This is a genomic window from Henriciella algicola (assembly GCF_003576245.1).
Lineage (GTDB): Bacteria > Pseudomonadota > Alphaproteobacteria > Caulobacterales > Hyphomonadaceae > Henriciella > Henriciella algicola.
Map to the genome: position 1 here is coordinate 335,281 of NZ_QWGA01000007.1, position 224,659 is coordinate 559,939.

Consider the following 224,659-nt stretch of genomic DNA (forward strand, 5'->3'; position numbering starts at 1 on the left):
CCGCCTGCCGATTGATGCGTCGCTGGATATGCGAACGGCCGGTGGTGCGCGTCACTTCAGGCTGAAGGCTGCGCGCGATTCGACAGGCGGTCTTGTCCTGACCTTTGATGACGCAACCCGGCTCGTGACAGCCCAGCGCCAGCTTGCCTGGCGTGACGTGGCCCGCCGGATTGCGCATGAGATCAGAAACCCGCTGACGCCGATCCAGCTGTCCGCTGAGCGCATCCGGCGCCGCTATAGTCAGTACATCCCGCAAGATGACACGGTGTTCGACAAGTGCACCGATACGATCCTCCGGCAGGTCAGCGATATCGGCCGGATGGTCGAGGAGTTCTCTGGTTTTGCGAGAATGCCCAAACCCACTTTGGAGAGTTTTGATCTCGCCCAACTTATTGATGAAACCGGATTCTCGCAGCAGGTGGTCAGCCCGGACATCGCGGTCGAGATCAGTCATGTCCGCAAGCCTCTGATCATTTCTGCAGATGAAAGACTACTCGGTCAGGCCATTGGAAATATCATCAAGAACGCCGCCGAGGCGATCGAGCGCTTGTCAGCTGTTGATGAGACGCAGGGCGCCATCGAGATCACGACTGAAGACACCGAGGAATCGATTACAATCATCATCGAAGACAACGGGCCGGGTTTCCCCGAAGAGGCGCGCGAGCGCCTGCTCGAGCCCTATGTTACCACCCGCGAGAAAGGCACTGGCCTTGGTCTTGCTATCGTGAACCGCATCATCGTCGATCATGGCGGCGCAATCCAGTTGCAGGAGCGCGACGAGTCACGCCGCGGCGCCAAGGTGCGCATCACGCTGCCAAAGCAAGCCAATCTCGACGAATTCGCCGAACCAGAGACCATGGAGGCTCTCTCATGACCACGGACATTCTAGTAGTCGACGACGAGCCCGATATTCGGGACCTGATCTCCGGCGTCCTGGAAGATGAAGGCTATTCTGTTCGCAGCGCGGCGACAGCCAGCAAGGCGCTGGAAGAGGTTCGCATGCGTGCGCCTGGTCTGATCATCCTAGATGTCTGGCTGCAGGGCAGCGACATGGATGGCCTCTCCGTCCTGAAGTTCATCAAGTCCATCGACCCGCTCATCCCGGTCATCGTGATCAGTGGTCATGGCAATATCGAAACGGCAGTGGCCGCCATCCGGCGCGGCGCCTATGACTTCATCGAAAAGCCGTTCAAGTCTGACCGTCTGTTGCATCTGGTGGCCCGTGCGATCGAGTCGACCTCCCTCAAGCGCGAGAACGCCTCCTTGCGGAATATGGTCGTCAGTAGCGACGACTGGATCGGCTCAAGCCAGGCTGCGTCAACGCTTCGCGCTTCTATCGACAAGGTTGGGCCAACGAACTCGCGCGTCTTGGTCACAGGCCCGGCAGGAGCAGGTAAAGAACTTGCCGCTCGCCTGATTCATGCGCAATCCAACAGACAGAACGGTCCGTTTGTCGTTGTAAACGCAGCCAATATTGCGCCAGACCTCATGGAACAGGAACTGTTCGGTGAGGAGGACCATGATGGTCGCCCGAGGCGGATCGGTTTCTTTGAGAAGGCGCACACGGGCACGCTGCTGCTGGACGAAGTCGCAGACATGCCTCTCGGCACGCAAAACAAGATCCTCCGCGTCCTGACAGAGCAACGTTTTCAACGCGTTGGCGGCAAATCCGATGTTCACGTCGATGTCCGGGTCATGTCCGCGTCGACAAAGGACCTAAAGGAAGAGATTGCCGCACAGCGCTTCCGCGAAGATCTGTTCTATCGGCTGAGCGTCGTCCCGATCCGCGTGCCCTCGCTTGCTGAACGTCGCGACGACATCCCGGCACTGATTGACCATTTCACGGGGCGCATTGCAGACAGTTCGGGTCTCAATGCTCGAACATTCTCATCTGAAGCCATTGCAGTGCTGCAGTCCATGGATTGGCCGGGCAATGTCCGCCAGCTCAAGAACCTTGTGGAACGCATTCTCATCCTGTCGCCGCACGATGCGAAGAGGCCTGTGTCTGTTGACGAGCTGCCACAAGAGCGTAGTGGCCTTTCCAAAGGCGCGAACCCGACGGCTTCGGCCGATCTTGTCGGCCTGTCTCTTCGTGACGCACGTGAACAGTTCGAGCGCGAATACCTGTCGCTCCAGATCACCCGGTTTGATGGCAATATATCGCGAACAGCAGAGTTCATTGGCATGGAGCGCTCGGCACTTCACCGGAAGCTCAAAGCGCTTGGCGTGAATGCGTCTGCGTCCCGGTCGGACGTCTAGTCATGCGTGTGATTATCTGCGGAGCAGGGCGGGTTGGTCAGGGTATTGCCCGACGTCTGGCCATTGAGAACCATGACATTGTGATGATTGATCAGGACACCAAGCTGATCGACGTGGTTCAGACCGAACTCGATGTTCGAGGGGTCGTCGGCCATGCCGGACATCCTGAAGTCCTGGAAGCCGCCGGCGGTAATGACTGCGACATGATCATCGCGGTGACCTATTCCGATGAGATCAATATGGTCATCTGTCAGGTGGCCGATACGCTGTTCAACATTCCCAACAAGATCGCGCGCATCCGGGCCCAGCAATATCTGCAGGTTGGCTATCGCCAGCTCTTCTCGCGTGAGGGTCTCGGCATTGACCTCGTCATCTCGCCCGAAATCGAGGTTGGCGACGCGATCCTGCAGCGGTTCAGCACGCCCGGCGCGATCATGAGCGTTAATTTCGGGCGGGGTGACGTGCAACTCGTCGCCATTGAAGTGCTGGACGACAGCCCGGTGCTCGATACCGCGCTAGACCAGATCCAGGGGCTGTTCCCAAGCCTGAGCGCACGCATTGTGGGCATCAACAGGGCAGGGCACGTGTTTGCGCCGCGCGGCAACGACCAGCTCAAAACAGGCGACACAGCCTATGTGGCAGTTCTGAAGTCGCACAGCCACAGGCTGAACAGCATCTTCAACCGTCCTGAATCTGAAATGCGCCGGGTGGTGATCGTCGGCGGCGGCAATGTCGGCCTTTATGTTGCAAAAGGGCTGGAGAAGCAGACCGGCGTTCGGGTGCGCGTTATCGAAGCGGAGATAGAGCGTGCTGAGCGCGCTGCGGCTGAGCTGTCGCGCACCATCGTCATCCATGGTGACGGGCTTACACGCTATATCCTCGAGGAATCGGACGCTCCGACAGCTGACCTCGTCATTGCAACCACGCATGACGACAAGACGAACATCCTGATCTCCAAGCTCGCCAAACAGATGGGGGCAAAGCGTGCACTCGCCTTGGTGAATGCACCGGAGCTCGCCACACTGGCGCGTGAGATGAAGCTGGACGCCGTCCTGGACCCCCGCGCGCTTACGGTTTCGCGCGTGCTGATGAAGATGCGCCGGGGCCGAATTCTGGCGCTGCAGTCACTGGAGGATGGCGCTGCTGAGATCGCCGAAGGCGTGACGCTGGATACCTCGCCGCTTATCGGCAAGTCGCTTGGTTATGATGATCTCCCGAAAGGCATCACCGCTGCTGCGGTTCTACGCGATGGCGAAGTAATCTTCGCGTCGAGCGATGTCACGGTCCGTGCCAATGATCACGCGTTGCTGTTTTATGAAGGCGCGATGACCAGCAAGGTAGAACAGTTCTTCCGCGTTAGCGCAGACTTCTTCTAGAACGGTCGCCGAGCCCTCAGAGAGTACGGCCAGCATGAACTATCCTGCCATCATCAGAATGCTTGCATTCAGTGGCTTCGGCCTCGTTCTGGCGATGGGGCTATCGGCGCTTTTTGCCGTGCTGGCCGGAGAGTGGGCTCAATTCCGCGTCTTTCTGACCACGGGTACGCTGCTCGCAACAGTTTGCGCGGCGACCATCGTCATGATCGGTCAACCAGAACGCAGAGCTCAACCGTCGGACGGTCTGGCATTCATGGTGTTCTTCTGGGTCTTTGCAGGCATCGCCTGCGCTCCCACTTTCCTGATGGGACTTCCAAATGAAAGTGCGGTAGCAGCTCTACACGAGGCGGTCTCTTGTCTCACGACAACGGGGCATTCGGTTTTTGACCCTGCAACCACCGTGTTGCCAGACTCGATCCTCTTCTGGCGCGCGCTGCTTCACCTTGCTGGTGCGCTAGCTACCATTACGTTTGCGGCAACCGTTCTGGCCGCCCTTAGCCTGGATGGCCCCGGCATACACAGGACGCTACTTTTCAGTCATTCCGACGAGAGCTTTTTCGATTCGATGCCCCGCGTCATGCGGATCACCAGCGTCTATTTCGGCATCTGCCTTCTCATCGTATTTGCGCTCGAAGTCGTCGGGGGGATAGCTGTCGGCACCGCGTTCCTTGATGCGGTCAGTGCGCTGACAACGGGGCTAGCCGACCCGCGCAGCGCTTCGTCGGACATCGTCAATGGCACACGTTCTTTCGCGCTGGCACTTGGTCTGACCCTTGGCACGCTCGGCTTATTCTTCCTGATACAGATCGCTAATCGCGATTGGCGTGCGGCCATATTTGACGCAGAGACGCTTGCCTTCAGCCTATCCCTTCTTGTCTTTGCACTCATTGGGCTTGCCTGCGGTCTGACCGGTCTCAATGCGATTGGCTGGTCTCTCTCCAGCCTGTCGACCAGCGGCATCGCACTAGTCGCGCGTGAAACGACACGAGACCTGCCACTCCTGGTTCAGCTTGCGCCGTGCATGATTGGGGGCGCGGCTCTGTCCGCTGCAGGCGGCATGAAGCTCGCGAGACTCTATGTGCTTTTCAGGCGGGTGGGACAGGAATTCCTGCGAATGGGTTACCGCGAATCGCTGGTGCATTTTCAGTTCAGGGGACGCCTACAGTCTGATCGGACGCTAATGGGCATCTGGGTGTATCTCGTCGCCTACATTATCGCCGTCGTGATGGGCTTGCTACTATTCTCCTTCGTCGGCCTCGGTTTTGAGGATGCCTTGTCGACAACATTCGGTAGCCTGACGAATTCTGGACAGCTGATCCCGCAAGCGCAGCTCAAAGACGCAACGTTCTATCAAGTCCTCGCCATTTTTGGTATGATACTGGGCAGGTTGGAAGTTCTCGCATTGATTCCGCTCCTCACCATCTCATTTTGGCGTCGATAGGCAGCTGGGACTTGCAATGCGGGGGCAATCCGGATAGCGCCTGCGAAAACGCATAGCGAACAGCGCCAGCATACGGATAAAGACCATGTCGTCGGATAAAAAACAGAACCTGCAGGACACGTTCCTCAATGCTGTCAGGAAATCACGCACCCCTCTCACAATCTTTCTTGTGAACGGCGTAAAGCTTCAAGGCGTGGTGACCTGGTTTGATAATTTCTGCGTCCTCCTACGCGGGGATGGGCGTCCGCCTCAACTCGTTTACAAGCATGCCATCTCGACCATTGCGCCTGGTGCGCCGGTGCAGCTGTTCGATGAGGAAACCAGCGCGGACAAGGATTGAGCAGCGAGCTGATCGATAGAACGCCGGTACCGGATCGGGCCGGCGTCATCATTCCCTGGACCATGCCTGCTGACAGGCCCGACCGCGAACGGCTGTCGGAAACCTCGGGTCTGGTTGAAGCGCTTGGTTGTAACCTCGCCTTCCTGCGCCCGGAGAATGTGCGCAAGCCAAGCGCGTCCCACCTTCTCTCTGGCGGTATCCTTGAGCGTCTGCGCGAGGACATTGCGGCCTCCGCCTGCACACTCTGCGTGATTGATGCTGCGCTCACGCCTGTACAGCAGCGCAATCTTGAGCGCGCGCTGAGCTGCAAGGTCATCGACCGGACCGGTCTTATCCTCGAAATCTTCGGTCTTCGGGCGCGCACCAAGGAAGGCAAGCTGCAGGTCGAGTTGGCGCGCCTTTCCTATGAGCGGTCGCGCCTCGTACGCACCTGGACGCACCTTGAGCGCCAGCGTGGCGGTCAGGGCTTTCTGAGTGGCCCGGGCGAAACGCAGCTTGAGGCCGACCGCCGCATGCTCGACCGCCAACTTGCCTCCTTGAAGTCCGATCTCGAGGAAGTCCGCCGGACGCGCGGCCTGCAGCGCTCTGGTCGTCGCGATGCAGGCTTTCCAGTGATTGCGCTCGTTGGCTACACCAATGCTGGCAAGTCGACGCTGTTCAACCGGATGACCGGCGCCAATGTCTTTGCTCGTGACATGCCATTCGCCACGCTTGATCCAACCATAAGGCGGCTCGAATTGCCGGGTTTGGGTGACGCAGCACTCGTCGATACGGTTGGCTTCATCACAGACCTGCCCACACATCTGATCGACAGTTTCCGCGCCACCCTCGAAGAGACGCTGGAAGCCGACCTGCTCATTCATGTCCGCGACCGGTCCGAGGACTCCGATGAGGCCCGAAAGCAGGATGTCCTTTCGGTTCTTCGCCGACTGGAAGAAGAAAGCGGACAGCCGCTACCTCCAATCATCGAGGCATGGAACAAGATCGACCTGCTACCTGAGGACATTCAGGAAACGCTGCGCATGTCTGCGAGGGCAGGCCTGCAGGAGACGCCAGCCGTTATCACGTCTGCGCTCACCGGCGAGGGCATTGATGACCTGCTGGCGCTCGTGCAGCATTCCATCCAGGATGAGCTCAACTCATTTGCCGTGCAGCTAAGCCCAAGTCAGGGTGCCGCGCGGGCCTGGCTGTTTGAGTATGGCGCCGTCAGTGAAGAGACGGTGCAGCCGGATGGCCGCACCGATCTTCTAGTTGGCTTGAGCGAGAAACACGAAGGCCGTTTCCGGTCACAGTTTCCTGACGTCGAGCTGTTCGCTCAAACCGCTTCTTGAGAGATCATACCGCTTTAAGGAGCGCGTGACGCTTCTTGCCGGCGGATAGCTTCACGGCATCCCCATCGCCGAGATCTGCGAGCGTCAGCGTTGCGTTCTCATCGCTGACCAACTCGTCATTCACACGGACAGCGCCCTGTTTGATGAGACGGCGCGCCTCGCCATTGGATTTGGACAGACCCGCCAAAGCGAAAGCCGCTGCGACCAGAATGCCGCTTTCCAGCTCATTGCGCGCGATGTCAGTTGTCGGAAGAGCGTCATCCCGGCTTCCCGCGCCAAAGACCGCAGATGCCGCCCGTTCAGCGTCCTGCGCGGCATCCGCGCCGTGCAGAAGCGTCGTCGCAGCATTTGCGAGCGCGATCTTGGCTTGATTGATTTCAGCCCCCTCGAGGCTTTCCAGTTTCGCAATCTCGTCTAGCGACAGATCTGTGAACAGGCGCAGGAAGCGGCCAACATCGGCGTCTTCAGTATTACGCCAGAACTGCCAATACTCATAAGGCGATTTGCGGTCCGCATTCAGCCATACGGCCCCATCTGCCGTCTTGCCCATCTTCCCGCCGGACGCAGTTGTGATGAGGTGCGCCGTCAGGCCGTAGGCGTCGCCGCTTTCGGCTTTGTGCACGAGGTCGACACCACCAACGATATTGCCCCACTGATCCGAACCGCCGATTTGCAGGCGGCATCCATGCTGCCGGAACAGCTCCAGGAAGTCGTAGGACTGCATGATCAGGTAGTTGAACTCAAGGAAGGTGTAGGGCTGCTCGTTATTGAGCCGCCGCGCAACGGTTTCCTGCTTGGTCATCGTGTTGATGGTGAAATGGACGCCCACTTCGCGAAGAAGCTGCAGGTAGCCCAGCTTGCCGAGCCAATCATCATTATTGACCATCATGGCGTCAGTTGGTCCGTCCCCGAACTTCAGAAATGGCTGGAAGGCTTTTTTGATGCCTTCCATGTTTGCCGCGATCTGTGCGTCGGTGAGCAACGGACGTTGCTTCTCCTTGTCAGTCGGGTCGCCAACTTTAGTCGTGCCCCCGCCGATCAAGACAATGGGTTTGCCGCCGCAACGCTGAAGGTGCCGGAGCATCATGATCTGCACCAGATGGCCCACATGGAGACTGTCGGCGGTCGCATCATAGCCGATATACGCGACCGGGCTTCCACTCGCACAATAGTCATCCAGCTCCACTGGATGGGTGACCTGCTTGATAAAGCCGCGGGCTTCAAGCGTGCTCAGGAAGTCTGACCTGTATTGGCTCATGCCGGTTTCTCCATTATCGAAGGGCGCTGCTAGCACGGGTCACGTATTAATTGGAACAGCCTTCAGATCATTTTGAACCAGTGTGGGCTGCGGGCTTCATGTCCGGCACATCTATTGACGCGGTCGATGCAGCTCTGATCCTGACAGATGGCGAGCGGGTACTCGACTTCGGTCCGGCTGCTGAACGCAAATACACGCCTGAGGAGCGCGCTGTCCTGAAGGCGGCCGTTGATGCCGCTCGCAAATGGGCCTGGACCGGTCCGCAGCCAGAAGCCGCCTTCCGCAAAGCGAATGCCGTCCTGACGAAAACTCACTCTGATGCTTGGCAGCAGCTGATCAATGGCTGGAATGGACCAGTCCCAGCCATCGCAGGCGTGCACGGGCAAACGGTGCTTCACAAGCCGCCCGCCAATGGCGCACGCGGAAACACACTCCAGATACTCGATGCAGACAGCCTACACTCAGAGTTCGGCGTGTCGCTGGCATACGACTTTCGCAGCGCCGACGTTGAAGCAGGCGGGCAGGGCGCGCCGCTCGCACCAGCCTTTCATGCCGCCCTGCTACAGAACCTTGGCGATACGAGGTCAAACGCGGTCCTGAACCTCGGAGGCGTCGCGAACGTCACCTACCGTTCCGCTGACGGAAACCTCGTCGCTTTCGATACCGGGCCCGCCAACGGTCCTATCGATGAATGGATGGAGCAGCACGGCGCAGGCACCCATGACGAGGATGGCAAGACTGCCGCCGCGGGCCGTGTCGACGACATGTCCATCGACCTCTGGATGGACAAGCCATGGTTCGACCTTCCCGGACCGAAAAGCCTCGACCGCTTCGATTTCGACGCAACGCTGGCGCGCGGGATGAGCCTTGAAGACGGTGCTGCGACTTTGACGGCATTCTCAGCGGAAACAGTCGCGCACGCGGTCCGCAATTTTACAGAGCGCCCCGACCAGATCATCGTATGTGGGGGTGGGCGGCGTAACCCTCAGCTGATGCGCGAGCTTAGGCAACGCGTGCCATGCGGGGTGAAAAGTGCCGAAGATGTCGGCTGGCTCGGCGACTCCATTGAGGCGCAGGCTTTTGCATTTTTGGCAGTGCGTACGCTGCGAGGCCTGCCAATCAGCTGGCCCGGTACGACAAGTGCGCCCGCACCGATGGCGGGCGGGCGCCTTATCGATTAGTCGTCGTCGCCCTCGTCCTCGTCGTCTTCGACGTCGTCGGACTGGTTGGCAATCGCGGCAGCCCCGCGCTTCTTGGACGTATCCGCCTCAAGACGCATCTTCTGCTCGTCCTCGACGAGACGGCGGTCGACATAGGCTTCGCATTTGGCAATCAGTTCTTCGTGCTTGTCGACGAAGAAGTGATTGGCACCGGCGATCGTGTCGCGCTCGATGACTTCACCCTTTTGAACGCGAACCTTCGTCAGTGAACGCTCAACGTCTTTCGGGCCGGAAATCTTGTCGTTCTCACCCGAGATGATGAGACCCGAAGCCGGGCAGGGCGCGAGGAAGGAGAGGTCGTAATGGTTGCATGGCGGCGCGATCGCGAGGAAGCCGTCAATTTCAGGACGGCGCATCAGCAGCTGCAGCGTGATCCAGGCACCGAAAGAGTAGCCTGCGCACCAGACAAAGCGCGGATTCTCGGTCAGGTTCTCCATGTAATCAAGGACATAGGCGGCATCTTCGAGCTCGCCAACGCCCTGATCATAAACACCCTGCGAGCGGCCAACGCCGCGCGTGTTAAAGCGCAGAACGCCAAAGCCACGCTTCTCGAACATCTGGTAGAGACGGATCGTGATCGGATCCTGCATGGTGCCACCAGCACGCGGGTGCGGGTGAAGAACGAGAGCAATCGGCGCGCCTTCCTGTGCCGGTTCGGTGTAGCGGGCCTCGATACGGCCTGCCGGACCAGGAATAATGAGTTCTGCCATGCTGGGCGCCTCTTTCTTTCTGTCGCGTAGAGCTGGGAAGTGAAGAGGGCGCTTTAGGCGAAAGCAACCGCAGAATGCAAGTTTTTGTGTAAGGACGCGCCGTGTTATCGTATGTGCAGCACCATGATCTACGCAGATTACAACGCAACGGCACCGCTCCGTCCCGAAGCGCGAGACGCCATGATCGCCGCGCTCGAAGTCGGGGCAAATCCGTCCAGCGTTCACGGCCCCGGTCGCAAGGCACGTAAAATACTTGAGACAGCCCGGCGGCAGGTCGCTTCGGCCATATCCGCCATCCCGCAGGACCTCATCTTCACATCAGGTGGCACGGAAGCCATCGCGCTCGCCATCAATGGCGTCGTGCGACAGCTTGAAGGCAAGTGCACGCTGCTCGTCTCCGCCATCGAGCATGAAGCGGCAGCCAAGAACGCAGGCTATTCAGGCGCGGCCGTCCAGTCCGTCTATGTTACCCGCACCGGGGAAGCGGATCTTGAGGACCTGTCCTCTCGGCTCGCAAACTGGGACACGGACAGACACGGGACACCTGTGCTCGTCCTGATGCTCGCGAACAATGAGACCGGCGTGATCCAGCCCGTTGCCCAAGCTGCCGCGCTGGTGCGTGAAGCTGGCGGCCTGGCAATTTGTGACGGCGTTCAGGGGCTCGGCAAGATGCCGGTGAACGTTTCGCTTCTGGGTGTCGATTATCTCGCGCTGTCTGCGCACAAGGCAGGTGGGCCACAGGGAGCGGGTGCACTCTGGCTGAGAAGCGGCGCGCCGCTGAAGGCTGGATTGTATGGCGGCGGTCAGGAGCGATCCCTGCGCTCAGGAACTGAGAACCTTGCCGGCATTGCAGGCTTTGGCGCTGCAGCAGAAGCGAGCGTCGCAGACATCAGCAATTTCACGAAGCTGGCTCAGCACCGCGACCGAATGGAAGCGCGCCTGAAAGCTGAGGGCGGCGTGACCGTGTTCGGCGAGGAAGCGCCGCGACTCCCGAACACATCGAACTTTGCCTATGGCGGATTTCGGGCTGAAACGCAGGTCATGGCAATGGACCTCGCGGGCATTGCGGTCTCATCCGGCTCTGCCTGCTCGAGCGGCAAGGTGAAAAGATCACTTGTCCTCGCAGCCATGGGCGCAGATGACGCTCTTGCAGAAAGCGCAATCCGCACCAGCTTTGGGTGGAGGAGCAAGCCTGAAGACTTTGACCGCACTGCGGACGTCTGGCTGAAGGCTCTGCACCAGAGAAAGACGAAGGAGACGGCTTGAATGCCTGATGACGTAAGGGTCAAGGATAGTATCGACAAAGGCACCGTCGCAGCGGCGAAGGCGCTTGAGTCCGAGAACTACTCTGCTGGCTTCAAGACAGACATCGAGACCGAGTATGCGCCGAAAGGCCTGAACGAGGACGTCATCCGCTTCATCTCCGAGAAGAAGGGTGAGCCGTCCTGGATGCTCGACTGGCGCCTGCAGGCCTATGAGCGCTGGCAGACGATGGAAGAGCCAGACTGGGCAAAGGTCGACTACGAGAAGATCGATTACCAGGGCATCTACTATTACGCGGCGCCGAAACAGGGCGCGAAGTATGAGTCCATCGACGACGTCCCGAAAGAAATCCTCGAAACCTACGAAAAGCTCGGCATCCCACTTCGCGAAGCCGAAGTCCTTCTGGGTGTCGAAGGTGCAGCGAATACGGCAGCTGAAGCTCGCACTGACGATCAGAAACCCCGCGTCGCGGTTGATGCGGTCTTCGATAGCGTCTCGGTGGCAACGACCTTCCGCAAAGAGCTTGAGAAGGCCGGCGTGATCTTCATGTCGATTTCAGAAGCGCTTCGCGAACATCCTGACTTGGTTCGGAAATATCTCGGCTCTGTGGTGCCACAGTCTGACAATTTCTTTGCAACGCTGAACAGCGCTGTCTTCTCTGATGGTACGTTCGTTTACGTGCCTGAAGGCGTCCGCTGCCCGATGGAGCTCAGCACGTATTTTCGCATGAATGCGGAAAATACAGGCCAGTTCGAGCGCACCCTGATCGTGGCCGATAAGGGATCTTACGTCTCTTATCTCGAAGGCTGCACCGCGCCGATGCGCGATGAGAACCAGCTTCACGCCGCCGTTGTCGAGCTTGTTGCGCTCGAAGATGCCGAAATCAAATACTCGACCGTCCAGAACTGGTGGCCGGGTGATGAAAACGGCAAGGGCGGTATCTTCAATTTCGTGACAAAGCGCGGTGATTGCCGCGGCGCTCGTTCAAAAATCAGCTGGACGCAGGTCGAGACCGGTTCAGCCGTCACATGGAAGTACCCGTCCTGCATCCTGCGCGGAGATGAAAGCCAGGGCGAGTTCTACTCAATCGCGGTGACCAATGGCCGCCAGATGGCCGACACTGGCACGAAGATGATCCATCTCGGCAAGAATACCCGCTCGCGCATCATCTCGAAGGGTATCTCAGCTGGCCGGTCGGACAACACGTATCGCGGCCTCGTCTCGATCCACAAGAAGGCAGAGAAGGCGCGTAACTTCACGCAATGTGATTCGCTGCTGATCGGCGGCGACTGCGGCGCGCACACGGTGCCGTATGTCGAGAATCGCCGTGCCGACGCGCAGCTGGAGCACGAAGCGACGACGACCAAGCTCTCTGAAGACCAGCTCTTCTATGCCCGCCAACGCGGCCTGGGCGAAGAAGAGGCTGTCGCTCTTCTCGTGAACGGGTTCGTGCGCGAAGTGATGCAGCACCTGCCTATGGAATTTGCCGTCGAAGCCCAGAGCCTGCTCAAGGTCAGCCTTGAAGGGTCTGTGGGCTAGCGAGCATCTATGGCGCTGACTGAAACGACGTTTGCAAACTGGCTCCAATCGTTTGGACAGGCTTTGTCAGCGCTCAACAGCAAGCGTATCGTCGAACTCTTCTCAGAGGACGTCAGCTTCCACTGGACGCCGTTTGACGCGCCGAGCGAAGGGCGCAAAGCGCTGCTGGCGGCGATGCAGGAAAGACTGAGCCGGCAAAAAGACCCGGTCCTCGATTTCGATATCATCGCAATCAGCGAAGACGCGGGCTGGGCCCACTGGACGGCCTCATTCACGCGCGATGGCACGGATGATCCGGTTCGTGTGGACGGCATCCTAAAGGCAACCTTTCGGGGCAGTGAATGCTGCGAATATCGACAGTGGCAGCATGTGCTGGAGCCGGGCCAGGGCGACCTCATGCGAGACTTCGACGCCTGAACTTACTTTCGTCTATTGGTTGATACCCATTAACGGTCGGCACACGGATTGCTGTTATGGAACGGAGAGTATCTTCAGGCTGACTTGATTGGACCTTCATGGCCCGCCTTTGTTTCATTTTGGGATGTCTCGCGCTTGCTTCCTGCGCGTCACCGGCCAAGCCGACCCCATATTATATCCCCTACGATGGCTATGGCGCGTCTGCGTCCTTCTCCGGTTTTTCCCGCGGCGAAGTCATCGGCCGCGATGATGGGCGCTATGCCGCCAGCCTTTCCGTTGCCGACATTGGCCCCGGCCTCGACCGTTTCATGTCGCCTCAGGCTGACGGCCTTATCCTTCTTCCGAACCGTCTGGACCGCTCGAAGCTCGACTATTCAATCGAGAGCCTGAAAACCATCGATGAGTGGCTGAAAGACGTTCACACCGTAAACCGTCTGCAGGCTGCGGAAGGCAGGGCAGGGGAATCGCTCATCGCTGACGGTCGCGGCGACAATACTGTGACCTTTGCAGGTCTCTATCTCGGCGAAGTGATCCGCGCCAATTCGCATCTCGATTGGCGCTGGGAGCGTTTCGACCGCTTCATGGCCGCCAATCCGTATTTCACCGAGCACTATGGGTTTGACCCAGGCCTCGACAGTTTCGTGCTGGTTGGCCCTCAGGGCGTCGCCACACCGATCAATACCGCGCTGAAGCGGATCCTGAACGGCCAGGAAGAAAGCCTGCATTACATCGGCACGCTTCTGCTTGATCCGATCGACCTTGATGCTGCTGTTTCCGGCCATGATTTCTACGGTCTGACCGATATAAGCTGACATTTGCTTGCGGGTGCGGCGAAACGGGCTTTGAAAACAGGGCCGACATCTCTACATCGGCAGCATGTTGAAGCTTGATAATCTGACCGCCGATGTTGGCGAAGGTGATGGCCGCAAGACCATCCTCAATGGCCTGTCGCTGGAAGTCCCTGCAGGCGAAGTCCATGCGATCATGGGGCCCAATGGCGCTGGCAAGTCGACGTTGTCCTACGTGCTGACTGGCCGCGAGGGCTATGAGGCCACAAGCGGCACCGCGACCCTCAATGGCGAGGACCTCCTTGAGATGGAGCCCGATGAGCGCGCAGCCGCCGGTATCTTCCTGTCATTCCAGTACCCCGTCGAAATTCCCGGCGTGCCTGTCATGACGTTCGTTCGCGCCGCGATCAACGCCCAGCGCAAGACGCGCGGCGAAGAAGAAATCTCAGCGCCCGACTTCATCAAGAAGGCACGCGAGATCGGCCAGAAGCTGAACATCGACGCCGAGATGCTGAAACGCCCGGTCAATGTCGGCTTTTCCGGCGGCGAGAAAAAGCGGCTCGAAATCTTCCAGATGATGATGATGGAGCCCCGCTTCGCCATTCTCGACGAGACAGACTCTGGTCTCGATATCGATGCGCTGAAGACAGTAGCAGATGGCGTGAATGCACTTCGCAGCGAAGATCGCGGCATGCTCGTCATTACGCACTATCAGCGTCTCCTCGACCATATTCAGCCAGACCGCGTGCACGTGCTCGCCAAGGGCCGGATCGTGAAATCCGGCGGACCCGAGCTCGCCCTGCAGCTCGAAAAGGAAGGCTATGACGGGATCCTCGGGGAGGTCGCTTGACTACGACCGCCCTCAAGAACCCAAGCGAAGCCGAGCGCCAACTCGCAGAGCTGTTCTCGCGCCACACGCCTGAAGCTGCGCAGAAGGCAGCGTTTGAGGCCTTCGCACGGACCGGCCTGCCGCACCGGCGCATGGAGCAGTGGAAGTGGACTGATGTCCGCCAGGCTGTCTCTGAGCTGGCACCGGTAAAGGCTGAAGCCGACACGTCGATTGAACTTCCGTCCAATGCGGTGAAGTTGAGCTTCGACGGCTCAGGCTGGACCATTCCTGATGAGCTGCCTGCTGGGATCAATATTTTCCTGAAGTCAGGCGGCCACGACTTCGCGCAAGCGGATGCGTTGCCCGTCGGGGCGCTTGCAGCCTCGATGACCGGTTATTCCAGTAAAGACATGCTGATGATTGAGGTTTCGGCCAAAGTCGATCGCCCGCTGGTTCTGGCCTATCAAGGCGGCGGCGACGCAGCTTTCTCGCGGGTCGTCTTCGTCGTTCGTGAGAACTGCCATGTCGACATATTCGAACACTATAGCGGCGGGGCAGGGTTCTCATCCTTCCTGACCGAATTTGGTCTTGCCGAAGGCGCGAGCGTCAAACGGACGCTGCTGCAGGAAGCCAGCCAGCAAGAGGTGACGGCGATCACCACCACGGCGCATCTAGATACCAAGGCCGTGTTCACCCAGAGCGCGCTATCCTTCGGCGGCAAACTTTGCCGAATCGAGACGCATTTGGAGCATAAGGGGGAGGGCGCCGAGGCCACGCTCAACGGCGCCTATCTTGCTGCTTCTGGCTACCACACCGATTTCACGACCCATGTCACGCACGGCGCTGAATCCTGCGTGACGTCGCAGCTGACCAAAGGCGCAGTTGCAGACGGCGGCCGCGGCGTTTTCCAGGGCAAGTTTCTGGTGCCGCGCACGGTTGGCCAGTTCACGGACGCAGAGATGCAGCACCAGGCGCTTCTCCTAGAAAACGGCGCCGAGATCTTTGCCAAGCCTGAGCTTGAAATCTATGCCGACGACGTCGAGTGCGAACACGGCAACACATCCGGCCAGCTAGACGAAGATGCCCTTTTCTACATGCAGCAGCGCGGCATTCCAAAGCCGGAAGCGCGCGCACTGCTCACCGAAGCGTTTATCGCAGAAGCACTTGAAGAAGCGCATGACGACGTTCGCGCCCAGCTCGTAGATGCCACCCGCCGCTTTCTTCGGAACCAGCGGGGCGGCTGATGGCACGTGCTCTCGACCTCAATGCCGTTCGTGCGGAATTTCCGATTCTGAGCCGCGAAGTGAATGGACGCCCGCTCGTCTATCTCGACAATGCGGCGAGCGCGCAGACCCCAGACGCCGTTCTGGACAGCATGTCGAACCAGGCACGGACTGCCTATGCCAATGTGCACCGCGGCCTCCATACGCTGGCGAATGAAACAACAGAGGCTTATGAGGGCGCCCGCGAGAAAGTACGCCGCTTCCTGAACGCCCCGAGCGAAGAGAACATCATCTTCACCAAGGGCGGCACCGAGGCGATGAACCTCGTCGCCAACGGCATCACAGACATGATCGAGCCGGGCGATGAAATCGTCCTGTCAGTAATGGAGCATCACTCCAACATCGTCCCTTGGCATTTTCTGAGAGAGCGCCATGGCGCCGTCCTGAAATGGGTGCCTGTATCAAAGGATGGCTCGCTCGACATGCAGGCGCTGGAGGCAGCCGTCGGGCCAAAGACGAAGCTCGTTTCGCTAACACATATGTCCAACGTGCTCGGCACGAAGGTTGATGCGAAGCGCGCGACAGAGATCGCGCACGCTGCCGGCGCTTATATCCTGATTGATGGCTGCCAGGCCGGCGTTCACCTGAACCTCGACGTTCAGGACATTGGTTGCGACTTCTATGTGCTGACAGGTCACAAGATCTACGGCCCGAGCGGCATCGGCGCGCTCTATGGCACGGCAGAGGCACTCGATGCGCTGCGCCCGTACCAAGGCGGCGGCGAGATGATTGAAATCGTCGAGCAGGACCGGGTCACTTACAACGTCGCCCCTCACAAGTTTGAGGCGGGCACGCCGCCAATCCTGCAGGCAATCGGCTTTGGCGCCGCCATCGACTGGTTGTCAGCCTTCGATATGGAAGCTGTGCGGGCGCATGAAACTGCACTTCTGCAGAAGGCAACAGCCGAGCTTTCTGCGATCAATGGCATCCGCATTCACGGCACATCTGAAGGCAAGGGCCCTGTGCTGTCGTTCAGTGTTGAGGGCGTGCACCCGCATGACATTGCGCAGCTCCTTGATCGCTACGGTGTCGCCATACGTGCAGGTCACCATTGCGCTCAGCCTTTGATGAACCACCTAGGTGTTAGTGCAACCGCACGGGCGAGCTTTGCGCTCTATAACACAGAGCAAGAAGTCGATGAGTTCATCGAAGCGCTAAACAAAGCGCGCGGAATGCTGTTATAAGGTCCTGCAATGCCAGATGATATGAGCCTCTCAGAAACGCCGGAAACGAGCGAAGACACCAGCGGATCGAAGATTCCGCAGGAAGAACTCGATCGGCTGACCGATGAGCTGATCATGGCGTTCAAATCGGTGTTCGATCCGGAAATCCCCGTCGACATCTACGAACTGGGTCTGATCTACAAGGTCGACATCGACGACGATCGCAAGGTCGATATCGACATGACGCTGACGGCGCCTGGTTGCCCGGTTGCAGGCGATATGCCTGGTTGGGTCGAGAATGCGGCCCGCACCGTGGAAGGTGTCAACGATGTCGAAGTCCGTCTGACCTTCGATCCACCATGGGATCCGTCGCGTATGTCCGACGAAGCGCGTCTCGCGCTGAACATGCTCTAGTTGAAACACGCCTCAAGCGATCACACCTGTTAGATATGGCCAGAAGACCACGTCCCCAACTCATCAAGCTCACCGATGAAGCGGCTCGCCGCGTCGAGGAGATCATGAGCGAAAAAGGTGCCGGCTATCTCAGGGTCGGCGTCAAGAATGGCGGCTGTGCCGGCATGGAATACGTCATGGACTACGTCGATGCGCCCGCCGAACTTGATGAGGTCGTCGAAGACAATGGTGTGAAGATCGTTGTCGATTCGAAGGCCGTGCTCTTTCTTCTCGGCTCGATCGTCGACTATGAAACGACGCTGCTCCACGAGAAATTCGTGTTTCGGAACCCGAACCAGACGGATGCGTGTGGCTGCGGCGAAAGCGTGACAATCAATCCGGCCGCTGCCGAATAGAACTCGCTTCGAACGCAACCAGTTGCTTCGAATATAATTGCTGGCGGCAGAACCTTCACAAGAGGATCTGGTTTTGAAGCCGCCAGCGCTGAATTTATTCAATTGCGATTGGTCCTGCAGACCTACTCAGCCGCAGGCGGCGAGCACGTTGCGGCGAAAGCACGAAAAACGTCATCGACTTCGGGCAGTACGAGCGCAACTTCGCCCTCTCGCTGAATATTCATCGTGACATCCTCGCCGAGAATGGTCGCGTTATAGATTTTTCCCGCATCACCGTGTGACTTCGAGTGTACCAGATCGACAGCCGGAATCATGGTCCAGAGCGATTTGCCGTCATCAACTCCGTCCCGGATTACATTGACATCGACAGTGCGGCGGAACGGTGCGTTCGCTTTCATCTTGCGAGACAGGTCGCCCCCTTCGAAGGAGATCATGGCCGTCAGCTGTCCATCCGCGTTGCATGAGAGGAGCGTCGCCACGCCGTCATTTTCTTGCGCAAAGATGGATCGTGGAGCCTCAGCACTGTGCTGACCGTAGGGCTGCCAGTTTGCAGCGAATGCCGCTGGGATGGTTGCTGAGCAGATAATTGCGAGTGTTGCTACCTTATTCTTATTCATGATGATGTTCCTAAATGGCTTGCCCTGCCTGAACACCACATCGTTTATCATGAATGTATTATCGAATAAAGATATATTCGGTGGCTTTGAACCCGATCCTAGAGGAAACGGCCAATCCCCTGTCTGCTCAGGGTGTCAAATTGAGCCTTTCGACCGGCCCAATGCTATTTGCCAGATTCGGATTTCCTGACAGTCTCCGCCAGTTCAGCGGCCTTTTGACAGACATCTATAAAACGGCCCACTTCTTCATCCAGCGGCGGCAGATCCAGCGTTTCATCGAAGTAGTTGGTCGCCTTGATCCGTATAGGCAGATCCTGCAACAGCGCGCCCATCGCAACGGCGGCTTGAGATGCTTTCTGGTTCGCCAGAACTCTGTCGCGGCGCCGCACATTGTAGAAGGCGAGGTCGAAGGCGTAATCGCCAACCCAGAGATAGACCGGAATGGAACGCAGGCGGCTGGCGCGCTTTCCATGGAGCAGCTCAATGAAGTCGACGCCCTCGAAGCTGTAGAGGACGTTCAAACCGTATTCGTCGCTGCACGAGAACATCACGCCCGGCCTTTCCGTGGCGGTCGTGTGGAGCGTGTACATGGTGTAGTTGATGTCATCGCGGCCTGAACCGCGAAAGGTGACGGACCGCTCCCACCCATTCATTTCCCACCCACCTTCAGATGGGGGATCAGCCGGGGGTTGCTGAGCAGTCGCGCCCATACAGACACCGACAAGCGCGGCAATAGAAACCAGAAAACGATGATACATCAGACAGCCCTCACTCTACCTTGAAATGAGAAAAGGTCAGAGTTTGAGCGCGTGGTCAACCTGCACGAACCGGCTCGGGCAAGAGCTCGCTTTTGCCCTCTCGTCCCGCTTCTCTCGCAAGCGCCGAACATCCGTCTTCCACTCGGCTCTCAAGCAGGGCGAGAAACTCGGACTTTGAAAGGCCGGGCTGGATCGGCTGGAGGAATTCGATCACTGCCTTACCCGGCTTCTTCATAACTTCCTGTTGCTGCCAGAACAGGCCAAGATTGGTTGCAACTGGCACAACTGGCACGTCCATCGCTTGCTGCATATGCCAGACGCCGGGTTTGTAGGGAAAATGGAAGCCGGGAGGTGCGAGATGGCCCTCTGGATAGATCAACACGCGTCGGCCCTCATTTTTTGCCTGTTGAACACCCTCGGCGAGCGACTCGGCGCGCCGGTGACTGCCACCGCACGTGTCGATGACGATGGCACCAAGCTTGTTCAGGATGCGGCCAACCAGTGGAAACTTCTCCAGATGGTCGCCGGTGACGAAAACAAGGTTGTTCACTTCCGGATAGATCAGGAAACCATCGCCCCAGCTCTGGTGTTTGGCCGCTAGAATGAACGGCCCTTTGGGCAGGTTCTGCTTGCCGCGAACGTTGGTGCGGATGCCCGCGATCCATCGAAGGGCGAACCGCGTCGACATTGTGTACAGGCGTACAAGGCCACGGACGGCTGCCTGGCCGGGGAGCAACATGGCGGGCAGGGCGAGCATCACGCAGATGAAGGACAGGACGTCATAAACGCCCGTGAAGAGATAGCCTCTGATCATGGGACGATCCTTTCGACGACTACTTCTGATGGAGGATGGCAAGAATGGTCCGGGTAAACGTCGGCGCATGCGCAGCGAACGGCCCGGGCAGTCGGTTATAGACCTTGTTGAGGCCGGACTGCATGACGACGCCGAGGCACATCGCCGTCGTCAGTGCCGGGTCCCCATGGGGAATTTCACCAGCTTTCATCATTGCCGCGATCAACGTCTCAAGGATGGTGACCGGATCATCGCTGCGCCGCTCATCATGGGGGAGAAACTTGTTCAGCGAGACAAGGTGGAACGAGAAGAGCAGCCAGTCATCATCTGCAATCGCGCAATAGGCCTCAACGGCGCGCGCAACCCGATCTTCTGGCGAGCCTGGCGCAGACAACGCCTCACGCAGCATTTCCCCGAGCCGGTTGTGAGTCGCCATGAAGAGGGAGAGCGCCAGCTCGTCCTTGCCCTTATAGTGCCGGTAAAGCGCGCCCTCAGACACACCCGCCGCATTCGCGATCTCACGGGTTGTCGCCGCATTGATCCCTTCATCGATAAACAGCTTCAGCGCCGCGCGTTCGATCTTTGGACGGGCATTGCGGGTCCGTGGCTTGTTTTGTGATGGATCAGGCATCGAAAGCAGGGCGCTCCAAGTAGTGAGTATTCGCTCACTAACATATGTGTCCTGTTTGGCAAGTCTCTGATGTGGTGAGCCCGACTGCGGCGTATGGGCCGTACTGCAATCGCGCATTGATTGGTCTTGTTTGCAATGTAAGCCCTCCACAGATATAGCGACGAGCCTGAAATCCGCGGAGAAAAAGAGATGAATTCAAGACTGGTCCTGGCTGGCCTGACAGCAGCAAGCCTCGCACCACTGGCCTCAGCACAGGAAGCTGGCGGCGCAACCGGCGGAATCATCGGTCAGCTCATCTTCTTCGTGCCGCTGATCCTCATCTTCTACTTCCTGCTCATTCGCCCGGCGAACCAGCGTCAGAAGAAGCACCGCCAGATGATCGAGGCCGTCGTACGCGGTGATACGGTCATCACGTCCGGTGGCCTTATCGGCAAGGTCGTCAAGGTCACCGAGCAAGAGCTCAGCGTCGAGCTCGCCGATGGCGTTCGCGTGCGCGTCGTGCGCTCAATGATTGCTGACGTTCGCAGCAAGAACGATCCGGCACCGGCCGCGAACGACACCAAAGCGTCCTGATCGCTCTGAGGGGAGTGGGCCATGCTGAATTTTCCGGCCTGGAAAGTAATCCTGATCCTGATCGTGCTCGTCTGGGGCGCGCTCATGGCAATTCCAAACGCATTTACGGATGGCTTCCTCGGCGTTGAGCCGCGCGAACCGCAATCCGATGCGCCGCAGGACATTGCAGCCTATGAAGCGCAAATGGATGCGGCCGAGGAATCATGGTGGCCCGGCTTTCTCCCAACCAACAAGGTCAATCTCGGTCTCGACCTTCAGGGCGGCGTCTACCTGCTGACACAGATCGATCCTGCAGAAGTCGCTGCAAACCGCCTCGAGACACTTCAGACCGATATCGTACAGGCCCTCAACCGCGATCCGCTGATCCAGCGGGACGTCCCAGAACAACAGGGCACCACGCTCCCCATCCAGCTTCGCAATCCGGAAGACATGGAAGAGGCGCTTCGTCGCCTACGCCGCATCAATCCAACCATTGGCGCAACGGGTAGCGACCGCGTCCTGTCCATCGAACGAGTAGGCCCTCAGCGCATAATGGTCAGCGTGAGCGAAGACGCGCAGCAGGCCCTCGCCGCTGATGCGCAGGGCACGATGATCACCATCATCCGCCGCCGTCTTGATCCAGATGGCGTCAGCGAGGTCTCCATCACGCCGCAGGGCGATACGCGTATCGTCATCGAGGCGCCAGGTGAAGCCGATCCGCGCCGCATCAAGAACATCCTCGGCCAGGCAGGCCGCCTGACCTTCAACATGGCGAATATGGACCAGTCAGCCGTCAACGCTGCGCAGGCCACACGTCCCCCGCCAGGCTTTGAGCTTCTCGTTGATGAGTTCGGTCGCCCGATGCTGGTCAATCGCACACCGGTGGTGACCGGTAGTGATATCGCGAGTGCTAGCCAAGGCAGGAACCCTGATGACAACTCGCCGGCCGTGGACTTCCGCCTGAATGGCACCGGCGCCGAACGCTTCGGTCAGACAACGGCAAACAATCGCGGCCAGATCTTCGCAATCGTTCTCGACGGCACGATCATGTCCGCGCCGCGCATCAATGAGCCAATCTGGGGCGGCAACGTACAGATCACGGGCCAGTTCACGCTCGACGAAGCCCAGGATCTTGCAGACATTATTGAAGCTGGTGAGCTTCCGGCAAAACTGAACTTTATTGAAGAGCGCACGGTCGGTCCGGGCCTCGGCGCTGACTCCATTGCGGCTGGTACGAATGCAAGCCTTATCGGCCTCGCGCTCGTCGGCGTCTTCATGATCATCGCGTATGGTCTGATCGGAAGCTTCGCTGTCGGCTCGCTGCTCGCGAATATCGTGCTGATCCTTGGCGCGCTGTCTGGCCTCGGCGCAACGCTGACCCTGCCGGGTATCGCAGGTATCGTCCTCACGATCGGTATGGCTGTGGACGCGAACGTCATCGTGTTTGAGCGGATCCGTGAAGAACAACGCAATGGCCGCTCTCCAACAACTGCCGTCATCGCGGGTTATGAGCGTGCGCTGTCGACGATTCTCGACGCCAACATCACGACCTTCATCGCCGCTGCGATCCTTTACCTGCTCGGCTCAGGCCCGGTGAAAGGTTTCGCTGTAACGCTGGCCATCGGTATCGTAACATCGGTGTTCACGGCCTTCGTCGTGACCCGCTGGTTTACCGCAATGTGGCTGCGCCTCGCGCGCCCTCGCAAGCTTTCGATTTAGGGGGCCGCTATGCTTCTCCAGTACTGGCCGAACAATACCAATGTCCGCTTCATGTCGTTCAGACTGCCGGCGCTGCTATTCTCGGCAATCCTGATCGCCGCATCCTTCGCCCTCATCTTCACCAAGGGCATGAATTTTGGCATCGACTTCGCTGGCGGCTCGGTCATCGAGATTGAACAGCCTGAGGGCGTTCAGGAAGAGGATGTCCGTGAGGTGATGGGCGGCCTCGGTCTTGGCGAGGTCGGCGTCAATGCCGCTCGTGGCACCGGTGTCGAAGCGATCGAAGTAATCGTCATCCGCTTTGCGACCCAGCCTGCAGAACCCGGCATGGACCAGGACACGGCCCAGCAGCAAGCCAATGACCGCGTGCGCGCAGCGCTCGCAGAAGCGTTTCCAGGGCTGAATGTACGAAGCAGTGCTGCTGTCGGCCCGAAAGTTTCTGGTGAGCTTCTCAGAAGCGGCCTGATGGCGCTTGCCGTCGCGCTGGCGCTGATGATGGCCTACATCTCCGTCCGCTTTCAATGGAAGTACGCGCTCGGCGCCGTTGCTGCGCTGTTCCACGATGTCATTATCACCATGGGCATGTTCTCGCTCACCCAGTTCGAGTTCAACCTGTCCACCATCGCAGCACTTCTGACGATTGTCGGTTACTCGATGAACGACACCGTCATCGTGTTTGACCGCGTCCGCGAAGAGGCCCGCAAGTACAAGAAGATGGAGCCGGACAAGGTTATCGATCTTGCCGTCAACCAGACGCTGTCGCGTACTTTGCTGACATCCGGCACCACACTTCTGGCGCTGTTCAGCATCTACCTTTTCGGTGGCACCGTGCTTAGCGGCATGAGTTTCGCGCTCATCTTCGGCGTGATCATCGGTACGTATTCGTCGGTGTTCGTCGCATCCTCAGTGTTGCTCCTGCTTGGCCTCGACCAGGGTGAGAAGCAGCGCCGCGAGGTTGAAGGCTTCCAGGGCGTCTGACGCTAGAAGGAAAACTGTTCGCGAAGGATACGCTCATCCAGGGCGTGCCCGGGATCGAATAGCATGGTGAGCGGCTTGCTGCGGTCTTCAGTGACAGAGACCTTCGCAATGTCGCGCACTTCCTGGTTGTCCGCTGCAGCAGAGACAGGACGCCGGTTTGGTTCGACGATCTCGAATTCCACACGCGCATCGTGACGCAGGAGAGCGCCGCGCCAGCGGCGTGGCCGGAACGCGCTGACCGGGGTCAACGCCAACAGATTAGCGCCGATTGGCAGGATAGGGCCGTGCGCCGAGAGGTTGTAGGCGGTTGAGCCTGCAGGCGTCGCGACCATGATGCCGTCACAGGTCAGCTCACTCATCCGCTCATTGCCATCGACTCGAATGCGCAGCTTCGCGCTCTGGGCCGTTTCGCGGAACAGCGAGACTTCATTGATCGCAAGGCGTTCGAAATGCTCACCATGCACATCAGTCGCAACCATGCGGAGCGGCACGAGCATGGCTTTCTCAGCCCGGTTCAGCCGATCAATCAGGTTCTCCTCGACATAATCGTTCATAAGGAAGCCGACCGTGCCGCGGTTCATGCCATAGACGGGCTTGCGATCATCAAAGCGCCGCCGCATCGCATTCAGCATCGACCCATCGCCGCCAAGCGCCACGATGACCTCAGCTTCCTCTTCGGAATACTGGCCATACTGACGGGTCAGGCGCTGCAGGGCTTCCTGCGCTTCCGGTCGCCGCGATGCGGTGAAAGAGATCTTGATGCTCATTTGCGTGGTGTCGCTGTGCTTGGAGCGAAGGTCAAGCTTGCGTGGGGGGATAGTGCAAAAGGGGGCAATTGCTGTATGTTCCCGGAAAGACTTGGAGGAAGATCATGCCGGACGATATGAAATCAATTGATGTGAAGAGCGCTGTTTCCGCAGAGGAATGGCAAGCGCGCGTGGATTGCGCGATGCTCTACCGCCTCACAGCCCTACACGGCTGGGACGATATGATCTTCACGCACATCTCGCACCGCGTCCCGGGTCCAGAGCACCACTTCCTGATCAATCCATACGGTATGCTCTTCGACGAAATCACCGCGAGCTCGCTGGTCAAGGTGGACCTTGAGGGCAATATTGTGATGGACACGCCATACTTCATCAATCCAGCAGGTTTCACCATCCACTCGGCGATCCACGCGAATCGCGAAGATGCGAACGTCGTCATGCACCTGCACACCGATCAGGGCGTTGCTGTTTCCTCGCAGAAGGAAGGCCTGCTTCCGATTTCGCAGACAGCGATGATCGTGCGCGCGGACGTTGCCTATCATGACTATGAGGGCGTGGCGCTCGACCTGGATGAGCGTGAGCGCCTTGTTGCTGACCTTGGCCCTCAGAAGCATTCCATGCTGCTGCGCAACCACGGCACGCTGACCTGCGGCGAGACCGCAGCCATGACCTTCACACGCATGTTCTTCCTCGAACGCGCCTGCTCCATGCAGGTGATGGCGCTGTCAGCAGGGCGCGATGGCGTGCTCGAATGCGATGATGATCTGCAAGGCAAAGTTGCCGGGCAGGGCGGCATGACAGGCCATAGCTCCGGCATGGGCTCTCTTACCGAAAAGCTCGTCTGGCCTGCGATGAAGCGCAAGCTCGACCGCCAGTCGCCGGGCTACGACACCTGACTTTCAGCTGCTGCGACAAAAGCGGTATAGCGGAAAACACCTATGGATACCGGCTTGTGGCTTTGCCATATAGCCGGGAACCCATTCACGAGCCCTAAATACGGGAAAGGTGAAAAGCCGATGAAACATCTCAAGGCGTTCGAAGATGCGCTGACTGATATTCGCGATGAGGGCCGCTACCGCGTCTTCGTCGACCTTCAGCGTCATCGCGGCAATTTCCCGAAAGCGACCGCCAAGTTCGAAGATGGCGAGCGCGAGATCACTGTCTGGTGCTCGAACGACTATCTCGGCATGGGCCAGGACGATGACGTCCTGAACTCCATGCATGAGGCAATCGACAGCTTTGGCGCCGGTTCCGGTGGTACCCGCAACATTTCGGGCACGACGCGCTACCACGTCGAGCTGGAGCGTGAGCTGGCAGACCTTCACGGCAAGACCGGCGCGCTCCTGTTCACGTCTGGCTACGTTGCCAATGACGCGACCCTGTCTACGCTCGGCAAGATCCTGCCAGGCCTCATCATTTATTCCGACGCGCTGAACCACGCGTCGATGATTGAAGGCATTCGCCGCTCAGGCGCTGACCGCCGCATCTTCCGCCACAATGACGTCGAACACCTTCGCGCCTTGATGGAAAATGACGATCCGTCGCGTCCAAAGCTTATCGCTTTTGAGAGCGTCTACTCGATGGACGGTGATGTTGGACCGCTGAAAGAACTCTGCGATCTCGCCGATGAATTCGATGCGCTCACCTATCTCGACGAAGTCCACGCTGTTGGCATGTACGGCGAGGAAGGCGCAGGCGTTGCCCAGCGCGAGCAGCTGATGGACCGGATCGACATTATCGAAGGCACGCTCGGCAAGGCTTACGGCGTCATGGGCGGGTATATCGCTGCGCACGACACTATCATCGATGCGATCCGCTCGATGGCTTCGGGCTTCATCTTCACCACCTCGACCTGTCCGGTCATGGCAGCTGGCGCACTTGCTAGTGTCCGCAAGCTTCGTACCGAAGACGGGCGCTCGCTTCGCGCCGACCATCAGGCAAAGGCGGCGCTCCTGAAAGAGAAGTTCCGCAATGCTGGTCTTCCGGTCATGGACAGCGTGACTCACATCGTCCCGCTACTGGTTGGCGACCCTGAAAAGTGCAAGGCGCTCTCCGACACGCTGCTCTTCGACTTTGGCATCTATGTCCAGCCCATCAACTATCCGACAGTGCCACGTGGTACGGAGCGTCTTCGTTTCACGCCGGGTCCTGTCCATGACGAGGTCATGATGGATGAGCTGGTTGCCGCCATCCTGGCTGTCTGGAAACAGCTAGGACTTGAGGAAGCTGCCTGATCAGAAGCCTGCTCTGAAGGTATTATGAGCACAACAAATGCCCGTCCGCCTCCTGAGGGAAGCTGGCGGGCATTGTCGCATTCGTCGCACACGCTCGCGTCTTGCTCCCGGACGCGAGCACTCTTAGAGAGATCAAAACGCAGAATGAGGATCTGACCATGCCCGATACGTCTTCTTCGGCAAGCTTTGACCGCACGCGCTTCTTTTCCGCCGGTGTGAACGACACCGACAAGGAATTGGCAGATGCAATCGCCAAGGAGCTTGATCGTCAGCAGCACGAGATCGAGCTGATCGCCTCTGAAAACATTGTCTCAAAGGCGGTTCTTGAGGCGCAAGGTTCGGTCCTTACGAACAAGTATGCAGAGGGCTATCCGGGCAAGCGCTACTATGGTGGCTGCCAGTTCGTCGACCTTGCTGAAAACCTCGCCATTGAACGGGCGAAAAAGCTGTTCAACTGCGAATACGCCAACGTCCAGCCTAATTCCGGCAGCCAGGCAAACCAGTCTGTCTTTCAGGCGCTGATCAAGCCGGGCGACACTATCCTTGGCATGAGCCTCGATGCTGGCGGCCACCTCACGCATGGCGCAAAACCGAACCAGTCGGGCAAATGGTTCAACGCCGTCCAGTATGGTGTGCGCGAAGACACCCATCTCATCGACTTTGACGAGGTCCGCGCGCTTGCGAAAGAGCACCAGCCAAAGCTTATCATCGCAGGTGGCTCTGCCTATCCGCGCCAGATCGACTTTGCGAAGTTCCGTGAGATCGCTGACGAGGTCGGTGCCTCGTTCATGGTGGACATGGCGCACTTCGCAGGCCTCGTCGCGGGCGGCGCGCACCCGAACCCGCTCGATCATTGTCACGTCGCAACGACGACGACCCACAAGACGCTTCGCGGCCCTCGCGGCGGCATGGTGGTTACCAATGACGAGACCATCGCCAAGAAAGTAAACTCGGCTGTCTTCCCGGGCATCCAGGGCGGCCCGCTCATGCACGTGATTGCTGCAAAGGCGGTTGCTTTCGGCGAAGCCCTCACCGACGACTTCCGTGCCTATGCCGCGCAGGTCGTGAAGAATGCGCGCGCCATGTCAGAGGCCGCAAAGGCTTCTGGTCTCGATCTCGTTTCCGGCGGCACCGACACGCATGTTGCCCTGATTGACCTTCGTCCGAAGAAAGTCACTGGCAAGGATGCTGAGGCCGCTTTGGGTCGCGCCTACATCACCTGCAACAAGAACGGCGTGCCGTTTGACCCTGAAAAGCCAGCGATCACCAGCGGTATCCGCGTCGGCTCGCCAGCAGGTACGACGCGCGGCTTTGGCGAGGCAGAGTTTAGTCAGATCGGCGAATGGATCGGTGAAATCGTCGATGCCGTCGCAAGCGGCGATCCGTCCTCAACCGAGGCGCGCATTGCCGAGGACGTAAAAGCGCTGACTGCCCGTTTCCCCATCTACGAAACGCTGGGGTAGGCCTGAGGTGAAGTGCCCGTTCTGCACCGCTGAAAACACTGCCGTGAAGGATTCGCGCCCGGCTGAGGATAACACCGCTGTCCGGCGCCGGCGGGCTTGCGAAGTCTGCGGCGGCCGGTTCACGACCTTTGAACGGGTGCAGCTGCGCGAGATCATCGTCGTCAAACGCGATGGCAAGCGCGCCTTGTTCGACCGTGAGAAAGTCGCAAAATCGGTGACGATCGCGCTCAGAAAGCGCGCTGTGGGCGATGAAGGCGTCGAACAGCTCGTTTCCGGCATCGTCCGCAAGCTGGAAAGCAGCGGCGAGACGGAAGTCACCTCCGAAGACATCGGCGAACTCGTCATGGACGCGCTGAAAACCGTCGATCCTGTCGGCTATGTCCGGTATGCGAGCGTCTACAAGGACTTTCGTGATCCAACGGATTTCGCGAAATTCATCGACTCCTCCGCGCTGGACGAACCCGGTTCAGACGAGTGAGCGGTAAGGTCTCCGTCACACTGAAGCTCGCAACCTCGCTAGATGGCCGCATTGCGCTGTCTAACGGTGTCAGCCAGTGGATCACCAACAGCAAGTCTCGCGCCCGTGTCCATGAGATGCGGGCGCGTCATGACGCCGTGCTGGTCGGTGTCGGCACGGTGCTGGCCGATGACCCGCTTCTGACGGCGCGAACAGTTCCAGCGCCAGCCATTCAGCCTGCTCGCATCGTCGCCGACAGCCACCTGCGCACACCGCCTCATTCCCGGCTGGTGGAGTCCGTAGGCCTCGGCCGCGTCATCCTCGCTCATGATGACCACGCAGACAGCAAGGCCTTTGCGAAGACCGGCGCCGAAACCTGGCCCGTAGGCACCTCAAACGGACGGCTAGACCTCAATCAGCTCCTTAGGCGTTGCGAAGCTGAAGGGCTACAGCGCATCTTCCTCGAAGGGGGCGGCACACTCGCGGCAAGTTTTCTGGCGGCGGGCCTTGTCGACGTGCTTGCCTGGTTCCGCGCGCCCATCCTCATCGGCGGCGATGGTGTCCCGGCAGTCGGCGCGCTGGGGCATGAACAGATGGACCAAACCACGCGGTGGGAGCTACAATCGCGCGAGTCGTTCGATGCAGACTGCCTCGAAATCTGGACACCCGCATCCTAGCACTGCAACGCGCGGGTCAAATTGACCCGAGGAAAGTGATTGGTACGCCTCAATCGCATGCCTATATGCCGGGTGAGGAAGAGGAATTACCATGTTTACTGGGCTCGTCACCGATATCGGCCGCGTCGACAGCGTCGAGGACACCAATGGTCTGCGGCGCATGCGTGTCGTGTCGCATTATCCTGTCGACAGCATCACAATGGGCGCTTCCATCATGCATGAAGGCGTTTGCCTGACCGTCGTCGATTTCGGCGAGGAAGGAGAGGGGAGCTGGTTTGAAGTCGAAGCAGTACCGGAGACACTGTCGCTGACGACGCTCGGCGCGCTGACGACGGGCTCCGGCGTCAATCTGGAGCTGTCTCTCAAACTGGGTGAAGAGCTCGGCGGTCACCTCGTTTACGGTCACGTCGATGGGCTCGGCGAAATCGTGTCGGTGAAACCCGAAGGCGACAGCTTCCGCGTCACGATACGCCCACCTTCAGAAATCGCGCGCTATTTCGCGACGAAAGGCTCCGTCACAGTCAGTGGCGTGTCCCTGACCGTCGCGAAGGCGCACGACAATGGCGACTTTGATGTCGCCATCATTCCTCACACTTGGGAAGTCACAACGCTCAGCGCATTACAGCCGGGCAGCAAAGTAAATCTTGAGGTCGACATGCTCGCGCGGTACGTCGCCCGGATGATCGGTGCCGACGCACCAGAGACCAAGGGCACAGCATGAGCGGCGATCTCCACCACGCTATTTCCTCCATCGATGAGATTATCGAGGACGCGCGCAATGGGCGCATGTTCATTCTCGTCGACGCTGAAGACCGCGAGAATGAAGGCGACCTCGTCATCCCGGCGAGCTTTGCGACCCCGGAAGCGGTAAACTTCATGGCGAAGTATGGCCGCGGTCTGATCTGCCTCTCCATGACGAAGGAGCGCGCCCGCACGCTCAATCTTGACATGATGGCGCGCGACAACCGCGAAAGCATGCAAACGGCCTTCACCGTATCCATCGAAGCCAAGGATGGCGTGACCACCGGTATTTCCGCTGCAGACCGCGCAAAGACGGTTGCGGTCGCCATTGACCCGACAAAGGACCATCACGACATCGTATCACCGGGCCACGTCTTTCCACTGATCGCGCGCGATGGCGGCACGCTGGTTCGCGCAGGCCATACCGAAGCAGCCGTCGATATTTCCCGCATGGCCGGTCTTTATCCGGCCGGCGTCATCTGCGAAATCATGAATGATGACGGGACAATGGCCCGTCTTCCTGAACTTGTTTCCTTTGCGCAGCTGCACGGCCTCAAGATCGGCACGATTGCAGACCTGATCGCCTGGCGCCGCAAGAATGACCGCTATCTGGAACGCCGCGTCGAAGCCCCTCTCGACAGCGAATATGGCGACGGCTTCAAGACGGTCGTCTTCCGCAACACGCTCGACAATTGCGAACACATCGCCGTCGTTCACGGCAAGATCACCCCGGACGAGACTGTACTGGTCCGCGTTCATCGCACGGACGTACTCTCTGACATTCTGGGTCAGAAGGGGCCACGTGCGAACCTCGTCGAGCGCGCGATGAAGATCATCGCGAATGCCGAAGAGCCGGGCGTCGTCATTTTCGTGAACACGATGCGTCCGAACTCAATTGCCTCGCGCCTTGGCCTGAAGACCTCCGAGGGCGACGATGGACATATGCCGCTGCGCGAATACGGCGTCGGCGCGCAGATCCTGCGTGAGCTTGGCGTACGCAAGATGATCTTCCTTTCAGACACCAAGCCGACACGCGTGGCAGGCCTTGAGGGCTATGGCATGCAGATCGAAGGCTGGCGAACCCTCAACGACGGAAACAGCTGATGGCCCACCGCATCCTGATCGCGACCTCGCGCTACTACGAACACATCTCCCTCGAGCTTGAAGCAGGCGTTGCCGAGGCGCTGGCAGACGAAGACGTGACGCTCGAAACTATCGAAGTGCCAGGTGCCTTCGAGGTCCCGGGCATCATCGCCATGGCTGCAGACAGCGGTCGCTATGATGGCTTCATCGCCCTTGGCTGCGTCATTCGCGGTGAGACGAGCCATTACGACTATGTCTGCGGCGAGAGCGCACGTGGGCTGATGACCCTCGCCGTCGAGCGCCGTCTTGCAATCGGCTATGGCATTCTCACCGTCGAGAACGAAGAGCAGGCCCTCGCGCGCGCTGATCGCAAGCGCAAGAACAAGGGCCGTGACGCAGCTATCGCCTGTCTCGAAATGCTGAAACTTCGCAAGAAGTTCGTCGGATGAGCAATACCCAGAAGCTCCCATTTGAAGTGATCCGTGCCCGCCGGGCAGGGGCGCGACTTGCTGCCGTGCAGGCTCTCTATCAGATGGAGCAGACGGGCCGGGGTGCCCGCGCAGTCATCCGCGAATTCATGGAAGACCGTCTTGGCTTTGGCCCGGACGAGGAACCGGTTGAAGAGGCCGACCCGGACCTGTTCAAGGCGGTACTGCGCGCGACGGTGGAGCATCAGGCGGAAATCGACAAGGCGATCCTGAAGCGCCTCAACAAGGGCTGGAAGCTTTCACGCCTCGATTCCACGACACGCGCGATCCTTCGCGCAGCCACAGCCGAATTCATTGCGCATCCTGAGCTTTCACGGCCTGTCATCATCGACGAATATGTCTCGCTCGCACATGACTTCTTTGAAAAGACAGAGGCGAATTTCGTGAACGCCGTACTCGACAATATCGGCAAGGATATCCGCCCCGGAGAATAGGGCCGCATGAGCGAGTTCGACTGGATTGACCGTTACCTGCGCCCTCTTGCGAAATCGCCGGGCGCTGACGGGCTAAGAAACGATGTCGGGGTCCTCCGTCCAGCCGGTTCACCGCTTATCGCGACGCTCGATACGCTCGTCGAAAGCATCCACTTCCTGAGCAGCGATCCGCTTGATACCGTCGGACAGAAGCTCCTGCGGGTGAACATCTCCGACATTCTCTGCAAGGGCGCTGTGCCGAGAGACGCCTTGCTTTCAATCGCAATGCCGGAAGCCTTCACTGAAGACCAATTCGCAGCCCTCTGCGAGGGGCTCAGCCGAGACCTCGACACCTGGAACATCGCCCTGATCGGCGGCGACACGGTGCGCACGACAGGCCCCCTCTCGCTCAGCCTGACACTCACTGGCACTTGCCTGACCGAAAGCGTTATCCAGCGAAGCGGAGCACGCGAAGGCGACACTCTCTATGTGACCGGCAAGATCGGCCGCGGCGGCCTGGGCCTCCGCGATGCCCAGAGCGGCATTGAGAGCGATCATGCCGCTCATTACCGCGTTCCAGACATCCCCCCTCTGAACATCGCAGATCTGATCGCCGCATTTGCGACTGCCTCAATCGATGTTTCCGATGGATTGATCTCCGATGCCGGGCACATCGCGCAGGAGAGCGAAGCCTCTATCCAGATCGACCTTGGACAAATCCCCTTCGCGGAGACCGTTCGCGATGCGGAACATGCTCTGGAGATGGCGACCTCAGGCGACGACTACCAGACGCTTTTCACCGCGCCAGCCTACGATCAGCATCGTCTTCATGCGACCGCGAAAACACTTGGCCTCGACGTCACCGCAATTGGCTCCGTATGCGCAGGTGAGTGCATCAAGCTAAGCCTGAACGGCGCTGATGTACCCGTGCCGGCCCGTACGGGTTACCGTCACTAGGCCCTCCGACGCCTCCATTCGGCCCATTCGAAGTTTCTTGCTAATCGTCCCGCGGTTTGGCAGTCCTGAATCCACACAACGAGTAGAGTTGATTCACTTTGAATACAGCTCCGCCACAAAAGGGAGGAAGGGCACTAATGACCCTATGGTACTGGATCGCACTGGCGGCGGGTTTCGCCGCTGTGCTGTATGGCTGGCTACAGTCGCGCTCGATTATGAGCGCCGATGCCGGCACTGAGAGAATGAAGGAAATTGCAGGCGCAATTCAGGAAGGGGCGAACGCCTATCTGAAGCGCCAGTACACCACAATCGGCATCGTCGGTGTTGGCGTCGTCGTCGTGCTCTTTATCGCTTTCAGGAACTGGGAAGTTCCCGTCGGCTTTATTATCGGCGCGGTTCTGTCCGGCGCCGCCGGCTTCATCGGCATGAAAGTGTCCGTTCAGGCAAATGTCAGAACAACGCAAGCCGCAAGCAAGAGCCTCGCAGGCGGCTTGAACATTGCGTTCAAGTCCGGCGCTGTGACTGGCCTGCTCGTGGTCGGCCTCGCGCTGCTCGGTGTGGTTGCCTATTACGGCCTCCTGACCGGTGTCGTGGGCTATGGCGAAAGCGACCGCGCCGTTGTCGATGGCCTGGTCGCTCTTGGTTTTGGCGCGTCGCTCATCTCGATCTTTGCCCGTCTTGGCGGCGGTATCTTCACCAAGGGGGCTGACGTTGGCGGCGACATGGTCGGTAAGGTCGAGGCTGGCATCCCCGAAGATGACCCTCGCAACGCTGCCACCATCGCAGACAATGTTGGCGACAATGTCGGTGACTGCGCCGGTATGGCGGCTGACCTTTTCGAGACATTCGCCGTGACCATCGTCGCGACCATGGTTCTCGGCGCGATCTACTTCAGCGGCCTTGGCTATCTCGGGTCCATCATGTTGCTGCCGCTCGCCATCTGTGCGGTCTGTATCGTGGCCTCGATTGCAGGCACCTGGTTCGTGAAGCTCGGTAAGGGCTCCACCAATATCATGGGCGCTCTCTATAAGGGCCTCATCGCGACTGGCGTATTCTCGCTCGTTGGTCTCGCCATTGCGGTCAATTATGGCCTGCCAAACGGCTTCGGTGAACTTGAAGGCGCTGGCGCAGCGCTTCGCCTTCTTAACAGTGACGGCGGTGAAGCGGCCACGGTCACCGGTCTCGACATCTTCTTCTGCGGTGTCGCGGGTCTCGTCGTGACAGCGCTGATCGTCGTCATCACGGAATACTATACCGGCACGGCTTACCGTCCGGTCCGCTCCGTGGCGAAGTCATCAGAGTCTGGGCACGGCACAAACGTGATCCAGGGTCTCGCTGTCTCGCTCGAATCGACCGCGCTTCCAGCGATCGTCATCATTGCGGGCATCATCCTGACCTTCAATCTGGCAGGCCTCTACGGCATCGCCATCGCTACGACGACGATGCTGGCGCTTGCAGGCATGATTGTCGCACTCGACGCTTTCGGCCCGGTGACGGACAATGCTGGCGGTATCGCTGAAATGTCCGACCTGCCGAGCGAAGTACGTGACACGACCGATGCGCTCGACGCCGTCGGCAACACGACCAAGGCTGTGACCAAGGGCTATGCCATCGGTTCTGCCGGTCTCGGCGCGCTCGTGCTCTTCGCGGCCTATTCGGAGGATCTCAGTTACTTTGCCACCAATGCGGCAGAGGGCAGCGTTCTTCTTGGGGCAACGGTCAACTTCTCCATCGCCAACCCGTACGTCGTGGTCGGCCTTCTGTTCGGTGGCCTCCTGCCATTCCTCTTCGGCGGCATGTCGATGATGGCTGTCGGCCGCGCCGCTCAGGCTGTCGTGGAAGAGGTTCGTCGCCAGTTCCGCGAAATGCCAGGCATCATGAAGGGTGAGGTCAAACCGGACTATAGCCGCGCCGTCGATATTCTGACGCGCGCAGCCATCAAGGAGATGATCGTTCCATCACTCCTGCCGGTGCTGTCACCAATCGTCCTGCTTCTGGTCATCTGGCCAATCGGCGGTATCTCCGCAGCGCTCGCCGCTGTCGGCGCCATGCTCCTCGGCGTCATCGTGACGGGTCTCTTCGTCGCGATCTCCATGACGTCCGGTGGCGGCGCTTGGGACAACGCCAAGAAGTACATCGAAGATGGCAATCATGGCGGCAAGGGCTCTGAGGCCCACAAGGCTGCCGTGACCGGCGACACTGTCGGTGACCCTTACAAGGACACTGCAGGCCCAGCCGTGAACCCGATGATCAAGATCACGAACATCGTGGCGCTGCTGATGCTGGCCGTTCTCGCCCACTAGGCCGAACGCCATACCCTAAAAAGAAAGCCCCGGTCCAAACTGGCCGGGGCTTTTTCATATCTGGATTGTAGAGGCGATGTGGAAACCGCCTCAAAATCTGAAGAGAGCCTAGTTGCGGCGACCGGTCGGGTTGCCTGGGGTCGCTTCGTTGGTTGGCGGCAGCACAGAACGGCCGACATTGCCGAAGATCTGCTCCCAGAGGCCAAGCTCGCGGCCACGGGTTGGCGTTTCGCGCGACGCATAGTTCAGCACGCGGCCATCATTCTGATCGTATTCGAGCACTTCCTCGACCACGTCCTCGTCGCTGAAACGGATAGCGGTGACGGTACGCGTGGAGATGTCAGGACGATAGAACGCGAAACGCTCCTGGATCGTCGTGATATACATCCATGTATTGTCGTCAAAGATGCTGCGGGTCGATGGTGACCCAAGCTGGGCCAGAACGCTCGACCGCGTATCGATGCCCGGCGTGATCTGGTTGGGCGCAACCTCGTCGGGCGCGTAACCATGATATTCCTGCATGGGCGAAATGCAGCCAGCCGTCAGACAGGCCAGTGCCAGGCTAGCGAGAATGGTCCGATGTGCCATGAACAATTCCTTTCACTCCCAAATCGCTTACATGGCGGCAGAGGCGATTGGCAAGTTATAGAGCGCAGATATGGAATGGCTCCGCAAAATTCTTCCCGGCAATTCAAGACGAACGGAGAAAGAGGCCGTATCGAGCCTGTATAAATCCATTCTTGGCCGGGCCCGGAATCCGGGCGTTTTCGGTGATCTGGGCTTTGCCGACACGATGGACGGGCGCACCGGCGCACTCGCCATATATGCCGGGCTCGTAACCACGCGCCTCTCAGGCATTTCAGCTGAGGGCAGGGCGGTCTCATCGCGGCTTACCGACCGGATATTCGATGACATCGATGCCGGCCTTCGCGAGACAGGCGTTGGCGACGCCTCGATTGCCCGGAAGGTCAGGACCATTGGTGAGCGTTTTGTTGGCTTGGGAATCGCGGTGAACGAGGCCTTTCTGACTTCAGACCCGAAGACCACTATCCAGGACATCCTCAAAAGAAACGACCTCACGGGCGGTACCGGCACAGAAAACGCCGCGAGCGATATCGTTGAAGCGAGACGAATTCTAGACGCCCAGCCTGATGAGGCGCTGCTGTCAGGCCATCTTGACTGGTAGTCCTTATGAAGACATCGCCAGTTGCGTTCAGTGAGTTGCACTGATCTAGCCGCGTGCGTACTGTCCCGCCAATTCAAGATTGGACCCGTTTTCTCCAATGAGCGACCTCACTCTCTCAATCGACGCCATGGGCGGCGATGCGGCACCGGAAGTTGTGCTGGATGGAATCAAGCTGTTCAGCGCCAGGTCGAAGGACATCCGCTTTCTTCTCCACGGCCGCCATAGCGAGATCGAGCCCGGCATTGCCTCGCGTGGTCTGGAAGGCATCTGCGAGATTTGCGACCAGCCTGAAGTCGTCAGCATGAACGCCAAGCCATCCTCGGCCCTGCGCAAGGCCAAGGGGACGAGCATGTGGAGCACGGTTGAGGCCGTGAAAGACGGGCGCGCTGCCGCGGGCGTCTCGGCGGGCAATACGGGCGCGCTGATGGCGATGTCGATGCTTGCCCTTCGCAAGATGGAAGGTGTCCACCGCCCCGCCATGACGGCTATCTGGCCAACGCTTAAAGGGCGGACCGTCGTGCTCGATGTTGGCGCCAACCTGGATGCAGACGCAGAGCAATTGGTGGAGTTCGCCGTGATGGGCGAATCCTATGCGCGCGCCGTGTTTGGTATCGAGAAACCAGCGGTTGGCCTGCTCAATATCGGCTCCGAAGAAGAGAAGGGCCGCGACGCGATCAAGCTCGCCAGCGAAATTCTGCGGACCCGGGACCTCGGAATTGATTTCAAAGGTTTCGTTGAAGGCAATGATATCTCCATGGGTGTCGTCGACGTCGTGGTAACCGACGGCTTTACCGGCAACGTCGCCCTGAAGACCGCTGAGGGCACGGCACGGCTTGTCTCTACTTATGTGCGTCAGGCCCTCACATCGAGCCCGCTCTCAAAGGCAGGCGCTCTGCTTGCCCGGCGCGGTCTCATGGATCTGCGCACCAAGATGAACCCATCCAGCGTCAATGGCGGCGTGTTGCTCGGTCTCAATGGCGTCGTGGTCAAAAGCCATGGCGGCACCGATGCCGAGGGCTTTGCAACAGCCGTTGGGCTTGCGGCGAATCTCGCACGCAGCAATTACATGCAGGAAGTCGCGACGGGGCTGACCCGTGTGGGGCGCCAGGACATTGCAGCAGAATCGGTCAGTAAATGAGTATGCAGCGTAGCTTTATTCGCGGGTCGGGCGCCTATCTTCCCGAGCGCATTCTCACCAATAGCGACCTCTCCAAAATGGTCGATACGTCCGACGAATGGATTCGTGAGCGGACAGGTATCGAAGAACGCCACATTGCCGCTGACGGTGAACTCACCTCAGACCTTGCGACCGGCGCAGCCAGGCAGGCGCTTGCCAATGCCGGCATAGACGCAAGCGAGGTCGACCTCATCGTGCTGGCAACCACGACGCCAGACCAGACTTTCCCGGCCACGGCGACGACCGTTCAGGACAAGCTCGGGATAAAGCAGGGCGCAGCCTTTGACGTTCAGGCCGTCTGCTCAGGCTTTCTTTTCGCGCTTGCGACCGCTGACTCCATGCTGCGTCAGAACCTGTTCTCGACGGCGCTTGTCATCGGCGCAGAGACGTTCACGCGCATTCTGGACTGGTCTGACCGGTCTACCTGCGTCCTTTTTGGCGATGGGGCAGGGGCTGTTGTCCTGCAAACCGGAACTGGCGCGAAAGATGAGGGCGTGATTGCCCACCATGTACGCACGGACGGATCCAAGAAAGAGCTTCTCTATGTCGATGGCGGTGTCTCTTCGACCGGCACCATTGGCCATGTTCGCATGCAGGGGAACCAGGTGTTCCGTCATGCCATCGCTAACATCTCCAGCGCGGTAGAGGCGGTCCTCAGCGACACGGGCTATACGATTGACGACATTGACTGGTTTGTGCCTCACCAGGCCAACCAGCGAATTCTCAACGGTGTCGCCAAGAAGCTTGGCCTCGACGAGGAAAAGGTCATATCTACTGTGGCGAAGCACGGGAACACGTCCGCCGCTTCCATCCCGCTCGCCCTTCACACGGCGATTTCGGATGGTCGCATCAAAAAAGGCGATCTTGTGCTAAGTGAGGCTATGGGCGGCGGCTTTTCCTGGGGCGCTTCCCTCTTCCGGCTGTAATCTTTTCGTTAAGAAATCAGCCATATCTGTTAACCAGAGGAGCTGAGTTCGTGAGCAACAAGACCGTTACCCGAGTAGAGATTTCCGACGCCATTGTGCGTGAGGTGGGTCTCACCCGTCAGGAATCAGGCGATATTCTCGACCGAGTGCTCGATCTTATCGGCAAGAGCCTCGAGCATGAGAATGAAGTAAAGCTGTCGCGGTTCGGTAACTTTGTGGTTCGCAAGAAAGCAGCCCGCGCCGGACGCAACCCGAAGACCGGTGTTGAAGCCAAGATTTCGGCGCGCCGCGTGGTGACTTTCAAACCTTCTCCGCTTCTCAAGACTGCCGTGGAAACAGACGACGACTAAGAGGGGAAATTCATGGGAAATGCCGCAAAGCGGGTCAAGAAATCCGCAGCTGCCTATCGTTCGATTGGTGAAGCCGCTGAAGAGCTCGATCTTCAGCCTCACGTGCTCCGCTACTGGGAAGGCAAGTTTACGCGGCATCTGAAACCCATGAAGCGGCCCGATGGTCGCCGGATGTACCGGCCAGACGATCTACGCGCCCTCCAGGCAATCAAGCTTCTGGTTCACGAGAAGGGGTTCACCCTCAAAGGAGCAGGACAGCTGCTCAACGAACAGGGCCTCGATGCCGTTCTCGATGGCGCGGCCATTCTCGGTTCGAAAGTGAACGCCCAGCAGCCTGATCAGACTTCAACCGCCGAAGGCCCAGCGCGAAAGCTGCAGGATTCGGTGCGTGCGGCTTTCTCATATGAGGACACACCTCAACAGACCGGCCTCAAGGGCGCCGAACGCCTCGAAACCATGCTGAGTGACCTCATGGACATCAAGGCACGTCTTGACGCTGCACGCCTTAGAAAAGCGGCCTGAGAGAGCTGCAGCAACAGTGATTGCATTACATAAGCGCCGCGATTAAGCAGGCGCCTAGTCGGAGCGTAGCGCAGCCCGGTAGCGCACTTGTCTGGGGGACAAGGGGTCGTGGGTTCGAATCCCGCCGCTCCGACCATCCTATTCGCGGTCGAGCTGAGCCCTATAGAGCGTTGTCTTTACGGCTTTCTCCCAGCCTGTGACGAGCACTTTGCGTTCAGCAGCGTCCATTGAAGGCCTGAAGACCGTCTCGCTCTGCCAGAGCGCCTCCAGCGCCTCCACGCTATCGAATACGCCTGACTGCAGCCCGGAGAGGAAGGCCGCGCCGCGGGCTGTACTTTCGATCATGTCTGGGCGGTCAATTGTCGTCGCCGTGACGTCTGCCAGAAACCGCAGGAACCAGCTATTGGCCACCATGCCGCCATCGACACGGATACGGCCAGTGTCGAATCCGTCCGCATTCAGGGCCGTCAGCAGGTCAAGCGTCTGATAGGCAACCGATTCAAGGGCTGCGCGGGCAATGTCAGCCTTGTCGGTGCCCCGCGTCAGACCGAACATCGCCCCGCGGGCATCTGCGTCCCAGTGCGGTGCCCCGAGCCCGGTGAATGCCGGCACAAAATAGACGCCCTCATTTCCCCCGGCCTGCTGGGCTAGAAGCTCGGTCTCGCTCGCGCTCTTGATGATCTGCAGGCTGTCGCGAAGCCACTGGGAGACGGCGCCCGCAATGAAGATAGACCCCTCAACCGCAAATTGCGGAGCGGCCCCAGTACGACACGCCACCGTCGACAGGAGACGGTTCGTCGAGGTCAGGCACTCCTCACCGCTATTGGCAAGCAGGAAGCAGCCTGTGCCATATGTGCTCTTCACCATGCCTGGATGAAAGCAGGCCTGACCAAATGCGGCCGCTTGCTGGTCGCCTGCGACGCCGGTGACGGGCAGGGCGCGGCCAAACCATTCCGGCACTGTTTCGCAAAAGGCAGCAGCGCTTGTCTTCACCTCGGGAAGCACAGACCGCGGCACCTTCAGAAGCTTGAGCAGCTCATCATCCCAACATCCTTCACGGATATTGTAGAGCAGGGTCCGGCTCGCATTCGTTTCATCTGTGACGTGCGTCTTGCCGCCACTCAGCTGGAACATCAGGAAGCTGTCGACCGTACCGAAGGCGAGTTTACCAGCCTCGGCCAGGCTTGCCGCTTCGGGGACATTTTCGAGAATCCAGCGCAGCTTTGTGCCAGAAAAGTAGGGGTCGATGGTCAGGCCACTGCGCGAATTGACCATATCTTCGTGGCCGCCCGCCTTCAGTGCGTCGCACATTGATGCGGTTCGCCGGTCTTGCCACACGATCGCGCGATGCACCGCCTTGCCAGTTTCCCGGTTCCAGACAAGGACTGTCTCTCGTTGATTGGCGATGCCGATAGATACGACTTTGCCGCCCGTTTCTGCCTCGCCGGCCTTCATGGCGCGGCGCGCAGTTTCCAGCGTCGTTGTCCAGATATCTTCGGGCTCGTGCTCGACCCAGCCCGGCTTGGGGAAGTGTTGTGTAAACTCCTCTTGGGCAACCGCGACGACGTCACCTTTTGCGTCAAACACCATAGCCCGGCTGGACGTTGTTCCCTGGTCGAGCGTCATGATGAGCGCATCTGATGGCATCGGGTTTCCTCCTGTTTCCCCGGAACAGTCTCACCCAATCGGTCAAATTTCAAAGACCTGTCTTGAGAGGATGTTCACACCTTTTCTCTATGGGACGTCCAGTAATTGCGCAAAGAGGAATGGTGATGGGCGATGCATCGCACCCGGCGGAGCCACCAAAACTGAAGTCAGCCAACATCCTTGGCTCGATCGATATTCCCGACGAACAGCTCGGCGCGATTCGCGAGAAGCAGATCGACGCAGTCGGCTCACTGCTGCCTGTCATTGGCCTGGCGAACCTCATCAACGCGGCTGTGGTCATGGTGTCATTCGCCAACACTGCGGCCAACCGCCTGCTTGGTGTCTGGACGATGACCATGGTCATCGCGACGTCAATCATGCTCATCGGCTTCTTCGTGATGCGGCGACGGGCCAACAGCCCTGGCGAGCAGATGTCCGCCGATTCCGGCAAGAACAGCATTGACCGTTTCGCGCGTTTTGCATCCGTTCTCGGCATTCTGTGGGGGATCCTGCCGCTACTCATCCTTCCACTGACCGATCACACGAACCAACTTGCCGTGAGCTCGATCGTCGCTGGCGTCATGTTCGCTGGCGTCCTCCTTGTCGGTCGCATTCCAGAGGCTGCCATGGGCTTTCTGGTGCCAACAGTCATTGGCTACATTGTGGGCTTGCAGCTCGGTCAGGATCCACGGAACGACTTTCTGTCGGTCCTTGCTTTTGTTTACGCGGTCGTTCTCTGGACCTCGTCAAAATGGTCCTTCAACCAGTTCGTCGAACAGCACCTGAATGGATCGGCCGTAAAGCATCAGGCACAGCTTATTGGCCTGCTGCTGCGCGACTTCGAAGAAAGCACGTCTGATTGGCTGTGGCAGACAGATCAAAGCAACTCGCTGATCGACATTCCGCTTCCTACGGTTTCGGAGCAGAACAATTTCGAACTGATGGCTGTGGGTGTGAGCCTGCGCTCGCTGTTCAAGGAGAATGAGGCCGCAAAGACACTGGCACGCTGTCTCGACCGCCAACAGAGCTTTCGTGACCTTATTCTGGAGGTCGACGGCGAAGACGAGACTTGGTGGTCGCTGACAGGTAAGCCGATCTTTGACGGATCGGGCAAGTTTCAGGGCTTCCGGGGCGTCGCTTCAGACATCACCCAGTCGAAGGCGATCGAAGACCGTATCGCCTTCATGGCGCATTTCGACCCGCTGACCTCTCTTCCAAACCGGGCCAACCTGCACGAGTGTCTGGAAAAGGCATCGAGCCGCCCGGTGGCTGAGGGCCGCAGCCGCGCTTTGCTGTGGCTCGATCTCGATAATTTCAAATGGGTCAATGATACGCTTGGTCATCCGGCCGGCGACGAGCTTCTTTGCCAGGTTGCCATACGCCTGAAAGACGCAGCACCTGATGCAGATGTTATCGCACGCCTTGGCGGCGATGAATTTGCGATGCTTCTGGAATGCGAGTCGCAGGACGAATTGATCGAGACCGTCAAATCCATGAGCGAGCGCCTTAACCGGCCCTACGACATCTGGAGCTCGATCGTACATTGCGGTGCCAGTATCGGCGTGCGCATCATTGAGCAGCACAATATGGAAATCCAGACGCTGCTCAAACATGCAGACCTCGCCCTTTATCAGGCCAAGGAAGCGGGCAAGCGCACCTGGTGCGTCTTCAGCCAGAACCTCGAAGACCGTGCGAGGGCACGTCAGAGCATTGAGCTCGACCTAAACAAGGCGCTTGAGAACAACGAACTTCGCCTCTTCTTCCAGCCACAGCTGAATGCGCAGACGAATGAAATCATTGGCGCTGAAACCCTCATTCGCTGGCAACACCCGACGCGGGGGCTTATCGGCCCGGATCACTTCATCCAGCACGCCGAAGATAGCGGAATCATCACCCGGTTGGGCGACTGGGCACTTCGTGAGGCGCTGAAGGCTGCTCGCCGCATGCCAGAGAATATGCGCGTCGCGGTAAACATCTCGCCGCTCCAGATCCACAGCTCCAGTCTTGTGACGACAATCATCAACGCGATCGCGGTCAATCAGATCGACCCGGCACGCCTGGAACTGGAAATCACCGAATCGGTGCTGATGACAGACACCGAATTCACGCTGAAACGACTGAACCAGCTCAAGGAAATCGGCTTGCGTATTTCGCTCGACGATTTCGGGACCGGCTTCTCTTCGCTGAGCTATCTGCGCCGTTTCCCGTTCGACAAGCTCAAGATCGACAAGAGCTTCGTCGAAGATATCGACCACAATCATGAGAGCCGCGCCATCACCAAGGCGACGCTTCAGATCGCCAAGGCGCTCAACATGAGTTGCACAGCCGAGGGCGTCGAAACCGAAACGCAAAAGCAGTATCTCACAGAGATCGGCTGTGACGAGCTGCAAGGCTACCTGATCAGCCGGCCACAGCCGCTCGACAAGCTTGGCCATCTCTTCCCTGTGCTTACTGAAGAAGAGGCGGCCAAATCGCTCGCTCAATCTACGGCAGGTATTTCGATGTCGGGAGATGTGATCCGTCTCGAGGGTCAGCCGCGCGACCGTCAAAAGGCGACGGGTTAAGCCGTACTCATCGAGGAATGGGCTGGCTCAAAGCGAGCAGCTGCAAGTCGTCTGCATACGAGCGCGTTTCATGCTTGACCGGTGCGCGTGGCTTGTCTAATCAGGCGCCTCACCGCCAAACGCGGTGGACGATCTGCGCGGGTGTAGCTCAGTTGGTTAGAGTGCCGGCCTGTCACGCCGGAGGTCGCGGGTTCGAGCCCCGTCACTCGCGCCATTTCGTTCGAAATGGCAAAACAGATCAAGAAAAAGGCGACCGCCTCAAACGGTCGCCTTTCTTTTTGGCTGCAATAGGCGAGCCTTCAGCTATCTGCAAAAGCAGCCGGGCGCTTCTGCAGTTCTGCCATCACCGCCTCGATCTGGTTCTTGCTGCCGATCAGCTTGTCCTGCAGCACTGATTCCTGGAGCAGGGCCTCTGCAGCGGTCATGTCCGGCAGATTGTTGAAGATCTCCTTGTTCGCGCGGATGGCGTCCGGGTTCTTGCCTGCAATCTGCGTCGCAAGCTCCATGGCGCGCTCATATGGTGTCTCGCTGATCTCTGTCGCAAAGCCGTACTCAGCCGCGTCAGCACCAGAGAAGATACGTCCCGTATAGGTGAGCTCGCGCAGGCGGTCATCGCGGCAGAGCGAGCCCATGATTGCCGTGCCCGCCATGTCCGGAACGAGGCCCCATTTGATCTCCATGATGGAGAGTTTCGTCTCCGGGTGGATGATCCGCATATCTGCGCCCAGCATCACCTGGAAGCCGCCACCGAAGGCGACGCCATGCACAGCGGCGATGACAGGGATGGGCAGGGCACGCCAGCCCCACACGGCCTGCTGTGCCCGGTTGGTGATGCCATGCGTGCGTGGGGTGAGCCCCTGACGGCCACCCGGCGACCCGCCGCCGCTATTGCCTTCAGCCATCTTGCCGAAATTGCCCATATCGAGACCCGCACAGAACGCGCGGCCATCGCCAGAGAGCACGACGCAACGCACAGACTTGTCCTTGGACAGCTCCTCGGTTGTCGAGAGCAGCGCCTCGAACATCGCATCGTCCAGCGCATTCATCTTGTCTGTGCGAACGAGTTTGACGTCAGCGACGCCATCTTTCTTCGTGACCTGAATCCGGTCGGACATGTGCGGTCTCCTCATGCTTGGAAATCTCGCTTCAATCTGCCCAACGAAAAACGCCGGGACAAGTAATGTCCCGGCGTCATGGTCTTTCGTGTCGCGGCGCGCCCTAGAGGAAGAGCTTGGCGAACTCACGCTTGCGACGGTTCTTCCAGGCGCCCTTGTGCCAGGCAGCAGATGCCAGAAGCGGAACAACAGAGCCCGCCTCAGCAAACACCATCTGCTCATGCACGGTCTGCACCTTGCCCCAGCTCGCAGCCTCTTTCAGCGTCGAGGAGGAGCAGGCGCCGTCACGCGTGTCGGCAACAGTGATCTGCACGGCGTATTTGTGCATCTCGCATTCCTTGCCGAGGATTTCAGCGCAAACCACTGTATCCTGGACAAAATTCTTCGGCACACCACCGCCCACCATGAGGAGACCCGTCGTACCGGCAGCGATCTTGACGTCCGTCAGCTCGCGGAAATCAGCCACGCTGTCGATCGACATGTAGTTACCCGGATTTTCGACCTGGTGCTTCACGAGGCCAAAGCCTGCCGAGCAGTCAGAGAAGGCCGGCACGAAGATCGGCACATTGTGATCATAGCAGGTCTCGATCAGCGAGCCCTTCTTGACCGCGTTCTCCTTCAGCCACTTACCCATCTCCCAGATGAACTCACGCGAGGAATAGGGGCGCGGCTCAAGCTTGTTGGCGATGTCATAGATGACGTGGTCGCAGGCCTGCAGCTCTTCTTCATCGATGAACGTGTCATAGATACGGTCGATGTAGAGGTCGCGCAGGATGTTGTCGTCGACCGACTCCGGCGCCTGATAGTGCTTGTAGCCAAGCGCCTCGAAGAAATCCATGTCGATGATCGACGCGCCGGTTGCGACGATACAGTCGATCAGGCCGTCCTTCACGAGGTCACGGTATACGTGCATACAGCCACCCGCCGAGGTGGAGCCTGCGAGCGTCAGGATGGTCGAGCAGTCCTCGTCCTCAAGCGCCATGTTGAAGATATCTGTCGCCCGCGCGAGGTCGCGCGAGGTGAAGGACATCTTGCCCATCGACTCGACGATAGGACGGGCGTCGAACTTGGTGATGTCGATATGCTCTACCGGCTTGCTCAGCAGCTCGGCCTTACGATTGGAATTGTCAGACATATAGGTCTCCGATGACTTGGGAGGCGTTGTAACGGTGTGGGGTGATTGGGTCCAGAAGGCAGGCGGCCCTCACCCTTTCAGGCGAAGGCCGCTCTCAGACTAGATTGAAGGGATGACTACGCCATGACGGCGACGGTCGTCTCGCTGTAGAAGCCATTGAAGCGCGAGGAGAGGGCCTGACCATAGGCACCGAGATGGCAAATCTCGACCCAGTCGCCTTCCTGCACATCAGCAGGCAGCTCGAATGGACCATTCATGACATCAAGGCTGTCGCAGGTTGGGCCGAAGAAGCGGAAAGCTTCAGTTTCGCCCTGGTCGCGTGGCTCGACGGTGTGAAGCTTCACTGGGAACTTCCAGGCACACTGGGCCGCGTCGAAGAGCGAGCCATAGCTGCCATCATTGAGGTACAGGTCACCGCCCTTGCGAAGCTCAACACGAGCCAGCGTCGAGCCGCCTTGCGCACAAAGCGCACGGCCAGGCTCGCCCAGCACCTGAAGGCCTGCAAAACCATGAGCTGACAGCGACGAACGGATCGCGCTGAAATACTCACCCATCGGGCGCGGCGACATGCCTGGATACGGAACCGGGAAGCCACCACCGCAATCGATCGAATCGATCTCAACGCCCGATGCGTCCACGATGGAGCGGACATAGGCCAGCGCCATGTCGTAGTCGCTGATCTCAAGGCACTGCGAGCCGACATGGAAGGTCACGCCTAGCTTGAAGGCGTGGCGGCGTGCTTCGCCGAGCAGCTCGACGGCCTGGTCGCGGTCTGCGCCAAACTTGCCAGAAAGCGGCATCGCTGCGCCGCCCTTTGGCAGCGCGACACGCAGGTGAAGCGTCAGGTCACTGGCATAGCCCGTGACTTCAAGCATCTTCTGAAGCTCGTCAGCAGAGTCGAACGAGAAATCACGCACGCCACACTCATACGCGTGACGGATCGCTGCGCGCGACTTCACAGGGTGCATGAAGAAAAGCTTCGCGCCGGGTACGACACTCTGGACGAGGTCGACTTCGCGGGTCGAGGCAACGTCAAAGTTGCGCACGCCGCTGGTCCACAGCGTTTTCAGGACGGCCGGATGCGGGTTTGCCTTCACGGCATAGAGAACCTTGCCGGGGAAACCGTTCAGGAAGGTGCGCGCAGCTGCCGCAATCTTCTTCGGGTAGAGAACGAAGATCGCGTCATCGCCTTCATAGGCGCGCAGGACATCGCCAACGCTGGCAAAGGCCGGAAGGCCAGAGCGGTTGGAGGTATCAGGAAGAATAGCAGGGCGCGCCAGCGGCGCAGAACCAGATTTAAACATGGCAAAGATTCGGATTTTGGCTGGCACGAAGCCAGTGAACTTATTGACTGCACCAGTACAAACGCCTGATGCGCACGACAGTTCGGCGGGCGAACCCGCTACGGCCTTATAAGTTCAGCGACCGCAGCCGCATAATCTCCGAATTTCTTGTCGTAATAGTTGTAGAGCCCGGTGTCCCAAGCCACATCCAAACGGCTGTAGGCTGCCGCCAAAGCGATCATGTTCGGTGCCATCCAAGTATCCTCGTCCAGCATTACCGGGCTCAGCACCCGATGATGAAAGTGAAGACATCTGGGCTCACCCGTACTGACGCCCTTTCGGGACCGTCGTAGCTCGCTTGCGTGTCGGCGCTCGAAATATTGAATCGCGATTCAAAGATCAAGTATTTTTTACGTCATGTAAGACGGCAAATGCGTGGGCCAGATCCGCGACAAGATCGGCAGGGTCTTCTAGGCCTGCATGGAGCCTCACAAGCCGCCCCTGACGGGCCTGTGTCCAGTCTTCCGGCAGCCGTGTGAGTTGCTCATCGCAGGGGATGATCAGGCTTTCAAAACCGCCCCAGGAAAAGCCCATCTTGAAGAGTTTCAGCGCCGACAGAAAAGCATCGACATGGCCGTCTTCCGGCGCATCCAGAAGAAAGCCAAACAGGCCGCAACTTCCTGAAAAGTCCCGCTTCCAGATTTCGTGATCGGGATGGTTGGGCAGGGCAGGGTGGATGACAAGGCTGACATCGTCGTGCTTCTCCAGCCAGTTCGCGATCTCGAGCGCACTTGCTTCATGCGCTTTCAACCGAGTGCCCAGCGTGCGTGTGCCCCTCAGCGCCGCATAGGCATCATCTGGCCCTAGCGAGATGCCCCAATCTTCGGTCAGTGCTTCAATCGCCGCGGCATGCTTCTTGTCATTCGTCACGACCGCGCCGCCAAACGCATCCGCATGGCCCACTACATATTTGGTGAGCGCCTGAAGCGAGATGTCGACGCCAAGGTCGAGCGGGCGATGAAACACGCCAGCGCCCCAGGTATTGTCCATCACCGTCGTGATACCGGCCTTTCGCGCAATCTCGACAATGGCCGGCGTGTCCGAAATCTCAAAGGTGAGAGACCCCGGCGATTCGAGCACGATCAATCTGGTCTCTGGCGTAAGGGCCGCCATCAACGCCTCAGGGTCGCGTGGGTTAAAGCGCGCGGCGCTGACTCCCATCGTGGGCAGTCGCTTTTCACAGAATCGCCTCGTGGGCCCATATACTGAATCGGAAAGCAGAACGTGGTCGCCAGCTTCTACGACAGCCGCAATCGCCACAGCGCAGGCACTGAGGCCCGAGGGCGTCAGCCGCGCATACTCGCCGCCTTCCAGCTCACACAAAGCCGCTTCCAGCTCCCGGTGCACCGACAGCCCCATCCGGCCATATCCGGTCCCGCCACCGTAAAGCGATTGCCGGTCCGGCAGGAGCACGGTCGATGCACGCTCGACAGGTGGGTTTACGGTGCGCCGCTCGGGATTGCCCTTGCGGTTATGGATGAGCCGGGTCGGAAGTTTCATGCCGATGCGGTCGCAATCTCGCTCTCTGGGTGGGAGGCCCATTCTGACCAGGAGCCGTCATAGACAGCGACGTCCCAGTTACCGATCTCGGCCAGAGCGAGCGCGATGACTGCGGCCGAAACGCCGGAGCCGCAGCTTGCAACAACCGGCCGATCTGCATGGTCGCCCAGCAGCGCGTTGATCTGCTCTTTCGACACAAGCTTGCCGTCAGCGCCAACCAGCTTGCCGGACGGGACATTCCCGCTGCCGGGAATGTGACCGGAGGGCAGATCCGGGCGTGGCTCTTTCTCAGTTCCGGCAAAGCGTCCCGCAGGGCGGGCATCGAGAATCGGTGTGTCGCCAGACGCTGAGGCTGCAGCAACCTGCTCGCGCGACTTTATGAGGTCTGAGCGTACGCGCGGCGTAAAGTGGCGCCCGCCAGTGATAACAGGCGGCAGGTCTTCAAGTTCGCCGCCCTCAGCCTCCCAGGCGCGCAAACCGCCGTTCAGCACGTACACATCCTTGTGGCCCATGACGCGGAACATCCACCAGACGCGCGCGGACGCGAAAAAGTCATTCGCATCATAAACGACGACCCGGTTTCCGTCACCGATGCCGAGCTTGCGCACACGCGATGAGAACTTCACCGAGTCGGGCATCATGTGTGGCAGATTGCTTTCCGTGTCGCTGATCTCGTCAATGTCGAAATAGACCGCGCCCGGAATGTGCCCCCGGTCATAAGACTGGCGCCCCGCACCGGCACTTGCCGTCCAGCTTGGGAACCAGCTTGCATCGACTACGCGAAGGTCGGGCGCCTTCAGATTATCTTTCAGCCAGGCCGCTGAAACGAGAGGTGATCCATCAGCCATCAGGCTTCCTCCATCCAAGGCGGAACGGGCAGATCCTTACTGCGCAGGAATTCAGGATTGTAGAGCTTCGACTGGTAGCGATTGCCGTAGTCGCAGAGGATCGTCACGATCGTGTGGCCCGGGCCAAGGTCCTTCGCGAGGCGGACGGCGCCCGCAATGTTGATGCCGGCGGACCCGCCAAGACACAGACCCTCATGCAGGATCAGATCATAGAGGATGTTCAGCGCCTCATCATCCTGACACCGATAGGCATAGTCGACCTTCAGGTCTTCGATGTTCTTGGTGATACGGCCCTGACCGATACCTTCGGTAATCGACGTGCCTTCTGATTTCAGCTCGCCATTCTTGAAATACTCATAGAGCGCCGCGCCGCCGGGATCAGCGATCCCGATCTTCACGTCCTTGCTCTGCTCCTGAAGGTACTTCGCAACGCCAGCGAGCGTGCCGCCTGAGCCGACCGCGCAGATAAACCCGTCCACCTTGCCGTCGGTCTGCTGCCAGATTTCAGGACCCGTCGTCGCATAGTGCGCTTCAAGGTTTGCAGTATTGTCGAACTGGTTCGCCCAGATCGCACCATTCGGCTCTGTCTTTGCGAGTTCTTCGGCGAGCTTGCCGGAATAGCGCGCATAGTGATTGGGGTTGGAGTAGGGGACAGCATCCACCTCGATCAGTTCTGCGCCAAGCAGCTTCACGGCCAGCTTCTTTTCCTGGCTTTGCGTGCGCGGCATCACGATGACCACGCGGTAGCCAAGCGCACTACCCACCAGCGCGAGGCCAATGCCGGTATTGCCGGCTGTACCTTCGACAATCGTGCCGCCCGGCTTCAGCGCGCCAGAGCGCTCTGCGTCGCGAACAATGCCCAGCGCCGCGCGGTCCTTCACGGACTGGCCCGGATTGAGGAATTCGGCCTTGCCGAGAATGGTGCATCCGGTTTCCTCTGAAACCCGCTGCAGCTTGATAAGTGGTGTATTCCCGATCGCATCGAGAACCGAATTGAGGATCATTCTGACTACTCCGTTTGCAAGACCGATGTAGCTATCAGCCATGTCAGTGACAACACCACGCAGGGCTGATCCGGTCTTGCCTCGCGCGCGTACTAAGTTCGAAGTCTATCTGTTCGAGCGCAAGTAAATGTCCAACACCGACACCTATCACGCCTTCATGCTGGATTATGCGACCGGCAACCTCTCTGCCAGTATGAGCCTGGCGGCCACCCTGCATCGCCTCATGTCAGAGGAGGGCGATGAGATTGCGCGCGTCTGGGAAGCGGTGCGCGCCAATATCAATCCGACCGGTGAAGATCATCAGGAAGCCATCTACCGGATGGAGGATATTGCCACCGAGATCATCCATACCGACTATGACGCGGTCATGTGGCGCAAGGGCATCTCCGGTGCACGCTTCTGCAAGCTTCCTGAAAATAGCGGATCACTGATGCGGCTGGAGCCAGGCGACCGGGTGTTCGCCCACGGACACAGCACGTTGGAAGCGATGATCGTTCTGGAAGGCTGCCTAAAGGATGGCCGCGACACGTTCGAGGCTGGAGAGCTGGTTCTCGCGACGCCCGGAGAGCGCCATCGCCCCGCCGCATCCGGGAACAAGGCATGTACCTGCTTCGTTGCTCGTGCAGATACGCCATTCTGGAGATTCACGTGAAAACCACGATCAGCACCCTCGCGCTGGCAGCAGCGCTGACCGCCGCACCAGCCTTTGCCGATAGCGCTGAGACCGACAGCATCAGCGCGCCGGTTTCAGACGAAGCCCCAGCGGCCTGGCAGCCCCAAGACGGCGATAAGATCGTTTTCAACGTCCTGCGCAAGGGCAATGAGTTCGGCACGCACACCATCTCCTTCGACGTCGAGTCGGAAGATAGCTTCACGGCGCGCTCTGATGTCGAGCTGAAAGCGGGCCTCGGCCCGATCACCGTGTTTCGCTACGAACTCGACGCGACTGAAACCTGGAAGGACGGCAAGCTGGTCGGCCTTGAAGGCAAGACGAATGATGATGGCGACGACGAATTCGTAGAGGCGAGTCTCGACGGCGACAGCCTTAACGTTAATGGCTCTGCCTATTCGGGCAATGCACCGCTCGGAATCATCCCGTCCAGCCACTGGAATATCCAGCAGGCATTCAGCAGCCAGATCCTGTCCACGGAGACGGGCGAACTTCTGGATACCAATGTCGAGAAAATCGGCCGCGAGACCCTGACGATTGGCGGTGAGGAAGTCGAAACCACCCACTATCGCCTGAAATCAGATCTGACTGTCGATCTCTGGTATGACGACCAGTCTCGTTGGGTGAAGCTCGGCTTTGAAGCCCGCGGTCAGCAGATCGATTACGTGCTGACTGAGCTCTACTAGGCAGCACTCACACCAAAACGACAAAAGGCGGGCCGCAAAGCCCGCCTTTTCTTATGCCCGCGAAAGCTGGAATTGACCGACATTGATCCGGCCGTTCCCGAAACCAGCCTCGCAATAGCTGAGATAGAAGCGCCACAACCGGCGGAAGCGCTCGTCGAATCCGAAAGTCTGGATCTTGTCCCAGGCCTCTTCGAAGCGATCGGCCCATAGCTTCAGCGTGCGGGCATAGTCTTGACCGAAATAATGCACGGCATCAAAACGAAGCCCCGCATTGCTCAGCGACTCGCGAAGCGCCACTTCACTTGGCAACATGCCACCCGGGAAAATGTAGCGCTGGATGAAGTCGGTCCGCTTGCGGTAGCGACGGAACAGGCGGTCCTCGATCGTGATAATCTGGAGCGCAGCTTTCGCATCATCCTTCAAGCTCTCACGCACTTTCTCGAAATAGCTCGGCCAGTAAGCCTCACCGACAGCCTCAAACATTTCGATAGAGGCAACGCCATCATATTTCCCCTGATGGTCGCGGTAATCCTCCAGACGGATCTCCACGCGGTCCGACAGTCCCTCTCTCTGCATACGGGCAGCTGCATAGTCGCGCTGCGCCTCAGAGATGGTGAGACAGGTGACCTTCGACCCGCGCGCCTTCGCCGCATATTCGGCAAACCCGCCCCAGCCGCAGCCAATCTCGAGAAGCTCGCTATCAGGCCCGGCAGAAAGCTGGTCCGCAATGCCTTTATACTTGGCCGTCTGGGCCTGCTCGAGTGACAGGTTCGGCTTGTCGAACAGGGCAGACGAATAGGTCATCGTCTCATCCAGCCAAGCCGAATAGAAGTCATTGCCAAGATCATAGTGGGCCATGATGTTGCGGCGGGCACCGGCGCGGCTGTTGCGGTTGAACATATGGCGTAGCTTGTTGATCCCCCTCACAAGAGAGCCACCAACCGCTAGCTTTCCAGCCGCCTCGAAATTCTCCGAGAAGTATTCCAGCACCGCTGTGAGGTCCGGCGTGGACCATTCGCCATCCATATAGCTTTCGGCAAAGCCGATATCGCCGCCAGCCAGCGCACGTTTGGCAAAGCCGAACTCGTGAACATCGACCACAGCATGCGGGCCCGGATTTCCCTGATCGAACAGGACCGAACGCCCATCCGGCAAATTGAAGCGAAGCGAGCCGTTTTCGGTTCGAAGCAGGAAAAGCCCTGCAAGCCGGAAGCCCGCTGGAACACCGGACAATTGCCTCAGCGACGAGACCGTTGCGCGAATTTCGCCTGACTGCTGGTTCATTGGTGTTTCTCCTTCAAGACGCGGCCTGATGGTGTCGCAACAGACACTCTTTGCTGCGCCTGATGCGGTTTGGAATGATAGTTTGCGCCTTTTAGCCAAAGCTTCAAAGCCTCCCAGTGGATCGCCAGGGTGACCCCAAGCGTGGAGAGCGGCATGAAGATGGCCTTGCGGATGAGGGCGTGGTCGGTGGCCGGGGCCGCTTTGGTCGACAAGGTCGCCATATGTTTGACGCCGCCGTCTGAGACCGTGCTCACGCCAAGGCGCAGCGCGGTCTCATCGCGCTGAAGCGAGAACTCATACTTTCCCGAGACGTCGAAGAATGGCGAGACATGGAAGATCTTGTCTGCGGCATGCTTGCTCCATGCACCATCAGCGGCGGCGACATAGACGTGGCGCTCACCGAACGTGTTGCGCACTTCGTAGATAACGCCGGCAGGGCGGGCGTCCGCGTCCTCCGCAATCCAAACGGAGATGGGCGCAAACTTGTAAAACAGGTGCCGGGGGAAGGTGATGAGCTTCAGTTTGAGCGCAGACGCGTCCACGTCCGCCTCGAGCAGCCGCTCCTCTGCCCAACCCCGCAATGACTGCCCGCCCTGGGCGCCATGCTCATCGCTCCGAAAGCCAAACAAGGCACCTTCATCGACACCAAATAAGCGGCACTGACGACGCGCATCTTCCAGCCGGTCAACATCAACCTCGACCATGAAGACGCGATAGCTAAAGTCCGACACGAACGGCGTGAACCGCCGGTGCACCGTTTCACCCTGGTGCAGCTTCAGTGCAGGGGCAGCGTCGCTCACTGCGCCGCAGCCCCTGCGGCCTTGGCATCCACCGGCACGGCACGCTCCGCTGACGGTACGAAGAGTTCCACGTTCTCAGCGACCCAACGAACCTGTCCGCCAAGCGAGAGCGCCGCGCGAAGACCGCTCTTCAGCCCATCTTCATGGAAGCCAGACCCCAGCCACGCGCCCGCAAGCCAGAGTCCCCGGTCGCCCTGAATCCGTTCCAGAGACCGGCAGGCTGCAGCGGCCGGTGCGTCGAATTGCGGGTGATCGAAACTCACCTCGTGGAAAACCTTGTCCGCCGCAGGCGGCACTGAAGGGTTCAGTGTCACAAACAATGGGCGCTCATTTGGCAGATTCTGCAGTCGGTTCATCCAGTAGGTCAGGCAGATATTTTCGCCGTCAGAATACTTCTGGATAACGTTCCAGCTTGCCCAGGCCGCTTTTCTGTCGGGCATGTAGGCCGGGTCGCGGTGCAGGTAGATGCGATTTGGGCGGTACCCGACCGAGTTCAGCAGGAAGCGTTGGTCCTCATAGGCAGGGGCCAGCATCTGCCGCGCCGTATCGGAATGGACAGCAAGAATGACATCGTCAAACAAGTGTTCACGTCGATCCTCGGTGGTGACGCGTACATGCTGGCCGAAGGGGCTGACCTGTTTTACTGGCGCGCTGAGACGCAAGCGCGATCCGAGAACCTCCGCCGCCTTGTCGACATATTGCTTGGACCCACCGGTTACCGTGCGCCATTTCGGGCGCTCGGCATGCATCAGACGGTGGTTCTCAAAGAAGCGAAAGAAGCTGAGCGCCGGATAATCCATCATCTCCGAAGGGGGCGTCGACCAGATCGCGCCGCCCATCGGAAGGATATAATTCTGCTTGAAGTCCTCGCTGAATCCTTTCTGGTTTAGCCAGACTCCCAGCGTCTCATTGCCGATCCGTCCGGCCGCTAGGTCCTCGCGGGCAATGTCGTTGAATTTGAGGATCGTGCGCCAGAATTTATGAAACCGAGGTCGCAGCAGGTTTCGCTTACGCGCAAACATGCCCTTGATGGTCGAGGCCCACTCGAACCCGTCCTCATTGGACACGGCAAAGCTCATATCGCTTTGCTCTGTCTCGACGTCCAGCGCATCGAAGAAACCGGTGAGGTTGGGATAGTTGCGGCCATTATAGACGATGAAGCCGACATCGACGTTCAGCTCTTGCCCATCATAGTCGATGGTCCGCGTGTGAGCATGACCACCGGCGCGCTCTCGCGCTTCGAACACGGTGACGTCAGCGGTGTCCTTCAGCGCATAGGCAGCGCCAAGACCGGTAATTCCTGAGCCGATGACAGCAATTTTCTTCATTCTCAGTCCTGCTTTTCCTTCAGCGTTTCCCAGGCATCGAGCGCACGCTGGCGCCCTTCCTTGTGAGCGATAATCGGCTTGGGATAGGTGCTTCCAAGCTCAACGCCCGCCTTCTTCAGTACGTCGCGGCCCGCTTCCCAGGGTGCATGGAGATGTTTGTTGGGAAGCTTCTTCAGCTCTGGGCACCAGTGACGGACATAGGCGCCGGTCTGGTCGAACTTCTGGCCCTGCGTGATTGGGTTGAAGACCCGGAAATAGGGCGATGCATCCGCGCCAGACCCTGCCGTCCACTGCCAACCGGCTGCATTCGATGCAGGATCCGCATCGACAAGCGTATCCCAGAACCAGTCTTCGCCCTCGGTCCAGTTCAGCAACAGGTGCTTGGTCAGCAGAGACGCTACGATCATGCGAACGCGGTTGTGCATCCAGCCTGTCGCCCAAAGCTGGCGCATGCCAGCATCGACGATCGGATAGCCGGTCTCGCCCTTCTGCCAGCGCTCGAGATCCTTCTTACTGGATCTCCACTCCATCACATTGAATTTGCTGTCGTAATTCTCACGCCCCATCTTCGGGTTATGATAGATCAGAACGTAGGAAAATTCACGCCAGACGATTTCGGAAAGGAAAGACCAGGCGCTTTCCTCTTCTTTCAGTCCGCGATTGATACGCCCCATAACCGCCCGCCAGATCGTCGCCGGGCTGATCTCGCCATGTCGCAGGTGAGGGGAGAGGCCTGACGTGCCGTCCTCATCGGGCCGGTTGCGCATTTCCTCATAGTCGCGGATCGGACCGTCGAGAAAGTCCTGCAATCTCTCCCGCGCACCATCCTCGCCCGGGGTCCACATCTCGTCGAAGCCTTTGGACCAATCGGGCTTGCTTGGATGCAGGCCCCAGCTCTCAATCTCGTCCCCATCAATGCCGATGCCATCGAACTTCTCAGGCGCTGGAAGTGGGTCCGGCGCCTCATAGTTTCCGCGCACGGCGCGCCAATAGGGCGTGAATACCTTGTAGTAGCCGCCAGACGTCGTCTTGTACGCCCACGGCTCGGTCAGAAGCGTGGTGTTGAAGCTCTTTGCTTCGATGCCGTCATCCTTCAGCGCCTTCTTGATGTCGGCGTCACGGTCGATCTCGGGCTGCGTATATCTGCGTCCCCAGAAAACCGCTTCGGCGCCGGTTTCCTTGATAAGGTCACGCAGGATTTTCTCAGCATCGCCCTTCCGGCAGATCAGCTTTCCGCCGCGCTGCGAAATGGCTGAGCGGAGCGACTTCAGCGATTTATCCAGCCACCATTTCGATGCGCCGCCAAGCTCGCGGCCGCCAGCAACCGTATCTTCGAGAATATAGACGGGGAATATCTTCGCGTTCGCTTTGACAGCGGCTGCAAGGGCCGCATGGTCTGCTAGCCGAAGATCGTTCCGAAACCAGACGATCACAGAATCCGGATTGTCCTGTCCCAGCGTTTTTCTCCTGCTTGCCCAATGTTGTAGTCGTTTACGTGGCAAACTGTGGCGTGGATCATTCTTGTCCACATCCCATGTGTCTGGCGCCAAAGGAAAACTTTGTTTAGTCAGACAGGACGCGACCGAAAATTAGAAGCTGGCACGGGGTAATGCGGCTTGAGACAGCAGATATCCGAGATTCTGGAAAAAGCTCGCGACAAGCAGATCATCTGCGTCGGGGACCTGATGCTCGACCGGTACGTCTATGGCGGCGTCGGCAGGGTGTCGCCCGAAGCCCCCGTTCCAGTCCTTCGGAAGACCAGTTCAACTGAAGTGCCGGGCGGTGCAGGCAACGTCGCCCGAAACCTCAGCGCGCTTGGTCTGCGCACAGTCATGATCGGCTGCGTCGGCGACGATGACGCTGGAACGCAGCTTACTGACCTTCTTGAAGCCGATCCGCTGATCAGCTGCCAGCTTGTGCGCACCACACACATGGCCACCGTAATCAAGACCCGTTTCATTGCAGGGACGCAGCAACTCCTCCGCGTCGACACCGAAGACGACGGGCCGGACCTCGTGGATGCCTCACTTGAGATCGGCAAACTGGTTGGAGCGGCGACGAAGACAGCCTCGCTGATTATCGTGTCTGATTACGCAAAAGGCGTGATCAATCCGGTCGTCTTTGACGCTTGCATCAAGGCTGCGAAGGCCAATGACATTCCGGTTCTGGTCGATCCGAAATCGAAGGATTTCAGCATCTATGCGGGCGCCAGCCTGATCAAGCCGAATGCGAGCGAACTCGCCGCCGCAAGCGGGCTCCCCACTGCAAGCGACAGCGACGTCGATGCCGCCCTCAGTGCGATGGCAAACCTGCTACCGGACACCCGGCTTGTGGTTACCCGCGCAGGCAAGGGCATGTCCTGGCATGAAAGCAACAGAACCTTCCACATGAAGGGCGAAGCCCGGCAGGTGTTCGACGTGTCCGGCGCGGGTGACACCAGCATGGCCGCGTTGGCCGCCGCGATTGCTGCAGGCGCAGACCTAAAGGACGCCGTCGCCCTCGCCATCGCTGCATCCGGCATCGTGGTTGGCAAGGTCGGTACGGCCACTGTCAGCGCAGAAGAGCTTCACCGCGCACTTTCAGCGGGTGAAGCGCCTGTCTCTGCAGGTCTTCTAGGCCGTTCGGACATTGCTGAACTGGCCGTACGGTGGCGGGCATCCGGCCTGCGTGTCGGCTTCACCAATGGCTGTTTCGATATCCTGCACCCCGGCCACCTCCGGGTCCTGCGCCAGGCCCGCGCACAATGTGACCGCCTGATCGTCGCGATCAATACCGACGCGTCGGTCAAACGCCTCAAAGGCGAGAGCCGGCCTGTAAACACCGAGCAGGACCGCGCTGAGCTTCTCGCAGGCATCGCCTGCGTGGACGCCGTCACCAGCTTCGACGAGGATACGCCCGCCGAACTGATCGATGCAATCCAGCCAGACGTTCTGGTCAAGGGCGGCGACTACAAGCCGGACGAGATCGTCGGCGCCGATACGGTCAAGGCGCGGGGCGGTGAGGTGGTCGTCGTGCCGCTTCTTGAAGGGCGATCGACCACCAGCATCATCGAGCGCTCGCGCAGCTAGTTTCCGCGCTCGCCTGAAATATCACGTTCGGAGTTTGGGCGACGGATCGGGGCGACATCCACGACTTCCTCTGCCGCCCAGGTGTCGAACGGCTCTGCTGGCTTTGGCAGAGTCTCTTCCAGCCAGACCGACAGCGTCTCGGCGCGTGCCTCGACACTCTGCGCCAACGTGCCGTCATAGCTATAGACCAGCCGCGGGCGCGGCAGGCTCGGCAGGAAAAAGCGCCTGACAGGCTTGCTGGCAGTAAGGCTCGTCGAAACCACACACGCTTCAACGGCGCCGCTGCATGCGCCTACCGCCTCAGTCCACTCAGCCACGTCCATATCCGCTGGAAGCATGACACCCCCAAAGCGCTGGCGGAAATCTTCATCAGAGGGCAGGGCGCCAAGCGCGCCTTCCAGTAGAGCTTCGGTCCCGGGCGCAGCCACGATCAGAACGCCGCGCTTGCGGTTATCAGCGGACACGTAACGGGACACGGCTGCTGCAACGTCTCGGGAGGCCAATGCGCTGGCTTCCGTTCGCATCCGCTTCCCTGACGCAGGCGACGGCGCGCGGTAGGACGGCGCGTAAATGACCGCGCTCTCATCAGATGAGAGCCCGGCTTCATCCATGAAGTCGGCATAATCGCCCTTGCTGACAACGCTCGACGCCGGAAGCAGGCCAGCTGGCTGCGGCGTGGTCGGGTAGGGCGCCAGTACGATGATATCGACGCCCCAAGGGCTCGCCCATCCGCCCGGCGGCGTTTCCGCTGGACGCTGAAGCCAGTCTTCTTCAAACGAGTAATCCGGCTCCGCAGCCTCGCGCTCACCCTGACCAAGCCAGGACGCGTAGACTCTATCCTTGAAAGCGACCCAACCGACAGCCAGCGCAGCGATAATGCCAAGCGCGATCAGGATAGGGCGCATATTCAGTCCTCTAGAGCGGTTGCCAGTCCCGAGTATTTCGGTTGATCGACCTTCAACTGCGCAATTGCGGTCTTTTTGAGGTGATCCATCAGCGCCGCCGACGCAACCGTCAGCTCGCCCGAGCGGATCTTGTCGCGAAGTTCCTCATTCAGCGCCTCGCGGGATTTCCCGTCACTGCCGGGCAGCAAGGCTTTGAGACGCTCATACTCTGCCGCGTCATTGCCTTCGCGCGCTTCGAGGTCCCGAAGGATCGTCGCCAGCACGTTGGACGCAACGCGCGCATGGAATGCAGCGCGGCCTTTTAGCTCCGGCATTGCCGAATGATCGACGAAATTCTTTACCGCCTGGACGAGTTCACTGACACTTGGCTGATCATGCATGACGCTGGCCCTCCAGAAGGTTCACAAGGTCCATTTCTGTCTCGGAGACGCGCCGGCCAATGGCGGCACGCTCAACACTGGCATCGGCGCCAGAGCGGAACGTCTCGTACATGCCCATACACATGATGCCCCACTTCATGCTGCCCAGCATGTCCCACCAGTCGATATCGCGCGGCGTGAACTCTGCGCCGCCCGCAGCGGCATAGGCCTCTAGCAGAGGCTCGACATCGCCAAAGCCGCCAAGCCGTTTGTCAGACTGCCCGAAGCGCCAGGAATTGGTGCACATCCAGCCAATGTCCTCACGCGGGTCGCCATAATGGGCGAGTTCCCAGTCCAGAACGGCCGCCAGACCCTGCTCATCCACCATGATATTGCCGAGGCGGAAATCGCCATGCACCAGCATCGGTTCCAGCGGCTTGGGCGCATTTTCTTTCAACCAGACAATCGCAAGGTCGAAGATGGGCCTGCAGACACCGATCTCCTGATAGGTCTGCTCATACTGCTCGACCTGCGCGAGGCCGGTGCTCTCGCGAATACGCGGCACATCAGAGCCATCAATGCGATGAATACCAGCCAGTGCACGGCCACATTGTGCCGGCAGGTTTTCCCGTGCCTTGGCATACTCATCATCGCGCAGGATGCGACGCGCGATCGTCTCCCCTTCGACGCGGGACATGATGAAGCCTTCGCCGACGCCTTCATCCGGCTCCAGCACATGGACGACTTCAGGCACGGCCACGCCGGCATGCTGAGCCTTACGGATCAGCTTTGCTTCGTTCGGCAGGCCAATCGCTCGCGAATCATCGGTCGCTTCCATGCCTTCCGGCGCGCGGCGCAGGATCAGCGTCTCCGGGGCTCCGGTACCATTGAGGGTAAGCAGCCAGGTTTCCTGGCTTGCGCCACCTGACAGCCGGTTGGCAGAGGCCAGCGCTGTCTGCTCGCCATACACGCGTCTAAGGACCGCCTGCAGCCTGCTATCGAATTCTTGTTTCTCACTCATCTTCGCCACAATTAACGGAAATCATATGATCTCCAAGCCATACTCAACGTAAACCCAGACCACTTTTCAGGAGCGCTTTTATGGCGGATAAATCCGGTCACTCTGACAACGGATTGATGGCACCCGAGCCAAAACGGCCCAGTCTGTGGGCATGGCTGCGGGGTAGATTCCTCGCAGGCATGGTCATCGCCGCCCCGATTGCGATCACCTTTTTCGTCCTGCAATTCCTGATCAATTTCATCGACAACAGGGTCAAACCCCTGCTGCCGCCGATCATTCAGCCAGAGACCTATACGAACATAGCGATTCCCGGCTTTGGCGTGATCGTGATGATCGTCGCGCTGACGATACTGGGCGCCATTACCACGAACCTTCTCGGTCGTTCGGTCGTGCGGGGCGCAGACCGGCTTCTCTCCAGCGTGCCAATTGTCCGCAACGTCTATGCCGCCTTCAAACAGCTGATCGAGGTGCTCACCAACAACCAGCAGGCCTCCTATGACCGCGTAGTGATGGTCGAATACCCGAAGGTCGGCTCATGGTGCATCGGCTTCGTATCGTCCAACGCCAAGGGTGAGATCGCGCACCGTCTCGGCGCCGACTTTATCGGTGTCTTCGTTCCAACGACCCCGAACCCGACCTCGGGCTTCCTCATCTATGTGCGAGAATCCGAGTGCATCGAGATGGACATGTCGATCGAGGACGGCGCCAAGATGATTCTGTCGGCTGGTCTCGTCGTGCCCGAGCACGGCGAAGAGACACCAGAGCAGCGCTCACTCCCGCTGGCGGACGATCGGACTGAGAAGCTCCCTGAGGATGCTTAGCGCCTGACCCCGCTCGCTCACCAGGCCGGGGTCGGTTTCAATCGCATAGCGTGCATCCTTGCGGGCAATCTCGATAAGGTCGGCGTCGGTCTGTAGGTCGGCAATCCTGTAATCAACGGCGCCGGACTGGCGTACGCCGAGCACATCGCCGGGGCCGCGCAGCTTGAAGTCCGCCTCGGCAATCGCGAACCCGTCCTCCGTCTCGCGCAGCGTCTCAAGCCGCTTGTGCGCGAGCTCACCGAGGGGAGGGCGGTAGAGCAGGATGCAATAGGATTTGCGCTCACCGCGTCCCACCCGCCCGCGCAGCTGATGCAGCTGTGCAAGGCCAAAGCCTTCGGCCCGCTCGATCACCATAACCGTGGCATCGGGCACATCAACGCCAACCTCAATCACCGTCGTCGCGACAAGCACTTTCGTATCGCCGCGTCTGAACGCTTCCAGAGCTTCATCCTTCTGGTCGCCGCGCAGCCGGCCATGCACGAGGCCGACCTTCTGCCCGAGCCAGTCCTCCAGCGCAGCGGCGCGGGCGACGGCTGAGCTGTCATCTTCATCTGCATCGACGCGCGGACAGACCCAGAAGACACGCTCACCCCGGTCAATCGCCCGTCCGATCGCTTCGACGACGTCCTCGATGCGTGTGTCGGGAATCGCACGCGTCTCGATCGGCTGGCGGCCTGCAGGTTTCTCATCAAGGATCGAAATATCGAGGTCGCCATGCACCGCCTGCGCCAGCGTTCTCGGAATAGGTGTCGCACTCATCACCAGCATATGCGGTGCTGACGCCTTCTCGATGAGGCGCATCCGGTCGGCAACGCCAAAGCGATGCTGTTCATCCACCACGATGAGGCCAAGCTTCCGGAAAGAAACGCTCTCCTGAAACAGAGCCTGCGTCCCGACAGCCACATGGATGCTGCCATCGGCAAGACCCATCAGCGTTGATTCGCGCTTTGGACCTTTCTCACGGCCTGTCAGGATCGCGACCTCATGGCCGAGGGGCGCGAGCAACCCTGCTACTGTCTCATATTGCTGACGCGCCAGCACTTCGGTGGGCGCCATGAAGGTGGCCTGGTAGCCAGCTGACACCGCTTTCAACGCGGCCATGACCGCGACCAGCGTCTTACCCGCGCCGACATCCCCCTGCAGCATCCGCCTCATCGGGTGCGGCCTTGCAACATCATCTGCGATCTCGCGGATCGCCCGCCTCTGCGCGGATGTCAGCTTGTAGGGCAGACGCGCCGACAGCGCATTCAACGCATCATTCGGCCCCTCAAGCGGCGGCGCAGTCCTGCGGGCGCGGCTTTCGCGTGCAAAGGCAAAGATGATCTCACGTGCCAGGGCTTCGTCATAGGACAGGCGCCGGCGTGCCAGTTCGAACGCGTCAGGGTCGAAAGCGTCAGGCGTATGCAGACCGGCCAGCGCCGCCTTGAAACCCGGCCAGTGCTGCGCGGCGACGAGATCACTGCCCAGCCATTCCGGCAAATCGTCCGGAACGAGGTCCAGCGCCGCGATCATCGCTGAATGCACACGTTTGTTCGTCAGTCCGGCCGTCAGCCGATAGATTGGCTCTACGGGCGGCGGCGGCTCACCCCGCGCCGGGTCCACGACATGGTCTGGATGCGACATCTGCCGTTCACGCTGAAACTCACTGACGAGGCCAGACACGATCCGCTCCTTGCCAACCGGGAACTGTCCCTGAAGCCAGCGCGGGTCAGCACGAAAATAGGTCAGCGTCAGAAAACCGCTGCCATCGAAGAGCTGGATGCGGTGCGGTGCCCGGTCAGAATAGGGTGCCTTGTACGACATGACTTCGCCGCGAACCGTTGAGACTTCGCCAGCAACCAATTCTTGAAAGCTGTCGCGCACCCGGCGGTCCAGCCATTTTTCCGGCAGGTGCAGCAGAAGATCCCAGACCGTATCGCCGTCTATAAGCCGTTCGAAGACCGGCTTCAGCTTGGGACCAATCCCCGGAAGCTTGTCGACGGGCTGGAACAGGGGAAAGAGTCGTTCATCACGCATGGGTCAGCTGACAATATCGAAAGCGTCGCAGGCTTCAATTGAAGAGGTCGGTGGGCAATCGCTCAAGCTTCACCTATGTGACGGTTTCACGCTCAAACAGAGGTATCTCTCGTGGAAGAACGTAAACGCAAACTCCAGTTCCGCGCGTCGCGCCGCGGCTTCCGGGAAATGGACCTGATCATGGGCCAGTTCGCCCAGCAAAAGATCGACGCCATGTCCGAGACCGAACTTGATGAGTTCGAACGCCTGCTCGCCACGCCAGACTGGGAAGTCTACGCCTGGATTATTGGCAACAAACCTGTGCCGCCAAATTATGCAGGGCCTGTGCTGGACCAGTTGCTCGGCTTTAGATACGACGCGCGCGCTCTCTAAAAACACGGCGAACGCGCTGAAGGCGCGCTCCTGTCTGTCCCGCCAGGTGATCGACCAATGCCCAGCCCTTCGCGCCTCACCAGCCTGTCTGCGCCGACGAACGTCTCAGGCGCGCCCTTCGGGCTGGACATCAAAGCCTTTCAGGACACCCTTCTGAACAAGGGCGGCATCGCGCTCTATGTCGCGCGGGACGACAAGACTGCGGCGACTGCCCTTAAGCTCGCCGAATTCTTCCACCCGACGATGGACCGCGTCCTTCTGCCAGGCTGGGACATGCTTCCTTATGACCGGGTCAGCCCGAGCGCCGCTGTGGCATCCCAGCGCTGCGCCGCGCTCGCGCGCATTGCGCAGCAACGCGAAGGCAGCAAGCCGCTTCTGGTCATCACGACGGGCTCATCCCTGATCCAGCGCCTGCCACCGCGCGAAACAATGCGCGCGGCCAGCTTTTCCATGAGTGTCGGCGAAGAGCTCGCAGAGGACGCGCTCACTGACTACCTGTCCGTCAACGGCTACATCCGCTCCTCTACGGTGAGTGAGCGGGGCGAGTACGCCATTCGCGGCGGCATCATCGATATCTATCCGCCGACCAGCGATGAACCGATCCGGCTCGACCTGTTCGGTGATACGCTGGACCAGCTGAAAGCCTTCAATCCGGAAACCCAGATTTCGACGCGCGAGCTGCCATCAATCACGCTTGCACCCGTCTCGGAGATTCTCTTCTCCAGCGACACGCTCAGCCTGTTTCGTGAGAAATATCTCGATGCCTTCGGCGCGCCAGGCGGCGACACGATGTATGAGGCCGCGCGGGCCCAGATCAGGCGGCAGGGTCTCGAAAACTGGCTCCCGCTCTTCCACGACCATCTCGACAGCCTGTTCGATTATATCGGCAACGACGCCCTGATCGGCTTTGGCTATCTGGCGGGCGAGGCCTCAAGTGAGCGCCGCTCACAGGCCGAGGACTATCACGCCGCCCGGCTCGAAGCGGCCACCGAGGACCGCCCATCGCGCGTCCTTCCGCCAGACGCACTCTATCTGAGCAATCGAGAGCTCGACGAAGAGCTTTCCGCACGTGGCATCGCCCGCTTCTCTGCCGCAGGCGCCGAAACTGGCATCGACCTCGGCGGTAAGCACGGCCGCGACTTCGCACCGGAACGCGCACAGCCAGAGACGAACGTCTTCAAATCGGCCGCCGCCCATGCGCGGGCGCTGCGCGAGAAAGGCCTGACCGTTATCTTCGGGGCGTGGACGTCCGGCTCTGCCGATCGGCTCGTCAATGTCATGGACGATCACGGGCTCGGCGCACTGCCGCGAGTCTATTCGATGGAAGCGGCGGTCACGGCTGGCCTCAGCATCTGCGAACTGCCGCTGGAGCAGGGGATCGAGACCGATTCCCTCGCCATCATCTCAGAGCCCGACGTGCTCGGTGACCGGCTCGCAGCCCCTCGTCGCAAACGCAAGGCCGCGAACTTCATTTCCGAAGCCGCATCCCTCAATACAGGCGACCTCGTCGTGCACGTCGATCATGGTGTCGGTCGCTATGCCGGCCTCAAGACGCTGGAACTGACCGGCGCGCCGCATGACTGTCTGGAGCTCGAATATTCCGGCGGCGACAAGATCTACCTGCCGGTCGAGAACGTCGACCTCATCAGTCGCTATGGCAGCGATGACGCCGAAAGCGCCGTTGATAAACTCGGCGGCGTCGGCTGGCAGACCCGCAAGGCGAAAGCCAAGAAGCGCATCCTCGAAATGGCAGCAGAGCTGCTGGAGATCGCCGCCGCGCGCGAACTCAAGAAGGCCGAACCAACGACGACAGGGCAGGGGCTCTATGAAGAGTTCGCCGCCCGCTTCCCTTACGAAGAGACAGACGACCAGCTCAACGCCATCGAGGACACACTCGAAGACCTCGCCAGCGGCAAGCCGATGGACCGCCTGGTCTGCGGCGATGTCGGCTTCGGCAAGACGGAAGTTGCCCTTCGCGCCGCCTTCGTGGCCGCAATGAGCGGTATGCAGGTCGCCGTCATCGCCCCGACCACGCTGCTCGCGCGCCAGCACTTCAAATCCTTCGCCGAACGCTTCGCCAACTGGCCGGTCAAAGTCCGCCACCTGTCGCGCATGGTGACACAGAAGGAAGCGAACGACGCCCGCGACGGCCTAACCAGCGGCGATGTCGATATCGTCGTCGGTACCCACGCACTCCTGTCAAAGTCGATCGAGTTCAAGCGCCTCGGCCTGCTCATCGTCGACGAGGAGCAACGCTTTGGCGTGAAGCACAAGGAACGCCTGAAAGAGCTGAAATCGGACGTCCACGTCCTGACGCTGTCGGCAACGCCGATTCCGCGCACCCTGCAGATGGCGCTCACCGGCATTCGCGACCTTTCCATCATCGCGACCCCGCCCGTCGACCGCCTGTCAGTGCGGACCTATGTCGCCGAGTTCGATACTGTCACGATCCGGGAGGCGCTGCTGCGCGAGAAGTATCGCGGCGGTCAGGCCTTCTTCGTCGCCCCACGCATCTCTGACCTCGATTTCCTCGAAACCTTCATGCGCGACAACGTGCCTGAGGTGAGCTTCATCGTCGCCCACGGGCAGATGCCACCGACAGAGCTCGAAGACATAATGACCGCCTTTTATGAGGGCGAGTATGACGTGCTCCTCTCGACCACAATCGTGGAAAGCGGGCTCGACATTCCGCGCGCCAACACGCTTGTCATCTATCGCTCCGACATGTTCGGCCTGGCGCAGCTCTACCAGCTTCGTGGACGCGTCGGTCGCTCCAAGCTTCGTGCCTATGCCTACCTCACCACGCCGCGTGAGCATGTGATGACGCCGGGCGCTGAGCGCCGCCTTCGCATCCTGCAATCGCTCGACAGCCTTGGCGCAGGCTTCCAGCTTGCGAGCCACGACCTCGACATGCGCGGCTCCGGCAACCTCCTCGGCGACCAGCAGTCCGGCCACGTCAAGGAAGTCGGCGTCGAGCTTTACCAGTCCATGCTGGAAGACGCGGTCAACGCCCTCAAATCCGGCAGCGACCTCGAAGAAGAAGTCGCAGATGACTGGTCGCCGCAGATCAATCTCGGCGTCGCGGTTCTCATCCCGGAAGACTATGTCGAGGACCTTGGCGTCCGCCTCGGCCTCTACCGCCGCTTGGCTGAGATCGACACCGATGAAGGCCGCGAGCGTTTCGCCGCCGAGCTTATCGACCGGTTCGGCCCACTCCCCGAAGAGACCAAACAGCTTCTCGACATCACCGCCATCAAGGCAGCCTGTAAGAAGCTTGGCATCGGCAAACTCGATTCCGGCCCGAAAGGCATCGTCATGGCCTTCCGCGAAGACACGCCCGTGGAGCCGCGCGAGCTGATGACCATCGTCCAGTCGCGCCCGAATTCCATGAAGCTTCGCCCGGATGGCAAGCTGGTCGTCACCCGCGCGCCGGACGAGAAGGAAAAGCGCATCCAGCTCATCCGCAATCTGCTTCGTGAACTCAGCGCCCTGACACCCGCCTGACCGCCCCTTCGCCGCTGCAGACCAGCGACCGGTGCGACGCGACGGCAAGTCTTGGCAGCCAGACCCGCTCTTATATGGTCTCGCCATTGCGAAATCAGGGAGGAGCGAGGCGATGGCCAGCGGACCACTTACAGGCATCAGGATTGTTGAATTTCAGGGCATTGGGCCGGGGCCGTTCTGCGGCATGCTCCTGTCAGACCTTGGCGCAGACGTCGTGCGCATCGACAGGGCAGGCAAGGGCGGGCGCGCTGCCACGCCAGCCAATGTCGAATCACGTGGTCGCCGCTCCATCGCGCTCGACCTCAAGAACCCGGACGATGTCGAAACCGCGCTCAAGCTGATCGAAAAGGCTGATGGCCTGATCGAAGGCTTCCGCCCGGGCGTCATGGAACGCCTTGGCCTTGGCCCGGATGTCGTCCTCGCGCGCAACCCGAAGCTTGCCTATGGCCGGATGACCGGCTGGGGTCAGTTCGGCCCGCTGTCACAGGCTGCCGGCCACGACCTCAACTATATCGCGCTCACCGGCGCACTCGGCGCCATGGGCCGCAAGGGTGAGCGTCCATACCCGCCGCTCAACCTCATTGGCGACTATGGCGGCGGCGCGCTCTATCTCGCCTTCGGTCTTCTGGCGGCAATCCTCAACGCCCGCGGCGGCGGTGAGGGGCAGGTGATCGACGTTGCCATGACAGACGGCGCGGCATCCCTGACCTCCATGTTCTTCGGCATGCGCGCCATGGGTGTCTGGAGCGATGAGCGTGAGGACAACATGCTCGATGGCGGTGCGCACTTCTACGACACCTATGAGACCAAGGATGGCGGCTATGTCGCCATCGGGTCGATCGAGCCGCAATTCTATGCGCTCCTGCTGGAGAAAGCCGGCCTCACCGACCCAGACTTCCAGCGCCAGATGGACCGGTCCAAATGGCCAGAGCTCAAAGCCAAGATCATCGACGTCTTCAAGACCAAGACCCGTGATGAGTGGTGCGAGATCATGGAAGGCACCGATGTCTGCTTCGCCCCGGTCCTCTCCATGACCGAAGCGCCAGAGCATCCGCACAACAAGGAACGCCAGACCTTCGTCAACTATGAAGGCGTGACCCAGCCGGCCCCAGCGCCGCGCTTCTCCAAGACGCCAGGCGAAATCCAGCGGCCTCCCGCCAGCCCGGGTGCCCACACAGACGAGATTCTGAGTGACTGGAAGATCGGCTGATCACTGAAAGCGGCAGCTGAACGCCGCACAACAAACCGTGCGTGAAGGTGTTCAGCCAGGCTTTGCTATCCATAGGTCGTCGGCCGCAGAGATGGGAGAAACAATCTCCTGACGCTTTGCCCGCCGGCGTCCTTCTTGCTTGAACTGGGCTGCCACTCGGCAGCCCTTTTTTTTGCAATTCTATATTATTGAAAACTTTCTCTAAACTCTCAGCTATATTTGTGTTTCATATTTTTTATGAACGTCCCGATTGATGTAACGGATAAAGCTAGGCGATAACCTATATCAATAACTGCCAGCTAGAGTTGCAATTCACGAGGGGTTCCGATGAGCACAGTTTTGACCGCTTCGCCGCGCAAGGTGAGTGATGCCGATCGCGGTATTGGGCAACTCGTACGTCAGGCGCGTCGCCGCGTCGGCATGACGCTAGACGATCTCGCCAAGCAGCTTGGCCTGTCATATCAACAGGTTCACAAGTATGAGAACGGCACCAACCGTATCAGCGCTGGCACACTCGCAGCGATTGCCAACCTGCTCGCAGTGCCGATCGACCATCTGTTCCCGGACGAGGTCCTGCTTGGAAATGCTGATGGCGGCGACAGTGAAATCGACCGGATGCGCGCTGAGGTCAGCCGCGTCACACGAACGATTGATGACCCCAAAAAGCTTGAGGCGATTATCACAATTCTCAAGACGTTCTGAAGTATAGAGACCTATCGGTCTCGCCTTGCATACTTGTCGAACTGGTTGGGATGCACAAACGTGTCCTGAAACCAGGGCGATTTCTCATTTGAGAACTGTTTTCGCGTCCAGTCGATGAACTGGCGTCCATGCGACAGGCGCTGCATGCGCGGCGTATAAGTCAGCCAGAACTGGATCGGTGCGACCTCCTGAAGGTCCAGCGCTACCAGTCGCGGGTCGAGTTCGACGACATATGAGGGCATCACCGCGATTCCCCCGCCAGCTGCGCATATCTCGCGCAGGACCGTGCCCGAATTCGTCTGTAGCTTGAACCGAATCGCCTTCTTCAGGTCCACCGCCCGGCTGGACCAGTTTTCGATCTGGTAGGAGTAGGCGTCGTGGATCAGCACGTCATGCCCCTGCAGGTCATAAAGACTGGCCGGTGCCGTGCGACCGTCAAGGTAATCCATCGTCGCAAAGAACATATAGTGCAGCACACCAAGCCGGATGGAGAGGATATCTCTCTGACGCGGCTCGCTGAATGTTATGCTGAGATCGGCGTCACCGGCGGCGAGATCTGCATCGCGATCGGCAATCTGGAAATCGAGGTCGACGCCCGGCCGTTCGTCCTGAAATTGCGGGATAAGACGCGCAAGCCAGTGCGAGGCAACGCCGTCCTGCCCTGAAAACCGAAGGCTGCCGGTTCCTTCGAGATCGAGGTCACTCACCGTATTGATGATATCATTGGCGCTATCGCTCATGGCGCGTGTGCGCCTCTGAACCTCTCGTCCCGCCTCGGTCAGCTCCACGCCCTTCGTCGTGCGGTTGAACAGCCCGCAGCCGAGCATTTTCTCGAGCTCGTCGATTTTCCGGCTGACGGTAGGGGTCGATTCGCCGAGACGTTTGCCTGCTGCAGTCAGGCTTTTCAGCTCAGCGACAACTCCAAAAACGCGCAGCTTGTCCCAATCGAGGGATGTCTTCTTCATTCAAATGCCTTCCGGACCAAGGGCGACGCCCATGCCCTGACCCCGAATTGGAAAAAAGTAAATTGCACAACTTGACAACCCTTGCGCGAAAAACGAAGAATCTCGCGTAAAGGGAGTTTTTTATGACCATTCACCGCACAGTTGTATCACAAGCCGCCCGACCTTACTGCAATTCCTCACCCGATCTGGTGGCACACATCATGGGAAAGTACGCGCTACGGCGTGCAAGACCAACCGAAGTCGTTGAGACCCTGAAGCTTGGCGAAACGCTGGTCGGCGGCGCATTGGCCCGCCCGGAAGTCGTCGCCACCGTCGATGCGATCACGCAGATGACGATCTGGAACACCGGCGATCCGATCGCTGGTATCTTTCTGGTGGTGCCCGTCACAGAAGAGGGCAGGGCGGCTGTCGAGAATGGCAGTTTCAACCCGGCAGACCCGGCCATCCGCCACATTGCACCGGCCAATACGCCAATCTTCGGCGTCTATTGCGGCATCTATGCTGGGGCCACGCGCGAGGCGCGAAAATCGGTCCTCATGGCCGCAGGTGATTTGCGGCTCAATGCCTTCGCCCCCGTACCAACCTATGCCCGCGGCGCCACCGAAGATGGGGCCCGATCGATGCTGACACTCGGCTATCGGCCGCTGCAGGGCGGCCTGAAAGACCTTTTCGTTTCTGATCCCGTGAGCGCCGACCAATGACGACGCCCCTCGCTTATCCGGCGACAGGCTGCAAGGCCCTGCGCCGTCCGCCCACACCTGACAGTTTTCGCGCCCTGCGTGTGCGCCCGGTCCAGTCGCTCGACGACCTCCAGCGCGTTTTCGCGATCCGCGCCGCCGTCTTCATGGCTGAACAGCGCTGCCCCTATGATGAGGAGTATGACGGCAATGACCTTGCCGCACTCCACCTCATCGCCTTCATCGGCCGCGAACCCGTTGGCACACTGCGCCTCAGATGGTTTGCTGACTTCGGCAAGATCGAGCGCGTCTGCATCCTGCCCTCCATGCGGGGAAGGCACATTGAACGCATCCTGCTGGCCCACGCGATCGAAATTGCCGCCCGCAAGGGTTACCGCCTGATGATCGGCCAGATCCAGGCACGTCTCTGGCCTCTCTGGTCGCGCGTTCTCCATTGCGAATTGCAGGAAGGACGCGAGAGCTTCAGCTTTTCGGACTTCGACTATCTCGAGATTGACATCCCGGTCCCACGCCACCCAACCCCGCTCACCGCCGGAAGCGACCCGTTCATTCTCATCCGCCCGGAAGGAGACTGGGACCAGCGCGGCATCCTCGAAGAATCCGCAGAACGCTCGACCGGTGAGGATCGAGAGGAGGCGGCCTGATCCCAAGCCGCCTGCACTCCCCGAACACCGTCACTGCACCGTCAGAAACACCCTGCCTGCACCAGAGATTCCGACAGCTGAGGGGCACAGGGTAGATTAGTCCCATGATCGCCCGTGACTGGATCCTCGACGTTTTGGCAGAGCTGGAGCTCTGGTACTGGCCCGTCTTCCTCTGGGAGCTGTACTGGCTCAACCGTTACCTCATAGCGAGACGCGCAGAACACCGCTCTGGCCTTGTTGGCTACTCGGTCTGCAAGAAAGGCCGCATCTATATCACGCTACAAGCCTTCGCGGACAAACCAGCCCCGAATGACTGGACAGCGGTCGCGTCGCGCGAGCCTTGGAAACGGCTGCCTCTTAATACCTCTGAGTTCTGGCAGGACCTGAATGGCGCTAAAATTCAAAGACCCGCCCGTCTGACAGCACGCAGATTAGCTGAAGTTTTAAGCACCACCGCGCATTCACCCCTTCAAATCATCCCACCCTAGCCACAACCATCAACCCAAGCTCCGCATGGTTAGCGAAGTCGAACCACGCGGCCACGATCAGCCCCACCAACCCAAAAACCCACCTCCCGAAGATACCTGCGAAGGCAGGTATCCAGAGTGCAGCCTCCAATCAGACGCGCTGCCTCATCGTGTCCCTCATGGACACCTGCCTGCGCAGGTGTCTGCGGATGCTAGTACCGCAGCCCGACAGGGCCTGCGGCCGCACGCGCTTCCTCATCCTGAGCCTGTCGAAGGATGGAGAAGAAAATCACTGAAAGAAGACCCGAAGCCTCCCGAGACCCCGGCCTGCGCCGGGATGAGCGGAATGAGTGAAAAGCAGCCCTGAGCCCGATCCATCGCGAAGCGGGGATCAAACCGAAGCGCGCCACTCATGTGACGAGCGAAGCGAGGAAGCGGAGTGAAAAAAAAGAAGGCTAGTCTGGCGGAGGGACGGGGATTCGAACCCCGGGAACGCTTGCACGCTCGCTAGTTTTCAAGACTAGTGCATTCAACCACTCTGCCATCCCTCCGCGTGGGGCGCTGTCTCTGACATTATGCGCGCAAATGCAATAGCAGTGCTGAACCTCATTTCCGCCTTAATCTGAGGCGACCTCACTGCTCAGGATCCCAATCAAAGAAACCCTTTGTTTGGAATTTGCACCGTAATTTGAACCACTGGGGAGGCTAGGTTGGCTGTTGCTTGCGCAGGCAGGTTTCGGCCAGAGCTCAACCCGCGCATCAAACGAGGTCCCAGAGTGACATCGATTCCTGTGTCAGCCCGCTTCCTGACGAGTGCTATCGCGCTGTGCCTAATATCACTGCCGGCGTCAGCAGACACCGTAGATTTTGATATTTCGCGGCCGGGCAGTGGACTGAACTATTCAGCGCCGCTCCTCAATCCGGCAAATGCCAGAACGTCATTCGTCGCCGCCAAGGAAAGTGGAAAAGCGTCCTGGTATGGCCGCGCGTTCAATGGCCGCCCGACGGCGAGCGGTGAGATATTTGATGCCGCGCAGCTGACAGCCGCTCATCCAAGCCTGCCACTGCCGAGCCTCGTAAAGGTCACGAACCAGTCAAACGGCCGGGAGATCGTCGTCCGCGTCAATGATCGCGGGCCCTTCACGGGCGGCCGCATCATCGATCTTTCGCGCCGGGCCGCTGAAACACTCGGCATGCTGGAGCAGGGGGTTGCCACAGTAACGCTGGACTATCTGGGCCCAGCGCCTTCAAAGCAAAACGTCCAGTACGACACGACCAATCAGTACGCCGTAAACGCTCAGGCCGAATCCTGGCCTGAGCCGGAGAGCAGGGGGCCACAACCGACCCTTTATGACGACACGCTTCTCGGCGGTGTAGAGCCTTCGCTCGGCGTGCCTGACCCGGGCAAGTCCGTTCCGACGCCAGCGCAGCTCGGCAATCCGGCACCGGTTGCACAGCCAGTCGCACCGCCAGTCGCCGCGCCAGTTGCCTCTCACGCGACGCCGCCGGTCAGCGCCGCGCCTGATCAATTTGCCAGCTATCAGCCAGGCCCGGATGATCTGCGCCCGGTTGCGGCAAGTGATCTTGCTCCCATCCCCGCGGCTCCTGAATCACCTCCTGCGCAACCAGTTGTTCCAGCTGCCGCGAGCGGTCCGCAGCTTTACGTGCAGGTTGGCTCATTTACGCGCATCAATAATGCCCAGGACGTCTCCCAACTTCTCGCATCCAGCTTCCAGATCGACATCGAAGCGGTCCGGATCAACAATGCCGACTATTTCCGCGTTTTTGCAGGCCCTTTCGCCACACGTGAAGCGGGCGAGCGGGCGCGCCAGAATTTGAAATCGCTGGGGCTCGGCGAAGGCTTCATCGTCAGCCGATAGAGCAGGGCGATTTCGTAATCAAAACCCTACCGCAAAAGGCCAGAAGTTTCAGTTAGCCTTCAAGAGATCTGTACCTTGTTGGGCTAGCGTCCCCTTATGACCGAATAAATCGGTCCGTGCGTCGGCAGAAAGTCGGACACGAAAACATGACTTCAGAATGAGGTTGCCATGGCTTTCAACGCCCATGCTGGGCTGCGCGCGCTCGCAGCGACGACACTGCTAGCTTCCATGTTACCGCTATCGGCTCATGCCGGTCCGAGAGATGCCGCGCCGATCGACTTCGTTCGCCTCACTTCGATTGAGCAGGCGAGGCCCGTGCCGATAACAGCCAGAGCCGGAACAGCGAGGCCGCGACTGAACCCGAAAGCTGTTCAGGACACATGGCGCGGACCGGTGACTCATACCGGCTCAGGCACATTGCCCCAGGTGCGCCGCAAGATCGAATTCGCCTATCCCGGAAGCGTTCGAACCCCGGTATCCCTAAGCCCGCCGATCAGTGCGCCTTCACCTGACCTTGGCGGCGCGACCATGAACGAGGTCGCGATTTCCTCCGCGCTTTCCCGCTCTGGAGAGCGGATGGTCGCCGGCCATCCAAGCTTGCCGCTTAACAGCCTCGCTCATGTCCGCAATCCACAGAACAACGCCGAACTCGTTGTCTATATTACGAGCCGCACATCAGCGCGGCGTGAAGAGACACTGACGCTTTCCCCCGATGCCGCCGAACTCCTTGGTATATCGAGGCCCTTTGGCGCTCAGGTCATGGTCGAGAACCTCGGCCCCGGCGCTCCAGTTCGCGCAGAATCCGACCGAGAGCCTCAAGTCCTGCAAGCCAGCTTCGAACCTGAAGCCCCAGTTGAACGCCAGGCCGCTCCGCCTCCCACATCAGGCTCGCTTTTCGTTCAGGTTGGCTCGTTCACAGAGCGCAGCAAGGCCAGTGACGTTGCAGGCCGCATCGGCGGCGGACTATCGAGCGAGTTGCAGGCGGCGAATGTGAGAGGCCAGACCTATCACAGGGTCATGGTCGGCCCGTTCCAGTCGCGCGATGCGGCGGACAGAGCCCGCGCCAGCCTGCGCCAGCTTGGCTTCCGGGACGGCTTCGTCACGTCTGGCTGATACAGCCTCCTGCATTGACCCGGGTTCCAAAACGCCGTCTGTGGTCTAGGTTATCGCTTCACCGCGTTACCTATTCCCGGAGACCCGAAAATGCTTCGCCCGAACCTGCTTGCCGCCCTCTCTGTCCTCGCAGCCGCGGCGCTGCCGGCATCTGCCCAGTATATCGACACTGAAGCAGAATACGCCGTCATCATGGACTATGAGACCGGCGACATCCTGTTCTCCAAGCGCGGCTCTGAGGCCATGATCCCGGCCTCGATGACCAAGATCATGACGGCGCACGTGGTCTATGACGCCATTGAGCGCGGCGAGATCTCGCTCGACGACGAACTGGTGGTCAGCGAGCGGGCATGGCGCGAAGGTGGCTGGGCCACGGGCGGTTCGACCATGGGCCTCAAGATCGGCGAAACGCCAACGGTCGAGGAACTCCTGCGCGGCGTGATCGTGCTATCGGGCAATGATGCGTGCATTGTTCTCGCCGAAGGGCTCGCGGGCTCTGAAGAGGCATTCGCGGACCGGATGACCGACCTTGCGCATGAGCTTGGACTGGATTCGGCCAATTTCGAGAATGCCAGCGGCCTCCCGGCAGACGGACACGTCATCTCTGCTGCAGACCTCGCCAAACTGGCAGCCCTCGAAATCCGGAAATACCCGCAATACTACAAATACTATTCCGAGCTGGAGATGAGCTGGAACGGCATCACCCAGGGCAACCGCAATCCGCTCCTCTATTCGATGGACGGCGCCGACGGCCTCAAGACCGGCCACCTCGAAGTCTCGGGCTATGGCCTCACCGCCTCTGCTGAACGAGACGGCCAGAGAATGATCATGGTGCTGAACGGTCTTCCAAGCTCGCAGGCCCGCGCTGAAGAGTCAGAGCGCCTCATGCGTCTTGCCTTCACCGCTTTTGATACGCGCACTGTCGAACCTTCAGAAGAGGCCTTTGCCGAACTTCCAGTCTGGAACGGCGAAGCCAGCACTGTCGGCGTCCGCCTGGAGCAGCCACTTCGCGTTGCGGGCCATAAGCGCGCCTTTGACGAAGCGTCGACGGAGATCGTCTATGATGGTCCGCTCTCAGCACCGATCGAAGAGGGCCAGCAGGTCGCCACGCTGGTTATCACCATGGAAGGGCGCGACGAACCTGTCACGGCGCCCTTGATTGCGACGTCGTCTGTTGAGAAGCTCGGCTTCATGGGCAAGGCAGTTGCCGGGCTCAGCCTCAAAATGGGAGCAGGCGGTGACCAATGAGCCGTCGCGGGCGGTTCATAACGATTGAGGGCGGCGAAGGAACCGGCAAGTCTACGCTGATCGCAGGCCTGGAAACGCATTTCCTAGAAAGCGGCCAGCCGGTCACTGTCACACGGGAGCCGGGCGGCACTCCGCTTGCGGAGACATTGCGCGGCCTTGTTCTGTCACCCCCATCCGACACGCGCTGGAGCGCTATGAGCGAAGCCTTGCTGGTTTATGCCGCGCGGCGCGACCATCTCGAAAAGCTGATCCAACCGGCGCTCGCAGGAGGTCAGAACGTCATCTGCGACCGGTTCGCTGACTCTACGCGTGTCTACCAACGGCTCGGCGGTCTGGCACCGGCGGTCATCGAAATGCTGGACGACCTTGTCGTGGGAGAGCTGCAGCCTGACCTGACACTCGTCCTGGATGGCCCCGTTGAAGAGCTGATGGCCCGGCGCAAGGCGCGCGGCGGGTCAGACGTCTTCGAGGCCATGCCGCTCGATTTCCACAAGGACGTCCGGCAGGGCTTTCTCGATCTAGCCGCAGCTCATCCAGACCGCTGCAAGGTCATCGACGCCACACAGCCGGAAGCCGCAGTTCTCTCCGACGCGCTCAAAGCGATTGAAGACGCCTCATGAGCGGAGAGATCGCGCTCCCAATGTTCGGCCACAAGGCCGCGCAGGACAAATTCCTGAAGGCCATGGATGGTGGACGCCTTCACCACGCCTGGATCATTGAAGGGCCGTCAGGTATCGGCAAGGCACGTTTTGCGCTTCGTCTGGCTGCGATGCTTCTTGGCGCCAAACCGGCTGATGAAGGTGACAGGGCCGGTGCGGCGACATCTGACCCCGTCATGCAGAAAGTGCTCTCATCCGGACATCCGGACTTGAAGCACGTCCAGCGTGCGGTCGGCGACAATGGCAAGCTGAAGCAGGACATCGCGGTCGACCAGATCCGCGAGCTCAACCAGTTCTTTTCCCTGAAGCCGGCGCTCGGGGGCTGGCGCATCGGCATTCTCGATTCCCTCGATGAGATGAATGCCAATGGCCGCAATGCGCTGCTGAAGACACTGGAAGAGCCACCGCCACGCGCGATGCTGTTCCTGATCTCTCACGCGACAGTGCCCGTGCTTGCGACGATCCGGTCACGCTGTCAGTCGCTTCGGCTGACCAGTCTTTCCAAGGAGGAGACGCTGCAGGCTTTGCAGGCTCAGGAAGTTGAATCGCCGCAGCAGGTCGCGGACCTCGTGGCCGGCCGGCCGGGGCGCGCAGAGGCGTTGACCGGCCCCAAAGTGCTGGCAGCCTCACACGCCGCACGAAGCTTTCTCAAAGCCCTGCCAAAGCCTGCCGACGCCGTCCTCTCGACGACGATACAGGCAGCAGCCGAGGACGAGGCCGCTTTCGGCGTGTTTGCTGAAGAGCTGATGAGCTGGGTCAGCGAAAAGGCTGAGGCATCGCCAGCCTGGGCGGATATCTGGTTCCAGCTCCACAATATTGTCGCCTCACAGCGCAATCTGCACATGACACCCGTTCAGGCCGCATCAAAGCTCGTCTCGACCCTTCAAACCGGCACCGGGAAGGTCTAAGTCGCAGCCTATGTTCGACACGCATGTAAACCTGCACGCCGAGGCGTTTAAGGCGGACCGCGAAGAGGTACTCGCACGCGCCCGGGAAACTGGCATTCGCCGTTTCCTCGCGATTTGCGATCGGTTCGACAACTATCCGGCCGTGAAGGCGATCGCAGACGCGAATGACGACATCTGGAACACGGTTGGCGTCCATCCGCATCACGCCAAGGACTTTCAGGATCTCACCGTCGAAGACCTGATCCGCGCGGCAGGGGACCCGTTCACGGTCGCCATCGGTGAGACGGGCCTCGATTTCCACTATGGCTATTCGGCAAAGGCTGAGCAGATCGCGAACTTCCGGCGCCACATCGCAGCAGCACGCGAAACCGGACTGCCCCTGGTAGTCCATACGCGCGAGGCAGACAGCCTGACGGCCGATATTCTGGAAGACGAATACAAGAACGGACCGTTCGGCATCCTTCTTCATTGCTATACGGGCGGCCAGGAGCTCGCGGACCGCGGTCTGGCGCTCGGTGCCTATTTTTCAGTGTCCGGCATCCTGTCCTTTAAGAATGCGAAGGATGTTCGCGCCGTCATCTCCACCATTCCGCTAGAGCGCATTATTCTTGAGACGGACTGTCCGTATCTCGCGCCTGTGCCTTATCGCGGGCGCCGCAATGAACCTGCCTATCTGCCATATGTTGCTGACGCTCTGGCGGCACTTCACGACAAGTCGCGCGAAGAAATAACTTCAATATGCGAAGATAACGCATTGACTTTATTCAATAAAGTAGATATATGAACAGAACCGGGCGCTTCACATTTCTCGGAACAGGTTCCTCCGGCGGCGTACCGCGCGTCGGGAATGACTGGGGCGCATGTGACCCGAATGAGCCGCGCAACAGACGCAGACGTTGCTGCGTTCTCGTCGATGCAGGTCCGTTGGATACACCTGACAAGTGCACACGCATCCTGATCGACTCATCTCCAGAGCTACGCGACCAATTGCTTGATGCGGAGGTCCGTCACCTGGATGCTCTGGTCTACACGCATGACCATGCAGACCAATCCCATGGCATTGACGACGTTCGGGCGCTGGCACTGCGTATGCGCAAGCGCGTGCCGACCTATCTCGATGCGCGCACCGCTGAGACGCTGACAAAGCGCTTCGGCTATTGTTTCGAGGGGCATGGCGGCTATCCGCCCATTCTCGACCGCCAGGACGATATCGTTCCGCTAGAGCCGTTCAGTATCGACGGAGAAGGGGGGCCGGTAACGCTCCTGCCAGTTGAACAGATGCACGGACGGATCATGAGCCTCGGCTTCCGCATCGGGAACCTCGCTTACTGCAACGACCTGCACGATTTCCCGCCTGAGAGCCTCGAAGCGATCGCTGGCGTCGATATTCTGATCCTCGACGCGTTACGCTACACCGAACATCCGAGCCACGCACATCTGGACCGCGCGCTCGGCTGGATTGACGAGCTTGCGCCGAAGAAAGCCTGGCTCACAAACCTGCATATCGATCTTGATTATCAGACGCTCTGTAATGAGCTGCCCGCGCACGTGCGGCCTGCCTATGACGGCCTCTCCGTCGATTTCGAGCTCTGACCGCATCTCATTATTTCCCATAATATTGATTATGCGATTTTTGTTATGAGCGGCGCGGCCACATCCCCGGCCAGTTTTATCTCCGGCTCAAGCGATGTATTTAGCGACGCTCACACTAGCGCCACCAGCGTCTCACGCAGCTACGATTGACGCGTGCGGCGCAGCGCCGTCTCATACAGAAACCGCCCTATCGGGCTTTGAACCGACTGGTACGACTGGGCCAGTTAACGTCTCGGATGTTCGTACGAACCGCCAATCATCAAACCGGAGCGCCAGCTTTTCATGACAAAACCCTCCGATAGCGAGTTTGAACGCCTCAAATCCATCATGCAGCAATTGCGCAATCCTGATGGCGGCTGCCCCTGGGATCTGGAGCAAACTTTTGAGACAATCGCGCCTTATACGATCGAGGAAGCTTATGAAGTCGCCGATGCGATCGAGCGTGAGGATTTCACTGATCTGAAAGACGAACTCGGCGACCTTCTTCTACAGGTCGTTTTCCACAGCCAGATCGCTCAGGATTCCGGTCTTTTTGACGTCGAGGACGTCGCCCGTAGCATCAATGACAAGATGGTCCGGCGCCACCCGCATGTCTTCGGAGATGCCGAGGAACGCGACGCCGATACGCAGACCGAAGCCTGGGAAGCCATCAAGGCGCGCGAACGCGCCGCCAAGGGCGCCGTCACCGAAGACACGTCCGCACTTGCTGGCGTCGCGAAGGCACTTCCTGCGCTCATGCGCGCCGAGAAGATCCAGAAGCGCGCCGCCCGCACGGGTTTTGACTGGACCGAGCCGCGCGACATCCTGATGAAGCTTGATGAGGAATGCGACGAAGTTCGCGAAGCTATTGATAGCGGCGACCTGGACGCTATCGAGGACGAAATCGGCGACCTTCTCTTCGTGGCAGCCAATCTCGCGCGGCGCTTCAAGCTTGACCCGGAAATTGCGCTTCGCCGCTCCAACGCCAAGTTCGAGCGCCGGTTTCGCGCGATGGAGCAGCTGGCGTCCGATCAGGGCAAGACATTCAGCGAGCTGTCGCTCGATGATCAGGGTGCGCTCTGGGACGACGTCAAACGCCTTGAGAAAGGCTGAGCCGAGGCGGGTCTAATTTGTCTCTGAACCAGGTGCCGGCGCGATGAATTCGGCATCCGGCATAGGCGGCGCAGGCGGTGTCTTGTCTGGATCGACAGGAATCCCCTCCGGGATCGACGTGTCAGCCGGATTCTCGAAGATACGGCGCAGGATACCTGGCGTCACGGCTGATAGCGGGTTCACAGCGACCTGCGCGCGATCCGTCGTACCGCGCACCGAATAGGTCAGCGAGAAGATCCCCTCGCCTTCGCGGCCCACAAACAGATCACCGATGACTGGCACGCCGCCCAACATGGAATTCATGCCAAAGCTTGGCACCAGAACGCCGCTGAGGCGAATTTCATCGCTCTCCTGCTCGAACCAGCCATTGAGGGTCAGACCAAGCGCCGGACCGTTGGCACGCGCGCCTTCGATCACAAATCGGCCGGACTGGACGGCAACAGGCACGCTGATATCAGTGAACAGCACCCCTTCCCCGCTCAGCGTATCGGCAAGGCCGCGCAAGGATGCCAGCGAGAGCACCTGCGTCAGGAACGGCGCATCGCGCATTCGAACATCGGAGAGCTCCAGCCGAAGCCGCGCCGGGTCTGTCCCGCGCGCAAGATCGCCGTTCAGGCTCAGCGAACCACCAGTCAGGAAGTCCTGGCGCAGCAAGGCCCGCATGAAGAAGCCCGCATCATCGCTGTCGAGGCTGATGCGCGCAGGCTCTTCGGCGGTCGGACCTATGTAAACGGCGCTCATCTGGCCGCCCGACTCGATCGTGCCGTCAGCGCGCACTTCGCGCACGCCTGTCTCTGCGCTCACAAAGCTCAAGGAAGCGTCCTCTAAGTCGAGTCCGCTACGAAGGCGCAGCGTGTCGAGGTTCGCGGTCAGCGTGACCGGCAGGCTAATGCCAGACGCATTGCCGCCCATGGATGCAAAGTCCCCGAACAGCGAACTCACATCAAGGAACGCGCCGTTCAGTTCGCTGACGAGCTTGCCATTCGGCTCTACCCGGACACTGCCGCTCACATCCATGAAGCCGTCATGATAGGCCTCGCGCACCTCCAGAGACTGGAGCCGCCCCGTCTTGGACAGGACAACATCGCCATCGAAACGGGCTTTCTCGCTCAGAAAGCGGAAGGTCGAGGCGTTCGTTTCCGATTTCGCGTCATAGGAGAGTGTCGCGCGCGCCGGCTCACCTACGGGCTTGATATAACCAATTTCGGAGATATCGACGCGCGACTGCTGGAGCTCGAAACCGACCTCCACGCCGGCGATACCGTCTGCGGCCACCTGGGCCTGAAGCTCCACCGGGATGTCCTCAGACACATAGGCCCTGCCGACTACACCAAACCGGTTCAGGAAATCAGGCGAGACAAACGCACTTGCCGACAGGTCCGCCGTGTCGCCGCCATCATTGAATTCATCGCGCCATGTAAACTGGACCGGCGCCGGGCCGAGATCACCAAAGCCGGTCATGACAAGGCGCATATTCTCAAGCGAGACATCTACGCGCATATTTGTCAGGTCGAGCCCCGGTAGCGCTTCAGCGAGCGTGCCGTCAGTCACTTCGGCCTCGACGGAAATCTGCATGTCTTCAACCGGGACATCATCCAGCGCGGGACGGAGCAATTCGATACTCGCCGTGGCATCTCCGGAGAACCTCTCCGGGTCGAGCGCGTCCGGATTGTCCCGCATGAGGCGAGATTCCGCGATGTTGCGCATCACATTGACGAGCGGCCCCTGCCCTCTGGCTGAAACACGGAACAGCTCGCCCTTCGGGTTGAAGCGCGGGAAGTGAACGCTGCCTTCGCTGAGCACCCAGCCGTCATAGTTCCCTTCGCTCAGCTGTACCTGCAGGCCGTTGCCGGTCAGGCGCCCGCTGCCCGTTGCATCGGTGACAGGCGGTAGGTCATCAAGGAACTTCACGGCTGCGTCTTCGACGAAGAAGCGCACGGCGAGGTCCTCATCGCGCAGGAAGCCTTCGGCAAAGCTGTCGCGCTGCAGCTCGAGCTGATAGCTCGCCGCAGTTACACGCCCGTCCAGCACGCGGTCGCGCGCGAAGTCCCGTGCCCCCGTGCCGAGCGTCTCAGGCCAGAAGGCCAGAACCTGGTCCTTGGTGATCGTTCCGAGCGCTTCGCCTTGAGACGTGATCTCGAAGGGCAGCTCGCCCTCTTCCGGTTCACTCACCGGCGCGATGTCAGCGGTGCCGACGAACTGGATGCCGCGTGTCTCAACTTCATAGGCCGACAGTGACACCGCCGTCGTTTCCATGTCGAGCGTGCCCTGCAAGGCAACGCGGTCCAGCTGCCAGACGTCAGGAAAATATGGCGTGAAATCCAGAGACGTACTTTCGGAAGCAAGATCGAACGCGATCGTGCCGTTCTGACGCACCAGACCGTCGATCCAGCCGCTGAAGACGCCGCCAGCACGCTCAGTCTCAATGGCGAGGTCGCTGAAGGCCAGCCGGTCGTCTGCAGGCGCATAGGCAGCGTCGAAACGCAGCGCCTCGAAATCGAGATCGCGCCCAGCGAGCGTCACCCTGCCCTCTTCGGCGTCGGCTGCAAGGCTGAGCCCCGCAATGCCTTCTTCCTCGATATAGGTCAGACCAATCGTGATATCGGCCGGAAAGCCAGTCACCAGCGCCTCGCCAGCCCCGAACCGGCTCGCGAGGTCACCAATGCTCCAATTCGTGATGCCAACCTTGAAATCCAGTTCAGTGTATCCGTCAGGCACACTCAGCGACGTAGTGAGGTCACCCGGAAGTCCGATCCCCTCCCCGCTGCCGGAAAGAGCCGCCTCAAGCCCGGTCCCGGTCTGGTCGAAACGGCCATTCGCCTCATCCATGACAGCAATAACGCCGCCCTCCTGGTCGAAAAAGCGAAGCTCCATGTTCTCGAATGCGGCAACCTCGAGCGACGTCGACGTCCTGCTGGCTTTCAGGCCGTCGAGAAGGTTCGCGAGCGTTGTGTTGGAGAGCGCCAGCCACCCTTCCGGCGTTGTTGGCAGCTCACGCGCTTCGAATTCCGGCAAAGGCTCGCCAGCGAAAGTCCATTCAGTTGGTGAGATATTGCGCACATCTGCCCAGCCATTGCGCAATTGTGTTTCTGTAACTTCGACGCGGCCGAAGATGAGCGAGCCTGCATCGAGCGTAATGACCGCCTGTTCGGCTTCGCCTGCGAGTTGCCCGTCATTATCCGCAAGCTTGAGCCCACTGGCTGCGAAGATCATCCGCCGGTCAGCAGGCGACCATTGAAGCGCCAGACGCTCAATATCGACGTCTCGTCCGTCGCGGGCGGCAATGAGCGCTTTTTCGACTTCATCCTTGAAAAGACTGAGCTCTACCGGCCCACGTGACAGCATATATGCAAGCGCCACAGCCCCCGCGATCGCCAGCAACAGAATGCCGCCAATGATCTCGAGTGTAACTACAGCTGCAGTCTGTCGCACCAAGGCCCGATTGTCTCCTTTACGTCAGCCGGTAGGCTCGACTTAATCTTTCAATACAGCAGAAATAGGACAATCCACCGATGTCATCAGTAATATCTGCAGGCGATGCAGCTCCGAAAGTCCACCTTGAAACCACGGGCGGCAAGGTTTCAATTCCATCTGACAGCGGGCGCGGACTGATCCTCTTCTTCTATCCGAAAGACAACACGCCCGGATGCACGAATGAGGCCAAGGATTTCACGGCACTTAAAGACGAGTTCGACAAGAAGGGCTTCGACATTATCGGCATCTCTCGCGACAGCCTTGCCTCTCATGAAAAGTTCATTGCGAAACAGGAGATTGGATTTCCTCTCGCCACTGATGAAGACGGATCCGCATGTGAAGCCTTCGGCGTCTGGAAGGAAAAGAACATGTATGGCCGCAAGTTCATGGGCATCGAGCGCTCTACTTTCGCCATCGGCGCTGATGGCATGATTATTGAAAGCTGGCGTAAGGTGCGAGTGAAAGGACACGCAGAACAGGTGCTGTCTGTACTTTAACCATTTGTGCATCGACACAGTCAAAGCTCAGGCGAACTTAGTAAAAATTTTTATCAATTGTGAGAAAAATGCGGCACTTTCCTGGATTCACCCTTTTCCGGCGGGAACAAATTGCGTTAAACATTTCCGTGAGGGTGAGCTGTGGATAAATTCGCAGCCAGTGTAAAAGTACCAACAGAGGCGGGGCCGTCTATGAAGCGCAAGACGATGAAAATCGGAGAGCTTTTCAGTCGCCTGTTTCCGGAACGGCAAATTTACCATCGCAGCGGCGGCACCGTCCGCTACTTCACCGTCTCTCCTCTTCAGCAGTCTGTCCTTTCCATAGCGATCGCCGCCGTCGTCGGCTGGACGCTCTACGCAACGGCCAGCCTCGTCTTTATCCCGAACAGCACGCTTTCAGCCCAAGGCCAGCAGCAGATCGACAAATATGAGCGCTGGGTGCAGGAACTTCGCGCCCGTGACGCGCTCTCCCGCTCGCAGCTTGTTGAGCGCACCGAAGCCTTCCAGGAAGCCACGGTCAGCTTTGAGCAACGCCACCGCACGCTCGAAGTGATGCTGGATTCCCTTCGCAATGGCGGTGAGCTTGAAGTCGCTGCCCTTCGCGGCGATGGCAGCGCGCTTCTCGTGAATGCATCAATTGAAGAAGCAGACCGCCGCCAGGCCCGCACCAGCGGGGAGTTTCAAGAAGCAAGCGCGTCCAATTCCGGTGTTCGCGGCCAGATCGCAGAGCTCCAGCGTGAACAGCAGGCCTTCCTCGATGAAGTCGAGGATATCGCCATTGAACGCGCCGAGGCAGCCCGCGGCGTTCTTCGCCTGACCGCTGTCGGCACCAACCGCATCGCCGAAACCCGCGAAATGGGCGGCCCGCTCGTGCCATTCGCCAATCTTGCTTCAGGCAACTTCGACACGCCGGAAGAAGCTATGTTCGCTGAGCGCGTCTCACAGGTCGCCGCTCGCATGGAAGAAGCGCGTTTCTATCAGTCCGTCGTCTCCACACTGCCGCTGGCCGATCCGGTCGGCGTGCCATCGCGTCTGACGTCTGATTACGGCCTTCGCGTCGATCCATTCAATCAACGTCCAGGCTGGCACAACGGCGTGGATGTCGGCGCTTACTGGAATGCGCCGATCACGGCGACCGGCCCTGGCACCGTCAGCTTTGCGGGCACGAAGTCGGGTTATGGCCGCATCGTCGAGATCGATCACGGTCACGGCTTCAAGTCACGTTACGCACACTTAAGACGCATCAATGTTGATAAAGGTGATACAGTCGCGATTGGCGACGTCGTGGGTGCCATGGGCTCCACAGGCCGGAGCACCGGTCCGCACCTTCACTACGAAGTCTGGTTTAACAACAAGCCATACGATCCAGTTGAGTTTCTGAGGGCAGGTAAACATGTTTACGAAGAATAAGGACGGCGCATCGGCGCAAAGCTACACGCCGCCGGTTGATACGAGCAAATCAGCTCCAAGCCGGACCGGAACCCGCTCTACAGGCGTCGCTTCCATCATCTGCAACGATATGGAAATCAAAGGCTCCATCAATTCCGAAGGCGCCCTGCACATTGACGGTGTTGTCGATGGCGACGTGACCGCTGGGGACATCACGATTGGCGCGACCGGCAAGGTCATCGGCGAAGTCAAGGGGGAGGCCGTAAAGGTCAAAGGCGAAGTGCTAGGCTCCATCCGCGGCCGCCGCGTTGAGCTTGAGACCGGCGCCCGTGTCGAAGGCGATATCCTTCATGCCTCTCTCAGCATCCAGCCGAACGCCATTTTCGAAGGTCAGGTCAAGCACGCTGAGGACCCGCTGAAGACGTCCGCTCCGAAGGCAGCACGTCCGGCTGGCAGCGACACGTCATCGTCGGCAGCGAAGCCTGCTTCGACGGACAGCAAGCCAGCCAGCACCACCAGCGCACACGGCTCTGCCCTGTCCTGATCTGGAAATGAATTGAGAAGTTTGGACGGCCGCGCGAATTGCGCGGCCGTTTTTTTATGCGTCTTCGCTGCTTCCGGCAGACACATTGTGAGCTAGCGACGCGCTCAGGAAGCCATCGAGATCACCGTCCAGCACACCGCCCGTATCGGACGTTTCATGACCGGTGCGCAGATCCTTGATCAGCTGATAAGGCTGCAGGACGTAGGACCGGATCTGGTGCCCCCAGCCGATTTCCGACTTGGAGTCGTGGCTATCCTGCGCAGCTTCGCGGCGCTTCTGGAGCTCCAGCTCATAGAGTTTGGAGCGCAGCATCTCCCAGGCTTTCGCGCGGTTCTGGTGCTGCGAGCGGCCTGCCTGACAGGCGACGACAATCCCGGTCGGCTCGTGCGTCAGGCGGACAGCCGAGTCCGTCTTGTTGACGTGCTGGCCGCCAGCGCCAGAGGAGCGATAAGTGTCGGTCCGCACATCTGACGGATCAATATCGACCTCGATAGTCTCGTCGATGACAGGTGACACCGTGACAGAGGCAAAAGACGTGTGACGGCGCGCCGAAGAATCGTAGGGTGAGATCCGCACGAGGCGGTGAACCCCGGACTCCGACTTCAGCCAGCCATAGGCGTTGAGGCCGGAGATGAGTAGCGTCGCCGACTTGATGCCGGCTTCTTCGCCGTCATGCGCGTCGACTTCCTCAACCCTGTAGCCGCTGCCCTCTGACCACCGCACATACATGCGCCGCAGCATGGATGCCCAGTCCTGGCTTTCCGTTCCCCCTGCCCCGGCATTGATCTGCAGGTAGCAATCATTGGAATCGGCTTCACCCGACAGCAGCGCCTGAAGCTCAGCTTTCGCTGCACGCTCGCGCGCCCGCTTCATATTGGCGGAGATGTCGTTGATGAGATCGTCGTCGCCATCGGCGAGCTCGAGCAGCTCGCGGCCATCGGCGGCTTCCTGCTCCAGCTCCTGAACCGTATTGATCCCGGTCTCCAGCTGCTGGCGTTCAGCCATCAGCTTTCGGGCCTTTTCAGGATCGTTCCAGAAGTCTGGTTGTTCTGAGAGCGCGTTGAGCTCGTCTAGGCGTTTCTGGGCGACGTCCCAGTCAAAGACGCCTCCTCAGCAGCGCGGAGGACTGCTCAATTTCGTCAATAAGCGAGAGAATTTCTGTCGACATAAGATTTTCTATGTTTTCAGTTCGTTACAGGGTGGCCGGAATGCACAAATCTGTCGCCCCGGTCAATAAATCCCACCCAGATTTTCATCGGCGATGTCATCGCGGTCCTGCGCATCCGAAATCCCGTTCTGGCCAAAGCCTTCCGATGACGGGTCGGCAAGATCGCCGAACACCCCGCTGGTCGCACCCTGATTGCCAGAGATGGAGAAGCCGTCTTCCTCATCGAAGACCGCGCCCGGTTCTGTGCCTGGACGGAACGCTTCGACAATGATCTCACCCGAACCGGAGGTTGGCAGACCGCCCGTGTCGTGATCGACCGAAACGAGGCGCACGCCCGGCGGAATACGGAACGGCATGGCTGGAGCATCTTCCAGCACCTCTTCCATGAAGCTGACGAACACCGGCAGCGCCACAGAGCCACCTGCCTCACCATTGCCCAGCGTTTGTGGCTGGTCGAAGCCGACCCATACGCCGACCACGAGGTCTGGCGAGAAGCCATAGAAGAGCGCATCGAAATAGTCGTTCGTCGTGCCAGTTTTGCCAGCGAGAGGCTTGTTCAAGCGTGCGGCCCGGCGCGCGGTACCCCGCTCCACGACGCCTTCAAGCATGTGAACGACCTGATAGGCGATGACCGGATCAATCAGCTGTTCACGATTGTCTTCCAGCTGCGGCGGTTGTTGCCCGTCCCAGCTTTCAGCAAGACAGTTTTCACAGGCCCGCTGATCGTGGCGATACAGGGTCTCGCCATAGCGATCCTGAACACGGTCAAGCATGGTCGGCGTGACTTCCTTGCCGCCATTCACGAAGGCGGCATAGCCGGTCGCCATCCGCCACGGTGTGGTTTCGCCAGAGCCAAGAGACATGGCCGGAAAACGCGGAAGATTGTCATAGAGGCCAAAGCGCTCTGCGAGGCCCGAAACGTCATTCATGCCGATATCGACGGCGATACGCGCGGTCACCTGGTTGAACGAGCGCTCAAGCGCCGTGCGCATTGTCACTTCGCCATAACTGCGGCCCGCTGAGTAGTTTTGCGGCTTCCACGTCGTGTTCGAGCCTTCATCGTAATAGACGAAAGGCGAATCGAGCATCCGCGTCGATGGTGTGTAGCCATTCTCGAGCGCGGCGGCATAGACGAACGGTTTGAAGGCCGAACCTGGCTGGCGCATACCCTGGGTCACCCGATTGAACGGGCTCTTGAAGAAGGAATAGCCACCAACCATAGCCATCACACGGCCCGTATGCGGGTCGAGTGCGATGATTGCACCTTCCACTTCTGGCACCTGCTTCAGGCGGGCCGATTCAGACGGGACGGAAATCCAGTCTTCCTCATTGCGGCGCTCACCTTCTTCGGTCGGCTCGGCGCCATCGCGAAGGGTTTCGGTGCGCTCGACGTCGACGAGGATAACGTCGCCCCGGGCAAGGCCTTCGCCGCCATCCGGTCGGTCCCAGCCACGGGCCCAACGGACATCTTCTTCAGGGATGCGCGTAGTGCGACCGTCATTGAGGATAATGGTTGCCGCATCGCTTGCGACTTCGCGCACCATGCCGGCTTCCCAGTCGCCATAGCCTGCAGGACGTTCGACCTCCTGCAGCTGCGCTGGCACATCGCCAGACGCATCTATCGAGGTGAACGGCCCACGATAGGAGTGGCGACGGTCATACGCCTCAAGGCCGGATTGAAGCGCGTTCTGGGCTGCGAGCTGCATCTGCGTGTCCAGCGTCGTGCGGATAGAGAGACCACCGCGCTCCAGCGCCTCTTCGCCATACTCATCGATGAGCTCACGGCGCAGCTCCTGAACGAAATAGGTCGCGGCCGCATATTCGGGCCCGCGCAGCCGTTCCACCACTTCAAGCGGCTCAGCCTTGGCTTCGTCAGCCTGCTCTTCGGTGATGTAACCATCCTCGAGCATTCGGTTGAGCACATAGTCGCGGCGCGCCAAAAGGCGTTGTGGGCGGCGATATGGGTTCACCGTCGATGGTGCTTTCGCCAGCGAGGCGAGGATCGCCGCTTCCGACAGGTTCAGCTCAGGCAGCGACTTGTTGAAATAAATGAGCGCGGCAGAACCAACGCCATATGCGCGCACACCGAGATAGATCTCATTGAGATAAAGCTCGAGGATCTCGTCCTTGGTGAACGTGTTCTCCATCCGGCGAGCAATGATTGCCTCTTTCACCTTGCGCTCAATGCGCTGATCGCGCGTCAGCAGCATGTTCTTGGCGACCTGCTGGGTGATTGTCGAGCCGCCCTGAAGGTTGCCATCGCTTCCCGACAGCTTGATCTGCGCGGAATTGATCGCGCCGCGCATGATACCGACATAGTCGAGGCCGCCATGCTCGAAGAACTTCTTGTCTTCGGCAGCGACAAAGGCCTGTTTCACATGGTCAGGAATGGATTCGATCGGGACGAAGACGCGGTGCTCTTCGGCAAATTCAGCGATGAGCGTGCCGTCACCCGCATGGACGCGGGAGGTGATTGGCGGCTCATAATCGGCAAGGCGCTCATGCGATGGCAGGTCACGCGCCAGCGACGCTACCCAGATCATCACAGCGATAAATATAAGCGCGCCAATAATGACCAGGCCAATCGCGACACGGCGCGCCAGCTTCCAGGTCAGATAGCGTCTCCAGACCGGCTGTTCACTCATTCAGATGTTCCGTCCCTGCCCAGTATTGGATTTGCGATAGCGTCGCTTCGCACCATTAATTGTCCAGAGTAAGGCGTGCTGACGGCAGACGGAAGCCGAAAGACGCTAATTTACTGCAGTGTGGGCGGCAGACCGGTCGAAATACGCGTCGATGGCGCGTGCTATCGCCTTGGCCGAGCGTTCGCGCCCCTCGGCTGAGGCCAGCCTTGCCGCGTCCGTGCGATTCGTCAGGAAGCCCACTTCGATCAGCACCGCAGGCACATCCGGTGCAAGCAGCACGAAAAAATTCTCCTGCCTGTGGCTATTGCGGACGATCGGTCCGGCAGAGGCCAGCTCCGGGATAAGGATCTCGGCGAAGATCGACGAATTGGTCTTTGTCTCGCGCTTGGTGAGGTCGGTGAGAATGCTGGCCACCTCATTCGACGTGCCATCTTCTACAGGAAGGTGCCAGCCATACTTGTTCGCCATCGGATCAACGCGGTTCTGGCCGCGGGAATTAAGCGTATAGACCGTCGCGCCAGATACAGAGCGATTGGCTGCCGCATCTGCATGGATCGAGATGAATAGATCGGCGCCCCAGTTGCGGGCCATCGTCACCCGGTCTTCGTGCTCGATATAGGTGTCGCCCTCGCGGGTCAGGTGCACCGTGTACCGCCCGCTCGTTTCAAGCGCCGCCTTGAGAGAAAGCGCGGTCTTGAGGACTACATCTTTCTCGCGCGTTTTGTCTGCGGCCAGGGCGCCCGGGTCGTGGCCGCCATGGCCGGGATCGATGACGATGACCTGCCTGGCTGGCGGCAGCGAGGCCACGGCCGTCTCGCCCGCCTCTGGCACCTGCCCTCCCCCGAAAGCGGCGCGGCGGTCAACGTCAATCGCTGCGTCCCGGTCGAAACGGTCCGGCGAGACACGAACAAGATCAATGACAAGCCTATGGCGTGGATCGGACACGGTCGGCCCTATATTCAGCGCACGCGACACGGTGACGGCATGAGAGAGATGAAACGCGATCCCTCTCGAGGAGCTCTCATAGGTTGTGACCGCTCCGGCAGGCGGCGGCGTGCTCGCCGTCTCATCAAGGCGAAAATCGACAAGATCGACAGCAATCGATCTCATGCCTTTATCACTGAGCGAAAAAATGCCGTGCGCCAGCTCACCATCGGCGGCCAGCGTGATTCTGGTATATTCGCCCGCGCCCTCGACGCGGATCTCGTTGATCTCGGTCGCAAAGGCGTGGCCGACCACGCCTGCAAGGAAGCCGATGATGAGAAAAAGTGTTCGAAACATCTCGCCCGCAGCCTGCTGGAAATTGGATTAATCGCGTGACCCAGAGTCTGCACTGCCTTCATTAATCAAGCGTTTACTGTCGCTGCTTGCGCTGCCTATTTTGATATTCTCTGATTTTATAGCTTTTCTTTAGCGTCGGCTTTCGGCATGGTCAGACGGACCTCTATTTGGAGGCCAAGACCATTTCCCAGATGGTATGCGAACGGAACCACTCCGCGCATGGCCTGATCGGACACGGAACAACTTGTAATGTATCTTTCGCCACTGAAAGCAACGTCGAGACTAGCGCCTACTGGCGCGCAGACGCGCTGGCGCAGGATATCCCGTCACAACTTAACTGGCGTTCGCTGCAGCACGGTCCATTACCGCGCCGCGCCGCCAGATCACAAGGCGATAAGCTATGAGCAAATTGATGCTGATCGATGCGGTCCACCCGGAAGAGACCCGGGTGGCGCTCGTTTCGGACGGACGCGTAGACGACTTTGACTTCGAAACCGCAGGTAAGGAACAGCTAAGGGGCAACATCTATCTCGCGAAAGTCACGCGCGTAGAGCCATCCCTTCAGGCCTGTTTTGTCGAATATGGCGGCAACCGCCACGGCTTCCTGGCCTTCAGCGAAATCCATCCAGACTATTATCAGCTTCCCCAGGAAGACCGCGAAGCGCTGCTGCAGGATGCCGCCCGCGCCGCCGCTGAGGAAGACGAAGATGATGTCGATGATGAGCGCGACACCGACGAAGATGATGACGACAATGGCGAAGGCGACTCAGACGCCGATGAAGCCGCAGCCGAAGCCGCTGCTGCCAAGCCAAAGCCACAGTCGAGCTCAAAGCGCTACAAGATCCAGGAAGTGATCCGCCGCCGGCAGGTCATGCTGGTACAGGTCGTCAAGGAAGAGCGCGGCAATAAAGGCGCAGCGCTGACCACTTTCCTGTCGCTGGCTGGCCGCTACAGCGTTCTCATGCCGAACACGCCGCGCGGCGGCGGCATCTCCCGCAAGATCACCAATGGCGCTGACCGCAAGCGCCTGAAAGAAATCATGTCCAGCCTCGATGTGCCGAACGGCATGGGGCTGATCGTGCGTACAGCCGGCGCTAAGCGTACCAAGACCGACATTCGCCGGGACTATGAATACCTCCAGAAGCTCTGGGACAATATCCGTCACCGGACCATGGAATCGATTGCGCCTTGCATCATCCATGAAGAAGGCGGCCTCGTGCACCGCGCGATGCGCGACATGTTCGATAAGGACATTGAGGAAGTCGTCATCCAGGGCCCGTCCGCCTATCGCGAGGCGAAAGACCTCTCGAAGATGATCATGCCGACGCAGGCCCGCAAAGTGAAACAGTGGAAGTCCGCTGCGCCGCTTTTCGTTTCTGAATCGGTCGAGGACCAGCTCGACTCCATCTTCTCCCCGACGGTGCAGATGAAGTCCGGTGGCTATCTCGTCATCAACCAGACTGAAGCGCTGGTCGCCATCGACGTGAACTCGGGCAAGGCGACCAAGGAACGCAATATCGAGCAGACGGCTCTGCGCACCAATCTGGAAGCAGCCGAAGAAGCCTGCCGCCAGATGCGCCTGCGCGACCTTGCTGGCCTGATTGTCATCGACTTCATCGATATGGAGGAGAACAAGAACAACCGGGCGGTCGAGAAGAAGCTCAAGGATTGCCTCAAGATTGACCGCGCCCGTGTTCAGTGCGGAAAGATCTCGCAGTTCGGCCTGATGGAAATCTCGCGCCAGCGCCGCCGCGCGGGTGTGCTCCAGGCAACGTCGGACCCGTGCGAAGCCTGTAACGGCACCGGCCGTCGCCGCTCCGTGCCGTCTGCGGCGCTGCAGCTGCTGCGCGCCCTCGAAGCCCGTGCGGCTGGCGGTGGCCTTTCCTCCATCACCGTGCACGCACCGACAGAAGTTGCGCTCTACCTGCTCAACAATAAGCGCGAAGCCGTTACCGATATCGAGGATGTCGCCGGTTTCGCCATCTCGATCAGCTCGTCTGACGAGCTTCTGCCGGGCGATTTCCGCATTGATGCGGAGAAAGACCCGAACCAGAAGTCGCGCCGCAATCGCAAGCAGGATCGCAGCCGCCATATCATTGGCGATGAGGATGACGATCAACTGCCAGACGAGGCAGATGACGAGGCCGCCGAGGACGAAGCCGATGAGGCTGACGAGTCCGAGAGCGAGAACGATAGCGACAATGAAGCCGCCTCTGACGACCAGTCGGACAATGACGACCAGTCTGGCGGATCGCGCAAGCGCCGTCGCCGTGGCCGCCGCGGCGGTCGCCGCAGACGCCGTGAGCCAAACCCGATCGTGCCACTCGATGGCGGCGCGCTCCTTGATGGTCTCGCCCACAGCGCCCCGGCCATGCTGGACGAAACCCCGCCTGCCCTGCCCGATCCGGACGAGGCAAGCCGCGCCACGGCATCCCAGCCGCAGCTCGCCAAGACTGTCGCCCTCGACGCCGTCAAACAGGACGCAAGCGACAGCGACGGCTCGTCAGACAATGACGGCAATGACGCAGAAGCCTCTGACAGCAAGCAGGACGAGAAACCTCGGTCGCGCCGGTCACGCTCACGCCGCAGAGGCGGCAAGCGCAACGGGAAGCCAAAGAACACTGAGGCCGAGGTCGACACGTCCGCCGAAGCGTCTGGTAGTGACGAACAGGCAGGCGAGCCTGAAGCCGCGCCAGAAGCGACACCAGTTCCGGCTGAGGTAAAGGCAGAAACGCCTGAGCCTGTCGCCGAAGCGCCTGCTCCCGAAGAAAAAGCTGAAGAGCCAGCGCCCGCGAAAACCTCGGCCGTGTTCGAGGAAGACAAGCCGATCGCAAGCGAGCCTGTCCTGGTCACCAATGACAAGTCGGACGACCAGAAGGAAGAGGCGTCCAAGAAGGACGAGAAGCCAAAGCGGCGCGGCTGGTGGTCCCTTCGCCGTTAGGGCGAAACCGGCCCGGCCAAGATCACCACTCAATAAAAAAGCGTCAGTCCCCGGACTGACGCTTTTCTTTCTAGATTGAGCTGTTTGATCAGGCAGGCTTTGCGTTCGCAATCCTCGTGCGCGCAATCTGCTCAGCCACTTCGTTTGTCGGCGCATTCTGCTTCAGCGCTTCATCCAGCACTTCTTCGAGCGTCTCGATCAACACGTTCAGCTTGCCCATCACCCAGTTGCGCGAATAGGCGCCGGAGATTTCGGCTGCGACGTTGATGATGCCGCCGCCATTGATCACATAGTCAGGTGCGTAAAGAATGCCGCGGTCACGCAGCGCCACGTCCATTTCAGCGATCGAAAGCTGGTTGTTGGCGCCGCCGGCAACGACACGGGCCTTCAGGCGCGGCAGCGTTTCCGGATTGATGACGGCGCCCAGCGCATTCGGGGAGAAAATATCGACATGCTGGTCATAGATCTCGTCCGTCGAGACGATCTTTGCGCCAGTGCGTGCGCTTACCTCTTTCAGGAGCGCCTCATCGATGTCGGTGATGATCAGTTCCGCGCCTTCCTTGGCGAGGTGGTCACAGAGATACCCGCCGACATGGCCGACACCCTGCACCGCGATACGGCGGCCAGAGAGGTCATCGCTGCCGAAGGCGCGCTTTGCGCTGGCCTTGATGCCGCGATAGACGCCAAGCGCGGTGATCGGCGACGGGTCGCCGCTTGCAGCCTCGCCCTGGTCCAGACCGGCGACGTATTTCGTCTGCGTCGCGACGATTTCCATGTCCTTGGTGCTGATACCGACATCTTCAGCGGTATAGTACGTTCCGTTCAGGGACTGGATCGCGCGCCCAAAGGCCTCGAAAAGCTCGGGTGACTTGTCGGTTTTGGAGTTGCCCCAGATCACGGCCTTGCCGCCGCCGAGCGGGAGGCCCGCCATCGCATTCTTGAAGCTCATCCCCTTGGAGAGGCGCAGCGCATCGCGCAGCGCTTCCTCGCCGGTCGCATAGTTCCACATCCGGCAACCACCTGCGGCAGGGCCAAGCGCCGTCGAGTGGACGGCGATAATGGCCTTCAGACCGCTCGCCTTGTCCTCGAACATGTGGACACTCTCATGGCCGTCGAAGGAAGGATGGTCGAACATGGATACTCTCCTGACTGTCTCGTCCCGGCCTTAGCGTGCTGGCATGCACGGTCAACTGCTTCGTTCACTTGGCAGGTATGCTTGAAACGCCGGACGGCAGCTGCGCAGAAGGATCTTGCATGAAAGCCCACATATCCGCGTAAACTGTTTCGGCCTGCAGGTCTCTCAGCAGCATATGATACCCATTCGGGTAATAGGCTGTGCGCACATGTGGCGGCAGCACCTTCATGGTGCGCTTCACCCCGGCAGCCGGAATGACGATATCCTTCGCCCCATAGGTGAGCAGCGTCGGCAGATCCGCTGGAAGGCGCGGCGCGGCAAGATGCGCCTCCTCCATCAGTGCGACGACGCCATAGACCTGATCGATCCGGTTGTCGGTCATCCGCAGCGGGTCGGCCCACATCCTGCGCAGCATTTCGATATTGTCTGACGGCTCGATCTTCACGCCGCGCGGAGGGCGAACGACCCAGCCGGGCCTGCTATGCGCAGACGCCCAGAGCGCGCCGCGATAGAGCCAGTTCATGGATCCCCAACCGCGCAGCCCCGGTCCTGACAGGATCAGCCGGTCAGCACCAACTGGCGGGTTGTCCCCAGCAAAAGCCGTCATCGACATCGCGCCGCCCATGGACACGCCCACAATGGTCAATGTCGCATCCGGATGGCGCTCACGCACCAGACGCACAGCCTGACGCAAATCTTCGCGCATCAGTTCCGGTTCAGGCCATATCCCCCGCTGGAGCGATCTTCCGAAGCCGCGTTGGTCGTATGCATAGGTCGTGACGCCGCGCTCTGCGAACCATGGCGCCGCCATATGGAAAGCCTCGGCATAGTCATTCATGCCGTGCACGCCGACGATCACATGGTCTATGTCTTCCCCGTCCGTCTTGCCCGGCCATACGGTCAGCCCCAGCTGCGCGCCATCAGAGCTGACAAAGGTCGACTCGTCCGGCACCAGCTTCGCTTCAACAGGTTGATCAGGCATCAGGGCGCCCTGCATCTTCGGCGTCGCGCAGGCACAAAGTCCAAGCAGGAGAAGATAAGTCAGCCATTTCAAAGCAGGTCTCTCACTTTCTGTCGGAGGACGGGCAGGATGTCCGTCTCGAACCAGGGGTTTTTCTTCAGCCACGCATTGTTGCGCCAGCTTGGATGCGGTGTCGGCAGGATACCGGCCTCAAGATGGGTGCGCCAGTTACGAACCGTTTCAGTGAGTGTCTTTGAGGCCGCCTGCCCAAGATGCCACTTTTGCGCATAGCCACCGATCGCGAGGACCAGCTCAAGATCAGGCAGACGCTCCAGCAATCCGGCCCGCCAGGTCGGCGCGCAGACCTTCATCGGCGGCAGGTCACCGCCGTTCTTGTCATAGCCAGGAAAGCAGAAGCCCATCGGCGCGATGACGATGCGCGACTCGTCATAGAACTCGTCCTCGCTCACCCCCATCCAGTCGCGCAGGCGCACACCGGACGGATCCGCGAATGGCTTTGACGAGCGGTCAGCGAGATTGCCCGGTGCCTGACTGGCGATGAGGATACGCGCACCCGGCGCAGCCCGGACAATCGGGTTGGGAAAGCGCTGCATCTGGCCCGCGCACATGCGGCAGGCCCGTAATTCCTCAAGATAGCTATTCAGGTCAGCGCTCACTTGGGCCAAGATGGACGCTCAACGTCTCAAGACAAGGAAAAGCGCGCATGTCCGATCCGGTAGACCTCGTCATAGACGCCCGGCCCCGCGATCTTGGCGGCGGCTTCAAGGTGCGCCGCGTCCTCCCCTTCCATAAGCGGCGCATGGTCGGGCCTTTCATCTTCTTCGATCATTTCGGACCGGTGGACTATCCGCCCGGCAAGGGCTTTGACGTTCGCTCGCACCCGCATATTGGCCTTGCGACGGTCACCTATCTGTTCGAAGGCGCGATCGCGCACAGGGACACGGTTGGCTCTGACATCACGATCCGGCCGGGCGCAGTGAACTGGATGGTAGCTGGCCGCGGCATCGTCCATTCCGAACGCACCCCTGATGAGGAGCGCGCTGCCGGCATGCGCATGCACGGCATCCAGACCTGGGTCGCCTTGCCAAAAACGCACGAGGATTGCCCACCATCCTTCACCCACCATCCGAAGGACACGCTGCCTGAATTTTACCTTGGCGGTGCCCGCGCGCAGCTCCTCGCCGGGGAAGCCTGGGGCCATCGCTCACCGGTCGAGTTCCCATGGGGCATCTGGTATCTCGGCCTGACCACGGCGGATGGCGCCGACTTTGAGATTCCAGGCGATGCAGCTGATGAGCGCGCCATCTATGTCGCCGGTGGCTCCGTCCAGATTGCCGGAACGAGCCATGGCGATGGCGCCATGATCATTCTGAAGCCCGGACAGACCGTTCAAGTGACCGCCGCCCCCAATAGCCATCTCATGCTGGCAGGCGGTCAGACCATGGACGGCCCACGCCTCATCGACTGGAACCTCGTCGCGAGCCGTCAGGACCTGATCGACGAGGCACGCGAGGGCTGGACCGCATCGATCGCGGGCAACTGGCAGAATACCCGTTTCTCACTGCCTGATGGCGAAGAGGAATATATTCCCCTGCCCGGCTCCGACTGACGCAAGGACAGCGGCCTCCATCCGCTTTCTTGTGAGGCTCGCACGCCTGTGTCACAACACCGCCAGATATTAAATCAGGAGTCTTTCATGATGCGTACATTCTGGCCCGCCGTTTCGCTGCTTGCCCTTGCAGCCTGCTCTGACCCGGCCACCCCAGCCGACGAGACGGATACGAACCAGGCTGACGCGAACGTCGAGGCGGACGCTGGCGACATGGATCAGACCGCGTCCTTCGAAGACTCCGAGCTGATCCTGCCGCTGCCAGAAAGCACGTCCACTGAGATCACCGCTGAAGACATCGCCGCGCGCGTCGCGACACTCGCCGATGACGCCTATGAAGGCCGCGGCCCGGGTAGCGAAGCTGGGGAGAACTCAGCGCTCTGGATCGCCCGCGAAATGGAACGCGTCGGCCTTGAGCCGGGCGGCGAAGATGGCGGCTGGTTCCAGACCGTCGGTATGGTCGAGCAGACGCTGGACGAGTCCGTTTCCGGCATGACGATCAACGGTCTGTCCGCTGGTGAGCCAATGGAGCTCACGTTGAAAGAAGACGCCGTCCTCTGGACCAAGCGCCAGAATGAAACAGAGCTGTCCTTCAGCGATTCCGAACTCGTCTTCGTCGGCTATGGCGTCGTCGCCCCGGAATATGACTGGAACGACTATGAAGGCCTCGACGTCGAGGGCAAAACCGTCGTGATGCTCGTCAACGATCCGGGCTTTGCGCGCGGCACCGACGATCTCTTCAATGGCCGCGCCATGACTTATTATGGCCGCTGGACCTACAAGTTCGAGGAAGCCGCACGTCAGGGCGCGACAGGCGCGATTGTGATCCACGAAACAGAGCCTGCGTCATATCCATGGGAAGTCGTTGGCAACTCCTGGTCTGGCGCACAGGCTGACCTCGTTCGCGGCGATGGCGGCGCGAGCCGCACGACCTTCGAATCCTGGATCACGCGCGATGTTGCTGTGTCACTATTCGAGGATGCCGGCCTCGACTTCGAAGAGCAAAAAGCTGCGGCCAAGGAGCCAGGCTTCGAGGCTGTCGACATGGCTGACCTCACCGTGTCCGGCAATATCGTCCAGACGGTGGACACGATGGACTCCCGCAACGTGGTTGGCGTCCTGCCTGGCACTGAGCGTCCAGACGAGTACGTCCTCTTCACCGCACACTGGGACCACCTCGGCAAGAAGAGCGGCGAGCGCACCGGCGCACCAACCGAAGACTTCTACCAGGATGACATCTTCAACGGCGCTGTCGACAATGCGACCGGCTCTGCCGCGCTTCTCGAGATTGCCGAAGCCATGGCGGCTAGCGAACATCCACGTTCCGGCCTTTTCGTCTCCGTCACGCTGGAAGAATCCGGTCTGCTCGGCTCGGCTTACTATGCTGATAACCCGACCGTGCCGCTGAACCAGATCGTCGCTGGTATCAATATGGACGGCATGCTGCCTGTTGGCCGCACCAAGGAAATGGTCGTCGTCGGGTATGGCGCGTCGGAGCTTGAGGACATTCTCGAAGCGAAGCTTGAAGCACAGGACCGCGTCGTCGAACCAGACCCACGTCCGGAAGCCGGCTCCTTCTACCGCTCTGACCACATCTCCTTCGCCAAGAAGGGTGTGCCGATGCTCTACGCAGATGGCGGCATCGACAAGCGCGATGGCGGGATCGCCGCTGGCCGCGCTGCTGCCGACACCTACACCGCGCAGCGCTACCACAAGCCGATGGATGAGTATTCCGAAGACTGGAACCTCGAAGGCATGGTGGAAGACGTCACCGCTCTCTACGAGGTCGGGCTAGAGATCATCAATTCCGATGAATGGCCGACCTGGTATGAAGGCAATGAGTTCGAGGCGGCCCGTCAGGCCTCCCTCGCAGAAGCAGACGGCGAGTAAGTCTTGCTTTCCTACCAGCATGGCTATCATGCCGGAAACAGGGCTGACGTGTTCAAGCACGCAGTCCTGTTTTCAATTCTGAACATCGCCCGGCAAGCGACCCATCCATGGCTCTACATGGAAACCCATTCGGCTGCCGGGACGTATGACCTCTCGGACAAACAGTCCCGCAAGACGGCAGAGGCCGATGAGGGCGTGCTGCGCCTCCTCGCAGACAAGACCCCACCATCGCTCATTAAGCCCTGGCTGGACCATGTACGCGCAGCGACGCCCGCAGCCTATCCCGGTTCCCCCGCGATTGCCCGCCACTGCCTTGGCGAGAATGACCGGATGGTCTTCTTTGAGCGCCACCCTGCTGAGTACGAGAAGCTCGTGACCAGCCTTGGCGACGACAAGCGCACCCGCGCCATCAAGGATGATGGCTATAACGGCGCCCTAAGGCTCCAGCCGCGCAGCCGCGAGCGTGCCTTTGTCTTCCTCGATCCGAGCTATGAGACAGAGCGGGACATGGAAGAACTCGCAGGCTGGCTGCCCCGCGCCATGAAACGCTGGCCCAAAGCGGTATTCCTCGTCTGGTTGCCGCTCTTCAAGGATGAGCGCGAGCTGGAGTTCGGCCAGTTTCTCTCCAGCCTCGATTTCGGCTTTGTGGCTGGCACGCGCTGGAATGAGGAGAGCGACAAGGACTCCGCACTCGACGGATCTGCCATGATCGGGCTTCGGACCTCACCCGCAATGGGCCGGCCTGCTTTCGAGATTGCTGAACAGCTGGACGCCTACTGGTAGGCTGCGTCAGGACGATCAGGCGACGTCGCGCTCAATCGGACCGATCCACTCATCATCATCGCTCGGCGCCGCGCGCGAGGAATTCTTGCCGACCGCCGATGGCGGCAGCGTCAGGATGGCCGTCGTGCCCACACCAACGCGGGACTTGAGGACCACGTCGCCGGACATCAGACGCGCCAGATGGCGGCAGAGCGTCAGCCCAAGACCCGTACCACCATGGTCGCGGTCGAGATGGCTGTCGGCCTGATAGAAAGCGTCAAACACCTTTTCAAGCTTGCTTTCCGGAATACCCTGACCGAAGTCACGCACCGCGATGAATGGCGCCCCATCTGGGTCCACGCCCGCCCGGATGACAATCTTCTTGCCCGGCTCGTTAAACCGGATCGCATTCGTCACCAGATTGATCAGGATCCGCTTCGTTGCCGTCTCATCGGCATGCAGCATGCTCAACTTCGCCGAAACGCTCACATCGAATACGTCGGTCGATGCCTTGCCCTCAAAGCCCGCAGCCAGCGTGATCGCTTCAGACAGGAGCGCGCGCGTATCGAGCTCCACGGCATGCACCGGCATCCGCTCGAGGCCGACCTTGGAATAATCGATGATATCATTGATGAGCTTCAGAAGGTGCGTGCCGCTGGCGTGAATATTATCGGCATATTCGCGTACATCGTCAGGCGACAGCGCGATCTTTGATTCGCCCGTCATGAGCTTCGAAAAGCCCAGAATGATGTTCATTGGCGTGCGCAGCTCGTGGCTCATCGTCGACAGGAAACGGCTCTTGGCTTCATCTGCCTCGACAGCTTCGCGTTGCGCTTCGATAAGCTCGCGCTCGCGGGTCTTCAGCGCGGTGATGTCAGTATGCACGACAACCGCCCCGCCCTTGGCGGTCTTGCGGGTTGAACGCATCAGCCACCGACCACTATCCAGAAGCACAGGCACACTGTCCTCGCCCTCTTTCGAATAGTCTGGCTTTTCGCTGGCAAACCAGTCGCGATGCCGGGCATTCGCGATCGTGAGATCATTCTCGGAATCGTAGAATGCAAAGGCGTCGTTCGAGGACTCGATCGCATCAGCAAGCCGCTCACGCGCGCCGTTGCTCTCATGAACTGTCGCGACAAGGGACTTGAGCTGGCGGTAGCTATTGATGCTGCCTTGTACCAGAACGGCCATGAATATGGTGCCCAGGACCGCGATCGTGAGAGCATAATCGCCCCCGCGCACAAAGTTCATTACGGTCACAGGAAACAGGCAGGCAAAAACGAATCGGGACGTTATGCGAGGCGCAGGGCCGAGTATGCTCGTCAGACCCGCGGCCATGCCTGCTTGCATCATCCAGACGAAGAGAAGGTGCGCATCACTTTCATTGCTTGCGAGCATGAGAGACGCTGCGCCCCACACCGTACCAATCGCCAGGGATGCAAGTTCAGCCTTGCGCAGATAGCTGCCAGTAACCCGTTCCGGCTTGGGCCGTTTTCTGAAGCTCAACCAGGAAAAAACCTGAATGATCCCCATAAACATGATTGGCAAATACCAGATCAGGATGCTGCGCAATGGGGCGTGCGCGGCAGCACCCACGGCAACCAACAGGCCATTCACGATATTGATAAGACCCATGGCGAGCTGGTTCTTGATAACCATCACCTGCTGCTGCGCATAAATCTGCTGCTGCAAGCCTTCGGTGCCCTTTGGCAGGCGACCAAAAAGCGCGACGACGGTCTCAGACGGGTCTTGGGATCTGTCCATTACACAGGAAGCCGTAGCGGTATTTAGTTAATCGCTCCCAAAACTGTGGCAAAAATTCCGCTAAGACCTGCATCCTGAAATGAATTATGTAGTTCTACCCTTGCGCGCCTCCAAGACTTGCTTTCCGCTAAGGGTATAGCTTCTGTAAGAGTGGGCCAGTAAGCGTGAGTAGTTTGAAGAGCGTCGGCATTATCGGAGGCGGTCCGGCAGGCTTGAGCATCGCGCGAATGCTTTCGGAGACAGGTGCATTCGATCCCGTTGTTTTCGAAGCGCTGAGTGAGCCGGGCGGCAAGTCCTTTACCTATTACCACGGCCAGAACGTCGTCGAGATGGGAACCTGCTACGCCACCTTCTCTCATCGAATCACAAATCGTTGGATGAAAGAACTTCGCATGCCGATGTCTCCACTCGGAGACCAGCGCTTCGAAGGCGATGATTTCATGAAGTTCGTTAAGTCAGGAGATGGCCCCGCCCTTCCCCTTCAGGTCATGCGGTACTGGCGCGACAAGCAGAAACTCGAAAACTCCCTGAATGCAGATAAGCCGTCGCAAGCTGCCCTCGATGAAGCTGCGATGCCCATCCAGGACTGGCTGCGGGCACGAAAGCTCGGGAAAATTGAGAACTTCATGCTGCGCTCCACAACGAACATCGCCTATGGCTTCATTGACGAGGTTCCAACTGTCCAGGCCCTGCGCTGGAACGACATGAACCTGATTTTCACGGGGCTTCTCAAACAACTGAAAATGCCTGTTGAGGGTTGGGGGGAGTTCTGGCGGCGGATCGCGCACGACCTTGATGTTCGGCTCAATTCCAGGATCACGGCGATTGACCGCTCAGGTGCCCGCCCCACTCTCACGACCGAGGATGGCACTACGCACAGTTTCGATTTGATCGTCTGCGCTATTCCGCTTGATGAGTTCACGCGCATGACGAACGCGACTGAACTGGAAACCAGCATCTCACAATCGGTCGACTGGAACGGGTACACAACAACGCTGCTGGCGGCAGAGGGCTGGTTCACCGACGTTCACGTCGAGGCATTCAAGGATTCAGTCGTGCCGGGCGCAGCGCGCGGCCAGCTCCTTTCAGCAAGACACGACGGGTTTGAGGCAGAACTCGGCGGACACCTCTACCTCGCAGGACAATTGTCAGGCGACTATACCTCTTCCGAACTTCAGGAACTGCTCCGCGCCGGAGTCGAGAAACGCGGTGCCAACGTAACCAACGTCATCCTGCAGAAGATGTGGAAGTATTTCGCCCAGTACCGTCCCGAGGCGATCTCTGGCGGCCTATTAACCGACATGCGCTCCATCCAGGGGCAGAATTCGACATGGTACACAGGCGCAATCTTCTCGCACGAAGCTGTCTCGCACATCGTCAATTTCAACGCAGATCTGGTTCGGAACATGCATAGCCGCCTGCAATAGTTTCTACAGGTTGCGCGATGAACCTCTTCTTTCGATTGCTGCTCGTTTTCCTGCGCGCCAGTCTGGCCCGCCCACGCGTCAGCCTGTTCGACGTGACGCGGTTGCGATCACGCGTGATGCTGACCGATCAGGACATGTTCGCGCACATGACGAACAGCCGGTACTTCTCTTTCAGTGATCTTGCCGTCATCAATTACATTGTCAGGACGGGCACCTGGCCCAAACTGAGAAAACGCGGATGGTTTCCTGTCGTCTGCGCTGAATCCGTTACGTTTTCCAGAATGCTGAGCTGGCGCGACCGTTTCGAGATAGAAACCCGCCTCGTCGGCTGGACGGACACCTATATGTGTCTTCAGCACGACTTCACCCGCAATGGAAAGACTGGCGCGACAGTGCGCATCATCGCACGTTTTGCAAGCCGCAAGCGCGACCGGGTTACCATGGATGACGTTGTCGCCTATCTCGGCGTTGAGCGTCAGTCTCCGCCGCTACCTCCGGAATATGAAGCCATGGTAGACGACGTGGAAGCAGCTCGTCTCGCACGCGCGAACGAAAGTCGCGTGCCAGCATAAGTTCGATTGCCTCGACCGGCTGGATCGATTGGCTGAGCGCAATACCATAGAGCATCCAGATCACCTCAACCGGAGACCTGTCATGCATTTTCTAGCTCTTGCCGCGCTTGGACTCGGCGTTGCCTGCCTGATCGCCGCCTACCGCGCCTGGCGCCGCCAGAAGTGATTTGGGAAAATGGTGGGCGGTAACGGGCTCGAACCGCTGACCCTCTCGGTGTAAACGAGATGCTCTACCAACTGAGCTAACCGCCCTTCGCGCGACTTTTGCTTCACCCTTGCCAGAAATGCAAGACGGCCCCTGTAGCATCTCTGCAGGGGCCGTCTCTTCATGTGTTATTTTGTGCGTTGGAGCCTAGTGGCGGACAGTTGCCTCGCCGTCGCTGTCGCCAGACTTGCCCGAAAGCGAGGCCTGCAGCGCAGCTTCATCAGCATCCGACCACTCAATCTCTGACAGTGGCTGGACGAGGGCATGTGAGAACACCTCATTGATGTCCGTCACTGGAATGATCTCCAGCCCTTCCTTCACCACGTCCGGGATCTCATCGAGGTCCTTCTCATTCTCCTGTGGAATCAGCACCGTCTTGATGCCGCCGCGCAGGGCCGCGAGAAGCTTCTCCTTGAGACCGCCAATCGGCAGGACGCGTCCACGCAGGGACACTTCGCCCGTCATCGCCACATCGCGGCGAACAGGGTTGCCAGTCAGTAGCGAGACGATAGCTGTCGTCATGGCAATACCAGCTGACGGACCGTCCTTAGGTGTCGCGCCATCCGGCACGTGCACGTGGATGTCGGTCGTGTTGAACTGGCTCGGCTTGATGCCAACCATGACCGCACGCGAGCGCACCAGCGAGCTTGCCGCCTGGATGGACTCTTTCATTACATCGCGGAGGTTACCCGTGACTTTCATGCTGCCCCGGCCAGGCATCTTGACCGCTTCGATGGTCAGGAGATCACCGCCAGCTTCGGTCCAGGCAAGGCCCGTCACCGCACCGATCTGATCCTCATCGTCTGCGAGGCCGTAGCGGTGCTTGCGCACGCCGGAGTACTCGCTGAGGTTTTCAGACGTGATGGTGATCACTGTCTTGTCGCTCTGCGCGATCTGCCTCACCGCCTTGCGGGCAAGCTTGGCAAGCTCACGCTCAAGGCTACGGACACCGGCCTCACGCGTGTAATAGCGGATGAGGTCGCGGATCGCGCTGTCGTCCACCTGCCACTCGCTGTCTGCGAGGCCGTGATCCTTGCGGATTTTCGGGAAGAGGTGGCGCTTTGCGATCTCCAGCTTCTCGTCCTCGGTGTAACCGGCGATGCGGATCACTTCCATACGATCGAGAAGCGGCTGCGGCATGTTGAGCGAGTTCGCCGTCGTCACGAACATCACGTCCGAAAGGTCGTAATCGACTTCCAGATAGTGGTCGTTGAACGTCGAGTTCTGCGCCGGGTCGAGCACTTCGAGAAGCGCCGATGCCGGGTCGCCGCGATGGTCCATACCCATCTTGTCGATCTCATCGAGAAGGAAGAGCGGGTTGCCCGTCTTCGCCTTCTTCATCGACTGGATGATCCGGCCCGGCATGGAGCCGATATAGGTCCGGCGGTGACCACGGATCTCGCTTTCGTCCCGCACGCCGCCAAGCGACACGCGAACGAATTCACGGCCCGTCGCCTCGGCAATCGACTTGCCAAGCGAGGTCTTACCGACACCTGGAGGGCCGACGAGGCAGAGAATCGGGCCTTTGAGCTTCTTCGTGCGCTTCTGCACGGCAAGATACTCGATGATCCGTTCCTTGACCTTATCGAGACCATAATGGTCTTCGTCGAGCTGGCCCTCGGCCTTGTCGAGATCGGTCGAGATATCCGTGCGCTTGCCCCAAGGCAGCGACACCATCCAGTCCAGATAGTTCCGCACCACGGTGGATTCAGCCGACATCGGGCTCATCTGGCGAAGCTTCTTCAGCTCCTGATCAGCCTTCGTGCGGGCTTCCTCACTAAGCGGGGCCTCGCGCAGCTTGTCTTCCAGCTCGGCGATCTCATCGCGCTCGCCTTCAGGAGAATCGCCGAGCTCACGCTGAATGGCCTTCATCTGCTCATTCAGGTAATACTCGCGCTGGGTCTTCTCCATCTGACGCTTTACGCGGTTTTTAATCTTCCGCTCCATCTGCATCATGCCCATCTCGCCCTCCATGAGAGCGAAGACCTTTTCGAGGCGCTCACGCGCATTCGAAAGCTCGAGCAGTTCCTGCTTGTCGGAGAGTTTGACCTGGAGCTGTGAAGCGACCGCGTCAGCCAGCTTGCCGGCTTCGGTGATCTGCGAAACCGTCGCCACGGACTCTGGCGGGATCTTGCGGTTTAGCTTTGCATAGTTCTCGAACTGGTCGATGACAGCGCGGGCCAGCGCCTGCACTTCACCCGTATCGCCCTCTTCCGGCTCAACGAGTTCGACATCGGCGTCGAAATAGGTGTCACGGTCATTGAACGACACGATACGTGCGCGCGACGAGCCTTCGACGAGCACTTTCACCGTGCCGTCTGGCAGCTTCAAGAGCTGCAGGATCGTTGCGACCGTACCGAGCGAATGTACGTCATCGCCGGTCGGCTCATCGGTGGATGGGTCTTTCTGCGCAACGAGCATGATCTCGTTCTCGCCTTCATCGACCATTTCCAGCGCGGCAACCGACTTGTCCCTGCCGACGAAAAGCGGGGCGACCATGTCTGGAAAGACCACGATATCCCGGAGCGGCAATACTGGGAGGGTTTTTTTGGGCATTCATGCCTCCTCTAAAGAAAATGGATCCTGCTCAGCAGCGATCCGGGCCGGGCGTCACCTTACGTTCTGACGATTCCGGCCTTCTGAGAATGATGTGGCAACAAAAACGGCCCGTTCAAGCAGTGTTGAACAGGCCGTCGTGTCGCATTTCCTGTGACTTTAACGTCAGGAAGCTTCGCTTGGCTTGGCCTGCTTGGCGTGGACGTAGAGCGGCGCGGCGTGGCCCTCCACAACTTCGCCATTGACGACAACCTCTTCGACACCGCGCAGCGTCGGCAGGTCGAACATCGTGTCGAGCAGAATGCCCTCCATGATGGACCGCAGGCCGCGTGCGCCTGTCTTGCGGGCAATCGCCTTGCGGGCAACGGCCGTGAGGGCTTCATCCGTGAAGGTCAGCTCAACGTCTTCCATGTCGAAGAGGCGTTGATACTGCTTCAGCAGGGCGTTCTTCGGCTGGGTCAGGATTTCGATCAGCGCATCCTCATCGAGGTCCTCCAGCGTCGCGATGACAGGAAGACGGCCGATGAACTCTGGAATGAGGCCATAGCGCTGAAGGTCTTCAGGCTCAGTCTCACGCAGCACTTCGCCAACACCGCGGGCATCCGGATCCTTCACATCGGCGCCAAAGCCGATGCGGGTGCCTTCACCGCGCGAGGAGATGATCTTGTCGAGACCGGCAAACGCGCCGCCCACAATGAACAGGATGTTCGTCGTATCGACCTGGAGGAATTCCTGCTGCGGGTGCTTGCGCCCACCTTGCGGCGGCACAGCGGCAACAGTGCCTTCCATGATCTTCAGAAGCGCCTGTTGGACACCCTCGCCCGACACGTCACGCGTGATGGACGGGTTGTCGGACTTGCGCGAAATCTTGTCGATCTCATCGATATAGACGATGCCGCGCTGGGCCCGCTCGACATTATAGTCGGCAGACTGAAGCAGCTTCAGCACGATATTCTCGACGTCCTCACCGACATAGCCAGCTTCGGTAAGCGTCGTTGCGTCGGCCATGGTAAATGGCACATCGAGGATACGCGCCAGCGTCTGCGCCAATAGCGTCTTGCCGCACCCCGTCGGGCCGACAAGCAGAATGTTCGATTTCGCCAGCTCCACCCCGTCAGACGAGGAGGCATGCGAGAGACGCTTGTAATGGTTATGCACGGCGACCGAGAGGATGCGCTTTGCGTACTTCTGGCCAATCACATAATCGTCCAGCACGTCACAGATTTCGCGCGGGCTCGGAACGCCCTCTTTCGATTTGAAGCCTGCCGCCTTACTCTCTTCACGGATGATGTCCATGCAGAGCTCCACGCATTCATCACAGATGAACACGGTGGGGCCAGCGATCAGTTTTTTGACTTCGTGCTGGCTCTTTCCACAGAAAGAGCAATAGAGCGTATTCTTAGAATCGCCGGAGCCGTTTTGCTTTGTCATGGCTACCTCTTAGCTTGGGAGCCTTTAACGCACGATTTATGCCGCGCGAGAAATCCCTCTAGACAGTGATCTTATTTGGTGAACCCGGTTGCGCAAGTGCAGATGCACAGGCGCCCCGCTCCACTACTTTTCTTCGTCCTTGCGCCGCTCATAGACCTGATCGATCAGGCCGAATTCCTTTGCCTCTTCGGCCGTCATGAACGTGTCGCGGTCCAGCTTGCGCTCGATCGTGTCATAGTCCTGGCCGGTATGCTTCACATAGATGTTGTTCAGACGGCGCTTCAGCTCGAGGATTTCCTCTGCATGACGCTCAATGTCGGTCGCGACACCGCGGAAGCCGCCAGATGGCTGGTGCACCATGACGCGCGCATTCGGAAGCGCGATCCGCATGTCCTTTTCACCTGCCGCCAGAAGCAGTGAGCCCATGCTTGCCGCCTGGCCGATACAGACCGTCGAGATCGGGCAGCGGATATATTGCATCGTGTCATAGATCGCGAGACCGGAGGAGACGTATCCGCCCGGGCTGTTGATATACATGGCGATGTCTTTCTTCGGGCTCTCGGACTCAAGGAACAGGAGCTGCGAAGTGATCAGGGCGGCCATGCCGTCGTCGATGCCGCCCGTCACGAAGATGATCCGCTCTTTCAGCAGCCTCGAGAAGATGTCGAAGGCGCGCTCGCCGCGACTTGTCTGTTCGACAACCATCGGGACGAGATTGAGAGCGGTGTTGTAAGGGTCGGTGTTCATATGACGCGTTCCAGCCTGGCTTTAGTCTGTCGAATTTTCCGGACTCTGTGGTCGCAGAGAGTCCCATATTTGTCCATTGCACTCTACACACAAGAGCTTTGCGAGACTGTAAACAGCTCGGCCGGCAGAAATGAAAATGCCGGGACATCTCTGCCCCGGCATAATCGCATTGCTACAGCTTGGTCCTAGACCTTGTAGTACATGTCGAATTCGACCGGGTGCGGGTGCAGCTGGAGACGCTCAACGTCTTCCATCTTCAGGTCGATATAGGCATCGAGCTGGTCGTCATCGAACACGTTGCCCTTCTTCAGGAAGTCGCGGTCTGCATCGAGGCACTCGAGCGCCTCACGCAGCGAGCCGCAAACCTGCGGGATGGTCTTGGCTTCTTCCGGCGGCAGATCGTACAGATCCTTGTCCATGGCATCGCCCGGATGGATCTTGTTCTCGATACCGTCGAGGCCAGCCATCAGCAGGGCCGCAAAAGCGAGGTACGGGTTCGCCGTCGGATCCGGGAAACGGGTCTCGATACGCTTTGCTTTCGGGTTGGAGCCGAAAGGAATACGGATCGATGCCGAGCGGTTGCGAGCAGAGTAAGCCAGCATGACGGGCGCTTCGTAGCCTGGGACCAGACGCTTGTAGGAGTTGGTCGACGGGTTGGTCAGCGCGTTCAGTGCCTTGGCGTGCTTGATGATGCCGCCGATGTAGAACAGGCAGCTTTCCGACAGACCTGCATAGCCGTCACCAGCAAACATCGGCTTGTCGCCATCCCAGATCGACTGGTGGACGTGCATGCCCGAGCCATTGTCCTTGAAGTAAGGCTTCGGCATGAAGGTTGCCGACTTGCCGTACTGGTGCGCCACATTGTGGATGACGTACTTATAGAGCTGCAGACGGTCAGCCATCTTGGTCAGCGTCGAGAACTTCATGCCAAGCTCGTGCTGGGCAGGCGCCACTTCGTGGTGATGCTTTTCTGGCTCGAGGCCGATCTCACCCATGACGGCGAGCATTTCCGAACGCATGTCCTGCTCGGAATCGATCGGCGGGACCGGGAAATAACCACCCTTCGAGTGCGGGCGGTGGCCCATATTGCCTGTTGGGTATTCCTTGCCGGTGTTGAACGGCAGCTCGGTCGAGTCAAAGGAATAGCCGGTCTTGTTAGGCGCCGTGTCCCAGCGAACATCGTCGAAAACGAAGAATTCTGCTTCTGGACCAAAGAAGGCGGTCGTACCGACACCGGCCTGCTTCAGATAGGCTTCCGCCTTTTTCGCCGTGGTGCGCGGGTCGCGGCCGTATGGCTGCATCGAAATCGGGTCGAGAATGTCACAGAAGACCGCAAGCGTGGTCTGCTGGAAGAACGGGTCGATGATCGCGGTGCTCGTGTCCGGCTTGAGCAGCATGTCGGACTCGTTGATCGTTTTCCAACCAGCAACGGACGAGCCGTCGAACATCTGGCCTTCTTCGAAGAAATCCTCGTCGACCATGCCTTTATCGAAGGTGACGTGCTGCATCTTGCCGCGCGGGTCGGTGAACCGGAGATCGACGAACTCGACGTCCTTTTCCTTCATCATTTTAACGAGATTGTCGGCCATTGAGCCCTCCTGTTGATTTGTTTGTCTTGTGCAATGAAACGAGCGCCTGGCTAGAGAGCGCCGTCGCCTGTCTCACCCGTACGAATGCGCACTGCTTCTGTCACCTCTGAAACGAAAATCTTTCCGTCGCCGATCTTGCCGGTTTGCGCGGCTTTGGTGATCGCCTCGATCGCATTGGCAACGCTGGAGTCGGAAACGACGAGCTCAAGCTTCAGTTTCGGAAGGAAGTCGACGACATATTCTGCGCCCCGGTAAAGCTCGGTATGTCCACGTTGGCGACCGAACCCCTTGGCCTCCGTTACGGTCATTCCCTGCATGCCGACACCGTGGAGCGCTTCTTTTACGTCATCGAGCTTGAATGGCTTGATGATCGCTTCGATTTTTTTCATCGCCTTGCCTTGTCCTTCCTATCAGGTGTTCGCGCCACACCTATCAGCGTCATCGCCGAGGTCGATTGTCTTCCCGCGCGCAAGCGATCAGCGCCGCCCCTGTTGCCTAATTTTTCGGCGCGCATGCACAGAATTTGATCGGCGGCACGATCGCTAAAAGTGACGCATGCGTCATTGTTTTTTTAAGTCATCCATAGTAAGAAGAGTTATCTTAATTAGCGACGTATCCTAATCTATGACTACGACCAGTGTTTATATCGATCCGACCCGTGAGGTCCCTCGTCTTCAGCCTCTGAAGGCCTGGCGCCACATGAAGAAACTCATCACGAACAAGGAAGACACCGAACAGGTGTTCGAGATCATCGAAGCCCTGAATGGCAAGGCGACCTATCGCGATTTTGAACGCTTCATGGCGACCCCGGCCGGTCAGGCCGAATACGCCAAACGCATTCACCTGCCGCCGATTCTCGATCACCACGAGCCGCTGCATGAGCTTCCGGAAGGCAGCGTCGGCCGCACCTATGTCGAGTTCATGGAGCGCGAAGGCCTTTCTGCCGCCGGGCTTGTCGCGGAAAGCGAAAAGCGCCCTGGAAAGCTGCGCGGGCACAATGATGATCTGCTCTGGTACGGCAATCGCCTGCGCGATACGCACGACATGTACCACATTCTCTCTGGCTATGGCCGCGACGCACTTGGTGAGGCAGCGCTGCTTGGCTTCACACACAGCCAGCATGGCGGGCTCGGCGTGAGCTTCATCTGCTTCATGGGCGGGCGCCAGATTGCAAAGCGCGTTCCCAAAGAGGCCGATATTCCAGGCGTCATCAAGGAAGGGCGCCAGAACGGCAAGACCGCCAAACGCCTCATTGAGCAGGACATCATCTCTCTTCTGCCCCGCCCTCTTGAAGAGGTCCGTGAGGAGCTGAACATCAAGCCGCCTGTCGCCTACCACCGCGCTCACGAAGTGATGCGCGCGCACGGTCTCGACCCCTATTCAGACGGTCTCTAGCCGGGCGCCTATCTGGCTGGTTGTTCTGGAACTGATTTCATTGGATGCTGGTTGCCCTATCTGGCGACCTGCCAGTCCAATCAATCAGTCCGGGGCATTTCATGATCTATTTCGTCAGACACGGTGAAGCAGAAGCTGGCTGGGGCACCGCGCCCGACCCGGGTCTCTCTGCGCTCGGCCTGAAACAGGCCGAAGCGGTCGCTGCCGAACTGGAAAAGCATTCTGTCAGCCAGATCCTCGCAAGCCCTATGCGCCGCTGCCAGGAAACCTCACGCCCGTTCGCAAACCTCTCAGGCCTGCCCGTCGCGACCGACCCGGCCGTCAGCGAAATCCCGACCCCCCAAGGTCTCAGCGACCGGGTCGAATGGCTCCGCGGCTTCATGGCTGGCACTTGGGACGCCGCGCCCTCTGTCGTTGCCGACTGGCGCAGCGATCTCATATCGCGCCTCGCTTCGATCGAAGACGAAACGGTCGTCTTCTCGCACTTCATCGCCATCAACACGATCGTCGGCCACCTCGAAGGCAGCGACCTCGTGACGAGCTTCCGTCCCGGACATTGCTCCGTGACAATCCTCAAGCGGGATGGCGACACGCTCAGCGTTGAGCGGCGCGGCAGTGAAGCGGCAACCAAAGTGCTCTGAAAAACACTGTCAGAAACACCGCCAGTACACCGTTACTGCACCATGATTTTCCGGGAAACGCGCTGCACTTTCCCGGAGGAAAGTATCAATAAGGGCAAAGATGACGTCCTCCACCCCTGAGACCAATCACCCCGACCTCTGGCTGCCAGACTGGCCCTGGCCAGAAGCCGACAGCCACAAGCACAAGCGCGGCTCACTTGGCGTGGTGACAGGCCCGGCTGCCTCAACTGGCGCGGCCCGCCTCGCTGCTCGCGCTGGCCTTCGCATCGGTGCAGGCCTCGCCACCCTTTTCTGCCCACCGTCTGCAACGCTGGTAAATGCCGCCCACGAGACGGCCGTAATGATCAAGCCGTTCAGCACGCCAGACGCCCTTGCAGAACTGGCATCGAGCTCAAAATGTGTCCTGATCGGCCCTGCTGCTGGCGTCGATTCGACGACGCGCGAGAACACGCTCGAAGTCCTCAAACATGCAGGCTCCAGCGTCCTCGACGCTGACGCGCTGACCGTCTTCAAGGATCAGCCCGACGCCCTCTTCAACGCAATTACACTCCCGGCCGTAATCACACCGCATGATGGCGAGTTCAGCCGCATTTTTCCGGGCCTTCTGGACCAGTATACGCGCGCCGAAGCGGCCGCGATTGCAGCTGAGCGCTCAGGCGCAGTTGTCCTTCTGAAGGGCAACGAGACCCTGATCGCCGCCCCGGATGGCCGCCTAACCGTGAACAGGCATGCCTCGCCCTTTCTTGCCACAGCAGGTAGCGGCGACGTGCTCGCTGGCATGATTGCGGGCCTTATGGCGCAGGGCATGGAGGCGCACCGCGCGGCCTGCGCCGGTGCCTGGTGCCACGGAGAGGTCGCGCGCCGCGTTGGCCCGGGCCTGATTTCAGAAGACCTTCCGGACGCCTTGCCCGGCCTGCTCAGCGAATTTTATGCAAGACGCGCTTGATAGGCACACCCTCCCCCAGTAGGAGACCACCTCTGGCCGAGGCCCACATGCGGATGTGGCGAAATTGGTAGACGCACCAGATTTAGGTTCTGGCGCCGCGAGGCGTGGGGGTTCAAGTCCCTCCATCCGCACCACTTCACAGCGAGCGCAAAGCCGCCTCCGGGCCAGCTTCAGCGCATGTGAAATTGCTTCAGCGCCATGCATGGACAGTCCAGACACGCTGTGACATACACCGCCGCTTCTAGGAAAAACCAACGCCAAAGCCTGAAGCCACAGGGCTAGACGGCATAAGGAATGACAAAATGGAATGCACCGAAACGTCTGATGGCCTGAGCCGCATGTACAAGGTCAAGGTGCCTGCCAGCGAGCTCAAGGCACGCCTGGATGCGCGGATCGAGGAAATCCGCCCGCAGATGCGCCTCAAGGGCTTCCGCCCAGGCAAGGTGCCTGCCTCCCACGTCCGCAAGATGTTCGGCCAGTCCCTCATGGGCGAAGTCATTGAAGCTGTGATGAAAGAGACGAGCGAGAAGGCGATCACCGACGCTGATGTCCGCCCGGCTTCGCAGCCTGACATGCACATGGAAAGCGACATGGAAAAGGTGATCGAGGGCGAAGAAGACCTCGCTTACCACATGCATGTCGACATCATGCCGGACTTCGAGCCAGCAGACATGTCCGGCGTCACCATCAAGAAGCCAGTCGCTGAAGTCGACGATGCGCAGCTTGACGAAACGCTCGACCAGGTCGCTGAAAACAACATGAAGTTCGAGCCACGCGGCAAGACCGCGAAGGCGAAGGACGGCGACGCTGTCGTCATCGACTTCGTTGGCAAGATTGACGGCGAGCCTTTCGAAGGCGGCGCAGCTGAAGGCCACACGCTGGTTCTTGGTTCCGGCAGCTTCATCCCGGGCTTCGAGGAACAGCTGGTCGGCACGAAAACCGGAGAAGAAAAAGACGTCGAAGTCACCTTCCCTGAAGAGTACCAGGCCGAGCACCTTGCTGGCAAAGCGGCTGTCTTCGAAGTGAAGGTCAACGAAGTTCGCGCGCCGAAGAAGCCGGACATCGACGAAGAGTTCGCCAAAGGACTCGGCATCGACTCGCTCGAAGAGCTGAAGACCATGCTGAAAACGCAGCTCCAGCAAGAGCTGGACAATGCATCCCGCGCCAAGGCGAAGCGTCACCTCCTCGACGCGCTGGACGAGAAGCATGACTTCGAACTGCCGCCAAAAATGGTCGACATGGAATTCGACCAGATCTGGCAGCAGCTGCAGTCCGAAATGGATGCTGGCCGCGTCAGCGACGAGGACAAGGAAAAGTCCGAAGACGAGCTGAAAGAAGAGTATCGCAAGATCGCAGAGCGCCGCGTGCGCCTCGGCCTCGTGCTCGCCGAAATCGGCCGCATCCAGGAGATCAAGATCTCCGAACAGGAAGTCCAGCAGGCCCTCATCCGCGAAGCCCAGCGCTATCCGGGTCAGGAGCGTCAGGTGCTCGAATTCTTCCAGAAGAATGAAGGCGCGATGGCACAGCTGCGTGCGCCAATCTATGAGGACAAGGTGGTCGACCACCTGCTCGAGACCGTGAAGGTCAAAGAGGAAAAAGTTTCCCGCGAAGAGCTGCTGAGCGACGACGAAGAATAGTCCTCGCAAGCGCGCAAAATTTGAGAAGCCCGGTCCTTAAAGGCCGGGCTTTTTCTTTGGGGGAATTAGCCAGTCGGCCGGTAACTGTTCTCGGCCACGAGACTGCCAGACTTAGGCGCAGCCAGATTTGGCGGCACAGCGATGTCGACCCGCTGGCTCCATGTCCCCGGCGCGATCTCTACCGGAACAGAGATTTCATCCCAGCCAATCGAAACGGTCAGCAGATACGCACCCGGCTCAAGCGCGTCGAAGCCGAATTGCCCAAAGGCGGCGGTCCGGTGCTGCACTGGCACCAGGGCAGCATCCAACGGCATTAGCGATACAGGCTGCGCCTCAAGCCGGACCTCGCCCCTGCCCGGCTGGCCATCGCCGTCGCGGTCGATGAAAACACTGCCGGTAATCTGGCCTGAGAGGCCATTACCCAAGCCGCGATTCGGTTGGTCAGCAGCGCCTGATACGCGACCGACAGGCGCAATCATCTCAATGGCCCGAACCTCGACAGACGATGCGCTGACACGCACGACCGCCTCAGCATGTTGCTGTTGATGGTCAGGCTGGGTGGCGACCAGCTGAACAGCAGGCTGAGCCGTATCAGGCTGAAGCGGCTGCACATCAGGAAGCGGCGCACTTTCTCGCGGAGCGGTCGCGACACTAGCATCCGGCATGGACACCATCTGGAGCTTCACAGCGTTGGCACTGCCCTCTCTCGGCCCTGTTGCTGTCTGCTGCTGCGCTTCAAGCAGAAACGCGCCCCATGCTTCCTGACTTCTCCAGTCGGCTGGCTGGCGCAGCCCAGCAAGGCTGGCAGAATTGCGCGGGCTGCGCACGGCCTGCGTTCCAGACCGGATGGCCAGGTCACCAGCAAAAAGCTCCGACATCGCTCCGTCTATCAAAGCGCCTTTGCTGGACAGGTCGCCAGACGGCGCAAAAGCGTAGACTGCCTTTGAATTGAGAACGAGGGCGTCGACGCGACCCACTTCGGCCCCGAACACGTGACGCGCTTCCGGTTCTGCAGGCCTCGCCATGGCGGGTGCATGCACGGTTGCCGCAAGAACAACCAGCATCATCACGAGGTTTTTGAGAAGCCGAAGCTGCATATCCATCCGCGCGTCCAAAGTGGCCTGATGAAGCTTGGTGCGCACTTGTGCACATGCCTCAATCTGTCCCACTTCAGGGACGACCGGCCGCCTGTTATCAGCAAGTGGTAGACGAAGAAGATTAAAGCCGCGCTTCGGAAAAGATTGAATTCGAGCGATCAGGCAATCGGTTATCGTTGACTGGCGATATCGTGCTTTTGCACGAATACGGCCCTAAAGCTCTGATGATTAGGCTGCAACCACATGATTATGCGTATATTTTTAGCTTTGAGCGCAATTTTGATTGTGGCCTCGTGCAATCGCACAGCATCGCCAGACAATCAGCAAGCTCCGCAAGAAGAAGCAGAGTCGCGCCCTAACGCAATCGTGCCCACCACATCCTATCAAGCGGCATTTGACGTTCTGCCTGAACCCTATTCGCAGGCCGATTACAGTCTGGGCCGGCGCACCTTCAAGAATTGCCAGTCCTGCCACACGATCACTGAGGGCGGCCGCCATCTGGTGGGGCCGAACCTGCATGGCATCTTTGGACGCACGGTCGGCACCGCTGAAGGCTTTCAATATTCAAAAGCGCTCGAAGCTGAAGCCTTCACCTGGACGCCTGAGCGTCTTGAGGAATGGCTGGACAATCCACGCGACTACCTGCCCGGCAATCGCATGACATTCGCTGGCATACATCGGTCTGCCGATCGTCACGCGGTCATCGCCTATCTCATGGTCGAGAGCGGATATGCGGCCCGACTGGAGGACGCCAGCAAGCCGTAAGAGCATTCGCTCGCGTCAGAACCGCCGAGCGATGGAAACGAATAGGCCCGCTTCTTCGAACTCTCCGCCAAGCTCGATGAGCGAGCCCGCCGAAAGGTCATAGGCGCCGCGGCGCAAGACATATTCGAACTGGTGCTTGAGCGAGCGCGCATTCTCCGACCCCTGATCCAGCCAAAGCTGGTTCACGAGCCAGATGTTGCGCGCGACTTCTCGGCCATAGCCTGCCTCAAGCCGATAGCGCTGGCAGCCATCCGAATGGGCCCGCACGGCCGCTTCGGCAAACCAGAAACCATATCGCTGACGGTCTTCACTCTGACGGGAAAAGGAATGGGCGAGACCCGCGCGCGCTTCGCCGCCCGTTGACTGACAGCCAGACGCACCGCCGATCGCTTCACCTTCCAGAACACCCGCCTCGGCTGAAGCGACCCATGTGTCGGACAGGGCAAAGCTCCGCCGAACCGTCGTTCGCCAGCCACTTGCTTCGAATTGCGAGAAATCATCGAATGTGACGCGCTCATACTTGGCGGTCACGGTCCATCGGTCCGATAGGCCGTATTCGGCGTAAAGATCTGTGCGCCAGCCCTGCAGCCCTTCAACCTCGGTACGGTTGAGCGCCGCGCGGGTATAGGCCGCCAAGTCAGGCTGCCCCCAAGGCGCGGCTTCGGCGCTCGCCACAAGAACGAGCGCCGCAAGACAAGGCGTAAATCGAACCATTCGCGGAGAGCTATAACGCCCTCCGCCAAAGGTTGAAGTAATTTCTAGAGACGGAAGCGGATCTGGTCGGACCAGAAGCGCTCAAGGCGCGAAACCGTCTTGTTGAGCTGGGTCAGGTCCATCGGGCGGACACTTGCCGTTGGCTCAAGGGCATCTGCCTGCTTGGCGAAGAGGCCTTCGACACGCTTGCGGACCTTGTGGCCACGCTCAGTCAGGCGCAGGTGAACGGTGCGCTTGTCAGCTTCCGAACGCGTCTGGACGAGGTAGCCACCTTCCTGGAGTTTCTTGATATTGTAGGAAAGGCTGGTGCCAGCGAAGGCGCCGCGAGCACGCAGCACGGAAGCTGGGGTTTCGCTCTCGCCAATCTCATAAAGAAGAAGAGCCTGAACACCCGTCAGGTGACGCTCACCGCCACGCTCGAGGTCGTCCTTGACCACGTCGTGCAGCCGGCGATGCGCCTGCTCCAGCAGCGAAAGGGATTTCAGGAAAGATTCTGCGACCGTATCTTCACCGGCCACTGCTTGTGCAGCGTTGTTCATTGTAACCACCATCATCACTCAACTTTTGTTGTAGTTTGAACAGAGTTACGCCCTTCTCCCTGATATTTCGTTAATCATGACCTTTCTGTACCGTGTGTTCGTTAACAAAACACGGTCATATGGTTAATATCCAGTCATGCATGCGATCCGACGACTTATCTCAATGATTGGTAAACTCTTGTAAGGCAGTCTTTTCACTTACCTGCGCATGATGTGCGAAGGTGAATGCAGGAGAAGTTTAGAGTATAGACTGCCTTAGAGACACGATGATGCACTCGAACGTCGAAATGCCCATGTCGGACCATTCAGATAAACGCGACTTCCCGCGCTTTGAGGTGAACACCTCTGGCACGCTTATTCTGCAGACGGGTTTCAAGATGAGCTTCGTCGTGAAGGACATGTCACAACGTGGCGCGAAGATCCTGCTTCACAAGACGTCTATCCTACCGGACGCGTTTACCGTCGAGATCGTCAGCCCGGACCGCACCAAGGTCAAACGCTGCGAAGCCAAGCGCCAGTGGCAGCGAGGCCCACTCGTTGGCATCCGGTTGCTGAGCGCCAAGACGATTACGCTTTAGCTCGCGCGTCATTTTGAGATAGAAGCTGGCTGTCTCATGACTGCTTCGACTTCCCACCTCATTATCAGACCTGCCCTCCTCGATGACGTGGAAGCGATCATCCACGCCGACATTGCCGCGTCGGCCCTTTTTGCGCCAACAGGCCTTCTGTCCGCAGAAGCGCTTGCGGACCACGTTCTTGAGGAGGACCTGCTCGCATCGATTGAGGCAGGCCAGCTCGATGTCGCCGATCTCGGAAGTGACGGCGTCGTTGGGTTCAGCCAGTTCACGAAAATGGGCGACGATCTCTATCTGCAGCAGATCTCAGTGCATCCAGCTTTCGGCAAGCGCGGGATTGGGCGCAAACTGATGTCGAGGCTGGATGTGCACGCGGAAAAGTCCGGGGCGCAGCAGACTACGCTGTCTACCTTCCGGGACCTCGCCTGGAATGCGCCTTTCTATGCGTCTCTGGGTTTCACGGAGCTGCCCCGCAGCGCGTATGCCCCTTACATGACGGCGATTGAGACTTCTCAGGCGCCCTTGATGGACGTTTCGAAACGCGTTTTCATGAGAAAACCCGTTCGCAAAAGCACAAAGCGCGCTAAGTAGCGCGGTATGACTTCGCCATTCCCGCAAAGCTATCCGTCCACCCGGCTCCGCAGGCTTCGTCAATCGGCCTGGGTCCGCAATCTTTCATCCGAAAACCATCTGACGCCTGACGACCTCATCTGGTCGATGGTTGTGCATGACGGCGATGAGCCGACAATTCCTGTCGGGTCCATGCCGGGCCTGTTCAGACTGAATGTGGATGAAGCGGCCAAGGCGGCCAGACGCGCTAGCGACCTCGGCATACCGGCCATCGCAATCTTCCCGCACATCAATCCGGAGCGGAAAGATGATGCGGGCTCTGAAGCGCTGAACCCCGATGGACTGGTGCCGACAGTGATCAAGGCCATGAAGGATGCTGCGCCTGATGTCGGTATTATCTGCGATGTGGCGCTCGACCCATTCACGGCGCACGGCCATGACGGTGTCATTGATGCGGACGGTTATGTGCTCAACGACCAGACGGTTGACCTGCTGCGCCGCCAGGCGGTGATGCAGGCAGAAGCTGGCGCTGACATCGTTGCTCCATCCGACATGATGGACGGCCGGGTCGGCGCGATCCGCGATGCGCTGGAGTCAGCGGGCAAGGTCAATACCATGATCATGTCCTACGCGGCGAAATATGCGAGCGGCTTCTACGGCCCTTACCGGGATGCCATCGGCTCAGCCTCGGCGCTGAAGGGCGACAAGAAGACGTATCAGCAGAACCCCGCCAATAGCGACGAAGCGCTCCGCGAAGTCGCTATGGACATTGATGAGGGCGCTGACCTTGTCATGGTGAAGCCGGGCCTTCCCTATCTCGACATCATCCGGCGGGTTTCCGACACGTTTGCTGTGCCGACCATCGCCTTCCAGGTGTCTGGCGAATACGCGCAGATCAAGGCGGCGGGCGAACGCGGCTGGATCGATGAAGAACGCGTGATGATGGAAACGCTGCTCTGCTTCAAGCGCGCTGGCGCGTGCGGTGTGATCACTTATTTCGCCGAAGCGGCGGCGCAGATCCTGAATGAGTGATCGCGCATACGGTCTCACCACGCTTTTGCGCTCCATCGCTGCTGGCGCTGGCATGCTGGCCGCTACGTGCCTCGCTGTACCGGCGGCCGCACAGCAGATCGCAGCCGAAGCAATAGAGCTGCCTGATCTCGAAGGTGGGCGCTGGGGCGTGTCCGTCGTCTCTCTCGATGGCGAAGAAGTGTTTTCGGTGGCCGCAGATCAGAGGTTCGCGCCAGCTTCGACGCTGAAAGTGGTGACCACTGCGGCAGCGTTCAGAATGCTTGGCGACTTCGACTCCGGGCGATGGCCGGGGGGCACGTCGGCGCGTCTGGAAACGACCGCTGAGTCTGTCCATCCAAACCTCGTCCTCATAGGCGCTGGCGACCCGACCCTGTCGGCAAGCTCACGCTGCACGTCGAACTGCTTGCAGGATCTCGCTGATGCGATCGCGGCAAGCGGCGTCACCGATCTTAACGGTGTCGATGTTGATGACTCCCTCTTCCAGCCGCCTCACTGGCCGGCTGGATGGACGCATGAAGACTTTCGCTTCGGCTATGCGACATCCATTTCCGCGCTTAGCGTCAACAGTGGTGTGGCGCGGGCACGCCTGACGCCCGGAAGCCGCCGCGGCCTTCCGCCCGAAGTGTCCTGGGAATGGGTGCCGTTCTTCGACATCAATACCGACGAGGCCGAGACGGTCTCGACCCGCCAGTTCAATGTCGACCTTATCCGCCGTCCCGGCGCAGAGGAGGCCTACCTGCTTGGCCGCCTGCCACTCGCCTCACCGCCGGTCCATCTCCAGTTCGGTCTCGATGATCCCTCGCTCTATGCAGGCGAAGTCCTGAAAGCGATGCTGGAGGAGCGCGGCATCACAGTTCATGGGCCGGTCTTTCGCGGCACGGTCATCCATGAGCCGGAGGCTGATGCCGACGATACAGCCCCCCCGCCGGATTTCGTCCTGCCCGGGCCTGATACAACAATGCTGCTCGAAGAAGTCCTGCACGAGAGCAATAATTTCTACACTGAAGTCCTGCTCCACCACATCTCGCTGTCAGTGCGGGACCGCTCTCAGGATGCGGGCCTTGAGCTGATGGGCGACATGCTGGTCGATGCGGGTGCGTCGCGAAGCGAGTTCAGCCTCTCCGATGGCTCTGGCCTTTCGGTCTATAACCGCCTCACCCCGTCCGCGATGACAGACCTGCTTGTCTGGGCGAGCCGCCAGAGCTGGTTCGACACCTGGTATGGCTTCTTCTCGCAAGCGGGCGTCGACGGCACGCTGAAATATAGGTTCACCGAGCTTGGCCGCGACGACCGTTTCCGCGCAAAGACAGGTAGCCTGACGGGTACGGGTTCTTTGGCGGGCTATTTCACTGCGCGTGACGGCAAGCGCTATGCATTTGCAGTGTTCGCGAACGACTCATCGTTGCGCTCATCGGCAACACGCCGCCGGATAGACGAATTGCTTGAGGACGTCATTGAGCGGATCGATTGATCCCTGACAGTTAGCGACAATGGCGAAGCGCTATTCGTCCCAGGTTTCGTATTTGCCGCGCATATACTGAAGCCCGAAGTCGATGATCTCGGCCAGAACCGCTTCATCCACGTCGGCCAGCTTGTTGATATAGAGACACGACTTGCCGAGCTTGTACTTGCCCAGGCGCGCAAGCTTCTCCTCAAGGTCGAGATATCCGGGCATGATGTAGACTACGAGGTTCGCCTTGCGCCGCGAGAATCCCGTCATGAAGAACTCGCCTTCACGTCCGCTCTCATACTTGTAGGCATATCGCCCATAGCCGATCAGCGACGGCCCCCACATGCGCGGCGCGAGGTTCGTTACCCTTCCGAAAATTTCAAGTAATCGCTCGGCGTCCGCGCGTCGCACCGGATGTTCGACCGACGCAACAAACTCCTTCGGAGATTGGTCAGTCGGTTTGGTCTTGTTCTCGGCTTTTGCCATCGCTCACCCTCCCTGTGCGCTTAGCACTGTATGAGCGCCGAGCTTTACGGGCAATCTTAGTCGCCGAGAGACACTTTATCACCGAGGTCGAGCACCACGATGAGCACCATGAGCGCGATCAATAGCGCCGCCGAGAGGGTCACATTGATCCAGAAAGCGCGCGTCGCGTTCTGCTGATCGACCCAACCGCGCGGCTTGATGCCTTTCAGACGGAACACAGCCAGCGCGGAGACAAGCAGGCAGACGATGTTGAGAAAGAGCAGCATTCCCGAGCGGCCAGCCAGCGTCCATTCCTGAGCACCTATAAAAAGCCCAAAGGCCGCGCCCGGCGGCAAGAGCGCAGCGGCGACCATCACTCCGACCAGCACTGCTGACTTTCCCTGCGCCATCGAAAGCGCAGCGGCGCCCCCGGCTGCCAAGGCGAGCGCAACACTATCGAGCCGCACCTGCGTCCGCGACATCAGCTCGTCACTTTCCAGATTGAGCGGCAGCGCAAAAGAAATGAGGAAAGCGACCAGCAGCGCGACGCCGAGGCCACCCGCCAATGTAACGCCTGACTGCCGGATGAGGGACATCTTCCCCAACCCCGCACCGAGCGCGAAGCCGAGAATTGGCCCAAGTAGAGGCGCAATCACCATGGCACCGATGACGGCGGCAACGCCGTCCGAATTGAGACCGATCGCGGCCACGACCGTGGACAGCCCCGAAAGAATGAGGAAATCACGTGTGAGCGTCGCGTCCTTGACCACATCGTCGAGAAGTTCTTCGCGCAGAACGCGAAGATTGCTCGCCGCCTCATCCTGCTCCAGCTCGCGCGGCTCAGGCAGGCTCGCCTCAACCGGGATCATCGTGACACGCCAGTCGCGGCAGTCTTCCAACGCCTGCGAAACCGCATCTATGAGAACCTGACAGCGACCGTCATGCATGAGGACGCGGATCATCTTCCGGTCTTCCTGCTCAATATCGAACTGGATCCAGTCTACCGGCTCTAACGCCTTGATGGCCCGAACGACGATCTCGCTGTCGCGCTTTTTCAGATGTATTTCGACCTGTTTCAAATCACTGCTTCCGCGAAGTGTCGAAGCGGGTGACGAGGCTGGACGTATCCCAGCGCTGGCCGCCTTCGGCCTGCACGTCTGCATAGAACTGGTCGACGAGCGCCGTAACCGGCAGGCGGGCGCCGCTTTCACCGGCCGCTTTCAGGGCGATGCGCAGATCCTTGCGCATCCAGTCGACAGCGAAGCCGTGCTCGAACTCGCGCGCAACCATCGTCTTCCAGCGGTTTTCCATCTGCCAGCTCTGGGCTGCACCGCCAGAAATGGCTTCCATGACCTTCGCCACGTCGAGACCATTGCTCTCCGCAAAGTGGATACCTTCTGACAGCCCTTGCACGATGCCTGCGATACAGATTTGGTTCACGGACTTGGCGAGCTGGCCTGCGCCGCTTTCGCCAATATGCGTAATGCGCGCGCCATAGGCCTCCATGACAGGCCGGGCCTTCGCCATCGCCTCACCATCGCCGCCGCACATAATCGTCAGCCGCCCGGCTTCTGCGCCGGCCTGCCCGCCGGAGATGGGCGCATCAACAAAGTGCGCACCGCGTGCGGCGCACCGCTCATACAGGCTGCGGGCAAGGCCGGCGCTGGCTGTGGTATGGTCAATGACGATGGCGCCGTTCGCCAGCGCACCCTCGATCTGGTCGAAGACTGCCTCGACATCCGGATCGTCGCCAAGGCAGAGGCAGACATATTCAGCGCCCGCGACGGCATCTTCCGGAGTCGTGGCCGCTTTGCCCTCATGCTTGGACGCCCAGTCTTCGGCCTTTGCCGGGGTACGGTTCCAGACGGTGACCTCATGGCCTTTTGACACGAGATGGCCAGCCATCGGGAAACCCATGACACCCAGCCCCAGAAACGCACACTTGCTCATAACGATCTTTCCGTTGCCGCCTCGTGCCACATAACCCGTTTGGCATCTTCGCCAACTAGCCCGGCCCGCTGGATCTGGCCAGATTTGTTTAAAATTCAAAGATTACGCCAAACTCCACCCTAAGAACGTTCGTGTAGGCAGAGTGTACGGATCAGAAAGATCGGACACGATGGCTAATGTTCACGCCTTGTCGCGTGCTGGTGGCAGAATGCCGCTGGCGCCGATCCGCCAGACTGGCGGATGGAAGCTCGCTTATGCGGACTTCCTGACGGCGCTTTGTGCCCTCTTCCTTGTTCTGTGGCTTGTTCATGGAGCAACGCCTGAGCAGAAAGAGAGCGTTGCAGAGCAATTCGGTGCGCCTGGCCTTGCTAGCGCGCAGGGTTTTGAGCCGCTCTCCCTCACCCCCGTACAAAGCGACGTCGCCGCGCTTGCCGATACGCTGCGGAACTCTGCGCTGCTGGCAGAACCTGCTGGCCATGTCGCGATCAGCGAGATTGAGAACGGCGTGCGGATCGACCTGCTCGACCCTGATCTTGCCCCACTGTTCGAAAAGGGCGCGGCTTCACTCAATGCGCGCGGTGAAGACCTGATCGGCCTGACGGCTGTAGCGCTCAGCATGGTGGATGTGCCCTTCTCAATCGAAGGCCATACCGACAGCGACCCGATCAACCGCGTCAATTATTCGAACTGGGACCTGTCCGCAGACCGTGCGAACGCCGCCCGACGGGCCCTGCTGGCACATGGCATCGCCCCATCGCGCGTCCGCAGCGTTGCAGGTCTTGCCGATACGCGGCCGCTGGATGCCAACTCTACCAACTTGCCTCAGAACCGTCGCTTGAGCATAGTCGTCCATATAGACTGATTTTCTGCTGGGAGCTTTCTGCTCCCGCCGCGGACGGGAGACTTCATGGCAACAGAGCTTGTTGCAAACTGGCCCATGTGGGCCAGCCTGTTTGTGATCCTGTGCGCAATCGTGGCCTATGTGCTGGACCGCTGGTCGATGGAGTCTGTCTCCATTGGCGTCGTGGCGGCGCTGTTGCTGCTCTTCACGATACCGGGCGCAACCGCCTTTGACGGGACAGCGATCACGTCGGCGGACCTTCTGTCGGGTTTCGGAAACCCGGCCCTCATCACAATCATGGCGCTTCTGGTCGTTGGTCAGGGTCTGTTCCAGACCGGCGCCATTGAAGGGCCGACCAAAGCGCTTGTGCGCTCTTATGGCAGGCGGCCCATCTACACGCTTTGCCTGACGTTCTTTGCGGTGTTCGCGATCAGCGCGTTCACCAACAATACCCCCGTCGTCATCATGTTCCTGCCGATCATGAGCGCCATTGCGATGCGCATGAATGCGTCACCGTCGCGCCTGATGATGCCACTCAGCTTCGTGTCGATCCTGGCGGGTATGACGACGCTTATCGGCACATCGACCAACCTGCTGGCAGCAGATGCGTACCGGCGCACTGAAGGTATTTCGCTCGATTTCTTCGAGCAGACGCCAATGGGCCTGATGCTCGCGGGGATTGGCCTTGCCTATATCGCGATCTTCTCGCGCTATCTCCTGCCAAACCGGGATACGTTCGCGCAGGAAATCGTGCCCAGCGGGAAGCAGTTCGTCGCGCAGATCGAGGTCACGCATGACCACTTCCTCGTCGGGCAGTCCCCAGTGGCCGGCATGTTCCCGGACCTCAAGGACATGACCGTGCGCCTGATCCAGCGCGGCGAGAAAGCCATGCTGCCGCCTTTTGAGGACGTAGAGCTTCGCGTTGGCGACCTCGTCATCGTCGCCGCGACGCGCAAGGCCATCAGCGACCTCCTCGCCTCCAAGCCGGGCCTGCTGCAGCAGATCTGGCAGGGGGACGAGGACGAGAAGGTCGACACGAGCGTGCCGCAGCTCAGCCTGATCGAAGCGGTCATCGCGCCCGGCTCACGCATGGCGGGCCGGACTGTTGAGATGCTCGGCTTCCGGCGCCTAACCTCTGCGGTGGTTCTGGGTATCCAGCGGCGCTCGCGCATGATCCGGTCGAAACTTGGCGAGATCCGCCTCGAGGCGGGTGACACGCTGCTTCTCTGCGCGCCGCAAACAGTGTTTCAGGAGCTTCGCACGAGTCGCGACATCCTGCTTCTGGAATGGTCCCAGAAAGAAATTCCGGTGACGGCGCACAGTCTTGCCGCGCGCCTCATCGCGCTCGGTATGGTCATACTGGCGGCGACCGGCATCACCAGCATCCTGGTGGCGTCCGTGCTTGCGGCCCTCGCAATGATCGTCACCCAGTGCCTGAATACGCGTCAGGCAAGCCGGGCGCTCGATCTTCGGATTTTCCTCGTCATCGCTGCCGCGCTTTCGATGGGCACGGCGCTCGAGAAGACTGGCGCGGCGACGCTGATCGCGAACGGCGTGGTGACCCTGGCAGAGCCTTTCGGGCCGGTCGTCATCCTCTCTACCATCTTCATCTGTGTGGCCCTGCTGACCAACATTCTCAGTAATGCGGCCACGGCCGTCCTGTTCGCGCCCGTGGCGCTGGAAGCGGCGCACACGGTCGGAAGTGACCCACTGCCCTATATCCTTGCAGTCATTTACGCCTCAAACTGCAGTTTCGCCTCGCCGATCGCCTATCAGACGAACATGTTGATCATGGCGCCCGGCCATTACCGGTTTTCAGACTTCATAAAGTTTGGTGGGCCACTTTTGGTTGTGATGTGGGTCGCATTCACCATAATGGCCCCTTGGCGTTTTGATCTATGAGTGCCTTAATCGATGACTATGAAACTGGATGAGTCGCTATTTACCGTACCGGGTGTCGGGCGCGGACTACGTTTCTATGTCACCGGTGCAACCCCATGCCCCTATCTGGACGGCCAGATGGAGCGCAAAGCCTTTACCCATCTCAACCAGTCTGCCCCTGATACGCTTCACAACCAGCTGAGTGAAGCAGGCTTTCGTCGCAGCCAGTCGGTGGCTTACCGTCCGGCTTGCCCTTCCTGTAATGCCTGCCGCAGTGTGCGCGTCGACGCCTCTCAGTTTTCGCCAAGCCGTAATCAGGACCGTATCCTGAAGCGCAATGCGGACCTCGTCCGCCGGCCAGTTGCCCCAAAGGCGACGCGCGAGCAGTTCCGCCTGCTGAAGCGCTATCTCGTTTCGCGCCATGAGGGTGGCGGCATGTCGGATATGGGCTTTCGCGAGTTTGCCGGCATGGTGAACGAGACCCCTGTGCAGACCCTTATGTTCGAGTATCGCGAGGGCCCGGAGGAGGACGCACCGCTGGTCGGTGTGTCGCTGACCGATGTGCTGCGCGACGGTTTCTCGATGGTCTACACCTTCTTCGACACGCGCCAGCCCAAGCGCAGCCTCGGCACCTATATGATCCTCGATCATATCCGCAGCGCTGAAGACTACGGCCTGCCGCACGTCTATCTTGGCTACTGGATCAAGCAGAGCCCGAAGATGGACTATAAACGCCGCTTCCAGCCGCTCGAAGTCCTTGACGGGGCCGTCTGGCGTCCGCTTGAAGAGGATAAATAGAACCCGGACTGTCAGAGGGGCAGAACCGGGCGATCCCTAGAGGATCCGGGGGAGGATATGATACGCAGACGTAACCTGCTTGGCGCAGGTCTTCTTGGCATAGGCGGTGCTGCCGCATCCTTTGGCAGCCCGGACCACGCGGCAAACCTTGCCGCGCCTGCGATCAGCCGCAACCGGCGGCGCCTCAACATGGTGACGACCTGGCCGAAGGGCCTTCCGGGCCTTGGGCGCGCGGCAGAGCGCGTGGCCGAACGTATCCTCGCCATGTCCGAAGGCCTGATCGAAGTGAAGGTCTATGCCGCGGGCGAGCTGGTGCCCGCCTTTGAAAGCTTCGACGCCGTCGCGAATGGCTCTGCCGACATGTATCACGGCGCCGAATATTACTGGACGGCCAAGTCCACGGCCTACCCGTTCTTCACGGCCGTTCCGTTTGGCATGACGGCGCAGGAAATCATGGGCTGGATCGACTTTGGCGGCGGACAGGAGCTCTGGGATGAGCTCTCGGCCGGCTTCGGCATCAAGCCGCTGCAGGGCGCCAATACCGGTCACCAGATGGGCGGCTGGTTCCGGCGTGAGATCAACGGTCTAGACGACCTCGTCGGCCTCCAGATGCGTATTCCGGGACAAGGCGGTGACGTGCTGCGCGCCCTTGGCGGCTCAGCAAAGTCCCTGCCCGGCGGTGAAATCTATCAGGCGCTCCAGACGGGCAATATTGACGCGACCGAATGGGTCGGGCCGTGGAATGACTACTCGCTCGGCTTCTACCGCGAAGCGCCATACTATTACGGACCCGGCTTCCATGAACCGGGCGCGAGCCTTGCTGTCGGCATCAATCTCAAGCTCTGGGAAAGCCTCACGGCAGGCGAACAGGCGCTCATCAAGGCAGCCTGCGAGTCCGTCAATCACCTCTCACTGGGCGAGTTCACCTATCAGAACTCCGTCTATCTCGACCTTCTGGTGCGAAAGCACGGCGTGCAGCTGCGTTCATTCCCGGATGAAGTCGTCGCCCGTATGGCGGAGGCGTCCCGTGATGTACGCGCCGCATCTGGCCGCGACGGTCTTGAGAAACGCATCTATGAGAGTTTCGAAGAGGCGTTGAACAAGATGGCTGGCTGGGCGGCGGTCTCTGACGGGCCGTATTACGCCGCCCGCGAACTTGGCCGGAAGACCGGAGGCTAGGCGCCCGTTATGGACCCGCAAGTCTTCCTGACCCTTGGCAGTTTCCTGAAGTGGATAGGGCTTGTTGCCTCGCCGCTGCTTCTTCTGCCTCTGCTTATCCTCGTGATACCGGGTCCGCTTCACAAAGCTGGGCAGACTCTTGCTGATGGGCTGGACCGTTCGCTCGACTGGGTCCTGCGCGCTGCCATGTTGGCGGCGGTGCTTTTGTTCATGCTCCAGCTTGTCGTCGTGATCGGCAGCTATGCGCTGGCCCTGACGGCGACCTGGCTGTCGGAGTCGGTCATCTACGCTTTCGCTGCCATGTTTATGTTGGGCGCCGCAACCGCGCTTCGCGATGATGCGCATGTGCGCGTCGACATTCTTCGCCCACGCTTTGGCGAGAATGGCCGCAACTGGATCGAGCTCGCAGGCACCTACCTCCTTCTCTTCCCGATCTGCATCCGCCTTCTCATGGCAGGCGAACAAGGGCTAACGCGCAGCTGGACGCTGTTTGAAGGGTCACGCGAAAGCGACGGCTTGCCGATCCTCTTCCTGTTCAAGACGCTGGTGCCGATCTTTGCGGTGTTGCTGATCCTTGCTGGCCTTTCGGTCGCCCTGAAAGCAGCGCTGAGACTGACAGGCTTCGCAGGCTCTGCTGACGAGTCCACACCGCAGGAGCGCCATTATGGAGCTTGAACTCCTGCTCGCGCTTCTGATGTTCCTGACGGCCATCGGCGCCCTGCTCGCGGGTTACCCGGTTGCGCTGACACTTGGCGGCGTCGCCCTGCTCTTTGCCCTGTTCGGCATCACGCTGGGCGTCTTCCCTGAGCCACTGCTTCTGTCCCTGCCAAGCCGCATCCAGGGCGGCTCGATCATGCAGAATGAGACGCTGATTGCGGTCCCGCTCTTCGTTCTGATGGGCGTTATTCTTGAGCGTTCGCGCGTCGCAGAGGACCTGCTGCACATTGCCGGGCGGCTGCTTGGACGTATGCGCGGTGGTCTCGGCTATGCCGTGGTCCTCGTCGGCGCATTGCTTGCGGCATCGACCGGCATTGTTGGCGCAACCGTCATCACGATGACGCTGATCGCCCTGCCGACCATGCTGGCGCAGAAGTACGACCCCAAGCTCGCGACCGGCACGATTGCTGCCTCGGGTACGCTTGGCCAGATCATTCCGCCGAGTATCGTGCTCATCCTGCTGGCAGACGCAGTGTCCAATGCGGCGAGCCAGGCCGCCAATGAAATGGGCGTTGGCAGCTTCGTCGTGTCCGTAGGCGACCTGTTTGCAGGGGCGCTCATTCCGGGCCTGCTACTGGTCGGACTTTATCTCGGCTGGATTGCAGTCATGGCAATCCTGAAGCCAGAGTCCTGCCCGCCTGTCATCGACGACGACAGCCCACCGCTGACAGGCAAGGAAGTCGCCTTCGGCCTCGGTGCTCCGCTTTTCCTGATCATCGCGGTCCTCGGTGCCATCCTGTCGGGCATTGCGACCCCAACAGAAGCGGCATCGATTGGCGTTGCTGGCGCGCTGCTTCTCGCGGGTCTCCGCCTGTCTGAAGCGGGAGACGCTTTTCTCGTGCGGATCATCGCTGGCGCCTTCGCGGCGCTTCTCCTCATTCTGGTCATCCGCAATGTGATGGATCTGCGCCTAGGCGTGGCGACGACAGATGCGATTACGCTGGTTGGCATCGCCGTGATTGTCGTGTCGGCGATCCTGTTTCTGGCGGGCACGGTTGCCGGGATGATCATCCTACACCGGCGCGGCTTTCTTTCACTCGCGCTGAAAAGCGGCGTTCACATTACCTCGATGGTGTTCCTCATACTGATCGGCGCGTCGCTCTTCTCGCTCGTGTTTCGCGGTTTTGGCGGCGACGACATGGTGGCCGACCTGCTGCATGCTATTCCGGGCGGGCGCTGGGGCGCGCTCATCGGCGCCATGCTCGTCATGTTCGTGCTCGGCTTTTTCCTCGACTTCATCGAGATCGTCTTTGTCGTCGTGCCGCTGGTCACACCGCCGCTTATCATCATGGGGTTTGACCCGGTCTGGCTTGGCATCCTGATGGCGCTGAACCTGCAGACCAGCTTCCTGACCCCGCCCTTCGGCTTTGCACTTTTCTATCTGCGCGGTGCTGCGCCTGACAGCGTCCAGACGATCGAGATCTGGCGCGGCGCCCTGCCCTTCATTGGCTTGCAGCTTCTGATGATCCTCGCCGTCGCATTCCTGCCGCAGCTTGCAACCTGGCTGCCATCCGTTCAGGCGAACTAACCGTACTCGCAAAGAAAAATCCCGGTCTTTCAATGCGAAAGACCGGGACCTTAATATTCAGATCTAAAAGCTCGAAAGCCTAGAACTTTACTTCCGGAGCGTTCGACAGCGCCGTGCGGTCGCCGCCAAGGTCGAAGAATTCGCGTTCCTCGAAGTTGAACATGCCCGCCACGATGGAGTTTGGGAATTGCTCACGCGAGGTGTTATAATCCTGAACGGCCGCATTGTAGAAACGGCGTGCGGCGGCAAGCTTGTCTTCGATGACGGAAAGCTCGTCCTGCAGGTCCTTGAAGTTCTCGTTCGCCTTCAGGTCCGGATAGGCTTCGGACAGCGCAAACAGGCGGCCGAGGGCCCCGGTCAGTACGCCTTCGGCCTGCGCCATCTCACCCGGCGACTGCGCCGCCACGGCTGAATTACGTGCCTGAACGACCGCGTCGAGCGTTTCGCGCTCATGCGTGGCATAGCCTTTCACCGTTTCCACCAGATTGGGGATCAGGTTCTGGCGCTGCTTCAGCTGCACATCGATGTCGGCAAAAGCCTGATTGCAGCGCTGACGCTTTGCGACGAGCGCGTTGTATATACCGATCAGGAAGACGACCAGAATGGCCAGCGCGCCGATCAGAACGTAAAGAAATGTCATGGAGGTCCCTCCACCTCGAAGATTGTCCCGGCAGACTCAGTAGACCCGCCCCTGCGGGAAGACAAGCTAACCGGTGAATGTGCCTGACTTTGGAAATCCGCGTGGTGCCGCCTTTCCCGCCTGCGCCCGTTTGCCGATCCACTCTTCCCATTCAGGGAAGGTGCGTGAACGCCCGGCTGAATCGGTCACAGCGAAGCCTTCTTCGGCCTTGAAGGTCATGGCATCGGCAAGCTTGTCCTTGCCGCGATAGGCCTGAAGCTTCACGCCCTTGCCGCGCGGCATTTCCGGCAGCTCCTCCAGCGGGAATATGAGCAGCTTCTTGTTCGTGCCAATCACGGCGATCTGATCACCATCGACGATACGGCTAATGAGCAGATTTCCACCGGCCGTATTCACGACGGACTTGCCAGCCTTGCGGTTCGACTCAAGCTCGCCTTCCGGCACGATGAAGCCATAGCCCGCATCTGACGCCATCAGGCGTTTGCGGCTGGCGTCCAGCCTGAACATGGCAATGATCTCGATATTGTCCTCAAGATCGATGGACAGCCGGATCGGCTCACCGTGACCGCGACCACCCGGAAGCTTGTCACAGGTGAGCGTGAACGCCCGGCCATCGCTGGCGAGCAGGACGATCTTGTCAGTCGTCTGCACTTCTTCGCTGAGATAGAGGCTATCTCCATCCTTGAACTTGGTCGTTTCAAGGTCGAGGCCGTGCCCTTTCATGCCGCGGATCCAGCCCATTGAGGACAGAACCACCGTCAGCGGTTCCTTCGGCGTAGAGGCCTCAAGTGCCGCGGACAGGTCGATTTCTGGCGCATCCTCAAAGGTTGCGCGGCGGCGGCCGAGTTCGGTCTCCGGATCGAAGACCTTGCGAGCCTCTTTTAGCTCCTTGCCGACCTTGGTCCACTGGCGGCGCGTCGAGCCAAGCAGGGATTCGATGTCGGCACGCTCTTCCTGAAGCGTGTCGTTCTCCTTGCGGATTTCCATCTCTTCCAGCTTGCGCAGGGCACGCAGGCGGAGGTTGAGGACCGCTTCGGCCTGAATGTCGGTCAGTTCGAAACGCTTGATCAGCTCCTGCTTGGGCTCATCCTCCTCGCGGATGATGCGGATCACCTCGTCGATGTTGAGGAAGGCCTTGAGGTAGCCTTCGAGCAGGTGCAGGCGTTTCTCGATCTTGTCGAGACGGAAGCGCGCCCGGCGCACCACGACCTCACGGCGGTGATCGAGATAGGCGATGATCACTTCGCGCAGGCTCATCACCTTTGGCGCGCCGCGATCCAGCACGTTCATGTTCATGGAGAAGCGCGATTCCAGATCGCAGAGCTTGAACAGGCTCTCCATCATCACGTCAGGATCGACGGTCTTCGCGCGCGGTTCCAGCACGATACGGATGTCTTCAGCGCTCTCATCGCGGACATCACTGAGAAGCGGCGCTTTCTTGGTCTCGATGAGCTCGGCGAGCTTTTCGATGAGGCGGGATTTCTGGACCTGGTACGGGATCTCGGTGACGATGATCTGCCAGGTACCCCGGCCAAGATCTTCAACAGACCAGCGCGCGCGAATACGGAAACCGCCGCGGCCTGTTTCATACGCTTCGCGAATGGCGCTGCGAGGCTCGACAATGACCCCGCCCGTCGGGAAATCCGGGCCCGGCATGACATTCATCAGCTCGGTGATCGGCGTATCGCGGTCCTCGATCAGGAGGAGTGCCGCGTCGATAACCTCGGCGACATTATGCGGCGGAATGGACGTTGCCATGCCGACGGCGATGCCGGACGCGCCATTGGCCAGAAGGTTCGGGTAGCCAGCCGGCAGCACGACCGGCTCACGATCAGTTTCCGAATAGTTGTCCTTGAAGTCGACGGCGTCCTCATTGAGCCCGTCCAGAAGCAGCTTTGCCGCCTCTGTCATCCGCGCTTCAGTATAGCGGTAGGCGGCCGCATTATCGCCATCAATGTTGCCGAAATTACCCTGACCATCGACCAGCGGGTAACGGACGGAAAAATTCTGGGCGAGCCGGACGAGTGTATCGTAGATCGCGCTGTCGCCGTGCGGGTGGAAGTTACCCATCACGTCGCCGACGATTTTCGCACATTTGCGGTAGCCGGACTCCGGATCGAGCTTAAGTTCCCGCATGCCGTAAAGGATGCGGCGCTGGACTGGCTTCAGGCCGTCGCGCACATCCGGCAGGGCGCGGGACGTAATGGTGGACAAGGCATAGGCAAGGTAGCGCTTGGTGAGGGCCTCACTCAGCGGCTCATTGATGATGTTGCCATCTTCGGGGTCCAGAAGGTCGGACATGGTGGCTCCTTCGGGCTGTGCCTGTTCAGGAATCGGGCTTCGGCTCAGACTCTATCAGAATGACGGACGATTATAAGAAATGATCAGCACGCTAGAGCGGGGTATTAAACAGGTTGGTGTCGTAGCAGCACTGCTTCTGGCTGCAATTGCCTTCAATGCGTTCGTGCCCGTGCAGCACAACCCGCTCCGTCCGCTCAGCCTGACCGACCCGATCGGGTTTGCGACGCCAATCAAGCTCTCGCGCCTCAAGGGTGATTTTGACCAGTGCTATGCCCTGCTAGACCGCGCCGAAGTCGGTTACACCGCCCTGCCGGAAGGAAGCGGCACAGAGCGCTGCCCGCTGGAACGCCCGCTGACGCTGGACCGCTCGGCCTACCCCTACTCCGTCGCGCCACTGAAAATGACCTGCGCGCAGACCGCATCACTTTTTGTGTGGGAGCGAGAGATCGTTTCGCCTGCCGCCGAAAAGATCCTCGGCGAAGAGGTCGACCGCATACTCTCCTATGGCTCATTCTCATGCCGCAATATCGCTGGCTCAAGCAATCTCAGTGAGCATGGCCGTGCCAATGCGATCGACATTCGCGGCTTTCGACTTGCCGATGGCCGCGTCATCGATGTGCGCCAGCACTGGCGGGAGGATAGCGAGTTCGGGACATTCCTGGAGGAAGTGCATGGCGGGGCCTGCCAGCTCTTCTCCGTCGTGCTTGGGCCTGATTACAATGCCGCCCACGCTGACCATTTCCACTTCGATATGGGCGGCTCAAGCATCTGCCGTTAGGGCGATTGCGGACGCGCCAGCTTCGCCGCCAGCCGCCGTCTCGGTTCCGGCATGTCGCGGTTCATCGTGTTGAATAGCCGCCGCTCAATGAAATGCCCGGTCAGCTCCAGCCCATGCGCGATGTCCTGCTCTGTGGCCGGAGAGCGCGCGTCGATCAGGAAGTTTGGCAGATCGAAGAGCCGGTCCAGATACTCTTCGGCTTCTGAGCCTTTTACCGCCCGGCCTGTGCGCGGAGAAACATGGGTGAGACCATCATTTGAGCCGCTCACAGCGCAGGCATCAAGGTCTAGCCCGAACCCCAGAGCGGCGAGCAGCCCAAGCTCCCAGCGCACATATAGGGCGGGCCAGACCTCAGTATTGTCCAGCTGATCGAGAAGCAGTTCAGTGGCAGCAAACAGCGCAGAGCCTGCATGGTCGCCTTCGTTCAAGGCGCCGCGCAAGAGCGCGCAGATAGACGCGACTGCATTGAGGGCCAGCGGAAGGTCAATCAGGCGGGATGCGCGCTGGCGCGAGCTTTCGGCCACATCGAACCGGCCAAGTTGTTCTTCCAGCCGCCCGGACCAGGAAAGCTCAACCGTATTGCCGGGCTCATACTGGGCGCGTTTTTTTCGCGATGCGCCGCCATAGACGAGGCCAGAGCGGCGCCCGCGTTCACGTGTCAGCACGTCGAGGATCAGTCCGCTTTCGCCGAACTTGCGGCCGCCGAGGACAAGGCCCTCATCGCGCCACTGCATCAGCTATCGAACTCCAGTCCGAGATGGGCGTAGCTCTCGCGCTTTTCCTGCCACTTCTCGTCCACCTTCACGAACAGGAAGAGGTGAACGCGCGTATCCAGCAGCTTGCCCAGCTCTTCGCGCGCGGCGCGGCTGACCCATTTGATCGTCTGGCCATTCTTGCCGAGGACCATAGACTTGTGATTGTCACGGCCAACGATGACGGCCTGCTCAATGCGCACATCGCCATTCTTGAAGTCTTCCCAGGTCTCGGTCTCTACCGTCAGCTGGTAAGGCAGCTCCTCGTGAAGGCGCAGCATCAGCTTTTCACGCGTGATCTCGGCGGCCAGGAGGCGCATCGGGATGTCAGCGGACTGGTCTGGTGGGAACATGGCCGGGCCTTCCGGCATCTGCGCGGCGAGATGGTCCATGAGCAGGTCCAGCCCGTCGCCATTCTCAGCAGAGATCATGAAGATGTCGCTATAGGCGCCTTCCTCATTGAACTGGGCGATCAGAGGCAGGACTTCGTCATGCGGGAAGAGATCGATCTTGTTGAGCGCGAGGATGACCTTTCGGTTATTGCGCTTCAGCGTGCGGATCACGTCGCGGTCATCCTCGACGGACTTGGTCTGCGCAGGCGCGGCCTTTCCCTTGCGGTCCGCGATCCATGCGGCAGCATCGATGAGATGTACGACGGCATCGGCGTCCTCCGCGCCGGTCCAGGCGGATTTCACCATGGCACGGTCAAGGCGCTTCTTGGCACCGAAGATACCGGGCGTGTCGACGATCACCAGCTGCGCGTCGCCCGAATGGGCCACGCCGCGCACCGGAAAGCGCGTGGTCTGGACCTTGTGGGTCACAATCGCGACCTTGGTGCCGACCATCGCATTGGTCAGCGTCGACTTTCCCGCATTTGGCGCCCCGATAATGGCGACAAAGCCTGCTCGATTGATGTCGTCAGCCTGCATTCCGGATCAGATCCCTTAAAAGTCGGTCGGCCGCAGCCATTTCGGCTTCCTGCCTTGAGCGGCCCTTGTCTTGCGCTGAACCGCGCCCTTCGACCCTGGCCTCAACGAGGAAGACCGGCTCGTGATCTGGGCCGGATCGCTCGATAATATCATAGGTCGCATAGGGCGCGCGATTTGCGCCGCACCAGTCGCTCAGTCTTGTTTTCGGGTTCTGCTGCGAGATTTCCCGATCCACAAGCTCCATGATCCAGTGGCGGCTGATAAAGGCGCGGGCCGCTTCCAACCCGCCGTCGCGATAGATCGCGGCAACGATTGCCTCAACGGCATCGGCAACGCTCTTGTCATAGCTGCCGCGCTTATTCTTCTCCATCGACGCATCAAAGAAGAGGAACTGGCGCAGGCCCATGGCGTCGCCAACCTCTGCGCAGGCTTCACCGCTGACAAGCTGGTGGAAGATGCGCGTCAGGTAGCCTTCGCGTTCGGATGGAAACTTGGCGATCAGCACTTCAGCCATGATGAGGCCGAGCACCCGGTCACCAAGGAATTCGAGGCGCTGGTTAGAGAATTGCGCGTCGCCGTCATAATTGTCGATGAGGCTGGGATGGGTCAGCGCCCGGTTTAGCCACTCGACCGTGCGGAACGTGTAGCCCAGGCGGCCCTCAAGCTCCTGACGGTCTTCTGCCGAAAGCTCCGGGCGTTTGCGTTTCACCGTCCGTCCGGAGGCGCGCAGTCTTGTACGTTTTGGACGGCCTGGTTTCATAACCGCGCTTCTACAGGCAGCGCCTCGATAATGACAACTGCCGAAGCCCATGGATGGTCATCTGTGATGGTGAGGTGAATCACCGCCTCGTGCCCTTCAGGCATCATCTCCGCCAGACGCTTGGCCGCCCCGCCCGTCAAGGCCATGGTCGGCTTTCCGGTCGGCAGGTTCACAACGCCCATATGCTTCCAGTGCACACCGCGCCGGGGAACGCCTGTACCGAGCGCCTTTGCGCAGGCTTCCTTGGCCGCAAAACGCTTGGCATAGGTTTCAGCCGAGCGGCGCCGGCGCTCTGCCAGCGCGATCTCCGTTTCAGTGAAACAACGCTGCTTGAACCTCTCTCCGAAGCGTTCGATCGACTTCTCGATCCGCTCGATATTGCAGAGGTCATTGCCCATACCGATGATCATGAGCGGATGCTCCTTCAGGCAAGGCCCCGGCTGCCGGGTTTGACCGGCGGGAGCGCCTTGAGCTCGTCCGGCAGATCGTCCGGATCATAGTCCGGAAAGTCGACCTGCGCGAGCGAGACGAGTTTGCAGCCAACATCGGCGCGGCCATTCGACCGGTCGATCACGCAAGACCCGCCCACGACTTCACCAGGCAGCTTGCCAAGCGCCACGACAGTTTCGCGGAAAGACAGCCCGGTCGTCACGATATCCTCGGCGATCAGGATCTTCTCGCCCTCAGCGATTGAGAAGCCGCGGCGGAACTGAAGTTCACCATCGACGCGTTCGGCAAAGATGGAGCGGCAGCCAAGCTGGCGCGCGAGTTCGTAGCCAGGAATGATGCCACCGACAGCAGGCCCGGCAACGACGTCGATCTTGCCGAACGTGTCGGTGACTTTCTTCGCGAGCGCCTTGCAGAGCCGCTCTGCCAGTTCAGGCTGCGAGAAGACGAGAGCTTTCTGAAGGAAGACAGGGCTGCGGCGCCCAGACGACAGAATGAAATGACCTTCGAGCAATGCACCAGCTTCGCGAAAACAGTCCAGCACATCGTCATTGGTCAATTGGTCGTCTCCTCGATCCGCTCAACGCTCTCCACGACGGCGAGCGCCCGCAATGCGGCTCTTATGTGCTCGAGATGGCGCAAGTCCTCAACCTCGATATCGAAGATAAGCTGAAGAAAATCAGCGGCGCGTTCGCCCGTCTCAACGCGGGTGATGTTGCCGCCTGCCTGCGCCACGGCCGAACACTGGAGCGCCATGACACCTGGTTTGTTCACTGCCTGCACGCTGATCCGGCCGACGGCCACGACGCCCTGCTTGGCAAGCTCGTTCCAGCGAAGGTCCACCCAGAGGTCAGGACGGTCTTCGAACGCGGCAACCTGACGACAGAAGATCGTATGGATGACGAGGCCCTTTTCTGGCTCCCGCAGACCAATGATGCGGTCCCCGGGGATCGGGTGGCAGCACTCACCCAGATGGAGGGTGACACCCGGGGTCAGGTCTTCGCCTGCAATCATCTGGCTGGCATGCTGGTCGTCGATCAGCGTGCGATCATGCGCATTCGCTTGCGCAGGCTCATGTCCCGGGAACGCCGCACGAATGAAGTCTGCGGTTTCGTAGCGTCCACGCCCGACGGCTTCGGCGAGGTCTTCGGCCGTCTCAAAGTCCGCGCGCCTGGCCACACGCACCATGTCGATTTCGAGCGGCTCTATGCCTGCCCGCCGCAGATCCCGGTCCATCAGGGCGCGCCCAAGACGAACAAACTCGATCTGCTCACGGCCCCTGATAAGCCGGCGGATGGCCGATCGCGCGCGGCCCGTTACGGTCAGCGCTTCCCAGCCAACAGTCGGGCGGGAGTCTGGCCGACGTAGAATCTCAACGACATCACCATTCTTCAGCGGTGTACGAAGCGTACGGTCCACGCCATTGACCCTGACGCCATCACATGTGTCGCCGACGGCGGTATGGACAGCATAGGCAAAGTCGAGCGGCATCGCGCCTTTGGGCAGGATGATCAGCCGGCCCTTAGGCGTGAAGACAAACACATGCTCGCGGTACATTTCCAGCTTGGCATGCTCGAGAAACTCATCCGGCTCTGCCCCATCGGCGAGAAGTTCGCCGAAGGCACGAAGGTTCATGCTCGGGTCGAGGCCGGCCGCCTTGGACGATTCAATATCAAAACCGTATTCGCTATTCTTGTACGTCCAGTGCGCGGCGACGCCGTGCTCTGCCGTACGGTCCATTTCCTCAGTCCGGATCTGCAGCTCGACAAGCCGGTTGCCAGAGGCGCGTACTGTCGTGTGAAGCGAAGCATAGCCGTTCGGTTTTGGAACGGAGATAAAATCCTTGAAGCGGTCGGGCAGACATGCCCAGACTGTGTGGAAGGCGCCAAGCAGCTGGTAGCACTCACCAGTCTCACGCACGATGACGCGGAAACCGAAGATGTCGGCCACATCGCGGAATGAAATCGACTTGCGTTCCAGCTTGCGCCAGATCGAATAGGGCTGCTTGCGGCGCCCCTTCACACGGGCTGTCAGCCCCTGCTCTGCGACGACCTGCTTGATAGCAAAGCGGATGCGCTCAAGATCGTCGGCATTTTCCGACATCAGCTCTTCAAGCTTGGCAACGATGCTCGCGCGTGCTTCGGGATTGACGTGATGGAAGCCGAGATCCTCAAGCTCTGAGGCGACCTGGTAGAGACCAACCCGGCGCGCAAGCGGTGCATAGATTTCAAGCGTTTCACCGGCAATGCGCCGACGCGACTCTTCCTTCGGGATGAAGTGGAGCGTGCGCATATTGTGTAGCCGGTCAGCCAGCTTCACCAGAAGGACGCGGATGTCGTTGACTGTCGCGAGGATGAACTTCTGGAAGTTCTCAGCCTGCTTGGATTGTTCGGACTTGTAATCGAGCTTGCCGAGCTTGGTGACGCCGTCGACCAGTTCAGCGACATCATTGCCAAATCGGGTCTCGATTTCATCCAGCGAGACGTCGCAGTCCTCAACCGTGTCGTGAAGAAGACCGGCCATAATCGTGCACTGGTCCAGCTGGATGCCGGCAATCAGCATCGCGACCTGCACAGGGTGGGAATAGTAAGGGTCGCCGGATTTGCGCAGCTGCTCGCCGTGCTTTTCCTTGGCGAAATCATACGCCTCGCCGAGGCGTCTGGAGTCTACTTCAGGATAGTAGGCCCGGACCGCGTCAATCAGGTCTTCGCGGGTTGGAATAGCGGCGCGCGCACCAGCATCGCGCCGCTCCATATTTGGGGGCGACCGATCAATGTTGCTGGCGGCCGCACTGCTCATGGGACTATCAGAAACGGTCGTCGCGACCCGACTCCAGTTCGGCCTGGTAGGCGCGCATCACGTCTTCTTCGGTGGCTGCAGGTGCAGTCTGGAGCGCTGCGCGATCTGCTTCGCGCTCTTCTTCCTCGCCAGGACGCACTTCCTGCAGGTTGGCGATCAGGCCTTCGCGAACGACGTCGAGGCTGACGGAGCGGTCAGCAATCTCTCTCAGCGAGATGACAGGGTCCTTGTCATTGTCGCGCTCGACAGTGATCGGCGAACCTTCGCGGATCATGCGTGCGCGCTGCGCAGCCAGAAGGATCAGGTCAAAACGGTTCGGGACCTGCTCGATGCAGTCTTCGACAGTAACTCGTGCCATATGGGAAATCTCCTGATAGCCGCTCTTTATATGCGTTGCAGCACACCGATACAACCCGTCACTTGCGGTGGCTGCAGTCCGGCGCTAGCCTTGCGGATATTTCGTTACGACTTTGAATTCTGGATTAAAAATGGCATTTTATAAAGACGAACGACTGATGTTGTTCATCGATGGCGCAAGCCTCTACACAACGGCCCGATCGCTTGAGATCGAAATCGACTTCCGCAAACTGCTGGCAGAATTCAGAAATCGCGGCAGGCTGCTTCGCGCCAATTACTACACGACCATTGTTGAGGGCGAAGATTACAGCCCGGTCCGGCCACTCGTCGACTGGCTGAGCTACAATGGCTACAACGTCATCCATAAGGCCGCGCGCGAGTTTACTGACCGGGAAGGGCGCCGGCGCGTACGCGGCAACATGAATGTCGAGATTGCCGTCGACATGATGAGCGCCGCCAGCACGGTCGACCATATCGTTCTCTTTGCAGGCGACAGCGACTTCCGCAGGCTCGTCGAAATAGTGAAGGCGCAAGGCTGCCGCGTCACGGTCGTCTCTTCGGCCAAGACACAGCCCCAGACGATCGGCGATGAGCTTCGACGCGAAGCCGATGTCTTTATCGACCTTGAAGACCTTTCAGACCTGATTGGACGTCCACGAAATGGAACGCCTGACCGGGCCGTGGCTTATGCAGATGATGACGATGACTGATAAAACGACCGTCCCGCCCGAAGCGCCGCCCAATTGCGAACTCTGTCCCCGGCTTGTGACCTACCGGTCGCAGAACCGGCTGAACCATCCAGGCTGGTTCAATGCACCTGTCCCCTCTTTCGGCGACGAGAATGCGCGGCTCCTGGTCATCGGGCTTGCCCCGGGCGTCACCGGAGCGAACAAGACCGGCCGTCCCTTCACTGGCGACTGGGCAGGTGACCTACTTTACGCAACCTTCGCCAAGTTCGGCTTCAGCGAAGGCGAGTATCAGGCCCGGCCGGATGACGGGCTAGTCCTGAAGGATGCGATGATCACCAATGCGGTGCGCTGCGTCCCGCCGAAGAACAAGCCGGTTGGCAGCGAAGTCAATAATTGCCGCGAATACCTCACTGCGCGTATCGATGCCTTGCCAAAGGCGCAGGTATTGCTCTGCCTAGGGAAGATCTCGCACGACTCGACGCTGCGCGCCTTCGATCTCAAAGTGAAGGATCACCCCTTCGGACATGGCAGTGAGTACCGCCTGCCCGACAATCGCATCCTTCTGTCGAGCTATCACTGCTCGCGCTACAACACGAATACCGGACGGTTGACGACGGAGATGTTTGAAGCCGTCTTCGCGCGCGCCAATGAGCTTCTCGGCCGCTGATCGGCAATCCTTCAACAGCTAATCGCTGTGCGGGACTAGGAGAGCTGAGGTTCGCGCTCGTATGATCTGTCTGATTCGGTCTAGACGAGGTGGTCATGACAGGCTCCAATCAAGCACAACTGTTCGACGACGTTCCAGCAGACACATCCGGCTATTCGGCCAAGGATATCGAAGTCCTTGAAGGGCTCGAACCCGTCCGCAAACGTCCCGGCATGTATATCGGCGGCACGGACGAGCGCGCCTACCACCACCTCTTTGCCGAGGTCCTCGATAACTCGATGGACGAGGCGGTCGCTGGCCATGCGAGCCGGATCGAGGTGCGCCTCGATGCTGACGGCTTCCTGACAGTCACCGACAATGGCCGCGGCATCCCGATCGACCCGCACCCGAAATTCCCGGACAAGTCGGCGCTGGAAGTCATCATGTGTACGCTCCACGCGGGCGGCAAATTCTCAGACAAGGCCTATGCGACTGCAGGCGGCCTGCACGGTGTCGGTATTTCGGTCGTGAACGCGCTTTCGGAGCGGGTCGACGTTGAGGTCGCCCGCGACCGCAAACTGTACGTCCAGGTGTTTGAGCGCGGACAGGTCATGTCGCCGGTCGAGCTGAAGGGCGCAGCGCCCAACCGCCGCGGCACCAGCGTCCGGTTCAGGCCAGACGTCGAAATCTTCGGCGACAAGCTGCGCTTCCGCCCATCCCGCCTGTTCCAGATGGCGCGCTCCAAGGCCTATCTCTATCGCGGCGTCGAAGTGCGTTGGTCCTGCGACCCGTCGCTTCTGCCAGAAGATTCAAAGATCCCGGCCGAAGCCACCCTCACCTATCCGAATGGTCTCGCTGACCAGCTGGAAGAGGTCTTCAAGGGCAAGGCGACCATTACCAATGAAGCCTTCTCGGGCCTCGTTGAAACCGATGAAGGCAAGGTCGAGTGGGCCATCGCCTGGACGGCCGCTGGTTTTGGCGAAGCCGACGGCTTCTCGCGCTCCTACTGTAACACCATCCCGACACCGGATGGCGGCACCCATGAAGCAGGCCTTCGCTCTGCCATCACAAAGGGCCTGCGTAACTATGGTGAGCTGACGGGCCAGAAGAAGGCGACCGCAATCACCGCAGACGACATCATGTCCTATGCTGGCATTCTGCTGTCTGTCTTCATTCGCGGTCCTGAATTCGTCGGCCAGACCAAGGACAAGCTGTCAACCACGGCCGCCTTCCGCCTTGTCGAGAACGCCGTCCGCGACCGCTTCGACCACTGGCTTGCCGCCAGCCCGAAGGAAGCTGACAAGCTTCTCAACTGGGCGATGGAACGCGCGGATGAGCGCGCCAAGCGCCGCAAGGACAAGGAAGTCGCGCGCAAGTCCGCCACCCGCCGCCTGCGCCTTCCGGGCAAGCTTGCAGATTGCTCTGCAAATTCAGGCGATACCGAGCTTTTCATCGTCGAAGGCGACTCTGCTGGCGGCACGGCGAAGACGGCCCGGGACCGCAAGATGCAGGCGATCCTGCCCCTGCGTGGCAAGATCCTGAACGTCGCCTCGGCTTCAGTCGACAAGCTGGAAAAGAACCAGGAACTTTCCGACCTGATGCTGGCGCTCGGCACGGGCCTTAAGACGCGCTTCAATCTCGATGATCTTCGCTATGAGCGCGTCATCATCATGACCGACGCTGACGTGGACGGCGCACACATCGCCTCTCTGCTCATCACCTTTTTCTACCAGATGACGCCGGGCCTCATCGAAAGCGGCCGACTCTATATGGCGATGCCGCCGCTCTACCGCCTCAGCCATAAGGGCAAGTCTGTCTATGCGATGGATGACGCGCAGAAGGCCGAGCTGATCGCGTCAGAATTCAAGAACAGCGAGAAAGTCGAGATCGGCCGCTTTAAGGGTCTTGGTGAGATGAATGCCTCTCAGCTCAAAGAGACCACGATGGACCCGAAATCGCGCACGTTGGCGCGGATCACCCTGCCGGACTCGATGGACGAACTCACGGAAATGAAGCCTGCAGAGCTCATCGACACGCTGATGGGGCGCAAGGCCGAGCACCGCTTCAAGTTCATCCAGGACAATGCCCAGTTCGCGTCTGAACTTGATATCTGACGCTTCCGCCACGCGACTGGCGTAAATCTTGCGGGCCAGACAAGGGTTTCTTCACGACCCTCCGGTATAGACCGGAGCGATTGGTGACCTTGGTCTGGGCGCAGGTAAATGAGCATTCACTGGCAGTATGTCCGGCACGACAAGCTGGATTCAAACCTTCTCGACGCTGAACATAGTCTCCACCAGTCGCCGCTCTTCTGCGACGCTTCGCTTGCGGCCCTGCTCGACGCCTATCCGCGCGAGCGGCTCGGCATCTGGACCTTTGGTGAGCACGCCGAAGGCGATGAGAGACCAATTTTCGGCACCGCCAACGATTTGAGCGGCGAAGAAATTCTCGAAGCCGTGAAGAAGGGCCGTATCTGGCTTAATCTGCGCGCCACGAATGAACTCGTGCCCCATTATGCAGAGACGGCGGACCATATTTTCGACAGCCTGCAATCGCGGATGGGCCAGCGCATCATAAAGCGCGATATGAGCGTCCTTATCTCATCGCCGGGCATTCACGTTCACTACCATCTCGATATTCCGCTGGTCGCCCTGCTGCAGGTTCGCGGCACCAAGACGCTCTACCTCTATCCGGAGGCCGAGCAGTTCGCGCCGACCGAGCGCCTCGAGGCGATCGCGCTCGGCGAAGGCGATGAAAGCCTTTTCTTTGAAAGCGCATTTGACGCTCATGTTCAGCCAGTCGAACTGAAGCCTGGCAAGGGCATCTCGTGGCCTCAGAATGCGCCGCACCGTGTCCAGAATGGCGACATGATGAATGTCTCACTCTCTTGCGAATTCATGACATGGCCCGCGCTGTTCCGCGCAAACGCACTTTACGCCAATGGACGACTGCGCCGCTCGTTCGGCGCCCGGCCCGGTCGCCCAAAGGGCATGGCGCCCGCAACTTTCGGCAAGGCGGCACTCGCCCGCGTTTTCAAGAAGTTTGAACGCGGCGAGACGACGCCAGAACCTCGTGATCCGGCCTTTGTACTGGACCTCGATAGCCCGGGCGCTGTTCGCACGCTTTAAGACGCGTCGCCCGCGGATCTGCCGTTGGAAATTCGCGTCCAAAGCTCCGAGCGCCATTGAAAGAACCGGCAAACGGGTCACAATACCCTCTGAATACGGATTTCCGGCTGAGGGGCTGATATGAAAATTGCGATGCGTCTGGCAGTGGCGCTGTCTGCTGCGACCTTCCTCACCGCGTGCGGCGGTGGCGGACAGGACACCGAAAACGAGACCAACGGCGAACAGGCCGAGGCTTTCGACCGCGACCCTTATCCATCAACCTATACGCCCTACCCCTCAGGCGCTGTGCTTCTTCAGAACGCGACCGTGTACGATGGCGTTGGCAATGTCTTCGAGAATTATGACGTCCTTCTGGAAGGCGGAAATATCGCCGGCATGGGCGAAGACCTTGATGCGGGCGATGATGTCGAGGTGATCGACGCGGCCGGCAAATTCGTCACGCCCGGCATCATCGACAATCACTCCCACCTTGGCGTCTACCCCTCGCCCGGCGTTAGCGCCCATCAGGACGGCAATGAGATTTCAGGCCCCGTCACCGCAGAGGTCTGGGCCGAGCATGGGGTCTGGCCACAGGATCCGGGCTTTACCCGTGCGCTGGCAGGCGGCGTCACATCGATGCAGATCCTGCCGGGTTCGGCCAACCTCTTCGGTGGGCGCGGCGTGACACTGAAGAACGTCCTGTCGCGCACCGTCCAGGGCATGAAGTTTCCGGACGCGCCTTACACATTGAAGATGGCATGCGGCGAGAACCCGAAACGCGTTTACGGCTATGGCGGTGGACGCTTCCCGGGCGGCGCCCCGTATTCACGCATGGGCAATGTCGCAGGTTACCGCAATTCATGGATCGAAGCGCGCGCTTATCAGGAAAAGTGGGACGCGTGGGAAGCAGATGGCGGCGACATGCCGACCCGCAACCTCGAGCTGGACACGCTGGCAGGCGTTCTCGATGGCGACATCCTAGTCCACATGCATTGCTACCGCGCCGATGAGATGGCGCAGGTGATCGATATGTCCGAAGAGTTTGGCTACAAGGTCACCTCATTCCACCACGCTGTCGAAAGCTACAAGATCGCTGACGTGCTGGCTGAGAAGAAAATCTGTTCTTCCATGTGGGCCGACTGGTGGGGCTTCAAGATGGAAGCCTATGACGGCATCCGCGAAAATATCCCGCTCGTCCACCAGGCTGGTGCCTGCGCGATCGTTCACTCTGATAGCGATATCGGCATCCAGCGCCTCAACCAGGAGGCCGCCAAGGCGCTTGCCGACGGGCGGCGCGCCGGAATCGAGATTTCCGACGCCGATGCATGGACATGGCTGTCGGCAAATCCGGCAAAGTCCCTTGGTATTTTCGATCAGACAGGCTCGCTGGAGATCGGCAAGGACGCTGACGTTGTTCTCTGGAATGGCGACCCGTTCAGCTCCTACTCAAACGCGGAACGCGTCTATATCGACGGCGCGCTCATGTTTGATCTTGAGCAGCCAGACTTTACCCCCGTCACAGATTTCGAGCTTGGCCAGCCTGGCGAAGGAGACCTGAAATGATCTTCAAATTTGTAGCAATTGCCGCGTCCACCTCGCTCATTTGTGCCAGCGCGCTTGCACAGAACCTCGCCATCCAGAATGCCACCCTGTTTGACGGTGAGACTGTTCGCGAGGATGCGACCCTTGTCATCCGCGATGGGACGGTCGTGGCTTGGGCGGATGACGACCGCCTCCCTTCAGGTCTCGAAATCATCGACGCTGAAGGCGCCTGGATCACGCCGGGTATTTTCTCCGCCTTCTCGCAAGTCGGAATTGTGGAAGTTGGCGCTGAGGACTCAACGAATGATACCTCCGCAGGCCAGTCGAGCTTTGGCGCTGCTCTTGATTTGAGCGATGGTTTCAATCCGCGCGCAACAAGCATCGATATTACCCGGATTGAAGGCGTCACACGGATGGCTGTCGCGCCAAGCCTCGGCTCTTCCCTTTTCGGGGGGCAGGGATTTATCGCAACGACGACCGGAGAGCCCGGTTCAATCATTGAGCGACGTGCTTTCACCTTCATCAATCTCGGTGAAGGCGGGGCCAGCATTTCGGGCGGGTCACGACCTGCAGCCTGGGCGACACTTCGCGCCGCTTTCGGTGACGCGAGAGCCTTCCCGACGCGGTATCTTGCGCATAGCGAAGGCGACGCACTCGGCAGGATGGACGCCGAAGCGTTCACGCGGGCTGCCCGCGGCGATCAGTTGCTTCTCATTGCGGTTAGCCGTGAAAGCGACATTCGCGAGGTCATCGCGCTGAAGAAGGCCATGTCCAACCTGCAGATCGGGATTATCGGCGCGCAGGAAGGCTGGATGGCCGCAGACGCGCTCGCTGACGCAGATATCCCGGTCATAATCGACCCATATGACAATCTGCCCGGCAGTTTCGCCCAGCTCGGCGCGACCCAGCAGAACGCTGCACGGCTTCTCGATGCCGGTGTGACAACCGCCTTCGCCTATTTCGACAATAGCAGCCATCAGGCCCGCCTCATCCTGCAGAGCGCCGGCAATGCCGTGGGCAGCGGCGTCGACCATACGGACGCCCTGCGGGCGATCACGTCGGTGCCAGCCGACATTTTCGGGATCGATGGTGCAGGACGACTGACGGCTGGCAGCCTTGGTGACCTCGTCATCTGGGACGGCGACCCGCTGGAAGTCAGGAGCGCACCCGTCCGCATATTTATCGACGGCGTCGAACAGCCGCTCGAGAGCCGCCAGACAAAGCTGCGCGACCGCTACCTCAAGCTTGATGAAAGCGAACGCCCGCTCGCCTACAAGCGCTAATCAGCGCTTGGCGACATTCTCGACTTTCTCAAGAGGTTCAATCGTCTGCACATAACCGGCTTCAGCCGGGATATGCAGGCACGGTTTGCCATTCTCGTCCTTACCGACCACGGGCAGCACGGTGACGACCTTGCCCTCCCGGAAGCGGCTGATGGCGGTCGGCACGCTTTGCGCTTCGGCGAGCTTTCCAAGGTTCATCTTGGTAGGGAAGATGATCGTCGCCTCGCCCGCTGCTTCCATGTCGAGAGCAAGCTGCGGAGACAGCCAGACAGCATCTGTCGTTTCACGCCCATCATGGGTCGCAAGTTGCTGCGGCGGTGTCGGCGCCAGATAAAAGTGCGTATCGAAGCGCTTCGGCATCATGTCCGGCGTGATCCAGTGGCCAAAGTGAACCAGCGTATCAAGCGCAAGCACGAGGTCATGCTCTTTCACCAGCTCAACAAAGCTCTTCTCACGCCGGTCAACTGCCTCGCGAAACGGGGCAAGCTTGTCAGCGACATCGACGCCAACAAGCGCTGCACCCTCGCCCCGCGCACTCACCGGGCGCGCAAGGATAATGCCTGATTCTTCAAAGGCTTCGCGAAGCGCAGCCACCCGGGCGATCCGGGCCTTGCCTTCATAATTGCCATCGCTCAGGGCTTCCCATTCGTCCGAGGCATCTTCGTCATTCGTCTTGCCACCCGGAAAGACCAGCGCCCCTGCGGCGAAGTCGATCTGGTAGTGGCGCTTCACCATGAGGACCTGCAGGTCCGGCGCATCGCGCAGCAGGAGAACAGTAGCGGAAAGTCTTGGCGCGGCATCGGTCATAACGAATTCTCCCTCAGATCCAGCAAATTTGCTGCAAATCCACTCGTTCCAATCCGCGTGATCTCAACGAGCGTCTGTCATTGTTCTTGTCTCGATACATTCACAGACAGGGATGCGGCATGCAACAGGTTCGGACACGCACATCGGCTCAGCCATCAATTATTCCAGGCGAAGGCGAGCTGCGGCTGTCCCCTGTCATCCATCTCCTCACGGGCGACATCGTCAATCAGGTCGCCGAGATGCAATTTGCCTTTGATGATCGCGTCTCTTTCGGCGCCGGTAGCCTCTTCGTGAACCGCATCAGCCCGGCTCTTTGGCTCGCCCATCAGGTTGAGTCGGTCGCACGCCTCGCCAATGAGACGCCGCAGGCAACGGCCCGCCCGATCATTGTCGAAGCGCCGATCGCGGCCCTGATGCACCCGGACACACCGATTGCCTGCGAAGCCGCCGCTGCCCGCAGCCGCATCTGCCCTCAGGAAATCTGCATCGAGGTTGGCGACGCGACCCTGTCCCAGTCCAAATCCGACATCCTCAAAAGCATCGAAGCGCTCCGCCGCCGTGGTTTCCGGGTTGGCGTCAATGCAACGCGCTCATGGTGCACGCCGCTCGACACGCATCTGCGCCTCCTGCTGGATTCGGTGCGCATCGACGCACTGAAAGTCTGGAGCGAAGCCGATCTCCTCAACCGCATCGAAGCGGCAAGCGCTTGCGGCATGGCGGTCATCGCTGAGAATGCGCGTTATCGCGACGGTGAGAAGCTCGCTTCTGTGGGCATCGAGCTTGCCCGCGCCCCACGGGTCGACGGCTAGCCGAAACGGCGCGCTGCTTCTTCGGACGGCGGCGTTTCCATGGCGCGTGCCTGCTCTGAATAGAAATCCAGCTTTTCGAGCAGATAGTCGAGGTCACCCTTCGGGATGGCCTGGAACTGCGTCAGCACGCGTTCGATCATCCGCATCCGGAAGCGGGCCTTGTCGTTCGGGCCGCCATCTACTTCGGTTTCGTGGAAAACGTTCACGGCGGCCTTGAAGGCTGGCAGGAGCTTACGCGGAAGTCCGGCCCGGTCGAAGATGGCCGCGAGGCCACGCGGGCCCGCATCATGGATCATCAGCCACGCCTTGCCATGCGTGACGCCGGCGAGCTCTGCCATGGCATGTTCGACAAACTTCATCTGCCCGAGACACAGCGCGCGCATGATAAGCGAGTTGGTCAGGCGGCCATTGAGGTCCAGCTGGTGAACGAAATAGCCCATATCCTGACTACGGTCCGCCTGCTCGACGAGGTCCACTGTCGCGCGTTCACGTGCCCCGGCAGCAAGATCGATAGCGAGTTGCGCTGGCAGCTCATGCCGGTTGACCAGCATGTCGAAGGCCTGCCCCGAAACAAGCGACACCAGCTTTTCAGCGACATGGACCGGAATATGCTCACGCGCGATCAGCGCGGTCTTCACGCCCTCATTTTCAGCGAAGCGGTCAATGGAGCGATCAAACGCCTTGTTCGTCCAGCTGGCGCCGCGATTGCGCGCCAGCGCGGCCACGGCATCGGCAATGCCCTCGCCTGCAATCGTCTCACAAAGTGCAGGGTCGATGCGCTCTCGTGACGCAATGGCGATCTGCTTGGCGCCCTCAACAGCGCGGACAAGCTCAATGAGGTCCTGGTCGGTCAGGGATGGTGAATACTGAAGCACGGGCAGCGCGACGGACTCCACGTCGCGCGCAAGCTTCAGCGCCACGTCACGCGGCAGGCGCGGCGAGTTGCGCAGCGCCACAGCCAGCGTTTTGCGAACGAGCTCTGCTGCGTCCTGCGCGAGGATGCCAATAATCTCTTCTGCGTGGCGGCGTTCGGCGTCTGTCAGAGGGTCAGTCGCAATCCGTCGGCAGAGCTTGTGCGCAATGCCAGCCCGTTCGTCCGGTGTCTCACCTTTCATGAGCCGCTCAATGTCCCCTTCGGACAATTGCGGCCGCATGCTTGAAATACCCATCGATAGCGCCTTCCCTCAGCCGAGGAATCAATTTGCTGAGAATTGTATTGTGCCGGTTAATGTCCGGTTTACCAATGGGTCCGGCAGCAGACCTGAAATAAATCTGGGAGTAGACATGCTCGAAGGCATTCGCGTCATAGAATACGCAACCTATATGGCCGCCCCTGGCGCAGGCAGTATCCTGAGTGACTGGGGCGCTGAAGTGATCAAGGTTGAACCGCCCGGCGGCGACCCGATCCGCAAATTCTTCGCAACCATCGGCACCGATATCCAGGACAATCCGGTCTTTGATTTCGACAATCGCGGCAAGAAATCCATCGCGCTCGACACGACCACCGATGAGGGCCGCAAGATCCTGCGCGAACTTGCCGAGAGCGCCGACGTCTTCCTGACGAATGTTCGCCCCGGCGGCCTCGCGCGGTCTGGTCTCGACTATGAAGGACTGAAATCAGTCAATCCGAAACTCGTTTACTGCAGCCTGACTGGATACGGCCTCGATGGCCCGGATGCCGACAAGCCTGGCTTCGACGTAGCGAGCTTCTGGGCACGCTCCGGCGCAGCGCGCACCACTATCCCGAAGGGCGGCGAGCCATTCCCGTGCCGCACGGCTTTTGGCGACCATACGACCAGCATTGCAGCTGCCGCGGGCATCTGCGCCGCGCTGGTGGAGGCCACCAAGACCGGCAAGGGCCGGCTGGTAGAAGCTTCGCTGCTGCGCACCGCCCTCTTCACGCTTGGCTCTGATTTCGCGATCCAGCTCTTCTTCGGGCGGCTTGGCTCCACCAAGCAGCGCCATGAGCAGACCGTGCCGATCATGAACTTCTTCCGCACCAGTGACGATCACTGGCTCTGCATCGTGGCGCGTCAGGGCAATTCCGACTGGGCCCCGATCTGCCGGGTCATCGGCCGCGAAGACCTCATCGAAGATGAACGTTTCTCCTCGCCAAAGGCGCGCCGCAAGAACAGCGTCGAATGCGTCGGTGTCCTCGATGAGGGCTTCGGGGCGATGACGAAGGAAGAAGCTGCCAAGCGCCTCGATGAGCATTCAATCGCCTGGGCACCGGTCCAGACGATGGCCGAAGCGGCCGCCGACCCGCAGGTTCTGGCAGCCGGCGGCATCGTGGACGTCCCATCAGCCGCAGGCGATGGCAGCTCGTTCAAGTCACCAGCCTCGCCCGTCCGCTTTCCCGGCGCCAATGACGGACCGAAAGGCCCGTCACCGAAGTTCGGTCAACACAGCCGCGAAGTCCTCGCTGGCCTCGGGCGCAGCGAGGATGAGATCGCTCAGTTGCTATCTTCCGGTGCGGTCTCGGACGGCGCGAAACCGGCAAAATAGCTACGGATCTCGTCACCGCGTTCAGCCTCAAGCGCGACGCAGAGCCCGATGCTCTCGCGCGCTTCGGCTAGCGCGCGCTCATAGCCGGGCGCCAAGTCCCCATATGCGCCGAACAGGGCCTCGAGCTCGACAATAGCCGTCGGTGAGCAGAGATCGCCTGCGAGCCGCGGCGTCGAGCGTGGGCGCTGGCCGGGAATACGCTGCACGAATTCCGGATAGTTCGCCTGTAGCCACGCCCATGCATCCTGTTTGACCTCGCTCTGGCGCATCTGGCCGGACATGATCGAATAGGTTTCTCGCGTGCCAAGCTGTCCTGACATGGAAAGCTCCATGATGACCGGCAGCAATGCCGGGTCATTGTTCTGGCCAATCGCATAAGCAACCGCCTGCTCGAAAGTCGGGTCATCGATGTTCGAGAGCGAAGACACCATCGCATCCAGGAAGCGCTCCCCACCCTGCTGCATGCCAATGGCAAGCGCGGTCGAGAAGTCGTCGCTCGTCAGCCCGCGCACTTCGCCGCTTACAGGAAGACCGACATAGGCATTCGCCGCACGCGCGAATTCTTCCCGCAACTCTGCGTCATTGCCGGTGCGTGCCAGAAAAGACTCTAGACGCGACGCCAGAATACGTTCGCTCTCAAGATCGGACTGCGTCGCTCGGTCGAGGCGGGACCCAAACACGCGCGTGATCTCGGCCTCCATGCCTGCACGCGCCACCTCGTCAGTCGACACGGCACGATAGAGCGCCGAATACGCACGCACCGCGCCATCGACGACCTGACGCTGGTCATGCCGGGCCGCTGCATTCGCAATCGCCATCAGTGTCGGGAGGGCAAGCTCCCCCGCTTCGAAACTCGCAACAGCACTATCGACCGCAACCATGGCTTCACCCGCCTCCAGCGAAGCGAAGTTCACAGCAAGCAAAGCCCACTGTGCGTCTGGCAGGCTGAACCGCCAGTATCCGGCGCCGCCCGCATTTGGCATGATCCAGTCTGGACAGGTCTCGAACTGGTCGAGTGTCAGGGTGGCCGACTGCTCACTCATCATAGTGCAAACACGTTCACGCGTGTCGCCGCTCGCCGCGACGAGACAGTAAGGAATCGTCCACCGACGGCTTTCCTCGATCGGGCTGCCGAGCGGTTCGTACCGGCTTTGCGACAGTGACACTTCCGGCGTACGGCCTTCGCGGCATTGGAGGTCGGCGCTGATGAGAGGCAGACCTGACTGCTCGACGAAACTACGGAATGCCGTCGTCAGGTCAGGCTCATCTGTTTCGTCAGCGATGACCTCAAAGAAGTCAGGACTGTCAGCAACCGAGTCCTCGAAACGCGAGATATAGCGGCCCAGCGCTGGGCGGAATTTGTCAGACCCAAAATAGGAATCCACCATCGCGATGACGGCAAGGCCCTTGTCATAAGTGATCGAGTCATAAGCGTTCCGGATATCCTCGTTCAGCGTGATCGGCTCTCTGACCGCGCGTGCACTGCGCAGGCTGTCGAGCGACATGGCGCTGATACTGTCGGCAACGGCGTCCAGCTCATAGCCGCCATCCGGCTCCATATCGGCGAGCACAATACCCGTCGCCCAGCTGGAAAATGCTTCTTTCAGCCAAAGGTCATCCCACCATGGCGGCGTGACCAGATCACCGAACCACATATGCGCGATCTCGTGGCTGTGAATGTTGAGTAGCGCCCGTCGCATCGCTGGGCCACTCGTCGGCCCGTAGAGAATGCGGCTCTCGCGATACGTGATCGCGGCGGCAAGCTCGGTTGCACCGCTCGGCCATTGCGGGGCCGCGATGATGTCGAGCTTCTCATAAGGGTATGGAACGCCGAGCTCCCTCTCAAAAAAGGCAACCATCGGTTCCGTCATCATCAGCGCGTAGGAGATTTCGTTCGCTTTGCCTGCGCGGGTGTAACCCGTCAGCGGAACTGGAAAATCCCGAACTTCATTAGGAGAGAGCGAAGGGCCATCAAGACGGTCGAATGGCCCCACTGCTAAGGACAGAAGATAGGTCGGAAGAGGTCTGGTCGACTTAAAGCTTATCCGCTTAAGACCTTCTTCTTCCAGTATTTCTTCACGCTCAATCGAAGTGTTTGCAATTGCCGTATCCGTCTGCGGTACGGTGAGCGTCAGATTAAACGGCGTCTTGAAACGCGGCTCATCGAAGCCTGGCATGAAGCGGCGCGCCTGGATGCTTTCTGACTTCGCCAGCGCATAGGCATTGCCCTGCTCGTCAACCTTGAACAGACCGGTGAGGTTGGCGTCAAAAGGCGCGGTATAGTCAATGGAAACGCGAACAGTTCCGGCGCTAGCCCGGCGTGGAAAGTGGATCCAGGCAACCCCTGAATTCAAGACATCGCGCCAGGTCGCCGCCTCATCCTGCATATTCGTGCCGGAGACGGTGACGTCCCTGATCTCGAGCCCCTGCCCGTGGAGCCAGAAGCCCTGCGCCGGCTGGTCGAACTCGACATCGATTTTCACTGTACCGCCAAAGCGTGTGCGGCGCGGATCGATCCTCAGATCCATGTCATACGCAACTGGTCGAACCCCATCGGGGAGCGGGCCTCGCGGCGCGCGCTCATAAAGATCGGAGAGTTCCGGCTGTGCCTGACGGGGCGTCGGACCACATGCAGCTAGGCCGACGACAAGAGCACATACAAGAATAAGACGTTGCATTGAGGATCCTGAATTACCTGTCACAATTCATATGAGCCGCCACACCCCTGCGTCACCCTGAAATGGACGACCAGCTGTATTTCGCTGGTTGAGACGGGCCGACTTCTCATGGCGTCCTTCCTGAATCGCCCCTATAAGAACGCCATGAAAATCGCGACCTGGAACGTAAACTCCATCAAGGCCCGCATGGCGACGGTGCTTGATGTCCTGAAAACTATCGATGCAGATGTCATCTGCCTTCAGGAGATCAAATGCGAAACCGAGAACTTCCCCTATATGGAGATTGAAGAGCTCGGCTATAACTGCGCCGTCCATGGGCAGAAGAGCTATAATGGCGTCGCGCTCCTCTCTCGCTACCCACTTGAAGACATCGTGACCGGCCTGCCCGGCAATGAAGACGATGATCAGGCCCGCTATATTGAAGCGCTTGTGCTGGCTGATCGACCCGTTCGTGTTGGCGGTCTCTACCTGCCAAATGGCAATCCTGCCCCAGGCCCGAAATATGACTACAAGCTTGGCTGGATGAAGCATCTCAAGGCCCACGCCGAAGCGCAGCTGAAGCTTGAAGAGGCCTTCGTGCTGGCGGGCGACTACAACGTCATTCCTCGCGATGAAGATTGCTGGGATATCGCTGTCTGGCGCGATGATGCGCTGGCGCTGCCGACAACGCGCGCCGCTTTTCGTGAGCTAAAATGGCTAGGCCTGACCGAAGCCTATGAGGCTGCTGACGGGCGCGCGCATGAGTACAGCTTCTGGGACTATCAGGCCGGCGCCTGGCAGAAAGGCCATGGCATCCGGATCGACCATCTTCTGTTGTCACCGCAGGCCGCAGACCGGCTCGAAGGCGTGGAGATTTACAAGAAGGCCCGCGGTCTGGAAAAGCCGTCAGACCATGTGCCAGTTATCGCGACGCTTACTGACTAGGCTCGCCTAGTCTTTCGTGGCGCAGTGCGTGTTGTAGGCATTTACGCGCGCATTCGCATTCGACGCCTTTTCCTGCAAATCAGCCTCGACCGCGCGTAGACGCGCTTTCAGGTCTTCATAAGCTGCCCTAGAGCTATCGGCCTGGCGGGCTTGCTCAGTACTGAAATTGCGCATCGCCTGATTGTTTTCCCAGGCATCGCCCGCATCCTCGACCTTCGGCACCAACGCGTCGCGCTCTGCCTTTAGCTTCAGGACATTCTGCTGCGCCGTCCGGATCGTCTCTGCCTGCTGAACACAGCTTTCAGACGCGGCCGCGAATGGGGCCGCCACAAAAGCGGTCAGGGACAAAGCGGCTACGGTCAGGGAGTGTGGCATCTTGATCATCCTCTGAGGCTATCGGGTCTAGCCTGAAGTCTCGGTGAACGGCGTGACCATTCCATGGCCGCAATCTGCAGCTTTTACGACGATTTAGAGATCGGCGTAAACATGGCGCTCGGCCTTGAAACCTTCATGGGTCACGGCGCCCTGATAGGCAGGGCCGACAAGCTTTGCGAACTTGGCAAGCGCGCCTGAGGCGTATTTCGTCTCCCGCGGGGCCCAGCTCTTGCGGCGCTCTGCAAGCTCAGCTTCGCTGACCTCAAGATCGATCGTGCCGGTTGCGGCATCGATAGAGATCATGTCGCCGTCCTTAATGAGGCCGATGGGCCCGCCTTCCTGCGCTTCCGGCCCGACATGGCCGATACAGAAGCCGCGCGTCGCGCCGGAGAACCGGCCATCTGTGATCAGCGCGACTTTGTCGCCCATGCCCTGACCGTAGATTGCAGCCGTCGTCGACAGCATCTCGCGCATGCCTGGGCCACCCTTCGCGCCTTCATAGCGGATGATCAGGACGTCGCCTTCCTTGTAGTCACGCGACTCCACGGCCTTGAAGCAGGCCTCCTCACCATCGAAGACGCGGGCCGGGCCGCGGAACTGAAGCGAGTGGAGACCCGCAACCTTCACAATGGCGCCGTCTGGCGCGAGTGAGCCCCAAAGGCCCACCACACCGCCGGTCTTGGTGATTGGCGTGCTGGCTGGAGAGATCACTTTCTGCTCAGGATTCCAGGTCACCTCTTCAAGGTTTTCGGCCCATGTCTTCCCGGTCACCGTGATACAGTCACCGTGGATAAGACCCTCTTCCAGAAGGGTTTTCATCAGCATCGGCACGCCGCCTGCCTCACCAAAATCCTTGGCGACATATTCACCGCCCGGCTTTAGCGAGGCGATGTAAGGCGTCTTCTCGAAGATACGGGCCACGTCCTTCAACTCGAAATCGACGCCGCATTCATTGGCCATGGCTGGCAGGTGAAGCGCTGCATTGGTCGAGCCGCCGGTTGCGGCGACGACGACAGCTGCGTTTTCAAATGCCTTGCGCGTACAGATGTCGCGCGGGCGCAGATTGGTCTCAATGAGGCGCATAACAGCCTCGCCAGAGGCAACGGCGTACTCATCGCGGTTGGCGTAAGGCGCTGGCAGCGCGGATGAAAGCGGCAGGGCGAGACCGATTGCTTCGGAGACGCAAGCCATTGTATTTGCAGTAAATTGACCGCCGCACGCCCCATCGCCCGGACAGGCGAGTTTCTCCAGCGCGTGGAGCTTTTCCTCGGTCATGTCATTATTGCCTGCCGCATGCGCGCCAACCGCTTCGAAAACGTCGAGAACGGTCACGTCCTTGCCCTCAAACCGGCCCGGCAGGATAGAACCGCCATAGAGGAAGACCGATGGCACGTTGAGGCGCAGCATGGCCATCATCATGCCCGGCAGCGACTTGTCACAACCCGCAACGCCAACAAGCGCATCATAGCCGTGGCCGCGCATGGTCAGCTCGACGGAATCTGCAATGACTTCACGCGAAACGAGCGATGAGCGCATGCCTTCATGGCCCATGGCGATGCCGTCTGTGACTGTGATCGTACAGAATTCACGCGGGGTGCCATCGCCAGCTTTGACGCCTTCAGAAACCGCATGGGCCTGTCGCATCAGGGCGGTGTTACAGGGGGCCGCTTCATTCCAGCAGGAGGCGACGCCGACGAAGGGCTTCTTGATGTCCTTGGTCGACAGGCCCATTGCGTAATAATAGCTGCGATGCGGGGCGCGGGCCGGGCCTTCGGTGACGTGGCGCGACGGCAGGCGTGACTTGTCCCAGGTCTTGCTCATTTCGCAGGCTCCTCAAGCTTGATCTTCGCTGATCTGATAGAAGCCCGGCCGGGTTGAGGCTAGTGGGCGACAGCGAATTTCCGCCGGAAAGTGTGCGAAAAATTCTGCCCTTTTGCCCTCAAAACACGGTGCAGTGACGGTGTACCGGCGGTGTTTTTGACGGTGCAGCGCCAACCTTGCGCAATTTTATTCCAATTTCAGCCGCATCAGGAATTCAAGGTCGCGGTGATCTCCGACCGGAAAGTCGAACTCTCCCACCTTCTCGAACCCAATCCGCTCATAAAGCCTGCGCGCGCCATCATTTTCCGAAAAGACGCTGAGATAGAGCTCCGGTGCCTGCGAGATCTTTGCCCAGTCGATCGCCTCCTCAATGAAGTGCGACCCGAGCCCCCTGCCCTGTAGCGGCGCGTCGACATAAACCCGCATCAATTCCACCGCACCTTCTTCGGCATCATCTGCAGGCAGCTCCAGCGGCGAGCAGACGAGATAGGCGCCGAGTGTGCCATCCGGCAGTGCGGCCACCCGGACAAGAAAGTCCGGGCTGTCGATCATGTGCGCGTAGATCGTGCGCGTGTGAGAGTCCTCAAGATAGGCTTCGAGATCAGCCTTGGAGTAGATGTGGCCAAACTTCTCGACAAAGGTCCGTCGCCCAAGCTCTTCCAGGGCGGCCGCATCGCCGGTCGTCGCAGCGCGAATGGTGATGCCGGTGAGATCAGCTGGCATTGAGACAGTCCATCTCGTCGGCGCTGAGTTTGAGATCGGCAGCGCTCATGATGTCGGTCAGCTGCTCCATCGAGGTCGCACTGGCGATCGGCGCGGTGATGCTCGGCCGGGCCATGACCCAGGCGAGTGCGACCTGCGCCAGTGTGGCATTATGCGCTTTCGCAATGTCATCCATCGCGTCGAGCAAGGCCATGTTGCGATCTGTGAACCAGTCGCCCATGCGTCCGCCGCGCGGGCTCTTGTCGAGGTCATCCTTTGAACGGTATTTGCCCGTCAGAAAGCCCATGGCGAGCGAGAAATACGAGATGACGCCGAGCCCCTCACGCTTGCAAAGATCTTCAAGTTCACCTTCATACTGGTCGCGCGTGATGAGGTTGAAGTGCGGCTGGAGCACTAAATAGCGCGCGCGGCCTGGCGCTTCTCCGGCTTTGAGCGCTTCTGACAGCTGGGCTGCATCATAGTTCGACGCGCCGACAAAGCGGACCTTGCCAGCATCGACCAGCTTCTGGTGCGCCTCCAGCGTTTCGTCGATCGGCGTGTCACTGTCCGGCGCGTGGGAGAAATAGAGATCGATATGATCGGTCTTGAGACGTTTCAGCGAGGCCTCGCAATTCTCAATGATAAGCTTGGCTGAAAGGCCAACATTGCCGCCGCCCATATCCATGCCGGTCTTGGTGATCAGGAAAAGCTCATCGCGGCGCTTGTCGGCTGCCAGCCATTCGCCAATGACGGTTTCGGACTCACCGCCTTCATGCCCCGGCGCCCAGCGGGAATAGACGTTGGCCGTATCCACCGCGTTGAAACCGCCATCTAGGAAGGCATTGAGAATGTCGAAGCTGGTCTGCTTGTCAGCCGTCCAGCCGAACACATTGCCGCCAAGGACGAGCGGTGCGATCTTCGCATCCGGGTGGCCGAGAGTGCGCTTTTCCATGACTGTCCTCCGCTGGGTTTTTCTTTGGCTAGAGGATAGAGGGCGAGTGCAGCGGGGCAAGATGATAGGTGCCAGAATGGAGAATTGAAACGGCAGCGCGGTCGCCCGTGGTTCGACTTCGCTCACCATGCGGGCTATGAGAGGTCAAGCTTACCATGCGGGCTTTGAGAGGTGAGGTTCGAAAGACGGCGTTTGAGAAGCTATTGCTTGGGGAAGCGTGCCTTGCTCGGGTCTGCTGGGGCCGACTTCGATTTTGACAGCGCTTTCAGGCGTTCAAGGTCGCCGTCGATCAACGCTTCCTTCTTGGCCCGCGACCATTTCTTGATCTGCGCTTCATAGGAAATAGCGTCAGTGATGCGGTCGAAGTGCGTTGACCAGACCAGTTTGACCGGGCGTCGCTTGTAAGTCCAGGCTTCTGGGTGGTGACCTGAATTGTGCTCACCAAGGCGTGTGGCAAGATCAACGCCGCGGTAGGTGCCGACATAGTATTTGTTGTCGGCACACCTCAGAATGTAGACGAAACAACCACCAGTCATGCTCCTCAATAGCCCGCATGGTGAGCGAAGTCGAACCACGCGGGCGGCGACGCGGACGCTATGAACAGGCCCTACTCTTCAGCCTCAAAGATCGCCGTTTCAAGCGTGCCGTTGGCGTCCATCATGCCGCGATACATGCCGGCGGAGTTGAAGACGTAGGCATACTCACCTTCGCCGCCCATGACGATGACGCCGCCATCGCCGCCGAGGTCAGCAACCTGGCCAAGCGCGTTATCGGCGGCGGTTTCGATGTCTTCGCCAGCCAGTTCGACACGCGCGCAGATTGTCTTGGCGACGCCGACGCGGATGAAATATTCGCCGTGGCCGGTTGCCGAGACAGCGCAGACGCCGTTCTGGGCGTAGGTCGCCGCGCCGATGAGCGGCGAGTCGCCGATGCGGCCGTGCATCTTGGCGGTCATGCCGCCTGTTGTCGTGGCCGCGGCGAGGTTGCCATTCTGGTCAATCGCGACGGCGCCAACCGTACCGTGGCGGTCTGCATCGGTGCGTTGCTGCGTGTCCAGCACGCGTTCCAGCGCTTCGCGGCGGCGGTCTGTGGTGAAATAGGAATTCTCGACCATGTCGAGACCGACCGATTCAGCGAAGCTGTCGGCGCCCTCGCCTGCGAACATCACGTGTTCGGACTGGTCCATAACAGCGCGGGCGGCGAGGATCGGGTTCCTGACGCGGGTGACACCTGCGACGGAGCCGGCATCACGTTGGCTGCCCTCCATAATGGAGGCATCAAGCTCATGCATGCGGTCGGCGGTCATCACCGCGCCGAAACCTGCATTGAAGAGCGGATCGTCTTCCATTGTGAGGACGGCGGCCTGGACTGCGTCGAGTGAGCTGCCGCCGTTTGAGAGCACATCCGCGCCAGCCCGAAGCGAGGTTTCGAGCGCGGCGATATAGGCCGCTTCCTGCTCATCGGAGAGGTTCTCACGCAGGATGACCCCTGCCCCGCCATGGATTACGATCCGCCAGTCCGGGCGTTCAGCTGCGGCCATATCGGTCTCCGTGTCTGGCGTTTGCGCGGTTTCCGAAGAGGTGTCGGCATCTGTTTCCGATGCTGTGTTCAGTTCTGACTGCTCGGGCGCTTCGGGCGCACACGCGGCCAGCGTGCCTGCGAGATAGAGGGTGGCGAACACGCGGTACATGGCAAATCCTCGCTGAAAACTGGGGCGTCTTTCGCCTGCCAGTGTGCAAGGGTTGAGCGCCCTATGGCAAGGGCGCCCAAATCATCAATGCCTACTTGTCAGACCCTGGACCCGAACGGCCGGACAGGCCGCCCGGCTGGTTCGCCTTCCGGAACAGGTAGAAGAGGATGCCGATGTCAAAGATGACGAAGGCAGCGATGCCAACGAATATCAGCCAGTTCATCCTCTTATCTCACCTTCTGGCCTCACGCTCAGGCCTCATGCTTAGGAGAGATCAGCGAGCTGATCGCGGGCCGAGCGGAGCTTGGCAAGCGTTGCCGTCCACTCTGTGATCCGTTCGCGGTTCTCTTCGACGATCTCTGGTGGGGCCTTGGAGACGAAGTTCTCATTAGAGAGTTTCTTTTCGGTACCCTCAATGTCCTTGGAGAGTTTCGCCATCTCCTTGTCGAGACGCGCGACCTCATCAGACAGGGTAATGAACTCCTGCACTTCAAGTGCGATGGTCTCTTCGCCGGACGCGATCGTGACCGCACCGGCCGGCTTCTCAGCGGCGATATCGAAGGATGACAGGCGGGCGAGTTGCCGGATCGGCGTCTCGTTGTCCTTGGCCCAGCCCTTCACCTCGTCGGAGGCACCGATGAGCGAGGCAGCGACCTGCGCGCCAGCGGGCACATTGAGGACCGCCCGCGTCGAGCGGATCTCGGACACGGTATCGAGCACCCATTGCAACTCTGCCTCGGCATCGCTGTCGGCCCAGGCGCCCGCGAAGGCCGGCCAGTCCTGCACCATGAGGAAGTCAGCGCGCTTGCGGCCTTCCTGCTCGGTCTGGGTCCAGAGCGCTTCGGTGACGAAAGGCGTGAACGGGTGGAGCAGCTTCAGCGTCTGGTCGATGACCCAGCCGCAGGCCTTGCGAGTTTCGGCCTTCGCGGCCTCATCCTCGCCGTTCATGACCGGCTTGATGAGTTCGATGTACCAGTCGCAGAGCACATTCCAGATGAACTGGTAGAGCGCTTCAGCGGCTTCGTTGAACTTGTAGGCTTCGAGCGCGGTCGTGACGGCCGTCGCCGCCTTGCCGAGCTCTGCCGCGATCCAGCGGTTGAGCGGGAGCTTGAGATCGCCCGGCGCAAGGTCGTGGCCGAACTCGCACTGGTTCATTTCTGCAAAGCGGGCCGCATTCCAGAGCTTGGTCGTGAAGTTGCGATAGCCTTCAACCGCTTGCGGCGAGAGGCGGATATTGCGCCCCTGTGCGGCCTGACGGGCAAAGGTGAAGCGCAGAGCGTCGGCGCCGTACTGGTCGATCAGCTCCAGCGGGTCCATGGCATTGCCCTTGGACTTCGACATCTTCTGGCCCTTCTCGTCAAGGACGAGGGCGTGGATGTAGACATCGTGGAACGGGATTTCGCCGTCCATGAAATGGATGCCCATCATCATCATCCGGGCGACCCAGAAGAAGATGATGTCATGCGCGGTGATCAGCACGCTGGTTGGGTAGTAGGTTTGCAGATCGTCCGTATTCTCCGGCCACCCCTGCGTCGAGAATGGCCAGAGCGCGGAGGAAAACCAGGTGTCGAGGACGTCTTCGTCCTGCTTCAGTTCTGTTGGCTTGCCGTAGTGCGCCTCAGCTTTCGCTTTCGCGTCAGCTTCGTCTTCGGCAACAAAGATTTCACCATCCGGCCCGAACCATGCCGGGATGCGGTGGCCCCACCAGAGCTGGCGCGAGATGCACCATGGCTGGATGTTGTCCATCCAGTTGTAATAGGTCTTGGTCCAGTTTTCGGGCACGAATTTGGTACGGCCTTCGCGGACAGCCGCGATGGCGGGCTTGGCGAGCTCTTCCGCGTTCACATACCACTGGTCCGTGAGCCAGGGCTCAATGACGACGCCGGAGCGGTCGCCGAAGGGCTGTTCGACTTTCTTCTTCTCGATCTCGACCAGCAGGCCGAGCGCGTTGAAGTCTTCCTCGATCTTCTTGCGCGCTTCGTAGCGGTCGAGGCCGCGATAGGCGTTCGGGATACCGGCCGCATCGGCTTCGGCGCCATCAACGATGGAAGCAACGTGCGTGAGGATATTGAGGCGAGGCAGGCCTGCGCGCTCCCCGACCTGGAAGTCATTGAAGTCGTGCGCAGGCGTGATCTTTACGGCGCCGGAGCCCTTTTCAGGGTCGGCATGCTCATCCGCGACGATCGGGATGCGGCGGTTCACGATCGGAAGGTCGACGAACTTGCCGACAAGGCCCTTATAGCGCTCATCATCGGGATGAACGGCAACACCTGTATCACCGAGCATGGTTTCGGGGCGCGTGGTCGCGACGACAATATAGTCGCGCGTTTCCGTGCCGGCCGGATTGCCCTCTTCGTCGAATACAGGGTGCTCATAGGTCACGCCATCGGCGAGCGGATAGCGAAGGTGCCAGAAGGCGCCCTGCACTTCTTTCTGCTCGACTTCGAGGTCTGAAATGGCAGTCTGGAAGTGCGGATCCCAGTTTACGAGGCGCTTGTCGCGGTAGATGAGGCCCTGATTGTAGAGGTCGACGAAGACCTTGCGGACAGCTTCCTGCATCTGGTCGTCGGGATTGTCCCGGTCGCCCATGGTGAAGCGCTCATTCTCCCAGTCGCAGGAGGCGCCGAGGCGCTTCAGCTGCTGGATGATCTGGCCTCCGGACTTTTCTTTCCATTCCCAGACGCGGTCGACAAAAGCTTCGCGGCCAAGGCTGGCGCGGCTTTCATTGCCGGCTTCTGCCAGCTGGCGCTCAACAACCATCTGCGTTGCGATACCGGCATGGTCGGTGCCCGGCTGCCAGCGGACATTCTTGCCCCGCATGCGCTCAAACCGGATCAGGATGTCCTGAAGGGTATTGTTGAGCGCGTGGCCCATATGCAGGACGCCGGTGACGTTTGGCGGCGGGATGACGACCGAATAGGCCTGCGCACTCGTATCGCCGGAGGGGCGGAAGCAGCCCGCCTCTACCCAGCGCTCATAGATGCGCCCCTCGGCGCTCTTGGGATCGAAGCGTTGGTCAAGCATTTTGTCGGTCCATAGTCGTGGTCAGAAAACACAAAAGAAAAGGCGCGCCGGTTAAGGCGCGCCTCGTCTCTATATCAGGGTGTGAACGAGGGTCTAGCGCGCCATGCGGGCGATGCGCTGTACTTCTTCTTCGACCTTGCGCTCAACAATCGTTGGCAGGTTGGCATCGAGCCATTCCTTGATCATCGGACGCAGCAGTTCGCGCATCAGGCCATCGAGCGTGTTCGGGTTGGCTTCTTCCTCGGCCGAGCGCTTGACCATGAGCTTGCCAAGAGCGGTCGCGGCCGCGCCAGCGATACGCTCATCGGTGAGCGCGTCGCCGCCGGTCTGGGCTGACGAAGTCGGTTGTTCGGTCATCTGAGGCTCCGGCTCTGGTTGTGGCGCGCTGAATTCGGCAATCGCTGGCTCTGTTTCCGGCTCAACCTCTACAGGTGGCGCCGGGTCAAAGCTGGCGGTAAAATCGGTGGCCTGAGGCTCTGGCGTGAAGCCTTGCTCGACGGGTTCTGGCTGCGGGGCGACGCCTTCCAGCGGCGCAGCGGCGTCGAAGGAGGTGTCCTCGAAGCTCTCTTCCGTGGACCAGTCGCCATCATCATTGCCAGAAAGCTCATACTCGCCCTCTTCGCTCGCATAGTCTTCGGTGTCGGCTTCGGTTTGCGGAGCAGCGAGCTCCTGCGGCGACCAGGTCGCACCCGGTGATCTGGCGGCTTCTTCGAATGCCGGGGCATCTATCGACGGCTTGTCCTCGAAGGTTTCGAGGCCGAAATCCTCAAGGTCGTCATCTTCTGCTTCGAATGGCTGAGGTGCTTCTGGCGCAAAATCGGCTTCGCCCGATGTGCTGCCTTCGGCGGAGAGGTCTTCGAACATGTCATCGTCGGACAGCAGGCTGCCGGATGCGTCTTCGGTCTCCATGAGGTCGAAGTCTGCCTCGCCGCGGGATTTCTCCTGCTGGGCGAAAAAGTCTTCCTCAGGGTCGTTGACCTCATCCGATTCGGTTTCGGCGACGACGTCATCGAGAGACAGATCATCAAAATCGTCGTCTTCTGAAACGTTTACATCGACAGAGCGGGAGGCCTGCGGCGCATCCTGAGCTGCTGATGAGGGCGCAGGGCCATCATCGGCGATAATCTTGCGAATGGAGGCAAGAATTTCCTCCATCGTTGGCTCGGATTGCGCTTTGTCAGCCATTTTCAGCTCCCGCAGAAAAGAATTTATGCCCTGATCCGGCTATACCGCGCCAGTTAACATGATGTTATGACGGATTCGAACGCGAATACACCGGTCAGGCGAACTTTCGTGTCAGTCCTTAACCACGTTGAAGCCCGAGACGGGTGGGTGTCAAATCCCCCATCGCGGCAAGCAGTGCATGGGCGGCAACATAGCGGTCGCGTTCGGCAGTCACACGTGACAGGCGCGCCTCCAGAAGCTGCTGCTCCTGATCGAGCACATCAAGCGTGGTGCGTACGCCAACGCTGAGCTCTTCCTGTGCGCCTTCATAGGCAAGTTCTGCCGCCTCGACCTGCCTTGCAGACGCATCGACAGCGCGGTCAGCCGCCTGAAAACTGTACCAGGCGCGCGCGACCTGCGTGCGGACGATTCGTTCGCTGAGGGCGATCTGGCTGTTGGCCTGCCGGCGGGCGATCTGGGCTTCGCGGACGAGAGATGTGTTCAGCCCGCCGGTAAAAAGCGGAACGCTGGCCTGCGCGCCCGCAACGATGCTCGAATCAGTGAAGCCGTCTGTGTGATATTCCTGGACGCCGGCCTGCGCGATCACGGACACTTCAGGCTTCAGTGCGCCGCGGGCGACTTCGACGCCCTGACGTGCCGCCTGCTCTCCCAGACGTGCCGCTTCGATATCAGGATTGGCGTCCAGCGCGCGGGCGAGCGCAGCTTCGAATGTCTCCGGCAGTTCTGGCAGCGGCGGCACGGGTGCCAGCATGTCTGACGCCTCAAGCCCGGTGAGGAGCGCATATTGAGCGAGCGCTGCCTCAAGATCCGCCTGCGCAGAGGCGAGTGCGGCGCGGCCACCTTCCAGGCGGGCGCGGGCGAGCGACACATCGGTGCGTGTCGTGTCACCAACCTCGAACCGGTCAGACGCTGCGGTGAACTGGCCCTCCAGAAGGCGGATGCTGTTCTCGCGGATCGCGATGACTTCGCGTGCCCGGATGATGTCGACATAGGCGATAAGCGTATCGAGCAGGATGGACTGACCGGTCGCTTCAAGCTGCGCCAAGGCGGCGAGCGCGCCCGTTTCAGCCTGCGCGATGCCTGCGTTCAGCCGGCCACCCGTATAGACGGGCAAGCGCGCTTCGAGCTGCGCCGAGGCGACGGGACGGTCGCCGAGATTAAAGGCAAAAGGCCGGTTCGAATCGATCGATTCGTAGACATAGCTGCCGAAGAGCGTAACGCGCGGCTTTCTCTGGGCGCGCGCCTGCTCAATCCGTTCGCTGGCGATTTCAGTTGAGTCGCGCTCAGCCTCAAGCACCGGATTGTTCAGCCAGGCCGCCGACAAGGCATCCTGCAGCGTTTCTGCGCTGGCCGGCAATGCTGTGATCGCAAGTCCGGTTACCAGCAATGACGCCGTTTTTCTTATGCGACGCATCGGTCGTGCCCTCCCTCGGCAAGGGTGACCCTATACGTCTTTTCGAAAAAAGTGAACAGCGTTCACTTCCTGAGCGACGTTCGCCCAAGGGAAGCCAGACTGTGATCAGGACAGCGTCGGCGCTGCGCTAGAAAACGAAGCTTTTCGGCTTTTCAAACCCAGCAAGGCCCGGCGGGCAGCAGTCAAAGACTTCGCGGTACGAGACGGTTTCGCCTGCCTTGGTCCAGATGCGTGCCCGGCCTAGATCACGTCCCGCAACGACTGGCGCACCGAGGCGGCCGCCCTCTGCAAGCTGGCTGAACCAGGCTTCGGGTGCCTGCTCAATAAGGCCGCAGACGAGAATGATGTCGAATGGCGCCTGATCGGCGAGACCTTCGCGAAGGTCACCCTGTACGGCGACGGCGCGGTCATAGTCGAGGCTGGCGAGTTTCGCTGTCAGCTCATCGACGAGGTCCTCGTCTTCTTCCAGAGCGATCACGGTTTCGCAGAGATGGGAGAGGATGGCCGTTTCATATCCTGCACCTGCGCCAATCACGAGCGCGATGTCATTTGGTTGAGGGTCGAGAGACTTGATCATCTTGCCGATGTCGCGCGGGGTCCAGAGCGAGCGGCCTTCGCTCGTCTCGATCTCACACTCTGCATAGGCGATGGACTGCGCGCTCTTTGGCACGAACGCTTCGCGCGGGGTGCGCAGGAAGGCCGACACGATCTCGGGATCGGTCACATCATTCGGGCGGATCTGTGAATCCACCATGATCCGGCGCATCTTCGCAAAGTCCATTGGCGCAACCTTTCAGGCAATAAGTGCTGCTTGCAGTCGCCTTATCTTAGCCCGCCTGAAGGTGCAACGGCGGGCCTATGTGCGAAACGCCGCAATCGCACATTGCATGCGACACGGAGCGCTGCTATTCGACGCTCCTTCTCTCGGCACGGCCCTGTGGCGGAGTGGTGACGCAGCGGATTGCAAATCCGTGTACGCCGGTTCGATTCCGGCCGGGGCCTCCAGAGAAATTCCCCAGCCGGAAAAAGACATCACGCGACGTCGAAGACCATTTTCATGGCGCCGTCGACGCGGCGGTCGAAGATATCATAGGCATGCGCACCATCAGACAGTGGCAGCGTGTGGCTGATATAGCGTTCCGGCTTTATCCGGCCCGACTGGATCAGTGGGATCAGCTCCGGCCATTCCTGCGGCACTGAACACGTCCCGATCCGGAAGGTGAGCCCCATGGCGAATGCCTTGGCCATCGGGAAGTCCATGGACCGGTCCTGATTGACGCCGATCACCGAGACAGTTCCCCGCTTGCCTGCAAAGCCAAGCGCAGCGCGAATCGTTGCCGAGTGGCCCACCGCTTCGATCACGCTGTCACACATCCGGCCCTTGGTGGCTTCCTTGATATATTCGCGAGCGGTTTCGGGATCTGGCGTTTCGAGACCAATGCTGCGGCCTATGGCGCGGCGTTCCTCGACGATGTCGATGCCAAAGACGCGCGAGGCACCGACGGCCAATGCGCCTTCAGCCGCCATCAGGCCGATCGGTCCAAGGCCGACCACTGCCACGGTCGCTCCGCGGGCAATGTCCGCATTGCGCACACCGAACCAGGCGGTCGCCATCGCATCGGTCATGAGCAGCGCCTGCTCCATGGTAATGCCTTCAGGAATTTTTGCGGCGTTGAAATCTGCCGCCGGGACGCGGACAAATTCGGCCTGTGAGCCCTGCAAGGCCGCCGACAGGCCATAACAGCTGCCGGAATTGGTCTCACACTTGTTCACGACCCCTGCGAGACAATACCGGCACTGGCCGCAACCGACCGCCGCCGAAATCATCACCTTGTCACCAACCTTCAGCTGATGGACGGAGCGGCCCGTCTCGACCACTTCGCCAACGGCCTCGTGGCCGACACAATAGCCGGTATCTTCAGAGAAGGTTTCGCCGTGATAGATGTGAAGGTCGCTGCCACAGATCGCGCATTTGTCGACCTTGATGATGGCGTCCCGCTCTTCCTGAAGGCCGGGATCGGGCACGGTTTCGAAGGCGATATCCTTTGGCCCGCGATAGACGAGTGCTTTCATGATCTACCTCCCTGCCCTCAGTTCACATTTGGCGCGTTGTATTCGCGGATCTTCAGCTTTCCGAGCTGGGACATGTGCACCTCGTCCGGGCCGTCCGCGATGCGCAGGAACCTGTTCAGCGTGAAGAAACGTGCGATTGGCGTGTCATTGCTGACACCCATGCCGCCATGCACCTGAATAGCACGGTCGCAGACCGTCTGCGCCATTTGCGGCGCGATCACCTTGATGGCGCCAATCAGGTCTTTCGCCTGCTTGTTGCCGAACCGGTCCATCGCATCGGCGGCCTTCAGCGTCAGAAGGCGTGCCATCTCGATCTCACAAAAGCTCTTCGCAATGTCCTGCCGGATCGAGCTCTGGTCCGAGAGCTTCTTGCCGAAGGCGACGCGGTTCTCTGCCCGACGCGCCATGATCTCCAGCGCCCGCTGCGCCTGACCGATGGAGCGCATGCAGTGATGGATGCGGCCCGGCCCGAGACGGCCCTGCGCGATTTCGAAGCCGCGGCCTTCGCCGAGGATCATGTTCTCCTTCGGCACGCGGACATTGTCGAAGCGAAGCTCACATTCGCCGCCCGGTGAGTTCTTGGAGCCGAACACGGTCAGGTGACGCACAATGGTGATGCCGGGCGTGTCCGGCTCAACAAGGATTTGCGAGTGCTGCTGGTGACGCGGATTGTCGAGCAGCGTCTTGCCCATGACGATCCAGATCTTGCATTTCGGGTTCATTGCACCCGAAATCCACCATTTGCGGCCATTGATAACATAGTCGTCGCCGTCCGGGAGGATGGTCATTTCAAGGTTGGTTGCGTCGGACGAGGCAACCTGAGGCTCTGTCATCACGTAAGCAGAGCGGATTTCACCGGCCAGAAGCGGCTCCAGCCACTTCTTCTTCTGCTCGGGCGAGCCATACTTTGCGAGGACTTCCATATTGCCGGTGTCGGGCGCCGAGCAGTTGAAGAATTCGGATGAATGCGGCACGCGGCCCATGATCTCTGCGAGCGGCGCGTATTCCATATTGGTCAGGCCCGGGCTGTAATCGCCATATTCTTCCGGCAGGAACAGGTTCCACAGGCCTTCAGCCTTGGCGTGCTCCTTGATCTTGTCGATGCCCGGCCAGCGGACCCAGAGATTGGCCGGGTCCTCATCCCATTCATGATACTCTTCCTCTGTCGGGTAGACGTATTTGTCGAAGAAGGCTTCGACGCGGGCGATCAGGTCTTTGGTCTTCTGGCTGTATTCAAACTGCATGGCTTGTTTCCTTGTCCCTTGAATGTGGTTCAGCTGATCCAGCGCAGGGCGCGCTCGAGCAGCCAGATTGTTCTGCTGTGAAGATTGTCGCCGATGTCCTTGGGCGCCTTGCCGGCGCAGGCGCGCGCATATGTGCCCTCGAGGATGATGCCGAGCTTGTAGCAGGCGAGAACGCCGTACCAGTCGATCGCGGAGAGGTCGCGCTCGGTCTGCGTCGCGTAGTGGGCGATGAGTTCCCTGGCCGTTGGGAAGCCCTCCCAGGGCTGGACAGCGACCGTGCCTTCGTCCGAGGTATCCACCTCATCAGGCCAGGTGGCCATCAGCCAGCCAAGATCGAGCAACGGGTCGCCAATCGTTGTCAGCTCCCAGTCCACAATGGCGGCGAGTTCAGGCCGGTCGAAGCGGTACATGACATTGCCAAGGTGATAGTCGCCGTGAATGATGCCGGGCTGGAAGCTGTCCGGGCGGTTCGCTTCCAGCCAGTCACCAACGCGGTTGATGCCGGGAATGTCCTTGCGGCCGTCCCATTCGGGAAAGTCGTTGTAGCTTTCCAGCTGCGACTTCCAGCGACTGACCTGGCGCTCCAGATAATTGTCCGGCTTGCCGAACCCGTCGAGACCGACCGCCTTGTAATCTAGCGCGCCCAAAGCCGCGATACCATCGACGAGAGACAGGCCCATCTCGTGGCGAAGTTCTGGCGAGCTGACGAAGGGTTCGGGTAGTCCCTGTGAAGGCGCATACCCGTCTACCGGCTCCATCAGGTAGAACGCGGCCCCGAGCACATCTTCATCGCCGCAGGCCGCGATGAGGCCGGGATGGGGAACGTCTGAGCCAGCAATCGCCGCCAGCACGCGGGCTTCGCGGCGCATTGTTTCGTTCGAATTGGCGCGGAGCGATGGGGGCGGACGGCGCAGGATACAGGTGCGCCCTGCCCTGTCGAACTTCAGCAGGATGTTCTGCGTGCCGCCAGCGAGGCGGACAGCGTTTTCGATGGGGCCGCTGCCAAGCGCCTGCTCATCCATCCATGACGCGAGCCGCGTCAGGTCCACTCCTGTCTCCACGTTTCCTCTCCATTAAATCATTTGGATAATATGCTTGACGAACAAGATGCGAAAAGACAAGCCTTCCCCATGGTACGCCTGCACGACAAAACTGAATCCGACGCGGTTGGCGCCCTGAAGCGGGCCGCCATGAAACTGTTCGCAGAGCGCGGCGTGGACGGGGTAACCGTGCGCGAGATCGCCAGCGCAGCGGGCCAGAAGAATCATGGCGCCGTCGGTTATCACTTCGGATCGAAGGCTGAACTTATCCGCGCGCTGGTGGTGGACGGGGCCAGGCTGATCGATGCCCGCCGTCACGCAGAGCTTGCCCGAATCGAAGCCGATAGCGGTGACCCGGCGCTGGAAGACGTCGTGCGTATCCTCGTCTACCCCTCAATCGGGCTTGCCGAACCCGGAGAGGAAGAATGCTATAATCGCTTCGTCGTCCTGTTCGCGATGACCCATCGCGCCCTGTTCATGGATGCCCTTGCGGGCCAGTGGAACACAGGCTTTCAGCGCTGCATCAAGCTGCTGCGCGCCCGGATGAGCCACCTGCCACCGCGCCTTCAGACCGAACGGATCGTGTTCATCGAATCCTATCTTGGCGCCGTCCTCGCTGCGCGAGAGACGCGCCTTGCCGACGATAGCCGCGCGCATTCGATCTGGTCGACGACCGAAGTGCTGGACCACTTTATCCACACGATCTGCGCCATCGTCACAGCGCCCGCGCCAGACCCGTCATGACCGGCAACCTGCCCCTACGGGCGTAACGTGGCGGCATGATTGACTGACCCGCCGGGATGGCTCTCTTTTCTCGGCATAACCAAAAACGACGGCGCAATTTTCGCGCACAGACTTCTAACCATGAGGGTGGAAACCGATGAATCTCGATTTCTCAGATGAACAGAAACAGTTGCGCGATCAGGTGCGACGCTTCCTGAAGGAAAACTGTCCGCCAGCCGCTGTGCGGGCCATTCTGGAGGGCGGCGACGCCTATGACGCCAAGCTCTATCAGGGTCTGGCTGATCTTGGTGTGCTGGGCGCGGCAATCCCGGAAGAATATGGCGGTGTTGGGCTTGGTCACCTTGAGCTTTGCGTCGTTGCAGAAGAGCTTGGCCGCGTCCTTGCGCCCGTGCCGGTCGCCTCGACCGTATATCTCGGTGCCGAATGCCTTATGCAGGCTGGCAGCGAAGACCAGAAGCAGGCATGGCTGCCGAAGATCTCCGCCGGTGAGGCCATTGGCTGCTGGGCCATCAATGAAGGCAGCGGACGCATGCAGCCTTCGAAAGTCGCCCTGACCTTCGATGGCAAGACGGTGTCCGGCTCGAAGGCGCCAATCACGGATGGCGAGATTGCGGACTTTGCCATCGTACTGGCCAAGGAAGGCGGTGAGCTGTCGCTCTGCCTCGTCGACCTTTCGGGCAGCGGCGTGACCCGCGAAACCCTCGATTCGATCGACCCGACACGCGGCCAGGCGAAGCTGACCTTTGACGCCACGCCGGCCACCCGTATCGGCAGCGCCGGCGATGGCTGGCATATCGCAACGCAGGTGATGGACCGCGCCGCGATCCTGATCGGCTTCGAACAGCTGGGCGGCGCCGACCGCGCGCTGGAAATGGGCCGCGACTATGCTCTGGAGCGTATGGCCTTCGGTCGTCAGATCGGCTCATTCCAGGCCGTGAAACACATCCTTGCGGATATGTATGTCTCTGCCACGCTGGCCCGGTCCAACTGCTACTATGGTGCATGGGCGCTCTCCTCCAGCGCAGCAGAGCTACCGATCGCGGCAGCGACGGCCCGCGTTTCGGCGACCAATGCGTTCCAGCACTGCGCCAAGAACAACATCCAGGTCCATGGCGGCATGGGCTTCACCTGGGCGTTCGACTGCCACCTCTATTACCGCCGCTCCAATGCATTGGCCCTGACCATCGGCTCGCTCTCCACCTGGGAGAGCCTGCTCATCGAACGGATGAGCGCCGGAAATGTCGAAGCGGCCGCCTAGAAGGGAAGGAAAAAGACAATGGATTTCAACGATACACCGCAAGAAGCTGAATTTCGCAAAGAGGTCCGCAGCTGGCTCGATGCGAATGCCCCGAAACACCTTGAGCCAGAGCTGAAGCGCGCAAGCTTCGGCTCCAACGGCCTCGAGAGCGAAGACCCGATCAAGGCGTCCAAGGCGTGGCAGAAGAAGAAAGCCGAAGCCGGATGGGCCTGCCTGCACTGGCCGAAGGAATATGGCGGCGGCGCACGCTCTGCCATGGAACGCGTGATCTGGAGCCAGGAAGAAGGCCCATACGCCGTCCTTTCCGGCCTGTTCACGATTGGCCACGGCATGTGCGGCCCGACCGTGATGGAATGGGCCAATGAAGAGTGGAAGGAAAAGCTCCTGCCCCCGCTCGCAAGCGGCGAGGAAGTCTGGTGCCAGCTCTTCTCCGAGCCGGCCAGCGGCTCTGACCTTGCAGGCCTGCGCACCAAGGCAGTGAAGGCCGATGATGGATCCGGCGACTGGATCATCAATGGCCAGAAGATCTGGACCAGCGGCGCGCAGAACTCTGACTGGGGTCTTCTCATCACGCGTACTGACCCGGACGTGCCAAAGCATAAGGGCCTCACCATGTTCTTCCTGCGCATGGACAGCCCCGGCGTGAAGGTCGTGCCGATCAGGCAGGCGAACGGCGCATCGGGCTTCAACGAGGTTTATTTCGACGATGTCCGCATTCCTGACGATCAGCGCCTTGGCGATGTTGGTCAGGGCTGGAAGGTCTCGCTCACCACGCTGATGAATGAGCGCCTCTCCATCGGCTCTGGCATGTCGACTGGCTTTCCGGAGCTGTTCAAATTCTGCATGGACATGGAGATCGACGGCGAAGCGGCGACCGCCGATTCAGGCGTGCGCTCCAAGCTCGCCCAGTTCGCGGTCAAACAAAGCGGTCTCAAATACACTGGCATGCGCGCGATCTCAGCGCTTTCCAAAGGTGAGACGCCGGGACCAGAGAACTCCATCGGCAAGCTGGTGGCGGGCGCGACGATGCAGGAACTCGCCATGTATGCGCTCGACCTTCAGGGCGAGGCTGGCGTCGTCTGGAACGAAGACAGCCCTCAGAATGGCCGCTTCCAGGCCATGCTGATGCGCTCACCGGCGACGCGGATCGAAGGCGGGTCTGACGAGATCCTGCGCAACATCATTGGCGAACGCGTTCTCGGCCTGCCGGGCGATATCCGCGTCGACAAGGACGTTCCGTTCAAGGAAATCCCGACAAGCGGAAAGGCGAAAGCATGAGCTATCCCCTGCCCAACAATTCGACCGACCTTTCAGGACAGGTCGCGCTGGTCACCGGCGCGTCCTCCGGCCTTGGTCTTCGCTTTGCCAAGGTTCTCGCAAGTCAGGGCGCCAAGGTCGCGATCGCGGCCCGCCGCCTCGACCGGCTGGAAGCGCTGGCAAAGGAGATCGAGGAGGCAGGCGGCACCGCCCTGCCCGTCCAGATGGACGCCACGGATGCCGACCAGATGGTTGCCGCTGTCGCCAAGACTGAAGAGGCCCTCGGCACTGTCACCATCCTCGTCAACAATGCGGGTATCCCGGACGCCCAGCGCGCCCACAAGATGGATATTGAGCTGATCGACCGCGTGCTGGACATCAATGTGCGCGCGCCGTTCGTTCTCAGCTGTGAAGTGGCTCGCCGCCTCATGGCTGCGGACAAGCCGGGGCGGATCGTCAATATCGCGTCAGCCGCAGCCTATCATTATGCTGGCAATGGCGCAGCGCTCTATTCGGTGTCCAAGTCCGCCGTCGTGCGGATTACCGAGACGCTGTCGGTCGAGTGGAGCCGCAATCATATCAACGTCAATGCCATCGCGCCGGGCGCTTTTGAGTCCGAGATGATGGACGGCATGCTGGAACGGATGGGCGACATTGCCCAGCACTTCCCGCGCAAGCGGATCGGCAATCCGGCCCAGCTGGACGCTGCGCTCCTGTTCCTGGTCGGCCCGTCTTCAGATGCCGTCACAGGCACCTGTATCCGCGTCGATGACGGCCAGGGCTCACGCTAGAGCCAAAGGGAGAAACTCCATGTACGATTACAAGACGATAAGCGTCGAGGTGCGCGGCGGCGTGCACTATCTGACGCTCAACCGCCCGGACATGCTGAACGCCATCAACACTGAGATGGTGGGTGAGCTGTCTGACTATTTTGGCGGGCTGTTTCACAACCGCGATTGCCGAATCGTCGTGATGAAAGGGGCCGGGCGCGCATTCTGTGCCGGACTCGACATCAAGGCACGCGGCGAAGGCGAGTCGCCGTTTGGCGGCGGGTTTGGCTTTCAGGGCTATCTCGCGGACGTCTACATCAAGATGCGCCGTTGCCCCCAGCCGATCATCTCACTGATCCAGGGCGCAGCCTGCGGCGGCGGCTTCGCCTTTGCGCTGGCCTCCGACATCCGTATTGGCGGCGAGAGCATGAAAATGAATGCCGCTTTCATCAAGCTTGGCCTCTCGGCCTGCGATATGGGCGTCAGCTATTTCCTGCCGCGCCTTGTCGGGGTGACGATTGCCTCAGAGCTGATGATGACCGGCCGCTTCATCCATGCGGACCGCGCGCTCGCTGTCGGCCTCGTCAACCAGATCGTGCCGGACGCCGAGCTTGATTCGGCAGGCGAGGTTTTCGTCGAAGAGATGCTGGCGACCTCCCCCATGGGCCTCCGCCTCACCAAGGAAGGTCTCAACATGGCGGTTGATGCGGCCAGCCTTGAGGCGGCAATGGCGATCGAGAACCGGAATCAGGTACTCTGCGCAGGCACGGAAGACGTTAAGGAAGGCATGCAGGCCTTCATCGAGAAGCGGAAGCCTGTCTACAAGGACGCCTAGACCAATTCCGCTTTCAGCGGGATCGGTCGTCGGTTTGTTTGCGCTCACGCCAGCCCGCTGATGCGGGCGGCTCCGCGGGGGCGGCGCATTCGCGCCGGGCTCGCCTTGCTCGCCTCCGCGTTCCCGTCGAAGTCGGAAAACGCTCTAGTGAAAACCCACTGCAGACAGGGTTTTTCGATGGTGACTGGACTATTGTGAATCCCAGCGGGATTTTCGTTAATCCTTTTACGACGCATTAACCATTCCGACTCATACCTACACTCGTCTTCTTTGGAGACACCCACCATCACCCAACGCCTCGGCGGGAGATTTTCAGTCTCCCGCCCTTTTTTTGTCAGGCGCTGCAGCGGGGAGTTTGACACGCGCGTTTGCTCTGGTATTGGAGCCGTCTCGCAAGTGATCCGCGATAGCTCAGTTGGTAGAGCAGGCGACTGTTAATCGCCCGGTCGTAGGTTCGAGTCCTACTCGCGGAGCCACTTCCCCTTTACAATTTTAGTTTGTTGCTGGTGCGGGCCTGTCAGGGCTTGCAGGCGCTTACGCCGAGCACCGGTATGACCGTGCGCCAACCTTCTTCGGCGGTGATGGTCAGTCGGCCATCTTCGATGCGCTGGCCGCCCTGCAGCTCTTCACCGGGCTGGAAAGTGACAAGCACCTGCTGGCCCGATGGGGTCAGGAAAGCCTGCTCCGTCATGAACTGGCCGAAGATGGTGCCGCGATTTGCCGTCTGGGCCGCATCCACTGTTTCATTGGCGATAATTATACGGGCCTGGCCGCTTGCTGCACGCTGGAAGAAGATCAGCCGGTCAGGCTGGGTCTTGCTCCACAGGAATAGGCCGCACTCATTGCTGGCGAGGGTCTGGGCCTTAAGCCCGGACTGGGGAATGACACTGACAGCTGGCGCGAGCCCCTGCGCGGCCAGTGCTTGGTCAGCGGCTGAGCGTTCCACAGGTGCTGCCTGAGGCGCAGACGCGGTATCTGCCGCCCCCACAGTTTCGCAAGCAGCAAGCGTGCTAAGGCCCGCCAGAGCGGCAAGCGAAGTTGCGATTCGGTTCATTGTGCCCCCTGCCCTGAGCCGCCCGTCTCGCGAATGAAGGTCCAGACGCCGTCACGGCGATTGAACCCTGCGCTTGCGAGAAGCGATTCGATCTCATCATCATTCGTGTTGGCGACGACCTTGATTTCCGATCGTCCGTAAAGGGTTGCCTCTGCGGCGACGGCCACCGTGTCACCAGTCGGGCCGGAGCCGTTCATGTCGATATTGAAGGCCCCGTCGACGCAGTCCAGCGTGCCGGAAAGCTCGGAGAATTCGCGGCCGAATTGCTGCGCAGCGATAGACAGCGTGTCGGAGCTTAGCCGCCCGGTGGCAGACGTGCACCGATTGCCCTCGATGCGGAGCGCGCCCTGCGAGAGGCGGAACACGCCGCCAACAGCGCGCACTTCCGGCGAAAGGCTCTCCATGGCGGAGATCCGCTGCTCAATCCGCAGATTCGACGCGCTGACCGTATCGCCGCTGATGCCGACGCTCCCGGCGCCGCGTCCGCCTGCACCGCCCCACTGGAAATCGACTTTCGGCTGCATTGTGATGAGCGAGGCTGGCTGCAGCGCGACATCAATGTCGCCGACCGGCTGGCCATTCAGGTAGACGCCCATGATACGGCCATTCCAGATGGTGCCCTCAGACTGGGTCCAGTTCACGCCCATGGCATTTAGCGGAAGCTGGCGAAGCGCAAAGCCAAGCGGTATCTGCGATGCCCCTGCCCAGATGAGGGCTAAAAGGGCGGCGATGATCAGGAAAACGCGCATCTCCGCTCAGCCCCCCGCCACGACATCGATGGTCGCGCGCACCCGCTCGCCGGAAGACTGGTCAATGCTCATACGCTCAATCCGTCCACCGAGGCGGTTCTCCACCTCGTTCATCCAGTAATATAGTTGGCGCGCATCAGCTTGCTCGAAAACAAGCGAGAAACGACCCGCCTTCCCGCCCTGAAGGCGCGATATGGCAAGGCCTGCGCCCTGCGCGGCGCGCGTGACTTCGGTCTTGAACGCGTCACCCGTGTAAGGCGCGCGACCCGCTGAGGTTACGCCCGCCGAGAGCGGCATCTGTGCGCGCTGAACCGCGAGAAGGCGCTCCACCTGTGCCAGATCGAATGCGGCGCGCTCACGGTCGAGGCGTGCATCTGCCCGCGCCGTCAGAAGCGGCGAGACAATGCCATACCAGACGATCAGGATTGCCAGCAGCGCACCTGCTGCGCCGATCAGCAGCTGTTCGCGAAGGGTGAGACCCGTCCACCAGTTCTTCATGATGCGGCCCCCTCAATCGTGAGCTCGGCGAGGACCTGATCGCCCGTCTGGCGCGCCTGTCCGAGTGTGACGCCAAGTCCTGCCGTTTCAAGCTGCGCGGCAATGGCGTCCGCCTCGGCATAGTTGGAAATGAGCACAAGCGCTGTGAGCTGGCCGGTGGCAGCGTCATAGCGAAGCGTGCGGATCTCGGCCCCCTCCGCCACCGCCAGTGCCTGATAGAGCGCCGCAGAGGCGATGGTCGGGCGCACGGACGCGGTGCCGATGCGCTGCGACTGGCGAAGCTGGGTCAGCGCGGCATCGACATTGCCATTCGACGACGGCACGGCGGTTGAGATCAGGTCCACCGTCTGCGTCCGCAAGGCGTCTGCCTGACTGTGATAGGCGGCGGTTTCAAGGCCAATGCTGGCGAGCCAAAGGATTGCGGCAGCAGCCGCGAGCAGCCCAGCAAAGCGCCAGCGACTGGCGCTCTCCAGACCCATGCGGCGGCGACGGGCATAGACGCCCTGACGAAGCGAGATGATCGAGCCGGGCTCAGCTGTTTCGTAAACTTGCGCGAGCGTTTTGAGGTAGCCCTCTCCGGTGACAGCACCTTCGCCCGCAGGCGTCGTCCCGAGCCGCCGCGCCAGCGCCGCGCCATGCACCCTGCCATGCGTGGGTGCCAGCAAGCGAAGGACATCGTCAGGGAGCGACGTATCGACCGCAAAGGCGCGCCCATCCCGGCGCAACAGGATCTCGTCCGGGGCTTCGAAAGCGTCGGCATCCTCCGGCATGAGGCTGTGGGCAGAGACGACATCGCAGCTGCCAAGCTGGTTGGCTGAAAGCCACGCCATCCAGCCAGCCATATCGCTCGCAGAGGTCACCAGAACGTCACGGGTGCCATCTTCAGCGGGACGGCCGACTGCAATGTGGAGCCGGTCGACAGGCTCTGCCACATCATCCTCAACGGCATAGAGCGCGGCCTGACGCACTTCGGCGGGACGCGTAGCAGCAATCTGGACGGAGTGGCGGGTGACGGCCGTGCCCGGCACAATAGCGACCGGGAAGACGTCATCAGCGTCTTCCGGCACCGTCTCGGCAAAGCGCCAGATGCCGTTCGTATGCCACCCGAAAAGCGGGGCATCGGCCTCAGAGGCTGGCATGAGGATGTAGAGATTGGCCACGATCTATCCTTTACGCTCCCGCCATATCGTCTCGATACGCTGGGCGCCATCACGGCGATACATGATTTCCACTGTGCGGCGGGTGCCTGCAAAGTCGACCGCGGCATCTAGGCGGACATATTCCGATTGCACTGCGAGCATGTCACTGCGTCGAAGCTCTGGCGAGATTTGCTGGACAGCCGGTTCAGTGAGAAAGGCTTCGACGTCCGGCCAGCCACCGACGGGCCGCTGAAAGATGAGGTCTCTCGCCCCCTCGACGCTCAGCGCACCAGAAAAAGCCAGCGACAGGAGCGGCGCCTGCTCACCGGTCAGCGTGTTAATGTTGAAGGATGGCTCATCGGTGCCCGGCAGTGCGCAGACCAGCGGTTCCAGCAATTCCATCACATCCGGCGTGTAGTAGCGCACGGCGCGAAGCTCTGACACGTCGACCATCGGAAGGCCCGGCGTGCGGTATTGAAGGCCCGGTGAGGCATAATAGGCGTTCTCCGCCCCGTTCAGCCCTGGCGACTGATCCGCATCGATCCAGTCGGCCGCGCTATAGACGAGGCCCGTGAGATTTGGGTCATCGACCTCGGCAAGCTCCAGCAGGCTTTCATAATCTTCAGGCGCATTCGGGCCGCTTACACCGATGGCGCCGTCATCTGGCCGTGCTGCAGCAGTACCAAGCCGGTTTATGTTGAAGCAGTTGCCGCCATCGCTCGCGCGCATCGTGATCTCACCGCCCTCGATCGGAAAGCGCACAGGCTCGGCAAAGCCCGGCATGTCGGCGGACAGGCGTCCTTCGCTGGCAGTAAACATCTCCTCGATCAGGGCGCGCCCGACCTCCTCAGAGGCGAGGGCGAGCCAGTCGGCCTGACTGGCGGCATCAACCGTACGTGCACGGGTCGTTGCCGACATGACGGCAGCGCTGAGCGTCACGGCGACAACGGACATGGCCGCGACGATCATTAGCACAGTGACGAGGGCGACGCCCTCTTCGGACTTCTTTGCGTGGTGGTTCATGTGCCTACCCCGCCCGCGAGGCTGGAGATAAGAAGGATCCGCTGGTCATCAAAGCGGATTTCCATGTCGATGCGGTCCGGAAGCCCAGCGCTCGCACCGCCTGCCGCGCTTTCCCAATAGAGCGACATCTCATCGCCGCGCCAGAAGGTGAGGTTCACAGTCTCAATACCCGTCAGCAGCACCTGCCGGACGGTGGGCGTTGCCTCGATCGGGTTTGGGCGCAGCGCCGCGATGCGAACGAGCTCGCCATCGGGGGTCAGCTCGTAGCGGATGTATTGGAGGCCGGAACGCGCCTCTGCCTGCTCCGGGTTGATCCAGCCATTGCGGACAAAGCTGATCAGCGCGTCTGTCTGTGAGGTTTCGCCGCCTGTCAGCCCCATCGGCCCGCCGCGGCCACTTGCACTCTCGGCTGCGCGGGGTGTCGCCGCTTCAAGGTCACCGCGGATATAGGCCTGCGCGATGTCGAGCGAGCGGATATAGGCCTCGCGGTCGCGGACCTGCTTGCCCGCACTTGTCGCGCCAAGAAGCATGCTGCCGCCCGCCACCGCCATGATGGAGAGGATGAGCAGCGCCACCAGCGTTTCGACGAGCGTGAAGCCTGCCTGACAGGTTGTGGGACGGCGGGTCATTCCTCCCCCTCCTCATCATCTGCCGTGTCGCTTGTCTGGGCCGGTGCCGGAACAGCCTTCAATGTCATGAGCCGGGCGAGGACCTGTTCGCGGCCTTCCTCACGCACATTGACCTCAAAGCGGAATAGCGTCGGGCGGTCTGTCGGATAGACGATCAGGCCCCATTCGAAAGGCCGCCCCATCTGGACTTCGGTGCCCTCTGACAGGCCAAGCTCAATCGGTTCCCGGCTTGAGACGGCGCGTGTGAGCGCATTCTCCGCGGTCGTGCGGGCAAGCAGACGTGCCTCCAGGCGGCCAGTGTTCTGCACAGCGTTCGTGGCAAGCTGCATCAGCGGGATCGCCGCCAGCGACAGGATACCGAGCGCGGCAACTGTCTCGACGAGGCTGAAGCCCTGCTGGCGTTTCGATTGCTGTTTAGAGGCCAGCGTCATTAGCGACCTCTCCGTCAGGGTTGAGCTCGACACGCTCCGACCAGCCCTGCCAGCTGACGGCGAGCGTAACCGGCTCAGCGCGTCCTAGCGGATTGAAGACGATACGTTCCGGCGCTGCCTGCCCTGCCCTTCGCTGGTCCTCTGGCGGCAGGATTTCGACGTCTACGCCATCCGGCAGACGGAGCGTGCCGCCCTGAAGCGGAAGCCATTCCTCGCCCGTCCAGCTGAGGAGTTCGAAGCCAGTTTCGGTCTGCTGCAGCCCGATCACTTCGCCCGTCAGCACGGCCCGGTCCTGCGCCTGCATCAGCGCGGCTTCCACCTCGCGCAGCACACGCGCTTCTGGCCGCTCACGCGGCGGGAGCGTCATCACCGCGACAGTGGTCGCAAGGCCGATGATGAAGATCACCATCATCACCTCGACCAGCGTCATCCCGGCATCGCGCCGGATCAGGTGAGCGCGCGGTGCCAGCAAGCGCTAGCTCCAGTTTCCGATGTCTGCGTTCTCGTCTTCGCCGCCCTCTTGGCCATCCGCGCCGAGCGAATAGAGGTCATAGGCGCGGCCAGACTTGTCACCCGGGCGCTCATAGACAAATGGCCGGCCCCACGGGTCGAGCGGGATGGAATTGACGTATCCGCCAGAGCGGTAAGTGCCCGCAGCGCTCGCTCCGTCCGGCTCGTTCACCAGCGCATCGAGGCCCTGCTGTTGTGTCGGATAGTCGTACATGTCGAGGCTGTATTGTTCGAGCGCATTGGTAAGCGCCGTGATGTTAGTGCGCGCGGTCTTTACCTGCGCGTCAGTGCGGGCGCCGAGCACATTGATCAGGACGACTGTCGACAGGAGGCCGATAATGAAGACGACGACCATGATCTCGGTCAGTGTGAAGCCAGCTTCTTTCGATTTTGGCTTTGAGCGTGCCTGACGGTGTTTTCTCGCGAACATGAGTTTTGTCTCCGTTGGCGCTAGCCGATGGCCAGCTGATTGATCTGAAGAATGGGCAGCATGATGGAGAGGACGATCAGCGCGACGATGCCCGCCAGGATCACGATCATGATCGGCTCCAGCAGGCCAAGCGCAACGGTCGAGGCGTTGTCGAATTCGTCCTCTAGATAGTCGGCCGCGCGCTCCATCATGCCAGCTAGGTCGCCGCCGCGTTCACCGCTGGCGACCATGTGGAGGAGGATGGGCGGAAAGACCCGCTCGGCGCGCATGGCACGGGCAAGGCCGGTGCCCTCCTCCACGCGGCGTCTTACTGACAGGGTCGCCTTCCGGAACACGGCGTTCGACATCGCGCCGCGCGCTGCGCTCAGGCAATCCGGCACCGGCGAACCAGACGCAGAGAGGGTCGCGAATGTACGCGCGAAAGCGGCCGCAGACACACCGCGCGAGAGCCGCCCGATGATGGGCAGTGAAAGAATGAACCGGTCGCGCGCTTCAGCCACATTGGGCTGGCGAAACAGGCGCCGCAGGCCCCAGACGCCAGCAATCAGCAGGAGAAGAACGACGATCCCCCACTGGCGGAGGAAGTTCGAGACGCCAATGACGGCTTCGGTGAGCCAGGGAAGGTCCTGCCCCAGCGTGTCGAACTGTTCGACGATAGCGGGGACGACGAAGACCATGAGAAGCGTCACGACGATCAGCGCGATGACACCGAGAACAATGGGATAGATCAGCGCTGACAGGATCTTGTTGCGCATCTTGCGCGACTTTTCGAGGTGGACGGCGAGCCGCTCCAGCACCTCATCCAGCCGGCCTGACGACTGCCCGGCCGACACCACGGCCCGGTAGAAGGGCGGAAAGGCTTTCGGCGCCGTGTTCAATGCTTCGGGAACGGAATGACCATCGGTGATGGAAGAGCGCACGCCGAGGAAGACCTTGCGTGTGGCGGGCTTTTCAGCCTCAGCCGCGACGGAGCCGATGGCTTCCTCGACCGGTGTGCCAGCCTTTACAAGGAGCGCCAGCTGGCGGGTCGCGACGACGAGGTCACTACCCGCGAGCTTCTGGTCATGGCCCGTCGCTGACGTGCCTTCGCGGACTTTCCGGCTCTCGGCGATGGAGAGCGGCGAAAGCTGGCGCAGGCGCAGTTCCTTGCGGGCTGCGCGCGCCGAGTCTGCGGTAATGACGCCGCGCGTCTTCTTTCCGTCCGTGCCGATTGCCTGATAGTCGAAGACAGCCATGCTCAGGCGTCCTCATCCTTGCGGCAGACCCGCAGGACTTCCTCAACGCTGGTCTGGCCGGTCGTGACGTAGCGCGCTGCATTACGGAACAGCGTGTCGTGATCCGCGAAGGCACGCGCTTCCAGCTCATCCTCGGACACGTCTTCCCGAATGAGGCGGCGCATCTCCTGATCGACGAGCAGCAGTTCGTAGACACCCAGACGGCCCTGATAGCCTGTCTGGGCGCAGGCCATGCAGCCGCTCGGACGGTAGAAAGTGTGCGCCTCGTCTGCCGGTATAGCGAACATCGCCTTCTCTTCGGGCGTCGCCTCGTGCGGGGTCTTGCAGGTATCGCACAGCTTGCGGACAAGACGCTGGGCCAGGACGGCGCGCATCGTGGCGGCGAGCACGTAAGGCTCGATCCCCATATCGCGCAGTCGCTGGATCGCACCGACTGACGAGTTGGTGTGCACCGTCGAAAGGACCGGGCGGCCCGTCGACGAGAATTCGAACGCGACTTTGGCGGTTTCCAGGTCGCGAACCTCCCCTACCATGACGACATCAGGGTCGTGGCGCAGGATGGCGCGTAGCGTCGCGGCGAAGGTCAGGCCGACCTTGTGGTGCATCTGCGTCTGGCTGATGCCTTCGAGGCCATACTCGATCGGGTCTTCCAGCGTCATGACATTGCGCTGGCCGTTATTCAGGACCGACAACGCCGAATAGAGCGTGCTCGTCTTGCCGGACCCGGTCGGACCCGTGACGAGGGTGATGCCGTTGGGCTGGGCAAGGACCGTTCGGAAGCGGGCGAGTGTCTCTGGGTCCATCCCAAGCTCATCGAGGCCCAAAAGTGCGTTGCGCGTATCGAGAAGACGCATCGTCACCCGCTCGCCATAGCGTGATGGTAGCGTTGACACACGAACATCGATGGACCGCCCGCCAATGGACAGCGAGATACGGCCATCCTGCGGGATGCGTTTCTCTGCGATATCGAGACGGGCCATGACTTTCACGCGGCTGGTCAGCGGCGCAGCCAGCTTGCGCGACGGGGTGAGCACTTCCTGCAGGACGCCGTCGATGCGGTAGCGGACCGAGAGATTGTCCTCGTGCGGCTCAATATGGACGTCCGACGCACGGCGTTTGACGGCCTCGTAAATGAGACCGTTGATCAGGCGCACGACCGGCGCGTCATCATCGCCATCAAGCAGGTCCGCCGTCTGCGGAATATCGTCGATCAGGGAGTGGAGGTCGCCATGGCTGTCCATGGCGTCGGCTTCCTCATTCTCGATGGCGCTACGGGCATAGGCTTCTGAAAGCTCGCGCTCGAAACGCCCTGCATCGAGCGAAGTGAAACGTAGCGGACGGCCGAGCGCGCGGCGCGCCTCGATGATGGCCATCGGGTCAGCGCCAGCGCGTACGCCCAGACTGATCGCACCGTCCTCTTCGCCCATGACCACCAGGCCTTTGTCCTTTGCAAAGGCATAGGTCAGGCTTCGGGTTTCGGTCGATGTGTCGCTCATCTCTACTCAATCTGCAGGCAACAGGCCTGCCGGTCTATTCGCTCGCCTCTGGGGGGCCGAGCACTTCATCGACGAAGGTATCGAGGGTGATCTCGCCCTCCTGCGCCCGCAGCAGCTCCTGCGCGCGGATGTAGTTGTAATTGCGCGCCGTCACGCTCTGAGCGTCGCCCCGGCTGCGCACGATGGTCGGCTTGATGAAGATCATCAGATTGGTGCGCGTATTGGACCGGCCCTCAGACTTAAAGAGGTTACCCGCAACCGGAATGTCACCGAGGAACGGCACCTTGGAATTCACCGTCGAGTCCGTCTGCTCGATCAGACCGCCAAGCACGATGATCTCACCGTCATCGGCCAGAAGGCTGGTGCGAAACTCGCGGGTGTTCAGGATGATATCGGGCGAAAAGCCGCCGCCGATGAAATCATCTACGCTGGAGACCTCCTGATAGATATCGAGACGAATCGTACTGTCTGACGAAATACGCGGCGTGACTTCGAGTTTCACACCGACCTGCTCTCGCTGGACGGTTCGGAACGGGTTGGAATTGTCATTACCCAGTACTTCACCAGACGTCAGCGGTACGTCCTGACCGACGAGAAGCGATGACGTCCCATTATCAAGGGTCATATTGAAAGGCTTTGAAAGGACACGCGAATTTGTGTCCTGCTCGACAGCGTTGATGATCGCGCCGAACAGCGTGTCGCCATCCTGCCCACCAAAACCGAGGACGCTACCATTCACGCCGAGCAGCGAATTGATCGCCGCATTGGTGAACTGGTTGCCGCCCTCGCCGCCGCCGATATCAGGATCGATGATCGCGCCCGCCAGCGCCAGCAGATTCGGCGCCGAGCGGGAGAAATTGGTCGAGGCAAACGGCGTGGAGCTGTCGCCCGTGCCAGATAGCAGGAACTGCACGCCAAGCTCGCGCGCGGTGTCGTCCGACATCTCGACGATGATCGCTTCAACGAGGACCTGTGCGCGGCGCTGGTCGAGTGCATCAACAACGCGCTCCATGGCAAGAAGCGTGTCCGGCGTTGCGCTGATCACGAGGGAGTTCGATTCCACATGCGCAGCGATCGTTGCTGGCGGGGCGGCATTCTCTGCCGGGCCACGCTGGTCTGCCATCGTGGCAGCGAGCGATTCCAGAACGGGCGCGATCTCTTCCGCCGTCGCATTGTTGAGAGAGATGACGCGGATATTGTCACGCGTCGGCTCTGCCGCGTCGAGTTCTGTTGCGACCTGTACGGCCCGTGCGACGGTCGGTGCGTCGCCGCGGATGATGACCGAGTTGCTGGTCTGCGAGGCTGTCACCTCGAAGTTCTCACGCACATTGCCGTCCTGCGTGCCAAGCAGGTTTACGAGGATCGTCTCCATCTCGCGCGCCGGGACGCTTTTAAGGGAAATCGTCCGCAACTCTGAACGGTCAGCGCTATCGAGCGACTGAATGACTTCGCGGATGCGCGGCATGTTGGAAGCATAGTCGACGACCACGACAGAGTTGGACCGCGCATTCGCGACGACCTGGCCTTGCGCGTCGATAATCGGTTTCAGCATCTGGGCCGCTTCAACGGCGCCAAAACTGTCGAGCGAGAAGACCTGCGTGACGAAAGCGTTCGGCCCGCTCGCCGGACCACCTGCCTCACCAACCGCAAGCGCCTCTGGAACCACGCGGTAAACACCGCGTCCGGCCGGAATGGCTGCAAAGCCATTAACGCGCAGGGTCGAGAGGAAAACCTCGAACACCTCATTCGTCGTCATCGGCGTTTGCGACAGGACCGTCACACGCGTGCGGCCGACATCCGGGTGCAGGATGAAGGTATAGCCGGTGATCGTCGCGACATCGTCGATCAGCGCGGTTATCTCGACATCATCTAGGCTGAGCACGTGCCGCCCGCCCTGCGCGTCCGCTGGCATCAGCTGCGCGCCTAGCCCGAGCACGGCAATGGCCGCGAGGAGTTTCTTCATGACGTCATCCCTCCTCGAAACGAATGTCGAGATCTTGTGTCTCCCCGCCCCGCAACACTGTCACACTGACAGTCTGCGCCGAACTCAATTCCGCAGCGAGGGCTGCGGTGTCGAGGTCGCGGACGGGTTTCTGGTTGATTCGGATCAGGCGGTCGCCCGGCTGGAGCCCTGCCTGTTGCATGAGGTCCGGGCCGCTGCGCGGCTGCAGGACGAAGGCTTCGACCACGCCGTTGGACATGTCCGCGGCCGGATTGAGGCTGGCGAGCAATGTCCGCGCGCTGACGCCCGGTTCAAACAGGGGCGTGCGCGAAGCAACGGTCGTTGAGGGCGCCTCGGCAACTTCAGCGGCATCGCCAATGACGGACAGGCCCGCCTCGCGGCCACCGCGCATAAGTGTCTCATCAGTGCCATTGCGCGAAATGATCACCCGGTCGCTGAGGACGCGCACAAGCTCTGTGCCCGGGATGATTTCATCGCCCGGCTGAAACCGTTGGGAGCGATTGTCCGGTGTGACGATCGTCGCCGAATCCGCAGCCGGGTCGGTCGACATGAAGATCGCCGCGAGTTTCAAGTTCAGCGTCGTCTCTGGAGCATCTGGCACGGCACTCGGCACGCGGCCGGACGAGACGAACGGATTGGTGGTCATCAGAAGCGAAAGATCGCCGCGAACGTTGGAGCGCGTTACCTGTTGAATGGGCGCGGGAAGCGGCCGCAACGTCAGTGAGGACACCGCATCCGACGGCGCAATCAGCAGCCAGCCGATCCGCGCAACCAGCATGGCGATCATAACAACGAGAACGAATTGCAGCACGGTGCGCACGCCATCGAGCAGGCGTCCGGCATTGTCCGGCAGCGAAAATCGTCCCTGAAAATCCATACCATCCCTCAATGGTCCGGGGGCAGGATCAACCTGCCCCCGTTCCGGTATATCTCAACTGGTACGTGTTGAAAGCCTGCGCGGGTGCTGCGCAGCTCACACGTGCAGTCTAGAAGCGGCGCTTCAGGCCAAAGCCGATGGACGTGCCGAGGTCATAGACATCGACATCCACGCGGTCGCCGCCAGCGGTCTGGTAGGCTTCGTAAGAGTCGCCGAACAGGTTTTCGACCTTGAGCGAGAACTCATACTCACCGCCCCACGCCATGAAACCCTGGTTCCAGACGATATCGACGGTGACCGGCGGCTCTTCGATGATCGCAGGAATATTGAGAGCAAGCGCTTCGCCGGAGCGGATCCGCTCACTTGCATAGTTCACCAGAAGGCTGACTTCGCGCATCGCGTCGACATCTTCATAGATGAGCTGGAAGTTCGCGAGATGCTCTGACTGGCCCTGAAGCTGGCGGCCATCCTCAATAAGGCCGGCGCCCGGCAGCAGGAATGGTTCCGGGTCGAGCGGCTGTTGGTTGGTCACAACACACTCGTCTTCGAACCGGGCACAGAACTCTGCGCTGGTCAGGCCAAGATCATTCGGGTTGCGGCCTGCCGACACTTCAGAGTCAGACCAGGTATAGTTGGCCTTCATCGTCAGATCGCGGTCGCGGAAGAAGTCCCAGCCGAACTTGTCGAACAGCGGGAGGCGCTGCTCATATTCGATCTCGGCACCGTACAGCTCTGCGCTGGGTACGTTGATGAAGGTCGTCTTTGGGGTGTCACCGGTACGCTGGTTGATCTCTTCAATCGGGCGCGTCATGTCCTTGTAGAAGACACCGAGCGTCAGGAACTGATCCCGGCCGAAATAATACTCACCGCGAATGTCGTAGTTCTTGATCTCGGCGTTCACGAGGAACGGGTTACCGAGGAAGTTCACATCGGTTTCGGTGTTAAGGAATTCCGTCGGCGCTAGTTCGCGGAATTGCGGGCGGGTCAGCGTTTCGGAATAGCCAGCGCGGACCTGAAGATCATCGAACGGGTTCCAGGTGATGGTCGCGGCCGGCAGCACATCTTCAGTGTGCTCACAGCTTCCATCCGGCTGGCGTTCGATACAGGCCTCGACGAAATTGGTCGATGGATCTGCGCCAATCACCAACGTATCGACGACTTCGATTGCGCGCTCATAGCGAGCGCCAATGGCGCCGCGCACATATGGCGTGATCTGCGTATCGAGACCAACATAGCCGGCATCGACTTCAAGCGTGGCTTGATACCGTTCCGGGAAAGCCGAACCACCAATGGAGCTCACGCCGAGGTCGCCTGAACCTGCGAGTGCGTTGAACAGAAAGTCGATGCGCGTGCTGGAGGTGGGCAGGCCTTCGATAGCGAAGAGGCGCGAGGTCGCGGTCCGGTCATTCTCTGTATAGGCGTAACCGGCGCGCAGATCGGTTTCGCAGAAGAAGTTACAATCACTGCCGCCAAATGTCAGCGGAAGCTCGAAATCGATGCCGAGGTCGCGTGAGCTGTCATCAATGCGGCTGAAGCCAAACGTCGTGTCGGCGGCGTTCGACAGGGTCTGCAGACCGTTGCCGGAGTCCTGATAGAGGATGTTGAACTGGTACGGCGCATCGCGAAGGGCTTCAGAATAGGACGCCCGCCACTCGACCTTGAGGTCCATCAGGCTTGGGAAAAAGTGCTCACCGGCGAGCTGCGTGGTCCAGAGCTGGCGCTCGAACCATTCGATTGCGTCGTCACGTTCAAAGTTATCGTCGAAGTCGACGCCCTGAACGGTGCGCGCTTCCTTGTCGGACGAGCGCACGATGAGCGCCGTGCCCTTGACCTCATGATTGTCATAGAGGTCGAAGCCGATGGTCGCGAAGCCGTTCACATCGACAGAGTTTTCCGTCGAATAGAAGTCGTAGTTGAAGCGCTCGGACAGACCCGTGCCCGCGCTGTCTGCAAAGCCGCGCGTGCCCTGACGGGTGCGCCATGCATTCGAGTAGGATGCAGCAACAAGGACACCCATGGAGATGTCCTGATTGAGGTCATAGAGGTTGCCACCCGACAGGCTGAAGCCGACATCAGCCGGAACAGTGCCTTCCTGAATGATCAGAAGGCTCGAATTGTCCGTAAGGGCGCGGGCGAAATCGGCATCAACGCCGGTTTCCGGGATGGTCGGCATATCGCGGTCAGAGCCGGAGATACCGAGGAAGTCCTGATCGGTGCCATCATAGAGCAGTCCGTCCTGGAACGTCGTTTCCGTGTCCCCCGACACAGACGCTGAAATCTCGAAGAAAGCTTCATCCGGCACGGCCTTGGTGCGGATGTCGACAAGACCACCGCCAAACTCACCCGGTAGCTGCGGTGAAAAGGTTTTCTGAACCAGAATGCTTTCGAGCACCGAGGTCGGGAACAGATCGAGCGGCGCAACACGGCGAAGCGGTTCAGGGCTCGGAAGCGGCGAGCCGTTCAGTGTGGCACTGGAATAGCGCTCATTAAGTCCGCGGACATAGACGAAGCGGTCCTGAGCAGTGGAGATACCCGCGACGCGCGCCAGCGCAGCTGCTGCATCGCTGTCACCGGTAACCTGGAAATCGCCCGCATCGATGAGGCTTGAAACCTCGGAGGTCGAGCGTTTTTCATCTGGAATGAACTGGCCGCGTACGACGACGCTTTGCTGACGGAGCTCTTCGGCAGATGCTTCGTTTGCGGTCGTGTCCTGGGCGGTGGTGTCCTGCGCGACCGATGCGGAAGCGAGACATGCTGCGGACGCACCAGCAAGCAGTGCGAAGCGCAGGTAGTTAGCGGGTTTTTTCATGACTTCCCCCTCGGGCTGAGAGGCTTCCCTCTCGAATGAGCGACTGAATGCGATGAGGCAGGGCAGCCCTTTTTGAAGGAAAACTGCCCTGCCCCGAACGTTTGATTGGACCTAGTTGGTCGTTTCGGCACCCGTGATGTCGACTGTCCAACCGCGGAACCAGGTGTCGTTTGCGTTCGCAACCGCACCGATATGCGTGGTGGTCTGAAGGTTACCGATGCCGCCGACTGCGAACGGCGTTACACCCAGCTCTGCGCTGCCCGGCACAACACCGGTTGCGTTCGGCACGAAGGTGAAACCGCTGAGGCTGTTGGTGCCGGTGACGATGTTGTCACTGCCCGCAAAGGCTGGCGTGCCTTCATTCGTGCCACCCGGACGGTCGCCATCAGTCGCGAAGTTCTCGGTGTTGTCGAGGAACAGCGATTTGATGCGAAGCGTACCGTCGCCGAAGTTGGTGTAGGTCTGGTCGCTATCGACATCGAGACCGACTGACCAGTCAGCGATGATGCCGTTTGCGATCACACCGCGGGTACCGCGACGAAGCAGGACACCCTGTTGCGTGGCCGAGTCGCCGGAGTTGATCAGCGTGAAGTTCGACAGGTTCGGCGCCGAGATTGGCGTCTTGTCGTTATCACCGTCGCGGTTGTCAGCTTCGATGCCGCGCGGGTCGCCCGACATGTCTGGCGAGACACCCGGATAGGCGATCGCGTACTGAAGCGAGCCCGTCCAGCCATCGGTCCAGTCGAGGGAGTCGTCACCGACGCCGGTCACGACAACGTGGTCTGCAGAAACCGTACCGCCGAACCATTCGATGCCATCGTCGAGGTTGTTGGCAACCTGGACATAGCTGACTTCCGTGCCGCTGCCGACGCCCTGGAAGGCGATGCCGTTCAGCTCGTCTTCGTTGGTGAGGCGGGTACCAGCATACTGGACGCGGGTGTAGCGAAGGCGGCCGCTGTCATCCGTGGAGGTCGCGCCGCCGAAGAGGCCCGAAGCACCTTCGCCGGACTTCTCACAGCTGACCGTGCCACCGGTAGCGCCAGCATCGATACAGGCGTTGATCGGGGCGCGGCCGTTGATGACGATGCCGCCCCAGATGCCCTTGGTTGAGCTTTCGATCGTCGAAGGATTTTCGATCGCGCTTTTCGCCGTGAAGACAACCGGTGCATTTGCCGTACCGTTCGTCACGAGGCGTGAGCCGCGGCGGACGATGAGGTAAGCGTCAGCGTCTGCGCCAACGACCGTGACACCGGGCTCAATGGTGAGCGTTGCAGAAACGCCGCCCGGCACTGGAGAAGCTGGATCCGGGCCGAGGTCCACACCGACAGCAACGACGCCGTCGAGCTCATAGATGAGCTGGTCGCCATTGGAGAGGGTGAGGTTCGAAGTGAGGTTGCCGCCCGGCACCAGACAAAGCGTCTTGCCATCCAGCGTGCCGCTCTCGGTCGTTCCGGTCGGGCAGCCGACAGGCGCGAAGAGCGTACCGGTCTGTGCGAAGCTCGCCCAGTTGCTGGCAGCCGACTCATTGGCCGAGAAGGCACCGACATAGTTGACGTTGTCGAAGAAGGAGTTGCTGTCGAGAACGTTCGAAGCGGGGACGTTAAGCTCCTGCGTGCCCGGGAAGAAACGGTTCTGCAGCGAGTTCTCACCACCGATGATGTTGTTGGCCGCAGCGTAAGCTGGCAGCGGACCATCATCGCTATCGGTTGCGAGCGTCTGGGCGGCGTCGATGAAAATCGATTCCACGTTCAGCGTGTTATCATCGAGGTTCGTGTAGGTCTGACCGCTGTCGATATCGAGGCCTGGGGTATAACCACCAGCGACGATGCCGTTGACGATATTACCACGGGTGCCGCGGCGAAGCAGGATGCCCTGTTGGTTACCGGACGTGCCGATCAGCGTGAAGTTGGCGAGGTTAGGTGACGAGAATGGCGTCTTGTCATTGTCGCCGTCACGGTTGTCAGCCTCGATGCCGCGTGGGTCACCAGAGGATGGGACGTCAGAGTAAACGACAGCGTATTGCAGGTTGCCCTGCCAGCCGTCGGTCCAGTCGAGCGAGTCGTCGCCAGCGCCGGTGACGACGACATAGCGTGCGTTCACAGTGCCGCCGAACCATTCAATGCCGTCGTCGAGGTTGTTGTGAACCTGGACGTGGGACACTTCCGTGGCGCTGCCGACACCCTGGAAGGCGATGCCGTTCAGTTCGTCTTCATTGGTGAGACGTGCGCCAGCATATTCAACGCTGAGATAGTTGATCTCACCGGAGTCGTCGGCTGCATCAGCACCGCCGAAGAGGCCCGAAGCGCCTTCGCCGGATTTTTCACAGCTTGCCGTACCGCCCGTTGCAGTCGAGTCGATACACGCATTGATCGGCGCAGAACCGTTGATGATCAGACCACCCCACTGAGCGTTGGTCGCATTGTCGATCAGGCTGGAGCCGACTTCTTCGTCGTTGACGGCTGCGCGAGCGGTCATGCGGACGACGCCGTTCGCGGTGCCGTTCACGTCAATCTGCGAACCGCGGCTGATGACGATGTAATCGTCAGAACCGTCGCCGGTGCCATCGACAGCTGCGCCGAACAGACGGGCGCCTTCGCCGAGGGTGAGGGTCGCTGAGGTGCCGCCATCTTCGCCGATGAAGACAGCGCCGCGGATCGCGACCGAAACGCCAGCGGGAATGCTGACGTCCTGGGTGATGGTGGTCTCGCTGCCAGCTGCATCACCGATCGCGCAGACATCAACGCTGGCGAGGCCTTCAGAAGCGATCGCAGCGAGCGTGATTTCACTCGTGCCGGTCGGGCAGCCTGCCGACGGAATGAGCTGGATCGAGGAAGAAGATGGTGGCGGAGGCGGTGGCGATGTTGGCGGTGGCGGCGGCGGAGGAACAGCCGGAGCGCCAGGTGAAGAAATGCTGGTGTCCGAACAGGCCGCGACGGCGAGCGCGAGAACGCTCGTCGTGAAAGCCAGACGCAAGGTGTTCGCCTTTTTCATAGAGAAGCCCCCTTCAGGGTTAACTGAGTCCAAATCACACGGATCGGGAAAAACAGCCCCTGCCGACTCCCGATCTCGGGGGCGCTATGACACACCTCAAAGACAGTAATACGACATCATAAAAGCTTCACATGAGCGTCACGGATGTGACATACATGCATTAATACAGAACAGTTAAGTACATTGTCTGTTACGGCGTTTATTACGCTAGTTTACCAGAAACATCGCACACATGCTCACCCTTCAGACCCATATTACCGCAGGTTAATGCCGCCTAGCGAGCACCGTCGGAACTTGCGGCCCACTCACCTTCCAAACAAAAACGGCCGCACGAGGCGGCCGCTTCTCGATTTTCCACAGGTTTCACGCTGCGGCGCAACATGCCGCCAGCATGAACTCAGTCCGCCGCGTCCGATGACGCGGTTTCGCTCTCCAGCGTTCCAACGCCTGCAAGCGCTGCGTCGAGCGAGATCATCATCAGCTCCCCTTCGCGCGAGAAGAACAGGATTGATCCGTCCCCGGACATTCCTGCGCCGAAGTCGATGCCGGATGTGTTGACCGGCTCACCCAGGTTTTGCGGCTGGCCCCACGCACCATCGGCACTTCGCTCCGCCGTCCAGATGTCGACGCTGCCAAGTTTGGGCGTGCGCGCGCTGTAGAAGAAGATCCGGCCGCCATCAGGGGTAACTGCGATATGCGCCTCGGCCCGGAAGGTGTTGAAAACATCAGGCATGGAAGAGACGACCCAATCGCCAGCTTCCTCGTCCATACTCGCTTCGAATATGTCGTGGCTACCCTTACTGTCATAGCCATTATCCGTGAAGTAGAGACGCCCCTGCGCGTCCATCGCGGGATTGAGCTGGTCCGCGCCGGTATTTATCGAGGCCGGTAGTGGCTCTGGCGTGCCCCAGCCATCTTCCTCGAAGGCGACGCGCCAGATATTCGCGTCGCGCTGGCCGCGCTCAAAAATGTCTGCATCCGACGCATAATAGAGCATGCCGTCAGCATGACTGAAGGATGGAGTCGTCAGTTTGATCCGGGCCGGAAACTCCAGCTTGGACGGCTCAGACCATGACCCGTCATCCTGTTTCCGCATCTCGAAAAGATGGGTGTAGTCGCGCGCTTCCTTGGCAAACACGCGGACCGTGCCATCCGGAGATTCCGTCAGGCTGTAGGCGCGGCTGAAGACGGTCGGCGCCTCCGCATCTGGCAGGACAGGCGTCGGCGTATCGATTTCCGGGACTTTCGCACCGCAGCTCGCGAGAACCACGAGACCGCACACTAGACCTACTCGCATGAAAACCTCCGGACACAATGCAAATACAGACCGCGCCTCCTAAACGCCGCACATGACGTTTTCGCAACAGAAGCTGCAGTCACACATGAACGCATGGAATGGAGAGTGGTGCCGGCAGAGGGACTTGAACCCCCGACCCCCTGATTACAAATCAGGTGCTCTACCAGCTGAGCTATACCGGCAACACTCGCCCTTTACGCCGTGCCGGAAGGCGGGGCAAGAATAGTTTGCAAGCTCATCGCAGCGCCAGATCTTAACGAATTTGGGCACCAATTCGCCTCAGCCGCGTTCATTCATCAGTGTGACAGCAAGGAGCACTGAGATGAAACGATATATCCTGCCCTGCATGATGGGCCTCGCGCTGACAGCTGGCCCTGCCTTTGCAGATGAATCGCGCACCCCGCCGCCGACAGAGCCTTATTATGCCCCACAGCCGTCCGGTTGTGACCTCGTCCGCCTCAAGATCTACTTTGAGCCCGGCACGGCAACCCTCACCCCATTTGCGAAAGACGCGATCGGTCAAGTCAGCGAGCAGCTGGCAGGCTGCTCGGTCCAGCGCCTCAACGCCACCGCCATTGCGGGCGACAGCTCAAGCGAGGCCCCCGTCGTCGGGCTAGCTGAAAACCGGCGCGCCACCGTCATGGCCGAGCTGCAGGCTCAGGGAATTCGCGCATCCGATGTCGCTATGAACACCGATCTTGGAAATTCCGTCATGTCGAGGACAGTCGATATCGAGCTTCAGACCGTACCGGCCCGGGTAAGCTAGACGCACCTAGCGTTTACCATGGCCATTGGCCCCGGCATTGCAGAACATGCCGGGGCTTTTCCATTTGTCTTAATCCAGTTTTGAAAGCACTGCGCACCCGGCGACGAAGGTCACCACTGTGTGCGATAGATCGACCAGCAAGCCGCCCGTCGAATGCCAAGGCGTGTAGAAGAAGTCGTACGCCATGAGCGGGACGCCGATCAGAAGCGACAGCGTCAGGCCGAACGATATCGCAGCCCCAAGGCCTAGAACGCTGCTTTTGCGCATCAGCCAAGCGAAACCGAAAGACAGAACGATCGGCACAAGGAACCCGCCCAGCATCCACATCGGATTGGCGTCTTCCTGGCCCTCTGTCGCGACACCGTTCGCGGTCAGAAAGCTCATAGCGTCTCCCGCCTCGTTGATGAAAATACCTTGGGCGCTCATGTACACTTCAGAAAATAGCAACCCGTACCAGAGAAAGCCGATGAAATAGATGACGATGGCTGAGACCAGGACACCCACCAGATTGATACCTGCAAGACGTGGCATTGTTTCCTCCTAAACCCGTTTCATTTTTTGCTCGCCGCGCCTAAGAGTGCCCCCTCAAAGCTTGGCGCCGTGGATGATGCGCCCAAATCGAGATTGACGGAAGCCATAATGACGAAGTCCGCCCCCCGCCGAATTCTGGTCACTTCTGCCCTGCCTTATATCAATGGGGTCAAACACCTCGGCAATCTTGCCGGGTCGATGCTGCCGGCAGACGTGTATTCGCGGTTTCAGCGCCTGCGCGGTCATGACGTTCTCTATATCTGTGCGACCGACGAGCACGGCACACCTGCAGAACTCGCCGCCCAGGCCGCGAATGTGCCGGTTCGCCAGTATGTCGATGAGCAGCATGAGATCCAGAAGAAGGCGGGTGAGGACTTCCTGCTTTCCTATGACCACTTTGGCCGCTCCTGCAGCGAAGAGAACGCCGCGCTCACCCAGCATTTCGCGCATGTGCTCGAGGCAAACGGCCTCATCGAAGAGCGCACCATGCGGCAGGTCTATTCGATCGATGATGAGCGCTTCCTGCCAGACCGCTATGTCGAGGGCACCTGCCCTCATTGCGAGTTCGAGAAAGCGCGCGGCGACCAGTGCGACAATTGCGGACGCCTGCTCGACCCGGTCGACCTGATCAATCCTTATTCGGCCGTCTCCGGATCGCGGAATGTCGAAGTCCGTGAAACGCGCCACCTTTTCCTGCTCCAATCGCAGATGCAGGAGCGCATCCAGGCCTGGATCGAAGCCTCGACCGACTGGCCGCCGCTTGCGCGGTCCATCGCGCTGAAATGGCTGGATGAGGGCCTGCGGGACCGCGCGATCACGCGTGACCTATCCTGGGGCGTGCCTGTCACCAATCCTGACGGGTCGATCCGCGAGGGGTTCGAGACCAAGGTCTTCTATGTCTGGTTCGATGCGCCGATCGAGTATATTGCCGCGACCGAAGAATGGGCGAAAGCGAAGGGCGAGCCAGAGGCATGGCGCCGCTGGTGGCGCACTGATGAGGGCGCTGACAAGGTGGACTATGTCCAGTTCATGGGCAAGGACAATGTCGCCTTCCACACGGTTGGCTTCCCCGTGACCATCCTGGGCTCGCAGGAGCCGTGGAAGCTTGTCGACCGACTGAAAGCCTTCAACTGGGTCACCTGGTATGGCGGCAAGTTCTCCACCTCCAACAAGCGCGGCGTCTTCATGGACCAGGCGCTGGACCTGCTGCCAGCTGACTATTGGCGCTGGTACCTGACCGCGAATGCGCCGGAAGGCTCCGACGCAGCCTTCACATGGGAAGGCTTCCAGTCCTCGATCAATTCAGACCTTGCCAATGTGCTCGGCAATTTCGTCAACCGGATCACCAAATACTGCGCGTCCAAGTTTGACGGCAAAGTGCCGGAAGGCGGCGAAGCGGGCGAGGCCGAAAGCTGGATGGTGGCCGAGCTTGAGACCCGCCTGCCACAACTGGTCCAGCACTATGAGAATATGGACTTCCGCAAGGCGGCCGCGGAAACGCGCGCCATCTGGGCGGCGGGCAATGAATACCTCACCAAGGCTGAGCCATGGGTGAAATACAAGAATGATGTCGATGCGGCCGCCGTCGGCGTTCGCGCAGGCCTCAACCTCGCGGCTCTGTTCGGCATCATCGCCCAGCCCATCATTCCTGAAGCGGCTGCGATGATCCTTGATGCGTTGGGCGCGCCGGAAGACCGGCGCACGCTCAGCGAAGAGGCATTCGCCGACATTCCAGCATTGCTCGATGCCCTGCCGCGCGGCCATGAAATCTCGCCGCCGGATGTCCTCTTCCGCAAGATTGAGGATGATCAGGTCGCTGAATGGACAGAGCGGTTCGGCGGCGAAAGCTGACATGCCGCTGCAGAACCGCGTCGATCCCTATGCCGCGATCCATGCGGTGTCGGCGCGCGGGACGTTCATGGGCAATCGTGGCGGCTGCTTCCACACGGAACACCGCACGCTGAAGCGCACCCATTGGAAGAGCAGGCAGTGGATTATCTGCCTGCTCGACTTCAAGGGCCGGAAACGCCAGCTGATGGCGCCCGGCCAGTATACCGAACTCTTCTTTCTTGATGAGGCAACGGCGCTCGCAGCCGGTCATCGCCCCTGTTTTGAATGCCGACGGGATGATGCGCGCGCTTTCAAGGATGCGCTCGTTCAGGCTGGACAAGTAACCGACACGGCGCGCGTCGCTGACATCGACAGGCTGATTGCTGGTGAGGTGCAGGATCGACTACGCGGCAAGGCAACCGCGCCGCAGGCCGAGGCATCCAGTCTCCCAGACGGCACCATATTCGACTGGCAAGACAGGGCATGGCTGAAGCTGAGCGGGGCATGTCTGCCATGGAGCTTCGATGGTTACGGTCCCGTATCCCGCCTTCCCGAGGCGCCCGTCAGCGTGCTGACACCGCGCGCGACCCTCGCCGCGCTGGCCGCCGGGTATAGGCCCTACATCCACAGCTCGGCGACCCCGAACTGATATCCGGCCCCATCTCTGGCCCGTGTTGAAAAGTCTGATAGTGTCTCCCTTACGAAAACGAAAAGGGACACGACCATGGTTTCCAGACTGAAACTGACCGCCTGCGCATCCGCCCTCTGCATGATGCTGTCGACGCCAGCCTTTGCGCAGCAATCAGTCCCGGAACCGGGCACCGACCTCGTTGAACTATATACTTGGCTGCACGCCAATCCGGAGCTCTCCTTCAAGGAATCGACCTCTGCCTCCATCATGGCGGCAGAGCTTGAGGCGCTGGGCTTCACCGTCACCACCGGGCTTGGTGATGAATGGACCCGCGCGAAGTCGCAGCGCGATGAAGGCACAGTCCGCGATGGCGTCGGCGGCTATGGCGTCGTTGGCGTCTATGAGAATGGCGAGGGCCCGACCGTCCTGATCCGCGCAGATATGGACGCGCTGCCCGTCCCCGAACAGACCGGTCTCGACTACGCCTCGGAGGTGATCAGCACGACGTGGACCGGCGTAGAGAGCCCTGTAATGCACGCCTGCGGCCACGACATCCACATGACCAGCTGGGTCGGCACCGCGCGTGAGCTGATTGAGAGCAAGGACGATTGGTCCGGCACGCTCATCATGCTTGCTCAGCCTGCGGAAGAACTCGGCCTTGGCGCCAAAGCTCTGCTTGAAGAAGGTCTTTATCAGGACTTTCCGTTGCCGGATTATAATCTGGCGCTTCATGTCAGCGCCAGCTCACCGGCCGGTACGGTGGCCTATTCGTCCGGCTACGCCCTCGCCAATGTCGACAGCGTCGATATCCTGGTCAAAGGCGTTGGCGGCCACGGCGCCTATCCACATACGACCAAGGACCCGATTGTCATCGGCTCTTCGATCGTCATGGCGCTACAGACCCTCGTTTCGCGGAATGTCGACCCGCAGACCCCCGCCGTCGTCACCGTCGGCTCTTTCACGGCGGGCGCAAAGCACAACATCATTTCGGATGGCGCAGAGCTTCTTCTGACGGTCCGTTCCTATGATGATGCGACACGCCAGCTTCTGCTTGATGGCATCACGCGCATCGCCAAGGCGCAGGCCGAAGCCTTCGGCGCGCCAGAGCCAGAAATCTCCATTGACAATGACTACACCCCGTCGACCTACAACACCCCCGCCCTCGCCGACAAAGCGATGACCGCGATCCGCGCGGCCATTGGCGAGGAGAATGTCATGGAAGTGACGCCGGTCATGGGCGGTGAGGATTTCTCCCAGTTCGGTCGCACCGAAGAAGATGTCCCCGGCCTGATCTTCTGGCTCGGCGCGATCAACCCGGACACCTATGCCGCCGCGCAGAATGGCGGCGATCCGCTGCCATCGCTCCACTCACCTTTCTTTGCGCCGGACGCCGCGCCGACCATCAAGACCGGTGTCAGCTCTATGACCGCTGCGGCGCTCGCCCTCTTCAGCGAGACAGCGTCAGAGTGATTTCAGCCAATCCAGCAGGATCGCGTTCACCTCATCCGGACGCTCCTGCTGGGTCCAGTGGCCGCAACCTTCCAGCAGGTGGGCCGCCTTCAGATTTGGCAGATTAGGCTTCATTGCTTCTACGGGATCGCCCGGAAACATCTTCAGGACGAGATCACGCGTGCCGCCGATGAACAGGCTCGGCTGGTAGATCTTGCTGTCGTCCAGCGATGTCAGGAAAGCATGGTCACGCTCATGATTGCGATAGCGGTTGAGCGGGCCGCGAAAGCCGGATTCGCGAAACTGGGAGTCGTAATAGGCGACATCTTCCTCGCTCAGCCACGGCAGCGGCATGTCTGGCTCCGGCAGACGATGAAGCAGCGTGTCGCCATGCTTCTTGTCGATCGGCCATGTCCCGTCAGGCGCATCACCTGAGATGGCGTAATAGAATTTGCGAATGGTCGCGGCCGGATCCGCCTCGAGCTCTGCTTCCGGCGGGCCCTGATCCTGAAAATAGACCTGATAGAAAAACATGCCGCGCGCGGTGAAAAACTCGCGGAAGACTTGGATGGCCGGTTTGTCGCCCAGCGGAAGGTACGGGACCGAAAGGCCGGCTACGGCCTTGAACTGGTCTGGATAGAGCAGCGCCGAATTCCAGGCGATCGGCGCGCCCCAGTCATGACCAATCACAATGGCAGGCCCACCGGGCTGGAGCGCCTTCGCCACGCCGGCAATGTCCGCCGTAATGGTTTCCATGTCATAGGCTTCGACAGGCTCTGGCTTGTCAGAGCCGCCATAGCCGCGCACGTCGACCGCAACCGCGCGGTACTCTGCCCCGCCGACAGCAGTCAGCTGATGGCGCCAGGAATACCAACTCTCCGGAAAGCCATGCACGAAGAGGACAAGCGGGCCGTCCTTTGGCCCTTCTGCGGCCGCCCGCAATTTGATTCCATTGGTCTCAACGTGGAAAAATTTGGGCATGTCGCGCTTCCTGCTTTAGCACCGCCATTGCAGACGGAACGGGATGTCTGAAGCGCGAAGTCTCGCACCCATCCCGCAAGCCTGCAATCATGGCGTCGGGGAAGCCCGCCCGCCTGCCCGCTACTGGCCGCCGGCTGCCGCGCGCTGGCTCTGATTAATGGCGATGACCGTCTCAGGATGGGTGAAGAAGCGGTAGCCGACATCCTGCCCATGATCTTCGATCGCCTGCAGGAAGGTCGCAAACTCGATCGGAATGATGTTGACCGGGTCGCTCGCCGTCTCGTCGCTGCCAGCAAGCTTTTCAGAAAGCGCCTGCGCGTCCGAATAGCTGGTCATGACAGGCGTCACCGGGCCTTCAGCGGTCTGTAGCTGTACTTCGAGACTGCCGCTCGTGACAAAGAAGACCGGCGCCATGAAGTCACCGACCTCAGGGGTCAGCTCACGGGCGTTCGCGATTTCAGCTTGCGAGCCCTGAAAGATAATCGCGCCCTTCCAGTCGAGCAGCAGACGCCCGAGGTCCACGATGCGGATATTCATCGACTGGTCTTCGAGCGGGGCAAGCTGCGCCTGCGCGGCGCCGGGGGTCAGGAAGACCACGATTGCCGGATCGCCCTCTTCGGACTGCACCGAGGCAATCCCGCCGTCCGGATTGGCGAGCACGGCGACCTGTAGTCCCTGCAGCGCGATGATCATCGGATTGGGGGCAGCGGCCTGCGCGCGCTGCGGCTGCGCGGCTTCCTGCGCCTGAACGAGAGGGGCGCCCACTGCGAACGCAGCAGCGGCACAGGCCAGTAGACGGTTCATGAAAACTCCCCTCTAGAACGCGTAACGGGCGCAGGCTTAACACCTGCGCCCGCAATCGCAAGGAGAGACCTGATCAGCCCTGTTTCAATTCGTCGAACGGCACTTTCTTGTCCACACGAACATCCTGAGGCAGGCCCAGAACGCGTTCGGCGATGATGTTTTTCAAGATCTCGTCGGTACCGCCCGCAATGCGAAGGCCCGGCGCCCACATGAAGCTCTGCTGGAACAGTGCGTTCGCAGGCATCGTGTCGGTATCATTCATGATGCCGTAATGGTCCTGCATCTCGATGGCCGAGTTACAGATGTCCTGAAGCTGGTTGGCCGTGATGATCTTGCCGATGGAGTTTTCAGGCCCCGGCGTATCACCGCGCGACAGCGCCGTCTGTGTGCGGAACTTGGTCAGGCTGTAGCCCTGTGCGGCGACATACCAGTCAGCAAGCTTTTCACGGAAAGCCTGATCGGTGAGCGAGCCCGTATCGCGGGCATACTCCATGATCTCTTTCCAGTCAGGGCCCGGCGAACCACCGACGGCCAGACGCTCGTTCATCAGCGTCACCAGCGCGACTTTCCAGCCATCGCCAACTTCGCCCAGACGGTCGGAATCGGGGATGCGAACATCAGTGAAGTACACTTCGTTGAATTCGCGGCCACCAGATGCCTGGTGGATTGGCTTTGCCTCGACGCCTTTCTGGTGCATGTCCACGATGAACATGGTGAGGCCCTTATGCTTAGGGGCCTTCGGGTCGGTGCGGGTCAGCACGATGCCGTAATCAGAGAAGTGCGCACCGGTGGTCCAGACTTTCTGGCCATTGATGACCCACTCATCGCCGTCCTTGATGGCACGGGTCTTCACGCCCGCAACGTCAGAACCGGCAGCTGGCTCAGAGAAGAGCTGGCACCAGATTTCCTCGCCGCGGAGCGCCTTCTCAACATAGCGCTTCTTGTGCTCGTCAGAGCCGAACGCGATGACCGTCGGCACGCACATGCCAAGGCCGATCGTGAACGGGCCAGTTGGGGCGTCGAACTTGCCCTCTTCCTGATTCCAGATGACCTGTTGCATGGCCGTGCCACCACGACCGCCCCATTCCTTGGGCCAGGTGATCTGCGCAAAGCCGCCTTCAGCCTTGGTCTTCTGCCATTCCTTTGCGCGCTTCAGGAAGTCCTCACCGGTTGGGCGGCGCGGGGAATTGGCGTCTTTTGGTTTCAGGTGTTTTTCAAGGAAGCTGCGCGCCTCGACGCGGAATTCTGCTTCTTCTTTTGTGTCATTGAAGTCCATTTTAAGTCCTCCTAGGCAGCATTCTTGCGCTCAAGCGCGCTAACGAGTTTCTCTTTCCAGACCTTTGGCGATCCAGCCTGCACCGCCAGCAGCTTGGCGCGGCGATAGAAGAGGTGGCAGTCCACCTCCCAGGTGAAGCCCATGCCGCCATGCGTCTGGATATTCTCCTTGGAAGCAAACCAGTAGGCTTCGCTCGCCGCAAGGCGGGATGATGCCGCAGCCTCCGGCAGCTCCGACGCATCGGTCGAAAGTGCCCACGCGCCGTAATAGCAATTTGAGCGCGCGACCTGGTTCTTCACATACATGTCAGCAAGCTTGTGCTTGATCGCCTGGTTGCCACCAATCGGACGGCCGAACGCATAGCGATCCTTGGCAAACTCGGTCGCCATTTCGAGGCAACGGTCTGCGCCGCCGAGCTGTTCGAACGCCAGCAGGACGGCTGCGCGGTCGAGCACACGGTTGTGATAGTCTTCACCTTCGCCGGCCTTGCCGAGGCGCTGGGCCGGGGCACCGTCAAAGGTGATCTCGGCGTGGCTGCGGGTCGGCTCGAGCGTGCTGACCTTCTTGCGGCTGACACCTGCTCCAGTCAGGTCGACCAGCACGAGGCTCGCGCCAGATCCTTCCTTGGCGAGGACGACCGCGTGGGTCGCAATGTCACCATCGGTGACCGGGATTTTCGTGCCGGTGAGCTTCGAGCCATCAAATGTGGTTTTGAGCTTGGAAGGCTCCGGATTGCCCGGGCCTTCGCTGGCAGCGTAACAGCCGACCACTTCGCCGCTGACGACCTTCTCAAGCACTTCCTTCTTCTGCTCTTCAGAGCCTGCCGCCTTGAGAGCTTCAGCGAAGAAATAGGTGGTCGAAGCAAATGGCACAGGCGCGAGAGCGCGGCCCATTTCTTCTGCGATCACGCAAAGCTCCAGCATGCCGAGGCCAAGCCCGCCATACTCTTCCGGGATCGCTGTCCCGATCCAGCCCATCTCGACGACCTTGTTCCAGACGCCATCATGATGGCTCTTGCTTTCGTCGTTCAGCACCTCACGGACATGCGCGGTGGTGCATTGTGCATTGAGAAATTTACGCGCCTCGCCCGCGAGAAATTTCTGGTCCTCTGAAAAGTCGAAATTCATACGACCTCATCTCCCTTTGTAAGCCTTTGAAAGGGAGCATAGCGCGGTCTCCGCAGGCGAAAAGCGGTATCGCAAGGTAAGGAAGCTGCTGCGCGATAGGTGAAATTTCACCGACCTGTTTCACCGCGTCTCAAAACTGCTGTGCCATAGCAATTCCCAGACTGGAGTACGCGAATGGCCAAGGCACTGTTTCACAAGTCACAGCGGGTTTTCATCAAGCCCGTCGGCACGTGGGGAATCATCGAGAAAGTCATCCCTCACTGGGTGAAGGATGTCGAAGAACCTCTGCGCGTGACCTATGATGTCGGTCTTGGACGCGAGTTTTCCGCCCCCGAGCTTGTCTCTGAAGAGGTGATGCACGGCCGGTCCAAGGCGCGGATGGAAGATGACCCGACCACGGAACACTGGCGCATCCAGCGCGCCAAGAACCGCTGGCAGGAAAGCGATGACGTTTCCGGCCACCCTTTCCCCGGCACGTTCCCGGTCGTCATGACCGATGAGAATGACTGGGGCGGCTGGCGCGTGCCGGGGTCAGAATATGACCGCGATCCACACAAGATCGAGTATCAGGCCCGCCTGATCGTGAACTCGCCGCAACTTCTCTCCATGGTTCGCAAGCTGGCCGAGTATACTGCCCGCCATCCTGATCAGGTCCCCGACGAGATGAAGACCCTGCTTAGACCGGCCAAGGATGCGCTGCGCCACATCTATGATGTCGCGAGCGCGCCGAGACAGGCTGCAGAGTAAAGTCAGCCCATCCCATCGCGGGTGATTGAGAGGCCCGAGGAGACATCCTATCTGTCATGCAGGACGATGACAGAGGATGAATCATGCTGCGCACAGACACGCCCGTTTCGGTAAAGCTGGAAGAGTACACGCCCTATCCATTTGAGATCGACCAGGTCTCGCTGGACTTCTCTCTCGAACCAGCAGCGACACGGGTGAAAGCACGCATGAATGTCCGCCGCACGCAGCCAGGCGCGCTTGTTCTCGACGGCGTCAAACTGGACCTCAATGAGATCCGCCTCGACGGTAAAACGCTCGGCCCTGATGCCTATGAGCGTACCGACGAGACGCTGACGATCCACAAAGTCCCGGATAAGTTTGTCCTTGAGACCGACGTCACCATCAACCCGTCCGCCAATACCGCGCTATCAGGTCTCTACATCTCTGGCGGACGCTTCTGCAGCCAGTGCGAGGCGACGGGCTTTCGCCACATCACCTACTGGCCAGACCGCCCTGACGTGATGAGCCGCTTCCATGTGCGCATGGATGCCGACAAGTCTAAGTATCCCATCCTGCTGTCCAACGGCACGCCAGGCGAAAGCGGCGATCATTCTGATGGCCGCCACTACGCCGAATGGGACGACCCGCACCCAAAGCCGTCCTACCTCTTTGCCCTCTGCGCTGGCGACTATGATGTCTGGCGCGACACCTTCACCACGATGAATGGCGACCATGTCGACCTCGGCGTCTATGTCGACAAGGGGCAGGCCGCCAGCGCCGAATGGGCAATGGAAAGCCTCAAAGCCTCGATGAAATGGGATGAGGAGCGGTTCGGCCGGGCCTATGATCTTGGCGTCTTCAACATCGTCGCCGTGCGCGACTTCAATTTCGGCGCCATGGAAAATAAGGGTCTGAATATCTTCAATTCGGCCTACGTCCTCGCGAGCCAGGAAAGCGCCACCGATGCCGACTTCGAAGCGATCGAGAGCATCGTCGGCCACGAATATTTCCACAACTGGACCGGCAACCGCATCACCTGCCGCGACTGGTTCCAGCTCTGCCTCAAGGAAGGCCTGACGGTCTTCCGCGATCAGGAGTTCTCATCAGACCTGCGCTCACGCCCGGTCCAGCGCATCAAGGACGTCATGCGCCTTCGCGCACGTCAGTTCGCTGAAGATGCTGGCCCGCTCGCCCACCCTGTCCGTCCGAGCAAATATGGCTCCATCGACAATCTGTACACAGCGACAGTCTACGAGAAGGGCTCCGAGCTTATCCGTGCACTGACCGTCTTTATAGGGATCAATGCCTTCAACAAAGGCATGCAGATCTATTTCGACGAGTATGATGGCACTGCCTCTACTATCGAGGACTTCTACAGCTGTTTCGAAAAAGCGTCCGGCAAGGATCTCAGCCAGTTCCGCCGCTGGTACGCTCAGGCCGGCACGCCTGAAGTGAAGGTGGAGGAAAGCTGGGACGCCGCAAGCAGCACGCTCACACTCACCCTCTCGCAGAAGACGCCCGCAACGCCCGGCCAGCCAACTAAAGAACCTGTGCCGATCCCGCTTCGCACCGCCCTGCTCGACGGCAATGGCGCCCATGTCAGCGTCGAAGGCTGGGACAATGGCGAAGGCGTCATCGTGCTTGAAGATAAGAAGATAACCGTCGACCTGAAGGTCACGGGCACAAGCGAAAAGCCGCTCCTCTCCATCAATCGCCAGTTCAGCGCGCCGATCCGTATCGACCGTGAACTCACCAATGAGGTTTTGCTGGAGCTTGCAGCCGCCGAAACCGACCCATTCAACATCTGGGACAATTTCCAGACGCTTGCCCGCACCGAAGTCTTTCGCCTGCTGGATAATCCGCAGTCGCCGCCAGATGAGGCGCTGGTTGGCGCACTCGGCGATGCTGTCCGGTCGAACGAAAGCGACCCGGCTTTTGCCGCGCTGCTCACCGCGCTGCCTGACATTGGAGAACTGTTCCAGCACCGCGAACCGGTAGACCCCGCAGGCCTGAACGATGCCCGCAAGCGCCTGCGCAAGGCGCTGGCCGAGAACCTCAAACCCGACGCCGAACGCATTCTTGCCAAGCCGTCCCCTGCCCCGTTCAAACCGGACGCCGAACAAGCCGGCATTCGCGCCCTGCGCTCTGCCATGATTGGCCTCACCGGCGCGCTCGACACCGCCGACGCGTCACGCAAGCTGAAGAGCCTGTTCGATGCTGCGCCGAACATGACCGAAAGCCTCGCCTGCCTTCGCACGCTCGTGCCGTTTCAGACGCCAGAGCGCGACGAGGTAATTGAGAGCTTCTACGAAACCTGGAATGAGAACCCACTGGTCATCGACAAGTGGTTTGCCGTCCAGGCTGGCCAGGGCACAGCCGACGATGCACGCCGCCTGTCACAGCATCCCGATTTTGATCTCTCGAACCCGAACCGGGTGCGGTCGGTGGCCGCCGCCTTCTCGATGACCAACCTTGCCGCCTTCCACGCCCGCGACGGCGAGGGGCACAAGGTGATCGGCGACATTATCCTCGAAGCCGACAAGCGCAACCCGGCCCTCGCCGCCCGCCTGCTCACCAGCTTTGAGCAGTGGCGGAAGCTGGAGCCCGTCGCCAAGGCCAGCGCTGAAAAGGTGCTCAAACAGCTTCAGTCGGAGTCGCTTTCGAAGAACGCGTCCGACATCCTTGCCCGCGCCCTCGGCTAAGGCGACAAGCCCCTATTAACCCTAACGAAAAGCTTTTCTGATCAAGCAGGAAAGTTGACGGGGTTGATAAGGGGCACGCCCTTGGCGAAGCAGAATGACAAGGAAAAGCGTCCCAAGCGGAACGCCGAAGGTCGGCCGGCCTCCCCCGCTGTTCTGGTCGTCACCTTTGTGATCCTTGCTGCGTCCATCGCCATGGTCGCATGGAATGCCCAGTCGACGCGCGATGCCAATGCACTTCGTCTTGCTGAACGCGACGCACTTCTCACCAGCCATGCGCTGAACTCTGCTGCCGACCGTGCAACGGAAAAGCTGGATGTCCTTCGTGCTTCGGGTCGCAGGCTCGGCGCCATTGATGCCACAGACATCGGTGTCGATAGCCTCATTTCGATTCAGGCTGCGCGCGGCTCCAATGATGAGCGCAATCGCCAGCTCGCTGCGCTTGCGCAGGAAATGATCGCTGCCGGTGTGCGCCTGCGGATCACGCCGAACAACGAAATCATGCTCATCCACCCGCTCGATGAAGCGGCGGGTACCGTCATGCGCGTGTCGCTGGACAAGTGGCTGCCCGGTGCAAATGCATCCCAGCGCATCATTCTTGACGGTGATCGCACAGTGTCTATCGGCGGCGACAGCGTCCTTCCCCCAAATGCAGCCGTGCTGAATGGTAAAAGCAGCTTTCGGTGGCAGGGTCTGACTAGCCGCTCGCTGACCGCTTGTTCAGACGTAGCCGGAGCCAATTTCAGGCTCTGCCTCAACCGGGCGAGCCCGATCCTGACGCAGGCCAATGCCCTTCAGTTTCTCCTCTACGCCATCCTTCTCGGTGCGCCCGCTTTGGCGGTCTTCGGCCTCTACCGCACCGCCCGCGGTGCGAACCCCGCAGCCGAGGCGACGAAGCGCGACGATCCAAAGGCCGTACGCGTCGCGAACGCAGCCGAAAATGGCCAGCTTGGCGCATGGCAGATATCCCCAGAGACCGGCATGGCCTGGCTGAATGATCAGACTGCACGCCTCTTCGGCTTGCAACTGGCTGGCGAGCTTCACCTGTCCGAACTCATGGAACAGATATTCCCCGAACATCGTGAGAACTTCCAGCGCGCAATTGATGCCTGCCGGACGGGCAAGCCGATGTCCGTCGATGTGGCGACCAAGATGTCACGCGGCGAAACCTTCGTCGAGTTTCGCGGCAGCATGGACCGGCTGGATCACGCCGCTCAGCCGACCATGAGCGGTGTCGTTTTCGACGTTACTGAAGCGGTCCGGCAGCGGGAGCGTCAGCGCTCTTCTGAAGCTCGCCTACGGCTCGCCATTGAACACTTTCCTTGCCCGTTCGCCCTCTGGGATGGTCGCCGCCGGCTTACCTTCTGGAACAAGGCATTCGTACAGCTTTTCCAGCTGGAGGAGGTCGTCAGGGTCGGTGTCGCCTATGAGACCATCATGCTGGCCCGCACCGCCAATGCCGTCAGCGAACGCGGCTCGGAAGAAGACCCCCACACGACAATTGTCGGGCTGGCGACAGGCCAGTGGATCAAGGTTGTCGAACGCCGCTCGCCCGCTGGCGGTGTCATCACATTCGGCCTCGACGTAACGCAGGATGTGAAGAGCGAAGACGAACTCGTCCGCCAGAAGAAGAAGCTCAGCGCTGCCGTGCAGGAGCTTGCCCGCTCCGAAGGGCATAACGCAGAACTTGCCCGCAAATACAATGAAGAGAAGGCCAAGGCCGAACGCTCTGCTGACTCCAAGAGTGCCTTCCTAGCCAATATGAGCCATGAGTTGCGCACGCCTCTCAATGCGATCAACGGCTTCTCGGAAATCCTCGTGAACGAGATGTATGGCGCGCTCGGCGATGAGCGCTACCGCGATTATGCGCGCGATATCCTGACCTCAGGTCAGCACCTTCTCGACATGATCAACGACATCCTCGACATCGCCAAGATCGAGGCTGGCAAGATGACGATCGACCCGAAACCGATCGACCTCGTCGACCCGGTCGATGCCGCTGTCCGCATGATCCGGCGCAAGGCTGAGGAGAAGAACGTCCACCTCTCGCTGCAGGCCCCCGATGATTTGCCTGAGGTCGATGCTGACCACCGCGCTGTGCGCCAGATGGTGCTCAACCTACTCTCAAACGCGATCAAGTTCACCGACGATGGCGGGCGCGTGATTGTTGCTGTGCAGGATAAGGGCGACTTTGTCCGTGTGGCCGTTCGCGACACAGGCGTCGGCATCCCGAAAGAACATCTTCCGCGTCTCGCTCAGCCATTTGAACAGGTTCATGAGACGAGGGAGCGCAATTATGAAGGCACGGGCCTCGGCCTCGCCCTCACCAAATCCTTTGCTGAAATGCATGGTGGCCGCTTCTCGATCGCCAGCGAAGTCGGCAAGGGAACAATGGTCAGCTTCTACCTGCCGGTCAGCAAGACCACGACGTCGAGCCCCAGCATCGCAATGGCCTGATCAGCCGTCGAGGCTCTCATCCGCCTCATCTGTGCGGGGCACTGCCCGCTCTGCGATAAACCCTGCCGCTTTCTCAACGCACAGACGTCCAGCATCAGACAACGCACGGGCGCGGGCAAGATCTCCCTTCGCCGCAGCGCCTGATCGCGCCGAGACAGACTGTTGCGCGACCGGGACGCGGCTACGGCCATCGAGCAGGGTCAGCTGAAGTTCGCAGACGCCTTCGGTTCCCTCCAGTGAGAACTCAGACACGCGCCAGTAGAGCTCATACTCGCCGCTCACGCCCGTCACATCATCGACAGCCAGCCCCGGCGCATCGCCCTGGAAAGCATCGAGCAGCGTTACCTGGAACATGCGCGTCGCCCGATCGGCCCAGGCCACGCCGGAGACAACTTTCAGGCCGCCATCCGGGCTCTGCGATGTGATCGTGCGCGACGCAAACAGGCGCGGCGCATCAGGCTCGCGGATCACCACATGCGTGCGCAACTCAGCCAGTGCCTGCGGCTCTGCCAGCCGATAGACCGCTTCTGGCTTTGGCTGTTCTGGCAGGACGGACACACAGCCAGCGGCAGCGATCGAAACCGTGAGCGCAGCGGCGGTGCAGATGCTTCTCTTGGAGGTCATTCTCCATCCTTCTCATATGGCAGCGGATCGCTCCGCAGGAGGCCTTGCGGGTTCTGTTCGATTTCACGCGTCAATCGGTCCAGCCGCGCAATGAGAACGCGCAAGTCCTGCGCAACGATCCGGAAATCGACAACAGCATCTGTCCCTGGCCCTTCGATCACGGTCGCAGCTGCATCAACAGCGCCCTCAACGCGCTCGATGGCGGACTGGGCAGACGTCGTGACCGCTTCGAGATCTTCAGTGATCGACGAGATCTCTTCGCCAATGCGCTTGACCTCGACACTCGCATCACGGCCAAGCTGGCCAAGATCGCGCGAGGCCTGATCGAAGCTCTGCGCCGCATTATTGGCGTTCTGGAGGAGGTCGTTCACATCGGTGAAGATCTCGCCATTGCCGCTCAGCGCTGATGTGATGGCTTCAACATTCTGCACCGTGTTGGACACGGCATCGATATTTTCCTGGCTGAGTAGCTCATCGATCCTCTCAAGCGCCAGTGTTGCCCGGCCCATGACCTCTGTACCGCTGGAAACCAGCGCGCTCAGCGGATTGGATTCGGTCTTGATCTCAGGGATGTTCTCGCTTGAAGCGCGCTTCAGCCATTCAGCCTGCGGCGCACCGGCGTTGATCTGGATGAAGGTGACCCCGGTGATACCCGCAAACTCGATCGAAGCGGTGGAGTCGGTCTTCACGGGCGTCTCATTGTCGACGCGAAGGCGCGCGCGGACCTTGGAGGCATCATCCCGGTCAATCCCGATCGATGTCACTTCGCCCACCTTGATACCGATATACCGGACCGATGCGCCCTCCTCGAGCGTCACCGGCCCTTCAAAGACCGCATCATACACATCGTAATCACGGTTGAACTGCGACTGGCCAAGCCACAGCACAAAGCCGAGAGCCGCGAGCGCCGCGATGATGACGAATGCGCCAATCAGCGCATAGTTTGCGCGTGTTTCCATTAGCTCTCTCCAGCCTGTGCTGCCCGCCCGCGCGGGCCGCAGAAATAGTCCTGTATCCAGGGGTCGTCATTGCGACGAAGCTCTTCAATCGTACCGGCCGCGATGACTTTCTTACGGCCAAGTACCGCGATCCGGTCACAGGTCGCAACCAGCGTATCAACATCATGGGTGACCAGAAACACGGTAAGCGACAGCGCGCTCTGCAGCTCGCGCACCAGCGTATCAAAGCCTGCCGCCGTGATCGGGTCGAGACCGGCCGTCGGCTCATCAAGGAAAAGGATCGGCGGGTCGAGCGCCAGCGCCCGCGCCAGGGCTGCCCGCTTGCGCATACCACCAGAGAGGTCTGACGGGAATTTCGGCCCGGCGCTATCATCCAGACCGGACATTCGCAGCTTCTGGTCGGCAAGCTGCTTCATAAGTGGTTCTGGAAGGTCTGTATGCTCACGCATCGGGACCATAACGTTTTCGCGCACGGTGAGGTTCGAAAACAGCGCGCCGTCCTGGAACATGATGCCCCAGAGGTTCTGGACTTCACGCAAATCATCGCCCGAAAGGTCTGTGACGTTCTGATCGAAGACCTCCACCGTGCCGGTCTCCGGTGGCTTCAGTCCGACGATGGCGCGAAGCAGGACTGACTTGCCGGTACCCGACGGGCCGATAACACCAAGCACCTCGCCTTTCATCACATCGAGATCGAGCCCCTCATGCACCGTGTGCGTGCCATAAGCGGTCGTGAGCCCGCGAACCTTGATCGCAATTTCTTCGCTCATACGCCAAGCTCCAGATAGAAGATGGCGAATAGCGCATCGATGACGATGATCGAGAAAAGGGCCTGAACGACCGACTTCGTTGTCGACTGGCCGAGAGATTGAACGCTCCCACCTACCAGCAACCCCTGACGACAACCGATCAGGGCGACGACAAGCCCGAAAACCGGCGCCTTGGACATACCGACCCAGAAATTCTCAATTGGAACATAGTTCTGCAGGCGATTCATGAACACGGTCGGGTTGATATCGAGCGCTAGCCAGCTGACGAATGCACCGCCGCCAACGCCGAACAGGACAGCTATAAGTGTCAGGACCGGCGTCATCACGAGCATTGCGAAAGCGCGCGGGACAACCAGCACATCCATCGGGTTCAGGCCAAGCGTTGTCATCGCATCGACCTCCTGACGCATGCGCATCGCGCCGATCTGCGCTGTAAATGCGGAATTTGTGCGACCAGCCAGAATGATGGCTGTGAGGATGACACCGAACTCGCGAAGGATCGCGATGCCGACCAGTTCAACGGTAAAGATCGTTGCGCCAAATTCTGAAAGCGTCGTTGCGCCGATAAAGGCGACCACCATGCCAACGAAGAATGAGAGGAAGGCAACGATCGGCACCGCATCGAGGCCAGAATCTTCCATCACAGAGACAAGCGCCGTCCAGCGCATCTTGGACGGACGCGTCACGATGTGCGCCATCGCCATGATGGTCTCACCCAGAAAAGAGAGCGTCTCGACCGTCTCGTCGATGAAATGCATCGTGGCGCGCCCGGTCCGCTCCAGAAGGTCAACGACGCCGAATTCCCTCTTGCGCGCCTCGTCGTCACGCTCTGGGCGCAATTCACCCGCCTGCTTCAGAAGCGCAGTGGCTTGGTCGCTCGCATTGACTGGCTCAACGTTGCCTGCGCCTGAGCGGCAGGCGAAACGGTCGATGACAAAGGCGCCTGCGGTGTCGAGCTTGCCGAGCTCGGCGCAATCGACCTCCAGCCCATCAAGTCCGGAGGCATCTTCGGACGCAAGCCTGTCTGAAATCTTGCCGACCGTATGGATGGTCCAGTCGCCGGACACGCTGAGCCGGCCGCGCGAGGCGTCAGTCGTCAGCTCATATTCAGGCGTAACTGGCATGCCGGTCCTGTTTCTCGCTCAAAGCGTATGCGCGCGCGGACCTTGAGCATGACAGCAAGCTGCTTACAACATCCGGCAATACAGCTAGAGCTTATTGCATATGATCACGCTTTCAATTGAGCACGTCTCATCCCCGCTGGCGCGGGAATTTTCCATCTCACGTGGCGCCAAGACATCTGCCGAATCAGTACTCGTGACGCTGCAGCAGGACGGGGCGGCAGGCCGCGGCGAAAGCGTGCCCTATGGACGCTATGGCGAAACGGTCGAAAGCGTCATAGCCGCCATTGAAGAACACCGCGCTGCCATTGAAGGCGACCTTACGCGCGACGCGCTCCAGACGCTTATGCCCGCAGGTGCCGCGCGCTGCGCCGTCGACTGCGCCATGTGGGATCTTGAAGCAAAGCGGACAGGCAAACCCGTCTGGCAACTCGCTGGCCTTCCAGAACCGGCACCCCTCGAAACAGCCGTGACCATCGTCCTCTCCAGCGCAGATGAAATGGCGAAAGCGGCCAGAGATGCGCCCGGCAAATTGCTCAAGGTCAAGCTTGGCGGCGACGGCGATATGGACCGCGTGCGCGCCGTCCACGAAGCACGCCCCGACGCCCGACTCATTCTCGATGCAAACGAACAGCTTGAGGCTGGCGCCCTACCCGGCCTTGCCCGTGAGGCAGCCAAGCTCGGCGTCGTCCTGATCGAACAGCCCTTCGCTGATGGCCAGGATGGCGCGCTCCTGAAGCGCCCGCCGGAAGTCGCGATCTGCGCCGATGAGAGCGCCCACACACGTGAGCAGGTGCAGGACCTCGCCCGGCTTTACGACGCGGTGAACGTCAAGCTCGACAAGACTGGCGGCCTCACCGAAGCCATCGCCATGGTCCGCGAGGCCAAGGCCTGCGGTCTCGGCGTCATGGTTGGTTGCATGGTGGCTGGCTCCATCAGCATGGCCCCGGCCGTGCTTCTCGGTACGCTCGCCGACGCCGTCGATCTCGATGGCCCGCTCTGGCTCTCAAAGGATGTCGAGCACGGCCTGACATATGAGGGCGGAACCGTTTTCCCGCCCTCAAGAGATCTATGGGGCTAGGCGTCCAGAACGTCCTTCCAGCCAGATGGCGCATGCGGCCCGATGAAGAGCTGCTCCAGCGCGCCGATGCCCTCTGACGATTTCCCGTCAGGGCCTTCATGGGTCACCTTGGAGATCGCCTGAATGTGCAGATTGGTCGGCTCTTTCCAGGTCATCACGCCCGGTTTGAAGTCCTCCCGTTCGATCGCATACTCGCCCTTATAGACGCCATGGCCCCAGCTCGGATGGCCATAGCCAAGCCCCTTCATCTGGAAGATAGACTGCGGTTCATAATGAACCTTGTGCAAGCGGCCCTGCGTATCAGTGACCTCAAGAAGGCCCTTGCTGATCCGGCGTGTACCGGCCTCATACTCAGCCGAGAACTTCGGATGATCGAGATGCATCAGACCGTCCGCATCGGCGCCGTCCATGCCCAGCACAGCGCGCGTGTTCCAGCTCTCGCCCTTCTCATCCTCATTGACGTGGAAATAGACGGCGAGGTTCTCGAAATTGAGCGGCGTCCAGACCCAGTAGAACTGGAACGGTTTTTCAGGAACCACGGGCTGCGGGTCCTGCGCCCCGATTGGCCGCACACCCCAGCTTCTGTCGCGCGTGCCGTAATAGCTCGACACCTCGATGCGCTCGCCGTCCACCTCGATCCAGCCATTCCAGTAGCCATTCTGCGTCATGCGGGTGACATCCATCACCGTGCGCGAGCCTGAGCGGCGTTGGAAGCGTGGCTCCTCAACCGGGAAGTGACGCCCTTCAAAGGTCAGCTCGCCCGAGATGCCCTCAGCACCTTCCAGCGTGATCTTCACAGAGTGAAGCGGCTGGAGCACGTCGATCTTCATCGGCCCGACGCGCGTATCCATCCGTTCATGGTGCATGACCCGCGACAGGTGTACCGAATGCTGCACCCCGTCCTTCAGGACCGAAAACGCGCCGTCCATGATGTTGAGGTGCGGGTAGACACCAAAGGCCGCGCCGAAGAAGACAGAGCCATCCTTCGAATAGCCATTGAAGAAGTAGCGGTCGTAGAAATTGCGGTCGGACCCTGCGACCCAGACCGGTTCAGGTGTCTGGTGGATCGGGTATTCGTCGCCCCATGTGAGCATTGGCTAGCCTTTCTTTTCTATACTTGCGCCGAACCCGATAAGGTTTCCGGCAGGGTCCCAGAGATGAAATTCGCGCATGCCATGGCCAAGCTGATCCTTGGGTTCAGCCTCGATACGCCCCGGCACGAAGTCGTTATAGGTTGAGGCTTCGAGCCATTCGGCGTGAAGCAGGTCGAGATGCTCGACACAGGCGATTTCCGTATAGCAGGCTGTGTTCTCCGCTATGGACCGGTCGGCACATTTCCAGAGATGAAGCGCCAGCTTGCCGCGCCGGACGATTGCGTAATTCCCATCGTCGAACACAGTCGTCCGAAAGCCCAGATGCTTTTCATACCAGCGGGCGGCCTCGCCCGGATCGGGCGCAGCAAATTTCGGTGCCGTGTGTGATCCCTCCAGCGGATCGTACATCCGGTTTCCTTCCCTGTCGTGACCTCTTGGCGGGTCTTTCCTCTTGCCTACACTGTCGAAACCGGAGACCGGGATCAATCACTGACGCGGGGAGAGACATGACGTCGAAAGTTACTGCGGAGGAAGCAAACGCTTTCCTCACCAAGGCCTTCAACAGTTCCCAGAACCGGTCCGAAGTCATCCTGATGGAAGATGGCCACGCCATCATGCGCCTGAAGGCTGGCCCAGAACACCTGCGCCCCGGCGGCTACATCTCCGGCCCGACGCAAATGACCCTGGCTGACAGCGTCACCTATATGGCGATCTTCACGCGCCTCGGGATCACGCCGATGACGGTGACGAGCAACCTCAACATCAACTTCCTGCGCCCCTGTATCGGCGAAGCCGTTATCGCAGAGGCAAAGCTGATGAAGCTCGGCAAAACGCTCGCCGTCGCCGAGGTGGAAATTCGCGCCGAAGGCTCCGACAAGGTCGCAAGCCACGTCATCGTGACCTATTCGATCCCGGCAAGCTGAGTGCGGCCCGGCCCCGGCCGGGTTTCCGCTCGCCTTCGCGCGACCGTCTGCTAAGCTTGTCCGGAAAAGACTCTGGAGGGGTGTCATGATCCGCACAATGCTTATCGCAACAACTGGCCTTGCCGCGTTCGGCGCAGGCGCTTCGGCGCAATCTGCCGAAGAGCAGCTGGAGTCGCGCTACCGCGCCCTCGCGGCGATCATCGATGCCCGCCTCGAGAGAGAAGCGGTGCCTGGCGCATCCTTTGGCCTTATCCATGACCAGTCGCTGGTCTGGTCTCACCATTATGGTGTCGAAGACAAGGAAACCGGCACGCCTGTCACGGGCGATACGGTGTTCAGCATCTGCTCTGTCTCGAAGCTCTTCAACGGCGTTGCAGCGATGTCGCTCGTGGAGGAAGGATCGCTCGATCTCGATCAGCCGATCTTCGACTATGTCGGCACGGACGGCCCAAAGGATGAAACGGGCGCCGAGGAAACCGCCACCCTTCGCAATATTCTCAGCCATGTCTCAGGCTTGCCTCGCGAAGGCGTGGAGGACTTCTGGACCGATACGTCATTCCCGGACACTGCCGCCCTCATGGCCTCGACCAGTGCCCATGACCAGCTCTACAGGCCCTATGATCACTGGCAGTATTCCAATCTCGGCATGGCCCTTATCGGCGAGGCGATTGCAGGGGCAAGCGGCAAAAGCTGGGGCGACTATATCACCGATACGATCCTCACGCCGCTCGGCATGAGCGAGACGCGCACCGACATGCCGTTTGAAGAGGTCGGCAACGGTTTTGCGCGCGGCTATTATGTCCGTAACGGCAAGGGTGAGCGCGCCCCCGTCCCGGAGCACACATTCAAGGCCTACGCACCGGCCGCGGGTATCGCGTCCAGCGTCAATGACATGGCGAAATTCGCCAGCTGGCACTTCCGTCTGCACGAAAATGGCGGTGAGGAAATCCTGAAAGCAACCACGCTGCGCAACATGCAACGCGTCCATTGGGTCAACCAGGATTTCGATGGACCTGCCTGGGGGCTCGCCTATGCGGCAAACCGCTACGGAGAGAAAACGCTGTGGGGCCATGGCGGCTACTGCCCCGGCTCGCGGACCGAGTTCGTCATGCGCCTGCCCGATAAGACCGGTTATGTGATGATGATGACGGCCAATGACGTCATCACAGGCTTCTACACCCGGCTTGCCTATGACTTTCTCAATGCAAAGGTCACGGCAGTCCATGGCGCGGATGACGAAGCGGCAGAGGACGAAGAAGACACCGGCGAAGTAGATACCGAGGCGCCCGATGTCGATCTGTCCGACTTTGAGGGCTATTACGCACCCGAAAACTATGACTGGGACCGCTATATCGGCATCGATGACGGCAAACTGTTTTCGATCTCTGTCTTCAACAGCGATCCAGTGAAAAACATGGAAATCTTTGTCCATGACGAAGGTGACCGGTTCTACCGCCAGCGCGACGATGAGAGCGAAGGCGAGCCCGTCATTTTCGAACGAGACGAAGCGGGGAACGTGGTCGCTATCGTCCAGCATAGCTATCGCAGCTACAAGCGGTGAGCCAGGCCGCCCCTCGCCGCGCATTCCGCTGCGGCATAGGCACTCTCCCCTATGTCTGGAGGCGTCCGCAGTGCTAGTCTGACCTCATAAAAGTCCAAGGGAGGACAAGTATGAGCGAACAGATACTCGATGTGCTCATCGTCGGTGCCGGTATTTCCGGCGTTGGAGCAGCCCGCCACATGAAGACCCGCTGCCCGGGCAAGAAGGTCGCCGTTTTTGAGGCGCTGGACGGCTTTGGTGGCACGTGGAAGGTGCACACCTATCCCGGCATCCGCTCTGACAGCGACCTCTACACCTTCGGCTACCGCGACAAGCCTTGGACCGGCCCGCCTATCGCCACGGCCGACGAGATCCTCACCTATATGGGCGAGTTCATCGAAGAGAACGGCCTCGCCCCGCTCATTCATTACAATCACAAGATCACGAAGGCTGAATGGTCGTCGGCTGAAAAGCTCTACACCGTCACCTATGAGACCCCTGACGGCGAGCACACCGTAAAGGCGCGCTTCCTCTGGATGTGTCAGGGCTATTACGACCTCGACAAGGGCTACACGCCCGACTGGGACGGTATGGACAGCTTCAAGGGCGAAATCGTCCACCCTCAGAACTGGCCGGACAATATCGACCTTTCCGGCAAGAAAGTCGTCGTCATCGGCTCTGGCGCAACTGCCGCCACGCTGGTGCCGAACATCGCAAAGTCATGCGACCACGTCACCATGCTCCAGAGGTCGCCCACCTATTTCTCGACCGGGCGCAACGCGAACGACCTCGCCGACGAGCTCCGCCGCCTCGAAATCGATGAGGAGTGGATCCACACCATCATCCGCAAGAAAGCGCTGACCGATCAGCGTGACTTCACAGCGGCCGCACGGTCTGACCCGGACGCCGTGAAGAAAATGCTGTTCGACAACATCAAGGCCGTCATGGGCGAGGATTGCGACATGACGCCGTTCACGCCGAACTACCGGCCGTGGCGCCAGCGCATTGCCTTCGTGCCGGATGGCGACTTCTTCCACGCGGTGCGTGAAGGCAAGGCCAGCGTTGTCACCGACCATATCGACCGCTTTGTCCCCGAAGGCATCAAGCTCAAGTCCGGCGAAGTGCTTGAAGCCGACATCATCATCACGGCGACTGGCTTCAATCTCAAATTCCTCGGCAACATTCCCTTTGTTGTCGATGGCGAACCGATCGATTTCAATGACCGGCTCACCTGGCGCGGCATGATGATCGAGGATGTGCCGAACATGCTTTATGTCTTCGGGTATTTCCGCGCCAGCTGGACGTTGCGTGTCGACCTGCTCGGCGACTTCATGGTCCGCCTGCTGGAACATATGGACCAGACCGGCGCCGCCGAAGTGCGCCCGCAAGTGCCCGCAAATGAGCGTGCCCTCGAGCGGATGAGCTGGATGGACGCGGTCGACTTCAACCCCGGCTACCTGCAGCGCGGTGAGCACCTGATGCCGAAGCGGATCGATCATCTCGAATGGCAGCATACGCAGGACTATTGGCACGAGAAGGACGCCCTTCCAGAGGTCGACCTTGATGAAGCTTCCCTCGTCTATGAAGACGCCTCAGGTCAGCTTGTCGGCAAGGCCTCAGCCAACGCCGCCTGACCGGTCCACTGAGACGGAATGCACCATTGATGGCCTCCAGCCGCCTGCTCTAGGACTGCTGGCTGGAGGCCCCAAATGGCATTGACCCTTATCGCTTCAGTTCTTGGCTTTGCTGGTGTCGCCCTCGGCGCATTCGGCGCGCATGGCATGTCTGGCCGGTTCTCACCGGAAAGCCGCGGCTGGTGGGAAACCGCCACGCTCTACCTGCTTGTTCATGCGGTCGCCGTCTTTGCCGCCAGTCTGTCAGGACGCACCGGACTCTTTTCCGCTGGCGGCTGGGCGATGATCATCGGGGCCGTGATCTTCTCCGGCACGCTCTACGCCATGACGCTCGGCGCACCGCGCTGGTTCGGCGCCATTACGCCGATTGGCGGCGTCGGCCTGCTCATCGGCTGGGCCCTCTTCGCGGTCGCTGCCCTGCGCAGCTGAGTTTCACTCCATCAGGTTTCCGCAAGGTATTGGCAGCGCGCGCGATTTGAATATGGTGCGGCGCCAGATACTGCACATGTGAAATAAATGGAGGAAACCATGGCCAGTCTTTTCGATCTCACCGGCAAGGTCGCGCTCATCACCGGCTCGTCCCGCGGCATCGGCAAATCGATCGCCGAAGAGATGGCAGAGCAAGGTGCAAAGGTCGTCATTTCCTCGCGCAAGCCCGGCCCCTGTCAGGAAGTCGCTGAAGCGCTGAATGAGAAGCATGGCGCAGGCACGGCGATCTCCGTCCCGGCCAATATCTCCTCCAAGGATGAACTTCAGCACCTTGTGGACGAGACGCGCGCCTCTTTCGGCAAGATCGACATTCTGGTCTGTAACGCCGCCTCCAACCCGTATTATGGCCCGATGGAAGAGATTGGCGATGAGCAGTTCGAGAAGATCCTCTCCAACAACATCATCTCCAATCACTGGCTGATCCAGATGGTCGCGCCAGAGATGAAGGAGCGCAAGGACGGCGCAATCGTGATCATCTCATCGATTGGTGGCCTCAAGGGCTCTCCGGTGATCGGCGCCTACAACATCTCCAAGGCGGCTGATTTCCAGCTTGCCCGCAACTATGCGATCGAGCTCGGCCCGCACAATATCCGCGTGAACTGCGTCGCCCCCGGCCTCATCAAGACCGACTTTGCAAAAGCGCTCTGGGAAAACCCTGAAAACGCCGCCCGCATCGAAAAAGGCACGCCGATGCGCCGCATTGGTGACCCGGTCGATATTGCCGGCGCAGCCATTTTCCTCGCATCGGACGCTGGCAAATACATGGCTGGCCAGATGATCGTCGTCGATGGCGGCTCCGTCATCGTCTAGGAAAGACCACACCCATGCATAAGGTAGACCTGCCGGGCGACGCCCCGGCAGACCCGACCGATTTCGACACGTTCCGCCAGATCGATGTGCGCATCGGCACCGTGCTGGAGGCCGCCCCGCTTGAGGGCGCGCGCAAGCCGGCTATCCGCCTCGTCATCGATTTCGGCCCGGGTGTCGGCGAAAAGAAATCCTCGGCCCAGATCACCGAACACTACACCCCCGAACAGCTTGTCGGGCGTCAGGTCATGGCCGTGGTGAACTTCCCGCCACGCCAGATCGGCAAGTTCATGTCCGAAGTCCTGACCCTTGGCTTCCCCGACGACGGCGGCGCCATTGTGCTGGCCGCACCAGATACGCCAGTCCCGAACGGAGCCCGCCTCGCATGAGCCTCGCCTATAATCCAGAAGACTATTCGCCGATGTTTCAGGGCTTCCTGAAGGGGATCAGCTCTGGCGACTGGCCAAGCAAGCCAAAAGGCATCGCGAAGCTCGGCATCATGCCCGAAGACTGGCTAAAAGAGATCGAGCCCGGCCGCGTCCACTATGTCTGGCCAAACGATGGCAGCCACGACATCCAGCCGGGCCGCGCCTTTGGCGGCTGGGTCGGCGCCCTGTCCGATCACGTCGTCTCCATCTGCATGTTCTCCGCCCTCACTGACGGCGAGGCCTTCACCACGCAGGACCTCCAGATCAAGCTCTTCCGACCCGTCAGCCACGGCGACATCACCATCAAGGCGCACGTCGTGAACCGCTCGAAATCAACCGGCTATATCGAAGCCGAATGGCGCAACGCCGAAGGCAAGCTGCTCGTCAAAGTCCTCGCCTGGAAAGCCATCCGTACGGTGGAAGCGATCCACGGGCAGAGGGGTTAGGCGGCCGGACAGCGGCCCTGTCCTCAAGCCTCTTCTTTGGCTCTCACGTTCCGAAAACCCCTGCGTAAGCAGGGGTCCATGGTGCTTCGCCTGAACCTCCGTGTCCCAGCGTGGGGTTTTACGATGGATACCTGCCTTCGCAGGTATCTGCGGCACGCCGCGCGTAATCTTACACGTGCCCGTCAAAACACGCGTCACCCTCGACGGGCGTAAGCCCGTCTGAGGGTCCAACTCCAGCCATCGCCGCCCTGCGTGCCATCAAAGTTCGAAAGATGGACGCTCAGACCGCGTCCCGCGGTCGAGCGTGGCGCTCCGTTGTGGGTTCTATCCCTACCATTCCGAAGACCCCTGCGAAGGCAGGGGTCCAAGGTGCTTTGCCTGAAGCGTCAGTTGCGGGTTTTAGGGATCATCCTGGATACCTGCCTGCGCAGGTATCTTCGGAATGAAACGCGTCATTCAAATCGCAGGATTCTTGGCGCTGGCCCCCTCCGCCCTGCCGGGCACCTCCCCCGTGAACGGAGGAGGAAAACGCAACGCTGATGGTGGTCTCCTTCCCCCGCATGCGGGGGAAGTGGCCTGCGAAGCAGGTCAAAGGGGGCTGTGGGACAAAACAAATCCATCCCCACCCTCTCAAACCACTCCCATACTACACACCTCCCATCACCAGACAGGGCGGTCCGGACCGACCGGAAGGTGATGGCTTCGAAGCTGGTCTGCCCTTGGGCAGATCAATCGATCCGGTGGATCGATTGAAAGCGCAGAAGGCCGCGGCAGCGGCTCGCTTGAGAGCCATGCAGCGGGGAGTGCGAAGGTGACCGGTGCTGCGGGTGGGGTGTAACGCCCCTGCCATGTGGTCGGCGTCATGTGGGGTAATCAGTGCTGC

At 60.1% G+C, this 224,659-nt stretch carries 206 protein-coding genes and 8 tRNA genes (1 of these 214 cut by a window edge); 114 read left to right on the forward strand and 100 right to left on the reverse strand.

The features are described 5' to 3' along the window. The 6 genes from D1222_RS11340 to hflX form a co-directional block, all read left to right on the forward strand. Positions 1–874: the 3' portion of a sensor histidine kinase NtrY-like gene (locus D1222_RS11340; protein WP_119454372.1), read on the forward strand. It extends 1,277 nt beyond the left edge of the window; 874 of the gene's 2,151 nt are visible here — the last part of the coding sequence; its start codon lies beyond the left edge, outside the window; it ends in the stop codon at positions 872–874. Next, positions 871–2,259: a nitrogen assimilation response regulator NtrX gene (gene ntrX, locus D1222_RS11345; RefSeq protein WP_119454373.1), complete on the forward strand. Its 1,389-nt coding sequence runs from the start codon at positions 871–873 to the stop codon at positions 2,257–2,259. Before D1222_RS11340 ends, ntrX begins: the two co-directional genes overlap by 4 nt. 2 nt (positions 2,260–2,261) lie before the next feature. After that, entirely contained in the window at positions 2,262–3,635 is a 1,374-nt protein-coding gene (gene trkA / locus D1222_RS11350) for a Trk system potassium transporter TrkA (RefSeq protein ID WP_119454374.1), read from the forward strand. Positions 3,636–3,669: 34 nt separating this feature from the next. Beyond that, positions 3,670–5,076 carry a TrkH family potassium uptake protein gene (locus tag D1222_RS11355; protein WP_119454375.1) on the forward strand — a complete coding sequence of 469 codons (1,407 nt, stop codon included), beginning with the start codon at positions 3,670–3,672 and terminating at the stop codon, positions 5,074–5,076. 85 nt (positions 5,077–5,161) lie between these two features. Then, positions 5,162–5,416 carry an RNA chaperone Hfq gene (gene hfq / locus D1222_RS11360; RefSeq protein ID WP_018147228.1) on the forward strand — a complete coding sequence of 85 codons (255 nt, stop codon included), beginning with the start codon at positions 5,162–5,164 and terminating at the stop codon, positions 5,414–5,416. Continuing rightward, positions 5,413–6,747, forward strand: coding sequence for a GTPase HflX (gene hflX / locus D1222_RS11365; protein ID WP_119454376.1), 1,335 nt, complete (start codon positions 5,413–5,415; stop codon positions 6,745–6,747). Before hfq ends, hflX begins: the two co-directional genes overlap by 4 nt. A 4-nt stretch (positions 6,748–6,751) precedes the next feature. Here the strand turns inward: hflX and tyrS are convergent, their stop codons facing one another. After that, positions 6,752–8,005, reverse strand: a complete 1,254-nt coding sequence (gene tyrS, locus D1222_RS11370; protein WP_119454377.1) for a tyrosine--tRNA ligase — start codon at positions 8,003–8,005, stop codon at positions 6,752–6,754. Positions 8,006–8,055: 50 nt separating this feature from the next. On the opposite strand from tyrS, the gene D1222_RS11375 reads away from it, so the two are divergent. Then, positions 8,056–9,186: an anhydro-N-acetylmuramic acid kinase gene (locus D1222_RS11375; RefSeq protein WP_407646745.1), complete on the forward strand. Its 1,131-nt coding sequence runs from the start codon at positions 8,056–8,058 to the stop codon at positions 9,184–9,186. Here the strand turns inward: D1222_RS11375 and D1222_RS11380 are convergent. Further along, positions 9,183–9,935, reverse strand: coding sequence for an alpha/beta hydrolase (locus D1222_RS11380; RefSeq protein WP_119454379.1), 753 nt, complete (start codon positions 9,933–9,935; stop codon positions 9,183–9,185). The genes D1222_RS11375 and D1222_RS11380 overlap by 4 nt on opposite strands. A 123-nt stretch (positions 9,936–10,058) precedes the next feature. On the opposite strand from D1222_RS11380, the gene D1222_RS11385 reads away from it, so the two are divergent. The 9 genes from D1222_RS11385 (at position 10,059) to D1222_RS11425 (ending at position 18,026) form a co-directional block, all read left to right on the forward strand. Continuing rightward, positions 10,059–11,201: a cysteine desulfurase family protein gene (locus D1222_RS11385; protein WP_119454647.1), complete on the forward strand. Its 1,143-nt coding sequence runs from the start codon at positions 10,059–10,061 to the stop codon at positions 11,199–11,201. Continuing rightward, positions 11,202–12,737, forward strand: coding sequence for a Fe-S cluster assembly protein SufB (sufB, locus tag D1222_RS11390; protein WP_119454380.1), 1,536 nt, complete (start codon positions 11,202–11,204; stop codon positions 12,735–12,737). Positions 12,738–12,746: 9 nt separating this feature from the next. Next, positions 12,747–13,154, forward strand: coding sequence for a nuclear transport factor 2 family protein (locus D1222_RS11395; RefSeq protein WP_119454381.1), 408 nt, complete (start codon positions 12,747–12,749; stop codon positions 13,152–13,154). 98 nt (positions 13,155–13,252) lie between these two features. Further along, complete coding sequence (locus D1222_RS11400; RefSeq protein ID WP_119454382.1) at positions 13,253–13,966, forward strand: hypothetical protein; 714 nt, start codon at positions 13,253–13,255, stop codon at positions 13,964–13,966. A gap of 64 nt (positions 13,967–14,030) precedes the next feature. Then, positions 14,031–14,792, forward strand: a complete 762-nt coding sequence (gene sufC, locus D1222_RS11405) for a Fe-S cluster assembly ATPase SufC (RefSeq protein WP_119454383.1) — start codon at positions 14,031–14,033, stop codon at positions 14,790–14,792. Continuing rightward, positions 14,789–16,015 carry a Fe-S cluster assembly protein SufD gene (gene sufD, locus D1222_RS11410; protein ID WP_119454384.1) on the forward strand — a complete coding sequence of 409 codons (1,227 nt, stop codon included), beginning with the start codon at positions 14,789–14,791 and terminating at the stop codon, positions 16,013–16,015. Before sufC ends, sufD begins: the two co-directional genes overlap by 4 nt. After that, entirely contained in the window at positions 16,015–17,238 is a 1,224-nt protein-coding gene (locus D1222_RS11415) for a cysteine desulfurase (RefSeq protein WP_119454385.1), read from the forward strand. The genes sufD and D1222_RS11415 overlap by 1 nt, the downstream gene beginning before the upstream one ends. 9 nt (positions 17,239–17,247) lie before the next feature. Further along, positions 17,248–17,631: an SUF system Fe-S cluster assembly protein gene (locus D1222_RS11420; protein WP_119454386.1), complete on the forward strand. Its 384-nt coding sequence runs from the start codon at positions 17,248–17,250 to the stop codon at positions 17,629–17,631. 35 nt (positions 17,632–17,666) lie between these two features. Then, complete coding sequence (locus D1222_RS11425; protein ID WP_119454387.1) at positions 17,667–18,026, forward strand: HesB/IscA family protein; 360 nt, start codon at positions 17,667–17,669, stop codon at positions 18,024–18,026. Positions 18,027–18,148: 122 nt separating this feature from the next. Here D1222_RS11425 and D1222_RS11430 read toward each other — a convergent pair whose 3' ends face one another. The 4 genes from D1222_RS11430 to D1222_RS11445 all read right to left on the reverse strand — a co-directional run bounded on the left by D1222_RS11430 (position 18,149) and on the right by D1222_RS11445 (position 20,825). Next, positions 18,149–18,694, reverse strand: coding sequence for a hypothetical protein (locus D1222_RS11430; protein WP_119454388.1), 546 nt, complete (start codon positions 18,692–18,694; stop codon positions 18,149–18,151). 113 nt (positions 18,695–18,807) lie between these two features. Further along, positions 18,808–19,401 carry a hypothetical protein gene (locus tag D1222_RS11435; RefSeq protein WP_147371862.1) on the reverse strand — a complete coding sequence of 198 codons (594 nt, stop codon included), beginning with the start codon at positions 19,399–19,401 and terminating at the stop codon, positions 18,808–18,810. A gap of 55 nt (positions 19,402–19,456) precedes the next feature. Continuing rightward, positions 19,457–20,215, reverse strand: a complete 759-nt coding sequence (locus tag D1222_RS11440) for a lysophospholipid acyltransferase family protein (RefSeq protein WP_233348713.1) — start codon at positions 20,213–20,215, stop codon at positions 19,457–19,459. 19 nt (positions 20,216–20,234) lie between these two features. Beyond that, a complete protein-coding gene (locus D1222_RS11445) occupies positions 20,235–20,825 on the reverse strand; it encodes a TetR/AcrR family transcriptional regulator (RefSeq protein ID WP_119454390.1) in 591 nt (196 codons plus the stop codon). Positions 20,826–21,014: 189 nt separating this feature from the next. Here D1222_RS11445 and yajC point away from each other — a divergent pair, with 189 nt between their 5' ends. Genes yajC through secF form a run of 3 tightly spaced genes read left to right on the forward strand, consistent with a single transcriptional unit; the run spans position 21,015 to position 24,074 of the window. After that, on the forward strand, positions 21,015–21,398 hold the full coding sequence (gene yajC, locus D1222_RS11450) for a preprotein translocase subunit YajC (protein WP_119454391.1): 384 nt from the start codon (positions 21,015–21,017) through the stop codon (positions 21,396–21,398). A 21-nt stretch (positions 21,399–21,419) separates the two neighbouring features. Continuing rightward, positions 21,420–23,096, forward strand: coding sequence for a protein translocase subunit SecD (secD, locus tag D1222_RS11455; protein WP_119454392.1), 1,677 nt, complete (start codon positions 21,420–21,422; stop codon positions 23,094–23,096). A gap of 9 nt (positions 23,097–23,105) precedes the next feature. Then, positions 23,106–24,074: a protein translocase subunit SecF gene (secF, locus tag D1222_RS11460; RefSeq protein ID WP_119454393.1), complete on the forward strand. Its 969-nt coding sequence runs from the start codon at positions 23,106–23,108 to the stop codon at positions 24,072–24,074. Positions 24,075–24,076: 2 nt separating this feature from the next. Here the strand turns inward: secF and D1222_RS11465 are convergent, their stop codons facing one another. Then, positions 24,077–24,841, reverse strand: coding sequence for an NAD kinase (locus D1222_RS11465; RefSeq protein ID WP_119454394.1), 765 nt, complete (start codon positions 24,839–24,841; stop codon positions 24,077–24,079). Between the two features lie 104 nt (positions 24,842–24,945). On the opposite strand from D1222_RS11465, the gene D1222_RS11470 reads away from it, so the two are divergent. The 11 genes from D1222_RS11470 to D1222_RS11520 all read left to right on the forward strand — a co-directional run bounded on the left by D1222_RS11470 (position 24,946) and on the right by D1222_RS11520 (position 35,657). Then, the gene (locus D1222_RS11470) at positions 24,946–25,737 is read left to right on the forward strand and encodes a class II aldolase/adducin family protein (RefSeq protein WP_119454395.1); all 792 of its coding nucleotides are present in this window, start codon (positions 24,946–24,948) and stop codon (positions 25,735–25,737) included. Positions 25,738–25,857: 120 nt separating this feature from the next. Beyond that, positions 25,858–27,075 (forward strand): 5-aminolevulinate synthase, encoded by a 1,218-nt coding sequence (hemA, locus tag D1222_RS11475; protein WP_119454396.1) that lies wholly within the window; start codon positions 25,858–25,860, stop codon positions 27,073–27,075. Between the two features lie 158 nt (positions 27,076–27,233). Further along, the gene (glyA, locus tag D1222_RS11480; RefSeq protein WP_119454397.1) at positions 27,234–28,538 is read left to right on the forward strand and encodes a serine hydroxymethyltransferase; all 1,305 of its coding nucleotides are present in this window, start codon (positions 27,234–27,236) and stop codon (positions 28,536–28,538) included. A 7-nt stretch (positions 28,539–28,545) separates the two neighbouring features. Further along, on the forward strand, positions 28,546–29,016 hold the full coding sequence (nrdR, locus tag D1222_RS11485; RefSeq protein ID WP_119454398.1) for a transcriptional regulator NrdR: 471 nt from the start codon (positions 28,546–28,548) through the stop codon (positions 29,014–29,016). Further along, positions 29,013–29,672, forward strand: a complete 660-nt coding sequence (locus D1222_RS11490) for a RibD family protein (RefSeq protein ID WP_119454399.1) — start codon at positions 29,013–29,015, stop codon at positions 29,670–29,672. The genes nrdR and D1222_RS11490 overlap by 4 nt, the downstream gene beginning before the upstream one ends. Positions 29,673–29,763: 91 nt before the next feature. Further along, positions 29,764–30,393: a riboflavin synthase gene (locus D1222_RS11495; protein ID WP_119454400.1), complete on the forward strand. Its 630-nt coding sequence runs from the start codon at positions 29,764–29,766 to the stop codon at positions 30,391–30,393. Beyond that, a complete protein-coding gene (gene ribB / locus D1222_RS11500) occupies positions 30,390–31,517 on the forward strand; it encodes a 3,4-dihydroxy-2-butanone-4-phosphate synthase (RefSeq protein ID WP_119454401.1) in 1,128 nt (375 codons plus the stop codon). Before D1222_RS11495 ends, ribB begins: the two co-directional genes overlap by 4 nt. After that, positions 31,517–31,945: a 6,7-dimethyl-8-ribityllumazine synthase gene (ribH, locus tag D1222_RS11505; RefSeq protein WP_119454402.1), complete on the forward strand. Its 429-nt coding sequence runs from the start codon at positions 31,517–31,519 to the stop codon at positions 31,943–31,945. The genes ribB and ribH overlap by 1 nt, the downstream gene beginning before the upstream one ends. Then, on the forward strand, positions 31,942–32,418 hold the full coding sequence (gene nusB / locus D1222_RS11510; RefSeq protein WP_119454403.1) for a transcription antitermination factor NusB: 477 nt from the start codon (positions 31,942–31,944) through the stop codon (positions 32,416–32,418). Before ribH ends, nusB begins: the two co-directional genes overlap by 4 nt. 6 nt (positions 32,419–32,424) lie before the next feature. Then, positions 32,425–33,354 (forward strand): thiamine-phosphate kinase, encoded by a 930-nt coding sequence (thiL, locus tag D1222_RS11515; protein WP_119454404.1) that lies wholly within the window; start codon positions 32,425–32,427, stop codon positions 33,352–33,354. A gap of 137 nt (positions 33,355–33,491) precedes the next feature. Further along, complete coding sequence (locus tag D1222_RS11520) at positions 33,492–35,657, forward strand: sodium-translocating pyrophosphatase (RefSeq protein WP_119454405.1); 2,166 nt, start codon at positions 33,492–33,494, stop codon at positions 35,655–35,657. A gap of 108 nt (positions 35,658–35,765) precedes the next feature. Here the strand turns inward: D1222_RS11520 and D1222_RS11525 are convergent, their stop codons facing one another. Beyond that, a complete protein-coding gene (locus tag D1222_RS11525) occupies positions 35,766–36,245 on the reverse strand; it encodes an outer membrane protein assembly factor BamE (protein WP_119454406.1) in 480 nt (159 codons plus the stop codon). Between the two features lie 70 nt (positions 36,246–36,315). Between D1222_RS11525 and D1222_RS11530 the strand changes: the two genes are divergently transcribed. The 6 genes from D1222_RS11530 (at position 36,316) to D1222_RS11555 (ending at position 39,954) form a co-directional block, all read left to right on the forward strand. Beyond that, entirely contained in the window at positions 36,316–36,843 is a 528-nt protein-coding gene (locus D1222_RS11530; RefSeq protein WP_119454407.1) for a ubiquinol-cytochrome C chaperone family protein, read from the forward strand. A gap of 97 nt (positions 36,844–36,940) precedes the next feature. Then, entirely contained in the window at positions 36,941–37,981 is a 1,041-nt protein-coding gene (plsX, locus tag D1222_RS11535; protein ID WP_119454408.1) for a phosphate acyltransferase PlsX, read from the forward strand. Further along, positions 37,978–38,946 (forward strand): beta-ketoacyl-ACP synthase III, encoded by a 969-nt coding sequence (locus D1222_RS11540; protein ID WP_119454409.1) that lies wholly within the window; start codon positions 37,978–37,980, stop codon positions 38,944–38,946. The genes plsX and D1222_RS11540 overlap by 4 nt, the downstream gene beginning before the upstream one ends. Before the next feature lie 50 nt (positions 38,947–38,996). Beyond that, complete coding sequence (locus D1222_RS11545; RefSeq protein ID WP_119454410.1) at positions 38,997–39,296, forward strand: integration host factor subunit alpha; 300 nt, start codon at positions 38,997–38,999, stop codon at positions 39,294–39,296. Positions 39,297–39,308: 12 nt separating this feature from the next. Then, positions 39,309–39,818: a MerR family transcriptional regulator gene (locus D1222_RS11550; protein WP_119454411.1), complete on the forward strand. Its 510-nt coding sequence runs from the start codon at positions 39,309–39,311 to the stop codon at positions 39,816–39,818. Positions 39,819–39,877: 59 nt separating this feature from the next. Beyond that, positions 39,878–39,954, forward strand: a tRNA-Pro gene (locus tag D1222_RS11555). A 2-nt stretch (positions 39,955–39,956) separates the two neighbouring features. Here the strand turns inward: D1222_RS11555 and glpK are convergent. Continuing rightward, positions 39,957–41,465: a glycerol kinase GlpK gene (gene glpK / locus D1222_RS11560; protein WP_119454412.1), complete on the reverse strand. Its 1,509-nt coding sequence runs from the start codon at positions 41,463–41,465 to the stop codon at positions 39,957–39,959. 125 nt (positions 41,466–41,590) lie between these two features. On the opposite strand from glpK, the gene D1222_RS11565 reads away from it, so the two are divergent. Beyond that, positions 41,591–44,029, forward strand: a complete 2,439-nt coding sequence (locus tag D1222_RS11565; RefSeq protein ID WP_182481958.1) for a putative bifunctional diguanylate cyclase/phosphodiesterase — start codon at positions 41,591–41,593, stop codon at positions 44,027–44,029. Between the two features lie 137 nt (positions 44,030–44,166). After that, positions 44,167–44,243, forward strand: a tRNA-Asp gene (locus D1222_RS11570). 85 nt (positions 44,244–44,328) lie between these two features. Here the strand turns inward: D1222_RS11570 and D1222_RS11575 are convergent. From D1222_RS11575 to D1222_RS11600, 7 genes are all read right to left on the reverse strand, one after another. Then, the gene (locus tag D1222_RS11575; protein ID WP_119454414.1) at positions 44,329–45,144 is read right to left on the reverse strand and encodes a crotonase/enoyl-CoA hydratase family protein; all 816 of its coding nucleotides are present in this window, start codon (positions 45,142–45,144) and stop codon (positions 44,329–44,331) included. A gap of 103 nt (positions 45,145–45,247) precedes the next feature. Continuing rightward, entirely contained in the window at positions 45,248–46,279 is a 1,032-nt protein-coding gene (locus tag D1222_RS11580; protein WP_119454415.1) for a 1,9-bis(guanidino)-5-aza-nonane synthase, read from the reverse strand. A 116-nt stretch (positions 46,280–46,395) separates the two neighbouring features. Further along, entirely contained in the window at positions 46,396–47,583 is a 1,188-nt protein-coding gene (locus D1222_RS11585) for a type III PLP-dependent enzyme (protein ID WP_119454416.1), read from the reverse strand. A 98-nt stretch (positions 47,584–47,681) separates the two neighbouring features. Continuing rightward, positions 47,682–47,837 carry a hypothetical protein gene (locus tag D1222_RS15775; protein ID WP_182481959.1) on the reverse strand — a complete coding sequence of 52 codons (156 nt, stop codon included), beginning with the start codon at positions 47,835–47,837 and terminating at the stop codon, positions 47,682–47,684. A gap of 124 nt (positions 47,838–47,961) precedes the next feature. Beyond that, the gene (gene metC / locus D1222_RS11590; RefSeq protein ID WP_119454417.1) at positions 47,962–49,122 is read right to left on the reverse strand and encodes a cystathionine beta-lyase; all 1,161 of its coding nucleotides are present in this window, start codon (positions 49,120–49,122) and stop codon (positions 47,962–47,964) included. Continuing rightward, a complete protein-coding gene (locus D1222_RS11595; protein WP_119454418.1) occupies positions 49,119–49,970 on the reverse strand; it encodes a sulfurtransferase in 852 nt (283 codons plus the stop codon). Before D1222_RS11595 ends, metC begins: the two co-directional genes overlap by 4 nt. Next, positions 49,970–50,974, reverse strand: coding sequence for a cysteine synthase A (locus D1222_RS11600; protein WP_119454419.1), 1,005 nt, complete (start codon positions 50,972–50,974; stop codon positions 49,970–49,972). The genes D1222_RS11595 and D1222_RS11600 overlap by 1 nt, the downstream gene beginning before the upstream one ends. Before the next feature lie 127 nt (positions 50,975–51,101). On the opposite strand from D1222_RS11600, the gene D1222_RS11605 reads away from it, so the two are divergent. Together D1222_RS11605 and D1222_RS11610 are read left to right on the forward strand one after the other, a co-directional pair. Beyond that, positions 51,102–51,626 (forward strand): cupin domain-containing protein, encoded by a 525-nt coding sequence (locus D1222_RS11605; RefSeq protein WP_119454420.1) that lies wholly within the window; start codon positions 51,102–51,104, stop codon positions 51,624–51,626. After that, on the forward strand, positions 51,623–52,330 hold the full coding sequence (locus D1222_RS11610; RefSeq protein WP_119454421.1) for a DUF6134 family protein: 708 nt from the start codon (positions 51,623–51,625) through the stop codon (positions 52,328–52,330). Before D1222_RS11605 ends, D1222_RS11610 begins: the two co-directional genes overlap by 4 nt. Before the next feature lie 51 nt (positions 52,331–52,381). Here D1222_RS11610 and D1222_RS11615 read toward each other — a convergent pair whose 3' ends face one another. Genes D1222_RS11615 through D1222_RS11630 form a run of 4 tightly spaced genes read right to left on the reverse strand, consistent with a single transcriptional unit; the run spans position 52,382 to position 57,175 of the window. Beyond that, positions 52,382–53,614: an SAM-dependent methyltransferase gene (locus D1222_RS11615; RefSeq protein WP_119454422.1), complete on the reverse strand. Its 1,233-nt coding sequence runs from the start codon at positions 53,612–53,614 to the stop codon at positions 52,382–52,384. Continuing rightward, positions 53,611–54,414, reverse strand: coding sequence for a DUF1365 domain-containing protein (locus tag D1222_RS11620; protein ID WP_119454423.1), 804 nt, complete (start codon positions 54,412–54,414; stop codon positions 53,611–53,613). The genes D1222_RS11615 and D1222_RS11620 overlap by 4 nt, the downstream gene beginning before the upstream one ends. Continuing rightward, complete coding sequence (locus D1222_RS11625) at positions 54,411–55,742, reverse strand: NAD(P)/FAD-dependent oxidoreductase (RefSeq protein ID WP_119454424.1); 1,332 nt, start codon at positions 55,740–55,742, stop codon at positions 54,411–54,413. Before D1222_RS11625 ends, D1222_RS11620 begins: the two co-directional genes overlap by 4 nt. 2 nt (positions 55,743–55,744) lie before the next feature. Continuing rightward, on the reverse strand, positions 55,745–57,175 hold the full coding sequence (locus D1222_RS11630; protein ID WP_233348715.1) for a cryptochrome/photolyase family protein: 1,431 nt from the start codon (positions 57,173–57,175) through the stop codon (positions 55,745–55,747). Between the two features lie 183 nt (positions 57,176–57,358). Here D1222_RS11630 and rfaE2 point away from each other — a divergent pair, with 183 nt between their 5' ends. Next, positions 57,359–58,810, forward strand: coding sequence for a D-glycero-beta-D-manno-heptose 1-phosphate adenylyltransferase (rfaE2, locus tag D1222_RS11635; RefSeq protein WP_119454425.1), 1,452 nt, complete (start codon positions 57,359–57,361; stop codon positions 58,808–58,810). Here rfaE2 and D1222_RS11640 read toward each other — a convergent pair. Genes D1222_RS11640 through D1222_RS11650 form a run of 3 tightly spaced genes read right to left on the reverse strand, consistent with a single transcriptional unit; the run spans position 58,807 to position 61,095 of the window. Then, positions 58,807–59,715, reverse strand: a complete 909-nt coding sequence (locus D1222_RS11640) for a DUF3089 domain-containing protein (protein ID WP_119454426.1) — start codon at positions 59,713–59,715, stop codon at positions 58,807–58,809. The genes rfaE2 and D1222_RS11640 overlap by 4 nt on opposite strands. A 2-nt stretch (positions 59,716–59,717) precedes the next feature. Further along, the gene (locus tag D1222_RS11645; RefSeq protein WP_119454427.1) at positions 59,718–60,095 is read right to left on the reverse strand and encodes a DUF6285 domain-containing protein; all 378 of its coding nucleotides are present in this window, start codon (positions 60,093–60,095) and stop codon (positions 59,718–59,720) included. Beyond that, entirely contained in the window at positions 60,088–61,095 is a 1,008-nt protein-coding gene (locus D1222_RS11650; protein WP_119454428.1) for a phosphotransferase family protein, read from the reverse strand. The genes D1222_RS11645 and D1222_RS11650 overlap by 8 nt, the downstream gene beginning before the upstream one ends. 80 nt (positions 61,096–61,175) lie before the next feature. Here D1222_RS11650 and D1222_RS11655 point away from each other — a divergent pair, with 80 nt between their 5' ends. Beyond that, on the forward strand, positions 61,176–61,916 hold the full coding sequence (locus D1222_RS11655) for a DUF502 domain-containing protein (protein WP_119454429.1): 741 nt from the start codon (positions 61,176–61,178) through the stop codon (positions 61,914–61,916). Here the strand turns inward: D1222_RS11655 and recG are convergent. Continuing rightward, positions 61,866–63,932, reverse strand: coding sequence for an ATP-dependent DNA helicase RecG (recG, locus tag D1222_RS11660; RefSeq protein WP_119454430.1), 2,067 nt, complete (start codon positions 63,930–63,932; stop codon positions 61,866–61,868). The two genes, D1222_RS11655 and recG, sit on opposite strands and share 51 nt — an antisense overlap. A gap of 111 nt (positions 63,933–64,043) precedes the next feature. Between recG and D1222_RS11665 the strand changes: the two genes are divergently transcribed. The 4 genes from D1222_RS11665 (at position 64,044) to D1222_RS11680 (ending at position 69,720) form a co-directional block, all read left to right on the forward strand. Continuing rightward, positions 64,044–64,304 carry a succinate dehydrogenase assembly factor 2 gene (locus D1222_RS11665; protein WP_119454431.1) on the forward strand — a complete coding sequence of 87 codons (261 nt, stop codon included), beginning with the start codon at positions 64,044–64,046 and terminating at the stop codon, positions 64,302–64,304. Between the two features lie 57 nt (positions 64,305–64,361). After that, positions 64,362–67,808, forward strand: a complete 3,447-nt coding sequence (gene mfd, locus D1222_RS11670; protein ID WP_119454432.1) for a transcription-repair coupling factor — start codon at positions 64,362–64,364, stop codon at positions 67,806–67,808. A 112-nt stretch (positions 67,809–67,920) separates the two neighbouring features. Then, complete coding sequence (locus D1222_RS11675; RefSeq protein ID WP_119454433.1) at positions 67,921–69,018, forward strand: CaiB/BaiF CoA transferase family protein; 1,098 nt, start codon at positions 67,921–67,923, stop codon at positions 69,016–69,018. A gap of 327 nt (positions 69,019–69,345) precedes the next feature. After that, entirely contained in the window at positions 69,346–69,720 is a 375-nt protein-coding gene (locus D1222_RS11680; protein WP_119454434.1) for a helix-turn-helix domain-containing protein, read from the forward strand. An 11-nt stretch (positions 69,721–69,731) separates the two neighbouring features. On the opposite strand, the gene D1222_RS11685 is transcribed toward D1222_RS11680, so the two are convergent. Further along, positions 69,732–70,685, reverse strand: a complete 954-nt coding sequence (locus D1222_RS11685) for a LysR family transcriptional regulator (RefSeq protein ID WP_119454435.1) — start codon at positions 70,683–70,685, stop codon at positions 69,732–69,734. A 122-nt stretch (positions 70,686–70,807) separates the two neighbouring features. Here D1222_RS11685 and D1222_RS11690 point away from each other — a divergent pair, with 122 nt between their 5' ends. The 3 genes from D1222_RS11690 (at position 70,808) to D1222_RS11700 (ending at position 72,515) form a co-directional block, all read left to right on the forward strand. Beyond that, positions 70,808–71,386 (forward strand): hypothetical protein, encoded by a 579-nt coding sequence (locus tag D1222_RS11690; protein WP_147371863.1) that lies wholly within the window; start codon positions 70,808–70,810, stop codon positions 71,384–71,386. Then, positions 71,383–72,027: a GNAT family N-acetyltransferase gene (locus D1222_RS11695; protein ID WP_119454437.1), complete on the forward strand. Its 645-nt coding sequence runs from the start codon at positions 71,383–71,385 to the stop codon at positions 72,025–72,027. The genes D1222_RS11690 and D1222_RS11695 overlap by 4 nt, the downstream gene beginning before the upstream one ends. 104 nt (positions 72,028–72,131) lie before the next feature. After that, positions 72,132–72,515: a hypothetical protein gene (locus tag D1222_RS11700; RefSeq protein WP_119454438.1), complete on the forward strand. Its 384-nt coding sequence runs from the start codon at positions 72,132–72,134 to the stop codon at positions 72,513–72,515. A 440-nt stretch (positions 72,516–72,955) separates the two neighbouring features. On the opposite strand, the gene D1222_RS11705 is transcribed toward D1222_RS11700, so the two are convergent. Further along, positions 72,956–73,045, reverse strand: a tRNA-Ser gene (locus D1222_RS11705). A 225-nt stretch (positions 73,046–73,270) separates the two neighbouring features. On the opposite strand from D1222_RS11705, the gene D1222_RS15780 reads away from it, so the two are divergent. The 8 genes from D1222_RS15780 (at position 73,271) to mazG (ending at position 80,987) form a co-directional block, all read left to right on the forward strand. Next, positions 73,271–74,374: a septal ring lytic transglycosylase RlpA family protein gene (locus D1222_RS15780; protein ID WP_233348717.1), complete on the forward strand. Its 1,104-nt coding sequence runs from the start codon at positions 73,271–73,273 to the stop codon at positions 74,372–74,374. 168 nt (positions 74,375–74,542) lie between these two features. After that, positions 74,543–75,487: an SPOR domain-containing protein gene (locus D1222_RS11715; RefSeq protein ID WP_119454439.1), complete on the forward strand. Its 945-nt coding sequence runs from the start codon at positions 74,543–74,545 to the stop codon at positions 75,485–75,487. Between the two features lie 90 nt (positions 75,488–75,577). Continuing rightward, entirely contained in the window at positions 75,578–76,735 is a 1,158-nt protein-coding gene (locus D1222_RS11720; RefSeq protein WP_119454440.1) for a D-alanyl-D-alanine carboxypeptidase family protein, read from the forward strand. Continuing rightward, on the forward strand, positions 76,732–77,355 hold the full coding sequence (gene tmk / locus D1222_RS11725; protein ID WP_119454441.1) for a dTMP kinase: 624 nt from the start codon (positions 76,732–76,734) through the stop codon (positions 77,353–77,355). Before D1222_RS11720 ends, tmk begins: the two co-directional genes overlap by 4 nt. Next, the gene (locus tag D1222_RS11730) at positions 77,352–78,302 is read left to right on the forward strand and encodes a DNA polymerase III subunit delta' (protein ID WP_119454442.1); all 951 of its coding nucleotides are present in this window, start codon (positions 77,352–77,354) and stop codon (positions 78,300–78,302) included. Before tmk ends, D1222_RS11730 begins: the two co-directional genes overlap by 4 nt. Positions 78,303–78,312: 10 nt before the next feature. Further along, positions 78,313–79,086, forward strand: coding sequence for a TatD family hydrolase (locus tag D1222_RS11735; RefSeq protein ID WP_119454443.1), 774 nt, complete (start codon positions 78,313–78,315; stop codon positions 79,084–79,086). After that, positions 79,083–79,895, forward strand: coding sequence for an MBL fold metallo-hydrolase (locus D1222_RS11740; RefSeq protein WP_119454444.1), 813 nt, complete (start codon positions 79,083–79,085; stop codon positions 79,893–79,895). The genes D1222_RS11735 and D1222_RS11740 overlap by 4 nt, the downstream gene beginning before the upstream one ends. A 282-nt stretch (positions 79,896–80,177) precedes the next feature. Further along, positions 80,178–80,987, forward strand: coding sequence for a nucleoside triphosphate pyrophosphohydrolase (gene mazG, locus D1222_RS11745; RefSeq protein ID WP_119454445.1), 810 nt, complete (start codon positions 80,178–80,180; stop codon positions 80,985–80,987). Between the two features lie 12 nt (positions 80,988–80,999). Here the strand turns inward: mazG and D1222_RS11750 are convergent, their stop codons facing one another. Further along, positions 81,000–84,419: a DUF3971 domain-containing protein gene (locus D1222_RS11750; RefSeq protein WP_147371864.1), complete on the reverse strand. Its 3,420-nt coding sequence runs from the start codon at positions 84,417–84,419 to the stop codon at positions 81,000–81,002. An 80-nt stretch (positions 84,420–84,499) separates the two neighbouring features. Here D1222_RS11750 and D1222_RS11755 point away from each other — a divergent pair, with 80 nt between their 5' ends. The 3 genes from D1222_RS11755 (at position 84,500) to D1222_RS11765 (ending at position 86,891) form a co-directional block, all read left to right on the forward strand. Continuing rightward, on the forward strand, positions 84,500–84,958 hold the full coding sequence (locus D1222_RS11755; RefSeq protein ID WP_119454447.1) for a peroxiredoxin: 459 nt from the start codon (positions 84,500–84,502) through the stop codon (positions 84,956–84,958). Positions 84,959–85,150: 192 nt separating this feature from the next. Next, positions 85,151–86,368 carry a peptidoglycan DD-metalloendopeptidase family protein gene (locus D1222_RS11760; protein ID WP_119454448.1) on the forward strand — a complete coding sequence of 406 codons (1,218 nt, stop codon included), beginning with the start codon at positions 85,151–85,153 and terminating at the stop codon, positions 86,366–86,368. Then, a complete protein-coding gene (locus D1222_RS11765; protein ID WP_119454449.1) occupies positions 86,352–86,891 on the forward strand; it encodes a bactofilin family protein in 540 nt (179 codons plus the stop codon). Before D1222_RS11760 ends, D1222_RS11765 begins: the two co-directional genes overlap by 17 nt. Positions 86,892–86,945: 54 nt before the next feature. Here the strand turns inward: D1222_RS11765 and prfB are convergent. From prfB to D1222_RS11780, 3 genes are all read right to left on the reverse strand, one after another. Beyond that, positions 86,946–88,059, reverse strand: a protein-coding gene (prfB, locus tag D1222_RS11770; protein ID WP_119454450.1) for a peptide chain release factor 2 whose coding sequence is annotated in 2 segments (ribosomal slippage) — positions 86,946–87,989 and positions 87,991–88,059 — 1,113 coding nt in all. Because the reading frame shifts where the segments join, the coding sequence is not laid out codon by codon here. A 62-nt stretch (positions 88,060–88,121) separates the two neighbouring features. Then, entirely contained in the window at positions 88,122–90,704 is a 2,583-nt protein-coding gene (locus D1222_RS11775) for a penicillin-binding protein 1A (protein ID WP_119454451.1), read from the reverse strand. A 105-nt stretch (positions 90,705–90,809) separates the two neighbouring features. Next, on the reverse strand, positions 90,810–91,985 hold the full coding sequence (locus tag D1222_RS11780; protein WP_119454452.1) for an N-acetylmuramoyl-L-alanine amidase: 1,176 nt from the start codon (positions 91,983–91,985) through the stop codon (positions 90,810–90,812). Positions 91,986–92,385: 400 nt separating this feature from the next. On the opposite strand from D1222_RS11780, the gene D1222_RS11785 reads away from it, so the two are divergent. After that, on the forward strand, positions 92,386–94,926 hold the full coding sequence (locus tag D1222_RS11785; protein WP_119454453.1) for a ribonuclease E/G: 2,541 nt from the start codon (positions 92,386–92,388) through the stop codon (positions 94,924–94,926). A gap of 88 nt (positions 94,927–95,014) precedes the next feature. On the opposite strand, the gene D1222_RS11790 is transcribed toward D1222_RS11785, so the two are convergent. From D1222_RS11790 to D1222_RS11800, 3 genes are all read right to left on the reverse strand, one after another. Further along, on the reverse strand, positions 95,015–96,061 hold the full coding sequence (locus D1222_RS11790) for a Glu/Leu/Phe/Val family dehydrogenase (protein WP_119454454.1): 1,047 nt from the start codon (positions 96,059–96,061) through the stop codon (positions 95,015–95,017). Positions 96,062–96,125: 64 nt separating this feature from the next. After that, positions 96,126–97,043, reverse strand: a complete 918-nt coding sequence (locus D1222_RS11795) for an alpha/beta fold hydrolase (RefSeq protein ID WP_233348718.1) — start codon at positions 97,041–97,043, stop codon at positions 96,126–96,128. A 68-nt stretch (positions 97,044–97,111) separates the two neighbouring features. Beyond that, entirely contained in the window at positions 97,112–97,708 is a 597-nt protein-coding gene (locus D1222_RS11800) for a uracil-DNA glycosylase family protein (protein ID WP_407646747.1), read from the reverse strand. A 38-nt stretch (positions 97,709–97,746) separates the two neighbouring features. Here D1222_RS11800 and D1222_RS11805 point away from each other — a divergent pair, with 38 nt between their 5' ends. From D1222_RS11805 to rlmJ, 3 genes are all read left to right on the forward strand, one after another. Beyond that, complete coding sequence (locus D1222_RS11805) at positions 97,747–98,652, forward strand: pirin family protein (protein ID WP_119454457.1); 906 nt, start codon at positions 97,747–97,749, stop codon at positions 98,650–98,652. Positions 98,653–98,739: 87 nt separating this feature from the next. Next, positions 98,740–100,542 carry a M28 family metallopeptidase gene (locus D1222_RS11810; protein ID WP_119454458.1) on the forward strand — a complete coding sequence of 601 codons (1,803 nt, stop codon included), beginning with the start codon at positions 98,740–98,742 and terminating at the stop codon, positions 100,540–100,542. A gap of 48 nt (positions 100,543–100,590) precedes the next feature. Continuing rightward, positions 100,591–101,325 carry a 23S rRNA (adenine(2030)-N(6))-methyltransferase RlmJ gene (gene rlmJ / locus D1222_RS11815; RefSeq protein WP_147371865.1) on the forward strand — a complete coding sequence of 245 codons (735 nt, stop codon included), beginning with the start codon at positions 100,591–100,593 and terminating at the stop codon, positions 101,323–101,325. A gap of 15 nt (positions 101,326–101,340) precedes the next feature. Here the strand turns inward: rlmJ and D1222_RS11820 are convergent, their stop codons facing one another. Further along, entirely contained in the window at positions 101,341–103,068 is a 1,728-nt protein-coding gene (locus D1222_RS11820; protein ID WP_119454460.1) for a sensor histidine kinase, read from the reverse strand. Positions 103,069–103,232: 164 nt separating this feature from the next. Between D1222_RS11820 and D1222_RS11825 the strand changes: the two genes are divergently transcribed. Together D1222_RS11825 and D1222_RS11830 are read left to right on the forward strand one after the other, a co-directional pair. Further along, the gene (locus D1222_RS11825) at positions 103,233–104,495 is read left to right on the forward strand and encodes a flavin monoamine oxidase family protein (protein WP_267896089.1); all 1,263 of its coding nucleotides are present in this window, start codon (positions 103,233–103,235) and stop codon (positions 104,493–104,495) included. Between the two features lie 17 nt (positions 104,496–104,512). Continuing rightward, positions 104,513–105,067: a thioesterase family protein gene (locus D1222_RS11830; RefSeq protein ID WP_119454462.1), complete on the forward strand. Its 555-nt coding sequence runs from the start codon at positions 104,513–104,515 to the stop codon at positions 105,065–105,067. 176 nt (positions 105,068–105,243) lie between these two features. Here D1222_RS11830 and D1222_RS11835 read toward each other — a convergent pair. The 6 genes from D1222_RS11835 to D1222_RS11860 all read right to left on the reverse strand — a co-directional run bounded on the left by D1222_RS11835 (position 105,244) and on the right by D1222_RS11860 (position 111,984). Further along, a tRNA-Val gene (locus D1222_RS11835) sits at positions 105,244–105,319 on the reverse strand. Positions 105,320–105,419: 100 nt separating this feature from the next. Next, entirely contained in the window at positions 105,420–107,828 is a 2,409-nt protein-coding gene (lon, locus tag D1222_RS11840) for an endopeptidase La (RefSeq protein ID WP_119454463.1), read from the reverse strand. Between the two features lie 165 nt (positions 107,829–107,993). Further along, on the reverse strand, positions 107,994–109,259 hold the full coding sequence (gene clpX, locus D1222_RS11845) for an ATP-dependent Clp protease ATP-binding subunit ClpX (protein WP_119454464.1): 1,266 nt from the start codon (positions 109,257–109,259) through the stop codon (positions 107,994–107,996). A 123-nt stretch (positions 109,260–109,382) separates the two neighbouring features. Then, positions 109,383–110,006, reverse strand: coding sequence for an ATP-dependent Clp protease proteolytic subunit (locus D1222_RS11850; RefSeq protein WP_119454465.1), 624 nt, complete (start codon positions 110,004–110,006; stop codon positions 109,383–109,385). 185 nt (positions 110,007–110,191) lie between these two features. Then, positions 110,192–111,595, reverse strand: coding sequence for a type I glutamate--ammonia ligase (glnA, locus tag D1222_RS11855; protein WP_119454466.1), 1,404 nt, complete (start codon positions 111,593–111,595; stop codon positions 110,192–110,194). Positions 111,596–111,645: 50 nt separating this feature from the next. Then, positions 111,646–111,984: a P-II family nitrogen regulator gene (locus D1222_RS11860; RefSeq protein WP_119380937.1), complete on the reverse strand. Its 339-nt coding sequence runs from the start codon at positions 111,982–111,984 to the stop codon at positions 111,646–111,648. A 310-nt stretch (positions 111,985–112,294) separates the two neighbouring features. On the opposite strand from D1222_RS11860, the gene D1222_RS11865 reads away from it, so the two are divergent. The 5 genes from D1222_RS11865 (at position 112,295) to tig (ending at position 116,214) form a co-directional block, all read left to right on the forward strand. After that, positions 112,295–112,990: a Coq4 family protein gene (locus tag D1222_RS11865; protein WP_119454650.1), complete on the forward strand. Its 696-nt coding sequence runs from the start codon at positions 112,295–112,297 to the stop codon at positions 112,988–112,990. Between the two features lie 101 nt (positions 112,991–113,091). Further along, complete coding sequence (locus D1222_RS11870) at positions 113,092–113,631, forward strand: histidine phosphatase family protein (protein ID WP_182481961.1); 540 nt, start codon at positions 113,092–113,094, stop codon at positions 113,629–113,631. A 100-nt stretch (positions 113,632–113,731) separates the two neighbouring features. Next, complete coding sequence (locus tag D1222_RS11875; protein WP_119454468.1) at positions 113,732–114,577, forward strand: NAD(P)H-hydrate dehydratase; 846 nt, start codon at positions 113,732–113,734, stop codon at positions 114,575–114,577. Between the two features lie 49 nt (positions 114,578–114,626). Further along, positions 114,627–114,711 (forward strand) — tRNA-Leu (locus D1222_RS11880). Positions 114,712–114,879: 168 nt separating this feature from the next. Continuing rightward, positions 114,880–116,214 (forward strand): trigger factor, encoded by a 1,335-nt coding sequence (gene tig / locus D1222_RS11885; protein ID WP_119454469.1) that lies wholly within the window; start codon positions 114,880–114,882, stop codon positions 116,212–116,214. A gap of 65 nt (positions 116,215–116,279) precedes the next feature. Here tig and D1222_RS11890 read toward each other — a convergent pair whose 3' ends face one another. Beyond that, on the reverse strand, positions 116,280–117,317 hold the full coding sequence (locus D1222_RS11890) for a hypothetical protein (protein WP_119454470.1): 1,038 nt from the start codon (positions 117,315–117,317) through the stop codon (positions 116,280–116,282). A 360-nt stretch (positions 117,318–117,677) separates the two neighbouring features. Between D1222_RS11890 and D1222_RS11895 the strand changes: the two genes are divergently transcribed. Next, complete coding sequence (locus D1222_RS11895) at positions 117,678–118,076, forward strand: c-type cytochrome (protein ID WP_233348720.1); 399 nt, start codon at positions 117,678–117,680, stop codon at positions 118,074–118,076. A 15-nt stretch (positions 118,077–118,091) separates the two neighbouring features. Here the strand turns inward: D1222_RS11895 and D1222_RS11900 are convergent, their stop codons facing one another. Further along, positions 118,092–118,790, reverse strand: a complete 699-nt coding sequence (locus D1222_RS11900; RefSeq protein ID WP_119454472.1) for a hypothetical protein — start codon at positions 118,788–118,790, stop codon at positions 118,092–118,094. 44 nt (positions 118,791–118,834) lie between these two features. Next, positions 118,835–119,329 carry a MarR family winged helix-turn-helix transcriptional regulator gene (locus D1222_RS11905; RefSeq protein WP_233348722.1) on the reverse strand — a complete coding sequence of 165 codons (495 nt, stop codon included), beginning with the start codon at positions 119,327–119,329 and terminating at the stop codon, positions 118,835–118,837. Between the two features lie 266 nt (positions 119,330–119,595). On the opposite strand from D1222_RS11905, the gene D1222_RS11910 reads away from it, so the two are divergent. The 4 genes from D1222_RS11910 to dacB are packed head-to-tail and all read left to right on the forward strand — an operon-like array spanning position 119,596 to position 122,977. Next, entirely contained in the window at positions 119,596–119,907 is a 312-nt protein-coding gene (locus D1222_RS11910) for a PilZ domain-containing protein (RefSeq protein ID WP_119454473.1), read from the forward strand. A 36-nt stretch (positions 119,908–119,943) separates the two neighbouring features. Continuing rightward, positions 119,944–120,495, forward strand: a complete 552-nt coding sequence (locus D1222_RS11915) for a GNAT family N-acetyltransferase (RefSeq protein WP_119454474.1) — start codon at positions 119,944–119,946, stop codon at positions 120,493–120,495. 6 nt (positions 120,496–120,501) lie between these two features. After that, positions 120,502–121,506: a porphobilinogen synthase gene (gene hemB / locus D1222_RS11920; RefSeq protein WP_119454475.1), complete on the forward strand. Its 1,005-nt coding sequence runs from the start codon at positions 120,502–120,504 to the stop codon at positions 121,504–121,506. After that, on the forward strand, positions 121,499–122,977 hold the full coding sequence (dacB, locus tag D1222_RS11925) for a D-alanyl-D-alanine carboxypeptidase/D-alanyl-D-alanine endopeptidase (protein WP_119454476.1): 1,479 nt from the start codon (positions 121,499–121,501) through the stop codon (positions 122,975–122,977). The genes hemB and dacB overlap by 8 nt, the downstream gene beginning before the upstream one ends. A 30-nt stretch (positions 122,978–123,007) precedes the next feature. Here dacB and D1222_RS11930 read toward each other — a convergent pair whose 3' ends face one another. The 3 genes from D1222_RS11930 to D1222_RS11940 are packed head-to-tail and all read right to left on the reverse strand — an operon-like array spanning position 123,008 to position 125,371. Continuing rightward, positions 123,008–123,442 (reverse strand): DUF1801 domain-containing protein, encoded by a 435-nt coding sequence (locus D1222_RS11930; RefSeq protein WP_119454477.1) that lies wholly within the window; start codon positions 123,440–123,442, stop codon positions 123,008–123,010. Between the two features lie 56 nt (positions 123,443–123,498). Beyond that, positions 123,499–124,500: a TIGR00341 family protein gene (locus tag D1222_RS11935; RefSeq protein WP_119454478.1), complete on the reverse strand. Its 1,002-nt coding sequence runs from the start codon at positions 124,498–124,500 to the stop codon at positions 123,499–123,501. A 1-nt stretch (position 124,501) separates the two neighbouring features. Beyond that, positions 124,502–125,371, reverse strand: a complete 870-nt coding sequence (locus D1222_RS11940) for an NAD(P)-dependent oxidoreductase (protein ID WP_119454479.1) — start codon at positions 125,369–125,371, stop codon at positions 124,502–124,504. A 169-nt stretch (positions 125,372–125,540) separates the two neighbouring features. On the opposite strand from D1222_RS11940, the gene D1222_RS15785 reads away from it, so the two are divergent. From D1222_RS15785 to D1222_RS11970, 6 genes are read left to right on the forward strand one after another with little or no spacing between them, the layout of a single operon-like run. Further along, positions 125,541–126,233 (forward strand): OmpA/MotB family protein, encoded by a 693-nt coding sequence (locus tag D1222_RS15785; RefSeq protein ID WP_182481963.1) that lies wholly within the window; start codon positions 125,541–125,543, stop codon positions 126,231–126,233. Between the two features lie 45 nt (positions 126,234–126,278). Next, positions 126,279–128,114, forward strand: a complete 1,836-nt coding sequence (locus tag D1222_RS11950; RefSeq protein WP_119454480.1) for an SLC13 family permease — start codon at positions 126,279–126,281, stop codon at positions 128,112–128,114. Between the two features lie 12 nt (positions 128,115–128,126). Then, the gene (locus tag D1222_RS11955; RefSeq protein WP_119454481.1) at positions 128,127–128,891 is read left to right on the forward strand and encodes an arginyltransferase; all 765 of its coding nucleotides are present in this window, start codon (positions 128,127–128,129) and stop codon (positions 128,889–128,891) included. A gap of 57 nt (positions 128,892–128,948) precedes the next feature. After that, the gene (locus tag D1222_RS11960; protein WP_119454482.1) at positions 128,949–130,070 is read left to right on the forward strand and encodes a TRAP transporter substrate-binding protein; all 1,122 of its coding nucleotides are present in this window, start codon (positions 128,949–128,951) and stop codon (positions 130,068–130,070) included. A gap of 9 nt (positions 130,071–130,079) precedes the next feature. Beyond that, complete coding sequence (locus D1222_RS11965; RefSeq protein ID WP_119454483.1) at positions 130,080–130,745, forward strand: TRAP transporter small permease subunit; 666 nt, start codon at positions 130,080–130,082, stop codon at positions 130,743–130,745. After that, positions 130,735–132,315 (forward strand): TRAP transporter large permease, encoded by a 1,581-nt coding sequence (locus tag D1222_RS11970; RefSeq protein ID WP_119454484.1) that lies wholly within the window; start codon positions 130,735–130,737, stop codon positions 132,313–132,315. Before D1222_RS11965 ends, D1222_RS11970 begins: the two co-directional genes overlap by 11 nt. Positions 132,316–132,394: 79 nt before the next feature. On the opposite strand, the gene D1222_RS11975 is transcribed toward D1222_RS11970, so the two are convergent. Next, positions 132,395–132,955 (reverse strand): LemA family protein, encoded by a 561-nt coding sequence (locus D1222_RS11975; RefSeq protein ID WP_119454485.1) that lies wholly within the window; start codon positions 132,953–132,955, stop codon positions 132,395–132,397. Between the two features lie 66 nt (positions 132,956–133,021). Beyond that, on the reverse strand, positions 133,022–135,256 hold the full coding sequence (parC, locus tag D1222_RS11980) for a DNA topoisomerase IV subunit A (RefSeq protein WP_119454486.1): 2,235 nt from the start codon (positions 135,254–135,256) through the stop codon (positions 133,022–133,024). Positions 135,257–135,335: 79 nt separating this feature from the next. On the opposite strand from parC, the gene D1222_RS11985 reads away from it, so the two are divergent. Further along, the gene (locus D1222_RS11985) at positions 135,336–136,034 is read left to right on the forward strand and encodes an extensin-like domain-containing protein (RefSeq protein ID WP_119454487.1); all 699 of its coding nucleotides are present in this window, start codon (positions 135,336–135,338) and stop codon (positions 136,032–136,034) included. On the opposite strand, the gene recO is transcribed toward D1222_RS11985, so the two are convergent. Genes recO through rpoZ form a run of 7 tightly spaced genes read right to left on the reverse strand, consistent with a single transcriptional unit; the run spans position 136,031 to position 142,079 of the window. Next, positions 136,031–136,768, reverse strand: a complete 738-nt coding sequence (gene recO, locus D1222_RS11990; protein WP_119454488.1) for a DNA repair protein RecO — start codon at positions 136,766–136,768, stop codon at positions 136,031–136,033. The two genes, D1222_RS11985 and recO, sit on opposite strands and share 4 nt — an antisense overlap. Next, the gene (gene era / locus D1222_RS11995; protein ID WP_119454489.1) at positions 136,768–137,715 is read right to left on the reverse strand and encodes a GTPase Era; all 948 of its coding nucleotides are present in this window, start codon (positions 137,713–137,715) and stop codon (positions 136,768–136,770) included. The genes recO and era overlap by 1 nt, the downstream gene beginning before the upstream one ends. After that, complete coding sequence (gene rnc, locus D1222_RS12000) at positions 137,705–138,424, reverse strand: ribonuclease III (RefSeq protein WP_182481964.1); 720 nt, start codon at positions 138,422–138,424, stop codon at positions 137,705–137,707. The genes era and rnc overlap by 11 nt, the downstream gene beginning before the upstream one ends. Positions 138,425–138,471: 47 nt before the next feature. Then, a complete protein-coding gene (gene acpS / locus D1222_RS12005) occupies positions 138,472–138,885 on the reverse strand; it encodes a holo-ACP synthase (protein WP_119454491.1) in 414 nt (137 codons plus the stop codon). Positions 138,886–138,899: 14 nt separating this feature from the next. Then, entirely contained in the window at positions 138,900–139,481 is a 582-nt protein-coding gene (pyrE, locus tag D1222_RS12010) for an orotate phosphoribosyltransferase (RefSeq protein ID WP_119454492.1), read from the reverse strand. Continuing rightward, positions 139,478–141,721, reverse strand: a complete 2,244-nt coding sequence (locus D1222_RS12015) for a RelA/SpoT family protein (protein ID WP_233348724.1) — start codon at positions 141,719–141,721, stop codon at positions 139,478–139,480. Before D1222_RS12015 ends, pyrE begins: the two co-directional genes overlap by 4 nt. A gap of 7 nt (positions 141,722–141,728) precedes the next feature. Further along, the gene (gene rpoZ / locus D1222_RS12020; RefSeq protein WP_119454494.1) at positions 141,729–142,079 is read right to left on the reverse strand and encodes a DNA-directed RNA polymerase subunit omega; all 351 of its coding nucleotides are present in this window, start codon (positions 142,077–142,079) and stop codon (positions 141,729–141,731) included. Positions 142,080–142,209: 130 nt separating this feature from the next. On the opposite strand from rpoZ, the gene D1222_RS12025 reads away from it, so the two are divergent. The 6 genes from D1222_RS12025 (at position 142,210) to D1222_RS12050 (ending at position 149,345) form a co-directional block, all read left to right on the forward strand. After that, the gene (locus D1222_RS12025; protein ID WP_119454495.1) at positions 142,210–142,788 is read left to right on the forward strand and encodes a LabA-like NYN domain-containing protein; all 579 of its coding nucleotides are present in this window, start codon (positions 142,210–142,212) and stop codon (positions 142,786–142,788) included. Further along, complete coding sequence (locus tag D1222_RS12030; RefSeq protein WP_119454652.1) at positions 142,775–143,434, forward strand: uracil-DNA glycosylase; 660 nt, start codon at positions 142,775–142,777, stop codon at positions 143,432–143,434. The genes D1222_RS12025 and D1222_RS12030 overlap by 14 nt, the downstream gene beginning before the upstream one ends. A gap of 95 nt (positions 143,435–143,529) precedes the next feature. Then, positions 143,530–145,527 (forward strand): DNA topoisomerase IV subunit B, encoded by a 1,998-nt coding sequence (gene parE, locus D1222_RS12035; protein ID WP_119454496.1) that lies wholly within the window; start codon positions 143,530–143,532, stop codon positions 145,525–145,527. A gap of 108 nt (positions 145,528–145,635) precedes the next feature. Beyond that, a complete protein-coding gene (locus tag D1222_RS12040; protein ID WP_119454497.1) occupies positions 145,636–146,541 on the forward strand; it encodes a hypothetical protein in 906 nt (301 codons plus the stop codon). Positions 146,542–146,661: 120 nt separating this feature from the next. After that, on the forward strand, positions 146,662–148,083 hold the full coding sequence (locus D1222_RS12045) for an amidohydrolase (protein ID WP_119454498.1): 1,422 nt from the start codon (positions 146,662–146,664) through the stop codon (positions 148,081–148,083). Further along, positions 148,080–149,345: an amidohydrolase family protein gene (locus D1222_RS12050; protein WP_119454499.1), complete on the forward strand. Its 1,266-nt coding sequence runs from the start codon at positions 148,080–148,082 to the stop codon at positions 149,343–149,345. Before D1222_RS12045 ends, D1222_RS12050 begins: the two co-directional genes overlap by 4 nt. Here the strand turns inward: D1222_RS12050 and D1222_RS12055 are convergent, their stop codons facing one another. Continuing rightward, positions 149,346–150,152, reverse strand: a complete 807-nt coding sequence (locus D1222_RS12055) for an NUDIX hydrolase (RefSeq protein ID WP_119454500.1) — start codon at positions 150,150–150,152, stop codon at positions 149,346–149,348. Positions 150,153–150,271: 119 nt separating this feature from the next. Here D1222_RS12055 and D1222_RS12060 point away from each other — a divergent pair, with 119 nt between their 5' ends. Beyond that, positions 150,272–150,961, forward strand: coding sequence for an EAL domain-containing protein (locus D1222_RS12060; RefSeq protein WP_119454501.1), 690 nt, complete (start codon positions 150,272–150,274; stop codon positions 150,959–150,961). On the opposite strand, the gene D1222_RS12065 is transcribed toward D1222_RS12060, so the two are convergent. Next, entirely contained in the window at positions 150,958–152,076 is a 1,119-nt protein-coding gene (locus tag D1222_RS12065; protein WP_233348726.1) for a DUF2336 domain-containing protein, read from the reverse strand. The two genes, D1222_RS12060 and D1222_RS12065, sit on opposite strands and share 4 nt — an antisense overlap. Positions 152,077–152,245: 169 nt before the next feature. On the opposite strand from D1222_RS12065, the gene D1222_RS12070 reads away from it, so the two are divergent. After that, positions 152,246–153,466, forward strand: coding sequence for a CaiB/BaiF CoA transferase family protein (locus D1222_RS12070; protein WP_119454503.1), 1,221 nt, complete (start codon positions 152,246–152,248; stop codon positions 153,464–153,466). On the opposite strand, the gene D1222_RS12075 is transcribed toward D1222_RS12070, so the two are convergent. Next, positions 153,415–156,144: a M1 family metallopeptidase gene (locus D1222_RS12075; protein WP_119454504.1), complete on the reverse strand. Its 2,730-nt coding sequence runs from the start codon at positions 156,142–156,144 to the stop codon at positions 153,415–153,417. The two genes, D1222_RS12070 and D1222_RS12075, sit on opposite strands and share 52 nt — an antisense overlap. 144 nt (positions 156,145–156,288) lie before the next feature. On the opposite strand from D1222_RS12075, the gene xth reads away from it, so the two are divergent. Continuing rightward, positions 156,289–157,068, forward strand: a complete 780-nt coding sequence (xth, locus tag D1222_RS12080; RefSeq protein ID WP_119454653.1) for an exodeoxyribonuclease III — start codon at positions 156,289–156,291, stop codon at positions 157,066–157,068. 6 nt (positions 157,069–157,074) lie between these two features. Here xth and D1222_RS12085 read toward each other — a convergent pair whose 3' ends face one another. The 11 genes from D1222_RS12085 to D1222_RS12130 form a co-directional block, all read right to left on the reverse strand. Next, positions 157,075–157,443: a hypothetical protein gene (locus D1222_RS12085; RefSeq protein ID WP_147371866.1), complete on the reverse strand. Its 369-nt coding sequence runs from the start codon at positions 157,441–157,443 to the stop codon at positions 157,075–157,077. Between the two features lie 93 nt (positions 157,444–157,536). After that, complete coding sequence (gene ilvD / locus D1222_RS12090; RefSeq protein ID WP_119454506.1) at positions 157,537–159,264, reverse strand: dihydroxy-acid dehydratase; 1,728 nt, start codon at positions 159,262–159,264, stop codon at positions 157,537–157,539. A 186-nt stretch (positions 159,265–159,450) separates the two neighbouring features. Further along, entirely contained in the window at positions 159,451–159,987 is a 537-nt protein-coding gene (locus D1222_RS12095) for a GNAT family N-acetyltransferase (protein WP_119454507.1), read from the reverse strand. Further along, positions 159,977–160,918, reverse strand: a complete 942-nt coding sequence (locus tag D1222_RS12100; RefSeq protein WP_119454508.1) for an aldo/keto reductase — start codon at positions 160,916–160,918, stop codon at positions 159,977–159,979. The genes D1222_RS12095 and D1222_RS12100 overlap by 11 nt, the downstream gene beginning before the upstream one ends. A gap of 200 nt (positions 160,919–161,118) precedes the next feature. Continuing rightward, on the reverse strand, positions 161,119–161,454 hold the full coding sequence (locus D1222_RS12105; protein WP_119454509.1) for a GIY-YIG nuclease family protein: 336 nt from the start codon (positions 161,452–161,454) through the stop codon (positions 161,119–161,121). A gap of 71 nt (positions 161,455–161,525) precedes the next feature. Further along, positions 161,526–162,608 (reverse strand): isoaspartyl peptidase/L-asparaginase family protein, encoded by a 1,083-nt coding sequence (locus D1222_RS12110; RefSeq protein WP_119454510.1) that lies wholly within the window; start codon positions 162,606–162,608, stop codon positions 161,526–161,528. A gap of 91 nt (positions 162,609–162,699) precedes the next feature. After that, positions 162,700–162,831, reverse strand: a complete 132-nt coding sequence (locus tag D1222_RS15910) for a hypothetical protein (RefSeq protein WP_267896090.1) — start codon at positions 162,829–162,831, stop codon at positions 162,700–162,702. Between the two features lie 41 nt (positions 162,832–162,872). Beyond that, entirely contained in the window at positions 162,873–165,632 is a 2,760-nt protein-coding gene (locus D1222_RS12115; protein WP_119454511.1) for a valine--tRNA ligase, read from the reverse strand. 93 nt (positions 165,633–165,725) lie between these two features. Next, complete coding sequence (locus tag D1222_RS15880; RefSeq protein ID WP_233348728.1) at positions 165,726–166,817, reverse strand: DUF2497 domain-containing protein; 1,092 nt, start codon at positions 166,815–166,817, stop codon at positions 165,726–165,728. A 118-nt stretch (positions 166,818–166,935) separates the two neighbouring features. Continuing rightward, a complete protein-coding gene (locus D1222_RS12125) occupies positions 166,936–168,231 on the reverse strand; it encodes a TolC family outer membrane protein (RefSeq protein ID WP_119454512.1) in 1,296 nt (431 codons plus the stop codon). Between the two features lie 127 nt (positions 168,232–168,358). After that, on the reverse strand, positions 168,359–169,012 hold the full coding sequence (locus D1222_RS12130) for a protein-L-isoaspartate O-methyltransferase family protein (protein ID WP_119454513.1): 654 nt from the start codon (positions 169,010–169,012) through the stop codon (positions 168,359–168,361). A 150-nt stretch (positions 169,013–169,162) separates the two neighbouring features. Between D1222_RS12130 and D1222_RS12135 the strand changes: the two genes are divergently transcribed. Then, positions 169,163–169,236, forward strand: a tRNA-Cys gene (locus D1222_RS12135). Positions 169,237–169,263: 27 nt separating this feature from the next. Here D1222_RS12135 and D1222_RS12140 read toward each other — a convergent pair. Genes D1222_RS12140 through D1222_RS12150 form a run of 3 tightly spaced genes read right to left on the reverse strand, consistent with a single transcriptional unit; the run spans position 169,264 to position 172,570 of the window. Beyond that, positions 169,264–170,304, reverse strand: coding sequence for an alcohol dehydrogenase family protein (locus tag D1222_RS12140; protein WP_119454514.1), 1,041 nt, complete (start codon positions 170,302–170,304; stop codon positions 169,264–169,266). Positions 170,305–170,321: 17 nt separating this feature from the next. Beyond that, positions 170,322–171,548, reverse strand: a complete 1,227-nt coding sequence (locus tag D1222_RS12145; RefSeq protein ID WP_119454515.1) for an acyl-CoA dehydrogenase family protein — start codon at positions 171,546–171,548, stop codon at positions 170,322–170,324. Between the two features lie 29 nt (positions 171,549–171,577). After that, positions 171,578–172,570, reverse strand: a complete 993-nt coding sequence (locus D1222_RS12150) for a phosphotransferase family protein (protein WP_182481978.1) — start codon at positions 172,568–172,570, stop codon at positions 171,578–171,580. A gap of 168 nt (positions 172,571–172,738) precedes the next feature. Between D1222_RS12150 and D1222_RS12155 the strand changes: the two genes are divergently transcribed. The 6 genes from D1222_RS12155 to D1222_RS12185 all read left to right on the forward strand — a co-directional run bounded on the left by D1222_RS12155 (position 172,739) and on the right by D1222_RS12185 (position 177,928). Beyond that, a complete protein-coding gene (locus D1222_RS12155) occupies positions 172,739–173,332 on the forward strand; it encodes a TetR/AcrR family transcriptional regulator (protein WP_233348730.1) in 594 nt (197 codons plus the stop codon). Between the two features lie 136 nt (positions 173,333–173,468). Further along, the gene (locus tag D1222_RS12160; RefSeq protein WP_119454518.1) at positions 173,469–174,590 is read left to right on the forward strand and encodes an acyl-CoA dehydrogenase family protein; all 1,122 of its coding nucleotides are present in this window, start codon (positions 173,469–173,471) and stop codon (positions 174,588–174,590) included. 18 nt (positions 174,591–174,608) lie between these two features. Beyond that, positions 174,609–175,868, forward strand: coding sequence for an acyl-CoA dehydrogenase family protein (locus tag D1222_RS12165; protein ID WP_119454519.1), 1,260 nt, complete (start codon positions 174,609–174,611; stop codon positions 175,866–175,868). Further along, positions 175,865–176,638: an SDR family NAD(P)-dependent oxidoreductase gene (locus D1222_RS12170; RefSeq protein WP_119454520.1), complete on the forward strand. Its 774-nt coding sequence runs from the start codon at positions 175,865–175,867 to the stop codon at positions 176,636–176,638. The genes D1222_RS12165 and D1222_RS12170 overlap by 4 nt, the downstream gene beginning before the upstream one ends. 19 nt (positions 176,639–176,657) lie before the next feature. Continuing rightward, a complete protein-coding gene (locus tag D1222_RS12175) occupies positions 176,658–177,452 on the forward strand; it encodes an enoyl-CoA hydratase/isomerase family protein (RefSeq protein WP_119454521.1) in 795 nt (264 codons plus the stop codon). 400 nt (positions 177,453–177,852) lie between these two features. Further along, positions 177,853–177,928: transfer RNA gene (locus tag D1222_RS12185), tRNA-Asn, on the forward strand. A gap of 41 nt (positions 177,929–177,969) precedes the next feature. On the opposite strand, the gene D1222_RS12190 is transcribed toward D1222_RS12185, so the two are convergent. The 17 genes from D1222_RS12190 to D1222_RS12270 all read right to left on the reverse strand — a co-directional run bounded on the left by D1222_RS12190 (position 177,970) and on the right by D1222_RS12270 (position 196,765). After that, entirely contained in the window at positions 177,970–178,506 is a 537-nt protein-coding gene (locus D1222_RS12190) for a hypothetical protein (protein WP_119454523.1), read from the reverse strand. Further along, entirely contained in the window at positions 178,503–179,255 is a 753-nt protein-coding gene (gene gspN, locus D1222_RS12195) for a type II secretion system protein N (protein WP_119454524.1), read from the reverse strand. The genes D1222_RS12190 and gspN overlap by 4 nt, the downstream gene beginning before the upstream one ends. Before the next feature lie 6 nt (positions 179,256–179,261). Then, complete coding sequence (gene gspM / locus D1222_RS12200; RefSeq protein ID WP_119454525.1) at positions 179,262–179,753, reverse strand: type II secretion system protein GspM; 492 nt, start codon at positions 179,751–179,753, stop codon at positions 179,262–179,264. Further along, entirely contained in the window at positions 179,750–180,913 is a 1,164-nt protein-coding gene (gene gspL / locus D1222_RS12205; protein ID WP_119454526.1) for a type II secretion system protein GspL, read from the reverse strand. The genes gspM and gspL overlap by 4 nt, the downstream gene beginning before the upstream one ends. 3 nt (positions 180,914–180,916) lie before the next feature. Next, positions 180,917–181,915: a type II secretion system minor pseudopilin GspK gene (gene gspK, locus D1222_RS12210; RefSeq protein ID WP_119454527.1), complete on the reverse strand. Its 999-nt coding sequence runs from the start codon at positions 181,913–181,915 to the stop codon at positions 180,917–180,919. Next, on the reverse strand, positions 181,912–182,544 hold the full coding sequence (gene gspJ, locus D1222_RS12215; RefSeq protein WP_119454528.1) for a type II secretion system minor pseudopilin GspJ: 633 nt from the start codon (positions 182,542–182,544) through the stop codon (positions 181,912–181,914). Before gspJ ends, gspK begins: the two co-directional genes overlap by 4 nt. Beyond that, entirely contained in the window at positions 182,541–182,975 is a 435-nt protein-coding gene (gspI, locus tag D1222_RS12220; RefSeq protein WP_119454529.1) for a type II secretion system minor pseudopilin GspI, read from the reverse strand. The genes gspJ and gspI overlap by 4 nt, the downstream gene beginning before the upstream one ends. Beyond that, entirely contained in the window at positions 182,959–183,447 is a 489-nt protein-coding gene (locus D1222_RS12225; protein WP_119454530.1) for a GspH/FimT family pseudopilin, read from the reverse strand. The genes gspI and D1222_RS12225 overlap by 17 nt, the downstream gene beginning before the upstream one ends. Before the next feature lie 3 nt (positions 183,448–183,450). Next, on the reverse strand, positions 183,451–183,915 hold the full coding sequence (gspG, locus tag D1222_RS12230) for a type II secretion system major pseudopilin GspG (protein WP_119454531.1): 465 nt from the start codon (positions 183,913–183,915) through the stop codon (positions 183,451–183,453). A gap of 20 nt (positions 183,916–183,935) precedes the next feature. Beyond that, positions 183,936–185,150, reverse strand: a complete 1,215-nt coding sequence (gene gspF / locus D1222_RS12235) for a type II secretion system inner membrane protein GspF (protein ID WP_119454532.1) — start codon at positions 185,148–185,150, stop codon at positions 183,936–183,938. Positions 185,151–185,152: 2 nt separating this feature from the next. Next, positions 185,153–186,646: a type II secretion system ATPase GspE gene (gene gspE / locus D1222_RS12240; RefSeq protein WP_119454533.1), complete on the reverse strand. Its 1,494-nt coding sequence runs from the start codon at positions 186,644–186,646 to the stop codon at positions 185,153–185,155. A 34-nt stretch (positions 186,647–186,680) separates the two neighbouring features. Continuing rightward, complete coding sequence (gene gspD / locus D1222_RS12245) at positions 186,681–188,609, reverse strand: type II secretion system secretin GspD (protein ID WP_119454534.1); 1,929 nt, start codon at positions 188,607–188,609, stop codon at positions 186,681–186,683. Between the two features lie 4 nt (positions 188,610–188,613). Further along, positions 188,614–189,486 carry a type II secretion system protein N gene (locus tag D1222_RS12250; RefSeq protein ID WP_119454535.1) on the reverse strand — a complete coding sequence of 291 codons (873 nt, stop codon included), beginning with the start codon at positions 189,484–189,486 and terminating at the stop codon, positions 188,614–188,616. Between the two features lie 109 nt (positions 189,487–189,595). Next, positions 189,596–192,295, reverse strand: a complete 2,700-nt coding sequence (locus D1222_RS12255; RefSeq protein ID WP_119454536.1) for a TonB-dependent receptor domain-containing protein — start codon at positions 192,293–192,295, stop codon at positions 189,596–189,598. A gap of 111 nt (positions 192,296–192,406) precedes the next feature. Beyond that, positions 192,407–195,286, reverse strand: a complete 2,880-nt coding sequence (locus D1222_RS12260) for a beta strand repeat-containing protein (RefSeq protein ID WP_119454537.1) — start codon at positions 195,284–195,286, stop codon at positions 192,407–192,409. 397 nt (positions 195,287–195,683) lie between these two features. Next, positions 195,684–196,583 carry a sialidase family protein gene (locus D1222_RS12265; RefSeq protein WP_119454538.1) on the reverse strand — a complete coding sequence of 300 codons (900 nt, stop codon included), beginning with the start codon at positions 196,581–196,583 and terminating at the stop codon, positions 195,684–195,686. Positions 196,584–196,689: 106 nt separating this feature from the next. Further along, positions 196,690–196,765 (reverse strand) — tRNA-Thr (locus D1222_RS12270). A 140-nt stretch (positions 196,766–196,905) separates the two neighbouring features. Between D1222_RS12270 and D1222_RS12275 the strand changes: the two genes are divergently transcribed. Then, the gene (locus D1222_RS12275; protein WP_119454539.1) at positions 196,906–197,349 is read left to right on the forward strand and encodes an OmpA family protein; all 444 of its coding nucleotides are present in this window, start codon (positions 196,906–196,908) and stop codon (positions 197,347–197,349) included. A 69-nt stretch (positions 197,350–197,418) separates the two neighbouring features. Here the strand turns inward: D1222_RS12275 and D1222_RS12280 are convergent, their stop codons facing one another. After that, positions 197,419–197,880, reverse strand: a complete 462-nt coding sequence (locus D1222_RS12280; protein ID WP_119454540.1) for a DUF1761 domain-containing protein — start codon at positions 197,878–197,880, stop codon at positions 197,419–197,421. Positions 197,881–197,988: 108 nt separating this feature from the next. On the opposite strand from D1222_RS12280, the gene metG reads away from it, so the two are divergent. The 3 genes from metG (at position 197,989) to D1222_RS12295 (ending at position 201,811) form a co-directional block, all read left to right on the forward strand. Then, entirely contained in the window at positions 197,989–199,731 is a 1,743-nt protein-coding gene (gene metG / locus D1222_RS12285; protein WP_119454541.1) for a methionine--tRNA ligase, read from the forward strand. Continuing rightward, on the forward strand, positions 199,685–200,359 hold the full coding sequence (locus D1222_RS12290) for a hypothetical protein (protein ID WP_233348732.1): 675 nt from the start codon (positions 199,685–199,687) through the stop codon (positions 200,357–200,359). The genes metG and D1222_RS12290 overlap by 47 nt, the downstream gene beginning before the upstream one ends. 75 nt (positions 200,360–200,434) lie before the next feature. Continuing rightward, positions 200,435–201,811 carry an amidohydrolase gene (locus D1222_RS12295; protein WP_119454542.1) on the forward strand — a complete coding sequence of 459 codons (1,377 nt, stop codon included), beginning with the start codon at positions 200,435–200,437 and terminating at the stop codon, positions 201,809–201,811. Here the strand turns inward: D1222_RS12295 and D1222_RS12300 are convergent. The 4 genes from D1222_RS12300 to D1222_RS12315 form a co-directional block, all read right to left on the reverse strand. Beyond that, the gene (locus tag D1222_RS12300) at positions 201,803–202,771 is read right to left on the reverse strand and encodes an alpha/beta fold hydrolase (protein WP_119454543.1); all 969 of its coding nucleotides are present in this window, start codon (positions 202,769–202,771) and stop codon (positions 201,803–201,805) included. The two genes, D1222_RS12295 and D1222_RS12300, sit on opposite strands and share 9 nt — an antisense overlap. 120 nt (positions 202,772–202,891) lie before the next feature. Continuing rightward, positions 202,892–203,575: a hypothetical protein gene (locus D1222_RS12305; protein WP_119454544.1), complete on the reverse strand. Its 684-nt coding sequence runs from the start codon at positions 203,573–203,575 to the stop codon at positions 202,892–202,894. Between the two features lie 73 nt (positions 203,576–203,648). Next, positions 203,649–204,851 (reverse strand): acyl-CoA dehydrogenase family protein, encoded by a 1,203-nt coding sequence (locus tag D1222_RS12310; RefSeq protein ID WP_119454545.1) that lies wholly within the window; start codon positions 204,849–204,851, stop codon positions 203,649–203,651. 11 nt (positions 204,852–204,862) lie between these two features. Beyond that, entirely contained in the window at positions 204,863–205,978 is a 1,116-nt protein-coding gene (locus D1222_RS12315) for an acyl-CoA dehydrogenase family protein (RefSeq protein WP_119454546.1), read from the reverse strand. Positions 205,979–206,152: 174 nt separating this feature from the next. Here D1222_RS12315 and D1222_RS12320 point away from each other — a divergent pair, with 174 nt between their 5' ends. The 3 genes from D1222_RS12320 (at position 206,153) to D1222_RS12330 (ending at position 211,860) form a co-directional block, all read left to right on the forward strand. Continuing rightward, entirely contained in the window at positions 206,153–206,725 is a 573-nt protein-coding gene (locus tag D1222_RS12320; protein ID WP_119454547.1) for a hypothetical protein, read from the forward strand. Positions 206,726–206,808: 83 nt separating this feature from the next. After that, a complete protein-coding gene (gene pepN, locus D1222_RS12325) occupies positions 206,809–209,406 on the forward strand; it encodes an aminopeptidase N (protein WP_119454548.1) in 2,598 nt (865 codons plus the stop codon). An 81-nt stretch (positions 209,407–209,487) separates the two neighbouring features. Next, positions 209,488–211,860 carry a sensor histidine kinase gene (locus D1222_RS12330; RefSeq protein WP_119454549.1) on the forward strand — a complete coding sequence of 791 codons (2,373 nt, stop codon included), beginning with the start codon at positions 209,488–209,490 and terminating at the stop codon, positions 211,858–211,860. Here D1222_RS12330 and D1222_RS12335 read toward each other — a convergent pair whose 3' ends face one another. The 4 genes from D1222_RS12335 to D1222_RS12350 are packed head-to-tail and all read right to left on the reverse strand — an operon-like array spanning position 211,861 to position 215,337. Next, the gene (locus D1222_RS12335) at positions 211,861–212,484 is read right to left on the reverse strand and encodes an ABC-type transport auxiliary lipoprotein family protein (protein WP_119454550.1); all 624 of its coding nucleotides are present in this window, start codon (positions 212,482–212,484) and stop codon (positions 211,861–211,863) included. Then, on the reverse strand, positions 212,481–213,443 hold the full coding sequence (locus D1222_RS12340) for an MlaD family protein (RefSeq protein ID WP_119454551.1): 963 nt from the start codon (positions 213,441–213,443) through the stop codon (positions 212,481–212,483). The genes D1222_RS12335 and D1222_RS12340 overlap by 4 nt, the downstream gene beginning before the upstream one ends. Beyond that, a complete protein-coding gene (locus D1222_RS12345) occupies positions 213,443–214,213 on the reverse strand; it encodes an ABC transporter ATP-binding protein (RefSeq protein WP_119454552.1) in 771 nt (256 codons plus the stop codon). Before D1222_RS12345 ends, D1222_RS12340 begins: the two co-directional genes overlap by 1 nt. Next, positions 214,210–215,337 (reverse strand): ABC transporter permease, encoded by a 1,128-nt coding sequence (locus tag D1222_RS12350; protein ID WP_119454553.1) that lies wholly within the window; start codon positions 215,335–215,337, stop codon positions 214,210–214,212. Before D1222_RS12350 ends, D1222_RS12345 begins: the two co-directional genes overlap by 4 nt. A gap of 100 nt (positions 215,338–215,437) precedes the next feature. Between D1222_RS12350 and dgcA the strand changes: the two genes are divergently transcribed. After that, a complete protein-coding gene (gene dgcA, locus D1222_RS12355) occupies positions 215,438–216,415 on the forward strand; it encodes an N-acetyl-D-Glu racemase DgcA (RefSeq protein ID WP_119454554.1) in 978 nt (325 codons plus the stop codon). Here dgcA and D1222_RS12360 read toward each other — a convergent pair. Both D1222_RS12360 and D1222_RS12365 read right to left on the reverse strand, forming a co-directional pair. Beyond that, complete coding sequence (locus D1222_RS12360) at positions 216,412–217,509, reverse strand: hypothetical protein (protein ID WP_119454555.1); 1,098 nt, start codon at positions 217,507–217,509, stop codon at positions 216,412–216,414. The genes dgcA and D1222_RS12360 overlap by 4 nt on opposite strands. A gap of 3 nt (positions 217,510–217,512) precedes the next feature. Further along, on the reverse strand, positions 217,513–217,917 hold the full coding sequence (locus D1222_RS12365; protein WP_119454556.1) for a VOC family protein: 405 nt from the start codon (positions 217,915–217,917) through the stop codon (positions 217,513–217,515). A 98-nt stretch (positions 217,918–218,015) separates the two neighbouring features. Here D1222_RS12365 and D1222_RS12370 point away from each other — a divergent pair, with 98 nt between their 5' ends. The 7 genes from D1222_RS12370 (at position 218,016) to D1222_RS12400 (ending at position 223,776) form a co-directional block, all read left to right on the forward strand. Then, complete coding sequence (locus D1222_RS12370) at positions 218,016–218,432, forward strand: PaaI family thioesterase (protein ID WP_119454557.1); 417 nt, start codon at positions 218,016–218,018, stop codon at positions 218,430–218,432. An 85-nt stretch (positions 218,433–218,517) separates the two neighbouring features. Continuing rightward, entirely contained in the window at positions 218,518–219,993 is a 1,476-nt protein-coding gene (locus D1222_RS12375) for a serine hydrolase domain-containing protein (RefSeq protein ID WP_119454558.1), read from the forward strand. 110 nt (positions 219,994–220,103) lie between these two features. Next, entirely contained in the window at positions 220,104–221,606 is a 1,503-nt protein-coding gene (locus D1222_RS12380) for a flavin-containing monooxygenase (RefSeq protein WP_119454559.1), read from the forward strand. Between the two features lie 75 nt (positions 221,607–221,681). After that, complete coding sequence (locus tag D1222_RS12385; protein ID WP_119454560.1) at positions 221,682–222,035, forward strand: DUF423 domain-containing protein; 354 nt, start codon at positions 221,682–221,684, stop codon at positions 222,033–222,035. A gap of 99 nt (positions 222,036–222,134) precedes the next feature. Further along, positions 222,135–222,905, forward strand: coding sequence for an SDR family NAD(P)-dependent oxidoreductase (locus D1222_RS12390; RefSeq protein WP_119454656.1), 771 nt, complete (start codon positions 222,135–222,137; stop codon positions 222,903–222,905). Between the two features lie 14 nt (positions 222,906–222,919). Continuing rightward, positions 222,920–223,291 carry a tRNA-binding protein gene (locus D1222_RS12395; RefSeq protein ID WP_119454561.1) on the forward strand — a complete coding sequence of 124 codons (372 nt, stop codon included), beginning with the start codon at positions 222,920–222,922 and terminating at the stop codon, positions 223,289–223,291. Then, complete coding sequence (locus D1222_RS12400; RefSeq protein WP_119454562.1) at positions 223,288–223,776, forward strand: PaaI family thioesterase; 489 nt, start codon at positions 223,288–223,290, stop codon at positions 223,774–223,776. Before D1222_RS12395 ends, D1222_RS12400 begins: the two co-directional genes overlap by 4 nt. Positions 223,777–224,659: the final 883 nt, after the last annotated feature.

Bases quoted from the DNA above. Each gene is read 5' to 3' on its own strand.
- ntrX (WP_119454373.1), top strand. From the start codon at position 871: ATGACCACGGACATTCTAGTAGTCGACGACGAGCCCGATATTCGGGAC.
- trkA (WP_119454374.1), top strand. From the start codon at position 2,262: ATGCGTGTGATTATCTGCGGAGCAGGGCGGGTTGGTCAGGGTATTGCC.
- D1222_RS11355 (WP_119454375.1), top strand. From the start codon at position 3,670: ATGAACTATCCTGCCATCATCAGAATGCTTGCATTCAGTGGCTTCGGC.
- hfq (WP_018147228.1), top strand. From the start codon at position 5,162: ATGTCGTCGGATAAAAAACAGAACCTGCAGGACACGTTCCTCAATGCT.
- tyrS (WP_119454377.1), bottom strand. From the start codon at position 8,005: ATGAGCCAATACAGGTCAGACTTCCTGAGCACGCTTGAAGCCCGCGGC.
- D1222_RS11380 (WP_119454379.1), bottom strand. From the start codon at position 9,935: ATGGCAGAACTCATTATTCCTGGTCCGGCAGGCCGTATCGAGGCCCGC.
- D1222_RS11385 (WP_119454647.1), top strand. From the start codon at position 10,059: ATGATCTACGCAGATTACAACGCAACGGCACCGCTCCGTCCCGAAGCG.
- sufB (WP_119454380.1), top strand. From the start codon at position 11,202: ATGCCTGATGACGTAAGGGTCAAGGATAGTATCGACAAAGGCACCGTC.
- D1222_RS11395 (WP_119454381.1), top strand. From the start codon at position 12,747: ATGGCGCTGACTGAAACGACGTTTGCAAACTGGCTCCAATCGTTTGGA.
- D1222_RS11400 (WP_119454382.1), top strand. From the start codon at position 13,253: ATGGCCCGCCTTTGTTTCATTTTGGGATGTCTCGCGCTTGCTTCCTGC.
- sufC (WP_119454383.1), top strand. From the start codon at position 14,031: ATGTTGAAGCTTGATAATCTGACCGCCGATGTTGGCGAAGGTGATGGC.
- D1222_RS11415 (WP_119454385.1), top strand. From the start codon at position 16,015: ATGGCACGTGCTCTCGACCTCAATGCCGTTCGTGCGGAATTTCCGATT.
- D1222_RS11420 (WP_119454386.1), top strand. From the start codon at position 17,248: ATGCCAGATGATATGAGCCTCTCAGAAACGCCGGAAACGAGCGAAGAC.
- D1222_RS11425 (WP_119454387.1), top strand. From the start codon at position 17,667: ATGGCCAGAAGACCACGTCCCCAACTCATCAAGCTCACCGATGAAGCG.
- D1222_RS11430 (WP_119454388.1), bottom strand. From the start codon at position 18,694: ATGATAAACGATGTGGTGTTCAGGCAGGGCAAGCCATTTAGGAACATC.
- D1222_RS11435 (WP_147371862.1), bottom strand. From the start codon at position 19,401: ATGTATCATCGTTTTCTGGTTTCTATTGCCGCGCTTGTCGGTGTCTGT.
- D1222_RS11440 (WP_233348713.1), bottom strand. From the start codon at position 20,215: ATGATCAGAGGCTATCTCTTCACGGGCGTTTATGACGTCCTGTCCTTC.
- D1222_RS11445 (WP_119454390.1), bottom strand. From the start codon at position 20,825: ATGCCTGATCCATCACAAAACAAGCCACGGACCCGCAATGCCCGTCCA.
- yajC (WP_119454391.1), top strand. From the start codon at position 21,015: ATGAATTCAAGACTGGTCCTGGCTGGCCTGACAGCAGCAAGCCTCGCA.
- secD (WP_119454392.1), top strand. From the start codon at position 21,420: ATGCTGAATTTTCCGGCCTGGAAAGTAATCCTGATCCTGATCGTGCTC.
- secF (WP_119454393.1), top strand. From the start codon at position 23,106: ATGCTTCTCCAGTACTGGCCGAACAATACCAATGTCCGCTTCATGTCG.
- D1222_RS11465 (WP_119454394.1), bottom strand. From the start codon at position 24,841: ATGAGCATCAAGATCTCTTTCACCGCATCGCGGCGACCGGAAGCGCAG.
- D1222_RS11470 (WP_119454395.1), top strand. From the start codon at position 24,946: ATGCCGGACGATATGAAATCAATTGATGTGAAGAGCGCTGTTTCCGCA.
- hemA (WP_119454396.1), top strand. From the start codon at position 25,858: ATGAAACATCTCAAGGCGTTCGAAGATGCGCTGACTGATATTCGCGAT.
- glyA (WP_119454397.1), top strand. From the start codon at position 27,234: ATGCCCGATACGTCTTCTTCGGCAAGCTTTGACCGCACGCGCTTCTTT.
- D1222_RS11495 (WP_119454400.1), top strand. From the start codon at position 29,764: ATGTTTACTGGGCTCGTCACCGATATCGGCCGCGTCGACAGCGTCGAG.
- ribB (WP_119454401.1), top strand. From the start codon at position 30,390: ATGAGCGGCGATCTCCACCACGCTATTTCCTCCATCGATGAGATTATC.
- ribH (WP_119454402.1), top strand. From the start codon at position 31,517: ATGGCCCACCGCATCCTGATCGCGACCTCGCGCTACTACGAACACATC.
- nusB (WP_119454403.1), top strand. From the start codon at position 31,942: ATGAGCAATACCCAGAAGCTCCCATTTGAAGTGATCCGTGCCCGCCGG.
- thiL (WP_119454404.1), top strand. From the start codon at position 32,425: ATGAGCGAGTTCGACTGGATTGACCGTTACCTGCGCCCTCTTGCGAAA.
- D1222_RS11520 (WP_119454405.1), top strand. From the start codon at position 33,492: ATGACCCTATGGTACTGGATCGCACTGGCGGCGGGTTTCGCCGCTGTG.
- D1222_RS11525 (WP_119454406.1), bottom strand. From the start codon at position 36,245: ATGGCACATCGGACCATTCTCGCTAGCCTGGCACTGGCCTGTCTGACG.
- D1222_RS11530 (WP_119454407.1), top strand. From the start codon at position 36,316: ATGGAATGGCTCCGCAAAATTCTTCCCGGCAATTCAAGACGAACGGAG.
- plsX (WP_119454408.1), top strand. From the start codon at position 36,941: ATGAGCGACCTCACTCTCTCAATCGACGCCATGGGCGGCGATGCGGCA.
- D1222_RS11540 (WP_119454409.1), top strand. From the start codon at position 37,978: ATGAGTATGCAGCGTAGCTTTATTCGCGGGTCGGGCGCCTATCTTCCC.
- D1222_RS11550 (WP_119454411.1), top strand. From the start codon at position 39,309: ATGGGAAATGCCGCAAAGCGGGTCAAGAAATCCGCAGCTGCCTATCGT.
- glpK (WP_119454412.1), bottom strand. From the start codon at position 41,465: ATGCCATCAGATGCGCTCATCATGACGCTCGACCAGGGAACAACGTCC.
- D1222_RS11565 (WP_182481958.1), top strand. From the start codon at position 41,591: ATGGGCGATGCATCGCACCCGGCGGAGCCACCAAAACTGAAGTCAGCC.
- D1222_RS11575 (WP_119454414.1), bottom strand. From the start codon at position 45,144: ATGTCCGACCGGATTCAGGTCACGAAGAAAGATGGCGTCGCTGACGTC.
- D1222_RS11580 (WP_119454415.1), bottom strand. From the start codon at position 46,279: ATGTCTGACAATTCCAATCGTAAGGCCGAGCTGCTGAGCAAGCCGGTA.
- D1222_RS11585 (WP_119454416.1), bottom strand. From the start codon at position 47,583: ATGTTTAAATCTGGTTCTGCGCCGCTGGCGCGCCCTGCTATTCTTCCT.
- D1222_RS15775 (WP_182481959.1), bottom strand. From the start codon at position 47,837: ATGCTGGACGAGGATACTTGGATGGCACCGAACATGATCGCTTTGGCG.
- metC (WP_119454417.1), bottom strand. From the start codon at position 49,122: ATGAAACTTCCGACCCGGCTCATCCATAACCGCAAGGGCAATCCCGAG.
- D1222_RS11595 (WP_119454418.1), bottom strand. From the start codon at position 49,970: ATGGCTGATGGATCACCTCTCGTTTCAGCGGCCTGGCTGAAAGATAAT.
- D1222_RS11600 (WP_119454419.1), bottom strand. From the start codon at position 50,974: ATGATCCTCAATTCGGTTCTCGATGCGATCGGGAATACACCACTTATC.
- D1222_RS11605 (WP_119454420.1), top strand. From the start codon at position 51,102: ATGTCCAACACCGACACCTATCACGCCTTCATGCTGGATTATGCGACC.
- D1222_RS11615 (WP_119454422.1), bottom strand. From the start codon at position 53,614: ATGAACCAGCAGTCAGGCGAAATTCGCGCAACGGTCTCGTCGCTGAGG.
- D1222_RS11625 (WP_119454424.1), bottom strand. From the start codon at position 55,742: ATGAAGAAAATTGCTGTCATCGGCTCAGGAATTACCGGTCTTGGCGCT.
- D1222_RS11640 (WP_119454426.1), bottom strand. From the start codon at position 59,715: ATGCGCCCTATCCTGATCGCGCTTGGCATTATCGCTGCGCTGGCTGTC.
- D1222_RS11645 (WP_119454427.1), bottom strand. From the start codon at position 60,095: ATGCATGATCAGCCAAGTGTCAGTGAACTCGTCCAGGCGGTAAAGAAT.
- D1222_RS11650 (WP_119454428.1), bottom strand. From the start codon at position 61,095: ATGAGTGAGAAACAAGAATTCGATAGCAGGCTGCAGGCGGTCCTTAGA.
- D1222_RS11655 (WP_119454429.1), top strand. From the start codon at position 61,176: ATGGCGGATAAATCCGGTCACTCTGACAACGGATTGATGGCACCCGAG.
- recG (WP_119454430.1), bottom strand. From the start codon at position 63,932: ATGCGTGATGAACGACTCTTTCCCCTGTTCCAGCCCGTCGACAAGCTT.
- mfd (WP_119454432.1), top strand. From the start codon at position 64,362: ATGCCCAGCCCTTCGCGCCTCACCAGCCTGTCTGCGCCGACGAACGTC.
- D1222_RS11675 (WP_119454433.1), top strand. From the start codon at position 67,921: ATGGCCAGCGGACCACTTACAGGCATCAGGATTGTTGAATTTCAGGGC.
- D1222_RS11680 (WP_119454434.1), top strand. From the start codon at position 69,346: ATGAGCACAGTTTTGACCGCTTCGCCGCGCAAGGTGAGTGATGCCGAT.
- D1222_RS11685 (WP_119454435.1), bottom strand. From the start codon at position 70,685: ATGAAGAAGACATCCCTCGATTGGGACAAGCTGCGCGTTTTTGGAGTT.
- D1222_RS11690 (WP_147371863.1), top strand. From the start codon at position 70,808: ATGACCATTCACCGCACAGTTGTATCACAAGCCGCCCGACCTTACTGC.
- D1222_RS11695 (WP_119454437.1), top strand. From the start codon at position 71,383: ATGACGACGCCCCTCGCTTATCCGGCGACAGGCTGCAAGGCCCTGCGC.
- D1222_RS11700 (WP_119454438.1), top strand. From the start codon at position 72,132: ATGATCGCCCGTGACTGGATCCTCGACGTTTTGGCAGAGCTGGAGCTC.
- D1222_RS11715 (WP_119454439.1), top strand. From the start codon at position 74,543: ATGGCTTTCAACGCCCATGCTGGGCTGCGCGCGCTCGCAGCGACGACA.
- D1222_RS11720 (WP_119454440.1), top strand. From the start codon at position 75,578: ATGCTTCGCCCGAACCTGCTTGCCGCCCTCTCTGTCCTCGCAGCCGCG.
- tmk (WP_119454441.1), top strand. From the start codon at position 76,732: ATGAGCCGTCGCGGGCGGTTCATAACGATTGAGGGCGGCGAAGGAACC.
- D1222_RS11730 (WP_119454442.1), top strand. From the start codon at position 77,352: ATGAGCGGAGAGATCGCGCTCCCAATGTTCGGCCACAAGGCCGCGCAG.
- D1222_RS11735 (WP_119454443.1), top strand. From the start codon at position 78,313: ATGTTCGACACGCATGTAAACCTGCACGCCGAGGCGTTTAAGGCGGAC.
- D1222_RS11740 (WP_119454444.1), top strand. From the start codon at position 79,083: ATGAACAGAACCGGGCGCTTCACATTTCTCGGAACAGGTTCCTCCGGC.
- mazG (WP_119454445.1), top strand. From the start codon at position 80,178: ATGACAAAACCCTCCGATAGCGAGTTTGAACGCCTCAAATCCATCATG.
- D1222_RS11755 (WP_119454447.1), top strand. From the start codon at position 84,500: ATGTCATCAGTAATATCTGCAGGCGATGCAGCTCCGAAAGTCCACCTT.
- D1222_RS11760 (WP_119454448.1), top strand. From the start codon at position 85,151: ATGAAGCGCAAGACGATGAAAATCGGAGAGCTTTTCAGTCGCCTGTTT.
- D1222_RS11765 (WP_119454449.1), top strand. From the start codon at position 86,352: ATGTTTACGAAGAATAAGGACGGCGCATCGGCGCAAAGCTACACGCCG.
- D1222_RS11775 (WP_119454451.1), bottom strand. From the start codon at position 90,704: ATGAGTGAACAGCCGGTCTGGAGACGCTATCTGACCTGGAAGCTGGCG.
- D1222_RS11780 (WP_119454452.1), bottom strand. From the start codon at position 91,985: ATGTTTCGAACACTTTTTCTCATCATCGGCTTCCTTGCAGGCGTGGTC.
- D1222_RS11785 (WP_119454453.1), top strand. From the start codon at position 92,386: ATGAGCAAATTGATGCTGATCGATGCGGTCCACCCGGAAGAGACCCGG.
- D1222_RS11790 (WP_119454454.1), bottom strand. From the start codon at position 96,061: ATGTTCGACCATCCTTCCTTCGACGGCCATGAGAGTGTCCACATGTTC.
- D1222_RS11795 (WP_233348718.1), bottom strand. From the start codon at position 97,043: ATGCCTGATCAACCTGTTGAAGCGAAGCTGGTGCCGGACGAGTCGACC.
- D1222_RS11805 (WP_119454457.1), top strand. From the start codon at position 97,747: ATGTCCGATCCGGTAGACCTCGTCATAGACGCCCGGCCCCGCGATCTT.
- D1222_RS11810 (WP_119454458.1), top strand. From the start codon at position 98,740: ATGATGCGTACATTCTGGCCCGCCGTTTCGCTGCTTGCCCTTGCAGCC.
- D1222_RS11820 (WP_119454460.1), bottom strand. From the start codon at position 103,068: ATGGACAGATCCCAAGACCCGTCTGAGACCGTCGTCGCGCTTTTTGGT.
- D1222_RS11830 (WP_119454462.1), top strand. From the start codon at position 104,513: ATGAACCTCTTCTTTCGATTGCTGCTCGTTTTCCTGCGCGCCAGTCTG.
- lon (WP_119454463.1), bottom strand. From the start codon at position 107,828: ATGCCCAAAAAAACCCTCCCAGTATTGCCGCTCCGGGATATCGTGGTC.
- clpX (WP_119454464.1), bottom strand. From the start codon at position 109,259: ATGACAAAGCAAAACGGCTCCGGCGATTCTAAGAATACGCTCTATTGC.
- D1222_RS11850 (WP_119454465.1), bottom strand. From the start codon at position 110,006: ATGAACACCGACCCTTACAACACCGCTCTCAATCTCGTCCCGATGGTT.
- glnA (WP_119454466.1), bottom strand. From the start codon at position 111,595: ATGGCCGACAATCTCGTTAAAATGATGAAGGAAAAGGACGTCGAGTTC.
- D1222_RS11860 (WP_119380937.1), bottom strand. From the start codon at position 111,984: ATGAAAAAAATCGAAGCGATCATCAAGCCATTCAAGCTCGATGACGTA.
- D1222_RS11865 (WP_119454650.1), top strand. From the start codon at position 112,295: ATGAAGAAACTCATCACGAACAAGGAAGACACCGAACAGGTGTTCGAG.
- D1222_RS11870 (WP_182481961.1), top strand. From the start codon at position 113,092: ATGATCTATTTCGTCAGACACGGTGAAGCAGAAGCTGGCTGGGGCACC.
- D1222_RS11875 (WP_119454468.1), top strand. From the start codon at position 113,732: ATGACGTCCTCCACCCCTGAGACCAATCACCCCGACCTCTGGCTGCCA.
- tig (WP_119454469.1), top strand. From the start codon at position 114,880: ATGGAATGCACCGAAACGTCTGATGGCCTGAGCCGCATGTACAAGGTC.
- D1222_RS11890 (WP_119454470.1), bottom strand. From the start codon at position 117,317: ATGGATATGCAGCTTCGGCTTCTCAAAAACCTCGTGATGATGCTGGTT.
- D1222_RS11900 (WP_119454472.1), bottom strand. From the start codon at position 118,790: ATGGTTCGATTTACGCCTTGTCTTGCGGCGCTCGTTCTTGTGGCGAGC.
- D1222_RS11905 (WP_233348722.1), bottom strand. From the start codon at position 119,329: ATGAACAACGCTGCACAAGCAGTGGCCGGTGAAGATACGGTCGCAGAA.
- D1222_RS11910 (WP_119454473.1), top strand. From the start codon at position 119,596: ATGATGCACTCGAACGTCGAAATGCCCATGTCGGACCATTCAGATAAA.
- D1222_RS11915 (WP_119454474.1), top strand. From the start codon at position 119,944: ATGACTGCTTCGACTTCCCACCTCATTATCAGACCTGCCCTCCTCGAT.
- hemB (WP_119454475.1), top strand. From the start codon at position 120,502: ATGACTTCGCCATTCCCGCAAAGCTATCCGTCCACCCGGCTCCGCAGG.
- dacB (WP_119454476.1), top strand. From the start codon at position 121,499: ATGAGTGATCGCGCATACGGTCTCACCACGCTTTTGCGCTCCATCGCT.
- D1222_RS11930 (WP_119454477.1), bottom strand. From the start codon at position 123,442: ATGGCAAAAGCCGAGAACAAGACCAAACCGACTGACCAATCTCCGAAG.
- D1222_RS11940 (WP_119454479.1), bottom strand. From the start codon at position 125,371: ATGAGCAAGTGTGCGTTTCTGGGGCTGGGTGTCATGGGTTTCCCGATG.
- D1222_RS15785 (WP_182481963.1), top strand. From the start codon at position 125,541: ATGGCTAATGTTCACGCCTTGTCGCGTGCTGGTGGCAGAATGCCGCTG.
- D1222_RS11950 (WP_119454480.1), top strand. From the start codon at position 126,279: ATGGCAACAGAGCTTGTTGCAAACTGGCCCATGTGGGCCAGCCTGTTT.
- D1222_RS11955 (WP_119454481.1), top strand. From the start codon at position 128,127: ATGACTATGAAACTGGATGAGTCGCTATTTACCGTACCGGGTGTCGGG.
- D1222_RS11960 (WP_119454482.1), top strand. From the start codon at position 128,949: ATGATACGCAGACGTAACCTGCTTGGCGCAGGTCTTCTTGGCATAGGC.
- D1222_RS11965 (WP_119454483.1), top strand. From the start codon at position 130,080: ATGGACCCGCAAGTCTTCCTGACCCTTGGCAGTTTCCTGAAGTGGATA.
- D1222_RS11970 (WP_119454484.1), top strand. From the start codon at position 130,735: ATGGAGCTTGAACTCCTGCTCGCGCTTCTGATGTTCCTGACGGCCATC.
- D1222_RS11975 (WP_119454485.1), bottom strand. From the start codon at position 132,955: ATGACATTTCTTTACGTTCTGATCGGCGCGCTGGCCATTCTGGTCGTC.
- parC (WP_119454486.1), bottom strand. From the start codon at position 135,256: ATGTCCGACCTTCTGGACCCCGAAGATGGCAACATCATCAATGAGCCG.
- D1222_RS11985 (WP_119454487.1), top strand. From the start codon at position 135,336: ATGATCAGCACGCTAGAGCGGGGTATTAAACAGGTTGGTGTCGTAGCA.
- recO (WP_119454488.1), bottom strand. From the start codon at position 136,768: ATGCAGTGGCGCGATGAGGGCCTTGTCCTCGGCGGCCGCAAGTTCGGC.
- era (WP_119454489.1), bottom strand. From the start codon at position 137,715: ATGCAGGCTGACGACATCAATCGAGCAGGCTTTGTCGCCATTATCGGG.
- acpS (WP_119454491.1), bottom strand. From the start codon at position 138,885: ATGATCATCGGTATGGGCAATGACCTCTGCAATATCGAGCGGATCGAG.
- D1222_RS12015 (WP_233348724.1), bottom strand. From the start codon at position 141,721: ATGAGCAGTGCGGCCGCCAGCAACATTGATCGGTCGCCCCCAAATATG.
- rpoZ (WP_119454494.1), bottom strand. From the start codon at position 142,079: ATGGCACGAGTTACTGTCGAAGACTGCATCGAGCAGGTCCCGAACCGT.
- D1222_RS12025 (WP_119454495.1), top strand. From the start codon at position 142,210: ATGGCATTTTATAAAGACGAACGACTGATGTTGTTCATCGATGGCGCA.
- D1222_RS12030 (WP_119454652.1), top strand. From the start codon at position 142,775: ATGACGATGACTGATAAAACGACCGTCCCGCCCGAAGCGCCGCCCAAT.
- parE (WP_119454496.1), top strand. From the start codon at position 143,530: ATGACAGGCTCCAATCAAGCACAACTGTTCGACGACGTTCCAGCAGAC.
- D1222_RS12040 (WP_119454497.1), top strand. From the start codon at position 145,636: ATGAGCATTCACTGGCAGTATGTCCGGCACGACAAGCTGGATTCAAAC.
- D1222_RS12045 (WP_119454498.1), top strand. From the start codon at position 146,662: ATGAAAATTGCGATGCGTCTGGCAGTGGCGCTGTCTGCTGCGACCTTC.
- D1222_RS12050 (WP_119454499.1), top strand. From the start codon at position 148,080: ATGATCTTCAAATTTGTAGCAATTGCCGCGTCCACCTCGCTCATTTGT.
- D1222_RS12055 (WP_119454500.1), bottom strand. From the start codon at position 150,152: ATGACCGATGCCGCGCCAAGACTTTCCGCTACTGTTCTCCTGCTGCGC.
- D1222_RS12060 (WP_119454501.1), top strand. From the start codon at position 150,272: ATGCAACAGGTTCGGACACGCACATCGGCTCAGCCATCAATTATTCCA.
- D1222_RS12065 (WP_233348726.1), bottom strand. From the start codon at position 152,076: ATGAAAGGTGAGACACCGGACGAACGGGCTGGCATTGCGCACAAGCTC.
- D1222_RS12070 (WP_119454503.1), top strand. From the start codon at position 152,246: ATGCTCGAAGGCATTCGCGTCATAGAATACGCAACCTATATGGCCGCC.
- D1222_RS12075 (WP_119454504.1), bottom strand. From the start codon at position 156,144: ATGCAACGTCTTATTCTTGTATGTGCTCTTGTCGTCGGCCTAGCTGCA.
- xth (WP_119454653.1), top strand. From the start codon at position 156,289: ATGAAAATCGCGACCTGGAACGTAAACTCCATCAAGGCCCGCATGGCG.
- D1222_RS12085 (WP_147371866.1), bottom strand. From the start codon at position 157,443: ATGCCACACTCCCTGACCGTAGCCGCTTTGTCCCTGACCGCTTTTGTG.
- ilvD (WP_119454506.1), bottom strand. From the start codon at position 159,264: ATGAGCAAGACCTGGGACAAGTCACGCCTGCCGTCGCGCCACGTCACC.
- D1222_RS12095 (WP_119454507.1), bottom strand. From the start codon at position 159,987: ATGCCAGCTGATCTCACCGGCATCACCATTCGCGCTGCGACGACCGGC.
- D1222_RS12100 (WP_119454508.1), bottom strand. From the start codon at position 160,918: ATGGAAAAGCGCACTCTCGGCCACCCGGATGCGAAGATCGCACCGCTC.
- D1222_RS12105 (WP_119454509.1), bottom strand. From the start codon at position 161,454: ATGACTGGTGGTTGTTTCGTCTACATTCTGAGGTGTGCCGACAACAAA.
- D1222_RS12110 (WP_119454510.1), bottom strand. From the start codon at position 162,608: ATGTACCGCGTGTTCGCCACCCTCTATCTCGCAGGCACGCTGGCCGCG.
- D1222_RS15910 (WP_267896090.1), bottom strand. From the start codon at position 162,831: ATGAACTGGCTGATATTCGTTGGCATCGCTGCCTTCGTCATCTTTGAC.
- D1222_RS12115 (WP_119454511.1), bottom strand. From the start codon at position 165,632: ATGCTTGACCAACGCTTCGATCCCAAGAGCGCCGAGGGGCGCATCTAT.
- D1222_RS15880 (WP_233348728.1), bottom strand. From the start codon at position 166,817: ATGGCTGACAAAGCGCAATCCGAGCCAACGATGGAGGAAATTCTTGCC.
- D1222_RS12125 (WP_119454512.1), bottom strand. From the start codon at position 168,231: ATGCGTCGCATAAGAAAAACGGCGTCATTGCTGGTAACCGGACTTGCG.
- D1222_RS12130 (WP_119454513.1), bottom strand. From the start codon at position 169,012: ATGGACTTTGCGAAGATGCGCCGGATCATGGTGGATTCACAGATCCGC.
- D1222_RS12140 (WP_119454514.1), bottom strand. From the start codon at position 170,304: ATGAAAGCACTCGTCTATCGCGGGCCAAAGGATATCGCCTTCGAAACC.
- D1222_RS12145 (WP_119454515.1), bottom strand. From the start codon at position 171,548: ATGCAGTTTGAATACAGCCAGAAGACCAAAGACCTGATCGCCCGCGTC.
- D1222_RS12150 (WP_182481978.1), bottom strand. From the start codon at position 172,570: ATGGATGAGCAGGCGCTTGGCAGCGGCCCCATCGAAAACGCTGTCCGC.
- D1222_RS12155 (WP_233348730.1), top strand. From the start codon at position 172,739: ATGAAACTGTTCGCAGAGCGCGGCGTGGACGGGGTAACCGTGCGCGAG.
- D1222_RS12160 (WP_119454518.1), top strand. From the start codon at position 173,469: ATGAATCTCGATTTCTCAGATGAACAGAAACAGTTGCGCGATCAGGTG.
- D1222_RS12165 (WP_119454519.1), top strand. From the start codon at position 174,609: ATGGATTTCAACGATACACCGCAAGAAGCTGAATTTCGCAAAGAGGTC.
- D1222_RS12170 (WP_119454520.1), top strand. From the start codon at position 175,865: ATGAGCTATCCCCTGCCCAACAATTCGACCGACCTTTCAGGACAGGTC.
- D1222_RS12175 (WP_119454521.1), top strand. From the start codon at position 176,658: ATGTACGATTACAAGACGATAAGCGTCGAGGTGCGCGGCGGCGTGCAC.
- D1222_RS12190 (WP_119454523.1), bottom strand. From the start codon at position 178,506: ATGAACCGAATCGCAACTTCGCTTGCCGCTCTGGCGGGCCTTAGCACG.
- gspN (WP_119454524.1), bottom strand. From the start codon at position 179,255: ATGCGCGTTTTCCTGATCATCGCCGCCCTTTTAGCCCTCATCTGGGCA.
- gspM (WP_119454525.1), bottom strand. From the start codon at position 179,753: ATGAAGAACTGGTGGACGGGTCTCACCCTTCGCGAACAGCTGCTGATC.
- gspK (WP_119454527.1), bottom strand. From the start codon at position 181,915: ATGAACCACCACGCAAAGAAGTCCGAAGAGGGCGTCGCCCTCGTCACT.
- gspJ (WP_119454528.1), bottom strand. From the start codon at position 182,544: ATGACCCGCCGTCCCACAACCTGTCAGGCAGGCTTCACGCTCGTCGAA.
- gspI (WP_119454529.1), bottom strand. From the start codon at position 182,975: ATGACGCTGGCCTCTAAACAGCAATCGAAACGCCAGCAGGGCTTCAGC.
- gspG (WP_119454531.1), bottom strand. From the start codon at position 183,915: ATGTTCGCGAGAAAACACCGTCAGGCACGCTCAAAGCCAAAATCGAAA.
- gspF (WP_119454532.1), bottom strand. From the start codon at position 185,150: ATGGCTGTCTTCGACTATCAGGCAATCGGCACGGACGGAAAGAAGACG.
- gspE (WP_119454533.1), bottom strand. From the start codon at position 186,646: ATGAGCGACACATCGACCGAAACCCGAAGCCTGACCTATGCCTTTGCA.
- gspD (WP_119454534.1), bottom strand. From the start codon at position 188,609: ATGAAGAAACTCCTCGCGGCCATTGCCGTGCTCGGGCTAGGCGCGCAG.
- D1222_RS12250 (WP_119454535.1), bottom strand. From the start codon at position 189,486: ATGGATTTTCAGGGACGATTTTCGCTGCCGGACAATGCCGGACGCCTG.
- D1222_RS12255 (WP_119454536.1), bottom strand. From the start codon at position 192,295: ATGAAAAAACCCGCTAACTACCTGCGCTTCGCACTGCTTGCTGGTGCG.
- D1222_RS12260 (WP_119454537.1), bottom strand. From the start codon at position 195,286: ATGAAAAAGGCGAACACCTTGCGTCTGGCTTTCACGACGAGCGTTCTC.
- D1222_RS12265 (WP_119454538.1), bottom strand. From the start codon at position 196,583: ATGCGAGTAGGTCTAGTGTGCGGTCTCGTGGTTCTCGCGAGCTGCGGT.
- D1222_RS12275 (WP_119454539.1), top strand. From the start codon at position 196,906: ATGAAACGATATATCCTGCCCTGCATGATGGGCCTCGCGCTGACAGCT.
- D1222_RS12280 (WP_119454540.1), bottom strand. From the start codon at position 197,880: ATGCCACGTCTTGCAGGTATCAATCTGGTGGGTGTCCTGGTCTCAGCC.
- metG (WP_119454541.1), top strand. From the start codon at position 197,989: ATGACGAAGTCCGCCCCCCGCCGAATTCTGGTCACTTCTGCCCTGCCT.
- D1222_RS12290 (WP_233348732.1), top strand. From the start codon at position 199,685: ATGATCAGGTCGCTGAATGGACAGAGCGGTTCGGCGGCGAAAGCTGAC.
- D1222_RS12295 (WP_119454542.1), top strand. From the start codon at position 200,435: ATGGTTTCCAGACTGAAACTGACCGCCTGCGCATCCGCCCTCTGCATG.
- D1222_RS12300 (WP_119454543.1), bottom strand. From the start codon at position 202,771: ATGCCCAAATTTTTCCACGTTGAGACCAATGGAATCAAATTGCGGGCG.
- D1222_RS12305 (WP_119454544.1), bottom strand. From the start codon at position 203,575: ATGAACCGTCTACTGGCCTGTGCCGCTGCTGCGTTCGCAGTGGGCGCC.
- D1222_RS12310 (WP_119454545.1), bottom strand. From the start codon at position 204,851: ATGGACTTCAATGACACAAAAGAAGAAGCAGAATTCCGCGTCGAGGCG.
- D1222_RS12315 (WP_119454546.1), bottom strand. From the start codon at position 205,978: ATGAATTTCGACTTTTCAGAGGACCAGAAATTTCTCGCGGGCGAGGCG.
- D1222_RS12320 (WP_119454547.1), top strand. From the start codon at position 206,153: ATGGCCAAGGCACTGTTTCACAAGTCACAGCGGGTTTTCATCAAGCCC.
- pepN (WP_119454548.1), top strand. From the start codon at position 206,809: ATGCTGCGCACAGACACGCCCGTTTCGGTAAAGCTGGAAGAGTACACG.
- D1222_RS12335 (WP_119454550.1), bottom strand. From the start codon at position 212,484: ATGACCTCCAAGAGAAGCATCTGCACCGCCGCTGCGCTCACGGTTTCG.
- D1222_RS12340 (WP_119454551.1), bottom strand. From the start codon at position 213,443: ATGGAAACACGCGCAAACTATGCGCTGATTGGCGCATTCGTCATCATC.
- D1222_RS12345 (WP_119454552.1), bottom strand. From the start codon at position 214,213: ATGAGCGAAGAAATTGCGATCAAGGTTCGCGGGCTCACGACCGCTTAT.
- D1222_RS12350 (WP_119454553.1), bottom strand. From the start codon at position 215,337: ATGCCAGTTACGCCTGAATATGAGCTGACGACTGACGCCTCGCGCGGC.
- dgcA (WP_119454554.1), top strand. From the start codon at position 215,438: ATGATCACGCTTTCAATTGAGCACGTCTCATCCCCGCTGGCGCGGGAA.
- D1222_RS12360 (WP_119454555.1), bottom strand. From the start codon at position 217,509: ATGCTCACATGGGGCGACGAATACCCGATCCACCAGACACCTGAACCG.
- D1222_RS12365 (WP_119454556.1), bottom strand. From the start codon at position 217,917: ATGTACGATCCGCTGGAGGGATCACACACGGCACCGAAATTTGCTGCG.
- D1222_RS12370 (WP_119454557.1), top strand. From the start codon at position 218,016: ATGACGTCGAAAGTTACTGCGGAGGAAGCAAACGCTTTCCTCACCAAG.
- D1222_RS12375 (WP_119454558.1), top strand. From the start codon at position 218,518: ATGATCCGCACAATGCTTATCGCAACAACTGGCCTTGCCGCGTTCGGC.
- D1222_RS12380 (WP_119454559.1), top strand. From the start codon at position 220,104: ATGAGCGAACAGATACTCGATGTGCTCATCGTCGGTGCCGGTATTTCC.
- D1222_RS12385 (WP_119454560.1), top strand. From the start codon at position 221,682: ATGGCATTGACCCTTATCGCTTCAGTTCTTGGCTTTGCTGGTGTCGCC.
- D1222_RS12390 (WP_119454656.1), top strand. From the start codon at position 222,135: ATGGCCAGTCTTTTCGATCTCACCGGCAAGGTCGCGCTCATCACCGGC.
- D1222_RS12395 (WP_119454561.1), top strand. From the start codon at position 222,920: ATGCATAAGGTAGACCTGCCGGGCGACGCCCCGGCAGACCCGACCGAT.
- D1222_RS12400 (WP_119454562.1), top strand. From the start codon at position 223,288: ATGAGCCTCGCCTATAATCCAGAAGACTATTCGCCGATGTTTCAGGGC.